This is a genomic window from Aeromonas sp. FDAARGOS 1407 (assembly GCF_019048725.1).
In the GTDB taxonomy this organism is placed as follows: Bacteria; Pseudomonadota; Gammaproteobacteria; order Enterobacterales; family Aeromonadaceae; genus Aeromonas; species Aeromonas enteropelogenes.
In genome coordinates this window covers 1,767,501-1,995,166 of sequence record NZ_CP077399.1, presented here as the reverse complement: position 1 = coordinate 1,995,166, position 227,666 = coordinate 1,767,501, and the positions used below count along the sequence as shown (strand labels likewise).

General features: G+C 58.9%; 221 protein-coding genes, 3 tRNA genes, 2 rRNA genes, 4 pseudogenes and 1 other annotated feature (2 of these 231 cut by a window edge). Of the genes and pseudogenes, 118 read left to right on the top strand and 112 right to left on the bottom strand.

Annotated features, from left to right (window positions below; translation table 11 throughout):
* A protein-coding gene (locus tag I6L37_RS09725) for a Zn-ribbon-containing protein (RefSeq protein ID WP_216993905.1) crosses the window boundary here: on the top strand, positions 1 to 139 show its final stretch. Its footprint begins 647 nt before the window's first position; 139 of the gene's 786 nt are visible here — the last part of the coding sequence; its start codon lies beyond the left edge, outside the window; the stop codon is at positions 137 to 139.
* Between the two features lie 92 nt (positions 140 to 231).
* Here I6L37_RS09725 and syd read toward each other — a convergent pair whose 3' ends face one another.
* Complete coding sequence (gene syd, locus I6L37_RS09720; protein ID WP_216993904.1) at positions 232 to 780, bottom strand: SecY-interacting protein; 549 nt, start codon at positions 778 to 780, stop codon at positions 232 to 234.
* Positions 781 to 984: 204 nt separating this feature from the next.
* Here syd and queF point away from each other — a divergent pair, with 204 nt between their 5' ends.
* From queF to I6L37_RS09685, 7 genes are all read left to right on the top strand, one after another.
* Positions 985 to 1,833, top strand: coding sequence for an NADPH-dependent 7-cyano-7-deazaguanine reductase QueF (queF, locus tag I6L37_RS09715; protein WP_216993903.1), 849 nt, complete (start codon positions 985 to 987; stop codon positions 1,831 to 1,833).
* A 210-nt stretch (positions 1,834 to 2,043) separates the two neighbouring features.
* The gene (locus I6L37_RS09710; protein ID WP_216993902.1) at positions 2,044 to 4,326 is read left to right on the top strand and encodes a hypothetical protein; all 2,283 of its coding nucleotides are present in this window, start codon (positions 2,044 to 2,046) and stop codon (positions 4,324 to 4,326) included.
* 83 nt (positions 4,327 to 4,409) lie between these two features.
* Positions 4,410 to 6,026 (top strand): diguanylate cyclase, encoded by a 1,617-nt coding sequence (locus I6L37_RS09705; protein WP_216993901.1) that lies wholly within the window; start codon positions 4,410 to 4,412, stop codon positions 6,024 to 6,026.
* A 148-nt stretch (positions 6,027 to 6,174) separates the two neighbouring features.
* Positions 6,175 to 7,530 (top strand): nucleotide 5'-monophosphate nucleosidase PpnN, encoded by a 1,356-nt coding sequence (gene ppnN / locus I6L37_RS09700; protein ID WP_216993900.1) that lies wholly within the window; start codon positions 6,175 to 6,177, stop codon positions 7,528 to 7,530.
* A 120-nt stretch (positions 7,531 to 7,650) separates the two neighbouring features.
* Entirely contained in the window at positions 7,651 to 8,448 is a 798-nt protein-coding gene (gene xni, locus I6L37_RS09695) for a flap endonuclease Xni (RefSeq protein WP_151027933.1), read from the top strand.
* Between the two features lie 142 nt (positions 8,449 to 8,590).
* Positions 8,591 to 9,598, top strand: a complete 1,008-nt coding sequence (locus tag I6L37_RS09690) for an isocitrate dehydrogenase (protein WP_216993899.1) — start codon at positions 8,591 to 8,593, stop codon at positions 9,596 to 9,598.
* A 117-nt stretch (positions 9,599 to 9,715) separates the two neighbouring features.
* Entirely contained in the window at positions 9,716 to 10,174 is a 459-nt protein-coding gene (locus I6L37_RS09685; protein WP_216993898.1) for a hypothetical protein, read from the top strand.
* Positions 10,175 to 10,256: 82 nt separating this feature from the next.
* On the opposite strand, the gene rlmM is transcribed toward I6L37_RS09685, so the two are convergent.
* The 6 genes from rlmM to dinB form a co-directional block, all read right to left on the bottom strand.
* Positions 10,257 to 11,351, bottom strand: a complete 1,095-nt coding sequence (gene rlmM / locus I6L37_RS09680; protein WP_216993897.1) for a 23S rRNA (cytidine(2498)-2'-O)-methyltransferase RlmM — start codon at positions 11,349 to 11,351, stop codon at positions 10,257 to 10,259.
* Complete coding sequence (locus I6L37_RS09675) at positions 11,344 to 11,730, bottom strand: DUF423 domain-containing protein (protein ID WP_216993896.1); 387 nt, start codon at positions 11,728 to 11,730, stop codon at positions 11,344 to 11,346. Before I6L37_RS09675 ends, rlmM begins: the two co-directional genes overlap by 8 nt.
* 32 nt (positions 11,731 to 11,762) lie before the next feature.
* A complete protein-coding gene (locus I6L37_RS09670) occupies positions 11,763 to 12,389 on the bottom strand; it encodes an alpha/beta fold hydrolase (protein ID WP_216993895.1) in 627 nt (208 codons plus the stop codon).
* Positions 12,382 to 13,302, bottom strand: coding sequence for a transcriptional regulator GcvA (locus tag I6L37_RS09665; RefSeq protein WP_216993894.1), 921 nt, complete (start codon positions 13,300 to 13,302; stop codon positions 12,382 to 12,384). Before I6L37_RS09665 ends, I6L37_RS09670 begins: the two co-directional genes overlap by 8 nt.
* A gap of 274 nt (positions 13,303 to 13,576) precedes the next feature.
* Positions 13,577 to 15,718 carry a methyl-accepting chemotaxis protein gene (locus I6L37_RS09660; protein WP_216993893.1) on the bottom strand — a complete coding sequence of 714 codons (2,142 nt, stop codon included), beginning with the start codon at positions 15,716 to 15,718 and terminating at the stop codon, positions 13,577 to 13,579.
* 70 nt (positions 15,719 to 15,788) lie between these two features.
* On the bottom strand, positions 15,789 to 16,844 hold the full coding sequence (gene dinB, locus I6L37_RS09655; RefSeq protein WP_216994145.1) for a DNA polymerase IV: 1,056 nt from the start codon (positions 16,842 to 16,844) through the stop codon (positions 15,789 to 15,791).
* A gap of 126 nt (positions 16,845 to 16,970) precedes the next feature.
* Between dinB and I6L37_RS09650 the strand changes: the two genes are divergently transcribed.
* On the top strand, positions 16,971 to 17,177 hold the full coding sequence (locus I6L37_RS09650) for a hypothetical protein (protein WP_026455998.1): 207 nt from the start codon (positions 16,971 to 16,973) through the stop codon (positions 17,175 to 17,177).
* 90 nt (positions 17,178 to 17,267) lie between these two features.
* Here the strand turns inward: I6L37_RS09650 and I6L37_RS09645 are convergent, their stop codons facing one another.
* Entirely contained in the window at positions 17,268 to 17,828 is a 561-nt protein-coding gene (locus I6L37_RS09645) for a DJ-1 family glyoxalase III (RefSeq protein ID WP_216993892.1), read from the bottom strand.
* Positions 17,829 to 17,850: 22 nt separating this feature from the next.
* Complete coding sequence (locus I6L37_RS09640) at positions 17,851 to 18,792, bottom strand: ketopantoate reductase family protein (RefSeq protein WP_216993891.1); 942 nt, start codon at positions 18,790 to 18,792, stop codon at positions 17,851 to 17,853.
* A gap of 200 nt (positions 18,793 to 18,992) precedes the next feature.
* Here I6L37_RS09640 and I6L37_RS09635 point away from each other — a divergent pair, with 200 nt between their 5' ends.
* A complete protein-coding gene (locus I6L37_RS09635; protein WP_026456001.1) occupies positions 18,993 to 19,475 on the top strand; it encodes a YajQ family cyclic di-GMP-binding protein in 483 nt (160 codons plus the stop codon).
* 94 nt (positions 19,476 to 19,569) lie between these two features.
* Here the strand turns inward: I6L37_RS09635 and I6L37_RS09630 are convergent, their stop codons facing one another.
* The 5 genes from I6L37_RS09630 to I6L37_RS09610 all read right to left on the bottom strand — a co-directional run bounded on the left by I6L37_RS09630 (position 19,570) and on the right by I6L37_RS09610 (position 24,423).
* Complete coding sequence (locus I6L37_RS09630; RefSeq protein WP_042073198.1) at positions 19,570 to 20,412, bottom strand: outer membrane protein OmpK; 843 nt, start codon at positions 20,410 to 20,412, stop codon at positions 19,570 to 19,572.
* A gap of 156 nt (positions 20,413 to 20,568) precedes the next feature.
* A complete protein-coding gene (locus I6L37_RS09625; protein WP_216993890.1) occupies positions 20,569 to 21,942 on the bottom strand; it encodes an MFS transporter in 1,374 nt (457 codons plus the stop codon).
* Between the two features lie 166 nt (positions 21,943 to 22,108).
* Positions 22,109 to 22,684: a peptidylprolyl isomerase gene (locus tag I6L37_RS09620; RefSeq protein WP_216993889.1), complete on the bottom strand. Its 576-nt coding sequence runs from the start codon at positions 22,682 to 22,684 to the stop codon at positions 22,109 to 22,111.
* A 2-nt stretch (positions 22,685 to 22,686) separates the two neighbouring features.
* Positions 22,687 to 23,271 (bottom strand): YajG family lipoprotein, encoded by a 585-nt coding sequence (locus I6L37_RS09615; RefSeq protein WP_026456005.1) that lies wholly within the window; start codon positions 23,269 to 23,271, stop codon positions 22,687 to 22,689.
* Between the two features lie 18 nt (positions 23,272 to 23,289).
* Complete coding sequence (locus I6L37_RS09610; protein WP_216993888.1) at positions 23,290 to 24,423, bottom strand: methyltransferase; 1,134 nt, start codon at positions 24,421 to 24,423, stop codon at positions 23,290 to 23,292.
* Between the two features lie 204 nt (positions 24,424 to 24,627).
* On the opposite strand from I6L37_RS09610, the gene I6L37_RS09605 reads away from it, so the two are divergent.
* From I6L37_RS09605 to nqrM, 9 genes are all read left to right on the top strand, one after another.
* Positions 24,628 to 24,933: a BolA family transcriptional regulator gene (locus I6L37_RS09605; protein ID WP_042028010.1), complete on the top strand. Its 306-nt coding sequence runs from the start codon at positions 24,628 to 24,630 to the stop codon at positions 24,931 to 24,933.
* Positions 24,934 to 25,375: 442 nt separating this feature from the next.
* Positions 25,376 to 26,719: a Na(+)-translocating NADH-quinone reductase subunit A gene (locus I6L37_RS09600; protein WP_026456008.1), complete on the top strand. Its 1,344-nt coding sequence runs from the start codon at positions 25,376 to 25,378 to the stop codon at positions 26,717 to 26,719.
* 3 nt (positions 26,720 to 26,722) lie between these two features.
* Positions 26,723 to 27,952 (top strand): NADH:ubiquinone reductase (Na(+)-transporting) subunit B, encoded by a 1,230-nt coding sequence (locus I6L37_RS09595; protein WP_216993887.1) that lies wholly within the window; start codon positions 26,723 to 26,725, stop codon positions 27,950 to 27,952.
* Entirely contained in the window at positions 27,942 to 28,730 is a 789-nt protein-coding gene (locus I6L37_RS09590) for a Na(+)-translocating NADH-quinone reductase subunit C (RefSeq protein ID WP_026456010.1), read from the top strand. Before I6L37_RS09595 ends, I6L37_RS09590 begins: the two co-directional genes overlap by 11 nt.
* Entirely contained in the window at positions 28,723 to 29,355 is a 633-nt protein-coding gene (locus tag I6L37_RS09585) for an NADH:ubiquinone reductase (Na(+)-transporting) subunit D (protein WP_042028012.1), read from the top strand. Before I6L37_RS09590 ends, I6L37_RS09585 begins: the two co-directional genes overlap by 8 nt.
* Positions 29,356 to 29,358: 3 nt before the next feature.
* Positions 29,359 to 29,955, top strand: a complete 597-nt coding sequence (nqrE, locus tag I6L37_RS09580; protein WP_026457917.1) for an NADH:ubiquinone reductase (Na(+)-transporting) subunit E — start codon at positions 29,359 to 29,361, stop codon at positions 29,953 to 29,955.
* A 17-nt stretch (positions 29,956 to 29,972) separates the two neighbouring features.
* Positions 29,973 to 31,196, top strand: coding sequence for an NADH:ubiquinone reductase (Na(+)-transporting) subunit F (gene nqrF, locus I6L37_RS09575; protein WP_042073202.1), 1,224 nt, complete (start codon positions 29,973 to 29,975; stop codon positions 31,194 to 31,196).
* A gap of 3 nt (positions 31,197 to 31,199) precedes the next feature.
* Positions 31,200 to 32,237, top strand: coding sequence for an FAD:protein FMN transferase (locus I6L37_RS09570; protein ID WP_201980258.1), 1,038 nt, complete (start codon positions 31,200 to 31,202; stop codon positions 32,235 to 32,237).
* An 11-nt stretch (positions 32,238 to 32,248) separates the two neighbouring features.
* Positions 32,249 to 32,473 (top strand): (Na+)-NQR maturation NqrM, encoded by a 225-nt coding sequence (nqrM, locus tag I6L37_RS09565; RefSeq protein WP_026458096.1) that lies wholly within the window; start codon positions 32,249 to 32,251, stop codon positions 32,471 to 32,473.
* A gap of 73 nt (positions 32,474 to 32,546) precedes the next feature.
* Here nqrM and I6L37_RS09560 read toward each other — a convergent pair whose 3' ends face one another.
* From I6L37_RS09560 to I6L37_RS09480, 17 genes and pseudogenes are all read right to left on the bottom strand, one after another.
* A complete protein-coding gene (locus tag I6L37_RS09560; protein WP_216993886.1) occupies positions 32,547 to 33,086 on the bottom strand; it encodes a DUF3833 domain-containing protein in 540 nt (179 codons plus the stop codon).
* Positions 33,087 to 33,100: 14 nt separating this feature from the next.
* Positions 33,101 to 33,643: a chalcone isomerase family protein gene (locus tag I6L37_RS09555; protein ID WP_216993885.1), complete on the bottom strand. Its 543-nt coding sequence runs from the start codon at positions 33,641 to 33,643 to the stop codon at positions 33,101 to 33,103.
* Positions 33,600 to 33,818 carry a TIGR02450 family Trp-rich protein gene (locus tag I6L37_RS09550; RefSeq protein ID WP_124239298.1) on the bottom strand — a complete coding sequence of 73 codons (219 nt, stop codon included), beginning with the start codon at positions 33,816 to 33,818 and terminating at the stop codon, positions 33,600 to 33,602. The genes I6L37_RS09555 and I6L37_RS09550 overlap by 44 nt, the downstream gene beginning before the upstream one ends.
* On the bottom strand, positions 33,815 to 34,294 hold the full coding sequence (locus tag I6L37_RS09545) for a DUF2878 domain-containing protein (protein WP_216993884.1): 480 nt from the start codon (positions 34,292 to 34,294) through the stop codon (positions 33,815 to 33,817). The genes I6L37_RS09550 and I6L37_RS09545 overlap by 4 nt, the downstream gene beginning before the upstream one ends.
* Before the next feature lie 2 nt (positions 34,295 to 34,296).
* The gene (locus I6L37_RS09540) at positions 34,297 to 35,553 is read right to left on the bottom strand and encodes a cyclopropane-fatty-acyl-phospholipid synthase family protein (protein WP_216993883.1); all 1,257 of its coding nucleotides are present in this window, start codon (positions 35,551 to 35,553) and stop codon (positions 34,297 to 34,299) included.
* Positions 35,553 to 36,307, bottom strand: a pseudogene (locus tag I6L37_RS09535) (DUF1365 domain-containing protein). The gene I6L37_RS09540 and the pseudogene I6L37_RS09535 overlap by 1 nt, the downstream one beginning before the upstream one ends.
* On the bottom strand, positions 36,304 to 37,563 hold the full coding sequence (locus I6L37_RS09530) for an NAD(P)/FAD-dependent oxidoreductase (RefSeq protein ID WP_216993882.1): 1,260 nt from the start codon (positions 37,561 to 37,563) through the stop codon (positions 36,304 to 36,306). Before I6L37_RS09530 ends, I6L37_RS09535 begins: the two are co-directional and overlap by 4 nt.
* Positions 37,560 to 38,294 carry an SDR family NAD(P)-dependent oxidoreductase gene (locus I6L37_RS09525; protein WP_216993881.1) on the bottom strand — a complete coding sequence of 245 codons (735 nt, stop codon included), beginning with the start codon at positions 38,292 to 38,294 and terminating at the stop codon, positions 37,560 to 37,562. Before I6L37_RS09525 ends, I6L37_RS09530 begins: the two co-directional genes overlap by 4 nt.
* Positions 38,291 to 38,719 carry a nuclear transport factor 2 family protein gene (locus tag I6L37_RS09520; protein WP_216993880.1) on the bottom strand — a complete coding sequence of 143 codons (429 nt, stop codon included), beginning with the start codon at positions 38,717 to 38,719 and terminating at the stop codon, positions 38,291 to 38,293. Before I6L37_RS09520 ends, I6L37_RS09525 begins: the two co-directional genes overlap by 4 nt.
* A gap of 1 nt (position 38,720) precedes the next feature.
* Entirely contained in the window at positions 38,721 to 40,142 is a 1,422-nt protein-coding gene (gene phrB, locus I6L37_RS09515) for a deoxyribodipyrimidine photo-lyase (protein WP_216993879.1), read from the bottom strand.
* Positions 40,139 to 41,026, bottom strand: coding sequence for a MerR family transcriptional regulator (locus I6L37_RS09510; RefSeq protein ID WP_216993878.1), 888 nt, complete (start codon positions 41,024 to 41,026; stop codon positions 40,139 to 40,141). The genes phrB and I6L37_RS09510 overlap by 4 nt, the downstream gene beginning before the upstream one ends.
* 150 nt (positions 41,027 to 41,176) lie before the next feature.
* Positions 41,177 to 42,121 carry a DUF523 and DUF1722 domain-containing protein gene (locus I6L37_RS09505; RefSeq protein ID WP_216993877.1) on the bottom strand — a complete coding sequence of 315 codons (945 nt, stop codon included), beginning with the start codon at positions 42,119 to 42,121 and terminating at the stop codon, positions 41,177 to 41,179.
* A gap of 181 nt (positions 42,122 to 42,302) precedes the next feature.
* Entirely contained in the window at positions 42,303 to 42,938 is a 636-nt protein-coding gene (locus tag I6L37_RS09500) for an outer membrane beta-barrel protein (RefSeq protein ID WP_026457154.1), read from the bottom strand.
* Between the two features lie 184 nt (positions 42,939 to 43,122).
* Positions 43,123 to 43,695 carry a DUF3157 family protein gene (locus I6L37_RS09495; protein ID WP_042028045.1) on the bottom strand — a complete coding sequence of 191 codons (573 nt, stop codon included), beginning with the start codon at positions 43,693 to 43,695 and terminating at the stop codon, positions 43,123 to 43,125.
* 110 nt (positions 43,696 to 43,805) lie between these two features.
* Positions 43,806 to 44,663: a hypothetical protein gene (locus tag I6L37_RS09490; protein WP_216993876.1), complete on the bottom strand. Its 858-nt coding sequence runs from the start codon at positions 44,661 to 44,663 to the stop codon at positions 43,806 to 43,808.
* An 80-nt stretch (positions 44,664 to 44,743) separates the two neighbouring features.
* The gene (locus I6L37_RS09485; protein WP_026457152.1) at positions 44,744 to 45,022 is read right to left on the bottom strand and encodes a DUF6482 family protein; all 279 of its coding nucleotides are present in this window, start codon (positions 45,020 to 45,022) and stop codon (positions 44,744 to 44,746) included.
* A gap of 18 nt (positions 45,023 to 45,040) precedes the next feature.
* Positions 45,041 to 45,652: an HAD family phosphatase gene (locus I6L37_RS09480; RefSeq protein WP_216993875.1), complete on the bottom strand. Its 612-nt coding sequence runs from the start codon at positions 45,650 to 45,652 to the stop codon at positions 45,041 to 45,043.
* 169 nt (positions 45,653 to 45,821) lie between these two features.
* Positions 45,822 to 45,955: a sequence feature (Phe leader region), on the top strand.
* A gap of 38 nt (positions 45,956 to 45,993) precedes the next feature.
* Between I6L37_RS09480 and pheA the strand changes: the two genes are divergently transcribed.
* Positions 45,994 to 47,166 (top strand): prephenate dehydratase, encoded by a 1,173-nt coding sequence (pheA, locus tag I6L37_RS09475; protein ID WP_216993874.1) that lies wholly within the window; start codon positions 45,994 to 45,996, stop codon positions 47,164 to 47,166.
* Positions 47,167 to 47,257: 91 nt separating this feature from the next.
* Here pheA and I6L37_RS09470 read toward each other — a convergent pair whose 3' ends face one another.
* Together I6L37_RS09470 and I6L37_RS09465 are read right to left on the bottom strand one after the other, a co-directional pair.
* Positions 47,258 to 47,683 (bottom strand): LPP20 family lipoprotein, encoded by a 426-nt coding sequence (locus I6L37_RS09470; RefSeq protein WP_042028052.1) that lies wholly within the window; start codon positions 47,681 to 47,683, stop codon positions 47,258 to 47,260.
* A 10-nt stretch (positions 47,684 to 47,693) separates the two neighbouring features.
* A complete protein-coding gene (locus I6L37_RS09465; protein WP_042028055.1) occupies positions 47,694 to 48,314 on the bottom strand; it encodes a FlgO family outer membrane protein in 621 nt (206 codons plus the stop codon).
* Positions 48,315 to 48,514: 200 nt separating this feature from the next.
* Between I6L37_RS09465 and I6L37_RS09460 the strand changes: the two genes are divergently transcribed.
* The 5 genes from I6L37_RS09460 (at position 48,515) to I6L37_RS09440 (ending at position 53,014) form a co-directional block, all read left to right on the top strand.
* Entirely contained in the window at positions 48,515 to 49,666 is a 1,152-nt protein-coding gene (locus I6L37_RS09460) for a flagellar assembly protein FlgT (RefSeq protein ID WP_026456676.1), read from the top strand.
* A gap of 50 nt (positions 49,667 to 49,716) precedes the next feature.
* A tRNA-Arg gene (locus I6L37_RS09455) sits at positions 49,717 to 49,793 on the top strand.
* 209 nt (positions 49,794 to 50,002) lie between these two features.
* Positions 50,003 to 50,953 (top strand): DUF932 domain-containing protein, encoded by a 951-nt coding sequence (locus I6L37_RS09450; protein ID WP_216993873.1) that lies wholly within the window; start codon positions 50,003 to 50,005, stop codon positions 50,951 to 50,953.
* A 94-nt stretch (positions 50,954 to 51,047) separates the two neighbouring features.
* Positions 51,048 to 52,037 (top strand): YqaJ viral recombinase family protein, encoded by a 990-nt coding sequence (locus I6L37_RS09445; protein WP_216993872.1) that lies wholly within the window; start codon positions 51,048 to 51,050, stop codon positions 52,035 to 52,037.
* Positions 52,034 to 53,014 carry a hypothetical protein gene (locus tag I6L37_RS09440; protein ID WP_216993871.1) on the top strand — a complete coding sequence of 327 codons (981 nt, stop codon included), beginning with the start codon at positions 52,034 to 52,036 and terminating at the stop codon, positions 53,012 to 53,014. The genes I6L37_RS09445 and I6L37_RS09440 overlap by 4 nt, the downstream gene beginning before the upstream one ends.
* A gap of 11 nt (positions 53,015 to 53,025) precedes the next feature.
* On the opposite strand, the gene I6L37_RS09435 is transcribed toward I6L37_RS09440, so the two are convergent.
* Positions 53,026 to 53,376, bottom strand: coding sequence for a helix-turn-helix domain-containing protein (locus I6L37_RS09435; protein WP_016349802.1), 351 nt, complete (start codon positions 53,374 to 53,376; stop codon positions 53,026 to 53,028).
* Positions 53,377 to 53,597: 221 nt separating this feature from the next.
* Here I6L37_RS09435 and I6L37_RS09430 point away from each other — a divergent pair, with 221 nt between their 5' ends.
* The 17 genes from I6L37_RS09430 (at position 53,598) to I6L37_RS09350 (ending at position 61,628) form a co-directional block, all read left to right on the top strand.
* The gene (locus tag I6L37_RS09430; protein WP_128297177.1) at positions 53,598 to 53,918 is read left to right on the top strand and encodes a hypothetical protein; all 321 of its coding nucleotides are present in this window, start codon (positions 53,598 to 53,600) and stop codon (positions 53,916 to 53,918) included.
* Between the two features lie 10 nt (positions 53,919 to 53,928).
* Entirely contained in the window at positions 53,929 to 54,717 is a 789-nt protein-coding gene (locus I6L37_RS09425) for a hypothetical protein (RefSeq protein WP_216993870.1), read from the top strand.
* Positions 54,718 to 54,780: 63 nt separating this feature from the next.
* On the top strand, positions 54,781 to 55,257 hold the full coding sequence (locus tag I6L37_RS09420; RefSeq protein ID WP_216993869.1) for a lecithin retinol acyltransferase family protein: 477 nt from the start codon (positions 54,781 to 54,783) through the stop codon (positions 55,255 to 55,257).
* Positions 55,258 to 55,283: 26 nt separating this feature from the next.
* A complete protein-coding gene (locus I6L37_RS09415) occupies positions 55,284 to 55,709 on the top strand; it encodes a DUF2787 family protein (RefSeq protein ID WP_216993868.1) in 426 nt (141 codons plus the stop codon).
* A gap of 52 nt (positions 55,710 to 55,761) precedes the next feature.
* The gene (locus I6L37_RS09410; protein WP_223954057.1) at positions 55,762 to 56,025 is read left to right on the top strand and encodes a hypothetical protein; all 264 of its coding nucleotides are present in this window, start codon (positions 55,762 to 55,764) and stop codon (positions 56,023 to 56,025) included.
* Between the two features lie 74 nt (positions 56,026 to 56,099).
* Positions 56,100 to 56,597 (top strand): DNA repair protein RadC, encoded by a 498-nt coding sequence (gene radC / locus I6L37_RS09405; RefSeq protein WP_216993867.1) that lies wholly within the window; start codon positions 56,100 to 56,102, stop codon positions 56,595 to 56,597.
* On the top strand, positions 56,594 to 56,785 hold the full coding sequence (locus tag I6L37_RS09400) for a hypothetical protein (protein ID WP_216993866.1): 192 nt from the start codon (positions 56,594 to 56,596) through the stop codon (positions 56,783 to 56,785). Before radC ends, I6L37_RS09400 begins: the two co-directional genes overlap by 4 nt.
* A 24-nt stretch (positions 56,786 to 56,809) precedes the next feature.
* A complete protein-coding gene (locus tag I6L37_RS09395) occupies positions 56,810 to 57,148 on the top strand; it encodes a hypothetical protein (RefSeq protein ID WP_216993865.1) in 339 nt (112 codons plus the stop codon).
* Between the two features lie 115 nt (positions 57,149 to 57,263).
* Positions 57,264 to 57,770 carry a hypothetical protein gene (locus I6L37_RS09390; RefSeq protein WP_216993864.1) on the top strand — a complete coding sequence of 169 codons (507 nt, stop codon included), beginning with the start codon at positions 57,264 to 57,266 and terminating at the stop codon, positions 57,768 to 57,770.
* Positions 57,770 to 57,979, top strand: coding sequence for a hypothetical protein (locus I6L37_RS09385; protein WP_216993863.1), 210 nt, complete (start codon positions 57,770 to 57,772; stop codon positions 57,977 to 57,979). The genes I6L37_RS09390 and I6L37_RS09385 overlap by 1 nt, the downstream gene beginning before the upstream one ends.
* A complete protein-coding gene (locus I6L37_RS09380; RefSeq protein WP_216993862.1) occupies positions 57,976 to 58,338 on the top strand; it encodes a hypothetical protein in 363 nt (120 codons plus the stop codon). The genes I6L37_RS09385 and I6L37_RS09380 overlap by 4 nt, the downstream gene beginning before the upstream one ends.
* 79 nt (positions 58,339 to 58,417) lie before the next feature.
* The gene (locus tag I6L37_RS09375; RefSeq protein ID WP_216993861.1) at positions 58,418 to 58,960 is read left to right on the top strand and encodes a hypothetical protein; all 543 of its coding nucleotides are present in this window, start codon (positions 58,418 to 58,420) and stop codon (positions 58,958 to 58,960) included.
* 1 nt (position 58,961) lies between these two features.
* Positions 58,962 to 59,303, top strand: a complete 342-nt coding sequence (locus tag I6L37_RS09370; protein WP_043852084.1) for a hypothetical protein — start codon at positions 58,962 to 58,964, stop codon at positions 59,301 to 59,303.
* A gap of 74 nt (positions 59,304 to 59,377) precedes the next feature.
* Positions 59,378 to 59,674 (top strand): hypothetical protein, encoded by a 297-nt coding sequence (locus tag I6L37_RS09365; RefSeq protein ID WP_043852083.1) that lies wholly within the window; start codon positions 59,378 to 59,380, stop codon positions 59,672 to 59,674.
* Between the two features lie 89 nt (positions 59,675 to 59,763).
* On the top strand, positions 59,764 to 60,078 hold the full coding sequence (locus I6L37_RS09360; protein WP_216993860.1) for a hypothetical protein: 315 nt from the start codon (positions 59,764 to 59,766) through the stop codon (positions 60,076 to 60,078).
* A gap of 2 nt (positions 60,079 to 60,080) precedes the next feature.
* Positions 60,081 to 60,485 (top strand): type IV toxin-antitoxin system YeeU family antitoxin, encoded by a 405-nt coding sequence (locus I6L37_RS09355; protein WP_080988641.1) that lies wholly within the window; start codon positions 60,081 to 60,083, stop codon positions 60,483 to 60,485.
* Positions 60,486 to 60,689: 204 nt separating this feature from the next.
* Positions 60,690 to 61,628, top strand: a complete 939-nt coding sequence (locus tag I6L37_RS09350; RefSeq protein WP_171269279.1) for a restriction endonuclease — start codon at positions 60,690 to 60,692, stop codon at positions 61,626 to 61,628.
* Between the two features lie 18 nt (positions 61,629 to 61,646).
* On the opposite strand, the gene I6L37_RS09345 is transcribed toward I6L37_RS09350, so the two are convergent.
* The 8 genes from I6L37_RS09345 to I6L37_RS09310 all read right to left on the bottom strand — a co-directional run bounded on the left by I6L37_RS09345 (position 61,647) and on the right by I6L37_RS09310 (position 72,226).
* On the bottom strand, positions 61,647 to 62,360 hold the full coding sequence (locus I6L37_RS09345; RefSeq protein WP_005331303.1) for a M48 family metallopeptidase: 714 nt from the start codon (positions 62,358 to 62,360) through the stop codon (positions 61,647 to 61,649).
* Positions 62,360 to 65,491 (bottom strand): type I restriction endonuclease subunit R, encoded by a 3,132-nt coding sequence (locus tag I6L37_RS09340; RefSeq protein WP_216993859.1) that lies wholly within the window; start codon positions 65,489 to 65,491, stop codon positions 62,360 to 62,362. The genes I6L37_RS09345 and I6L37_RS09340 overlap by 1 nt, the downstream gene beginning before the upstream one ends.
* Before the next feature lie 74 nt (positions 65,492 to 65,565).
* Positions 65,566 to 66,630, bottom strand: coding sequence for a macro domain-containing protein (locus tag I6L37_RS09335; protein WP_216993858.1), 1,065 nt, complete (start codon positions 66,628 to 66,630; stop codon positions 65,566 to 65,568).
* Complete coding sequence (locus I6L37_RS09330; RefSeq protein WP_216993857.1) at positions 66,627 to 67,280, bottom strand: DUF4433 domain-containing protein; 654 nt, start codon at positions 67,278 to 67,280, stop codon at positions 66,627 to 66,629. The genes I6L37_RS09335 and I6L37_RS09330 overlap by 4 nt, the downstream gene beginning before the upstream one ends.
* A 268-nt stretch (positions 67,281 to 67,548) precedes the next feature.
* On the bottom strand, positions 67,549 to 68,811 hold the full coding sequence (locus I6L37_RS09325) for a restriction endonuclease subunit S (RefSeq protein WP_216993856.1): 1,263 nt from the start codon (positions 68,809 to 68,811) through the stop codon (positions 67,549 to 67,551).
* Complete coding sequence (locus tag I6L37_RS09320; protein ID WP_216993855.1) at positions 68,811 to 71,258, bottom strand: type I restriction-modification system subunit M; 2,448 nt, start codon at positions 71,256 to 71,258, stop codon at positions 68,811 to 68,813. The genes I6L37_RS09325 and I6L37_RS09320 overlap by 1 nt, the downstream gene beginning before the upstream one ends.
* 186 nt (positions 71,259 to 71,444) lie before the next feature.
* On the bottom strand, positions 71,445 to 71,891 hold the full coding sequence (locus I6L37_RS09315; RefSeq protein ID WP_043852095.1) for a hypothetical protein: 447 nt from the start codon (positions 71,889 to 71,891) through the stop codon (positions 71,445 to 71,447).
* 146 nt (positions 71,892 to 72,037) lie between these two features.
* Positions 72,038 to 72,226, bottom strand: coding sequence for a DUF3283 family protein (locus I6L37_RS09310; RefSeq protein WP_021138010.1), 189 nt, complete (start codon positions 72,224 to 72,226; stop codon positions 72,038 to 72,040).
* Positions 72,227 to 72,341: 115 nt separating this feature from the next.
* On the opposite strand from I6L37_RS09310, the gene umuD reads away from it, so the two are divergent.
* Both umuD and umuC read left to right on the top strand, forming a co-directional pair.
* The gene (gene umuD, locus I6L37_RS09305) at positions 72,342 to 72,785 is read left to right on the top strand and encodes a translesion error-prone DNA polymerase V autoproteolytic subunit (RefSeq protein WP_024945037.1); all 444 of its coding nucleotides are present in this window, start codon (positions 72,342 to 72,344) and stop codon (positions 72,783 to 72,785) included.
* A complete protein-coding gene (gene umuC, locus I6L37_RS09300; RefSeq protein ID WP_216993854.1) occupies positions 72,766 to 74,025 on the top strand; it encodes a translesion error-prone DNA polymerase V subunit UmuC in 1,260 nt (419 codons plus the stop codon). Before umuD ends, umuC begins: the two co-directional genes overlap by 20 nt.
* 262 nt (positions 74,026 to 74,287) lie before the next feature.
* Here the strand turns inward: umuC and I6L37_RS09295 are convergent, their stop codons facing one another.
* Complete coding sequence (locus I6L37_RS09295; protein ID WP_216993853.1) at positions 74,288 to 74,905, bottom strand: viperin family antiviral radical SAM protein; 618 nt, start codon at positions 74,903 to 74,905, stop codon at positions 74,288 to 74,290.
* A gap of 126 nt (positions 74,906 to 75,031) precedes the next feature.
* On the opposite strand from I6L37_RS09295, the gene istA reads away from it, so the two are divergent.
* Positions 75,032 to 76,579, top strand: coding sequence for an IS21 family transposase (gene istA, locus I6L37_RS09290; RefSeq protein WP_216993852.1), 1,548 nt, complete (start codon positions 75,032 to 75,034; stop codon positions 76,577 to 76,579).
* Between the two features lie 23 nt (positions 76,580 to 76,602).
* Complete coding sequence (istB, locus tag I6L37_RS09285; protein WP_021141277.1) at positions 76,603 to 77,358, top strand: IS21-like element ISAs28 family helper ATPase IstB; 756 nt, start codon at positions 76,603 to 76,605, stop codon at positions 77,356 to 77,358.
* A gap of 81 nt (positions 77,359 to 77,439) precedes the next feature.
* Here istB and tssI read toward each other — a convergent pair.
* The 3 genes and pseudogenes from tssI to hcp1 all read right to left on the bottom strand — a co-directional run.
* A pseudogene (gene tssI / locus I6L37_RS09280) lies at positions 77,440 to 78,555 on the bottom strand (type VI secretion system tip protein TssI/VgrG); the annotation flags it as partial.
* 11 nt (positions 78,556 to 78,566) lie between these two features.
* Positions 78,567 to 78,854 carry a type VI secretion system PAAR protein gene (locus I6L37_RS09275; protein WP_042038057.1) on the bottom strand — a complete coding sequence of 96 codons (288 nt, stop codon included), beginning with the start codon at positions 78,852 to 78,854 and terminating at the stop codon, positions 78,567 to 78,569.
* A 196-nt stretch (positions 78,855 to 79,050) separates the two neighbouring features.
* Positions 79,051 to 79,569 carry a type VI secretion system effector Hcp1 gene (gene hcp1, locus I6L37_RS09270; protein WP_017764274.1) on the bottom strand — a complete coding sequence of 173 codons (519 nt, stop codon included), beginning with the start codon at positions 79,567 to 79,569 and terminating at the stop codon, positions 79,051 to 79,053.
* 586 nt (positions 79,570 to 80,155) lie between these two features.
* On the opposite strand from hcp1, the gene I6L37_RS09265 reads away from it, so the two are divergent.
* The gene (locus tag I6L37_RS09265) at positions 80,156 to 81,073 is read left to right on the top strand and encodes an IS5 family transposase (RefSeq protein WP_216993851.1); all 918 of its coding nucleotides are present in this window, start codon (positions 80,156 to 80,158) and stop codon (positions 81,071 to 81,073) included.
* 195 nt (positions 81,074 to 81,268) lie between these two features.
* On the opposite strand, the gene I6L37_RS09260 is transcribed toward I6L37_RS09265, so the two are convergent.
* Positions 81,269 to 81,445 carry a LuxR C-terminal-related transcriptional regulator gene (locus tag I6L37_RS09260; RefSeq protein ID WP_216993850.1) on the bottom strand — a complete coding sequence of 59 codons (177 nt, stop codon included), beginning with the start codon at positions 81,443 to 81,445 and terminating at the stop codon, positions 81,269 to 81,271.
* A 78-nt stretch (positions 81,446 to 81,523) separates the two neighbouring features.
* Between I6L37_RS09260 and I6L37_RS09255 the strand changes: the two genes are divergently transcribed.
* Positions 81,524 to 82,611, top strand: a protein-coding gene (locus I6L37_RS09255; RefSeq protein WP_099368947.1) for an IS3-like element ISKpn10 family transposase whose coding sequence is annotated in 2 segments (ribosomal slippage) — positions 81,524 to 81,776 and positions 81,776 to 82,611 — 1,089 coding nt in all. Because the reading frame shifts where the segments join, the coding sequence is not laid out codon by codon here.
* 38 nt (positions 82,612 to 82,649) lie between these two features.
* On the opposite strand, the gene I6L37_RS09250 is transcribed toward I6L37_RS09255, so the two are convergent.
* Positions 82,650 to 83,396 (bottom strand): lipopolysaccharide kinase InaA family protein, encoded by a 747-nt coding sequence (locus tag I6L37_RS09250; protein WP_133295846.1) that lies wholly within the window; start codon positions 83,394 to 83,396, stop codon positions 82,650 to 82,652.
* A 111-nt stretch (positions 83,397 to 83,507) separates the two neighbouring features.
* Here I6L37_RS09250 and I6L37_RS09245 point away from each other — a divergent pair, with 111 nt between their 5' ends.
* From I6L37_RS09245 to I6L37_RS09235, 3 genes and pseudogenes are all read left to right on the top strand, one after another.
* Entirely contained in the window at positions 83,508 to 84,455 is a 948-nt protein-coding gene (locus I6L37_RS09245; protein WP_012564931.1) for an IS30-like element ISAeca1 family transposase, read from the top strand.
* 58 nt (positions 84,456 to 84,513) lie between these two features.
* Positions 84,514 to 84,666 (top strand): annotated as a pseudogene (locus I6L37_RS09240) (DUF805 domain-containing protein); the annotation flags it as partial.
* Positions 84,663 to 85,148, top strand: coding sequence for a hypothetical protein (locus tag I6L37_RS09235; protein WP_234593127.1), 486 nt, complete (start codon positions 84,663 to 84,665; stop codon positions 85,146 to 85,148). The pseudogene I6L37_RS09240 and the gene I6L37_RS09235, both read left to right, overlap by 4 nt.
* A 47-nt stretch (positions 85,149 to 85,195) precedes the next feature.
* On the opposite strand, the gene I6L37_RS09230 is transcribed toward I6L37_RS09235, so the two are convergent.
* Entirely contained in the window at positions 85,196 to 85,696 is a 501-nt protein-coding gene (locus I6L37_RS09230) for an SRPBCC domain-containing protein (RefSeq protein ID WP_216993849.1), read from the bottom strand.
* A gap of 186 nt (positions 85,697 to 85,882) precedes the next feature.
* Here I6L37_RS09230 and I6L37_RS09225 point away from each other — a divergent pair, with 186 nt between their 5' ends.
* The 3 genes from I6L37_RS09225 to I6L37_RS09215 all read left to right on the top strand — a co-directional run bounded on the left by I6L37_RS09225 (position 85,883) and on the right by I6L37_RS09215 (position 88,275).
* Entirely contained in the window at positions 85,883 to 86,305 is a 423-nt protein-coding gene (locus I6L37_RS09225) for a GNAT family N-acetyltransferase (RefSeq protein ID WP_216993848.1), read from the top strand.
* Between the two features lie 426 nt (positions 86,306 to 86,731).
* Complete coding sequence (locus I6L37_RS09220) at positions 86,732 to 87,829, top strand: ISAs1-like element ISAs1 family transposase (protein ID WP_010676219.1); 1,098 nt, start codon at positions 86,732 to 86,734, stop codon at positions 87,827 to 87,829.
* Between the two features lie 98 nt (positions 87,830 to 87,927).
* A complete protein-coding gene (locus I6L37_RS09215; protein WP_254203558.1) occupies positions 87,928 to 88,275 on the top strand; it encodes a hypothetical protein in 348 nt (115 codons plus the stop codon).
* A gap of 70 nt (positions 88,276 to 88,345) precedes the next feature.
* Here the strand turns inward: I6L37_RS09215 and I6L37_RS09210 are convergent, their stop codons facing one another.
* The 3 genes from I6L37_RS09210 to I6L37_RS09200 form a co-directional block, all read right to left on the bottom strand.
* A complete protein-coding gene (locus I6L37_RS09210) occupies positions 88,346 to 88,996 on the bottom strand; it encodes a hypothetical protein (protein WP_128297572.1) in 651 nt (216 codons plus the stop codon).
* Position 88,997: 1 nt separating this feature from the next.
* A complete protein-coding gene (locus tag I6L37_RS09205; protein ID WP_128297573.1) occupies positions 88,998 to 89,687 on the bottom strand; it encodes an inovirus Gp2 family protein in 690 nt (229 codons plus the stop codon).
* Positions 89,688 to 90,108: 421 nt separating this feature from the next.
* Complete coding sequence (locus I6L37_RS09200; RefSeq protein ID WP_216993847.1) at positions 90,109 to 90,297, bottom strand: AlpA family transcriptional regulator; 189 nt, start codon at positions 90,295 to 90,297, stop codon at positions 90,109 to 90,111.
* Positions 90,298 to 90,585: 288 nt separating this feature from the next.
* Here I6L37_RS09200 and I6L37_RS09195 point away from each other — a divergent pair, with 288 nt between their 5' ends.
* Entirely contained in the window at positions 90,586 to 91,548 is a 963-nt protein-coding gene (locus I6L37_RS09195) for a hypothetical protein (RefSeq protein ID WP_216993846.1), read from the top strand.
* An 81-nt stretch (positions 91,549 to 91,629) separates the two neighbouring features.
* Here the strand turns inward: I6L37_RS09195 and I6L37_RS09190 are convergent, their stop codons facing one another.
* Complete coding sequence (locus I6L37_RS09190; RefSeq protein WP_216993845.1) at positions 91,630 to 92,964, bottom strand: site-specific integrase; 1,335 nt, start codon at positions 92,962 to 92,964, stop codon at positions 91,630 to 91,632.
* A 375-nt stretch (positions 92,965 to 93,339) separates the two neighbouring features.
* A complete protein-coding gene (locus I6L37_RS09185) occupies positions 93,340 to 94,164 on the bottom strand; it encodes a DUF2877 domain-containing protein (RefSeq protein ID WP_216993844.1) in 825 nt (274 codons plus the stop codon).
* A 254-nt stretch (positions 94,165 to 94,418) separates the two neighbouring features.
* On the opposite strand from I6L37_RS09185, the gene I6L37_RS09180 reads away from it, so the two are divergent.
* The 6 genes from I6L37_RS09180 (at position 94,419) to I6L37_RS09155 (ending at position 100,825) form a co-directional block, all read left to right on the top strand.
* Positions 94,419 to 95,084, top strand: coding sequence for a cysteine hydrolase family protein (locus I6L37_RS09180; protein WP_042073230.1), 666 nt, complete (start codon positions 94,419 to 94,421; stop codon positions 95,082 to 95,084).
* Between the two features lie 94 nt (positions 95,085 to 95,178).
* Positions 95,179 to 96,726: an acyl-CoA synthetase FdrA gene (gene fdrA, locus I6L37_RS09175; RefSeq protein ID WP_216993843.1), complete on the top strand. Its 1,548-nt coding sequence runs from the start codon at positions 95,179 to 95,181 to the stop codon at positions 96,724 to 96,726.
* An 8-nt stretch (positions 96,727 to 96,734) separates the two neighbouring features.
* Positions 96,735 to 98,147 (top strand): DUF1116 domain-containing protein, encoded by a 1,413-nt coding sequence (locus I6L37_RS09170; protein ID WP_216993842.1) that lies wholly within the window; start codon positions 96,735 to 96,737, stop codon positions 98,145 to 98,147.
* Positions 98,148 to 98,149: 2 nt separating this feature from the next.
* Positions 98,150 to 99,106, top strand: a complete 957-nt coding sequence (locus tag I6L37_RS09165; RefSeq protein ID WP_216993841.1) for a carbamate kinase — start codon at positions 98,150 to 98,152, stop codon at positions 99,104 to 99,106.
* A gap of 63 nt (positions 99,107 to 99,169) precedes the next feature.
* Complete coding sequence (locus tag I6L37_RS09160) at positions 99,170 to 99,565, top strand: gamma-glutamylcyclotransferase (RefSeq protein ID WP_216993840.1); 396 nt, start codon at positions 99,170 to 99,172, stop codon at positions 99,563 to 99,565.
* A 15-nt stretch (positions 99,566 to 99,580) separates the two neighbouring features.
* Positions 99,581 to 100,825: a cytosine permease gene (locus I6L37_RS09155; RefSeq protein ID WP_216993839.1), complete on the top strand. Its 1,245-nt coding sequence runs from the start codon at positions 99,581 to 99,583 to the stop codon at positions 100,823 to 100,825.
* Positions 100,826 to 100,879: 54 nt separating this feature from the next.
* On the opposite strand, the gene I6L37_RS09150 is transcribed toward I6L37_RS09155, so the two are convergent.
* Positions 100,880 to 101,791, bottom strand: coding sequence for a LysR substrate-binding domain-containing protein (locus I6L37_RS09150; protein WP_216993838.1), 912 nt, complete (start codon positions 101,789 to 101,791; stop codon positions 100,880 to 100,882).
* Positions 101,792 to 102,079: 288 nt separating this feature from the next.
* Here I6L37_RS09150 and I6L37_RS09145 point away from each other — a divergent pair, with 288 nt between their 5' ends.
* Positions 102,080 to 102,970 carry a DMT family transporter gene (locus tag I6L37_RS09145; RefSeq protein ID WP_216993837.1) on the top strand — a complete coding sequence of 297 codons (891 nt, stop codon included), beginning with the start codon at positions 102,080 to 102,082 and terminating at the stop codon, positions 102,968 to 102,970.
* Between the two features lie 120 nt (positions 102,971 to 103,090).
* On the top strand, positions 103,091 to 105,028 hold the full coding sequence (locus tag I6L37_RS09140) for a methyl-accepting chemotaxis protein (RefSeq protein WP_216993836.1): 1,938 nt from the start codon (positions 103,091 to 103,093) through the stop codon (positions 105,026 to 105,028).
* Between the two features lie 159 nt (positions 105,029 to 105,187).
* Here I6L37_RS09140 and I6L37_RS09135 read toward each other — a convergent pair whose 3' ends face one another.
* Positions 105,188 to 105,538, bottom strand: coding sequence for a hypothetical protein (locus tag I6L37_RS09135; RefSeq protein ID WP_216993835.1), 351 nt, complete (start codon positions 105,536 to 105,538; stop codon positions 105,188 to 105,190).
* Between I6L37_RS09135 and I6L37_RS09130 the strand changes: the two genes are divergently transcribed.
* Positions 105,519 to 106,952 carry an OprD family outer membrane porin gene (locus tag I6L37_RS09130; RefSeq protein ID WP_216993834.1) on the top strand — a complete coding sequence of 478 codons (1,434 nt, stop codon included), beginning with the start codon at positions 105,519 to 105,521 and terminating at the stop codon, positions 106,950 to 106,952. The genes I6L37_RS09135 and I6L37_RS09130 overlap by 20 nt on opposite strands.
* A 106-nt stretch (positions 106,953 to 107,058) precedes the next feature.
* On the top strand, positions 107,059 to 107,886 hold the full coding sequence (locus I6L37_RS09125; protein ID WP_216993833.1) for an SDR family oxidoreductase: 828 nt from the start codon (positions 107,059 to 107,061) through the stop codon (positions 107,884 to 107,886).
* An 83-nt stretch (positions 107,887 to 107,969) separates the two neighbouring features.
* Here I6L37_RS09125 and I6L37_RS09120 read toward each other — a convergent pair whose 3' ends face one another.
* Positions 107,970 to 108,302 carry a DUF1904 family protein gene (locus I6L37_RS09120; protein WP_216993832.1) on the bottom strand — a complete coding sequence of 111 codons (333 nt, stop codon included), beginning with the start codon at positions 108,300 to 108,302 and terminating at the stop codon, positions 107,970 to 107,972.
* 87 nt (positions 108,303 to 108,389) lie between these two features.
* On the opposite strand from I6L37_RS09120, the gene I6L37_RS09115 reads away from it, so the two are divergent.
* From I6L37_RS09115 to I6L37_RS09100, 4 genes are all read left to right on the top strand, one after another.
* Positions 108,390 to 109,280, top strand: a complete 891-nt coding sequence (locus I6L37_RS09115) for a TraB/GumN family protein (RefSeq protein ID WP_216993831.1) — start codon at positions 108,390 to 108,392, stop codon at positions 109,278 to 109,280.
* A gap of 121 nt (positions 109,281 to 109,401) precedes the next feature.
* Entirely contained in the window at positions 109,402 to 109,572 is a 171-nt protein-coding gene (locus I6L37_RS09110) for a DUF3149 domain-containing protein (RefSeq protein WP_082037553.1), read from the top strand.
* Positions 109,573 to 109,671: 99 nt separating this feature from the next.
* Positions 109,672 to 110,253 carry a DNA endonuclease SmrA gene (smrA, locus tag I6L37_RS09105; protein WP_216993830.1) on the top strand — a complete coding sequence of 194 codons (582 nt, stop codon included), beginning with the start codon at positions 109,672 to 109,674 and terminating at the stop codon, positions 110,251 to 110,253.
* Between the two features lie 114 nt (positions 110,254 to 110,367).
* Entirely contained in the window at positions 110,368 to 111,846 is a 1,479-nt protein-coding gene (locus tag I6L37_RS09100) for a carboxypeptidase M32 (RefSeq protein ID WP_216993829.1), read from the top strand.
* A gap of 72 nt (positions 111,847 to 111,918) precedes the next feature.
* On the opposite strand, the gene I6L37_RS09095 is transcribed toward I6L37_RS09100, so the two are convergent.
* From I6L37_RS09095 to I6L37_RS09070, 6 genes are all read right to left on the bottom strand, one after another.
* Positions 111,919 to 112,320 carry a VOC family protein gene (locus tag I6L37_RS09095; protein WP_216993828.1) on the bottom strand — a complete coding sequence of 134 codons (402 nt, stop codon included), beginning with the start codon at positions 112,318 to 112,320 and terminating at the stop codon, positions 111,919 to 111,921.
* Between the two features lie 92 nt (positions 112,321 to 112,412).
* Entirely contained in the window at positions 112,413 to 114,032 is a 1,620-nt protein-coding gene (locus I6L37_RS09090; RefSeq protein ID WP_216993827.1) for a polymer-forming cytoskeletal protein, read from the bottom strand.
* Entirely contained in the window at positions 114,029 to 114,577 is a 549-nt protein-coding gene (locus I6L37_RS09085; protein WP_216993826.1) for a PilW family protein, read from the bottom strand. Before I6L37_RS09085 ends, I6L37_RS09090 begins: the two co-directional genes overlap by 4 nt.
* Positions 114,571 to 114,969 carry a prepilin-type N-terminal cleavage/methylation domain-containing protein gene (locus tag I6L37_RS09080; RefSeq protein WP_216994143.1) on the bottom strand — a complete coding sequence of 133 codons (399 nt, stop codon included), beginning with the start codon at positions 114,967 to 114,969 and terminating at the stop codon, positions 114,571 to 114,573. Before I6L37_RS09080 ends, I6L37_RS09085 begins: the two co-directional genes overlap by 7 nt.
* Positions 114,969 to 115,388: a GspH/FimT family pseudopilin gene (locus tag I6L37_RS09075; RefSeq protein ID WP_201940711.1), complete on the bottom strand. Its 420-nt coding sequence runs from the start codon at positions 115,386 to 115,388 to the stop codon at positions 114,969 to 114,971. Before I6L37_RS09075 ends, I6L37_RS09080 begins: the two co-directional genes overlap by 1 nt.
* A 1-nt stretch (position 115,389) precedes the next feature.
* Positions 115,390 to 115,779, bottom strand: a complete 390-nt coding sequence (locus I6L37_RS09070) for a type IV pilin protein (RefSeq protein WP_254203557.1) — start codon at positions 115,777 to 115,779, stop codon at positions 115,390 to 115,392.
* Positions 115,780 to 116,053: 274 nt separating this feature from the next.
* On the opposite strand from I6L37_RS09070, the gene I6L37_RS09065 reads away from it, so the two are divergent.
* From I6L37_RS09065 to I6L37_RS09055, 3 genes are all read left to right on the top strand, one after another.
* Positions 116,054 to 117,628 (top strand): AlkA N-terminal domain-containing protein, encoded by a 1,575-nt coding sequence (locus I6L37_RS09065; protein WP_216993825.1) that lies wholly within the window; start codon positions 116,054 to 116,056, stop codon positions 117,626 to 117,628.
* Entirely contained in the window at positions 117,625 to 118,104 is a 480-nt protein-coding gene (locus I6L37_RS09060) for a methylated-DNA--[protein]-cysteine S-methyltransferase (RefSeq protein ID WP_216993824.1), read from the top strand. Before I6L37_RS09065 ends, I6L37_RS09060 begins: the two co-directional genes overlap by 4 nt.
* 126 nt (positions 118,105 to 118,230) lie before the next feature.
* Positions 118,231 to 119,019, top strand: a complete 789-nt coding sequence (locus I6L37_RS09055; protein WP_216993823.1) for an SIR2 family protein — start codon at positions 118,231 to 118,233, stop codon at positions 119,017 to 119,019.
* A 178-nt stretch (positions 119,020 to 119,197) separates the two neighbouring features.
* Here the strand turns inward: I6L37_RS09055 and I6L37_RS09050 are convergent, their stop codons facing one another.
* The 3 genes from I6L37_RS09050 to I6L37_RS09040 form a co-directional block, all read right to left on the bottom strand.
* On the bottom strand, positions 119,198 to 121,057 hold the full coding sequence (locus tag I6L37_RS09050) for a U32 family peptidase (protein ID WP_216993822.1): 1,860 nt from the start codon (positions 121,055 to 121,057) through the stop codon (positions 119,198 to 119,200).
* 218 nt (positions 121,058 to 121,275) lie between these two features.
* Complete coding sequence (locus I6L37_RS09045; protein WP_216993821.1) at positions 121,276 to 121,887, bottom strand: LysE family translocator; 612 nt, start codon at positions 121,885 to 121,887, stop codon at positions 121,276 to 121,278.
* Positions 121,888 to 122,016: 129 nt separating this feature from the next.
* The gene (locus tag I6L37_RS09040; RefSeq protein ID WP_216993820.1) at positions 122,017 to 122,970 is read right to left on the bottom strand and encodes a LysR family transcriptional regulator; all 954 of its coding nucleotides are present in this window, start codon (positions 122,968 to 122,970) and stop codon (positions 122,017 to 122,019) included.
* Between the two features lie 202 nt (positions 122,971 to 123,172).
* On the opposite strand from I6L37_RS09040, the gene I6L37_RS09035 reads away from it, so the two are divergent.
* The 10 genes from I6L37_RS09035 to I6L37_RS08990 all read left to right on the top strand — a co-directional run bounded on the left by I6L37_RS09035 (position 123,173) and on the right by I6L37_RS08990 (position 134,108).
* Positions 123,173 to 124,261, top strand: coding sequence for a ketoacyl-ACP synthase III (locus I6L37_RS09035; protein WP_216993819.1), 1,089 nt, complete (start codon positions 123,173 to 123,175; stop codon positions 124,259 to 124,261).
* A 283-nt stretch (positions 124,262 to 124,544) separates the two neighbouring features.
* Positions 124,545 to 125,747 (top strand): methyl-accepting chemotaxis protein, encoded by a 1,203-nt coding sequence (locus I6L37_RS09030; RefSeq protein WP_216993818.1) that lies wholly within the window; start codon positions 124,545 to 124,547, stop codon positions 125,745 to 125,747.
* 9 nt (positions 125,748 to 125,756) lie between these two features.
* Positions 125,757 to 126,125 carry a response regulator gene (locus tag I6L37_RS09025; RefSeq protein WP_026455745.1) on the top strand — a complete coding sequence of 123 codons (369 nt, stop codon included), beginning with the start codon at positions 125,757 to 125,759 and terminating at the stop codon, positions 126,123 to 126,125.
* 13 nt (positions 126,126 to 126,138) lie between these two features.
* Positions 126,139 to 126,465: a lipid asymmetry maintenance protein MlaB gene (locus I6L37_RS09020; RefSeq protein WP_042028090.1), complete on the top strand. Its 327-nt coding sequence runs from the start codon at positions 126,139 to 126,141 to the stop codon at positions 126,463 to 126,465.
* Positions 126,466 to 126,488: 23 nt separating this feature from the next.
* Positions 126,489 to 128,699: a chemotaxis protein CheA gene (locus I6L37_RS09015; protein WP_216993817.1), complete on the top strand. Its 2,211-nt coding sequence runs from the start codon at positions 126,489 to 126,491 to the stop codon at positions 128,697 to 128,699.
* 219 nt (positions 128,700 to 128,918) lie between these two features.
* Positions 128,919 to 129,482: a chemotaxis protein CheW gene (locus tag I6L37_RS09010; RefSeq protein ID WP_061476111.1), complete on the top strand. Its 564-nt coding sequence runs from the start codon at positions 128,919 to 128,921 to the stop codon at positions 129,480 to 129,482.
* A 47-nt stretch (positions 129,483 to 129,529) separates the two neighbouring features.
* Positions 129,530 to 131,701 (top strand): methyl-accepting chemotaxis protein, encoded by a 2,172-nt coding sequence (locus I6L37_RS09005; RefSeq protein ID WP_216993816.1) that lies wholly within the window; start codon positions 129,530 to 129,532, stop codon positions 131,699 to 131,701.
* 51 nt (positions 131,702 to 131,752) lie between these two features.
* The gene (locus tag I6L37_RS09000) at positions 131,753 to 132,556 is read left to right on the top strand and encodes a protein-glutamate O-methyltransferase CheR (RefSeq protein WP_026455742.1); all 804 of its coding nucleotides are present in this window, start codon (positions 131,753 to 131,755) and stop codon (positions 132,554 to 132,556) included.
* A 5-nt stretch (positions 132,557 to 132,561) separates the two neighbouring features.
* Positions 132,562 to 133,053, top strand: a complete 492-nt coding sequence (locus tag I6L37_RS08995; RefSeq protein ID WP_216994141.1) for a chemotaxis protein CheD — start codon at positions 132,562 to 132,564, stop codon at positions 133,051 to 133,053.
* Complete coding sequence (locus tag I6L37_RS08990) at positions 133,050 to 134,108, top strand: chemotaxis response regulator protein-glutamate methylesterase (protein ID WP_216993815.1); 1,059 nt, start codon at positions 133,050 to 133,052, stop codon at positions 134,106 to 134,108. The genes I6L37_RS08995 and I6L37_RS08990 overlap by 4 nt, the downstream gene beginning before the upstream one ends.
* Before the next feature lie 91 nt (positions 134,109 to 134,199).
* Here the strand turns inward: I6L37_RS08990 and pnp are convergent, their stop codons facing one another.
* From pnp to rlmE, 15 genes are all read right to left on the bottom strand, one after another.
* Complete coding sequence (gene pnp / locus I6L37_RS08985) at positions 134,200 to 136,347, bottom strand: polyribonucleotide nucleotidyltransferase (RefSeq protein ID WP_216993814.1); 2,148 nt, start codon at positions 136,345 to 136,347, stop codon at positions 134,200 to 134,202.
* Positions 136,348 to 136,515: 168 nt separating this feature from the next.
* The gene (gene rpsO / locus I6L37_RS08980) at positions 136,516 to 136,785 is read right to left on the bottom strand and encodes a 30S ribosomal protein S15 (RefSeq protein WP_026455738.1); all 270 of its coding nucleotides are present in this window, start codon (positions 136,783 to 136,785) and stop codon (positions 136,516 to 136,518) included.
* Positions 136,786 to 136,928: 143 nt separating this feature from the next.
* A complete protein-coding gene (gene truB / locus I6L37_RS08975; protein WP_026455737.1) occupies positions 136,929 to 137,879 on the bottom strand; it encodes a tRNA pseudouridine(55) synthase TruB in 951 nt (316 codons plus the stop codon).
* 1 nt (position 137,880) lies between these two features.
* A complete protein-coding gene (gene rbfA / locus I6L37_RS08970; RefSeq protein ID WP_026455736.1) occupies positions 137,881 to 138,315 on the bottom strand; it encodes a 30S ribosome-binding factor RbfA in 435 nt (144 codons plus the stop codon).
* Between the two features lie 55 nt (positions 138,316 to 138,370).
* Positions 138,371 to 141,073 (bottom strand): translation initiation factor IF-2, encoded by a 2,703-nt coding sequence (gene infB, locus I6L37_RS08965; RefSeq protein WP_042028101.1) that lies wholly within the window; start codon positions 141,071 to 141,073, stop codon positions 138,371 to 138,373.
* Positions 141,074 to 141,093: 20 nt separating this feature from the next.
* A complete protein-coding gene (gene nusA, locus I6L37_RS08960) occupies positions 141,094 to 142,596 on the bottom strand; it encodes a transcription termination factor NusA (RefSeq protein WP_026455734.1) in 1,503 nt (500 codons plus the stop codon).
* Between the two features lie 14 nt (positions 142,597 to 142,610).
* Positions 142,611 to 143,069, bottom strand: coding sequence for a ribosome maturation factor RimP (gene rimP / locus I6L37_RS08955; protein WP_026455733.1), 459 nt, complete (start codon positions 143,067 to 143,069; stop codon positions 142,611 to 142,613).
* Between the two features lie 166 nt (positions 143,070 to 143,235).
* Positions 143,236 to 143,312: transfer RNA gene (locus I6L37_RS08950), tRNA-Met, on the bottom strand.
* A gap of 92 nt (positions 143,313 to 143,404) precedes the next feature.
* Positions 143,405 to 143,489: transfer RNA gene (locus I6L37_RS08945), tRNA-Leu, on the bottom strand.
* A gap of 7 nt (positions 143,490 to 143,496) precedes the next feature.
* Complete coding sequence (secG, locus tag I6L37_RS08940; protein WP_026455732.1) at positions 143,497 to 143,823, bottom strand: preprotein translocase subunit SecG; 327 nt, start codon at positions 143,821 to 143,823, stop codon at positions 143,497 to 143,499.
* A complete protein-coding gene (gene tpiA, locus I6L37_RS08935) occupies positions 143,824 to 144,588 on the bottom strand; it encodes a triose-phosphate isomerase (RefSeq protein ID WP_124239035.1) in 765 nt (254 codons plus the stop codon).
* Between the two features lie 131 nt (positions 144,589 to 144,719).
* Complete coding sequence (gene glmM / locus I6L37_RS08930) at positions 144,720 to 146,054, bottom strand: phosphoglucosamine mutase (protein WP_216993813.1); 1,335 nt, start codon at positions 146,052 to 146,054, stop codon at positions 144,720 to 144,722.
* A gap of 15 nt (positions 146,055 to 146,069) precedes the next feature.
* Positions 146,070 to 146,915: a dihydropteroate synthase gene (gene folP / locus I6L37_RS08925; protein ID WP_216993812.1), complete on the bottom strand. Its 846-nt coding sequence runs from the start codon at positions 146,913 to 146,915 to the stop codon at positions 146,070 to 146,072.
* Between the two features lie 60 nt (positions 146,916 to 146,975).
* Entirely contained in the window at positions 146,976 to 148,925 is a 1,950-nt protein-coding gene (gene ftsH, locus I6L37_RS08920) for an ATP-dependent zinc metalloprotease FtsH (RefSeq protein ID WP_026455728.1), read from the bottom strand.
* 45 nt (positions 148,926 to 148,970) lie between these two features.
* On the bottom strand, positions 148,971 to 149,600 hold the full coding sequence (gene rlmE / locus I6L37_RS08915; RefSeq protein ID WP_026455727.1) for a 23S rRNA (uridine(2552)-2'-O)-methyltransferase RlmE: 630 nt from the start codon (positions 149,598 to 149,600) through the stop codon (positions 148,971 to 148,973).
* A 97-nt stretch (positions 149,601 to 149,697) separates the two neighbouring features.
* Between rlmE and yhbY the strand changes: the two genes are divergently transcribed.
* Positions 149,698 to 149,994 carry a ribosome assembly RNA-binding protein YhbY gene (yhbY, locus tag I6L37_RS08910; RefSeq protein WP_026455726.1) on the top strand — a complete coding sequence of 99 codons (297 nt, stop codon included), beginning with the start codon at positions 149,698 to 149,700 and terminating at the stop codon, positions 149,992 to 149,994.
* A 106-nt stretch (positions 149,995 to 150,100) separates the two neighbouring features.
* Positions 150,101 to 150,694 (top strand): hypothetical protein, encoded by a 594-nt coding sequence (locus tag I6L37_RS08905; RefSeq protein ID WP_026455725.1) that lies wholly within the window; start codon positions 150,101 to 150,103, stop codon positions 150,692 to 150,694.
* Between the two features lie 50 nt (positions 150,695 to 150,744).
* On the opposite strand, the gene greA is transcribed toward I6L37_RS08905, so the two are convergent.
* The 3 genes from greA to pomA form a co-directional block, all read right to left on the bottom strand.
* Positions 150,745 to 151,221 carry a transcription elongation factor GreA gene (gene greA, locus I6L37_RS08900; RefSeq protein ID WP_216993811.1) on the bottom strand — a complete coding sequence of 159 codons (477 nt, stop codon included), beginning with the start codon at positions 151,219 to 151,221 and terminating at the stop codon, positions 150,745 to 150,747.
* Between the two features lie 156 nt (positions 151,222 to 151,377).
* Positions 151,378 to 152,280 (bottom strand): flagellar motor protein MotB, encoded by a 903-nt coding sequence (locus I6L37_RS08895; protein WP_026455723.1) that lies wholly within the window; start codon positions 152,278 to 152,280, stop codon positions 151,378 to 151,380.
* Between the two features lie 8 nt (positions 152,281 to 152,288).
* Positions 152,289 to 153,047, bottom strand: a complete 759-nt coding sequence (gene pomA / locus I6L37_RS08890; RefSeq protein ID WP_026455722.1) for a flagellar motor protein PomA — start codon at positions 153,045 to 153,047, stop codon at positions 152,289 to 152,291.
* Positions 153,048 to 153,259: 212 nt separating this feature from the next.
* Between pomA and xseB the strand changes: the two genes are divergently transcribed.
* Genes xseB through dxs form a run of 3 tightly spaced genes read left to right on the top strand, consistent with a single transcriptional unit; the run spans position 153,260 to position 156,292 of the window.
* Positions 153,260 to 153,511: an exodeoxyribonuclease VII small subunit gene (gene xseB, locus I6L37_RS08885; RefSeq protein ID WP_042028110.1), complete on the top strand. Its 252-nt coding sequence runs from the start codon at positions 153,260 to 153,262 to the stop codon at positions 153,509 to 153,511.
* Positions 153,512 to 154,402, top strand: coding sequence for a (2E,6E)-farnesyl diphosphate synthase (gene ispA / locus I6L37_RS08880; RefSeq protein ID WP_124239041.1), 891 nt, complete (start codon positions 153,512 to 153,514; stop codon positions 154,400 to 154,402).
* Positions 154,403 to 154,423: 21 nt separating this feature from the next.
* The gene (gene dxs, locus I6L37_RS08875) at positions 154,424 to 156,292 is read left to right on the top strand and encodes a 1-deoxy-D-xylulose-5-phosphate synthase (RefSeq protein WP_216993810.1); all 1,869 of its coding nucleotides are present in this window, start codon (positions 154,424 to 154,426) and stop codon (positions 156,290 to 156,292) included.
* Positions 156,293 to 156,403: 111 nt separating this feature from the next.
* Here the strand turns inward: dxs and I6L37_RS08870 are convergent, their stop codons facing one another.
* From I6L37_RS08870 to torS, 14 genes are all read right to left on the bottom strand, one after another.
* A complete protein-coding gene (locus tag I6L37_RS08870) occupies positions 156,404 to 157,345 on the bottom strand; it encodes an ABC transporter permease (RefSeq protein ID WP_042028115.1) in 942 nt (313 codons plus the stop codon).
* 4 nt (positions 157,346 to 157,349) lie between these two features.
* Positions 157,350 to 158,324 carry an ABC transporter permease gene (locus I6L37_RS08865; protein ID WP_026456637.1) on the bottom strand — a complete coding sequence of 325 codons (975 nt, stop codon included), beginning with the start codon at positions 158,322 to 158,324 and terminating at the stop codon, positions 157,350 to 157,352.
* A gap of 97 nt (positions 158,325 to 158,421) precedes the next feature.
* Positions 158,422 to 159,978, bottom strand: a complete 1,557-nt coding sequence (locus I6L37_RS08860) for an ABC transporter substrate-binding protein (RefSeq protein WP_042028116.1) — start codon at positions 159,976 to 159,978, stop codon at positions 158,422 to 158,424.
* 59 nt (positions 159,979 to 160,037) lie between these two features.
* Complete coding sequence (locus I6L37_RS08855) at positions 160,038 to 161,762, bottom strand: ABC transporter ATP-binding protein (protein WP_216993809.1); 1,725 nt, start codon at positions 161,760 to 161,762, stop codon at positions 160,038 to 160,040.
* 486 nt (positions 161,763 to 162,248) lie between these two features.
* A complete protein-coding gene (locus tag I6L37_RS08850) occupies positions 162,249 to 162,743 on the bottom strand; it encodes a phosphatidylglycerophosphatase A (protein WP_216993808.1) in 495 nt (164 codons plus the stop codon).
* Positions 162,740 to 163,699 carry a thiamine-phosphate kinase gene (thiL, locus tag I6L37_RS08845; RefSeq protein WP_216993807.1) on the bottom strand — a complete coding sequence of 320 codons (960 nt, stop codon included), beginning with the start codon at positions 163,697 to 163,699 and terminating at the stop codon, positions 162,740 to 162,742. The genes I6L37_RS08850 and thiL overlap by 4 nt, the downstream gene beginning before the upstream one ends.
* A 201-nt stretch (positions 163,700 to 163,900) precedes the next feature.
* On the bottom strand, positions 163,901 to 164,314 hold the full coding sequence (gene nusB / locus I6L37_RS08840) for a transcription antitermination factor NusB (protein ID WP_026456816.1): 414 nt from the start codon (positions 164,312 to 164,314) through the stop codon (positions 163,901 to 163,903).
* Positions 164,315 to 164,328: 14 nt separating this feature from the next.
* The gene (gene ribE / locus I6L37_RS08835) at positions 164,329 to 164,799 is read right to left on the bottom strand and encodes a 6,7-dimethyl-8-ribityllumazine synthase (RefSeq protein ID WP_026456817.1); all 471 of its coding nucleotides are present in this window, start codon (positions 164,797 to 164,799) and stop codon (positions 164,329 to 164,331) included.
* A gap of 130 nt (positions 164,800 to 164,929) precedes the next feature.
* Positions 164,930 to 166,039 carry a bifunctional 3,4-dihydroxy-2-butanone-4-phosphate synthase/GTP cyclohydrolase II gene (gene ribBA / locus I6L37_RS08830; protein ID WP_042028120.1) on the bottom strand — a complete coding sequence of 370 codons (1,110 nt, stop codon included), beginning with the start codon at positions 166,037 to 166,039 and terminating at the stop codon, positions 164,930 to 164,932.
* A gap of 132 nt (positions 166,040 to 166,171) precedes the next feature.
* Positions 166,172 to 166,825: a riboflavin synthase gene (locus I6L37_RS08825; RefSeq protein WP_042028121.1), complete on the bottom strand. Its 654-nt coding sequence runs from the start codon at positions 166,823 to 166,825 to the stop codon at positions 166,172 to 166,174.
* Between the two features lie 127 nt (positions 166,826 to 166,952).
* Positions 166,953 to 168,062 (bottom strand): bifunctional diaminohydroxyphosphoribosylaminopyrimidine deaminase/5-amino-6-(5-phosphoribosylamino)uracil reductase RibD, encoded by a 1,110-nt coding sequence (ribD, locus tag I6L37_RS08820; protein WP_216993806.1) that lies wholly within the window; start codon positions 168,060 to 168,062, stop codon positions 166,953 to 166,955.
* 57 nt (positions 168,063 to 168,119) lie between these two features.
* Positions 168,120 to 168,569, bottom strand: coding sequence for a transcriptional regulator NrdR (gene nrdR, locus I6L37_RS08815; RefSeq protein WP_005298086.1), 450 nt, complete (start codon positions 168,567 to 168,569; stop codon positions 168,120 to 168,122).
* 153 nt (positions 168,570 to 168,722) lie between these two features.
* Complete coding sequence (gene glyA, locus I6L37_RS08810; protein WP_061476031.1) at positions 168,723 to 169,976, bottom strand: serine hydroxymethyltransferase; 1,254 nt, start codon at positions 169,974 to 169,976, stop codon at positions 168,723 to 168,725.
* A gap of 164 nt (positions 169,977 to 170,140) precedes the next feature.
* Positions 170,141 to 172,981, bottom strand: a complete 2,841-nt coding sequence (gene torS, locus I6L37_RS08805) for a TMAO reductase system sensor histidine kinase/response regulator TorS (protein ID WP_216993805.1) — start codon at positions 172,979 to 172,981, stop codon at positions 170,141 to 170,143.
* Positions 172,982 to 173,051: 70 nt separating this feature from the next.
* Between torS and torT the strand changes: the two genes are divergently transcribed.
* A complete protein-coding gene (torT, locus tag I6L37_RS08800) occupies positions 173,052 to 174,104 on the top strand; it encodes a TMAO reductase system periplasmic protein TorT (protein ID WP_216993804.1) in 1,053 nt (350 codons plus the stop codon).
* 25 nt (positions 174,105 to 174,129) lie between these two features.
* On the top strand, positions 174,130 to 174,534 hold the full coding sequence (locus I6L37_RS08795) for a GFA family protein (protein WP_216993803.1): 405 nt from the start codon (positions 174,130 to 174,132) through the stop codon (positions 174,532 to 174,534).
* A gap of 64 nt (positions 174,535 to 174,598) precedes the next feature.
* Here I6L37_RS08795 and torR read toward each other — a convergent pair whose 3' ends face one another.
* Positions 174,599 to 175,312 (bottom strand): two-component system response regulator TorR, encoded by a 714-nt coding sequence (torR, locus tag I6L37_RS08790; RefSeq protein WP_216993802.1) that lies wholly within the window; start codon positions 175,310 to 175,312, stop codon positions 174,599 to 174,601.
* A gap of 148 nt (positions 175,313 to 175,460) precedes the next feature.
* Here torR and torC point away from each other — a divergent pair, with 148 nt between their 5' ends.
* The 4 genes from torC (at position 175,461) to I6L37_RS08770 (ending at position 180,284) form a co-directional block, all read left to right on the top strand.
* Positions 175,461 to 176,624 carry a pentaheme c-type cytochrome TorC gene (gene torC, locus I6L37_RS08785; RefSeq protein WP_216993801.1) on the top strand — a complete coding sequence of 388 codons (1,164 nt, stop codon included), beginning with the start codon at positions 175,461 to 175,463 and terminating at the stop codon, positions 176,622 to 176,624.
* Between the two features lie 27 nt (positions 176,625 to 176,651).
* Positions 176,652 to 179,144 carry a trimethylamine-N-oxide reductase TorA gene (gene torA, locus I6L37_RS08780; RefSeq protein ID WP_216993800.1) on the top strand — a complete coding sequence of 831 codons (2,493 nt, stop codon included), beginning with the start codon at positions 176,652 to 176,654 and terminating at the stop codon, positions 179,142 to 179,144.
* 98 nt (positions 179,145 to 179,242) lie between these two features.
* Positions 179,243 to 179,911, top strand: a complete 669-nt coding sequence (gene torD, locus I6L37_RS08775) for a molecular chaperone TorD (protein WP_042028135.1) — start codon at positions 179,243 to 179,245, stop codon at positions 179,909 to 179,911.
* A gap of 4 nt (positions 179,912 to 179,915) precedes the next feature.
* Positions 179,916 to 180,284: a hypothetical protein gene (locus tag I6L37_RS08770; protein ID WP_124239054.1), complete on the top strand. Its 369-nt coding sequence runs from the start codon at positions 179,916 to 179,918 to the stop codon at positions 180,282 to 180,284.
* A gap of 4 nt (positions 180,285 to 180,288) precedes the next feature.
* On the opposite strand, the gene I6L37_RS08765 is transcribed toward I6L37_RS08770, so the two are convergent.
* On the bottom strand, positions 180,289 to 180,558 hold the full coding sequence (locus tag I6L37_RS08765; protein ID WP_042028137.1) for a hypothetical protein: 270 nt from the start codon (positions 180,556 to 180,558) through the stop codon (positions 180,289 to 180,291).
* Between the two features lie 262 nt (positions 180,559 to 180,820).
* Between I6L37_RS08765 and I6L37_RS08760 the strand changes: the two genes are divergently transcribed.
* The 8 genes from I6L37_RS08760 to I6L37_RS08725 all read left to right on the top strand — a co-directional run bounded on the left by I6L37_RS08760 (position 180,821) and on the right by I6L37_RS08725 (position 191,365).
* Positions 180,821 to 183,265, top strand: a complete 2,445-nt coding sequence (locus tag I6L37_RS08760) for a GGDEF and EAL domain-containing protein (RefSeq protein WP_216993799.1) — start codon at positions 180,821 to 180,823, stop codon at positions 183,263 to 183,265.
* A 242-nt stretch (positions 183,266 to 183,507) separates the two neighbouring features.
* Positions 183,508 to 185,454, top strand: coding sequence for an acetate--CoA ligase (acs, locus tag I6L37_RS08755; RefSeq protein WP_216993798.1), 1,947 nt, complete (start codon positions 183,508 to 183,510; stop codon positions 185,452 to 185,454).
* Between the two features lie 287 nt (positions 185,455 to 185,741).
* Complete coding sequence (gene aroQ / locus I6L37_RS08750; protein ID WP_026457432.1) at positions 185,742 to 186,191, top strand: type II 3-dehydroquinate dehydratase; 450 nt, start codon at positions 185,742 to 185,744, stop codon at positions 186,189 to 186,191.
* A gap of 36 nt (positions 186,192 to 186,227) precedes the next feature.
* On the top strand, positions 186,228 to 186,683 hold the full coding sequence (gene accB / locus I6L37_RS08745; RefSeq protein ID WP_026457431.1) for an acetyl-CoA carboxylase biotin carboxyl carrier protein: 456 nt from the start codon (positions 186,228 to 186,230) through the stop codon (positions 186,681 to 186,683).
* A 15-nt stretch (positions 186,684 to 186,698) separates the two neighbouring features.
* On the top strand, positions 186,699 to 188,039 hold the full coding sequence (gene accC / locus I6L37_RS08740; RefSeq protein WP_042073312.1) for an acetyl-CoA carboxylase biotin carboxylase subunit: 1,341 nt from the start codon (positions 186,699 to 186,701) through the stop codon (positions 188,037 to 188,039).
* A 94-nt stretch (positions 188,040 to 188,133) separates the two neighbouring features.
* A complete protein-coding gene (locus tag I6L37_RS08735) occupies positions 188,134 to 188,397 on the top strand; it encodes a YhdT family protein (protein WP_042073384.1) in 264 nt (87 codons plus the stop codon).
* Positions 188,387 to 189,838: a sodium/pantothenate symporter gene (gene panF, locus I6L37_RS08730; protein WP_042073314.1), complete on the top strand. Its 1,452-nt coding sequence runs from the start codon at positions 188,387 to 188,389 to the stop codon at positions 189,836 to 189,838. Before I6L37_RS08735 ends, panF begins: the two co-directional genes overlap by 11 nt.
* A gap of 96 nt (positions 189,839 to 189,934) precedes the next feature.
* Positions 189,935 to 191,365: a PTS transporter subunit EIIC gene (locus I6L37_RS08725; RefSeq protein WP_042028143.1), complete on the top strand. Its 1,431-nt coding sequence runs from the start codon at positions 189,935 to 189,937 to the stop codon at positions 191,363 to 191,365.
* Positions 191,366 to 191,367: 2 nt separating this feature from the next.
* On the opposite strand, the gene I6L37_RS08720 is transcribed toward I6L37_RS08725, so the two are convergent.
* A complete protein-coding gene (locus tag I6L37_RS08720) occupies positions 191,368 to 192,240 on the bottom strand; it encodes a LysR family transcriptional regulator (RefSeq protein ID WP_042073315.1) in 873 nt (290 codons plus the stop codon).
* Between the two features lie 100 nt (positions 192,241 to 192,340).
* Here I6L37_RS08720 and I6L37_RS08715 point away from each other — a divergent pair, with 100 nt between their 5' ends.
* Positions 192,341 to 193,351 carry a zinc-binding alcohol dehydrogenase family protein gene (locus I6L37_RS08715; RefSeq protein ID WP_042073317.1) on the top strand — a complete coding sequence of 337 codons (1,011 nt, stop codon included), beginning with the start codon at positions 192,341 to 192,343 and terminating at the stop codon, positions 193,349 to 193,351.
* 523 nt (positions 193,352 to 193,874) lie between these two features.
* The gene (prmA, locus tag I6L37_RS08710) at positions 193,875 to 194,753 is read left to right on the top strand and encodes a 50S ribosomal protein L11 methyltransferase (RefSeq protein ID WP_042028149.1); all 879 of its coding nucleotides are present in this window, start codon (positions 193,875 to 193,877) and stop codon (positions 194,751 to 194,753) included.
* 523 nt (positions 194,754 to 195,276) lie between these two features.
* On the opposite strand, the gene I6L37_RS08705 is transcribed toward prmA, so the two are convergent.
* Both I6L37_RS08705 and I6L37_RS08700 read right to left on the bottom strand, forming a co-directional pair.
* Entirely contained in the window at positions 195,277 to 195,825 is a 549-nt protein-coding gene (locus tag I6L37_RS08705; RefSeq protein WP_216993797.1) for an NAD(P)H nitroreductase, read from the bottom strand.
* Positions 195,826 to 195,931: 106 nt separating this feature from the next.
* Positions 195,932 to 197,971, bottom strand: a complete 2,040-nt coding sequence (locus I6L37_RS08700) for an FAD-dependent oxidoreductase (protein ID WP_216993796.1) — start codon at positions 197,969 to 197,971, stop codon at positions 195,932 to 195,934.
* A gap of 207 nt (positions 197,972 to 198,178) precedes the next feature.
* Between I6L37_RS08700 and sppA the strand changes: the two genes are divergently transcribed.
* Positions 198,179 to 200,023 (top strand): signal peptide peptidase SppA, encoded by a 1,845-nt coding sequence (gene sppA, locus I6L37_RS08695; RefSeq protein WP_216993795.1) that lies wholly within the window; start codon positions 198,179 to 198,181, stop codon positions 200,021 to 200,023.
* 101 nt (positions 200,024 to 200,124) lie between these two features.
* Here sppA and I6L37_RS08690 read toward each other — a convergent pair whose 3' ends face one another.
* The gene (locus I6L37_RS08690) at positions 200,125 to 201,045 is read right to left on the bottom strand and encodes a L,D-transpeptidase family protein (protein WP_042073323.1); all 921 of its coding nucleotides are present in this window, start codon (positions 201,043 to 201,045) and stop codon (positions 200,125 to 200,127) included.
* A gap of 499 nt (positions 201,046 to 201,544) precedes the next feature.
* On the opposite strand from I6L37_RS08690, the pseudogene I6L37_RS22220 reads away from it, so the two are divergent.
* The 5 genes and pseudogenes from I6L37_RS22220 (at position 201,545) to I6L37_RS08665 (ending at position 207,708) form a co-directional block, all read left to right on the top strand.
* Positions 201,545 to 202,570, top strand: a pseudogene (locus I6L37_RS22220) (ABC transporter permease subunit).
* Positions 202,571 to 202,670: 100 nt separating this feature from the next.
* Positions 202,671 to 203,714: an ABC transporter permease gene (locus tag I6L37_RS08680; protein WP_216993794.1), complete on the top strand. Its 1,044-nt coding sequence runs from the start codon at positions 202,671 to 202,673 to the stop codon at positions 203,712 to 203,714.
* A gap of 94 nt (positions 203,715 to 203,808) precedes the next feature.
* Positions 203,809 to 205,626, top strand: a complete 1,818-nt coding sequence (locus I6L37_RS08675) for an extracellular solute-binding protein (protein WP_216993793.1) — start codon at positions 203,809 to 203,811, stop codon at positions 205,624 to 205,626.
* Between the two features lie 25 nt (positions 205,627 to 205,651).
* Positions 205,652 to 206,710 carry an ABC transporter ATP-binding protein gene (locus tag I6L37_RS08670; protein WP_216993792.1) on the top strand — a complete coding sequence of 353 codons (1,059 nt, stop codon included), beginning with the start codon at positions 205,652 to 205,654 and terminating at the stop codon, positions 206,708 to 206,710.
* On the top strand, positions 206,707 to 207,708 hold the full coding sequence (locus I6L37_RS08665; protein WP_216993791.1) for an ABC transporter ATP-binding protein: 1,002 nt from the start codon (positions 206,707 to 206,709) through the stop codon (positions 207,706 to 207,708). The genes I6L37_RS08670 and I6L37_RS08665 overlap by 4 nt, the downstream gene beginning before the upstream one ends.
* 69 nt (positions 207,709 to 207,777) lie before the next feature.
* Here the strand turns inward: I6L37_RS08665 and I6L37_RS08660 are convergent, their stop codons facing one another.
* Complete coding sequence (locus I6L37_RS08660) at positions 207,778 to 208,389, bottom strand: YitT family protein (RefSeq protein ID WP_216993790.1); 612 nt, start codon at positions 208,387 to 208,389, stop codon at positions 207,778 to 207,780.
* A 312-nt stretch (positions 208,390 to 208,701) separates the two neighbouring features.
* Between I6L37_RS08660 and I6L37_RS08655 the strand changes: the two genes are divergently transcribed.
* Both I6L37_RS08655 and I6L37_RS08650 read left to right on the top strand, forming a co-directional pair.
* Entirely contained in the window at positions 208,702 to 210,063 is a 1,362-nt protein-coding gene (locus I6L37_RS08655) for a UDP-glucose/GDP-mannose dehydrogenase family protein (protein ID WP_216993789.1), read from the top strand.
* Positions 210,060 to 211,058 carry an NAD-dependent epimerase gene (locus I6L37_RS08650; RefSeq protein WP_216993788.1) on the top strand — a complete coding sequence of 333 codons (999 nt, stop codon included), beginning with the start codon at positions 210,060 to 210,062 and terminating at the stop codon, positions 211,056 to 211,058. The genes I6L37_RS08655 and I6L37_RS08650 overlap by 4 nt, the downstream gene beginning before the upstream one ends.
* Positions 211,059 to 211,117: 59 nt before the next feature.
* Here the strand turns inward: I6L37_RS08650 and I6L37_RS08645 are convergent, their stop codons facing one another.
* Genes I6L37_RS08645 through I6L37_RS08635 form a run of 3 tightly spaced genes read right to left on the bottom strand, consistent with a single transcriptional unit; the run spans position 211,118 to position 213,916 of the window.
* Positions 211,118 to 212,824, bottom strand: coding sequence for a glycosyltransferase family 39 protein (locus I6L37_RS08645; protein WP_216993787.1), 1,707 nt, complete (start codon positions 212,822 to 212,824; stop codon positions 211,118 to 211,120).
* Positions 212,814 to 213,176, bottom strand: coding sequence for a lipid-A-disaccharide synthase N-terminal domain-containing protein (locus tag I6L37_RS08640; protein ID WP_042028163.1), 363 nt, complete (start codon positions 213,174 to 213,176; stop codon positions 212,814 to 212,816). Before I6L37_RS08640 ends, I6L37_RS08645 begins: the two co-directional genes overlap by 11 nt.
* Positions 213,176 to 213,916 (bottom strand): glycosyltransferase family 2 protein, encoded by a 741-nt coding sequence (locus I6L37_RS08635; RefSeq protein ID WP_026456644.1) that lies wholly within the window; start codon positions 213,914 to 213,916, stop codon positions 213,176 to 213,178. The genes I6L37_RS08640 and I6L37_RS08635 overlap by 1 nt, the downstream gene beginning before the upstream one ends.
* 356 nt (positions 213,917 to 214,272) lie before the next feature.
* Here I6L37_RS08635 and I6L37_RS08630 point away from each other — a divergent pair, with 356 nt between their 5' ends.
* The 7 genes from I6L37_RS08630 to I6L37_RS08600 all read left to right on the top strand — a co-directional run bounded on the left by I6L37_RS08630 (position 214,273) and on the right by I6L37_RS08600 (position 224,110).
* Positions 214,273 to 215,121 (top strand): lytic transglycosylase domain-containing protein, encoded by an 849-nt coding sequence (locus I6L37_RS08630; RefSeq protein WP_042028164.1) that lies wholly within the window; start codon positions 214,273 to 214,275, stop codon positions 215,119 to 215,121.
* Between the two features lie 312 nt (positions 215,122 to 215,433).
* Positions 215,434 to 217,101: an energy-dependent translational throttle protein EttA gene (gene ettA / locus I6L37_RS08625; protein WP_026456971.1), complete on the top strand. Its 1,668-nt coding sequence runs from the start codon at positions 215,434 to 215,436 to the stop codon at positions 217,099 to 217,101.
* Between the two features lie 93 nt (positions 217,102 to 217,194).
* Positions 217,195 to 217,530, top strand: a complete 336-nt coding sequence (locus tag I6L37_RS08620) for a hypothetical protein (RefSeq protein WP_026456972.1) — start codon at positions 217,195 to 217,197, stop codon at positions 217,528 to 217,530.
* A gap of 266 nt (positions 217,531 to 217,796) precedes the next feature.
* Positions 217,797 to 219,152 (top strand): NCS2 family permease, encoded by a 1,356-nt coding sequence (locus tag I6L37_RS08615; RefSeq protein WP_216993786.1) that lies wholly within the window; start codon positions 217,797 to 217,799, stop codon positions 219,150 to 219,152.
* Positions 219,153 to 219,307: 155 nt separating this feature from the next.
* Entirely contained in the window at positions 219,308 to 219,754 is a 447-nt protein-coding gene (locus I6L37_RS08610; protein ID WP_216993785.1) for a GNAT family N-acetyltransferase, read from the top strand.
* Positions 219,755 to 219,898: 144 nt separating this feature from the next.
* Positions 219,899 to 222,772 carry a bifunctional [glutamate--ammonia ligase]-adenylyl-L-tyrosine phosphorylase/[glutamate--ammonia-ligase] adenylyltransferase gene (glnE, locus tag I6L37_RS08605; RefSeq protein ID WP_254203553.1) on the top strand — a complete coding sequence of 958 codons (2,874 nt, stop codon included), beginning with the start codon at positions 219,899 to 219,901 and terminating at the stop codon, positions 222,770 to 222,772.
* A 195-nt stretch (positions 222,773 to 222,967) separates the two neighbouring features.
* Complete coding sequence (locus tag I6L37_RS08600) at positions 222,968 to 224,110, top strand: type I restriction endonuclease (protein ID WP_254203552.1); 1,143 nt, start codon at positions 222,968 to 222,970, stop codon at positions 224,108 to 224,110.
* 167 nt (positions 224,111 to 224,277) lie between these two features.
* Here the strand turns inward: I6L37_RS08600 and I6L37_RS08595 are convergent, their stop codons facing one another.
* The 4 genes from I6L37_RS08595 to I6L37_RS08580 all read right to left on the bottom strand — a co-directional run.
* On the bottom strand, positions 224,278 to 226,437 hold the full coding sequence (locus tag I6L37_RS08595; RefSeq protein ID WP_216993783.1) for an AsmA family protein: 2,160 nt from the start codon (positions 226,435 to 226,437) through the stop codon (positions 224,278 to 224,280).
* A gap of 125 nt (positions 226,438 to 226,562) precedes the next feature.
* Positions 226,563 to 227,078: an NUDIX domain-containing protein gene (locus tag I6L37_RS08590; protein ID WP_216993782.1), complete on the bottom strand. Its 516-nt coding sequence runs from the start codon at positions 227,076 to 227,078 to the stop codon at positions 226,563 to 226,565.
* A 192-nt stretch (positions 227,079 to 227,270) separates the two neighbouring features.
* Positions 227,271 to 227,385, bottom strand: a 5S ribosomal RNA gene (gene rrf / locus I6L37_RS08585).
* Between the two features lie 115 nt (positions 227,386 to 227,500).
* Positions 227,501 to 227,666 (bottom strand): 23S ribosomal RNA (locus tag I6L37_RS08580) (it continues 2,723 nt past the right edge of the window).

Below are 227,666 nucleotides of genomic sequence, written 5' to 3'. Positions count from 1 at the left end.
CGCGGCCGAGGAGAAGGCGCGCCCCTGCCCCAGCTGTGGCGGTGAGTGGGCGCTGGCAGAGCCACTGCACGAGATCTTCGACTTCAAGTGCGACAGCTGCCGTCTGGTCTCCAACCTCTCCTGGGATTTCAAGGATTAAGCGCGTTCCCTGTACGCAATGCCATAAAAAAGAGCCTTGCCGCATGGCAAGGCTCTTTTCGTTCCGATGGGTAACCTTGGCTCGAAGCGGCGCTATTGCGGCAACGTCTCCAGCCGTTCCAAAAACGCCGGCAAAGAGGGCGCCAACGTCAGACGGCGGCCAGAATCGAGCCACTCCAGCCACACCTGACCACTCTCGTTATCCAGCGAGATGAGCGTCATCTCGTTGCGGGTGGTGGCAATAAAGATGGAGGGGGTTCGTTTTAGCTTGCGCAGCATCAGCAAGTGGCCGATGAGGTTCTCCTTGAGCAGGTCGAGATCCGCGTCGTTCCACGGCAGGAGCAATTCAAGGCGCAGCCCCTTGAAAAGGCAGGGGATGGGGCGGCTGAACCAGTGCCCGAACAGGGCAATGGCGCTGGGATGAATCGTCAGCTCGAGGGCATCGGCCATGGCCGTAAAATCGGCGGGTTCGGGACGATGGTGAGGACGCCAGGCCACCCGACCATCGGCAGGCTCACCAAGCTGGCAGGGGGAACGCCAGTCCGCCTCCCACTCGCACAGGGGCAGGCCTCGTCTGGCCTCGCCATCCCGTTGCCAGCGGGCAAAAAAGTGCTCCAGGGCAGACAAAACTTGATCCGACATCGAAAATCCCCACAATTGCTGGCAAAGTCCGCTATTGCACCACCAAACCCGGTAACAGACAAGGTTGCCAGCCGACCTTGCGACCCGGGAAACAGAACCCGGGACACAGAGAGGCCGACGCCCAAGCCAAACGGCTGCAACCATCCGGCCCTGCAATGGCCCGTTTCATTCCACTCATCATGAGCAGATTACGTGAGCAACCCTGTGAGCAAACAAGATAGATACGCCGGGGCCAGCGCCCTGACCGGCCTGAGCCTGGGCCAGCAATCCGATTACATCAGCCAGTACACCCCCTCCCTGCTGCAGCCGGTTCCACGTAGCCTGAACCGGGATGATCTCAAGCTGGGCGATGATCTCCCCTTTAGCGGTTGCGATGTCTGGACCCTCTATGAGCTCTCCTGGCTCAATGCCAAGGGCAAGCCGATGGTAGCGGTGGGTGAAGTGGCCATTCCGGCCACCAGTGCGAACCTGATCGAATCCAAATCCTTCAAGCTCTACCTCAACTCCTTCAACCAGACCCGTTGCGACTCTATCGAGGCAGTCGCCGCCATGCTGACCAAGGATCTGAGCGCCTGTGCGGGTGAGATCGTCAAGGTGACCCTGTTCCCCCTCGACAAGGCGCCGCACCAGATTGCCCAGCTGCCCGGCGAGTGCATCGATGAGCAGGATATCGAGGTAGACAATTACGAGTTTGATGCGTCCCTGCTGCAAGGGGCAGCCGGTAGCGAGCTGGTCGAGGAAACCCTGCACAGCCACCTGCTCAAATCCAACTGTCTGGTCACCAGCCAACCGGACTGGGGCTCTGTGGTGATCCGCTACAAGGGGCCGAAACTCGATCGGGAGAAGCTGCTGCGCTATCTCATCTCGTTTCGCCAGCACAACGAATTCCACGAGCAGTGCATCGAGCGGATCTTTATCGACCTCAAGCACTATTGTCAGCCTGAGCAGTTGACCGTCTATGCCCGCTATACCCGCCGCGGCGGCCTCGACATCAACCCGTTCCGCTCCGATTTCGAAGCCGTGCCCGCCAACTTGCGTCTGATCCGCCAATAAAGTCGAGTTGCGACAGAGAGGGCAGTCGCACTGCCCTCAATGACTGGCAAAAAGGTTTCAATCGATGCTTTATGCAGCTGGGATAAGGGGGCTGGATAATAAAATCCAGACGAAACCCACTTGCCGGCCACCAGCAAACCACAGTAAACGCTGGACTCGCAGGGGGGGGCTTGGATAACATGCCAACACCTCTGCGCCGTCCTTAATCCAATGAATCAACTGTTTTTTCTGGCCATGATGATGTCCTCCCTGTCAGCTCCGAATCTGGATCTGGACAAGGAGCAACTCTCTATCGATCTGCAACAAGCGCAATCGATGGTACTGACCGATCCTGCCAGATGCGTCCAGATCACCACCGCCTTCCTGACGCGCGCAGCCAATAATCCCCAGCAAATCATCAGCAATCGCCAGGAGTTCGGTTATCGCGAACCCATCCTGAGCTACAGCACGGCGGCCCAGACCATAGGCGCCCACTTGCTCAAAGGGGAGTGTCTGCTGCAACTGGGCCAATATCAGGCCACCCAGCAAGCGCTCGACAAGGCGATGGCGCTGGCAGACAAAGAGCGGCAACCGGAACTCAAGGCGCACGGCCTCTATCTCAAGATCCGCAGTCAGGCCCTCAAACCGGATAACCAGAGCACCAGCCGCGCCCTGATGGATCAACTGGACGAACAGTTGGCCGTCCCCACGCTCAAGCAGAGCCAGCTCCAGATTTATGGCCGCCTGCAACGCACCAGCTACGACATCGAGAACCAGCACTTCGATGATGCCAAGGCCCACTTGGCAGATGCGCGGATCTGGGCCGCCAAGACCCCCAATCCCCTCGCCAGTGCCTGGGTCAGCGCCATCAGCGGCGACCTCTATCGCGCGCTGCAGCAGCCACAGCTGGCACTGGGGGAATATATCGATGCCCAGCAACAGGCCAAAAGCCTCAACGACCCGCTCTTCCTCGGCCTGCTCTCGAACCAGATGGTCAGCCTCTATCAGGAAGAGCAGGAGCCACAAAAAGCGCTGCAATACGCCAGCGAGGCGGCCAACTATTTTCATGCCCTCGGCAATTCCTCCATGCTGAGCGACTCCCTGATGGTGCTGGCGCGACTCAACCGCGAGCAGGGCGACCTCAATATGGCGCTGGTCTACTTCTTCAATGCGCTGGATCTGCTCGATGAGGGGAGCAACCGACCGCAAGCCTCCCTGCTCAAATACGAAATCGGCAAGACCTACCTGCAAAGCGGCAACCTCTCGCTGGCCAGCAACTACCTCAATGCGGCCCGTCAGTCCCACGAGCTGAGCGATGCCAAAGAGCCGCTGATCGATACCCTGCTGCTGCTCGGCGAGCTCTATCTGAAGAAGCAGGAGGCCGCCATCGCCATCCTGCAGTTGGAGAACGCCCTCACCCTGGCCAACCGGATTGGGGACATCCGGCGCCAATTCGAGATCTTCCGCCTGCTCTCCGTCGCCTATGAGCAGAAGGGGTATCTGCGTCAGGCTCTCGACAGCTACAAGCGCTTCCACCGTCTTGGCGAGGAGGTGCGCCAGCAGGAGCAGGCCATGGAGCAGGCGGCGATCCGTGACAACTATGTCCAGGTCGAGCGGGTGCAACATATCAAGGAGCTGGAGCAGCGACTTAACAACAGCCAGCATCAGCAGGAGCGCTATCTCTGGTCGAGCATCACCACCAGCCTGCTGCTGGCGCTCTTTATCTACCTCTTCTTCACCCTCTGGCTCAAGCTGCGTACTGCCCGCCTGCAACTGAAACGGACCAATGAGGCCCTGCTGATCGAGCCACGCTCGGGGCTGGCCAACTGGCAGCGGCTAATGAACCGCTGGCCGAGGGAGATGGCAAAGCGCCAGCTGAAATCGGATCGCTGGTACCTCAGCGAACAGCCCTCCAGCGAGTTCGATGACAAGCTGCACTATCTGCTGTTCCGGGTGCCTTTCCTGGTCAATACGCTGGAGCGCCACGGCTATCAGGCCAGCAGAGAAATCGAGCAGGCCTTCGGTGCCTATATGGACACCCTGACCCCGCAAGATGGCCGTATCTATGACTTGCGTGAAGGACACATGCTCTATGTGGTGCCACAGCGCCACGTCACCAACCTGCATCAACTGGCGGGAGACCTGCTGACTGCCATCGCCGCCTTCCCTTGCAGCTATCCGCTGGATCGCCAGATCAGCCTCGGGATTGTCAGTCACCCCTTCCTGCCGAAAGCGGCGACCGCGCTCGATCACAATGGCCTGTTTGACCTCTGCTATCTCGCCCTGTCGGGAGCCATTCAGCTCAGTGAAAAATGCCAGCAAAACGCCTGGTTGGAGCTCGCGGCGATCGATTGCCAACAAGCGGCATTTTTTAATGGAGATGTGTGGCAATGCGGCCTGATGGCAATTGACAAGGGACTGGTAAAAGTCAATTCTTCTCATGAAAAGCAATGGGTTAATTGGCCCAGCCTTGCAAGGAAGCCGGCAGCCGATAACCACCAGGAAATAATGTAGATAACAGGCGAGGATCGAAACCAGGTTCGACCACTGTTGCTATCCAACACCAAAAACAATAATGACAACAGGGCGACCTGATAATGAATGACATCGCTGCCGTAGCAGGACAATTGGCAAGACTCAGGGAATCCCTTCAGCAGAAACAGCTGGAACTCGACGGCGTGCTGTCGTTTTCCGATGCAGAGCGTGCTCGCGGCATCCAGTTTATCAACAAGTTGATGCTCTCCTGCCGTGGCTTCGACCGCGAGCTGGACAATCGCTTCGCCAAGCTCAAACAGAAACTGGATAACAATCCCGCATTTACCTCGCTGGACGCCGACCTGCTGGCCATTGAAAAACTGCTGCAGCAGCACAGCAATGCGCTGGAAGAGTCGATCACCCTGACCCAGACCGCCATCGAGCTTGGTTCCAAACAGCTGAAAAACATCAAGGGCTTCCCGGAAGAGACCCGCAAGTCCCTCAAGGAATTTCTGGCAAGTCCGGTCGGTTACGGCATTGCCGATCACCAGAAGAAGGTGATCAAGCTGCTGGAGTTTTACCAGCAGGCGATCAAGATCCAGCTGCTGCCAAGCCAGCCCCTGTTGGCACCGTCAGGTGCAACTCAACAAGAAAGCGATACTGCCAGCAACGATGGCCAACCCGATGTCGACCCGTTTGATCTCAAGGATCACGCCCGTATCGCCGATGAGCTGCAGCGGCTTATCACCGAACTCGACTTTGCCGGCGCCATCGGCGAGAGCCTGAGCGACATTCGCCGCCAACTGCTGATCGGGATCAACCCTGCCCTGCTGGCGGAAACCTGCCTGCAGGTGATCGAGCTCATCATCGAAGGCACCCGTGAGGAGCGCAAAGCCTCCCGCGCCTTCCTCAGCTCCCTCAACGAGAGCCTCTCCGCAGTACATGTCGGGTTTACCGAATCCCTCGATGAGGGGCGTGCGCTGCAAAACGAAACCCGAGAGACCCGTGAGGCGCTGGTCAACGAGTTGCAGGCGATCGATCACTCCCTGGCCAGCCATAACTCCATCGATGCGCTCAAGCGCGCCATCTCCGGCCATATGGGCGCCATCAACCTGCTGCTGCAAGAGCGTGACAGTACGGCGGCGCGAGAGCGTCACCTGCTCACCCGCCTCTCCACCATGGAGTCCAAGCTGCGCTTGATGAAGGAGGAGACCGCCGAGTACAAGAAGCGGCTGACCATTCAAAAACACAAGCTGTTCCTCGACAGCCTGACCCAGGTACACAACCGGGCCGCCCTCGATGAACGGCTGGAGCAGGAGTACAAACGTTGGCTTCGTTACCGCACTCCGCTCTGCATGGCGATCATCGACATCGATCACTTCAAGAATATCAATGACAACTACGGCCATATGGCGGGTGACAAGGCACTGAAAGTGGTCGCCAAAGCACTGCAGAGTGCACTGCGTGACACAGATTTCATCGCCCGTTTTGGTGGGGAAGAGTTCGTGGTGTTGCTGCCCAACATCAACCCGGACAAGTTCCAGAAGCCGCTGGAGACCATGCGCCAGACCATCAAGAGCATCCCGTTCCGTTTTCGCGATGCCAAGGTGGAGATCACCATCTCCATCGGCGCAACCCTGTTCAAGGATGGGGACAACCCGTCAGATGTGTTTGAACGGGCGGACAAGGCACTCTACCACTCCAAGCACACCGGTCGGGATCAAGTGACACTGGCCTGACAAGCGGCTAAAAAAACAGCGAACAGTCGTCGCCCTATTTCCCTCCACCCTCTGTTACCACTACTATCGATCTCAGGGGATGCAACATAGCGTCCCCTTTTCTCCCCAGGGAAAAACACAACGATAACAAGTGAGTAAAGGGGAACCTATGATTACGCACATCAATCCCGTCGGCAGCATGGATTTGCTGTCACAGCTTGAGGTGGATCGCCTCAAGCAGACTGCCTCCAGCGATATCTATCAACTGTTTCGCAACTGCTCGCTGGCAGTGCTCAATTCCGGTAGCCATACCGACAGCTCCAAGGAGATCCTGGAGCGCTTCAAATCGTTCGATATTCATGTGATCCGGCGCGAGCGCGGGGTCAAGCTGGAACTGTTCAATGCCCCCGAGCACGCCTTTGTCGATGGCGAGATCATTCGCGGCATTCAGGAGCACCTCTTCTCGGTGCTGCGCGACATTCTCTATGTCTCAAATCAGCTCGAGTCCAACCGCCTGGTCAATCTGACCAACTCCACTCATATCTCCAACGTGGTGTTCGCCATCCTGCGCAACGCCAAGGTGATCCTGCCCGGCGCCGATCCCAACCTGATCGTCTGCTGGGGTGGCCACTCCATCAACGAGATCGAATACCAGTACACCCGCGCCGTGGGCAGCGAGTTGGGCTTGCGTGAGCTGAACATCTGTACCGGCTGTGGCCCGGGTGCCATGGAGGGCCCGATGAAGGGGGCCGCCGTCGGCCATGCCAAACAGCGGGTGCGCAACGGGCGCTACATCGGCCTCACGGAGCCTTCCATCATCGCCGCCGAACCGCCGAACCCCATCGTCAACGAGCTGGTGATCCTGCCGGACATCGAGAAGCGGCTGGAAGCCTTCGTGCGTCTGGGTCACGGCATCATCATCTTCCCGGGCGGGGTCGGAACTGCCGAGGAGCTGCTCTACCTGCTCGGCATCATGATGCACCCGGCCAACGATCGCCAACCCATCCCCATCGTGCTGACAGGCCCGAAAGAGAGCGCCGACTACTTCCGCGCCATCGACGACTTCGTCAAGGCGACCCTGGGGGAAGCCGCCACCAGTCTCTACCGGATCATCATCGGCGATGCGCCCGAGGTGGCCCGCGTGATGAAGGAGGCGATGCCGAAGATCCGCGAATACCGCAAATCGGTGGGAGATGCCTACTCCTTCAACTGGTCCCTGCGGATCGAGCCCGAGTTCCAGCTGCCGTTCGAGCCGGATCACGCCAGCATGGCCAGCCTGGATCTGCATCGCAACCAGCCGCCCCAGCTGCTGGCAGCCAACCTGCGCCGCGCCTTCTCAGGCATCGTCGCAGGCAACGTCAAGGAAGGGGGCATCAGGGCCATCGAGAAGAAGGGTCCCTTCAAGCTGCACGGCGACAAGGAGCTGATGCACCTGATGGACAGGTTGCTGGAGAGCTTCGTCAAGCAGCAGCGCATGAAGCTGCCGGGCAGCCAGTACGTTCCCTGCTACGAGATAGTCAAATAGCCGGGACACCACAATGCACCGGAGGGGCCCATGGGCCCCTCTTTCATTGATGGTCTTCTACGGGGTTAGCAGGAGACGCCACCATTGTTACAATGGCTTCCCCGACGCCCGGAGTGCCCCATGCCACACCTGCTCATCATCGATGCCCTCAACCTCATCCGCCGACTGCATGCGGTGCAGAGCCAGCAGGGACTGACCCCGGCCCAGGCCCTGCTCGCCACCCGTGCCAACCTCATCAACACCAGCAAGAAGCTCCTGGCGGCCAGCGAGCCGACCCACGCCATCGCGGTCTTTGACGGTGAGGTCCACAGCTGGCGCAAGACGCTCTATCCCCCCTACAAGGAGGGCCGCACCCCCATGCCGGATGAGCTGAGGGAAGGGCTTGCCGACCTGCAGGACGCCTTCTGGGAGTGCGGTGTGGATGCCCTGCTCTCCCAGACCGACGAGGCGGACGATCTCATCGCCACCCTGGCAAGCGGCATTGCCCAGCACGGCGCCAGCGCCACCATCATCTCCACCGACAAGGGGTTCTGCCAGCTCATCTGCCCGCAGATCCGGGTGCGGGATTACTTCAACAAACGCTGGCTGGATGCCGCCTTCGTCCAGCAGCAGTACGGCGTTACACCGACCCAGCTTGTGGACTTCTGGGCCCTGACCGGTATCAGCGGCTCCAACATCAAGGGGGTGCCCGGCATTGGCCCCAAGACCGCCACCCAGTTGCTGCAGCAATACGGGGACCTGGCTGCCATGCTGGAGGCCTGTGAGCGGGAGGAGGCCACCAGACCCCTGCTCAAGCTGCGCCAGCACCGGGAAGAGGCCCTGCTGGCCCAACGCCTGGTCCGGCTGCAGCACGATATCCCGCTCGGGTTCAACCTGCGGGAGATCCGCTACCCTCCCGTCCCTGATGCCGGGGCGTGATCCCCAGCACACCATTTCCCAAGACAGGCCGTACCTGTTGACATAAATGGGTAAAATGTAAAGAAACATGGAGAATGTGGTGCAAAAATGGTATAAAGCCGACGAATCCTCCCCCTCTGTTCCCTAGAAGTGGATACGCCTCATGTCAAAAAGAAAGATTACCGTCATCCCGGGCGACGGCATCGGCCCCAGCATCATTGAATCCGCCATCCAGATCCTGACCCACGCGGGTTGTGACTTCGACTACGAATACGCAGACGCCGGTCTGGTTGCCCTGGAAAAACATGGCGAGCTGCTGCCCCAGGCCACCCTCGACCTGATCGAGAAGAACAAGGTCAGCCTGAAAGGCCCGCTCACCACTCCGGTCGGCGGTGGCTTCACCTCCATCAACGTCTCCCTGCGCAAGAAGTTCAACCTCTACGCCAACGTGCGTCCGGTCATCTCCTTCAAGGGCACCAGAAGCCGTTACGACAACATCGACATCATCACAGTGCGTGAAAACACCGAAGGGATGTACTCGGGTGCAGGTCAGAAGCGCAGTGATGACAACAAGAGTGCCGAGGCGATGAGCATCATCACCCGCGAAGGGGCCGAGCGTATCGTCAAGTTCGCCTTCGAGCTGGCTCGTCAGGAAGGGCGCAAGAAGGTCACCATCATCCACAAGGCGAACATCCTCAAATCGACCTCCGGCCTATTCCTCGAAGTGGCACGTGAAATCGCCAGCCACTATCCGGATATACAGAGCGAAGAGATGATCGTCGATGCCGCCTGCATGAATCTGGTGATGTACCCGGAGCGTTTCGATGTCATGGTCACCACCAACCTGTTCGGCGACATCCTCTCGGATCTTTGCGCCGGTCTGGTCGGCGGCCTTGGCATGGCGCCCGGCGCCAACATCGGCGATGGTGCGGCCATCTTCGAAGCGGTCCACGGCTCTGCGCCTGACATAGCTGGCAAGAACATTGCCAACCCGACCTCGGTGATCCTCGCCTCCATCCAGATGCTGGAGTACCTCGGCATGCAGGATAAAGCAGAGCGGATCCGCGAGGCGGTGCGAGCTACCATCGAATCCGGTGATCGGGTCACCCGCGATCTGGGTGGCACGGCTTCCACCAGCGAATTCACCCAAGCCATCATCGATCGTCTGTAAGCTAACCAATTGATTTTAAAAGGGGGCCCAGGCTCCCTTTTTTATATTTCCGAATCCTTTGCCACTCCCCAAACAGCAACTATGTTCAATAGAGAAGAAGAACAGGGAGTGTTTTTCATGAAGGGATACGGGTGCTATCTGGTTTCGGGTTTGATGCTGGTTTGTGGTGCTGCAAGTGCCTTCGAACATGCTCAATCAACCCAAACCGCCAAACTGCCGCAGCAGGAAAAACGGACTGCCACCGAGGTATGGCGTTCAAGCCTGGATACCAACGACCTGCTCAAGGCACCCAAACCCCTGTCGTTTGGTATTGAAGTCTCCACCGACAACTTTGGTAATCAAAAGATCACCTCCTACCCGCAGCTTAATCTGACCCCGGAAAAGAGCGTCAGTCTGTCGGTTGAACGCTTCAGACCCAAGGTCAAGTTCAAGGCTGGCGGAATGAACACCGCCCTCAGGCTGAGAGGAGACGGGATAAAGATGCAATTCAATCCGGTCGACAAAACCATCCCGCTGCAGATAGAGATCAAGGTGACCGACGACGAATCCTCCCTGCGCCTCGATTACCGTTTCTGATATTTTCCGGCAGCCGAATAGCAAAAGGCCGACAGGTTTCCCTGTCGGCCTTGGTATTTATCGTACGGGCAGAACTGCTACATCACGCCTTGGGCTCGAGTTTGGAGACCCAGTACTTGTTGTAAACATGCACGGTGATCTCTTCTCGATCGTGATAGAGCTGCTTGGCCTGGATCACGAACGCGTTGTCGATCTCCTTGAGCATCTCGCGCAGCACCTCGATATTGTGCACCGACTCGGCATAACGCTTCTTCATCGGCAGCTTGAGGTTGAACATCGCCTCCTGGCAGTCACCCTCACGGAACCAGTCCGCAATCATGTGAACGACCCGCGCCGGTTTATCGACCATGTCGCACACCAGCCAGTAGGTGTTCTTCTTGCTCGGACGCCAGACGAAACCATCATCCCGGATATGCTTGACCTGACCGGTATCCATCAGGGATTGGGCCATCATGCCGTTGTCGACCGCCGTCACCATCATGCCACGGCGCACCAACTGATAGGTCCAGCCACCCGGGCAGGCGCCCAGATCCACCGCCTTCATGCCGGAGCGCAGCCGCACGTCCCACTCTTCCCGCGGTACGAACACGTAGAAGGCCTCTTCCAGCTTGAGGCTGGATCGGCTTGGCGCATCGGCCGGGAAGCGCAGGCGCGGGATCCCCATGTGGAATGCGGAGTTGTTGAAGGAGTAGGAATAGCCCAGCATCACGTGATCGTTGGCCAGGAAGAAGGCGTGGAACACGGGGCGGTTCGGCGTCTCCTTCTTGGTCAGGATCTCGTTGCTGCGCAGCGCCTGGCGCAACGGCACGGTGAACTTGCGGCAGAAGGCCGACAACTCTTTCGCCTCGTTGGTATCGGCGGTTTCCACCCGCAGATCGCCGCAGATGGCGTAGTCGCGGGTCGCCTCGATGATCGGGGTGATCCGATCCGCCAGATCCAGCTCCTTGAGCTCGCAGGTCACCACCAGCATCTGGCGGATGAAGATGAGCTCCTTGAACGGCAGCTTGCGCGCCAGCAGGTCGGCCTCTTCCTCACCGTAGCATTCGAAGATGATGTAGCCGCTGTCGTCCTTGACCCGGGCAAAGCCATAACACTGCATGTTAGTGGCTCGTTCGGTGATCTCTGCCGCCGCCTCTTTCTCAAAACCGGGGCGGCAATACAGCAGCAGATTATTCATTTTTTCCTCCAAGACGACAGCCAGCCCAGATCAGGGCCGCCCATCCCAACATAAAACAGAGGCCACCGGCCGGGGTAATAAGCCCCAACCCCTTGCTGCCAAGCAGCACCATGGCATAAATACTGCCGGAGAATCCCATGATCCCCAGCACAAACGCGGTGCCAGCAAAGGTGATCACCTTGCTGCGCACGCCGCACCAACCCAGCACCAGCAGGGCCAATGCATGAAAAAACTGATATTGCACGGCGGTATTGAAAGCCGCCAGGCGCTCGGGCGTAATGCCGGTCGCCGCCAGGCCGTGGGCACCATAGGCGCCCAGCATGGTGGCCGTCAGGCCAAAGCAGCCGGCCAGCACCAGCCAGTGTCGGTGGATCTGCATTCCAACTCTCCTTGTGTTCCCGCTCGCCGTCCTCAACTCCGCACCGGGGGGTTGGTGACAAAGCGCCTTATCTCGTTCGCTGCCTGCTGCAGATTTTCCTGTTCACTCACGCCACTCGCCTTGCGCGGCTTGAAGCCATGATCACCATCGGTCAGCCAATGGACCGATACAGCGGATGAGAAGGGGAAATCGACCAGTTCGGCACGGTTGCCAAAGGTGTCACGCTCCCCCTGCAGCAGCAGGGTTGGCGTGGTGATCTGCTTGAGCACCTCGCCCCGCCAGCACTCGGGCTTGGCCGGGGGGTGGAAAGGATACCCGAGAATGAGCAATCCTGCAGCATTCATCTCGCCCGCAATCTCGGCCGCCATCCGCCCGCCCATGGATTTACCTGCCAGAAACAGTTTGGGGTGGACAAACTCCCGCACCATCTGGCGCCAGTGCTCGAGCAGCGCCGGCTGACGATCGGGCGGACGACGCTTGCCATCCTGGGCCCGCTTGATCATGTAGGGGAAGTTGAAACGCACCACCTCGATATCGGGCCCGGCCAGCAGACGGGAGAGTTCGGCAAGAAAGGCGTGTTCCATGCCGGCGCCGGCTCCGTGGGCCAGCAAAATGCGAACGGGGGCGTCACTCGCCCCCTCCCGGATCACCTCATGCATCGGCAAGCCTTGCCCGGCGACGGGCCTCTTCCTGTTCCACCAGCTCCAGCATCCAGTCGCGGAAGGCGACTATCTTGCCCTGATCGGACTGCTGCTCCTGGCACACCAGGTAGAAAGCATTCTTGCTCACCAGTACCTGCTCGAACGGGCAGATGAGGCGACCGGCCTCGATCTCGGGCTGGGCCAGCACGCTGTGGCCAAGGGCCACCCCCTGTCCATGAATGGCCGCCTGGATCACCATAGTGGAGTGGCTGAAGATGGGCCCCTGGTTGACGTTGGGCGCATCGATATCGAGCTGGCGGAACCAGGCCTTCCAGTCCCGTCGCGAGGTATCGTGCAACAGGGTATGCCGGGTCAGATCGTCCGGCGTGCGCAGCGGTTTGGGGCCGGTCAGCAGCAAGGGAGAGCAGACCGGGATCAGGTATTCGGTATGCAGCTTTTCACAGCGCAATCCGGGCCAGTTGCCACGGCCGTAGTAGATGGCTACGTCCACATCGTCGGTCAGCGCTCCCTCGTCCATGTCGACGGCCTTGATCCGCACGTCGATATCGGGGTGACGCTCGCTGAATTTGACCAGCCTGGGTACCAGCCACTGGATGGCAAAGCTCGGCTGCAGGCTGACGGTGAGCGCCCCTTTGGCACTGCGCGCCAGCAGCTTGTCGGTCGCTTCCGAAATGGAGGCAAAGATATCCTTGATATCGAGGAAATAGCCCTGCCCCTCCTCGGTCAGCAACAAGGAGCGATTCTTGCGGCGGAACAGCTTGATGCCAAGATACTCCTCCAGCGCCTTGATCTGGTGACTGATGGCAGCCTGAGTCACAAACAACTCTTCTGCTGCGCGGGTAAAGCTTAAGTGACGGGCCGCTGCTTCAAACGCCTTGAGGGCATTGAGCGGGGGTAAACGACGAGACATGACACCAGCCGACGATGAGTTTTTCTAATGGGGCGCATTATAATTTGTCGGTTGCGGGTCGACCAGTGAATAAACATAATTCGCCCTGCAATCAGTTGTCATATGGCTCACATTTTCTGCGACATATTGGTTTAATGTGTTTTCCGTGAGCCTTCCGACTGTGATTGTGGTGTTGTGTTTCTTCCTCTGCGGGAAGAGGGGCTAAATCGACGCGATTTAACCCAGTCTGTCATCTGAATGTGTTTGGCGCCTCTTATTGGATGGCGCCTTTTTTCTATACCTTGAACTGCCCCACCAGTTGCTGCTGCTTGTCCGCCAGTGCCGACAGCTCACGACCATTTTCGGCGGAAGTGGCCGCCTCACCCCGAATGGTGTGGCTCACATCGCGAATATTGCTGACATTGCGATTGATCTCCTCCGCGACCCGGGTCTGCTCCTGGGCGGCCCTGGCGATCTGTTCATTCATCTGATGGATGGTGGAAACGGACTGGATGATCTGCTCCAGCACCCGTACCGACAGGTCGACCTTGGCGAGCGTCTGATCTGCCTGACCATGGCCCTCGCGGATCGCATTGACCACGGCACCCGTGCCAGATTGCAGCTCGCTGATCAGGGTCTGGATCTCGACGATGGCGTTCTGGGTGCGGCCCGCCAGATTGCGTACCTCATCGGCCACCACGGCAAAACCCCGCCCCTGTTCACCTGCCCGGGCCGCCTCGATGGCGGCGTTCAGGGCCAGCAGATTGGTCTGCTCCGCGATCCCCTGGATGACGATGAGGATGTCATTGATGTTCTCGCTGTTGGCCGAGAGCCGCTCCACCACCGGCTGGGCCTCATTGATGGTCGTCATCAACCGCCCCATGGCGGTCTGGGTATCGGCCACCACATATTTGCCCTCCTGGGCCGCCGTGTCTGTCTCGTTGGCCGCCGTCACCGCGGCGCTGGCATTGCCGGACACCTGCAGCGCCGTCGCACTGAGCTCTTCGAATGCCGTGGCCACCAGATCAATTTCCTGATACTGGGCCTGCATGCCGTTGCTGGTACGCTCGGCCACCTGGGCGGCCCGCTCCGCGCTGGTTCGCGTCCCTTCCACGGTAGCGATGACCTGGCTGATGGTGGATTGCAATTTGTTGAGGAAGCTGTTGAACCACTTGGCCAGCTCGCCGATCTCATCCTCGCGCTGGATCTCGATGCGCTGGGTCAGATCCCCCTCACCGCTGGCAATGTCCTTGAGGCGAGCCACCACGGCACGGATGGGAGCCACTATCTGGCGCGCCATCAGCCAGATACCGCACAGGGCGATGAGGGAGATAAGCACGCCAATCACCACCTGGGTGGCTACACTGCGTCTGCCCTCCTCGGCCAGATTGCCATGCAGCCGCTTGGCCGACGCCAGCACCACATCCCTGGGGAGTTCGATATAGATACCCCACTGTTGCGGGGTACCGCGCATGGTGACTGGCACGAAGGTCTGCAACAAGGCACCGTCATCACTCCAGCGGCTCAGCACTTGCCCCTGATCGAGCCACCCTTTCAAATCGGCGGCCAGCTCGGAATATTGCTGACCCAGCGTCTGCCCCATGGACACGTCAAACTCGTTGGCCCCGGCGACCCGCCCCTCGTGGCTGACCAGCAGGATCTTGCCTTTTCCACTGTAGAGTTGCTGATCCATGCTGTTCACCAGCTGTTGCAAACTGGTCAGGGGGACATCGACTCCCACCATGCCGAGCAAGGCCCCCTCTTCCTGCAAGGGATAGGTGACCGAGGTCATCAGGATCTGTTGGCCCCCCACCTCATCCAGATAGGGTTCGAGCAGACAGAGCGCCCGGGTGCGGATGCTGCAGCGATACCACTCATTTTCCACCCCTCCGGTCTCGGTGGGACTCTCGTCGGCCAGCACCTCCTCATCCATGACCTCGGAGACTATCTTTCCGTGATCATTGGCCCAGTAGCTGGCAAAGCGCCCCTTGTCATTGGCTCCCAGAGCGCTGGAGCCCTGATAGTTGCTGTCCTCCCCATCCAGCTGATCCGGCTCGAACACCGCATAGGCACCGAGCAGATTGGCGGAGGAGGCCACGGCATCCCTCAGTTGCTGATTAAGAGCCCCGCGCAGAGCTTCCGAATGGGTAAAGTTCTCGGCCGCATTCCTGCGCTGGAACAGGAGATCTTCGGCCAGCAAGGTGGCCCGGAAGTAGGCTTCGTCGAGGTAACTGGTCACCTTGGCTGCCTGTTCACCCCCTATCGCCGTCATCCAGTGCTCGGCCGACATCTGGGCCTCCTGCATGGTGGCCTGCAGCACCTGATCCTGCATCTTGTTGGCATTGTAGAGCGAGGAGATAACCAGGACGGCGGCCGTAACCAACAGACAACAACCTGAGATCAGGGTGATCCGACCCTGGACAGAGAGAGCGCGCATGCCAAGTTCCTACTTCACGTCATACCGAGATAAATAGAGTATCGACTTTATAAACAAAAACTTAACTTTTTCAGAGCAAATCCAGCGACAGTTGGTTCACTTCCCCCTCTTTCGGCAGGCCGACCACCAGCCCCAGCAGACGCACCGGCCGCCCTTGAGCCCGTTGTAATCCCTCCTTCAGCAAGACGGCAAAGAGTCCGCGCTGGTAACCCCCCTGGCTGCGGTAGACAGTCGTCTGGTGAAAATCGGAGAACTTGAGCTTGATCCCCTGCCCCATCAACTGATCTGCCGGGCAGACGGCCTCAAAACGTCGCTCCAGTTCGGGGAGCAGGGAGTCCAGTACTGCAAGGCAGCCCTGCTCGTCACACAGATCGCTCGCAAGCGTGGTCTCCACCCCTATGGTCTTGCGTATGCGTTGTGCCTGAACCGGCTGATCATCCCGCCCCCAGATCCGACCCGCCAGCATCTCGCCCAATTTGCCAAACCGCTCGCACAGCTCCTGTGCGCTCAAGGCTCTGGCATCTTCACAACTGTAGAGCCCCTGCGCTTCGAGCCGCTCCGCAGTCTTGCGCCCCACCCCAGGCAGTTTGCCAAGGGGCAGCTGGCGGACAAACTCGGCCACCTCGTCGGGGCGGATGACAAACAGGCCGTCGGGCTTGCGTTGCTCCGAGGCAAGTTTGGCCAGGAATTTGTTTGGGGCCACGCCGGCCGAGGCGGTCAACCCCAGTTCGGTGGCGATGGCATGACGGATCTCCCGGGCCATCAGGGTCGCACTGCCGCCACAGCAGGCACTGTGAGTCACATCGAGGTAGGCCTCGTCCAGTGACAAGGGTTCAACCTGATCGGTATAGCGCAGGAAGATGGCCCTCAGCTGGCGGGAAATATCCTTGTAGAGCGCCATTCGCCCCGGCAGCAGCACCAGAGGAGGACAGAGCTTTTTCGCCAGCGCCGTCGGCATGGCGGAGCGCACGCCGAAACGGCGGGCCACATAGTTGCAGGTGGAGATGACGCCACGGCGATCGGATGCGCCGCCGACCGCCAACGGCACATCACGCAGCGCCGGGTTGTCCCGCATCTCCACCGCCGCATAAAAGCAGTCCATGTCGATATGGATGATCTTGCGCATACCACTGTATAAATAACCAGACATGCAGCTATCTTACCCCAGGGTGAAACAGCGCACTATCCCCGTCATCGGCACAAGATGATAGACTCCAAAGAGACCTTTCATGCACAACAAGGAACGTTCGGGATGAAATATCTATGGCTGGGACTCTGCCTGCTGCCGCTGGCCGTGAGCGCCAAGAACAACCCCACGGCGGAGTGCCGCTGGCTTTATGACAGGATGGCGCATCTCAAACAGGCCATCGAGAAGGGGGATACCCTGGGCACACGGGAGGAACTGGCGCGCTGGCAGGGTGAATTCAACAAGAAACAGTGCGGTCGCTACGACTATTGACCCAAGCTATTCCTATTGCACTCAGATAAAAAAACGGGCTCCCGCCGTGATGGCGGGAGCCCGTTTCGCAGGAGGGTGTCATGCCCGGCCTTATGGCAATACCATGGGGGCCGCGACGCGCTCGGCCAGGGCATCATCGCGCAGCACCCGCACCAACTCGAGGGCAAATTCGATGGCGCTACCAGGCCCCTGGCTGGTAATGAGGCGGTGAGCCTCATCCCTGACCACCCTGTCCGTTGCCAACTGTGCAGCCGGCAGCTGCGACTGGAAGCCGGGATGACAGGTGACCCAGGCCTCCCCCAGCAAGCCGTGATGCTGCAGCACCACCACGGGAGCCGCGCAGATGGCGGCTCGCCAACGGCCGAGAGCGGCCTGCGCTTTCAGCAGCTCGATGGCAAGCGGCGCATCGCGGATCACCTCGCTGCCGGGCAGGCCACCGGGTACCACGATCGCCTCGAAGTCGCGGATTGTCAACTCGTCGAGATGGCAATCCGCCACCAGTTGCACTCCGCGAGAGGCCCTGATCTGGCGCTCACCAGCCGGACAACAGGAGGCGAGCACCACTTCTATACCGGCCCGCACCAAAGTATCGACGATGGCCACGGTTTCAATCTCTTCCGACCCCGGGGCCACCAACACCAGTACGCTCATCCTCGCCTCCTTGCCTTTAGGCTCACGCCACCTGGCTCTTCTCTTTAATCGCCTGATAGAGCCCCTGATTGACCGGAACGGCAATGCCATGCTTTGCCGCGCTGGCCAGCAGGAACCCCGTGATGGCGTCGATCTCGGTCTCCCGCTTCTGCTCCATGTCTTGATGCATGGAAGAGTAATTATCGGCGGTCAACTCCACCACAGTCATCACCCGGCGCAACAGCTCTTCGGCCGTGGTCGGCATGCCTTCGGCGCACATAACATCGGCTACCTCGACACAAACCTGCTGCAGAGTATCGGCAAAACGAGGTCCCGCCAGTTCGCCATTTTTCAACTTGTGCAGCGCGGTCAGGGGATTGATGGCACAGTTGATGGCCAGCTTCTGCCACTGACGGGCCCGGATCTGCTCGTCCCAGCCCGCCTGGCCGAGGGCCAGCGCCAGCTCATCGGCCAGCGCGACATGGGCTCTGGCGGCCTCGTTAATCGGGCCAAGCCAGGTCTCGCCCTTGCCGGTGTGGCGAAACACGAAGTGACCGCTCTTCATGGCGCCATGGCTGGTAACTCCGGCGATCACCGGATTGTGGGGAAACAGGGCGACGACCTGCTCGGCAATGCCCATGCCATTGTGCAGCAGCACGATGGGCACGCCGGCCGCCAGCTTGCCGATCAACGGTGTCAGTGCCGTAATCACCTGATTGGCTTTGGTCATCACCAACAGGCGCTGGATCTGTCCCGGTTTGCCGACAAATCCGCGTTCGATGGCGAGCAGCTGGGTGTGACCCTCCAGAGAGGTGAAGTCAATGCCCGGGTGCAGGGTAGATTGATGGTGATCCCGCAGCAAGACGCGGGTCGGCTGACCACTTTGGGTGAGCAAGGATGCAAAAACGCCGCCGAGGGCGCCACAGCCCAGCAGGGTCCATTGAGGTGTCGAAGGCTGTCGAGAATTCAGTAATCCGCTTGGCATGATGTGACTCAATCGAGGTAAGGGCTGCAATCCTCTCAACCTGTTACCTGGGATAAGTGAAGATGTCGCTGGCGGACACTAACGGGTCCGACCACTCCTGTGCGCAGGGGATTCTAGCAGAGCGGTCCCATCAAAATCAGCAAATTTGCCCGTTTTCTGGTAGATTTGCCCCCCGATAACGCAACATGAGGAGCCCGGTTATGCCGTCATTCGATATTGTCTCTGAAGTCAAAATGAACGAGGTGTTGAACGCCGTCGACAACGCCAATCGTGAACTGGCCACCCGTTTCGATTTTCGTGGGGTAGAGGCCAGCTTCGAGTTGAACAAGGAAGAGGTGAAACTGGAAGCGGATGCCGATTTCCAGCTCAAGCAGATGGTTGAAATACTGCGCAATGCCCTGCTCAAACGCAATATCGAAACCAGCTCCATGGAAGTGGGTGATTCGGTGCATTCTGGCAAGCGTTTCCACCTGAACGTCAAGTTCAAGCAGGGTATCGATAAGGAAGTGGCCAAGAAGCTGGTCAAGCTGATCAAGGATTCCAAGATCAAGGTTCAAGCCGCCATTCAGGGCGACGAAGTGCGCGTCACCGGCAAGAAGCGTGACGATCTGCAGGAAGTGATGGCCATGGTGCGTGGCGCCGAACTGGGCCAACCGATGCAGTTCCAGAATTTCCGCGACTGATTGGCCCGGGCGCTTTCTCTCTTCGCGCCCATCCAATCGGGCAGAAATAAAAAAACCGGAGCCAAGGCTCCGGTTTTTTGTACCCCAAGTTCGATTAGAACTTGTAGGTAACAGAGAAGTAGTGGCTGAAGCCAGAGCTCTTCCAGGGAGAACCGTTGTAAGAGGTGGAGCCATCTTTGGTGCCGTAGGCATCCATGAAGTATTTCAGGCCATAACCAACGGCATAACGATCGGAGTGCCAGTAGATACCGTGGAAGGTAGCCAGGTTGTCGCTGGTACGATCGGCGCGGTTATGGGTATCCAGATCGAAGGCGTAATCCAGGTAGCCCTGATAGGAGACGAAGCTGCCGTTGCTGAAGGTGTAGAAAGGCTTGAACCAGTTCATGGAGAACTGATAACCGTTCCAGCTGTTCTCTTCTTCTCTGAAGAATTCGTTCTCGTTGGAGTAGCGAGCGTACAGGTTCATACCAACCTTGCCGAACCAGGGAACCATGACGTCTGCACCCAGACCGATCTGGTTTTCCATCTGGCCATCAGCCATGTTGTTCAGGTTGGCGATATACAGCTCTTGTACCGGGCCGAAGGAGAGATCCATGCCAGTCAGGGCATCCAGAGACATGCGCGGAGCAAACTTCATGAACAGGTTCTGGCCGCCGTGCTTGTCGCTGTGTTTGGTGTCGAAAATATCGAAGATATCGACATAGCCATACAGGTCAAAAATACCGGAACGACCGCCGAACTCCATTTCCAGATAGGTATCGTTGTAATCGTCATCAGCGGCAGTGAACGGGCGCTGATCGATGGTATGCATTACGTTGAACTGCATCCACTTGTAATCGTTCTTGTGGATGTCACCGCTGTAGTCAGCAGCGAACGCCGGAGTGGCAGCAGCAGCCAGCAGGCCGGCAGCGATCAGAGTCTTGGTAAATTTGGCCATTTTATTGGTCTCTTGTGTGTTAGTTGAGGTTTTCCGTAGCCTGCCCACAAGGAGCGAATGGGATTCTAATCAAATAAAATAGGGGGAGAAACAACTTCTGGGGAACTTTCTTTGGAAGTGTGAATCTAATCACCCCCGCTTTAACGCAAACGCTTGCTATTTGTTCGGTATTGAGAACAACGACTCCCCTTTTCTCGCTACCAGCACGATCAACAGCAGCACAGGCAGCCCCAATAAACCAGTTCCCACGAAGAAGACACTGTAGCCGACCTGCTCCACTATCTGGCCGGAAAACCCCGCCAGCAGCTTGGGCAGCAGCAACATCACAGAGCTGAACAACGCATATTGCGTCGCCGAAAAGGCGACATTGGTCAGGCTGGAGAGATAGGTCACAAAGGCGGCGGTAGCGATCCCGGCGCTGAGGTTGTCCAGCGAGATGATCAGGGTCAGCAGCTCCAGGTTGTGGCCCACCTGGTTGAGCAGGGCAAACAGCAGGTTGGTACTGGCAGTCAGCAGCGCCCCCAGGAACAAAATGCGCAGGGTACCAAAGCGCATCACCAGCACGCCCCCGAGCGCCGCACCCACCAACGTCATGATGACGCCGAACACCTTGGTGATGGTGGCGACTTCGGTCTTGCTGAACTGCATATCCACATAGAAGCTGTTGGACATCACCCCCATCACCACATCCGCCACCCGATAGCAGGCAATGAGCGCCAGGATCAGCAGCGCCGAGCGACCGTAACGGTGGAAGAAGTCGGCAAAGGGGCACCAGATGGCCTCATAGGCCCAGGCCCCCGCACTCGCCAGCGGCAATGGCCACCCCTTTGCCAGCAGGCAGGCCTTGCGCTCGGCTTGCTGCTGATCCTGGGTAGCCTGGTCGATCTGCGGTTCATGGCAGAAGAGGGTGGTGATGATGCCAAGAGACATCATGCCCGCCATCAGGAGATAGGTTATCTGCCAGCCGCGATAGTCATAGCCCACGTTGCTGCCAAACCAGGCTGCCAGGGCCAGCGCTCCTGCCCCCGCCATGATCATCGCCAATCGATAACCCGTCATGTAAGAAGCCGCCATGGCCGCCTGCAACCGCTCCGGCGCAGATTCGATGCGATAGGCATCGATGACGATATCCTGGGTCGCCGAGGCAAAGGCCACCAGCAGGGCAAACAGCGCCAGCTGCGCCAGTCCGGTCTTGGGATCGCAGAGCGCCATGCCAACCAGAGCCCCCGCGATCAGCAGCTGGGAGAAGAGCATCCAGCTGCGACGACGTCCAAGCAGCCTGGAGAGCAGCGGCAACGGCATGCGATCCACCAGGGGGGACCACAGCCACTTGAAGCCATAAGCCAGGGCAACCCAGCTCATATAACCGATGTCGGTCAGGCTGACATCCGCCTCGCGCAACCAGAACGACAGGGTGCCAAAGACCAGCAGCAAGGGCAGACCCGATGAAAAGCCCATGGCAAAGAGGATCAGCACTCTGGCTTCGAGATAGACGGCGAGTGAGTCTTTCCAGCTTGGTTTGCGGACCATGTGTAATTACCTGACGGATCTTGGAAAAGTGCGCCATTTTGGCAGGTTAGGTCCGGATAGCCAAGGCAGGGCCAAACGGCAGACAAACAAAAAGCCCACCCCGGAAGGGGTGAGCCTTGCATCCTGCAACAAGGATTATCGCAGGGCCATCAAGGGTAGATAAGGGTTACTTGCCCGCCTTCTTGTCGGCTCCGCTCTCGGCCAGCAACACCACTTTCTTCAGGATGATGGGGCTGGTCGGCACGTCGTTGGCACGCAGGATAGAGCTGTAGCCAGTCTGCACCTGTGCCAGTTTGTCCAGCACCTCCATTCCCTGTACCACCAGGCCAAAGACGGTGTAGCCGGCACCGGCATTGGCGTTGAGGTTGTTGTTGTCCACCAGGTTGAAGTAGAACTGGCGGGTCGCGCTGTCGACCGCCTGGGTGCGGGCCATGGCGATGGAACCGCGCTTGTTGGGCAGACCGCCACGGGATTCGTTGACCACGGGCTCATAGGTCGGCAGCTGCTGGAACTGCTGGTTATAGCCGCCCCCCTGAACCACGAAGTTCTGGATCACCCGGTGAAACAGGCTGCCATCGTAACTGCCGTCCGCCACGTAGCGCAGAAAGTTCTTCACCGTCTGGGGCGCCTGCTTGGGCGCCAGCTCCACCACGATATTGCCGTGGTTGGTCTCCATTCTCACCTGCGGGCCGGCAAATGCCAGCGGAGTGACCAGCATGACCAGCAACCAGAGTTTTTTCATGATCAGACTCCTGCGCCGCTCGGTTGACCCTTCAGATAGCCACGCAGGGCCTCATCCGCCATGATCTGCTGCAATACATTGCCCAGTTGCAGGTTCAGAGTGGATTCCAGATCCGCCATGCTCGGCTCGCCCGGTCCCTCCTTGCTGGAGGACATGTTGAACTGTTTGGTCAGACGGTTGCCCTGAAAATCGGCGATCACCTGCAGGCTGACCCGGGATTTGGTGACATAAGTGAAGGTCTTCTCTTCCACATTGACCGCCGCAGTCGAGATAACCAGGGTCAGGTTGGTGGTGCCGCTGTTGCCCACTTCGAGCCCCTGGCTGCGCAGCCCCTCGGCCAGCTTCTCTGCGACCAGCAGATTGAGCGGACGCTCGCTGTTGACCAGCACGGTGGCCTTCTCTTTCTTCTTGATGGAGAAGACATAGGCAGCCTCACGCTTGTCTACCCCTTCCATGGTGATCCGGTTGCCAGAGTAATATTGCTGGTTGGCCGGCACGATCTGCGGATTGAGCAGCGCCGTCTCGGGCCAATGGGTTGCGCACCCGCCGAGCATCAGGGCGGCCAGCAGCAAGAGTGACTTTTTCATCATGAACTTCCTTTGACGTTAGCGTTTGATGGCTTTCAAAATAACGAATTTGCTGTTTGACGCAACGACTTGTGCGTTGGCAAACAAGCGCTTGAGTTTATTGTGATAATCCAGATGACGGTTGCCTACTATCCAGAGTTCCCCCCCTTTGGGCAACACCCGGTGGGCATCGCGGAACATCTGCCAGGCGATATGATCGGTGATCGCCTGCTGCTGATGGAAGGGCGGGTTGCAGAGGATCCGATCCGCCGTCCCCGTCTCGACGCCATCCAGACAGTTGTTGACCATGAAGCTGGCCCGCGGCAGCGCCTCCGCCAGGTTGTGTTCGACGTTGAGCCGTGCCGACGCCACCGCCATGTAGGACTCGTCGACGAAGGTCACCTCCACCTCGCTGTCCCGTGCCAGCAGCGAGAGTCCCAGCACACCGTTGCCACAGCCCAGATCGATCACCTTGCGCGCGCTATGTATCGGTAGATTGTCCAGCATAAAGCGGGCGCCAATATCCAGACTGGTGCGCGAAAAGACGTTGGCGTGGTTGTGGATGAGCATGTCGGTGCCCTCAAGCGGCCAGACGGTGGGGAACGGATTGGCCAGCGCTGGACGTTCTTCCTGCGGTTCGCAGTGGATAAGGCGCGCCTTCTTCCAGGCGAGCGACGTCCGGGTTGCCCCCAGGTATTTCTCGAACAATTTGAGGGTGGAGGTGTGGATATCCTTGGCCTTGCCGGCGGCGATGATGCGGGTGGCAGGCGTCACCACCTGACGCAGGGCCAGCAGTTGTTGCTCCAGCAGCGCCTGGTATTTGGAAACCTTGATCACCACCAGTGCCGGCGCTTCGGGCAGGGGCGCCAGCGCATCCTGCAGCCGGATACCGTCGGTATCCAGCCCGTTTTCGGTCAGGTTGGCCAGCGTGGCCCGCTCGCTGATATAGGAATCGGTGACGCTGACGGGAGAGTAACCGTGCAAAAATGCCGCCAGGGCGCCGAATCCATCGTTCATGATGATCACCTGGCCTGCCTGTTCGAGGGGGGACTCAGCCAGGGTGTTGATCAGATATTCGTCGGCCGCATCCCAGGCTTGCAGGGTTTCTTGGCTCAGGCGCGGGTAGCGATAGAGGGTCAGCTGGCAATGGGGAGTGACAAGAAGGGTTTCCATAGGATGAGTCCAACCTCGGCTTGATTCGGGTAACAGGCGCCAGGGGCGACGCAAAGTGGCGCTATTCTAGCGGGGTAGAGGAATTTCACCAGTTCGAGCCGCCATGACGGCGTTCCCGGGCCATATTTCTCTCCATAAGGGGACTTATTCCGCTAGGCAACTGCCGATAGAATGGCCCCACGTTCACTTTCTGGAAGCATCCTGATGACCATGCAACAACACATTGAAGCAAAACTGACCGCCGCCCTCACTCCCAGCCTGCTGGAGGTGATCAACGAGAGCCATATGCATCGTGTTGAGCCCGGCTCCGAGAGCCACTTCAAGGTGGTCATCGTCAGCCCGCAATTTGAAGGTCTGCGTCTCCTGGCCCGTCATCGCCTGATCAATGAAGTGCTGGCCCCCGAGCTGGCCGGCCCGGTACATGCCCTGGCACTGCATACCTACACAGAGAGCGAATGGCAGCAAAAGGGCCAGGCACCGCGCACCCCGAGCTGCGTCGGCAAACCCTGACGCGGCCAGAACAGGAGAGTTCCTGCATCCCTCTGCCATCCCGCCTGCAAGTCATTGGAAATGGGGCGATAAAAAGCCCCATATGAGAACAATTCGCAAACAAAACTGCCGGATTATCTTTTCTAATCAATATTTTCAACAATAAGATTACCCCCATTGGGGTATTCAAATAAAAAAACCTTTAAAACCACGGTTTACGAGGGGTTCACCCCCTTATTCAGGAGAGGTTAATTTTGTGATGGCACAGGGATTTTACCCATTTGTCATGGCAGAAAATGAGTCATAAGTGGTAAACTCAAGCGCTTTTGAGTGACCCCGCATATTGGATGATCGCCAGCGCTGTTTACTGGTTGCAACGGCAATATCGTCACTCGACCACCCGTCGTGATGTATTTCTCGGCGCTAACCAACCTCTCTTCCCGTAACGGTAGTGCAAGTAAGTATGATTACAATCAAAAGAGGACTGGACATCCCCGTGCTGGGTGCGCCAGAGCAAGTAATCTACGATGGCCCCGCCATCACCCGTGTTGCTACACTGGGCGAGGAGTTCGTGGGGATGCGACCTACTATGTTCGTCAAAGTAGGTGATCGCGTCATCAAAGGTCAGGATCTCTTCGAAGACAAGAAGAATCCCGGCGTTAAATTCACAGCTCCTGCCACCGGTGTGGTTTCAGAGATTAACCGTGGTGCCAAACGTGTTCTTCAGTCCGTGGTCATCGACCTCGACGGCTCGGACGAACAGGTAACCTTCGAGCACTTTGCCTCCGCCGAGCTGGCCAAGCTCGAACGCAGCAAGGTGCAGGAGATCCTGCTCGCCTCCGGTCAGTGGACTGCGCTGCGTACCCGTCCGTTCAGCAAGGTTCCCGCCGTTGGCTCCGCCCCGCGCGCCATCTTTGTGACCGCGATGGACACCAACCCGCTGGCAGCCAATCCCGAGCTGATCATCAAGGAACAGTCCCAGGCGTTCCTCGACGGTCTGGCCGTGCTGACTCGCCTGACCGATGGCAACGTCTACGTCTGCAAGGGCGAAGCCAGCCTGCCTCACTCTCCCCTGGCCCAGGTCAAGGAAGAGATCTTCGTCGGTCCTCATCCTGCCGGTCTGCCTGGCACCCATATCCACTTCCTGGATCCGGTCAGCAGCACCAAGGTGCAGTGGCACATCAACTATCAGGACGTGATCGCCTACGGCAAGCTGTTCACCACCGGCCAGATCTTCACCGACAAGGTGATCGCCCTGGCAGGTCCGAACGTGCTCAAGCCGCGTCTGCTGCGTACCCGTCTGGGTGCCTGCATCAGCCAGATTACCAACAACGAGCTGCGTGCCGACGAAAACCGCATCATCTCCGGTTCTCTGCTGAGCGGTGCCAAGGCCGACGGGGTTCACGACTATCTGGGTCGTTACCACAATCAGGTCTGCGCACTGGGTGAAGGTCGCGAGAAAGAGTTCCTGGGCTGGATCAACCCCAGCGCCAACAAGTTCTCCATTACCCGCACCACCCTTTCTCATCTGATGAAGGGCAAGCTGATCAACTTCACCACCACCACCAACGGTAGTGATCGTTCCATGGTGCCTATCGGCAACTATGAGCGGGTGATGCCACTCGACATCCTGCCGACCCTGCTGCTGCGGGACATGATCTCTGGCGATACCGATGGTGCACAAGCACTGGGCTGCCTGGAGCTGGATGAGGAAGATTTGGCCCTCTGTACTTTTGTCTGCCCCGGCAAGACCGAGTACGGCCCTATCTTGCGTGAGTGCCTGACCAAGATTGAACTGGAAGGTTAAGCGATGAGTTTCAAGCAACTTCTTGAAAATATGGAACACCACTTCGAGCCGGGTGGGAAGTACGCCAAGTACTACGCCCTGTTCGAAGCGGCGTATACCCTGTTCTATACCCCGGGTTCCGTAACCCGCAATGCTGCCCACGTTCGTGATGCGCTCGACCTGAAGCGCATGATGATCATGGTGTGGCTGGCCGTGTTCCCGGCCATGTTCTGGGGCATGTACAACGTCGGCAACCAGTCCATTGCCGCGATTGCCCATCTGGGTACCGCCGCCGGTGCCAGCAGCTGGCAATATGCGCTGGCAACCATGCTGGGTGCCTCCCTGGATCCGGCCGTGGCCGGTGTCGGCAGCAAGATGCTGATCGGCGCAGCCCACTTCTTCCCGATCTACATCACCGTCTTCCTGGTCGGTGGTTTCTGGGAAGTGCTGTTCGCCATGGTGCGCAAGCACGAGATCAACGAAGGCTTCTTCGTGACCTCCATCCTGTTCGCCCTGATCGTGCCGCCCGAGCTGCCCCTGTGGCAAGCCGCCCTGGGTATCACCTTCGGTGTGGTGATGGCCAAGGAAGTGTTCGGTGGTACCGGCAAGAACTTCCTGAACCCGGCTCTGGCGGGTCGTGCGTTCCTGTTCTTCGCCTACCCGGGTCAAATCTCCGGCGACTCAGTGTGGGTTGCCGTTGACGGTTTCTCCGGTGCGACTGCCCTGAGCCAGTGGGCCCAAGGTGGCCAGATGGCACTGATCAACAGCGCCACTGGCGAAGCCATCAGCTGGATGGACGCCTTCCTGGGCAACCTGCCGGGTTCCATCGGTGAAGTTTCCACCCTGATGATCCTGTTGGGCGCCGCCATGATCGTGTACATGCGCATCGCCTCCTGGCGCATCATCGCCGGCGTGATGGTCGGTATGATCGCGACTTCCCTGCTGTTCAACGTCATCGGTTCCGACACCAACCCCATGTTCAACATGCCGTGGCACTGGCACCTGGTGCTGGGTGGCTTCGCCTTCGGTATGGCCTTCATGGCGACCGACCCTGTCTCCGCAGCCTTTACCAACAAGGGCAAGTGGTGGTACGGCGCACTGATCGGCGTCATGGTCGTGCTGGTTCGCGTGGTCAACCCCGCGTTCCCGGAAGGCATGATGCTGGCCATTCTGTTTGCGAACCTGTTTGCTCCCTTGTTTGACCATTTCGTCGCTCAGGCAAACATCAAGCGGAGGATTGCTCGTGGCGTTTAATAAAGATTCAACCCTCGGCACCGTCAGCGTGGTGACTGGCCTCTGTCTGGCCTGTTCCATCGTGGTATCCGTTGCCGCCGTTGGCCTGCGTTCTACCCAACAGGAGAACAAGGCACTGGACAAGCAGAGCAACATCCTCGCCGTTGCCGGTGTGGACATCAGCGATGTCGCCAAGCGCGACATGGCCAAGCTGTATGGCGACAAGATCGAAGCCCGCCTGGTGGATCTCTCCACCGGTAACTTTGTTGACGGCGATGCCGACAACTTCGATACCAAGCAGGCTGCCAAGGATCCGGCCAAAAATATCCGTCTGGCTGCGGCCGACGACAAGGCCGGCCTGCGCCAGATCTCCAAGCTGATCCCGGTATTCTTCGCCAAGGACAGCGAAGGCAAGATCGATAGCATCATCCTGCCCATCTACGGTCAGGGTCTGTGGTCTACCATGTATGCCTTCGTCGCCGTTGCTCCGGATGGCCAGACCATCAAGGGCATCACCTACTACGACCACGGTGAAACCCCGGGTCTGGGTGGCGAAATCGAAAACCCGGCATGGGAAGCCCTGTTCAAGGACAAGAAATTGTTCGATCAGAACGGCATGCCCGCGCTGCGCGTGATCAAGGGCCATGCTCCGGCTGGCTCTGAGCATGAGATTGACGGTCTGTCCGGCGCTACCCTGACCGGTAACGGCGTACAGCACACCTTCGACTTCTGGATGGGTCCCAAGGGCTTCGGTCCTTTCCTGGCCAAGGTTCGTGCAGGAGAAATCAACAATGGCTGACAAGAGCGAAATGAAAAAGTTGCTGTTGACGCCTGTGCTCGGCAACAACCCCATCGCCTTGCAGGTGCTGGGTGTCTGTTCCGCACTGGCGGTTACCAGCCAGATGAAGACAGCGTTTGTAATGACCCTCGCGGTCATGGCGGTCACCGCCTTCTCAAACCTGTTCATCTCCCTGATCCGCAACCAGATCCCCAACAGCGTGCGGATCATTGCCCAGATGGCGATCATCGCCTCACTGGTTATCGTGGTTGACCAGGTGCTCAAGGCTTATGCCTATGAGATCTCCAAGCAGCTGTCGGTATTCGTGGGTCTGATCATCACCAACTGTATCGTAATGGGTCGTGCCGAAGCCTACGCCATGAAGAGTGCCCCGCTGCCCTCCTTCCTGGACGGTATTGGTAACGGTCTGGGCTATGGCGCCATTCTGCTGAGCGTCGCCACCGTGCGTGAACTGCTGGGCTCCGGCACCTGGTTCGGCCTCGAGCTGATGCCGCTGGTGAACAACGGTGGCTGGTATGTACCGAACGGCCTGCTGCTGCTGCCGCCGAGCGCATTCTTCATCATTGGTCTGATCATCTGGGGCGTTCGCACCAAGGATCCCAAGCAGGTGGAGGCAAAGGATTAAGGTATGGAACACTATCTGAGTCTGTTGATTCGTTCGATTTTCATCGAAAACCTGGCACTCTCCTTCTTCCTGGGGATGTGTACCTTCCTGGCGGTGTCCAAGAAGGTCAAGACCTCCATGGGTCTTGGTATTGCCGTTATCGTGGTGCAAACCATCGCCGTACCGGTCAACAACCTGATCTACAACTACGTGTTGAAGGCTGGTGCCCTCTCCCCCGATCTGGACCTGAGCTTCCTGAGCTTCATCACCTTCATCGGTGTGATCGCGGCCCTGGTACAGATCCTGGAGATGGCGCTGGATAAATACTTCCCGGCCCTCTACAACGCGCTCGGCATCTTCTTGCCGCTCATCACCGTGAACTGCGCCATCTTCGGTGGCGTCTCCTTCATGGTGCAGCGTGACTACAACTTCGTCGAGTCTGTGGTCTACGGCGTGGGTTCAGGTGCAGGCTGGATGCTGGCGATCGTTGCGCTGGCAGGTATCCGCGAGAAGATGAAGTACTCCGATGTTCCGGAAGGTCTGCGTGGCCTCGGCATCACCTTCATCACCGCCGGCCTGATGGCGCTGGGCTTCATGTCCTTCTCTGGTATCTCCCTGTAATCGGAAAGGAACGATAGATGGAAATTATTTTGGGTGTGGTCATGTTTACCGTGATCCTGCTGGCACTGGTGGCAGTCATTCTGTTCGCCAAGTCCAAGCTGGTGACCGCGGGCGACGTGACAATCAGCATCAACGGTGACCCGGCCAAGGCTGTGACCAGCCCGGCCGGTGGCAAGCTGCTCGGCGTGCTGGCCGGCAGCGGTATCTTCGTCTCCTCCGCCTGTGGTGGTGGTGGCTCCTGCGGCCAGTGCAAGGTGCGGGTGAAGTCCGGTGGCGGCGACATCCTGCCGACCGAACTGGATCACATCAGCAAGGGCGAGGCCCGTCACGGCGAGCGTCTGGCCTGCCAGGTCACCGTTCGCGGCGACATGGACATCGAACTGCCGGAAGAGATCTTCGGCGTGAAGAAGTGGGAATGTACCGTCATCTCCAATGACAACAAGGCCACCTTCATCAAGGAGCTCAAGCTGCAGATCCCGGATGGCGAGAGCGTACCGTTCCGCGCCGGTGGTTATATCCAGATTGAAGCGCCGGCTCACCACGTCCGCTACAAGGACTTCGATATTCCCGAGGAGTATCGTGGTGACTGGGATCGCTTCAAGATCTTCGATCTGGAGTCCAAGGTTGACGAGCCGATCATCCGTGCTTACTCCATGGCCAACTATCCGGAAGAGTTCGGCATCATCATGCTGAACGTGCGGATCGCGACTCCGCCGCCCAGCAACTGGACTGCCCCTCCGGGACAGATGTCCTCCTACATCTTCAGCCTGAAGGCGGGTGACAAGGTGACCATCTCCGGTCCGTTCGGCGAGTTCTTCGCCAAGGACACCGACGCCGAAATGGTGTTCATCGGTGGTGGTGCGGGTATGGCGCCGATGCGCTCCCACATCTTCGACCAGCTGCGTCGCCTGAAGTCCAAGCGCAAGATGAGCTTCTGGTACGGTGCCCGTTCCAAGCGCGAGATGTTCTATGTCGAGGACTTCGACATGCTGGCCGCCGAGAACGAGAACTTCACCTGGAACGTCGCCCTGTCCGATCCGCAACCGGAAGACAACTGGGACGGCTACACCGGCTTCATCCACAACGTGCTCTACGAGAACTATCTCAAGAACCACGAGGCGCCGGAAGATTGCGAGTTCTACATGTGTGGTCCTCCCGTGATGAACGCCGCCGTCATCAACATGCTCAAGGATCTGGGCGTTGAAGACGAAAACATCCTGCTGGATGACTTTGGTGGTTAATCCATGCGCAGCGTTGTAAAGACCTGGCTAGCCTTCGGGCTAGCCTTTTTCTTGACTGGGTGCGGTCAGGAAACGGTCCAGAGCAAGCCGGAGATCCACATCACCGGCAGCACCATGGGAACCTACTACTCCATCAAGGTGGCGGATCCTGTCATCAGCGATCCGGCCAAGTTACAGGCAGAAGTGGATGTGCTGCTGGAGCGGGTCAACGACCAGATGTCGACCTATCGTCCCGATTCCGAGCTCTCCCGCTTCAACCAGCATCGTGACTCCACACCGGTCGTAGTCTCGCGAGACACCGCTCGAGTCGTCACTGAGGCCATTCACATTGGCCGTGAGAGCCAGGGGGCGCTGGACGTCACCGTTGGCCCCTTGGTCAATCTGTGGGGCTTTGGCCCGGATAAACGGCCGACCAAGGTCCCGAGCGACGAGCTGATCACCCAGACCCGTCAGAAGACCGGGCTCGGCAATCTGCATGTCATCACCTCCGCCGATGCTGATACCCTGCAAAAAGATGTGCCGGATCTCTACGTGGATCTCTCCGCCATCGCCAAGGGGTTTGGCGTCGACAAGGTGGCCGAATACCTGGAGTCCCTGGGGGCCCGCAACTATCTGGTTGAAATTGGCGGCGAGCTGAGGATCAATGGCGTCAACGGCAAGGGCCATCCCTGGCGCGTGGCCATCGAGAAACCCACCGCGGGCACCGGCACGGTACAGGAAGTGATAGTCCCGGGTGACAACGGCGTTGCCACCTCCGGCGATTATCGCAACTATTACGAACTGGATGGCCAGCGTTTCTCCCACACCATAGATCCGCGCTCCGGCAAGCCGATCCAGCATCGTCTGGTATCGGTCACCGTGATCCACCCCTCCTGCATGACGGCGGATGGGCTGGCAACCGTGTTCATGGTGATGGGGACCGAGAAGAGTCTGGCCTACGCCAACGAACGTGGACTGGCGATCTTCGTGATCACCAAGACCGACAAGGGTTTTGAAGAGGCCTACTCCGACGCCTTCAAGCCCTATCTGGTTAAAAAGTAAGAGGCAGCAACATGCAGATTTTTCTGATCACCTTCGGGGTGTTTCTGGCGGTAGTGGTGGCCATGGCCATCGGCTACATCTTCCAGAAGAAGAGCATCTCCGGCTCCTGCGGTGGCCTGGGCAGCGTGGGCATCGAGAAAGAGTGCGATTGCCCCGAACCCTGTGACAACCGCAAGAAGAAGATGGCCAAGGAAGAGGCCCGTCGCAAGATGCTGGAAGAGAACCGGATCATCTGAGCGCCTGGGCTCCGACGGTAACAAAAAGCGCGCCACTGGCGCGCTTTTTACTGGGGTTTGTCCGGCCACAAGGCTATGGTTTGCGCTCGATATAGAGGAGCACTTCCCCGAGATCAATGCCGAACTTGCTGATCCTGGCCCGGTTGATCAAGCGCTCCTCATCCAGCAGATACATCCAGTCATCAAAGCTCACCCGTACCACCTCACCATCCGGCAGCGCCAGATCGAGCTGGTAACGCCAGTTAAGGGCAAAACCTTCGCTTTTGCCCACCGCCTCCCCCACCACATCCGATGCGCTGCCGCGCCAGTGGCCATCCGCCCCCTTGCGTAGATACCAGGTGCGAGTCTGCTGGCGACCATCGTCAAAATGGAACTGCTCGAACAGTTCTCCCTTGCCCTCCTGCCAGCGCCCCTCCATCTCGACCCGAAAGCGACTGGTCACTTCGCCGCTGCGATCGGTGACCAGGCCATGGGCTACCAGCTTGCCACTGAAGAAACGGGCGAGATCCCACTCGGGCCCCTGGCCACGGTAGTCATCGAGGCTGGCACCACATCCTGTCAGCAGCATGAGTGGCAACAAAGCGAGAAGACGATATAGACGGTAGCAAGACATAAAGGGCTCCGGCATCAGGGTTGGCCGCGCAGGCGGCGGGTAAGGGCTGGATCCCGGCTGTTGTCCGCCAGCCAGATCGCCAGAAAGGCGGCGGAAAACTGCGGTTCGGCGAGAGAGCCGAGGAGCTGCTCCTGCCACCAGAAGTGGCCGGTTCCGGCCTTGTCGACATAGAAGGTCAACCTGTCGCCAGCTGCCACATCCGGCCAGAGGGTCGCAAGTTGCCCGAGCCAGCGCTGGCGATCGGCATCACTGCCAAGACCGAGCCGCTGCCACTCTTCGGCGGTGGCGCTGAGCAGATCCTCACGTTCGATGGCTCTGGCATAGGTCAGGGTCAGTGCCTGCGGATAATGGCTCGGCTGATAGCGACCACTCTCACTGTAGAGGGTGGCGTCATAGAGCTTGAACCAGAGCCAGTTCATCTCCCCCTGGCCGACCGGACGCAACTGTTGCCAAGGGATGGCAGAAGCCTGCGCGGCAGTCGCCAGGTGCAAACTCAGCACCGCCAAGAGCAGGCTAGTTCCACCCCATGTGCCAATGGCTGGGATCTTCCAGTTCATGCCAATCCATCTCCTGTTCCTGCAGGGTATTGATATCCTGCATCACCACCTGCATCAGCCGCCCTTGCGCATCCCGCTGGCAGGCCACCACCAGATAGAAGCGATCAGTCAGCTCGTGCTGGCTCTCTTTGGTCCACTTGGAAAACAACAAAGTGTCGGTCGAAAAGGTGTTCATCTTGGCTCACCCTCCAGCTTGACCATTACCCACAGTAGTAGGGGTAACCACCACATCCAGATCACGGCCAGCAGGGCCGCACTGATCCCGATGCCCCAGGGTAAGTGTACTGCTCCCATCTTGGCTCCCGCCACATAGGAGACCGTCCCCCCAAGCATGCCAAACAGCCCCTGTTGCCAACGGGGTAATCGCAGTAGCCAGCGCATGCCATGGGCCAGCGTCAGGACAAATCCGACCCAGAGCAGCGCCAGCCAGAGCGGAAAACCGGCCTTGAAATCGAACAGCCCGAGCCGCCAGAGCAGCAGATCGAGCAGGCAGCCTGCAAGGGCCATGGGCAGGAGTCGCAGATCCCTTTTGCGGCTTGGCGAGCAGAGAAAATGAAGCAGCAGCATCGCAAGCAAGGGACCCGGCAGCTGCCACTTCACCGCCAGCAACCAGTAGAGGTTGAACCCCAGCAGTTGGGCCCACCGCCACATGGTCAGTGACCGCTTACCGGCAAGTCTCCCGACCAGCCAAGCGGCCCGGGTTTGGCCGCCTCCAGTTGTACCAGGCTGATGGTGCGTTCCCAGAATCCCCCCTCGCAGTAGGCGAAATAGAAGTGCCACAGCCGGATAAAGTCCTGGCTGTAGCCGAGCGCAGGCAGCTCGGGCGCCAGCGCCAGAAAACGCTGGCACCAGTGGGCCAGTGTGCGAGCGTAGTGATGGCCGTGATCGTGCAGCCGCACCAGTTGCATGTCGGTTTCGCGGGCCAGCAATCCCGCCATCTGGGAGACGCTCGGCAGGCAGCCACCGGGGAAGATATAGCGCTGGATGAAGTCGACCCCGCGCAGGTACTGGGCATGGCGCTGATCGGCGATGGTGATGGCCTGAATGAGCAGGCGTCCACCGGGTTTGAGCAGGCGAGACAGCTGGCGAAAGTAGTCCGGCAGAAAGGCGTGGCCCACCGCTTCGATCATCTCGATGGAAACCAGCTTGTCGAACCGCCCCTCCAGCTTGCGGTAATCCTCCAGCAACAAGGTGATGCGATCCCCGAGCCCCTCCCGCCCGATCCACTCTTTTGCATAGTCGTGCTGGGCCCGGGAGATGGTGGTGGTAGTCACCCGGCAGCCGTAGTGGCGAGCGGCAAAGACGGCCAGCCCACCCCAGCCGGTCCCGATCTCCAGCAGATGATCGTCAGGCCCCAGTTCCAACCGCTCGCAGATGGTGCGCAGCTTGGCCTGCTGCCCCTCTTCCAGGGTGGCCTCTGCCCCCGGATAGATGGCGCTCGAATACTGCATATGGCTGTCGAGAAAACCCTGATAAAGAGCGTTGCCGAGATCGTAGTGGGCGGCGATGTTGGCGCGCGACCCGGTCAGGGTATTGCGACTCCGCCAGTGGCGCACCTTGTTGAAGGGGAAGCTGAGCCAGCCCAGGCGCCGCTCCAGGCTGTCGAGCAACGGCAGATTGCGGGCCAGCAACCGCACCAACGCCACCGGATCCGGGCTGGTCCAGAGCCCTTCTACCCAGGTTTCACCGGCAGCAATGCTGCCCCCCAGCAGCAAGCGGCGATAGAAGGCCGGATCCAGCACCACCAGCTCGGCATGCAAATCACTGCTTGCATCACCAAAGCTGTAACGCTCGCGGCCATCTCGCAGCAGCAGTTGGCCTTGGTCGAGCCGCCCAAGCAAATTGAGCAGCAGTTGCCTGGCCCCCTTGTCGATGAAAGAGGCAGAAACAGAAGATTGCACCAGTTCCATTAGCGAGTCTCCGGATGGGTGAAGATGGGGGTTCGTTTGATAAAAAGACGCAGGGCCTGCCAGTAGATACCGAGCAGCACCCTCATGGTCATCCAGGGCCAGCGGACCAGCAGCGCCACCAGCTCCTGGCGCGACAGCGGCACGCGGCGCAGCGCCAGGGTGGCGTCAAACAGCTTGGCCTCACCGGATACGGGATGACTCTCGATGTGGATCAGTGTCTCCTGCGCGGGCGGATCCGCCAGTGGTAGCGCATGGCCAGCTCCATGAAGGGGGAGACGTGAAAATCCTTGTCGTGGGGAGCCAGCGCCGCCAGATCCAGCAGGTAGTAGTGGCGCTCGTTCCAGGGGGTGTTGGAGACCTCTGCCAGCAAATAGCGCGTCTTCCCCTGCCGATCGCAGAAGTAGAAGTTGACCGGGCTGAAGTAAAACCCCAGGCAACGTACGTTGCCGAGCAGCAGCACCCGCCCCTTCGGGTCGGCATCGCCGCCAAGCTCGGCCACCTTGTCCCACACCGCCTGTTTGAGCGGGCCCGCGCTCCCCCGCAAATAGTCCTGACGACGAAAGGAGAGCAGCCCGGCCCGCTCCACCGCGAACCATCTTCCCTGATCGAGGCCCGGTAGTTCGTCGAGATCCAGTCCCAGCATGAAGAGGTGGTACGAAAAAGCGTGAACCCTCGGCGCGAAGCGGCGGTGGCGCACCGAGCCCCGCCAGATGGCGCTGATCCCGCCGCTCACTGTCGCGGTTGCGCCTTTCATAGCTCGGCCCCGAAGCGCTTGGCCACGTCCAGGGCGCTGCGCACCCCATCCTCGTGAAAGCCGTTGTACCAGTAGGCACCGCAGAAGTGGGTGTGCCGCTGACCGCAGATCTCTGGTCGCCGCTGCTGGGCGGCGATGGAGCTCTGATTGAACACCGGATGGTGATAGACGAAACGGCGCAATACCTTGCTCTCGTCCACCCGACCTGCGGGATTGAGGCTGACGCAGAAGGGCTCGGGTGAACTCACCCCCTGCAGGATATTCATGTTGTAACTCACCAGTGGCCGTGCGCCGTCATCATCACCGAGCTGATAGTTCCAGCTGGCCCACGCCTTGCGGCGCACCGGCAGGCAAGTTGCGTCGGTGTGGAGCCAGACTTCATTGGCCTGATAGGGCATGGCGCCGAGGATGGCCCGCTCCCGCTCGCTCGCATCCGCCAGCAGGGCCAGCGCCTGGTCGCTGTGGCAGGCGAATATCACCTCGTCAAACTGCTCCTCGCCATCACGGCTCTGGACAATGACGCCATTCGTCACTCGCCGGATCCCCGCTACCGGGCAAGCCAGCCGGATCTGCGACTGCCATCCCGCCGTGAGCGGCCCTATGTATTCGCGCGAGCCACCGGGAATGACGTACCACTGGGGCCGGTTTGCCACCTCCAGCAGGCCGTGATGGGCAAAAAATCGCAGGAAGAAGCCAAGGGGGAAGGCCCGCATATCGGCCAGGGTGGATGACCAGATGGCCGCCCCCATCGGCAGTATGTAATGACGGGCGAAGTAGTCGCTAAATTCCCCCGCCTGCAGGAAATCCCCCAGGGTCAGTTCGGAGCCAACATCAAGGGCCTGGTGATCCACCAGCCAGGCGCGAGCCTCCCGGTTGAAGCGCAGGATCTCGGCAACAAAGCCGTAAAACCGCGGGCTCAGCAGGTTGCTGCGCTGGGCGAACAGGGTATCGAGGTTGTGACCGTTGTACTCGAGCCCCTCCGGGCTTTTCACCGAGAAGCTCATCTCGGCCGGTTGCCGTGCCACCCCGATCCGTTCAAGCAATTTGAGGAAGTTGGGGTAGGTGCGATCATTGAACACGATAAAACCGGTATCGATGGCGTAACGTCGCCCGCCCTGCTCCACGTCGACTGTGGCGGTATGGCCGCCCAGGGTCGGCGCCGCCTCGAACAGGGTGATGTCGTGCTGTTTGTGGAGCAAAAAACCGGCGGTCAGCCCTGAAATCCCCGAACCGACGATGGCTATCTTTCTCTTCATGAGTGGCGTCCTTTCGACACAAGCGAGCTGCCAAGACGCAGCCAGAGTCCCACCGGCAGCGCACCAAGCAGGCGCAGCAGCCAGATGAAACGACGGGGAAAGTGGATCTGATGGTGACCGGCGGTAAGCCCGTCCATGATGGCGCGGGACGCCTCTTCCACAGGCACCAGGCAAGGCATGGGAAAATCATTCTTTGCGGTGAGCGGCGTTTCCACAAAGCCGGGGCGGATCAGGGTAACCCCGATCCCTCTGCCGGCCAGATCGAGGCGCAGGGTATCGGCCAGATAGTCGAGGGCCGCCTTGGAGGCGCCATAGGCCTCGGCCCTTGGCAGCGGCAACCAGCTCACCGACGAGCTGACGATGGCAAGACGGGCCCCCGCCCTCAGCAGTGGCAGGAAGGCGGCCAGCGCATGACCGGTGGCGATGAGATTGGTCTCGATGACCCGGGCAAACAAGGCGCCGTCAAACCCCTCGGCCAACTCCATATATTCGCAATGACCGGCGTTGAGGATCAGCAGATCCAGCGCAGGCAGAGTGCCCGCCACTGCGTTCATGGCCGCTGGATTTCGGGTATCAAACTGCAAGGGGGTGATGCCCTCACTCTCCAGCCCCTGCAGCCGCTCCTCATCGCGACCACAGCCCCACACCAGCCAGCCTGAGCGCCGGTAATCGAGAGCCAGCTGGCGGCCGATGCCGGAGGTGGCTCCTGTGATCAGCACCCGGCCGCTCATGCCCCAAGCCTCCCCTTGATGGTCCGCACCAGGGATCCGAGCAGCGGCAACTGCTCATAGAGCATGGCGCCGAGGTCAAAATAGTCCCGGTGCAGGCAGACCTTGCCCTCCTCGTCTAATTCGAGGCGGGTCGCCCCCTCCACTGTCACTGGCTTGCCGCCACGAAGCCTTGGGTGGGAGAAGGTCATGGTCCAGCCGAGCCAGGCTTGTCGCCCCTGTTGCTGCTGACTGGTAATGACAAAACGGCAATAGGTGAGGCGCTGATAGAGGGCGGCAAAATAGTCGCTGAGCGCCGCCAGTCCCTCGATGCGGTGGGCAGGATCGATAAAGATCACCTCGTCGGCATAGACTTCGGACAATCGGTGCAACTGCTGTCTGTCCAGCTGCTGATAGAGGGCGACGAAGCGGACCAGCGGCTCATCCATGTTATTTCTCCAGGAAGCGAAACATTTCGATGGCTCTCACCCGGGCGATGGCGTGATCCACCATGGGGGCCGGATAATCCTGCCGCCCCTTGAGCCGCAGCCAGTCGTGAGGCTGGTGTAGATAGGCGGCGGGCAGATCGGCCAGTTCAGTGACCCAGGTACGAATGAACTCCCCTTGTGGATCAAATCTTTGTCCCTGGGTGGTGGGGTTGAATACCCGAAAGTATGGGGCCGCATCGGCACCTGTGCCCGCCGCCCACTGCCAGCCGCCGTTGTTGGCCGCCAGATCGCCGTCTATCAGCTTGCTCATGAAGTAGTCCTCCCCGAGCCGCCAGTGGATGTGCAGATCCTTGGTGAGGAAGCTCGCCACTATCATCCGCAGCCGGTTGTGCATCCAGCCGGTGGCATTTAGGCAACGCATGGCCGCATCGACGATGGGGTAGCCGGTGCGTCCCTCGCACCAGGCGGCAAAGGCATCCGGGTCCCAGCTCCACGGCAGAGCCGCCGTCTCCGCCTTGAAGGGGCGATTCATGGAGAGGCTTGGGATCAGCACCAGCAGATGGCGATAGAACTCGCGCCAGATGAGCTCGTTGAGCCAGACAAATCCGGGCTGCGCCTTCGACTGGGGTCGATAGCCGAGCCGCTGTTGCAGTGCTCCTACGCACTGGCGCGGACTGATGATACCGGCCGCCAGATAGGGGGAGAGCACCGAAGTGCCCGCCAGGGCCGGAAAGTCCCGGGTCTCGCCATAGTCGAGCACAGCCTCATCGAGGAAGGTGTCCAGACGGCGCAGAGCCTCGGCCTCCCCCACCGGCCAGCGGGAGTCTGCCGTCAGCTCGCCAAGGGCGGCATCGACAAATTCCCGCTCGGCCAGCGGCTGCCACGGCAGTGATGCACCGCGCGGATCGGGCGTGCGGTGAATGACAAAGCCATCTTCCTCGAGGGCCTTGAGCCAGGCGCGGCTGAAGGGGGTATAGACCTTGAACATCTCCCCCGAGCCGGTCAGCACTCGCCCGGGCGGCAGCACGCAGCAACCGTTGAACCAGTGGCAAGCAATCTCCTGCTCCGCCAGCGCGGTACTGACGGCCCGATCCCGACGCTGCTCGTCGATCTCGATGGCCTGATTGGCGTAGAGCCGGGTCACCCCCAGCTCGCGACTTAAGTCAGCCAACGCCGCCGGCACTTCGGCAAACGTCTCGACTCGCAGCAAATGGAGCGGGATGCCGAGCGCCGCCAGCTCGCGGCCCAGCTCATCAACCTGCGCCAGGATGAAACGCTGGCGAACGGGGGCCAGCTTGTGCTGCCGCCACTGGGTCGGTGAGATGATAAAAAGCGCCGCGACCGGTTCCTCACCGGCACAGGCATGACGCAAGGCAGGGTTGTCGGCAAGGCGCAAGTCGTTGCGAAACCAGACCAGTTTCATGACTTTTGCCTCCCGCGTCCGCTGGTGGTCCCCACGACAGCCTCGTCCGCTATTGCCTCGCCCAGAGTGGCTTTCCAACCGTGAGCGGCCTGCCAGTCGCCGTCATAGAGGCGCCCCAGCTCGCCAAAGAATCGGGTATCCTCTGGCCAACCGACGGTCAGCTCCTGCTTGCCAAGCCCGGCCCCCAGCAGCAGCAGCCAGGGGGGAGTGGATCGCCCCTCAAGCAGAGCGACATGGCGAGGTTCGACCGCCCCCAGCAGTTGCACCTCGTAACCCAGGCCAATCAGCTCATAGGCCGCCCAGACCAGATCGAGGGGCCCGACCTGCCCCCAGCTCGCCAGAGTGACGGGGACGCCCTTCTCCTGTTCGATGAGATGGCGAGCGAAGCGGGTATGCAGCCAGCCCAGCCACACCTGTTGCAGCAGCTCGCCATCGGGCCGCTCGCGCCAAAGGCCAAGCAGCCGCTCCACCAGCGGTTGCAGCACCCGGCTGCGCACCAGCTCGAAGGGATAGCTCGCCAGCAGATCATTGAGCAGCGCCTCCGCCTTGCGCTGGTTGAAGGCGAGCAGTGCCTGACTGAACTGCTCCAGAGTCTGCTGCCAGTGATCGCTCACCGGCTGGGAGTAGGGCTCGCTCAACAGCCCCTTGACCTGCCCTATGCTCACCCCCCGCTCCAGCCAACTCAGGATCTCGCCAATCTGGCGGATATCCTGCTCGCTGTAGAGGCGGTGACCCTTCTCGGTGCGGGCCGGCTGTACCAGACCGTAACGACGCTGCCAGGCACGCAGGGTGACGGCATTGACGCCGGTGAGGCGGGAAACCTCACGGATGGGGTAGATCCCCTCATCAGACAAAGGGGAAGCGGCTTGCGGTAAATCAGACATAACGACGTCCATCAAAGGTAGATATATGAGCCCAGGTGCTTCTTGCACACCGGGGCCATCACAAACTGTTCAAAGCCCGTAGCGCAGTGTCAGTGTGTCCGGTTGTAGGGTTCAGACGTGACAGACATGCCCAGCCGAACGCAGCGACATTCATAGCCCGTAACGCAGCTTGAGCGTATCGGGATGAGGATTGAGGTAAACCTGCTCGGCAAGATACGGATTGGGATACTCACGCAGGTAGTGGCGGATCAGGGTCAGCGGCACCAGCAGCGGAAAAATACCGGTGCGGTACTTGTCGATGGTGTCGCAAAGCTCCTGCTTCTGGGCCGGGGTCAGCACCCGCTTGAAGTAGCCTTGCAGGTGCATCAGCACATTGGTGTGGCTGCGCCGGTTTGCCCGCAAGGTCAGCGCCGCCATCAGCCCCTTGATGTAGCGCTCTGCCACCTCTTCCAGATTGGCCTTGCCCAGATTGCCGAGCAGCTGTCCGAGGGCGCGGTAGTGAGTGGTGGCGTGAGAGAGCACCAGATACTTGTAGCGGGAGTGAAAGCGGATGAGGGCGGCGGCGCTGAGCCCGCGCGCGCAGAGCTGTTGCCAGTCGTGATAGGCAAACACCCGCAGCACGAAGTTCTCCCGCAGGATGGGGTCGCACAACCGGCCATCCTCTTCCACCGGCAGCAATGGGTTGGCCTCCATCAATGCCTTGGCAAACAGGCCTACTCCCTCCTTGGCGCTCCCCTCATTATTGGCGCCATAAATTCTGACCCGTTCCATGCCACAGCTGGGAGATTTGGCACAGAGGATATAACCGGAGATGAAGTCGAGCTGGCGCGCCTTCTGCTCGCTGAAAGCGATTAATTTCTCCGTGACATCGAAGCTGCCGTTGCTCGCCTCGGCGCGTACCTCGCCATGACGCTTGACCAGCCGGATGGCGGCGCGAGGGGCACCCAGGCCGATGGCCATCTCGGGGCAGACGGGGTGATAGTCAAAGTGAGCCCCAAGATCCCGTTCACAGAAACTGGAGCGCTTGTGGCCCCCGTCAAACCGCACCTCCTGTCCCAGCAGGCAGGCACTGATCCCGACTTTAATCTTGTACATGATGACACCCCTTGTATAAGCCTTGATTCAGTTATAGCAGTTATACAAAAAAAAGGAAGTTGTACAACTACTGCAAACCGATACGGCACAGGGACAAGCAAGGAAGCATCATCAGACAAAAAAAAAAAGCCCATGGCCATCGCCATGGGCAAACATCAAAGACACTACGGAGTTCATCGCATCAGAAGCTGTACTTCACACCCAGGCTGGAGATGGAACCTTTTTGCAGATCCCAGTTGCGATAGGTGTAATCGGCAGTCAGGGCCCAGTTCTGGTTGAACTTGTAGGCACCACCCACCTTGAAGTCGTGCATATCATCGGTCATGTTGGCGTAACGATAGGCGGTGGAGAGCTCCACATTGCCGATGTCGTAACGCAGACCCACTTCCCCGTACATACTGCCGCTATCCTTGCGAGCGACCGCATCCCATCCATTGACATCATGGGCCAGCTCTCGCTCCAGGCGGTAGCCGGTCAGACCTGTCTCTCCATAGAGGTTGAGGCCGCTGCTCAAGGGGGTGAACACACCGACACCGACGCTGGAGATGGACATGCTGTCGTTGCCATTGTTGCGGGAGGTAAATTCGGTGCCGGCACGGCCGTAGAAGTTGGAGCCGAAGCTCTTGGAGAGATCCAGGCTCATACCGCCGAAATCACGGGTTCCCTTGCTGTCGTTGCTGGATTTGCCATTGAGATAGTCAGACTTGGTGTGTGCCCAGGTCGCCGACCCTTTGGCGTAGCTGAACGCATCCTGTGCCAGTGCGGAGGTAGAGGCGAAGCCGGCCAGGACCAGAAGAGAGATTGCGGTTTTGTTCATGTGATTGACTCCATGGGTAAGCTCGTCAGAGCTGGTATGGAGTCATTGTGCAAACAGGCGGCGGCAATGCCGAGCGGCAAGCTGTTGCCAAACCATGTCAGATGTAAGCAGATATTGCAGGTGATGACGGCGGCAACATCTGCCCTGACCCGGACCAACTGAGCCGGGTCAGGAGATCAGGGGATCAGCGGAAAACCACCTCGTCGATTTCGATCCGCACCAGGGGTTCTCCCGTCAGCCCGGCCGGACGCGACACCTCGAGACCACGTGCCGGACGTACCTGTCCCTTGCGCAGATAAGTCTCCGGCAGACGGTTCTCGGCGACCCAGAAACGCGCCTCCTGACGCTGCAGCTGTACCCCGTCGGCACTGAACAGCGTCACCCAGCCGCGCACCCCGACCACATTGCGGGTGCCGGTGTTGCTGATCTGAAAGCTCAGCGCCATGGGATCCGTGCCCTCAACCTTGTCCAGCTTGACCATGATGCCATCACGGACCGCCTGGGAGAGCAGCTCGGGATGGGCCTTGGCCTGCTCGGTCAGCACGGGAGCCGCCACCGCCACCACAGCGCCGGATTTCGCGAGCGCCTCGTTCCCCTTGACCGGCTCAGCCTGCTTGACCACCAGATACTCCCAGGTGAAGTCATCATTGAGCTGGACCTGGCGCCCATCGGGCAGGGTCACCTGAGAGAGAGGAGCCGCCTGCGCCAGCACAGGAGTGAGGCACAGGGCAACCAGCAGACGGGACAAAGATTTCATAGGGTCGGGACTCGATATCATTGAAAGGGCGACAGTATAAACACTCCTGTCACGCCTTGCCTATGACGGGGCTCACGTTCTCCGGGCAAGCTGGCGACGCCCTCGCCGGACTAAATCGCCAGCTCGTGGCGTTCGTGAGGCACCATATCCAGAGTGACCAGATCGAACAGGGTTCCCTTGAGGGCCTGCAGAATGTCCGGCTGCATGTCGAATGCCCGGGCCCGCTGATGCTCGGGCAGACGTACCCTGGCCAGGGTTGGCCCACTGTTGCAGGTGAGTTCACGGCCATCGCAGAGGATATGAAAGAAGACCTGGGCCTCGTCGAACCCCATATCGGCCAGTATCTGCTCCGCCTGATCGACCATGCGCAAATGGTGCGGCTGCAACTGGCTGGGGTGGGCAAAACGGTGACTGAGGCAGCCATTGCCTCCCTTGCCCAGATCATCCAGCTGGCGTTTGTTAAAGCCGTAGCGCACGTCTCTTTTGGTAAAACCATGATCGGCCATCAGCCAGATGGTGTCTTCCGGGATGGAGCCGAACATCTCTATGTACCCGGCCCGCTCCTCCGCCGCCCCCGGCAGCAGGAATGGCAGTGTCGCCCACTCTGGATGGGTAGCCCTGTGTTCACAAAGACGGCGAACGGGATCGATGATCTCGTCCAGTTGCGACAACTGATCGCAGAAGATCATCTCATCTGTCTTGACGATCCAGTGGTCTATGCCATAACGCCGGCAATAGCGGATGGCGCGGGATACTTCGCTGCGGCTGCGGGTGGGGGTATCCATGATCATGGCCCGGATCCGGACGCCACTGGCCCGGCACAAATCGATGCAGTAACAGGATTCCAACCGGCCTGAAAAGGAGATAACCAGATCATCATAGGCTGACAACTGATCGATCAACTGCTGTTCCCTGGCCTGAAACGCCTGATCGTATCCTTGATTCAGCACAACAACATTGGCATCCATTAAAACAGCTCCGGATGGTAAAAAGGTGGATTATTGTGCTGACAATTAGCTGAATAGACCCTTAAAGAGTCCGGTTAAATTCAAAATTTTATGACGATCTCCTGCGATTGGAGCACCATATCCTCTCCATGGGTGTCATAAATCCGCAATCTGGCCTGATGTACCTGATGGGCTCGCAAGAAGCCCTCGGCCTGCTCAAGGGAAGTGAAAGTCAGGGAGCCCCCCTCACTGTCGGTCAGGCACTGGCACTCCCCTTCCGCCTCGACGCACAGCTGGTAGCCACTGCCATCCCGACAGGCGATGATCAGCGTCGCCTGCGGGTAGTGACTCAACCAGTTGCGAAACCGGCCATGCTCCATAAGGCTCCCAAAAGGGGGTTACCCCTTGTCTGTTGCGGGCAAATAGCCCTGTTCAACCAGCTGCTGCCGGCAGCGCGCCGTATCGCAAAACACCATGCCCCGGATCCCGAGCGTCTCGGCGGCAGTCACGTTGGCCAGGGTATCGTCGATAAAGAGACAATCGGACGGTGCAAGATCGAACGACACCAGCAGATAGCGGTAGATATCCGGCTCGGGTTTCATCATGCGCACTCGGGCAGAGACCACCTTGCCACTGAAAAAACGCCAGAAATCCTCATGTTGCTCCAGCCAGTCGATACTGGCGTGCCCCATGTTGGAGAGGGCGTAGAGGCTGTGCCCCGCGCCGTGCAGCTCCTCTATAAGGGTTAGCATAGCGGGATCCGGCTTGAGGGAGGACGGTACCGCCTGCAAAATGGCGAGGTTGTCGGCCGCACTCAGGCCGGTGCGCGGCTCGGCCCGACGTGCCATGGTGTGCAATGACAGGGTCCCTCTGTCCACCTCCTGCCAGTCCGGATGTTCAAACAACTGCTGTGCCAGCCGTTCGGCCTCCAAAGGTCCCCGGACCGAACTGACGATGGCAACCGGATCCCAGCTCACCACCACACGCCCCAGATCAAAAATAATGGCCATACCGTATCTCTCCCGCATCGTGCGAAATGGACCAGAGGGAGCCAAACCGCTCTCGGACACGCCCATTCGCGTCACCGGATACCCTGCCCCCTTCCCGTTCCGCGGGCAAGTTTTACTTGCATCAAATCGCCAAATCCCTTAATGGTTAAGGCGTTACAATGAGGATTATGACCATGCAAACCCTATTCTTCTTTGCTTTCTCGTTTATCCGGCCCGTTTGAGGGAAGGCTAATCGTCCTGTAAACAGCTCTCGTGAACAGAAAGCAAAGACGAATCGAGCCTCCCCTGCGGAGGCTTTTTTTTGCATATATATCAAATAATTACTTGGACAGGGAACAATCATGGCAACGCTCGACGAGATCAGACAAGACATTACCCGGTTGGATCAGGAGCTGCTTGCCCTGCTGGCAAAACGCAAGACCCTCAGCATCGAGGTCGCCCGGGCCAAGCAGGCCAACCCGCGCCCTATTCGCGATCCCCAGCGCGAGCAGGATCTGCTGGTCGCCCTGATCCAGCAGGGCCGTCAGCTTGGCCTGGATGCCCAGTACATCACTCGCATCTACCACACCATCATCGAGGATTCCGTGCTCTCCCAGCAGGCCTACCTGCAGAGTCTGATCAACCCGGAGCAGCAGGAGCCCATGACCAGCGTCGCCTATCTGGGACCGCGCGGCTCTTATTCGAGCCTCGCCGCCCGCAAGTACCTGGCCCGCTACAAGGATCAGGTGATCGAGGTGAACTGCCAGAACTTTCGCGAGGTGCTGGATGCGGTGGAATCGGGCCGCGCCGCCTTCGGTGTGCTGCCCATCGAGAACACCAGCTCGGGCTCCATCAACGAAGTCTATGACGTGATGCAGCACACCAGCCTCTCCATCGTCGGCGAGCTCACCTACCCCATCGAGCACTGCATCCTCACCGCCGTGCCGACCGAGATCGAACGCATCAAGACCTTCTATGCCCACCCGCAGGTGTTCCAGCAGTGCTCCCACTACCTCAGCAAGCTGGAAGGAGCGCGCCACGAGATCTGCGACTCCTCCTCCAGCGCCATGATGAAGGTGAAGGAGCTGGCAAGCCCCGAGGCCGCGGCCATCGGCAGCGCCGCCGGCGGTGAGCTCTATGGCCTCGACGTGCTGGCCGAGCAGCTGGCCAACCAGAAGGAGAACTACAGCCGCTTCATCGTGGTGGCGCGCAAGCCCATCGACGTGGCGCCCCAGATCCCGGCCAAGACCACTCTCATCATGTCCACTTCCCAGAAACCGGGCTCCCTGGTGGAGGCGCTGCTGGTGCTGCGCAGCCACGAGATCAACATGACCAAGCTGGAGTCCCGTCCGGTGCAGGGCAACCCGTGGGAAGAGATGTTCTACCTGGATGTCTCCGCCAACCTGCAAACCCCGGCCATGCAGGCCGCCCTGGTGGAGCTGACCAAGATCACCCGCTATATCAAGGTACTGGGCTGCTACCCGAGCGAAGACGTGAAACCGACCACGGTGCCGCCGGTGCTGCTGGGCAGCTGATTGAACTGACAGACCAGTAAAGCAACAAAAAGGCGAACATCATGTTCGCCTTTTGTTTTGCCACTTCAACCTATGTCTGCCCAAAGAGGAGTCAGAACTGGCCCGCCATCAGCTGGTTGATGTTGTAGAGGGCGCGGGTATCAAGTTCCATCTCGGTGGCATAGGTGTTGCCACGCGGATAGGTAGCCACCACCCGGGCACCGCGCACCATACCGGCCACCGACACATCCAGTGCGTTGGAGGTCTGGGTCAAGTCCTTGTAGCTGCTGTGGGCCCGTACCTGCTGACCGTTGAGCTGTTCGGCCAGCTCGCGGTAGGCATCCATCTTGGAGGCACGGATGGCCTGCAACATCTTCTCGGACTGGGAAGGGCCGGGCTGGATATCGATCACCGCATAACCGACCGCCTTGAGCACCGGAAAATCATCGGGCTTGCCGCCCTGGGTGTAATCCACCACCCGATTGCCACTGCAACCGGCCAGCATCAGGGCCAGCAGGCAACCAAACAGGATCTTCATGACTCGCTCCTTACGGGGTCAGGTTGACCAGATGCCCACTGGGGCCGACCTGGCTGCCCCGCATCAGATAACCGCGGTTGATGGAGGCCCGACCAAACGAGTTGTTGGCACCGACCAGGTATTGTTGCGGCACCAGGCTCTGGGCCGTGGTTTCCACCATCTTGGTGCGCATGTCGATGATGCGGGCGTTGACCAGGATCCCCTGCTTGTTGCGGCTGAAGGTGCCGACCAAGATGCGGGAGATGGGCAGACGGGAAGAGAGCTCTTTGTAGTTGCGGCTCAGCACGAAATCCCCCTGGGGGGTCACCTTGATGCTGCCGGTCAACTTGAAGTCCACCACCACTTCCCCACGACGGTTGAGCTCGTAGATAAAGCTCTCCTCGATCTGCTGGCCCATCCAGTTGGTGTCCTGCAGGGTATCGAGATCGACAAAGGAAGCCACCGCGATGGGCTCGGTCAGGGTGGTAAGAGACTTGCGCTCCATCAGCTGATCGGTCATGCGGGCCACCAGCCAGTTGAGTTCCATCCCCTTTGCCGCCTGCCGGGGATCACCCAGATCCCGATTGATGGGGTCGGAGCCGCACCCGGTCAATGCCAGGGCGAGCGCCAACGCCGTGATGAGTTTGTTCATGGATACCTGTTCCTGTATCTGCACCTGACTTGTTATCGGACAACCGGCGCAAAGCTTGAGCCGGGAATGAGGCATGGATCTTGCTTTTTAATTATCGTCCCTGCACCGCGCAGAGGGCGAACCCGTGTTGTGAATTATGTCGGCCAGTGACGCCATTGCATCAAACAATGCCCTCTGCCCGCCTCTTCAAGGTATCTGTTATGAAATTACCGCTGCTGTTGACCCTGCTGCTGGCCAGCCTGAGCGCCCATGCCGAGCTTATTGAAGCCCAGGGCAGCGCCGCCATTCTGGGGGATGAAGCCTATGCCCGCGAGCAGGCGACCCGCGATGCCCTGCGTCAGGCGCTGCTGGCGAGTGGCGCCGCCGTCTCCAGCATCCAGCGCCTGGAAAATGGCAGCCTGCGATCCGAGCAGATCCAGATCCGCTCCGGCGGCGACATCCGTCAATACCGGCTCAAGCGGGAAGAGGTGCGCAACGGCCGCATGTACATCACCCTGGTGGCCGACATTCAGGCGGAACGCCAAATCTGCCAGACCCAGCATTATGCCAAGGATTTGACGCTGGTCAGGCTGCGCATGCGCAATCCGGACCAGGCGAGCTATGGCGCCCTCGACGACATGCCCGCCAATCTGTCGCGGCGCATGTTCGAGAACCTGGCGAACGCCCCGCAAGGGGTGGCCGTGCGCCAGTGGCTGGACGAAAACCTGCGCATCGATCCGCTTCATCTGCAACAGGGGGATCGCAGCGCCCTTGAGGAGATCAAGGCGCTGAGCCTGCGCACCGACAGCCAGTATCTGGTGCTCGGCAGCATCGACGACCTCTCCATCGAACCCCAGGGCAACCAGCTGACCAGCTGGTTTGAAGATCCGGTGCGCAATTTTCGCATGCAGCTCTATCTGTTCGACGGTATCAACGGCTCCCTGCTCAGCCGCAAGGAGTATCAGGGCCGCGCCACCTGGACCTTTGACAAGCGGGCACAGGTGGGCAGCAGCGGTGGCCAGTTCTGGCAATCGAGCTACGGCCAGGAGGTCAATTACCAGCTTCAGCAGGCGGCGCAGGATCTGGTCAGCCAGCTCAGCTGCGCCCCCGTCACCGCCCGGATCGTCGGCCAGAATGAACGGGGCCCCTACATCAATCTGGGCAGGCGCAACGGGGTCAAGCTGGGGGATCAGTTCCGCGTCCAGCACAACGCCGACTTCATCGACCCTTACGGCAAGTCGCGCATGATGCGCAACCCGGCCGCAGGATTGTTCGAAGTGGTGCAGGTGTTCGACGATGGCGCCATCATCAGCAGCCAGAACAAATATTCGCCATTCAACATCCAGAACGGGGACTTGGCAGTATTGGAATAAGAATCAAGGGTTTAAAAGGGAGCGGCTTCTTGTATAATGCCCGCCACAAGGCTCCCGTAGCTCAGTAGGATAGAGCGGTCCCCTCCTAAGGGACAGGCCACTGGTTCGACTCCAGTCGGGAGCGCCATACAAAACAAGGGGTTAGCGTCGTCATGGTGCTAACCCCTTGGTCATTTTTGGCCTGGGGTACCACACGGGGTACCACAGCGCGCATTCCATAGCTAGAAACTAGAGAGGCAAATAAGTCTCATTTCAATTGATTTCAGATATATATTATCTCCATGAACCTACCCAAGGGACTGCTCTGTGCAGTCCCTTTTTCATTGGAGATTTCTCATGGCTCACCTGATCGACACCATGGCCTACACCGGTCAAACCCCTTGGCATGGCCTTGGCAATGTTTTGCCCCCGCAACAATCGCTCGATATCTGGCTACAGGCAGCCGGGATGGATTGGACCATCGAGCAGAGCGACGTGATGTTTAACGTCGCCTCCGATGCGCTGCATATTCGCCCCTACAGCGACAGCAAGGTACTTTACCGCTCCGATACCCTCGCCCCCCTGTCGGTGGTCTCAAGCCGCTACAACGTGGTACAGCCTCACGAGGTACTGCACTTCTATCAAGACCTAGTGGAGGCCGGTGGCTTTGAGCTGGAGACCGCAGGCTCGCTCAAAGGCGGCCGCAAGCTGTGGGCTCTGGCCAAAACAGGCCAGGATCTAAAACTCAAAGGCAATGACTTGGTAAAGTCCTATTTGCTGCTGGCGACCAGCTGCGACGGCACGCTCTGCACCACGGCGCAGTTCACCTCGCTGCGGGTAGTCTGCAACAACACCCTACAGATGGCACTGCGCGGTGCTACCGGTGCCATCAAGGTGCCCCACTCTACTCAGTTCGATGCAGCTGCCGTCAAAGAGTCGCTCGGGCTGGGGCTCTCTCATTGGGATGAATTTAAGGCGCAGGCCAAGGCGCTGGCACAGCGGCCCGTGGCCCCTGAAGAGGCACTGCGCTTTTTCAGCGACCTGTTGGCGCAACCGCTGGATGAGGAGAACATCATCCTCACCAAGCCGGTACAACGGCTGCATGAGCTCTATCAGGGCGCAGGCATGGGCTCAGAACTTGTCAGCTCCCGCAATACCGCCTGGGGGCTGGTTAATGCTGTCACGGAATATGTCGATCACCACCGCCGTGCTCGCAGTCAGGACCATCGGCTCGATTCCGCCTGGTTCGGTCAGGGAGCCCAACTCAAATCCCAAGCCCTGAACCAAGCCCTTACCCTGCTGCAGTAATTCCTCTTCCCTATTCAAACCGCATAACGACCTCATCCGGACTGGCGCAAGCCAATCCGGGCGTAGTCATTTATGCCGTCAACAAGGAGACGTCATGAAAGCAAAAGCCAAATATGGCCAAGCCCTACGGCTGGCCTCCACGACTCAATTAACCCGCGAGCAGTGGCTCGCTATCCGTAAACTCGGCATTGGTTCCTCCGATGCCGCCGTTGCAGTGGGGCTCTCCCCCTACAAATGCCCGCTCAGCCTCTGGCTGGAGAAGACCGGTCGCAAGGAGCCGGAGGATATCTCACACAAGGAAGCCGTGCTGTGGGGCATTGAGCTGGAACCGGTGCTGGCGCAGGTCTACGCCAAACGCACCGGCTATAAGGTGCGCCGGGTCAATGCGGTACTGCAACACCCCGAGCAACCCTTCATGCTCGCCAACCTCGACCGAGAGGTGGTCGGCCATCCCAATGGGCCGGGCATTCTGGAGATCAAGACCGCCAGCTATCACAGCGCCCCCCAGTGGGAGGAAGGTGTGCCGGTGGCTTATCAGTGTCAGGTACTGCATCAATTGGCGGTTACCGGCCATGCCTGGGCTGAGGTGGCAGTGCTGATCGGCGGCCAGGATTTTCGGATTTACCGCATCGAGCGCGATGAGGAGAAGATCCAGGATCTCATCGAGCGGGAAGCGCAGTTCTGGCAGATGGTGCAACAAGACCAGCAGCCCGAGCCTGACGGCTCCAATGATGCCGCCAATGCCCTGAGCTGGCTGTTTCCGCGTGACGATGGCCAGACGGTAGATCTCTCCGATTCTCCCGAGTTCAACCAGCTGTTTGGGGAGCTGCTGCGCTTGCGTCAGCAGAAGGAAGCTGTCGAGCTACAGGAGTCACAACTCAAGCAGCGGCTGCAAGCCACTTTGGGTGACGCGACAGCCGGGCTGTTTGCCGACGGCAAGATCACCTGGAAGCGCAGTAAAGACCGGCTGGCACCGGATCTGGATAAGCTCGGTCAGGATCATCCCGACCTGCTCACCCGTTACGTCAAACCGGTGCCCGGCGTGCGCCGTTTCACCATTCAACCCTTGAGGCAAACACCATGATCAAAGGACTGGCGATTACCCCGCCCGTGATTGGGCGGATCTGCATCGGCAAGCTGGTGCAAAAACAGGATAAGTGGGTACCGGAGAAGGACGACAGCTTCACCCTCACCACCCAGGTACAACAAAAGGGGGGATGGTTACTCCATCCCCTGCATCAACACTACTCATCACAAAAGAGTGGTCAAGGGCAGGAGCAAACCAAGATCCGCGCCATTCCGGTACGGGTGCTGTTCAACGATAGCGACTTGAATCTGCGGGCGGAATACAGCGCCTTTGACCGTCAAACCGGCAGGCCGCTCTGTGTCGGGAATGGGGAGGTGGCAAGACGCGTGGGGACACAAGGCATGGAGGAGGTCAGCTGCCCTGGACCCGAGCGCTGCGCCTTTGCCGGGCAACAGGGCTGCAAGCTTTACGGGCGACTGAACCTGTTTGTGGAGGGGCAAGGGGATGAGCTGGGCAGTTTTATCTTCCGCACCACCGGCTACAACTCGGTACGCACCCTGGCGGCGCGACTGAAGTACCTGGAGGCAGTGAGCGGGGGCCATACCCGCTATCTGCCGCTCACCCTGCGGTTGCGAGCCAAGAGCACCACCCAGTCCTACCGCACACCGGTCTACTACGTGGATTTAACCTTGCGGGAAGAAACCAACCTGACCGAGGCAGTCAGGCTGGCACAAGAGGCCGCCCAGCGTGACCAAGAAGCAGGCTTGGCCATCGAGCAGATGGAGCAGGCTGCTCGCGAGTTGCTGCGTAACGGCCAGTTTGAGGATATCGATGAAGAGGTGCCGATGCTGTTGGAAGAGTTCTATCCCGAAACCAATAGCGACGAGGCGGCGAATGGTAACGCAGGTGCAGTGGCGACTACCTCACTTAACGCCCCACAAGCCCAAACAACCAGAATACCGCCGAAGCCACAACCCAGAAGGAGTCCACTCACCAACAAATTGGGGAAAGGGAACTCATCCCCTCCCCAGTGAATGGCGGTTGATCAGCGGGGACGCGCCAACCGCTCCACCAACCGTTCTACCGTTTCCAGCAGCAGGGTTCGGTCAGCATCATCGAGCCGGGCCAGTTGCTGGCTCAGCACAATGCCCTGCTCGGTCGGGCGGTTACTGGTCTCGCGCAGGAAATCCGCCAGCTCACAGCCGAAAAGTTGAGCGAGCTCCGCCAGCCGCACCACGGTCGGCACCACAATCCCCCGCTCCATCCGGGAGACGGCCTCCATCCCGATATTGAGGTGTTCAGCCACCTGCTCCTGGGTAAACCCGGCCTGGTTACGCTGACGCCCAATCGCCTTGCCCACGTTCTTGGCTAACTGCTCAAAGTTGATATCTGTCATAAGTCCTCCAACCAACTCGTATGGTTGGATATAGACCTGTTGACATGAAGAACTCTGAGAGGCGAGGATCAACCAAATAGGTTGGCATTGGTACTTTAGCGTGGGATTTCAGAACGAAAGTAAATCCATCAACCAATACTCCACAACCCTCATTTCCCGCTGATTAACCACCGCATGGCCACGGGAAATGAAAAGTCATTTTTTATCCATAAGGAGACATCATGAAACGTTACTTTGTTATCGCGGGCCTGCTTTTTCTGGCCCTGACCATCAACATTGCCTGGACCGGCAAAGCTCCTTGGCTTGGATTCTGGGGGCTGACCGCCACCTTCGTGTTCGGCACGCTTTTTACCGGTGTTGGCATGTGTATCGGGGAGTGGTTTCGCCGCTTTACCCACCCGGACTGGATCTCGACCAGCGGCGCAGTCGAGACCTTCAAGGCCAAAGTGTTTTGGCTTATGGGGCCGCAGGCCATCGGGGCACTGATTGGCTTTTTCGCCTTTCAGGGCTTTATGAACAATATCCTCGGCTATGCCGTGTAAGGAGTGTGGGATGCATCAATGGATAATAGCTCTACTGGGCTTGCTGCTAACGCCCGCCGTGCTGGCGTTTGGAGACCATGGCCGCTGGAACGATGGCTGGGGTCAGGGGGTAACGGAGTACTCAGCAACGGTCGATGACGCGACCTATCTCTATCTATCGTGCCGGATGGGCCAGCTTAGCCGCATCGAACTCAACCAAGCAGGCCAAGCACCGACTGAAACCGTTTGGCTACGCATCGATGGCCATACCTATCCCCCGCTATCCGGCATGGTGGCAGGGAATGACAGTAAGGCGTTCTATGACATGTGGGCCGCGCTGCGCTCAGCCAAGTCGCTGCAAGCCATCACCCAGGATGGCCGCACCGTTGAGCTGCCGGTCGCGGGTGTACAAGAGACGCTAACTGCCGCTACGGACGCGGCCTTTGGTTGTGCCTTTCCGGCTCCAGAGCCTGAGCCAGCCGCCGCCCCCTTGAACTTTGAACTGCGCGCACAACAGGGCGTACTGCAGGTCGTGTCTCGTAATGACCCTGTCACGATTAATGACATCACCATCAACCGTGGCCAGTGTCAGTTGGTTCGGGAAGTGCCGAGCAATGATTGTATCAGCGGTCGCGTGAAATGGAGCACCTGTCTCGCCAGTAAAGACAGGCTGAAGCCAGAGTACATCAAGCAGGTGTTCCCTGTTGCCATGAACTTTGGACAGCAAGCCCGGTTCACCCTCAAGTCAACACCGCTGTGCCGAGTACTGGAGGTGGTTATTCATACCGACCGGGGGGATGCCGGTTACACCTTCGAGTGAGCCCACTCCACTTCGCTATGCCCGGTCTCGTACCGGGCTTTTTGTTTTCTAAAAGGAGCAGATATGCAACCTGGTGACCATCTGGTCGTACGCCGATGGGGCTACGACCATCACGGCGTCTACGCGGGCAATAACCAAGTCATTCACTATGCTGGGCCTTTCTCGAGTGAAGGCCCGGTGACTGGGCGGATTATTGTCTCATCGTTGGAGATATTTGCAGGCAATGGCGACTGTTACCTGCGTGAGTACAGCCACCGTTACTACAGCCCCAGCGAAAGCCTGGCACGAGCACATCAACGGCTGGGAGAGCGGGCTTACAACCTGCAGTTCAACAACTGCGAACACTTCGTGACGTGGTGTATCCAGGGCGTGCACCACAGTGAGCAGGTAGACCAGGCATGGAGTACCGTCTTGCTAGCCATCACGCTCGCACAAACGCCACCGCTGCCAATTCGCACCACCGTGCCTACGTTCACCGCACGGCTCACACCGCTGACGAACAAGCTACCAACCTGGCTTCTGCCCTGGCGACTGCGCTAGTCCCAACCCTTTATTCGGAGTACACCATGACCATTCCCTTTTTCCGGGACGGCTTTACCCTGCCCGTAGCACCAGCCCTGTTGGCTCTGCTTGAGCAGGAGGTCACCCGCACCGCGCTCGACCTTGCGCGTCAGACTCAGCTCACCTTCAACTTTCGCAATCCCGGCTACACACCCGAACAAGGGGGTGTCCATCCGGTCGAGCTCCGCCTGATACGCGGTCTTGATGGCTGGCTGTTCGATTACGTCACTGACTTCTGCTACCAGGGACTGGGGCAGGATGCCGAGCTCTGCAAGGAGCTCGATTTCAACTTCCTCGATGGTGAGCACTATCTGCAGGGATGGGGGCCACTGCCCCCAACAGAAGCCCATGAACTCTTTCACATGTGGCAAGGCGCTTTCCTCGTCTACGCCCAGCTGGGCTTTTTTACCGTCACCGTCACTGGTGACTGAGGAGGACAGATTCCCAAACAACCGATAGCCGTTGAGCTGGAAGCCATCAATCGTGATAGCGAGACGCAGGTGGTACCTGACCGTGCAGGGCTACAGCGTCTATCTGCGGGCGATGGGAGCAAGCGAGCTGGCCCTAGCTACCTGGATAGCTGACTACGACACCATTGGTCCCGCCTATGAACTGGCGGAACGGCTGAGCTTGGCTCTTGCTATCCCACTCACCGTGCAGGTCCCCGAACCACTAATGCCGGTGAAGCAGGAACCCACCGCCAGGGAAGGCGTCACCACCACGGCCAACTGCCCCCCCTCACAGTGAACCAACAACCTCTTTGCCTTTAACCCCGACATGCTTCCTGCGTGCCGGGGTTTTGTTTATTTGGAGAACCCCACATGCGTTACCACAAACTCAAAGCCGGGGAATGCCCCGGTACCTATCTCGTCACCGAACCGGTGACCGAGCAAGACCTGCTGCGTATCGCCAATCAGATTGCTCGCAAGCGTCTTGCCAAAGGCTCCGCCATCACCAGTACCACAGAGGCCGCTGAGCGGCTGCAAACCCTGCTGCAGGACCGGGAACACGAGGTGTTTGCTGCACTGTTTCTTGACTCCCAGCATCGTGTATTGGCTTTTGAGGAGCTGTTTCGTGGCACTCTCGACTGCGCCAGTATCTACCCACGGGAAGTGGTCAAACGGGCCTTGCTACTCAACTGCGGGGCCATCATCGCGGTGCACAATCACCCCAGTGGTGACCCGGAACCCAGCCACTCCGACCGCGTCTTCACTCAGGCCCTCAAAGAGGCCTTGGCGCTGGTCGATGTGCGATTACTTGACCATCTGGTGGTCGGTGCTGAGGGCGTAGTCTCGATGGCCGAAAGAGGTCAGCTATGAGCCTTCCTCCAGACAAAACCCACCTCACCGCCCTCGATATCCTCATCGAGTTGCGTTGCTGGCTTGCTGACAACGTCGAGATGCAGGCAGAGCCCGCCATCGTTACCCACCTGCCGAGCGGCTACCTGCTCACCCAGAGCGATTGTGTCGATGCCATTGATGCGCTGCTGCATCAGCTGCGCCATTAGCCGCGCCAAGAAGGGACAAACACCATGCGATTACCCAATCCCTATTCCCTTGAGGAAACGCTCGAGAGGCTGCGCCATGGCCTGGCAGCCGCTTGCAACGAAGATGCGCTGACATTGCTGGAAAAGTCCGTCGCCAAGGCCCGTGATGACGAGGTTTATGCCTGGCAGCTTAAAGAGACCTTGCTGCAAGGATCCACCATCGAGATCCGTGAATGCCTCAGCTGCTTTGGCGACTACTTCGAGCGCTCCCGAGACGCACCGCCCTATTACCCGTACCACGATGCCGTCAACGGCATTGATTGTGCGCTCTACGCCATCCTGTTCGATGCGGCTCACCCAGACGCAGAGCAAGCGCACGAATAACGGCAGCATCCCAAACCCGGATCATCTGGTCCAACACCATGATCTGGATATCCCGACACAACCCACAGGGCCACCTCACTGCAGGTGGCCTTTTTCATTTCAAGGAGTCATCCCCATGTCTGCCTTCATGATCGATCGCAAGGACTACCTTGCTTTTGCCGTGCAGTTGCACCGCTTTTGCAATGCCCCGGTGCCACCGCACTACACCCTCGAGTTGCTGCGCACCCTCTGGTGGAACTCGCCAATGGATGTCACCAGTACCTGGACGTGGCGGGTTGACCGGCTGGTTAGGCTGATGATGCTCGCCAATCGGCGGGCGGTCTGGCATCGCTATCAGCTGGGGCGTCAGCAGGAGCGTAAGGAACCACGTCAACACCGCTCGAACAAGCTGAATCCGCTTAAACCTGCACACCGTTACCACCAGGCACCACTCACCGATGCCGAACTGGTTGCCCTCTACAAATTCACCTGCTGCGCTCTGTACCAATCGAGCGAATGGACCGGGAGCCCTGAGCAGGCACCTCGGCTGGTGAAGGTGATACAGCAGTTGCAGCAAGCGCTGGCGCAAGACGTGCTGACCCGGTTGTCACTGTGGGAGCAAGCACCTTGGGGAGAGATGTGATGGATCTCTCCATCCCCCTGACAGTGACAAGCTCACCACCGAGCTCAACAGCCCACCTGGCTCAACGCATCGCCGATGACATGGCACACCTGCATCACCGCCTGGGGGATGGGGTCAGTGATGAGCTGGGCATCAGTTATCTGGTCGAACAATTTGCGCTGCTGGCAGCGGCTTACCATGCACCTGCAGAAAAGGAGAAACACCCATGATTGAATTTACCGACAGCTTTAGCCAGGCCGCCGTGGCGGAGGCCATGTGTGCCCATCCAGCACTCGCCAAGCTCATCAGCCAGCAGTTGATGTTGCCGGGCTTTGCCTATGCCCACGATGTGGAGGGACGGCGTATCGGTGGTCCCTTGGCCGCCCCCAACCCGGTGCTGCACAAGACCACGCTCTTTGTCAGCCCACGGGATATGCGTGAACACCTGCCGCGTGAGATTAACTTCGCCCGCTTTCGCTGTGCTTGTAATACCGCAGGCCAACCGGTCGGTGAGTGGCAACGGGTAATTGTCGGGGCCTACGTCAACCACGGTAGTAATGACAAGCCGGATTGGAGTAGTCACACCTGAGCCACGGCCACCAGCACAAACAAGACCTCTAACCGCCCCTCACACCGAGGGGCCGTTTGCATTTGAAGGACGCCCAACCATGCATGACTTGCGTGATTACAACACCCTGACCGCTCAGCAGCTCACCGTTGCTATCGGCCAACTCCACCACAATACTGCGCCGAAGATAATGACCCACCTGGCATTACGGGCCAGACAGCCGCAACCGCTCGGTAATGGCCGTAGTAGAGCCAAAGCCCTCAAGCTGCTGCGCAGAGTCAAGAAGGCCCACAAGGCGGGGCGTATCCCGTTTGAACTTACAGTGACCGGCTGCCGCATCGACCGAGGGAGCCATCAGGCAGACCGTTACTACTACGACCGGACGCTGCTGGCCCAGGGCTGGCAGCAGTACGACACCGAGGAGGACGCCTGGTATTTCGGTATCTGGATTAACACCGAGAAGCTGGAGACCTTTACCTACGCCGAGGGGGATACCAGTCATGTGATTGCACCAAACGTCGAGGCGTTTCGTGCTGAACTGGCGCGGCTCTACCAGTACCACCCGCAAGCCCCGGCGTTTATCAGTATCGACCCGGAAGCGGGCGTTGTGACCCACCACTTTGAAGCCAAGCCGGAGGTGTGAGATGGCGAAGAACATCACCATCAAGGTGCCGGGCAAGCATCCACAGACCGGCGAGCTCACCACCTTCGAGCTCAAGGGTCAGCGCATCGATATCGGCATCGGCGGACAGGCAGTGCCCTTCCTCATTCACGGGAGGGGAATAGGAACGTCCCTCACCCACATCCCAAGCGGCTACCGCATCGCATTGCTCGGCGGCTGGCTCACTGCGCGTTACGCAATCCCTGAGAATAAGCCCAGCAGAGCGACCTGCGCTCAAATGGCCATCGCCCGGCTGGTGGCTCAATACGGCTCGCGGCACCTGCTGGACCGACTCAACTGCAAGCCGATTATCAATCAGATGTAACAACGCACAGCTCAAGTGCTCACGCTCATCAATGCTCAGAGGGAGCGACAGCCCAGACAACAAGGAACGATGCAATGACCAACACCCTACCTACAACACCTAATCCACTGGCAAGCCATTCGGTGATGCAGATGCTGGATGTCGCCATGAGTTCCATCATCGGCGACTACGATGACGCAGACCTGGTACCAGAATGGCAATGGGTCAAGCAAATGGCCTCCCATGAACATGTCGGCGTGAAGGATGACTCCGCCTACGAGTACACCCTGAACCTTGCCATGGATCTCGATACGATCCCGCCAGCGCTGCAACCCTTGCTTACTGCAGCCCAGCAGGCAGGAGTGAACTACATCCTGTTTTACAACGGCTAACCACCGCGACCATCTCATCGCTCATCCACAAACAGCATAAAGGGCCAGCCCTCACAGGCTAGCCCTTTGCATCACTGGAATCACCGAATATGACCCGTCTTATCACCGGACTCGAGGTGCATCGCTATGCCCCCGAGCTCAACAAACTGCACCTGCGAAACCGTCAGACACTACCCGCTCCCGGCATCACCACCATCAAGCAAGCCAAAGCCCGCCTGTTTGCTCGTTGGCAACCTGGGCATCAGGTGACCATCACCGTGAGCCATCCCGACTACATCAATCTTTCTCGGCTCTACCGGGGGCGGCTGACAAACCTGACCGAACTCCCTGAGCACCTGACCAGACTACGCCAGCGCCACAACGCGCCCGGCACCTGCATCGACATTCAACTGAGGTATCGCTAATCATGACCACGACAACCACCCACACCAACAACCAACACCCCGTAGCGCCAGACCACCCCACTCGGATTTTTGCACAGTGGGGTTTGCCCCATACCGTGACGCCACGCTTTGGCGCTCGTCTGATACAGAGTCGCTACCGGCTCGATTTTCTATCCGATCGGGCCAGTCTGATCGGTGAATGGAGTGAGACGCAGATAGCCAAGCTCGACCTGGCTTTCCCGGAGATCATCAAGGCTCTGGAAGCCAAGCTGCTAACCGGCGAGCTGGATGCTCAACGTCAGCACTGCATCACTATCCAGCACGGCGGCTTTACCTGCGAAGCCGACACCCTCGGTAGCCATGGCTATGTCTATATCTGTATTTACCCTGCGGCGAGCATGGACGCCAATCCTGACCGCAAGGCGTGACCACACATCCGCTTGTGGTAACATTTTTAAACCTACTCGTCCGTGATAAGTGGGTGGGTCTTGGGGAAGGCCAATTCATGACCTTCCCTTTTTTTGGTGACGCTGTTTTTTTTGAGGTTGCTCCCAGTGACTTCGATACCAACTGGCCCCAAGCAGGTCGCTGTGACAAGATAAGCCCCTGTTTTATCTCGATCTGGTTGCCCGATGAAAGAAACCCTGCCCAGCTATGAAGCCATGATGCCTGCCGTGCTCAAGGTATTGGCCGATGGTGTCGCCCGCTCTCTACGTGAGGTATTCGAGCGGGTTTGCCAGCACTACGCCTTTACTCCGGAGCAGTTGGCTGACACCTTGCCCAGTGGTCGCCAAACCACGCTGCGCAGCCGGGTTGGCTGGGCCAAGACCTATCTGGTCAAGGCAGGACTCATCGAGCAACCCAAGCGGGGCATTTGCCTTATCACCGAACGGGGTAAGGCGGCGCTAGTCTCGGGACATACTATCGACAACCGCTATCTGGCCCAATTCAACGAGTTCGTGGCGTTTACCCTGGCCTCCAGTGAGAGCGCAGGCAATACGCAACAAGCCATAGCGATCCCGACAGACACGCCAACACCAGAGCAGGCCAGCACCCCTCAAGAGCAGATTGAGCAGGCACTATCTGCCATCAATCGCTCCCTTGCCGATGACCTGCTTGCCGAGATCTTGGGCCTTTCCCCTCGTTTCTTTGAACAGCTGGTGGTCGATCTGATGGTGGCCATGGGCTATGGCGGCAGCCAGCAGGATGCCGCCCGCACCACCCGTTACCAAAGCGATGGCGGCATCGATGGCATCATCAAGGAAGACCGGTTGGGGCTCGACTCCATCTACCTGCAGGCAAAGCGCTACACCGACAAAACCGTGGGGCGTCCCGAGATCCAGTCCTTCGCGGGGGCGCTGGATCTGCACAAGGCCCGCAAGGGGGTCTTTATCACCACCTCCAGCTTTAGCCGTGAGGCGCAGGAGTATGTCGGACTGATTGAGAAGCGCATCGTGCTGATCGACGGTGCCCGTCTTGCCGCCCTGATGATCGAATACGGCGTCGGCGTCACTACCCGCCAGACCCTCACCATTAAAACCCTGGATTCAGATTACTTTTTGGAAGAATAAATCGTGGCTAAACCAGCCCTAATACCCCCACCGATTAAATGCCAGCGGCATCTTGTTGAGCTTCTCGCGATGCTCGCGCCAGTTGGGCAGATGGGTATCCATCAGTGTGATAAATCGCTGGTTATGTTTGCGCTCTAACAGGTGAACCAGCTCGTGCACCACAATAAATTCCAGGCATTCGGGGGGCTTCTTGACTAATTCGAGGTTGATCCAGATGCGGGATGTATCTGTTTTGCAGCTCCCCCACATGGTCTTCATCCGTTTGATACCGACAAACGAAGGGGTGACGTTGAGCAAGGCCTGCCACTTGGCCATCAATATCGGCAGCCGCTGGCGTAGCAATTGGCGATACCAGCCCAGTAGCAAGGCTTCTCGCTTCGCGGCGTCATAATGAGCGGGAACCCGCATCCGGATCCACCCCCCTTGTAGCTTGACGCTGTGCGCTCCCTCAACCGGGATCACCTCCAATCGATAGCCCCGTCCCCAAAGGTAGTGCGTCTCGCCGCTGCACATCTGGCGCTCGCTCTGACGTGGCTGCGCCTGAAAGTGGGCCTGTTGCTGCCGGATCCACGGCAAGCGTCTGACCACGGCCATTCTGATGGCCGTCTGTGACAGCGACGCCGGGGCCGAGACGCGCACGCGACCATCAGGGGGCAGCACATTGATGTGCAGGTTCTTGATCCCCTTATGCTGCAACTCCAGCGTGAGCTCACCAATGGTGATCAGGGGCATCAGTGGTACTCCTGCTGCGCTTTCACCAGCTCCATCACCTCGGCAACGGTCACATCGTATCCCTTGGTTTCTTCGGCAATGGCAAACGCGATCTCCCGCTCCTTGAAGCGATCGCCATACCAATCGGCCTTCTTGGTATAACGCACGGCGGTATCAATCCTGGCCACCAGCAGCTCATCCTTGCCCAGATTGTCATAGAGTGCCCGTTTGGCTGCCGTGTCTATGCTCTCTGGGTAGGCGCTCTGGCTATGGCTCTGTGGATATTTCACCTGCTTGGCCAGCTCGCGGACCTTTTCCAGATACTCCTGATAGGAGATGGCCTGCTGGCGGCGCAGATCGATCAGCTCATCGAGCAGCACCGACATCCTCTCGTAGTATTTGGGGTTGACCGGGTTCTCATCGACGATGGTCCGGCGCACGTTGTTTTCAATCGCCTCGGCCATCGACTCCTGATTGTCGCGCATCTCCTTGGGCAACCCATCCAGCGCCTCGGGGCCGCGCTGGATAATGAGCTCCAGCAGCCCCAGCTCCTCAAAGTCCATCAGCGTCTCGCTGGGGTCGGCATCCACCCACAGATCCAGCATCTGGCGCATGCCCGGCTCGAACTGCTTCATATCCACCAGATCACCACTGGCCAGCTTGATCTCATCCCGGACCTTGGCGAAGTGTTCGACCTCCTGCTTGATCGAGGCGGCCTGCGAGGCGCTGTAACCCGCCTCCTCCAGCTCACCCGCCAGATTGGTAAAGGCGCGGATCAACTTGGCCACCAACTGATAGAGGGTCAGCCGCAATGCCTCTTTCTCGCTCAACGTCTCTTCATCGGCTCCCGGCTCACAACAGAAATAATGCTGATAATCGAGTTGCGACTTGGGCGCCTTCACCGGCTCACACAAGGCACGGACGGCTTCCAGAGCGTTATCCAGATCCTCTTTGGCCTGGGCCAGTCGATCCTTGAGCAGCCCGGCCACATCCTCCTTGTCATAACCCGCGAAGGCCTCGGCCGTATAGTCGTTGACCGTCTTCTCCAGCGACTTGAACAGGTCTTTGTAATCGATGATGTAGCCGTACTCCTTGTCGTCACCATCCAGCCGATTCACCCGACAGATGGCTTGGAACAGGTTGTGATCAGCCATCTTCTTGTCGATATAGAGGTAGGTGGCAGAGGGGGCATCAAAACCGGTCAGCAGCTTATCCACGACAATGAGCAGCCGCATCTGGCCCGGCTCTTTGATAAAACGCTGCTTGACCAGTTTTTCAAACTCTTCGACCCGCTTAGCCGCCTCATCCTCCGGCTGCTCGAAATAGTCGGCCAGCATCTTGCGATAGATGTTGTACTTGGCCAGCTTCTCCGTCAGCCCCTCGCCCGTCTCCTCGCCCTTGATCTCGCTGGCATTGGGTTGGTAACTGGTGACGATGGCGCACTTGCCAGCAAAACCGGCCTGGCTGAACATCTCGTAACTTTTGCAGGCTTGATAGACGCTGGCGCAGACCAGCATGGCATTGCCACGACCATCGGCCAGCCGGGGCTTGCGCTCGAAGTCGAGCAGAATATCGGCCACTATCTGCTCCAGCCGCGAACGACTGGAGAGCAGCTTCTGCATTGAGGCCCACTTCTGTTTAAGCTGCTGCTTGCCCAGCCGCGAGAGATCCTTGGTCTTGGTATCGAACCACTCATCCACTTTTTTCTGGGATTTGACCCGCTGATCGATATCCCGCGCCTCGTAGCGCAGATCCAGCACCACGCCATCACTCACCGCCTCGTTGAACTTGTAGGTGTGAATGTAGGGGCCAAAGACCTCGATGGACTTTTTTTTGTCCTGCTTCATCAGCGGCGTGCCGGTAAAACCGATAAACAGAGCCTCCGGCAACAGGCTCTTCATAGCCCCATGCAACTTGCCAGACTGGGTGCGGTGACACTCATCGACAAACACAAACAGCTGGCCCTTGGGGCTGAAGTCCGAGGGCAAGCTGCGGCGCATATCGGCAATAAAGTCATCCGAGCTGCCATCATCTTCGTCATCCGACTCGCCTTCTGGCGTGCGACCGAACTTATGCACTAGGGAGCAGATCAGCCAGGGATTATGGGCATGCAAACGGGTCACCAGATCGGCACCGCTTTTGGTGCGCAGGATCTCCTCCTCCACCCCGCTGAATACCTTCTCAATCTGCTCATCGAGTTCAGTGCGGTCGGTGATGATGAGCACCCGGCTGTCGGTCACATTTTCGCGGATCCACTTGGCCAGCCAGACCATGGTCAGGCTCTTGCCGCTGCCTTGGGTGTGCCAGATGATGCCGCCATCCCGGCGGCGGATATATGCCTTGGCGGCACGGATGCCGAAATACTGGTTATGGCGGCAGGTTTTCTTGGTGCCCGCATCAAACACGATAAAGTCGTGGATCAGCTCCAGAAAGCGCGCCTTACTGCACAACTGTGCCAGATGCTGGTCCAGCAGATTGGCACTCGGCAGATCGACATGGTCGGAATGGATTGGATCGGCTGGCTCTTTCCACTCCAGATAGTATTTCTCGTGGGTTTCGATAGTGCCGTAGCGCACCCCTTGGGTGTCGTTGCCCGCCATCACCAACTGCATGGTGGTGAAGAAGTTACGGATAAAATCCTTCTTCTGGTTATCCAGGTTCTGGTGGATACCTTCAGAGACAGAGACGGTAGAGCGCTTGAGCTCAATAACGCCAAGGGCAATACCGTTGACATAGAGCACCAGATCCGGCCGTTTCTTATTCTCGCCTTTGACCGTGACCTCTTCGGCAATGGCAAAGTCGTTGGCCTGCGGATTAGTCCAGTCAACAAGCCAGACAGTCTGGTTCTGCTCGCCCGCCCCGACTTTTTCCTTCACGCCATAACGCAGCAGGCGATAGACCTCCTTGTTGGCATCATAGAGGAGGCGCCCTTCGCCCAGGCTCGCCGCCCGATCCAGTTGCCTGAGTACCTTGGGGATCAGCGCCGCGTCCACGCCCCGCCCCACCAGCCAAGCGGTCAGCAGCTCCGGCTCGACATTGCGGTTGTTCTCCCGTGTATGCCAATCCCCCAGATAGCGATAGCCCAGCTCCGCTTGAAATAACTTGATCACGCGGTTCTGGGTTGCCCGCTCCCGTTGGCCAACTGAAATCATGCTCTCTATCCCTGTTATTCTCTCAAGCCGCCGCGACAACCTCGCAGCCACTCTTATTTGTTACACCCACTTCGTTACACCAATCCCTGCTGCAAACGGGTCAAGGCGATCTGCAGGCTGCGATCATCAAACAGCCGCGCCTTGCGATCACCCCACGGGGTTCCCGCTGGCCAGCGGTGCAACCCCTCGCGCAGCGCGCTCAGTGTCGGCGCACAGCCCTCTTCGACCATCAGCCAGTCCACCGTGGCCAATAACTCCATGCCATAGGGCGACTCAAAACCATCGATTAACGCGGTCGTCTGCTCCAGTATCGGTAAAAATGCTTTGGCCTCGGTATTGAGATAAACGGCAAGCTCTTGTTTTTTAGCCTCATTAAACCAGATGACATCAAACGGCTTGCTATCCGGGATGCGCTTGTCGGACTGCAGATAACTGCCGTCCATCGCATTGAGCAGATGGGTCAGATTGTTGGCATAAGGGCCATAACGATGGGCCTTAAACTGCAACTGCAGCGGATCCCCCATCGGGTTACGGCCAATGACCCGAGCCAGAAACCAGGCCAGTTTCTGGATCTCCAGCAAGCTGCACTCCATCCCTAAAAACCAGTAGCGGCGCACCAGTTCAGCAATCAAGGCTCGAGCCGGAGTCAGCTCCGCCACCCCGCCGCGCTTGGCCACATTTTGGTATTGGTGACTGGGCTCATAGAGCAGGATATCGATATCCAGATCGCCCAGTGCCGTTTCGATCGCCTGTTTGACCTCCGGCCAAGGCAGACCGCCGTTGCCAGCCCCCAGTGGTGGAATGGCAATCGAAGAGACCTGCTGCGCCTGTAACCAGGCCCGCAGATCCTGCAAACCATCCTGGATCCACGCCATCTGTGCCGGATTGCGCCAATGCTGTTTGGTCGGAAAATTCACGATCCAGCGCGGCCCCAGCAGCTCACCCGTCTGGGTAATAAACATCTTGCCGGTGACGACATCACCCTGTTTGCACGCCTCGGCATAGGCGCGCATATTGGCCGGGAACCGCTCTTTGAACATCAAGGCGATCCCCTTGCCCATGACACCGACGGTGTTGACGGTATTCACCAGCGCTTCCACCGGAGCATCCAGCAGATTGCCTGTTGTATATCGAATCATCTGAAATACCACCCATCACGGACATAGACGGGGCGCGCGACCCCGACCCGATTCATGCATTGTTCCACGCGGTTCTTTATTTCTTCGTTGTAACACACCACGCCCAGCAACGCCTCGATGGGGCAATGTTGATGGATCAAGGCCTCGGCCTGATAGCGCTCCAGCTTGCTCAAATCGTCCGCATCACGCTTGAAATCACGGCGCTGCAACAGTGGCCAGTCAATCCGCCCCAGATCGCCAAGGTCGACATAGAAATTGGCCCACTGGTAATAGGCATGGCTATCGGTAAACACAAACGGTAGCCCCAATTCAGCCATGCGATGCAGGCTGGAAACCAGGATCAGGATTTCATCATTGTCACGCTGGGGAACACCGCGCCCCGAGTGAATATTGCTGAGCATGGGAGAAAACGGCGTGAAATAGAAGGGCACATAGTCATTCAACACGCCGTAAGGCGCCAGCGGCACCGGATGGCGCGCGCGCTTGGCAATCAGCTCCGGCAGCCCGATATGCACCCAGTGCGGGTTTTGCTGCTGACCATTTCCCGCCCACAGGCCATGGGTCAGGATCCACTCCAGGTTATCCCGATGCACGATCCGGAATATCAGCGCCTTCTGCGGATTCAGGCTCTGGCTATAGTCATAGGCCATGGGTGGCTAGCTCCTGCGATACCCAACGCTTGATAAACACGCCAACGATGACCCCATACAAAAAGCGGGGGGCGCTGCGCACGCCATCAAACAACTCACAATAAAAGTATCTCTTTCTTTTCAGATAGATAAACATCTATCGCGCCAATTAACAACAGCCCCAGTCACGCAACAGTCAAGCAACGGTCAAGCAAATCCGGCCTGGGTGGCTCGGTGGCCAGGCTCGCGGCAGAGGCGTCATCTGGTTGGGCTGAACTCATGCCCCCGTCTATGCCCCCGCCGCCAGCGGCAGGCGAATTTTGCCGGTCAGCAGTTGCTGCATCATGCCTTGCTTCAGGGCGCGGGCCTTCTCCAGCTTTTGGGTTAACGCCTGCAGCTCGTTATCCATATCGGACAAAATAGTGGCGATGGCGGTTTGTTCTTCATTATCTGATGGCATGACCACATTCAAAAATTGAAACTCACCTATCCAATGACGCTTATGATCTCCAACTAAATAATCGACACTATTTAATAGGTTGTAAATCAAGCTTAATGGTATCTTCTGGTTTCTCGGTTTTAACATCTTCATTGCTGAAGATTTCGCTTTAAATGGAAAATCCACAAACTTCGAATCGGTTGTGAAATCATCAAAGATAATTACAGGGAGATCGGTGAAGACGCCATTCTCTTCATTCGTGTATCCAAGAACAAGCGACTTTCCTGCCGTAAGTACGGGATAGCTACCTTCATCGAGAAACTTTGAGTGACTGACAAGATATTTTGTAGGCTGCTCGTATGCTAATAAATTCCCTAGTGACACAACCTCCCAATCCTCCGGAATGTCTCCCAGTTCGCTGGGTTTATAGCCTTTTTGTGTACCATCGGGGCGCAGGGCGAAGGCGGGCAGGCGGGTGCGGCCGGTCAGCAGTTGCTGCATGGTGGCGCTCTTGATGGCCTGCTTCTTGGCGATCAGTTGCTCCAGCGCATCGATCAGCGCATCACTATCCGACAGCACATTGGCAATGGCGGTTTGTTCGGGCAAAGAAGGTAGATTAATTACCGTTGCACGGATAATACCATTGTACAATCGCGATATTGTACTGCCTTCAGGAGATGCCCAGCTAATAACCTTATAATAATGATGCAAGTATTCATTAATGATTTTATTTTTATTAATCTCCAGCCAAACAATATTTGAATCTTGGAAATATGCAGGTTCTCCGTCATAAACAACCGTTTTACCTAAAGTTCCTGCTGCAGAAATCAGGACATCACCTTTTTCCGGGAACGAGTATTTTGATTTAAATTCGTTATATCTGGAAATTGAAATGTAAGCATCAGGCTGTCCACCAAAAGTTCCAATTTTGAAGAATGGAATTTCACCTAATTCAGTTGTTTGATCAGAAAAAATCCGTTTGCACATACGGACTTCCGCGATATCGCCTAGTGCTACTTGCTCCCAATCCTCCGGAATAACCCCCACTTCCGTCTGCTTGTAGCCCGCCGGAATAGTCTTGCCTGCTGCGTTTTGCATTATCTGCTCTGCCATTATGCCCACTCCAGCCCCATGCTTTTGAGATGCGCGGCCACCTTGGCCTCCAGAGCGGTGACCTGCTGGGTCAGTTGCGGCAGGGTGGCGCTGTAGCGCTCCTCCAACTCCTTGACGCGGTTGGCCAGCTGCTGGGTGATGCGCTCAATCTCCGCCTCGATGGCGGCCTGCAAGCTGGCGCGCCACTTATCCTCCACCAGCAGTTGCTTGATCTCACTCTCTGTCAGCTTGGGGTAACGGGCAACCACCGCCCGATCCAGCGCCTCTTGCGCTTCTTTTACCGCCTTTTTGGCACTGCTTTCGGCTTCGAACCGCTTGATGGCGGTTTTTAGCGCCGATTTTTCGTCGGCATCGCTGGCTTGCTTGAGCCGCGCCTTCAGGCTGGCGGCGTTGATCTTGCCCGCGTCGTTGGCTGCGTCACTCAGCAGCCCCTCCTCGCCCCCTTGCTCTTCCAGATAGCTTTCCAAGGCTTGGCTTGCCTCATCAGCAGCGGCCTGCAGGGCGTCGATGTCGGCCTGCTCGTTGGCAAAGAAGCGGGCCACCAGCAGCGCCGGTGGCAGCAGCTCGGCCTTGTACTTGCTCTTGCCCAGCACCAGATCCGGCGTCTCTTTAAGCTTTTCGCCCTTGTCGACTTTAAGCTCGCGCAGCACCTTGCCCGCCGCCCAGCCATCCTGGCAGAGCACATAGACATCGTCCTGCATCACGGCATGCCAGTAATCCAGCAGCAGTTGGTAGATATCGTAGTTATCCAGCAGCGGCAGCGGCGCATAGGCGGCGAGCAGCGATTCGCTGATCTCCTCGATCAATGCCTTGGGCGATTCGCCCGGCTTTATCTCCGCCAGATGGCACTCGGTAAACCAGCGTGAGAAGGGTTCAAGCGAAGCAGTGGCAAAACGGACAAATTCGGGGTGCGCCAGTATGGTGCCCTTGACCTTGGCGGCCTCCACCAAAGCATGGCTATAACCGGCATGGGCCGGAGCAAACAGATCGGCCCGCAGGGTCGGGAACACCTGCCAGTAAGCACCCAGGGCGTCGATATCCCGATTGGGAATGCCGCCATTAAGGTGGGCGGCCAGATCGTGCAGATCCTCGGCCTCGCTGGCATCGATATAGCGCGGAATATTCAGGTTGTAGTCGTTGGCGGCGATCTCGGAGAGCGGCACGGCGCGGCTGTAACGGGGGATAAGCTGCTCGCGGGTAAAGGTATCGACGATCTTGTGGATGTCCTGCTCACGCAGCCGGTTCTTGTTGCCATCTTTGATAAAGCATTTACTGGCATCGATCATAAACAGGCTCTGGCTGGTATAGCCGTTGGCCTGGATGGCGCGCTGGTGCGACGTCTCTTTGTCGAGGACTATGATGCAGGCCGGGATGCCGGTACCGTAGAAGAGGTTGGCAGGCAGGCCGATGATGCCCTTGATAAAGCCTTGTTTGATCAGATTCTCGCGGATGCGCGCCTCGGCATTACCACGAAACAGCACGCCGTGGGGCAGGATCACCGCCCCCTTGCCGCGGCTGTTGAGGCTCTTGATGATGTGTAGCAAGAAGGCGTAATCGCCATTTTTCTCCGGCGGTACGCCCCAGACAAAGCGGCCAAACTCATCGTGCTCGGCATCCAGGCCGCTGGTCCAGTTCTTGTTGGAGAAGGGCGGGTTGGCCACGGCAAAGTCGAAGCTCTTGAGCTGGTTGTTGCCCTCCTTCCACTGGGGAGCGGCCAGGGTATTGCCCTTCCAGATCTTGGCGGTCGGGTTGTCGTGCAGGATCATGTTCATGCGCGCCAGGGCGCTGGTGGCGTTATCCATCTCCTGACCGTAGATGGTGAGCCCCTTGGGGCCTGCCTCGTCACTGGCCTTGAGCAGCAAGGAGCCGGAGCCGCAGGTAGGGTCGTAGACGGTGGCATCTTGCGGCGTCTGGCGGCTGATGCCGATCACCTTGGCCAGAATGCGCGACACCTCGGCCGGGGTATAGAACTGGCCTTTGGACTTGCCCGATTCGGTGGCGAAGTGGCGCATCAGGTATTCGTAGGCATCGCCTAGCAGATCATCGCCCTCGGTGCGGTTGGCGGAGAGATCCAGCCCCTCGAAGATGCCGATCAGCTTGGTCAGGCGGTCGATCATCTCCTTGCCCTTGCCGAGCTTGTCCTCATCGTTGAAGTCGGCGATGTCGATGACGCCCTTGAGATCATTAGCTTCGGCCAGCGCCGAGATGGTGAGGTTGATCGCCTCGCCGATATTCGCGGTCCCCTTGAGCGCCACCATGTCACTAAAACTCGCCCCGTGCGGCACCTCAATCATGGCGTAGGGGTTACCCTTGGCCTTGTCGGAAACGTACTTCACAAACAGCAGGGTGAGCACATAGTCCTTGTACTGGGAGGCGTCCATGCCACCGCGCAGTTCATCGCAACTGGCCCACAGGGAGGAGTAGAGTTCGTTTTTCTTGATAGCCATGGAAAGGGTTCCAATAAGAGTCAGTTTGCGCCAAGGGCGCATGGAAAACGAAAAGAGGCGATTGTTTGCACCCATACGGGTGAGCACGCCAGAGATTGCCAACGAGTTTACCCACTTGACCCTGTGGCAACCATGGTGGATATCACATCAGTGACGGATAGGCAGATCGTTTGCTGCAAAACGCCATCATTTGCCTTCCAGCAAGGCCGGCGGTGTGCTCTCGCCACGGCATTTGAGTTGCCCCAGCGCGTTGGTTCGACAGACGGTGCCATCAGATGCACGCAACTGACCAAGTGCATCTTCACGCCATGTCACCCGTTCACCGGTTTTGGCATTGCTGCCGCGAATATTGCCCAGCGCGTCTTGCCGATAGGTAGTGCCATCGCTCCTCTTAAGATTGCCGAGCGCGTCCTTACGCCAGGTCGTTCCGGTTCCCGAGTCTTTGATGTTGCCAAGCGCATCCTCACGTAAGGTGCCCTGCTTGCCATCGTCACATTGATAGCGGGTATGGCCCAATGCATCTTTTCGATAGGTGCAGTCGGCTGCAAACACGACTTGCGGCGTTAGGCTCAGCAGCAGTGCGGCCAGCGACCACTGGCGTGTCGCTAGCCAAAAGCCGGGTTGGTGACTCATTGCATCTCTCCTCTGACGTGAACTCGATTGACTATACCGGGCCAGCCGCTCAGCCTCGATACTGAGGTTTTTAACATGTTGTGTTTTCAGGCGGATGCGTGATGGCAAGACGTCCACTGAGGCGCGTTCAGTCCAGCTTGAGATAATTAACCTCGTTTGTATTTACCCACTTGCTCAAGAAAGTAGCTGCCCAGCTCACCCTTATGCTGGCTTGCTTCGCTTTCTGCGCTGGCCAAGTGACCGTTGCGCTCTTTCCATACGGCATATGCGGCAGCCTTCTCGACCTCGACCCGTTCTTGCTGCTCTTTCGGTAGGGCACACAGATTGTGACTCATACTGATCTCTTTGTTATTTGTTGGCGCCATGGTACGTCATCAGTGGCATGCGGGACTTGCGCTGGTTCAAAGGTGGTGCGCTATAATGGCTGTATATAAATACAGGTGTTTTGCCATGAAGCTGTTAACCCCAGACCCATCGCCCGCCGAGGTGACCATCCCGCTGTTCTTACACCGCGCCTCTTGTGGCTTTCCCAGCCCAGCCAGCGACTATCTGGAAGGGAAGTTGGACCTCAACACCCACTGCGTGCCGCACCCTGCAGCAACCTTCTATCTGCGTGCCGAGGGGGAGAGCATGACCGGGGTCGGCATCTTTCCCGGTGACTTGCTGGTGGTCGATAAGAGCCTCACCCCTCGCCATGGTGATGTGGTGATTGCACTACTCGATGGCGGCTTCACGGTAAAGACCTTGCAGCTCAAGCCGAGGTTGCGGCTGCTGCCAGCCAATCCGGCGTTCGCGCCTATCGACCCTTGTATGAGTCTCTCCCTGGAGTTGTTCGGAGTGGTCACCCATGTGATTGGCAATCTGAGGCAGCGTGATGGCTATAGCGCTCGTTGATGTAAACAACTTCTACGCCAGCTGTGAGCGGCTGTTTCGCCCTGAGCTGCGTGGCCGCCCGATCGTGGTGCTCTCCAACAACGATGGATGCGTGGTGTCGCGCAGCCCCGAAGCCAAGGCGATGGGCATCAAGATGGCTGGGCCCTACTTCAAGATCCGCGAGCAGTTCGAGGCGCATGGCGGTGTGGCGTTCAGCTCCAACTACGCGCTCTATGGCGATATGTCTGGCCGAGTGATGAGCACGTTAGAGACCATGGCCCCCGAGCTGGAGGTCTACTCCATCGATGAAGCATTCCTGTCACTGTCGGAGTCGTTTGCCGGGAACCTGACAGCCTATGGGCAACAGATCCGGCAGCGAGTGTGGCAGTGGACCGGCCTAACGGTAGGGGTTGGGATCGGCCCCACCAAGACCCTCGCCAAGCTGGCCAACTATGCAGCCAAGAAGTGGCCTGCCACTGGCGGCGTCGTGGACTTGCGTGACGAGCTGCGCCGTGCCCGGCTGATGGCTATCACCCCGGTGGACGAGGTGTGGGGCATAGGACGGCGCTTGGGGGCCAAGTTGGTGGCACAAGGCATCAACACCGTGGCTGACCTGGTGGCTAGCGATGCCAAAGGGTTACGCGCCCAATACGGCGTGGTGGTCGAGCGGATCGTACAGGAGCTGCGTGGCCTGCCTTGCGCAGAGCTGACCGTTGAACCGGCGGCGAAGCAGCAGATCCTCTCGAGCCGTTCCTTTGGTGAGCGCGTGACTGACCGTGGAGAAATGGCCCAAGCGTTGTCAGGCTTTATGGCTCGCGCAGCCGAGAAGCTGCGGGCCGAGGGGATGTGTTGCCAGCGGGTGCACCTGTTCGTGCGAACCAGCCCCTTTGATGAACGAGCCCCTTACTACAGTGAGCAGGCTGGCGTCCGGCTGGTCTGCCCTAGCGATGATACCCGGTTGTTGCTGCAGCAAGTGAACGTGCTGCTAGCGCAGATTTGGCGCGACGGTTACCGCTATCAGAAGGGGGGCGTCATGCTGAGTGAGTTCACCCCCAAGGGGCAACAACAGGCCGACCTGTTTGCCCCGTCCTCTGCTCAATCGGATGCGCTGATGGCCGTGATGGACCAGATCAAAGCCAAGGGATTGGGGCGTGTAGGCTTTGCCAGCCAAGGCACGGGGTCGCCTGAGTGGATGATGCGACAAGAGCACCTGAGCCCCTGTTACACCACCCGCTGGGAGGACCTGCCGGTGGCGAGGTAGAGCTACATTCACCAGCTCAAACATCATACGGCCGCAGGATATACCTATAAAACACGCATATTCGCTACAGATAAAATACCCTTACGCAAATCTCGCCGTAGATTATACAAGCAACGGCTGTCGCTGGGTGACCTGCTCACTGTCAAAGTCAGCAGCCCATCAGGGCTGGTCAGCCGCCCATGTTTACCACCATTTTGAAAGACCCACCTCTGACGAATCAGTTGGCGGATCAACTGATCGATATCTTTATTTGTACAGTACTTCATACGCCCACATCCGTATTGGTCTGGATATAGCGTGCGCAAAATCGCTTATGGTCAAAGCTCATTTCGCTAAAGGCCATCCCTGCCCCAACCTCGAGGATTGGCCGACTGTAGGTATAACCCTGACCAGCAGCAGGCAACAGAGGTGTGTTCTGAAAAAAGCGCCCGTATGGATCAACCATCAGATATGACTCATGCATGTCTAGGTTGTCCTCGATACAAAGGATTTGAGAGAAAGGATTATGACGAGAGACAAACGAGGCAAACTGTTCGTCATTAACAGCTAGGTGCTGACTCACCACAGGCAACATGCGTAGGACTTTCCACTTATCAGGTGCAAGCCTCACGATCAGAGCACCGAGATCTTCGTGGTGATTAAGCTGGTTAACCACTGTATTAAGCTTGATACGCAGATCTGGGTTTAGCTGGCGAGCCATATCCAGACTGGCGACCAACTCATTCAAGTCAAGTTGTCGACCAAGGCGATCAACTCGTCCAATTGCGTGATTGTTTGCGGCGGATTGCATATTCCGGCCGATCATGAACACCGATTCCGGTTCAACGTGAACACCATTTCCGGACCAATGTGAACGCTCATTCCGGCTCAACCTGAACACTTTGCCCCTCCTTTCCGGAAACAGTGTTCAACATCCCGGAATCACTGTTCACATTCACCGGAATCATCCTTAACGCATTGATTTAAAAACCTTTGATACGCTCTCCCTTTTGCCAGGGAAGAGCCTATGTCTGCCAAGAGGATTGCAATGCGTAAAATTCGTGAAGTGCTGCGACTGCGGCTGGAAGCTGACCTCTCTGTTCGCCAAATCAGTATCTGTACCAAGGTCAGTGTCGGCTCCATCCAGAAACTCCTCAAAAGTGCCCAGGCGCTCGGCCTTACTTGGCCCTTACCTACCGAGCTTGATGATGGCCGACTGGCTGCCCTGTTCTATCCGCAGGCCGATACCACCATCTCGGCCCGCCATGTTGTGCCGGATTGGCCCTCTGTCCATCAGGAGCTCAAGCGCAAGGGGGTCTCCAAACAACTGCTCTGGGAGGAGTACACCCAGCGCTATCCCAATAGCTGTTACAGCTACTCCCAGTTCTGCGACCGTTACAAGTCCTGGTGTCAGTTGCAAAAGCGCTCCATGCGCCAGATCCACAAGGCGGGGGAAAAGCTCTTTATCGACTACTGCGGGCCCACGGTGCCCATCGTCTCGCCCTCCACGGGTGAGGTCCGTCAGGCCCAGATCTTTGTCGCCGTGCTTGGTGCGTCCAACTACACCTTTGCCGAGGCCACCTGGTCACAGTCACTGCCGGACTGGCTGCAAAGCCATGTCCGTGCCTTTGAGTTTTTCGGCGGGACCCCGGCACTGCTGATCCCCGACAACCTCAAGAGCGGTGTCAGCAAGGCTTGCCGATACGATCCCGAGCTCAACCCCAGCTACCAGCAGTTGGCCGAGCACTATCAGGTGGCGATCATGCCCGCGCGGCCCCGCAAGCCGAAGGATAAGTCCAAGGCAGAGGTGGGCGTGCAGATCGTCACCCGCTGGATCCTGGCGGTGCTGCGTCATGAAACCTTCCATAGCCTGGCCCAGCTCAATCAGCGGATGGGTGAACTGCTGACCCGGCTCAACCAGAAACCCTTCCAGAAGCTTCCTGGCTGCCGTGCCTCACAGTTTGCCGAGCTCGATGCTCCGGCGCTCAAGCCGCTGCCGGATTATCCCTATCACTACACCAAAGTGATGTTGGTACTGGTTGGTAAGGACTACCACGTCGATCTGGAAAAGCACTATTACTCCGTGCCCCATGCCTTGCAGGGCAAGCGGCTGGAGGCTCATCTGGCCGAACATACCGTCACGCTGTACCACGCCGGCAAGGTCGTGGCCGAGCACCCGCGGAGTCATCGCAAAGGTCAGCACAGCAGCCTGCCTGCCCATATGCCCGCGCATCACCAGGCGCTGCTGGAATGGTCGCCCGAGCGTCTGCTCGGCTGGGCGGTATCCATCGGACCCTACACCACGCATTGGGTGGATGGTTTTATCCGGAATGTGGCACACCCGGCGCAAGCGGTGCGACCTTGTCTGGCCTTGCTGGGGCAGAGCAAAACCTATGGCAAGGAGCGGCTGGAAGCGGCCTGCCTCCGGGGTTACCTGACCGGCGCCAACCGGCTGCACAACATCCGCAGCATGCTCAAGAACGGCCTCGAGCAACAACCCATCGCCAGCAAGCGACAGGATCCGCTGCAAGACATCCGTCATGACAATGTCCATGGCGAGCACTACTTCCACTAACCCCCACAGCTCAGGAGAAGCCCATGCAATTACACCTCAATGAACAACTAAGCCGCCTGCACTTGAGCGGTATGAAACAGGCCCTGAACCAGCAGCAGGCCCAGAGCATGCTGTACCTGGATATGGGTTTTGAAGAGCGGCTGCAACTGTTACTGAGCCATGAGCTGGTGCAACGGGAGCAGAGGAAAACCAACCGTTTGGAGAAGCAAGCCCGGTTCCGGCTCGCCGGACAGGTGGAGCAGCTCGACTATCGGGCGGGTCGAGGCGTGAGCCAAGCGCAGATCCGCCAACTGCTGGAAGGACACTGGCTGAGTCATCAACAAAATCTGCTGCTGACGGGCGCGGCAGGCTGTGGCAAGAGTTACCTGGCGTGTGCTCTGGGTCGTTACTTTATCCGGCAAGGAGTGGGCGTGCGGTATTACCGGCTGAAAACCCTGCTCGAAGAGATGCGACTGGCACAAGCGGATGGCAGCTATCCGAAACTGCTGGAGCAAGTAAGTCACATAGGAATGTTGATCCTGGATGACTGGGGCATGGAGATGCTGGACGCGAGCGAACGCAGCAACCTGCTGGAGATCATCGATACCCGCTACGGCAAAGTCTCAACGATAGTGGCGAGCCAATTGCCGGTGGAGAAGTGGTACGGAATGATCGGAGAGGCAACATTCGCCGAGGCAATCCTGGACCGATTGATCCACAGAGCAGTGCGCGTGACCTTAACGGGAGAATCGATGCGAAAACAGGGTGCCAACTTGACCGAAGCCGATCAGGCGGAGTAAAAGAAAGACGCTATAAACGCGGGCAGAAAAACGGTGATCGGCATGATGTTATTGGCTGATCGACATGATGTTATTAGCCAGACCGTCCACCATGGGCTTGTGAGGCGCCTCGGCGCTACCGATACGGGCTCGCCAAGTAGTGCTGGCTTTCACTACCCCAAATTCGTTGTGGTAAACGGTCGGGCCACTACCGCCCTCCTCTTCCAGCGCCTGCGGCTGCTCGCCGGTATGGCGGATATGGACGATTTGCCAATCGGTGTTGAGGCTACCGTTCGGGTGTTCGGAGAGGGAAAAGAACTGGCCCGGCAGCAGAGCTGCACTATTGGACTTGCCACTGCCCGCCACAGCGTCATTGCGCAGCGCATCGAGCCTGTGCTGAGTGAATGCCTTGCCGCTCGGGTCCTGCTTGTAGCGGCCCGGATAGTCAAAATGCTGATAGGTGTCGCGTTGATGCGAAAGCTCAGCACCCATCTTCTTCTGGGAGAGGCCGTAAGCCGGGCTCTTGAAGCTGTAGTCCTTGAGCTCTACATCCGAGGGGCGCACTGATTCGCGGTAGTGGAACTGGCGGACATAGGGGCCTTGTTCCAGCGAACGGTTGCCGAGGTTGAAGAACAGCTCGGGGCCAGCGGTAAGCGCCGCTGCATCGTCGGCAAAGACAATGCGATGCTTGCCTTGCTCGAATTCGTGAAAGTAGAACAGCCCCTCTTCGGCGGCGAGGCGGTTCAAGAAATCGAGGTCGGTCTCGCGGTACTGAACGCAATATTCGCGCTGGGCATGCTCGTTTTTCAGGGCAAAGGCGTAATCGGTGATGCCGTGCTCTTGCAGCAAAATGGAGAGGATTTCGTCAGGCTTCTGTGCCTGAAAGATACGGGAGTTCTGGCGCAATCCCAATCGCCACAGGGCCGGTTTGACTTGCAGCTGATAGCGGGTGCGGCGAAAGCCGCTGTCCCCTTGCGCAAAGTCGCTCACCACACCGCATACCCGGCGCTGCAGCTCGCCGTTGTACCACACCAGCAGCTCGCAGGGCTGGTCCAGCACGGCGCCAAAGTCGATGTCCGGTTGCTGGCTGGCCACCTCCAGTTTGAGGCTAAACGGGCTGTTCAAGCCCTCATCGAGCTTGAAGCTCGCGACCGCAAAGGTGTTGTCAGCCAGTGCGCCAACCTTGACGGTGAATTGTAATCCTGTGCTCTGTGCCATAACTCTGTTCCTTATCCTGCTTGCCCGCTGCCCGAACCAATCACCACGCCACCACAATCCACCGCTGTGCCGGTGATAGCGATGGGCTTGCCGTTCACCAACACCGAGCCCACACCACCGGCAATGCTGCGCGGGTGGGGCGGGTTATTCGGCTTGTCGTGCGGCGCCAGCGGGTCACCCTGACGGGCCACCGGCTTGCCATCGAGAAAAACATCAGGGCTGGCGGCTATCACCGGGGTCGGTGGAAAGCCATCGTGGTCGGTGCCAAGGTCACCAAGCAGTGCAATGGAGGGACACATAATTCAAACCTCTTGTGTGCTTTGCCATCACTCCGCTCTCACTACCACGACATCAATCTCCGGGCAGGGGGATGGCAAAACATAAAAGGCTCCGGCAGCCAAAGACTGACCGGAGAAACACGGGATAAAGGCCGGTGCACACCGGCCACAAGATACGAAACCTAATACAGGAAATAACGAAATCAGAACGTCAGGCTTATGCCTCGATAGGGGCGCGCCAGTCGTCAGAACCAGAGGTACCGGCAACGGTGTGCTCCCAGTCAATCTTGCGGTAAGCAAGAGAGACCTGGATAAGCTGGGTGAAGTCGGATTTCGCCGGGTCTTGGCAATGCGGCATCTGGCAGTCGATGTCAACGATGGTGGCATCGGTCAGCACGGTAGAGAAGAAGTGCTCCTGCTTGCCTTCCACAGAGGTGCGGTACCACTTCAGGGTCACTTTCGGCAACATTTCGCCGGAAGCCAGGGAGTTGTACATCAGCGGCACAGCTTTGTTCAGCGCAACGGTGAACTTGAACGGCTTGTGGACACGCTGACCAGCAGGCTGACCGGATTGCGGGTCAGTCGGCACGGTGACAACGTGCTGAAACTCTTGTACCAGCATCTCGTCTTCGTGACCTTGTACGAAGATGTTGCCGACGGAGTCGGAGGTGAAGGCACCAGCGGTGATGTTGCCCTGGGTTTTACCTTCGATGCTGATATAACATGGAGTTGGCATGTGTATGCTCCTAAATAGGTTGGTTAAATGAGCTAGCACTCGACCAAACCCTTAGCAGTGACCGTGCCAACTTTTTATTTTGTTACTCATCAATCACTTAACTCTACCTCTTGGTCTCGGCAGCCCCCGCTTGAGCAAGACTTTGCGCAGATGGCACTCATGCACTACAAAATCTTGCGTAGATAGTGATATTCACTGAAATTAGAGCAAAATATTGCGTAGTTTGGCATTATTGACTGCTGCCGTTGACATTTCCCACTAATATACAGCTTACCACTCCCTGTTTGAGGGCCTAGGATTTTGCCGATATCACTGACTTGCTTCCCCTCTGCCGCCCACTGGCAGACCTCCAGTTCCCGCAAGCTCAAAGAGTGACGAGGTGGCATGGCTGACGTACACACCCGTAAGACAGCTTCGAAGAAATGACTTGATAACCAGTGCAGAAATCGGATCGCGCTGAACCATTGATGTTTAGTACGGGGTACTCAGGTAATGAATGGCGTTGTTGCCCAAATCGATGCAGCTTGAATGGAACTAACTGAGGACTTGGTGATCTGATCACCACCATCCTCTTCAAGTCTGCATCATGAGCACGTCGCTTCACCCCATCACCAACTGGCCTAAGTACAACAAGTCTTTGATTAACCGTGGCTCTCTCGCCTTCTGGGTTGATGACGAAGTCATGAACAACTGGTTCCACCACGACCATCACGGGCGACGGGGCCGCAGCCAGCTCTACACCGATCAGACCATCTGCACCTTCCTGATGCTCAAGGGGATTTTCAACCTCACTCTGCGGGCCACTCAGGGACTACTCGACTCCCTGTTCGAGTTGATGAACGTACCGCTTTGTGCCCCCGATTACAGTTGTGTAAGCAAGCGGGCCCGCACGGTGACGGTGGCTTATCGACAGCCCCCAAAAGGACGTATTACCGATTTGGTTATCGACTCAACCGGGCTGAAGGTATTTGGTGAAGGCGAGTGGAAGGTCAGAAAACACGGCGCCGAGAAACGGCGAGTCTGGCGCAAGTTGCATCTGGCAGTAGACCCGGCCACTCACGATATCGTGGCGGCGGAAATCTCGCTGGAGAATGTCCATGATGTCGAGGTGTTGCCGACTCTGCTCAATCCACTGCGGCGCAAACTGGGGCGTGTTTATGCGGATGGCGCCTACGACAGCAAAGCCAGCCATCAGCTTATCTTGCGCAAAGGGGCAACAGCCTGTATCCCGCCTCGCAAAAGCGCGGGGTTATGGAAAAAAGGACACGCAAGAAATGACGCGGTGCTGGTGATGCGCAAGGAAGGACTGGCGCACTGGATGAAGATATCGGGGTATCACCGTCGCTCACTTGCAGAGACAGCGATGTATCGGTTCAAACAGTTGTTGGCGGGGAAAGTCAGTCTGCGTAACTACAACGGCCAAGTGGGAGAGGTAATGGCGTATGTCAGCGCCATAAACAAACTCAATACCCTGGGTCTGCCTGTCAGAAAGCCCCGAGTGTAGCGGTCACCTGGGGCTGGGGAAGTCATGACTTGCTGCCTGATTTGGGCAACAACGCCAGGGCGATAGCAAAATAGAAAAAGCGCCAGCCCACGGGATATGCCTGGCTGGCGAAAGTTCAGGCCCATTAACCGGTAAGTGTGCCAGCCATCCTATTTGCGGCTATCTGCCGTTATTGTTCTGATGTATCCCTCTTCCTTATTCAGCGACATTCGCGACACGTGCAGTCTGGATATTCAGCTGCACCACCCCCTGAACAAGCGCCAACGAAATAGCCTGGTTTTTATTACTGGCACCCAGCTTTTTGATCACCCGCTCTAGATGAAACGTCACGGTGCGTGGCGTAATGCCCAATATTTTGCCAATGTCACTCACCTGCTTCGGTAATCCCCCCGAAAAACCAGGGTGCTCATAAGTAGAATTTTCCCGTACCTTGAACGCAGGAGGTTCTACATGAAAACATCACGCTTTAGCGATACCCAGATCATCGCCATCCTCAAACAAGCTGAGGCTGGAGCTCCCGTCCCGGAGCTCTGCCGCGAGCATGGCATCAGCACGACCACCTTCTACAAGTGGCGTTCCAAATTCGGGGGGATGGATGCCTCCCTCATGGCTCGACTCAAGGAGCTGGAGGACGAAAACCGCCGCCTCAAGAAGATGTACGCCGAGGAGCGCCTCAAGGCAGAGATCATCACCGAGGCCATGGCAAAAAAGTGGTAACGCCATCTGCCCGCCGGGAGATGGCGACCAAAGCCGTGACTCACTACGCCATATCCATCCGTCTGGCTTGCCGGATCTTCAAGGTCAGTGAAAGCTGCTATCGCTATCAGCCCGTGCTGGTCGATGAAAACCAGGAAATTGCCGATTGGCTGCTACGTATCACGGCCAGCCAGCGCAACTGGGGCTTCGGGTTATGCTTTTTGTACCTGCGCAACGTCCAAGGCTTTGGCTGGAATCACAAACGGGTATACCGGATCTATCGGGCGCTGGAGCTCAATCTGCGGATAAAACCCAGGAAACGGTTGGTTCGGGCTAAGCCAGAGCCGTTGGCGGTTCCCGACCAGCCTAATCAGTGCTGGTCGATGGACTTTATGCATGACCAGCTCAGCGATGGCCGCTCGGTGCGGCTGTTTAATGTGATCGATGACTTCAATCGTGAAGCGCTGTGCATCGAGGTGGATTTCTCCTTACCCGCCTCACGAGTCAAACGGGCGCTGGAGCAGGTGATCACGTGGCGAGGTAAGCCCGCCATTATCCGATGTGACAATGGCCCGGAATACATCAGCGAAGAGCTCAAGCGATGGGCGAAACAGGAGGGGATAACCCTGGGCTATATCCAGCCAGGAAATCCGCAGCAGAATGCCTACATCGAACGGTTTAACCGCACGGTGCGCTACGACTGGCTGGGCCATTACCTGTTTGAGTCACTGAATGAACTACAGGAGTTTGCCACGAACTGGCTGTGGGTTTATAACCATGAGCGGCCCAATATGGCGCTGGGTGGCTACACGCCGAAACAGCGTCTGGCACAGGCCGCATGACCTCTACTTTTGAATGCCCCTAAAAATGGGGGGATTACCTATGGAAGTGACTGGGGGGCGTTCGCCAGGCTGCGTAACTGGACCAGCAGATAATCCCTATAGAACTGCCCGAACAGTTTACCAGGCTCGAGGGATGAGAGTATGACTTGGCGTCGCCGTTCCAGATTGCTAGGCAGGCGGCGCACATGGGTGTCTATCCAGACGATGTGGCCGCAAGGAGAGATCATCATGTTACCCAAATGAAGATCTCGGTGGTAGTAGCCATGCCTTGCCAGGTGGTCGATATCCTGGGCGAGCCTGTGCAGCAGGGACAGCCGACCGGCCTCGTCGCTCCGCTGAAAGTAGTCTTCACCAGAGTGATGATCTGTCAGGTAGCGCACTGCGAGAAAAGAAGCGCGGGGATTAAGCGGATTAAGCGCAATGCCCGCAGCCTTGCAGGGAACAACCCGTAGGCCAGCCTTGTGCAGACGCCGATTACTTTGTAACTCCCGAAAAGCGTCAATATGGCCGATCAGCCGCTTGTTGAGCAAGTCTCGACACAACCAGCCAAGAGTCCAGCGGGGGTACTTGTCGGGTACTATCTTGCACAACGTATTGCTGGCAGGATGCAACCAGAACTGGCTGCTGGCGATGTGCTCCAGCTGACGGGTCAGTTCGGTTTGCTGCAATGACCAGTGAGCCAGCCCGAGTTGGTCGTGTAATAGTAGGTAGTAGTATTTCTTGCCGTGCAAGTTGAGTGTAGTCAGCATCATAGGATTAAGTAGGAGATGATGAGTGATCTGCACCAGTCTCGTGAATTCAGATAATAAGTGCAATGCCCATGGTGCATAGGAGAGAGGCAGTCAACTACCAGTTAGGGTACGCTTCTTCTCGCCAAAGAAACAAAGCGATACACCATGAAATACCAGCAGTTGACCGAGGGGCTACGATACCAGATTGCCTGCCTCCGTGACCATGGCCTGTCACAGGCCCGCATTGCCAAACAGCTCGGGGTTCATCCATCGACTATCAGTCGTGAGCTTCGTCGTAATTGTGCTGGGCAGGCCTATCAGCCGCAGCAGGCTCACCAACTTGCCACGGCACGACGGCTGACGAGTCAGAAGCGTACTGTCCCGTCTGATACCATCGACTTTGTTTGCATGGCGCTGGTCGCGGACTGGAGTCCCGAGCAAATCAGTGGCGTTGGAGACATGATTAACTGCCCGGTTAGCCACGAGTGGATATACCGCTATGTGGCACGCGACAAGGCCAACGGTGGCACGCTATACCGGCATCTGCGTCAGGGTCACAAACGCTATCGCAAGGGTAAGAACAGCAAACGCAGTGTCATTCCCAATCCGGTATCGATTGATGAACGCCCTGCGATAGTCAATGAGCGGAGCCGTGTGGGAGATTGGGAAGTCGATACCGTGTTGGGTAAGCAAGGCAGCGGTGCAATAGTGAGTCTGTTGGAGCGTAAGAGCCGGCTCTACCTGGTTCAATACGTTCCCAGCAAAACAGCCAGCGCGGTGGCGGACACCATTATCAGCATGCTGAAACCCTACCAGGCACATGTCCATACCATCACAGCTGACAATGGTAGCGAGTTTGTCGAACATGAACGTGTTGCAGCAGAGCTGGAAGCGCAGGTGTACTTTGCGCATCCATACAGTGCATGGGAACGGGGACAGAATGAGAATAGCAATGGTCTGCTGCGGCAATATGTGCCCAAAGGCAGTGATTTGAGTGTGGTGACAGCAGAGGCACTGTCAGCCGTCGAAAAGCGGCTGAACTTCAGGCCGCGCAAATGCTTGGGATTTAAACAGCCACAGGTGGTTTTTGACGAACTTCTGAAAGCAGCCTGATTTTTAATCGGGAATTGCACTTCGAAGTTGAATTCGCGACTACGTTTCGCTTTGTTTTCTGAATGCACTTGTCGTCCGCCGTCTGCACGATATTGATCGTTCGGGATGGTGGGGATGTGTCTTTTTTGTCCCTGTCATCGGCCCCTTTGTGTTGCTCTATTTTCTCTCGCAACAAGGCGATTCATACGCTCAATCAGCGGGGAGGACATGATGAAACATTATCTATGGCTGTTCATGCTGGCATGTCCGGTCCTGCTCGCCGAGACTGTTGATATTCATGATTTCCCCAAGGGGGCGCTGGGTATATTGTCGGTAGAGCGTTTGACTCAGGGAAGTCTTTTATGGATGCAGGGGCGAGTTGGTGAAGGGAGCTATACCACAGCTGATAGTGAAGGTCGCCACTGTACAGTCAAGGTACCGGTTGTGGTTGGGCGGGTAGCAAATACCGGGCTGGGGATAGACTCAGTGACGGGACTTTCGATCATTGTGATGAATCAACAGCTAAGTGACGCCTTGATCAAGGGCGAGCGTATTAATAGCAACGAATGGCATTTTACCGGGATGGCAGAACAGTTGTCAGCAGATGGCTACATAGTAAAAGGCATTGAGGCAGATGAAGGGTTTGTTCTAAATTCAAAACGGCGCTGGATTTCCTGGCTGCTGGATGACAAACCCGCGTTGAACTGCCGCTAATTGAATATAAAAAACACCGCCAGCTGGCGGTGTTTTGATATGTCGGCTTATTGGGCCAGTGATTTCAGTTGCTGCTTGTCCGGCGGGTTATTCCAGTCGATGGGGCCGTGGGTGAAGCGATACTGCAGGCGGGGCAGGCTGGTTTCCAGCCACTCTTCCCGAAAATAGGCGTAGCCCTGATCCCAGTCGGGATCGTTTGCCCTGCCGCTTTGCAGGAAGTAGAGGCGAGTACCCTGACCTTCAGGCACAAAACGCAGGCTGACCTGAGTTTTTTGCAGACGAATATGGGGCAGGGAGGGCGGAAAGTTCCAGCTGAAGCTGAGCAGGTCGTGGGGCATGACGGCCATCACCCGACAGCCTTCGCTACCACGTTCACCCAGCGGGGCATCGGGCCTGAAATAGATCTCGAAGGGACCATTCGGTTCGGGCACCATCAGGCATTCCGGTGCCAGGAAGCTGCGCAGGCCGCTCTCGGTTGTCCAGGCACGCCAGACATCGTCGATATGGGCCGGAACAAAGATGTTACCTTCTATCTGCTTGTTATCCATAAATCAGCGAGCCTCAAACCATCCATACATGGGACTCAGGCAGTATAGCCCATGGGCGATAAAATGGACAGAGGTGTGTCACACCCGTGCCATCGGCTGGCCGTTATCCTAACCATGATATTTGACACTGTGTGGCGATCCATCCGACAGTGTTGCCAAGTGATAACAGTGACGAAGGAAGGCCTGATGATCAGAGTCATGCGAGAGACGGATATTCCCCAATTGGCGCAGCTGTACCTGAAGGGGCGGCGTCAGACCTTTCACTGGGTCGACCCTTCCCACTTTCGGCTTGAGGATTTCGACGAGCATACCCGGGGCGAGCAGCTCTGGGTGGCTGAACAGGGTGGCACCCCTTGCGGGTTTGTTTCCATCTGGGGGGATGAGAGCTTCGTGCATCATCTCTACGTGTCGGCCGACTGGCATGGTCAGAGGCTGGGGCGGGCACTGCTGACCCAGGGGTTGGCGGCTTGTCGGAAGCCGGCCTCGCTCAAGGTGGCGACCCACAATACCTCTGCTCTGGCCTTTTATCATCGCCTCGGCTGGCAGAATACGGAGGAAACGGGTCACTGCGAGATCACAGGCCCCTGGCGTCGCTTGATCCTCAAATAACATGATGTGAAGCGCGAGGGCGAGAATATAGGGATGGCAGGCATGGGGCGCTATGGGGCAGTAATATATAGCGCCATTCGTCTACCTTGAGCCTCGTCTGAGTGGTACAGGTTTTAACCACAATGGCCAATTGTGAAAATAGCTGACATAAGTGTGATGAGAAATATGCCAGGGTGTGTCCGTCTATTTGTCAGGCACGCCGGGGAGAATTGTGTGGTGAGCGATCACGGCGGTTACGACAATGAGCAACGAGTGAATAAAGTTGCTGGCATATTCAGCCAATCGTTTTTGTTAAGAAAGTGACAGGAACTATAAAAACAGTATGTTGTTATCAAACAGGCAGGGCGGGATCGCACTTTGTTAATGAAATTTGAACAGGCAGATCGTCTGTGATCTAATCGCGTCTCCATGCAGGAGGCACGCGCTATGACGTTGATTGAACACCTTACCCTTGTCGAAGAAACTCGCTCTGAGATCAATCGTAAACATAACCTGGTTGATGTCATGTTCCTTGTCATCAGTGCCATCATGAGTGGTGCCGAGGGCTGGAATGACATCGAAACCTATGGCGATTCAAAGATCGATTGGCTGCGTCAGCATCGCCCCTTTGCCAACGGCATCCCGCGGCGTCACACGGTTGCCCGCATTCTGCGCTGCATTGTCATCGATACCTTGCTTGAAGCGTTGCTGTGCTGGGTCAATGAACAGCGCACTCATCAGGGCAAACCCATCATTGCCTTTGATGGCAAGGTGTTACGCGGCTCCTTTCGGGGAAATGCCAAGGATGCGCTTCAGTTGGTCACGGCTTACGATACCGAAAATGGGCTGGTGTTAAGCCAGAAAGCAACCCCTAACAAGAAGGGGGAAATCGAAACCGTCAAAGATATGCTGGACATTCTTGAGCTAAAAGGAGCCGTTGTCACACTCGATGCGTTGCATTGTCAGCGTGAGACACTGGAGAAAATCAGCGAGAAGAAGGCTCATGTAGTGGTACAGGTCAAGAATAATCAACCGAAGCTGTATCAAGCGGTTCAATCGCAATTCCAGTCACTGTTTGACGCCCAGAAAGAGAAGATTGTCGTCGAGCACAAAGAGAGTGGACATGGCCGCCAGGAAGAGCGTTATGTGTTTCAATTAAAAGCCAAATTACCGCCAGAGTTGACGGAGAAATGGCCGACAATCCGCAGCATCATTGCCGTTGAGCGTCACCGCAGCGCCAACGGAAAAGGAACGGTAGATACCTCTTACTATGTCAGCTCGTTATCCCCCAAGCACAAGCTGCTAGGGCACTATATACGGCAGCACTGGCGGATAGAGAACAGCCAGCATTACATTCTTGATGTGGTGTTCAACGAGGATGCTTCCAGGATAGCGATGGAGGATGCGGTCGAGAATATGGCGCTATTCCGGCGGTTCGTATTGAATATCGTAAAACAGAGCAATTGTGGTGCTCGAAGTCAGAGAAACAAGCTAAAAAGAGCCGGCTGGAATGACGACTATCGGGCTCAGTTATTCTTTGGTTAAAATATCAACAAAGTGTGCTCCCGCCCTGGGTCTATGACGGGATCCGCTGGCACGTGCGCGCTTACTGCGAGAAGAAAAGGGTATATCTAGATTTTGTGATGAGCCGGTTTCGTGGGGAACCTGAGCTGCTTGATACCTCCCCTCACGGTCGGGATCAGGATCTTGAGTGGAACACCCAGGTCACTGCGGTGGTCATCCCCAATCCAACCCTCAGCACAGGACAACAGGCCATCATTGCCAGTGACTATGCCATGCCAGATGGCAAGCTGCTGATAAGCCAACGCATCCCTTTGATACATTACGCGCTGGAGCGCATGCAAGTGAGCTATAACGGCGATCACGAACAGCATCCGCTGCTCTACCCGCTGGTGCTGGCAAACGGGGACGAGTTGGTAGCCAAGGGCTGCATCTTCAAGCTCCGAAGCCCGGATTTGCGCGAGAGTTAAGGGCTTTATGATGTCCCAGATAAGAACGTGAATAAAGGAGAGAGCCTTGGCTCTCTCCTGCGACAAGGACCTAAAAATTACCCGTCTCCTGCTTTTTGATGTGACAACCACAGAAATACTCCGCCTGTGCAGCGTTATCACCGTATAGCCGGTGTCCACTCATTAGCCATTCAAACACGGTTAGGGCCGTGTCCTCTTGGTCGATGCAGTGGTACGCCACACGCCCCAAGCCAGGCTCCATAGGAAGCCGCTCTACTTCTTTGCAGAAACGAAAGCGCCGCAAGATGCACTCACGCCAGTATTCTGCAACTCGATAGGCAAACCACTCAGGCCTTGTTGCTTGTTTACAGTCACTGAATAAGAAGACCATCCGCACCAACGTCATGTCGTGTGAGTCACTCACACGACAGACAACACACTCCAAGTCTTTAAATAAAGCTCGAGTTTTGGAGTCACACACCAACCAAGTGGACATCCACTCTATCGCAGTGCAAACATCATTAAAATGCCGGGCACCGAAATAGATTTCCAAACTAAACGCATAACGCGTCGATACTGGGTCAGTTGCCTCCCACCACAATAGCCGCAGAATATCCTTCGTCAGGACCGGCTTTAGATCATAATGCGCTAAACCACCGCATACAGTAGGCATATGCATATACTGCTCAAACTCTGGCTGTACCTTTTCTCCTACTACTTCACTCTTGTTAATTTCCGTCATCTTACTCTCCTGATTTTCCAAAAGGTTGACTACTACCAAAATTACGCTGACCGGGAACCTTTGTTCTGGTCTTCGCTAAATACGCAGCTCGCAATAAAAACTCGCGATATACAGGGGAATGTACCGTCGCAGCACGACGGTCAAATACGTACGCAGGATTCTTCGGGAAATGCACTAAAGATGCATAGTCTGGATGGGCAAGCCCAAGAGCACTACACCAAGCACGCTGTATTCTAAGGGACATGTTGTCGGCAGCAGCGCTATGGTAGGCCCCCAAGTACGCATAGATGTCTTTATTAAAGAGCAGCACAACGTGGTAATGCTGGCTCGCACTCGAGTCCTGCTCGCGCACCCAGATATATGCAGGAAAGGCAGGTTGTCCTCGCCTGTTCTTACGGTAGTGGTCCGTCATTAATTGGCTTTTAAGTGCACCAAAGAAACGTGTAATTACCGCTGAGTCCTGCCGAGGAAAGCACAGTGGTATATCAGGCTCCTCCGGCCAATTAGCTTGTGGTAAACGCAAGTCCACACGCACGGCAAACACACGGGGATATATATCCAAGCAGTTTGCAATGACCTGTGACAACTTGTTTAAGTAATAAGGTGAAATACTCCCATAACGCTGCTCAGCTGCAGCAAGCAGGTTATGGAGCTCCTCTGGGCTAAGCTGGTAGCCCAACGCTGAATTCATCTCTCCTCCTTTTCGGCAGGTATGGTTAGTCCCATGCCGATTTAATGCATGTAGATTTTGTGGATGGGTCAAGAGTGGCCGTACAAGTCCACTCATCCATTAAGTGGATGATGTAATTTATTACAGTAGGACGTCAGTGCAGAGGGTATGTAGCCCTAGCGGACATACCCATTGAGTCAAGCCTGAGCAATGCTGCTTAGGCTGTACAGGTCAATAGCCACTTAGTGTGGCTGATATTCCCGTGTAGGGCTGCTGGTATAGCAGAACGTGTTGGTAGGTACGTAACTAAGAGTGTTCTGTTGATGGGTATATTACATATACCGAATAGGTAGAGGTTCAAAACTCTCGGTATCCTCAGCCCTTTTAACGTAAGTGCTACGTAAATACCTTCATTCATAGAAGACAACATACTCTTGAGTTATTACATCGACACGAAGCTATTCGAGGACCTTTGTTCAATCCAGGCGACTATATCACTTAACCGCCACGCCACAGCTCTTGGCCCCAAAGAAATTTGAGGAGGGAATGCGCCTTGTTTTATCAAGCGATAAATTGTTGCTTTGGATAACGTGGTCATTTCGGTAACGTCTTTCAGTTTAATGAGTTTCATGGCTTGGTCTCTCGCTATTGGTTCATAGCTGGAGCTGCGCCGTAATAATTTACGTATGGAGCAGGGTTACATCTCATATGGCCTGTTCACTGTCTTGGTTGCTCACCACATCTGACGCAATCTACTCATAACAAGCCTATAGATGGCTATGCTCGCGATAATGGCGAGGATCAAAAGAGATTGCCACTACCTAAAAAACTCGTGAAAACCGTCACAAAAACCAACAATAAAACACACATTGAAAACTACATTGTAGTACTTTATGTTTTTATATTTTGAGGTAATAATATGGCTGTCAATGGCATACCATCTAACCCGATACCAAAAGACGACCTATTCATTGATTATCTTTGGTATAAAAGCCGTCAAGTTAATAATGGCTCTATAACCAAAACACCAGATAGGTCTGAATTAAACAAACAACTACGAAATCTTGCTATTACCGAACTTGCCAAAAAGTACATGCAAGAGTCCGACATCAGAAATAAAAACGAATTAAATATTGAGCGATGGATAAATACAATTGCTACCGAATTTGAAAAAGACTGTCTCAAGCAAGATGACTTCCGTTGGCTAGAGGGCACCCCTAGGCAATTATGTTATATATGGAGATGGCTGAGCCACTTAAGTTGGGAAGAGATCAATAATTACTGGCTCATGAAAAAATCATATAAACATCATATTAACACAAGCATTCAAGACAAAAATAAGAAAACAAGCACAACGCATTATGTTGGCATGCATAATGTTGACAACAACACTGTGACAAAGCACGACATAATTTGCTTCATCAATAGACTTAACAATACTAAACATGAAAAGGTGGAGTTTATTGAAGACTTCAGAGGTGCCGCCAATAAGACATTTAAAAATAAAGACATAACCAATTGGTTTGCCAATGATAAAACGCTAAAAGCAGATTGGCTAAGCGATTATCTAGCTTCAAGTGAATTAGGCTACACTCCGTTAATAGAGCCTGAATCTGGCTGTCCTATGAATGATCTAATATCATTCTTAGACGTACTTCACACGTTCAATGAGGACAAATACAAATGGATAGTCATTAATATTAGAAAGGCATGGAATCAGAGGACATACAGGGAGAGAAATAAAACAAAAAAACAATACAGCATCAATATGAGCCATGACATCGGCGATATTCTAGACAAGCTTAGCTTGGCTAGAAATGAAAATAAGAATGCGATTGTTGAGGCACTTATCAGAGCTGAGTATAAAAAACTACCAAGATGATATATATTACTTAGTAGCATCGCTTAATGCAGCCAGGTTATATTCAACCCTAGCTGCATATAAACCCGAGAGTATATATGGTTACTTTCGACCAAATTTCATTTTTATCACATTGTGAGATACCATATCTGACGCTGGGTCTTGCATAACCTCATCTGCCACTAGCCTCCCCCACTGAATCCATACAAGACGGGTTTTCTCAGTATGGCGTGAACGATGGTAAGTTCTAATCAGTTTATTAATAGGAGTGTGATTCAAGCAAAGCTCAATCACTCTTTCCTCAATATCTAGTCTTTCCGCCCAGTTAGTAGCCGCACTACGCCGTAAATCATGGACAGTAAATGGTTCCATATCAGCTAAACATCTTGCAATGAATCGTCTTAGCGCTCGTGTAATTGAGTCGACTAAAATTGGCTCTATTTCATCATTTTTTGGACGATCAGATTCGAATACGAAATCACCATTGGCATACTGCCCCTGTTCCTCAATTACTGATCTCGCTTGAGGAGAAATAAAGACAGTATGAGCTCTACCATTTTTGGTTTCAGGTATGGTCCATATATCATCCTTGATCTGTGAAAAACGCATATTAGCGACTTCACCTCTACGACATCCAGTTAGTATCAATAACTTAATCGCATTCGCGGCAGGTAAAGAAATCGTTGCATGTCGAGAAACGCCACGCCCTCCAGCCGCTAAGCTACCACCACTTCCAAGATCCTCGTCAATCGCCTTCCATAACCTGCGCAATTCGGGGACTGTCAGCCATCTCTCTCTTGGCGAACCGGCACTGGCACCAAAATCCTTGGGTCGCAACAGTCTCGCAGGGTTGGCTTCGATCAGGCAGTGAACCACCGCATAATCCAACATCTGGTTCAGCGTTCCCAACCCCTTACGGGTTTCGTCTTTTGTTGCTCGTCGGGTTATCTCTAACGCTTGTGCCAAATGTGCACGTGTCAAATCGATTAAACGAATATTGCCGAGGGTCTTCTTGAGATGACGATTCCAACGATCCTGATGACATTGGAGGGTTTTGGGTTTGACGACCTGAGCAATACGCTGTGCATCGAGCCATCGTCCAAGCAAGTCATCCATCGTCAGGGCGGTTTCATTTTTGGCCTTTTCACTAGCAACATGCTTGCGTGGATCAATCCCTTTCTTTACCAATGCAGCCAGTTCTGCATGCTCAAGCCTGGCTCGCGCCAACGACAGCGCCGGGTAATTACCCAGAACAACTGTCGCCTGAGTACCAGCAATCCGATAACGATAGACAAATCGCTTGCTCTTCCCGGCCCTAACTTCAATGGCTAATCCACCGCCATGAGGAGATTTCACCGCATAGCGGGTAATCGAGGCCTCCCCTTGCAAAATCAATGAGGGGATCTCTCGATCCTGCGTTACCGGTTTTCTTGCCATAGCATTCTCTCCCCCCTGTTTGGGGTACCACTTGGGGTACCACAGAAAACATGATATAGGGTGAGACTTCATGAAACTAGCTGAAACCCACAACAAGAAAAATAAACATTAAAAACAGTGCATTACAATCATTTCATCAACCTTATAAAACCTTCTGAAACACTGCCGACCTTGGCTCCTAAGGGACAGGCCACTGGTTCGACTCCAGTCGGGAGCGCCATATAAAACAAGGGGTTAGCATAGTTACTATGCCAACCCCTTGGTCATTTTGGCTCAGAACAATCTGTGAATATTCAGCCGTGACGTGATGGCCCTCAAGCCACACCAGGTAATGCAGCAATATTCCGTATCCGACCCATCTGCGACAAGCTGTGGCTATCTTGTCCTTTCACGGGCAAGGCTCAGCGCATATCGAACACCGCACAGCATGTCATGACCCGATGAGTGACCATAATCGGCAACCTGTTCGATGGCCGTGAAGATGTCATCTCCTCGCGCTGCCGCCAGTTGCAGCAAACGCTCGCCATAATGGCCTGCAGCTCCCAATTTCAGCATGGCTGCGCTAATGTCCGTCGTGCGACCAAGCAGTGGGCTCAGGGCAACGATCAGCTCGTCACGACGTGGATGGGCCTGATTCTCCAGCGCAAATAACACTCCCAACAGAAAATCATCGCCGGATGGGGTCAAACCATGGCCATAACCGAGCAAGGAAATGAGTGCCGGGGTCAGCTCGTCTTCCCTTCCCCCCAACCCGTTCCCCAGCATCGCCAGCGATGCGGTCAGATAGTCACGATCCTTGCCATGCCACTGCGCCCAGAAGCCGCCAGCAGGAGGATTCTGCACCAAGAAGTGATCCAGTGCAGACAACAGAGCTGTGCCCAGGATTCGCTCACCAGTCAGGCAAGTCGAGAGCCATCGGCAACCGGCTAATGCGATCTCGCCGTCACCCCCCTGGAGCGTACTACCGCACCAGCGCCAACGGCTACCCGGTTGCAATGCATCAGGCAGCTGCCTCGTTGCCAGCACCACCCCTGCAGGAGGCAACGGCATGTCGCATACCAGCAGCGTGAACCATTCCCTCTGGCATGAGACCAGATTACAACTGCGCTCGAAGCGGGAGTGCACGGTCAGAATACTCGAAACAGGAATGGCCCGAACACGTTCACAACCCCGCACAGCGGAAAGGGAAAAGAACGACAAAAGATGCTCCTTGAATACAGATTGGCGAAGCAGATCACAGTTCCGGGATCCTCTTTATCGATAGTCACATCCGGAGGAATGGAGGCCTGCCCTGGCGCAACACCAGTGGTGATCGCGGTTTGCGCCATTGTGCCACCGTGGTGAAATGCCATCCCTCAAATCTTTTGTTGGTTGGAGCCAATTTCTTTCTGCGCAGCCCCGCTTAGCCCTCCATAGACTGGCCACATGAATCATCCATCCCGTAGGAGAACACCATGAACAAGCGTATCAGTGCACAGCCTTTCGATTTCACTTTCGACCCGGCCACCACCGCCCTCATCGTGATCGACATGCAGCGTGATTTCGTCGAGCCCAATGGATTTGGCCATGCCCTGGGGAACGATGTCTCCCTTGTGCGACGGGCCATCGACCCCTGCCGCAAGGTCCTCGACGCAGCCCGTGCCAACGGCATGCTGGTCATCCACACCCGCGAAGGCCACCGCCCGGATCTGACCGACTGTCTGCCCGCCAAGCTGGTTCGCGGCGGCAAGCGTTTCATCGGTGAGCAAGGCGCCATGGGCCGCATTCTGGTGCAAGGGGAAGCGGGACACGACATCATCCCGGAGCTCTATCCCATCGCGGGCGAACCGGTGATCGACAAGCCGGGCAAGGGGGCATTCTACTCCACCGACCTGCACCTGATTTTGCAAGCGCGCGGCATCCGCTCGCTCATCATCTGCGGCGTCACCACCGAGGTCTGTGTGCAGACCACCGCCCGTGAAGCCAACGACCGCGGTTATGAGCTGCTGATCCCGGCCGATTGCTGCGCCTCCTACTTCCCCGAATTTCACCGGGTCACCCTCGAGATGATCCAGGCCCAGGGCGCCATCGTCGGCTGGGTCAGCGATTCCGCACACGTGGTCACCGCCCTCAAGGACTGACCCCGGGGGCTCACAGCCCCGTTCTCTACTGACTGACAGAGGGCCCGTGACCGGGTCCGGGCCTTCTACACCCGTTAATTACGGAAACACCGGCATGTTGCATTACAAAATCTATTCAAATCTCTACAAGGACTCCGTCTCGCTGATGCAGATCTCCTCCCGCCTGAGCGGGTTGGAGGGCGTGCGTCAGGCCTCGGTCGCCATGGCAACCGAGGCCAACCTCGATCGGATGCGCGATGCGGGGATGGCGCTCTCCGTGGTGGCCAAACCCAGCGATCTGCTGATCGCCTTGCTGGCCGATGAAGCCATTGGCCTGCAGGCACTGGCACTGGCCGACGAACTGCTGCGTCCGGCACCGGTCGACGACGCCCCCGGTGCCGTGGGCCTGCGTCCCGCTACCTCCCTGGCCATGGGCAAGGAGCGCGACAGCGACGCCAACCTCGCCCTCATCTCTGTTCCCGGTCGCTACGCTGCCGCCGAGGCGCTCAAAGCGTTGCACCTTGGCATGAACGTCATGCTGTTTTCCGACAATGTGCCCGAAACACAAGAGCTGGCCATCAAGGAGTTTGCTGCCCGGCAAGACCTGCTGGTGATGGGGCCCGATTGTGGCACCGCCATCGTGAATGGCATGCCGCTGGGGTTTGCCAACGTGGTACGCCGCGGCACCATCGGTCTGGTGGCGGCTTCCGGTACCGGTCTGCAAGAGGTGAGCTGCCGCATTCATCATCTGGGTGAAGGCGTCTCCCAGGCGCTTGGCACCGGCGGGCGTGATCTGCACGAGGAGATCGGTGGCTTGAGCATGCAGCAGGCGATCCGGATGCTGGCAGCAGACCCCGACACCCGCCTGATCACCCTCATCTCCAAGCCACCCGCAGAAGCGGTGAGCCAGCAGGTACTAGCCCTGGCCCGCGAGTGCGGCAAACCGGTCGTAGTGCATTTCCTTGGCGCCGACTGCGCCGCGCTGGCAGCGCAAGGTGTCATCCCTACCGCCAGCCTGCAACATGCAGCCGATGTGGCCGTCGCCATCCTGCGCGATGAACCGCTGCCCTCCTCCACCCGCTTTGATGACGCGGCACTGGATCAGGTGCAAAGCGCACTCGGCGCCATGGCACCAGGGCAGCGGGATATTCGCGGCATCTTTGCCGGCGGCACCTTCTGTTACGAAGCCCAGCTAGCCCTCATCGCAGCCGGTCTCGCCTGCGAATCCAACGCGCCGGTCAAGGGTGCGAGTAAGCTGCAAGACCCCGCCCGTGGTTACGGCCACAGCTTGGTGGACATGGGGGATGACGAATTTACCCAGGGTCGCCCCCACCCCATGATCGACCCGACCCTGCGCAACGCCCGCCTGTTGCAGGAAGCCGCCGATCCCGCCACCGCCATCTTGCTGTTTGATGTGGTGCTGGGCTATGGCGCCAGCCTCGATCCCACCGGTGAGCTGCTCGCCACGCTGGCGCGTGCCCGCCACGAGGCAGAACAGACCGGACGCCAGCTTATCGCCATCGCCCACGTCTGCGGTACAGAACTCGATCCCCAGCCGCGCCAGCAGCAGATCGATCGTCTACGTGAGGCTGGCGTGATGATCGCCCAAAGCAACATGCAAGCCGCCCAGCTCGCCGCCCGACTGGCCCTGCAACTGAAGTGAGAATCAAGATGAGCATTCAATCCGCCAATCCCCTGTTTCAACAACCGCTCCGGGTGCTCGGTCTGGGCCTGCAGAGCTTTTCCGACAATCTGATCGACGCCGGTGGCCAGGTATTGCATCTGGCCTGGCAGCCGGTCGCCGAGGGGGATGATGCCGCCAACTGGACGCTGGCTACCCTGCTGGAAGATCCGCGTATTCAGGCTGCCAACGAGCAGGCGATGCAACGCTACCTCGAAGCCCAACCCTCACTGATCGGCGTGAGCGTTGCCAGCCGCGAAATCGCGGCGCTACGCGGCAAGCGCCGCATTCTGCACGCAGGCCCTCCCATCGACTGGAGCGAAATGTGCGGCCCGATGCAGGGCGCCATCGCCGGCGCCATCGTGTTCGAAGGCTGGGCCCCGGATGTCGACAGCGCCATGGCCATGGCCGCGCGGGGCGATGTTGCGCTCGAGCCCTGCCACCACTATCAGGCGGTCGGCCCCATGTCCGGCATCATCAGCCCCTCCATGCCGGTCTGGGTGGTGGAGAACTGCGCCCACGGCAACCGCGCGTTTTGCAACTTCAACGAAGGGCTCGGCAAGGTGTTGCGCTTTGGCGCCAACAGCGACGAAGTGCTGACTCGCTTGCGCTGGATGGGCGACGTGCTGGCCCCGACTCTGGCTGCTGCGCTCGAACAGTGCGGTGAAATTGAGCTCAAGCCGCTGATCGCCCAGGCCCTGCACATGGGAGACGAGTGCCATAACCGCAACGCTGCGGCCAGTGGTCTGCTGTTCAAGCGCCTCGTACCAACTCTCGCCAGTCTGGCCCGCGGGCCCGAGGTGCTGGCGTTCATCGCCGCCAACGATCACTTCTTCCTGAACCTGTCGATGGCTGCCTGCAAGGTGATGCTTGATGCGGCGCACGGCGTGCCTCACAGCACCATGGTGACCGTGATGGCCCGTAATGGCGTCAACTTCGGCATCCGCCTCTCCGGCACCGGCGATCGCTGGTTCCAGGCTCCGGCCAATCCGGTCAACGGCCTCTTCTTCCCGGGGTACGGCGTCGATGACGCAGCTGCCGATCTCGGGGATTCAGCCATTACCGAAACCGCAGGGATCGGCGGATTCGCCATGGCCGCCTCCCCTGCCATCGTCAAGTTCGTCGGCGGTACCCCGGCCGATGCCATCGGCCACAGCATGGCGATGCAGCAGATCACCCTAGCACAACATCCTGCCTTTACCCTGCCTGCGCTCAACTTTGCCGGCTCGGCCACTTGCATCGACGCCCGCAAGGTCGTGGATCGCAACATACTGCCGGTCATCAACACAGGGATCGCCCACAAGCAAGCCGGCGTCGGCCAGATTGGCGCCGGGATCACCACAGCCCCGCTCGCCTGCTTCGTTACTGCCCTCTCGGCCATCGCCGACGAATTGGAGTCATAAACATGCAGAAGAAAAAACTCGCCGTCGTCGCCGTGGGCGGCAATGCCCTGATCAAAAGCCGTGATGAAGTGGCTCTTGACCAACAGTACGACGCAGTTGCCGAGACCGCTCGCCATGTGGCTGACCTGATTGCCGCTGGCTGGCGGGTGGTGCTGACCCACGGCAACGGGCCGCAGGTGGGCTTTATCCTGCGCCGAAGCGAACTGGCCAGCGCTGAAGTACCGACCGTGCCGCTCGAGTACGCCGTCGGCGATACCCAGGGCGCCATCGGCTTTATGTTTCAGAACGCCCTGGGTAACGAGTTGCGGCGTCGTGGACTGGTACAGACCAAGGTCATCGCGCTGGTCACCCAGACTCTGATCGATCGCCGCGACCCGGCCTTTGCGCATCCCGACAAACCCATAGGCGCGCACATGAACCAGGCGATCGCCGAGCAGCTCGCAGCCGAGCAAGGGTGGCAGATTGCCGAGGATGCCGGCCGTGGCTGGCGGCGGGTGGTTGCCTCCCCGGCACCGCTTGGCATCGTCGAGACCCCCACCATCCGCGCCCTGCTCGAGCAGGATGCCCTGATCATTGCCTGCGGCGGTGGCGGCATTCCGGTGGTGAGGGAAGAGGACGGCTCTCTGCGAGCCGCACAAGCGGTCATCGACAAGGATCGCGCCTCTGCCCTGCTCGCCATCGAGCTGCAGGCCGACATGCTGCTGATCCCGACCGGTGTCGAGCAGGTCGCCATCCATTTCGGCACGCCGGAGCAGCGCTGGCTCGAGAGCCTGAACCTTGCAGAAGCAACACAGCTGCTGGCCGACGGTCACTTCGGTGCCGGCAGCATGGGTCCCAAGGTGGAGGCCATGCTGAGCTACCTCAAAAGTTGTCCGGGCGGGGTGGGTCTTATCACCAATCCGCCCTCCATGGGGAAGGCGGTGCTTGGCCAGGCCGGCACCCGTTTTCTGGGTCACTGATGACAGGCGGGGCCGGGTGCCCCGCTACGAGACACATATCACCACACACGTTAAGGAGTACTCATGTCTGATAACAAGGTTCTGCTCGCAGTCAACGGCACCCTGATGCGCGGCCTGGAGCTGAATCCCAACATGCTGGCCGTCGGCGCCGAGTTTGTCGCCGAGTCAGCCACCACTGCGGATTACCGCTGCTGGAGCATCGGCGATCGCCACCCCGGCATGGTTCGTTTCCCCGGTGAAGGGGCCGAGATCGCCCTGGAGCTGTGGGCTGTGCCGCCCGCCGGACTTGGCAACATCCTGCAAAAAGAACCCGCCGGCCTCTCCATTGGCAAGGTCACCCTGAAAGATGGTCAGGAAGTGCTGGGCGTACTGGCCGAGCCCTGGCTGGTCGAGGGACAGCGGGAGATCACCGAAACCGGCGGCTGGCGCAATGACACAGGTCACCACCACATCGACTAAGCAAAGGAGTTCATCATGCGCAAAACCGACACGAGCCCGGGAACGGCATCCGGCCTGCACATCACCATGATCCTGCTGGGCATCGCCATGACCCCGGTGCTTCTCTCCTCATCCAGTCTGGGTAACCAGTTGCAGGAGGGGCAGCTCGTCAGCGTCGTGGCGCTGGGGGGGCTGATCCTGGCCATCCTCTCTGCCATCACCATCAGCGTGGGAGAAAAAGCCCGACTGCCAACCTATGGCATCGTCAAGTTCTCTTTTGGCAACAAGGGGGCGACTGCCATCAACATCCTGATGGCCATCAGCCTGTTTGGCTGGATTTCGGTCACCGCCAACATGTTCGGATACACGGTGCAGGATCTGCTCGCCCAGCAGGGCTGGTCGGTACCAGCGCCCCTGCTGGTGGCTATGGGATGCGTCATCTTCACCGCATCGACCGCCTTTGGCTTTGCCGTGCTCGGCAAGGTGGCCCAGCTGGCCGTGCCCGTGATTGCGCTGATGCTCTGCTACATCCTGAGCGTGGTGCTCGACACCCCGCCCGCTCCCATTGGCGATGCCCTGAGCAGTATGGAGACCGGTGTTGCGGTCTCAAGCGTGGTCGGCACCATCATAGTTCTGGTGGCCACCCTGCCCGATTTCGGCAGCTTCGTGCATAACCGCAAGCATGCCCTGATCGCCGCAGCACTCACCTTTATGATCGCCTACCCGCTCCTGTTCTGGGCTGGTGCCACCCCGAGCAACATCACGGGTCAAGGTTCCCTGCTGGGTGCCATGGCGCCACTCGGTGCGGCACTGCCGGCAGCACTGTTACTGGTCTTTGCCTGCGTCACCGGCAACGCCGGCAACATGTTCCAGGGGACATTGGTGGTCTCCACCCTGCTTGAGCGCATCCCCAAGTGGCAGATCACCGTAGCGCTGGGGATACTGGCGACCCTGGTCGGCAGCATGGACATCATGAGCTGGTTTATCCCCTTCCTGCTCTTTTTGGGCATTGCCACCCCGCCGGTGGCCGGCATCTACATCGCCGATTTCCTGCGCTATCGCAGCCAGGGCTACGACGAGCGACTGCTGGCCCAGGAACCCCCCATCAAATGGAGCACCTTTGTGGTCTGGATCCTCGGCTCGCTGGTCGGCTTCCTGACCGCCAACGGCGTCATCACTCTGACCATGATCCCGTCGCTGGACTCCATTCTGGTGGCAAGCCTCGGTTATCTGGCGCTAAGTCGCCGCCCGGCACTGCTCGCCGATAAACAGGCTCACTGAGCCCTCACATACCAAAAAGGCCGCATCTGCGGCCTTTTCATAGTAGAACCAGCGCTAGCCGAGTGGCCCCAGCAACCCCTGCTGCAAGGCCGGATCACGCAGTTGCCGCAACCACCAGCTAAAGCAGGGACGCGTATGCTGGCGCTGCCAGGCCAAAAACAGAGGCGTGGATTGTTTAGGGGCTTCCACCGTCATCACCTGCAGGCGACCATCGTCGATAAGCGGTTGACCAAAATGACGTGGCACAAAGCCGATGCCGACCCCTTCGGCCTGAAGCGAGAGTTTGCTGTGGAAATCGGGTACTTGTAGCGCTTTCTGGCCACGCAACAACCAAGCTTCCTTGGGCTTGAGCTGTACAGAAGTATCTCGAATGCAAATCGCCGGATAACGGCGCAGGGTTCGCTCGGTCAGGGGTTGGGGCAATTGTGCCACCGGATGGCGCGGGCTCACGGCAAACACCCACTCCACCATCCCCATCGGCTCTGCGCCGATCTCGCTATTGGCAATCACCTGATTGGGCGCCCCTACAGCGATATCGGCCCGCTTGGCCAGCAGGGCATCCCACACCCCGTCGTGCACGTCGATGGCGAGCTGGATCTCAGTCTGGGGAAAAAGAGTCTCACATTCACGTAGCAAGGGGGTGAGAGGCGCCAGCGAGAGGATGTTGTTAAAAGAGAGGCGGATCGCGGGTTCAACCCCCATGGCAATCAGGCGGGTGGAATCTTCGAGGCTGCCAAGCTCACCCAGGATCAGCTCCCCGCGCTTGATAAAGTGGTAACCTGCCTCCGTCAGCACCAGTTGCTTGCCTTGGCGCTCGAACAGACTGACGCCGAGGGCATCCTCCAGCTTATGCAGGGTGTAACTGAGAGCGCTGGGTACCTTGTGCAACTCCTGGGAAGCGGCGGCAAAACTGCCACAGCGGGCAATGACAATAACAACCTTGATCGCGTCGGCGGTAATAACCATGCAAAACAGCTCCTTTTCGGGAGCGTAATATAACATCACCAGTCATCCAGTTTTTTGACCACCGCCATCAAGACAGAAAAAGGTACCCAAAGCAGGTCACTTTTCCACATGCATTTGGGGTTATTTCTGGCCATGATCAGGCATCTGCCAGATCACCGATGGCCGGAATACGGCCAGTTCTATGGCCTTTACGCTTTTTGGATAAAAACCCCGTCACCGAAAACAGAACCGCTCTGCTAGACTGGCCCTCTTTTTTATCATGTCGTGCATCTTGCAAAGGAGTGTTGGATGTCTGCTTCTTCCTGGTGGGACAGGTCCACCGGTTTCGCCCTGCTGACCATACTGCTGTGGGCCTCTCTGGCGGCCCTCACCTCCAGAGTCACCAGCGTGCCGCCACTGGTATTGGTGGGTCTGGTGCTGCTGTTTTGCGGCCTGGGGGCCTTGCCATTCTGGCGCCAGTGGCGAGCCAGCCCTCTCACCTGGCTGGTCACTGTGACTGCCCTCTTGTTCTACCACCTGTTGTTGTTCATGAGCTTTCGCCACGCTCCCGTGCTGGAGGCAAACCTCATCAACTACCTGTGGCCCCTGTGCATCATATTGTTCACCCCCCTGCTGCTACCGGGTCACCCGCTGCAGGCCCGCCACCTGCTGGCCGGAGCGCTCGGCCTGGCCGGCTCCGTGCTGGTGATGGTCAATGGCGAGCTGCAACTGCAACAAGCCTATCTGCCCGGTTATCTGCTGGCACTCGGCGCCGCCATCATCTGGGGCGGCTATTCCGTACTCTCACGCCGGCTTCCCCCGGCGCCGGCGGTCGTGACGGCGGCAGCCTGCCTGCCCGCGGGCTTGCTAGCATTGCTGCTGGCCTGGCTACAGGAGGGGCCCCTGCCCCTTACACAGATCCCGGCCGGTGACTGGTGGCTTATCATCGGATTGGCGATCGGTCCCATGGGGGCCGCCTTCGTCACCTGGTATCTGGCGCTGCGGGACGGAGATCCACGCCGGATCGGTGCCCTTGCCTATCTCACGCCACTGTTGAGTACTCTTCTACTGGTGCTGCTCAACGGCGAGCAGCTCACACCCCGCCACCTGCTGGCCGGCACCCTCATCATGGGGGGGGCCCTGCTCGGCATGCAGGGCAAACGAGCCACCCCGGCACTGGCAACGGCACACCCGAAGTGACGGTCGGGAGCCTGGCGCCCTTGCCACCAAGGCGCGCAAGGCTCCCGTCATAAAAATGCCACGCATCCTGTTTAGCCTCACGCCATGCTCCCCATGGTCTGTGCATACAGGAAGATCACAGTGAAAATCGCCCATTACGCCACCCTCTCCTCCCTCGTCTTGTTGCTGGTTGCTGGAGGGCAGGCGTTGGCCCTGCTCCACGGCTGGCAGCAGCTGGGCCAGAGCAATCTCGCCCAACAACAGCATGAGGCTCGCCAGCAACTGATCACCGTCTCTCTGCAAGATACCCTGCGCGCCTATCTGGATAGTGGCGATCCGCAACGACTCACTGAAGCGCAGGCGCTGCGCCAGCAAGCGCTGGAAAGCCTGACGGGACAACCCGATGCTCTGGCAGGGCCACTGCGCCAGCAGCTGGCAGCGATGGAGCAGCGGATCGCGCACGACTATCTTGCCGCCGGCAAGCTCTCCGGCAACAGCCAGTCACTGCTGCAACATGCCGAAAACGAGCTCGCTAGCCAGGCCATTGCCCTGTTGCGTTACGCCGGTTCGGGCAACTCCGACGAGCAAGGGGCAGTCGCCCGGCAATACCGAGAGGGAGCCGCCACCGTGCTGGCCAGCCTGCCGGCGCTCTCTCATCTACGCGAGCGCTATATGGCGCAGGGCGACGACAAGTTGCTCGAGGGGATCCGCTTCGAGCTGGACGCCCAGCAAAAACAGGCGGTGCAGCTGCAAGCCCTGCCTCTGCTCGGCCACTATGAAGAGGCACCGGCCGATGAATTCACCCTGGGTGAGCTGCAACGCCAGGAGCTGGGTGAGCAGCCCCGCAGCGAACTGCTGTCGCTGATCAAACGTTACCCACAGGAACTGGCCAACAGCCGCAAGGCGTTGGGGCAGCAACAGGCGGGCCGTCAGGCGATACAGGAGGACATCTTGCAGATGCTGCAGGCAACCGGGCAGATGGGAGAACAGCTCGCCCAGGCGCGTCTGGCAGTGACCCGCCACCTTGCCACCATACTGGGTGCCCTGGCGTTGTGTCTGGTGCTGGTCGCGCTGCTGTTTGCCCTGGTGCAGCGCCGCTGGCTGCTCAGGCCACTGCTGCGGTTGCGCAGCGCCTTCCTGCTACTGGATCAGACCGGCCAGGCCGCTCCCCTGCCGACGGGGCGCGAGCGCAACGAACTGGCGGATATCGTCGCCAGCTACAACCGTCTGCTCGGACGCCTGCAGCAGGAGCAAAAACACAAGGCCAGCCAGCTGTCGGCGGTCTCCACCAGCTTGCAGGGCATGGTCAATCAGGTCGATGAAATTCACCAGAGCACCCGCACCACGGAGCAGGTGGTCGACGAGAGCGGTCAGATGATGGGAGAGCTCAACCAGCTGGCCAGCGAAGTGCATCAGGTCGCAGCCGAGATAGCCCGGCATGCCCATCACAACGAACAGGCGATGAGCGAGAGCGAAGGGCTGGTCGGCAATATGCTGCACGCCACCCATCAGACCGGGCTCGCCATCGACGAGAGCGACGAGGCCCTGCGCGCGCTCAGGGGATCGGTCACCGAGGTTTCCGCCATTGTCGATGTCATTGGCCACATCGCCCAGCAGACCAATCTGCTGGCCCTCAATGCCGCCATTGAAGCAGCCCGGGCCGGTGAAGCCGGGCGGGGATTTGCCGTGGTCGCGGATGAAGTGCGCACGCTCTCGGCCCATACCCAACGTTCCCTTGACCAGATCACCGACATACTGACACGGCTGACCCACTCGGGTGAGCAACTTGCCACCGTGCTGACCCGCATCACCAGCGAATCCGGCAGCCAGCGGGTCCAGGCCGAACAGTTGCGCCAGACCACCCTGGCGGTGCGGGAAATCGCCCGCAACACGACGGTGATCGCCCTGCAGGGGGCGGACAACGCCAAAAGCCAGGAGCACAAGCTTGCCAACTTTGCCGACCTGATCGCCCGCATCCATCAACATGCGCACCAGGTCAGCCAGCTGTCGGTCCAGGTTTCATCCCATATCCATCACCAGGCCCGGCAGATCCCCCGCATCCTCGGCCAGCAAGGCTGATCCGCATCATTCTCCCTACTCACTCCGCCATGGCGGAGTGAGTTTTTTTGTATCGCAAAATTATATGTTGCATACGGGTTATACCAGCACCGGCATAACCCTGCAGGATACACAGGTTCCACCACCCTGACGGCAAGCAAGAAAACGTTCTCATTGCCGTCATACGGGGGGATGAAACGGTATGAGAGCGGCCGTCACGATTATTTGCACTCGGTCATATTTTTGAAACTTGGTGGGAACTTTTAATTGATATTTCGCACCGCGAACGTACTCTTGAGTTGTCCGATAGCCAAGGATCGGAACACAAAAAACACAATTAGTGATGAACAGAGCTGCCCACCGCAGATGTGCCAAGACGTCGCGGCTGCAGACCAGATACAACGTTTTTTTGCCCTTCGGGGTTTTGATTGCAATGCCAATACCGAGCGGTAGGCCTGCTGCCAACTGCCGGAACAAAAAAGCTAAGTCCATAAAATCAGGAGCAATAGAAATGGAAAAAGTGATCTTCAAGCGCGCCGCTTTGAGTGCCGCTGTGGTAGCCGCGCTGGTCGCCCCCGGTATGGCGTTGGCAGCTCAGGACATGATGAGCCCGGAATACGGCAAATCCTATGAGTCCTTCGTCAATGATTCCAAACTGACTGGCGGCCTCTTCTACTTCCAGCGCGAACGTGATCGCATGCAAGCAAAAGATGCCCATTACAATGACAAAGGTGAGTATGTAGCTGCTCAGGATGGCAAATACCACTCCAACCTGAGCCATGCAACTGCCCAAGTTGCTCTGAACTTTAACTCTGGCTATGCCTGGGATGTGGTCGGCATTGACGTGGGTGGCTTTGGCGCCTACGACCTAGCCGTTGACGAGAGCAATGGCGTCAACGAAGAAAACGAATTCTCCTTCTGGGGCGACCAGTGGGGTTCAGGGGGGGATGGCCTTTCCGAGAACGGCTTCAGCCTCTCCACCGCAGCCCTGAAATTCAAGTTTGGTGAGCATGTCACCGCCAAGGGTGGTTATACCCAGCTCTACGTCCCGGGCATCCTCGGCGTCAACTGGTCCTATCAGCCGGGTACTTACCGCGGCGGCCAGATCGAAGGCACCTTCGGCGGCCTCTACCTGACCTACGCCATCGCTGACGAATATAAAGCTCCTTGGTTCAAGACCACTGCTGGCTTCTCCAAGAGCAACCCCTATGCCAGCGATTCCTTCAGCGATGAGAACAAGATCGACTACATCCACGGTCTGGCCGCGCGCTACACCTTCGAGAATGGCACCGCCGTCACCGCTAGCTTCGGTCAGTCCGAAGGCTACATGGACAGCTACCACTTCAAACTGGCTCACAAGTTCGACGTACTGGGTGGCCTGAACACCAGCTACCAGTTCTATGGTTCCGAGACCGACAACAACGATTACGACGGTCTAGCATGGCAACAAGCATTGACCGCCGCCTGGGGCATGGGTCCGTACGGCTTCCGCCTGGAAGGGCTGTGGACCAAGGCCGAGGGCGACCAAGGCAACTACCTGCCCCGTCTGACTCGCGGTTACGGCAACTCCCAGGGCGCCAACGAAATTTGGTGGGATTCCCGTTCTGACTGGAACCACAATGACGAGAAGGCTGTGTTCTTCGGCGTAACCCGTTCCCTGGATGATCTGGTGGGTGCGCCAGGCTGGTCTGTCGGTGTATCCGGTGCTTACGGTTGGGATGCCAACAACGGCGTCAGCTCCCTGGAAGACGGCAAAGAGTGGGCTGCGAATTTCGATGTCAGCTATACCGTGCAGGATGGCAAGCTGAAAGGCACCCTGTTCAAACTGCACTACACCGACTACAACAACGAACAGGATGACAAGGGCAGTTGGTACTACCCAAACATGTTCAGCTCCGAGCGTGACGTCAAGTTCCACATCATCATGCCGTTTACCATCATGTAAGCAGGCAATGATTGTCAGCAAACCGGGCCAGTCGGCCCGGTTTTCTTTTTCCGGCGCTCGGGCTACCATGCGCCTCGACTCCCCTCAGGCTACAAGGAAGGTTCTCATGTCCCGTTTTGTGCTGATCACCGGCTGCTCCAGCGGCATAGGGCTGGCCGCCGCCAAGGCGTTGGGGGAGCACGGTTTCACCGTGATCGCCTCGGCCCGCAAAGCGGAGGATGTGACCCGGTTGCAGCAGGCGGGATTGCTGGCAGTGCAACTTGATCTGGCGAATCCCGCCTCCATTGAGCAGGGGGCTGGCGCTGCGCTGGCATTGGCGGGAGGGCGCCTCTATGGTCTCTTTAACAACGGTGCCTACGGCCAGCCCGGCGCACTGGAAGACTTGCCGACCGAGGCACTGCGCGAGCAGTTCGAAACCAATCTGTTTGGCTGGCACCACCTGATCCGTCAAGTTCTACCCGCCATGCTGGCGGCAAGCGAGGGGCGGATAGTACAAAACAGCTCTGTGCTGGGGCTGGTGGCTATGAAGTATCGCGGCGCCTACAACGCCAGCAAGTTCGCGCTGGAGGGGTACAGCGATACCCTGCGCCTAGAGCTGGTCGGCACCGGCGTGCATATCAGTCTGATCGAGCCAGGGCCCATCGACACCCGTTTTCGCGCCAATGCCCGCTCAGCCTTCCTGCGCCATATCGATCCGGCGCAAAGCCGCCATCAGGCCGCCTACCAGCAGACCCTGAGCCGGCTAGAGCGTGAAGGGGGCGCCCGCGGCTTTACCCTGCCAAGCGAAGCCTGCATCCCGCCGCTGCTGCACGCCCTCACCAGCGAGCGGCCGCGCCATCGTTACCCCGTTACCTTTCCAACCCGGCTGTTTGCGATCTTGCGCCGCCTGTTGCCAAGCCGCTGGCTGGACCGGATCCTCGCCAAATCGGCCTGAACCGGGCAAGCAGGCCATCCAGGCCCTGCCCGACGCCTCCTAGCCGGGGCAAACCGCTGGCACGACGCGCACCGTCGCCTCGATCAGTAGTGCTCGCCGTTGCTGTAGTAGGCGCTTTTCACCATGGGGATCACCTGCACCACCACATAGGTCTGCTCCCCCAATGCTGCCTTCAGATGGCGGGTGATGAGCCCGGCGGCCTCGTCCTGCATCGCTTGTGGTCGCTCGAACCAGTGCAACTCGACGAAGGGTGAGCCCGTCTCCACCGCGCCATTGCGCACCTGACAGCTGTCGATCAGCTCCATGGTGACAAACTCCGGCTTGCCGCCGGTCAGGGTGCAGAGCTCGGCCAGCAGCGGACCACTGATCTGCTGCAGAGTGTCGAGGGAAATGGCGCGAAAACGAAGATGGGGCATGGCAAACCTCTTGGTTATCTGAATGGAGGTCTTATCATAGGGTTTATAGTCATGAAGAGAAGCCACCCTACACACATAAGGCGCCCCATGAAATTTCACCGCACACTGTTTTCCTTCCTGCTCTGCCTGCTGTTGCCGCTGACGGCCTTTGCCGATCCCGCTTTCTACCGGGTCAGCAAGGGTGATGAGCAGCACTGGCTGATGGGCTCCATTCATGCGGGCAAGCCCACGCTCTATCCGTTGCCCGAGCCCGTCGAACGCGCCTGGCAGCAGAGTCGCGCCCTGGTGATGGAAGTCGACATGAACAGCATCAGCCAGGAGCAGTGGCAGGGGATGGCCTCTCTCACCCAGCTCAACGATGGCAAGAGCCTCAAGGAGTACCTACCTGCCGAGCTCTACCAGCGCACCCTGATGGCGGGGGCCCGCTACGGTCTGGATGAGGCGACCCTCTCGCCACTGCGCCCCTGGTTTGCCGCCATTACCCTCACCCAGGCGGCCATGGCCAAAACCGGCTTTGACAGCCAACTCGGCATCGATCAGCACTTTGCCGGATTGGCCGCCAAAGAGGGCAAACCCGTCGTAGGCTTCGAAACCCTGCTGGAACAGCTTGGTTATCTCGCCAGCGTGGGTGACAACCAGACCCTGATGCTGGCCAGCACCCTGGACGAGCTGCCCATGCTGGAGAATGCCTTCACCGCCGTGATGAAGGCGTGGCAACAGGGGGACGAAGCCACCCTCATCAATCTGCTCAAGGAGGAGATGGCTCCCCCCGCCCTGCAGAGCTGGATGGAGCAGACCCTGCTGGCGGAGCGCAACCGCAACTGGCTGAAAAAATGGCCGAGCCTGCCGAATGAAAGCTTCATCGTGGTAGGCGCCCTGCATCTTTACGGCGAACAGGGGCTGCTGGCCCAGCTGGAGCAACAAGGGTGGCGCATCACCCCGCTGACCCAGCCAACCATGACGCAAGGAGCCCAGTGAGAACGATCACAAATCGGCGTGGATGTTTAATAACCATCCACTGAGTTGATCGGGATCATCTCCCTACGGATAAAGAGGTATTTATCATGCCTGTCATCAATCGGGTGACAGGAGCAATAAAATGGATTTTTGGCTGGATCTGATGTTTGGCAACAGCGTGGGGCTGATGTCCATGCTGGTGGTGATCGGTACCTTCTTGCTGATCAGCTCTTATGCGGCCTACTTCATCTACAAGGTGATGAAGTCGCAGCCGCCCAAGGGAGAGCAGCAGCCCCATCACAACGAGTCGTAACAACCCAGGGCGGCCGGCCCCGTCTGACCGCCTGTCCCGTTTTCCGTCCCGCTTCTCGCCGCTATAATGGCTCCCACTTTTTCTGATGGGGAGCCTGCCGTGTCTCATAACGACGAACTCTCGCTATTTCTGAATGAAGTGGCCGATGTCAGGCCCATTCGCAGCGATCATATCCATCCCCAAGTGGGCAAACCCACCCCGACCGAAGCCCAGTTGGCCCGCCGCCAGGCCGCCACTGCACAGCAGCTCGAGCTCGATCACCTCACCATGGAGGCGATCGAGATGCGCGATCCCCACGAGATCGTCGGCTTCAAGCGCGACGGCGTACAGGAGGGGGTCTACAAGAAACTGCGGCTCGGCAAATACGAGTTGCAGGCGAGCCTGGATCTGCACCAGAAGACCCTCAACGAGGCGCGCCAGGCTCTGGTGCAATTTGTTCAAGATTGCGAGCAGCGGGACATCCGCTGCCTGCTGATCCTGCACGGCAAGGGGGAGCGCAGCACGCCACGCGCGCTGCTCAAAAGCTATGTGAGCGCCTGGCTGCCGCAGTTGCCGGCAGTGATGGCCATCCACAGCGCCGAACGTCGTCACGGCGGCAGCGGCGCCCTCTATGTGCTGCTGCGAAAGAGCGAGCGCAAGAAGGTGGAAAATCGCGAACGTCACCAGAAGCGTCTCGGCTGACCCGGCCAACCGACAAACATGGCGCAGGGCGTCATGGCAGTGATAGCATCGAGCGACCCCGATCATGCCAGGTACGGGGTGTATAGCATCAGGGACGATAACAAGGACAATCCCATGTCATATCAAAAACTTGAACAACATCAGCAACAGCTGCACCGCTTCTCCCACCTCTCGGCCATCTGCGGCTGGGATCAGGCCGCCATGATGCCGGAAGGGGGCAATGAGGCCCGCGCCGAGGCCATGGCAGAGCTCGGTCTGCTGATCCACCACAAGCGTACCGCTCCCGAGCTCGGCAACTGGATTGCCAAGGCTGAAACGGAAGCGCTGGATGAAGTGCAGCGCGCCAACTTGCGCGAGATCAAGCGCCAGTGGCAGGACGCCAGCCTCTTGCCCGGCGAGCTGGTGGAGGCGCTGTCGCTGGCCGGCAGCAAGTGCGAACACGCCTGGCGCAGCCAGCGCAAAAACAACGACTGGGCCGGTTTTGCCCCTAATCTCGCAGAAGTCGTGAAACTGTCGCGGGAGGTCGCCTCCTTGCGTGCAGAGGCCCTCGGCGTGCGCCCTTACGACGCCATACTGGCGCTCTACGAGCCCGGCATGACCAGCGCCCGGCTCGACGAGATCTTCGGCGATCTCGCCAGCTGGCTCCCCTCCCTCATCCAGCAAGTGAGCGAGCAGCAAAAGAGCGAAACCATCCTGATCCCGCAAGGCCCCTTCCCCATCGCCAGCCAGCAGGCGCTCGGCCAGGAGGTAATGGGACTGCTCGGTTTCGATTTTGCCCACGGCCGCCTCGATGTGAGCAACCACCCGTTCTGCGGTGGGGTGCCGACCGATGTGCGCATCACCACCCGCTACAACGAGCAGGAGTTTGTCTCCAGCCTGATGGGCATAGTGCACGAGACCGGTCACGCTCGTTACGAGCAGGGGCTGCCGCGCCACTTGTTGGGCCAGCCGGTGGCCGAGGCGCGCTCCATGGGCATTCACGAGAGCCAGAGCCTGTTTTGCGAGATGCAGCTGGGCCATGATCCCGCCTTCCTCGCGCTCCTGGCGCCACGCATTCGCACCCACTTCGGCGAGCAGCCGGCCTTTGCACCGGCCAATCTGGCCAAGCTCTATAACCGGGTCGAGCCCGGCTTTATCCGGGTCGATGCGGACGAGGTGACCTATCCGGCTCACGTGATCCTGCGCTACGAGCTGGAGCGCGACCTGATGGAAGGTCGCATTGAGGTGGCGGACATCCCCGAGCTGTGGGATGCCAAGATGCAGCAGTGGCTGGGCCTCTCTACCAAGGGCAACTACCAGAACGGCTGCATGCAGGACATTCACTGGACCGACGGCTCGTTCGGCTACTTCCCGAGCTACACGCTCGGCGCCATGTATGCGGCACAATTGCGTTTCGCGCTGGAGAAGGAGCTGGGCAACATGAGCAACCTTCTTGAGGCGGGCCGTCTGCCGGAGATCTTCGCCTGGCTCGGCCGCCACATCTGGTCCCAGGGGAGCCTTCATGACACAGACGAGCTGGTGCGCCGCGCCACCGGCGAAGCGCTGAACCCGCACTGGCTGCGCCAGCATCTGGAACTGCGCTATCTGAAGTGATGGCCTGACACTGTGACATAAAAAAACGGGGCAGCCTGGCTGCCCCGTTTTTTTATCGCACGCCTGGCGGATTCAGTGTGACTCGGGGGCCCCGAGAAACTCCCGCAACTGCAGGATGTTGCCTTCCGGATCAAAGGCATTACGCAACACAAAGCCGGGGCCTGACCACTGCTGCGGCAACAGGCCACCGCCGAGATCGGCTGCTTTTGCCTCCGCCCAGGCGAGACTCGGCACGGTAAAGAACAGCTTGATGGCACTACGCTCTCTCAGCTCGGGGGGCTGGGTGACCACGACCTGGCCTACATAGGGTTCCGGGATAGTGTGGAGCAGCAGCTGGAAATCGCCGTTCTCCAGCACCACCAGCTGCTCATCCTGGCTGAGAAGATCCATCTGCAACAAGGTGCGATAAAAGTGGGTCAGCAAACCAAGATCTTTGGCATAGATCAGGGCGCCGGCACGGGCAGGACCAGGCATGGGCAATCCTCCTTGTGTGTCAGGATCCCAGCTTGTCACAGTTGCCGGCCCGGTTCGACCTTTTCGTTGAAGCCGGTGCGGATGCCTTGTTGCTAGTGCACAAAATGCCACTGCTTCAGCGCCAGCACGGGGGCAGGCCCAAGTTCCGCGCCAAGATCCGCCAGTCCGAGCGCCTCGTCATAGTGCACGCCGCCAGCGCCGCTCTCGTTCAGATATTTGGCGCGCACCGCGCCATACAGCCCGCCACTGCCGCTGATGCTCATCTCGGTCAGAGGAGCATAGAGAGCGGCATAGAGCGGCGTGTTGCCCGACAGTTTGACCCCGTCCTTACCGCTGTAGGCCGAATAGAGGGAGATGGCCGGGGTGCCCCCTGTGGTGAGCCCCTGTTTGGCTGCGCTCACCTCGGCCCCCGCCCCCAACTCGACCTTGCCGCCGACGATCAGGGTCAGACTGCTACCCTCGGCCACCGTCAACTTGTTGCTGCCGCTCATGGTGAAATCCCGGTCAATTACCAGCACCACGTCTCCCTGGATGGTCAGCGCCGCATCGGCTCCCATGTTGAGGCTATCCAGCCGGTAGAGGGTCTGCTCCTTGCCAAACAGCTCCCCTTTGCCCGGGAAGGGCAACGCCGGCTTGTGCTGGTTGGTGCTGGAGACTGAGCCGGTGGCGGGACTCTCGGTCAGTACCATCTGCTGGGTCGACCCCAGCGTCAGGGCACCATTGATGGGCAGGTTGGCGAACTGGGGAGAGCCGGCGAGCGCCGTCACGTTGAGGGGATCACACACCTGACCCGCCACTGGCGGCAGCTTGGGATGCTGGCGATATTGGGGCTCCAGATACTTCTGGTTCGCCGCGTCGTTGAACGTGCCCATCCCGCCATAGTTGAGCTGGCCGCTGTCGATGCTGGTGCCCCACCCCATGGCCACGTTGCCGTTCATCGCCACCGAACCGGTTATCCGTCCTCCCTGCAGGGTGAGGTTGCCGCCCCCCTGCAGGTTGCCATCCACCCGCACTATCTTGTCGGAGGACGGGGAGATGGTGATATCGCCCCCCGCGGCCAGGCTGCCGGAGACCGGAGACGAGCCATTGAGGGTAACCGAGCCGGTCGCCCGCACATCGCCCCAGATGGGCGAGTGGCCATCGAGCACCACGTTGGCCTGGTCGCTGACCGTCGCCACGCTGGCATTCTGGTTGATATTGCTGCCACCATAGCTGCCCTTACGCGAATCATAACTGTCGATAAGCCCACTACCGGAGAGGCTGAGCCCCTCGCAGGCGACCACCGAATCCTGGAAGATCAGGTTACCGAGCTGGCGCCTGAGGGAAAACAGGGCATTGAGGCCGGCGCTCCCCTCCAGAAAATGGCCACTGCTATAGAGCGCCAGGGTGTCAGCCACCGCCTGCGCCGGTTTGTCGATTTGATAGTGGCTGCCATCCTGTACCCCGTTACCCCGCTCGGGTATGGCCCGGATCAGCGCGGCCCACTCGCTGCGTGGCGTCTCCTCCAGGGTGGTTCGCAAGGCTCGGTAACTCTCGTTCATCCCCTGCTCGGCACTGAGCTGGGCATTGATCTTCTTGTGAAAATTGCCGCTGAGCCGGGTCTGTATCTGGTTGTCCTGGATGCTGGTCAGCACCAGCAGGCTCGAGAGCAGGCTGAGCACCAGCACTACCAGCAACACGGCCCCCCGCTGTCGTTGCAATCCCTTGTTCATCCCGCTCCTCCTGCGGCCTGACCAGCCAGTGCGGCATCCCAGATGGCCTTGCGTCGCGCCACCTGTACCGTCACCCCCGGAGCCAGATAGGCTGGCAAGCCTTCCGGCAGAATGCGGATGGTGACCAGCGCCCCTTGCTCGCCAAATTCCAGCTCCTTGAGCCCGGTCACCAACAGACGAGCCCCTTCGCCGTCGTCACAACTGAGCACGGGCGGCGTGAACCGGTACTGCTCGGTAAAGTCTGCGGTCTTGCGATTGCCAAGGCAGGAGAGCACCTCGGCCCCCCCTTCCACTCTGAATCCCAGCGTCAGCCGATCCGGGGTGACGGAGATCAGTCGATCCGCCTGCTTGATGCTGCTGGTGAAGGTGAGGGTGGCAAAGCGCAACACCTCGCTCGCCTGCTCCAGCGCCTTGCTCTGGGCCACGGTGCGTTTGATGGGGGCATAGCCGGCAAAGACCGCCAGCATCAGCAGCAGGCCGAGTACCATGGCGATCATCAGCTCCACCAGGCTGACCCCGCGCTGTCTGTGCATGGTGTTCAACATAGGGGTGGGAATCCGGCATTCAACGCCACCTGCCTGGCACCGGAGACCCGTTCATCATTCCACTCTATGGTCACCACGAGGTTGTCGCTGTAGCGTGCAGGCAGCAGCAGGCGCTGCCCCGGCTGCAGGGCAAAGCGGGCGAGATAGTCAGCATCGGAGAAACGCTCAGGCGTGCGCTGTACTTCACACAGAGTGCCCCAAATCTGCTCCACGCCGTTGCTCGCCGCTATGGTGGCCAGAGTCGTCTGCAGGCTGTAGTGCGCCTGCTTGAGCGACACCACCTGCCCCTTAGCCAGCCCGAGAAATACCATCACCGCGAGCACCATGGAAACCATGATCTCCACCAGATTGAACCCCTGCTGACGCCCCATGGCGCCGGGTTGCCAGTTCATCACGAACAGCTCCCGTGCAGCAGCTGGCCACTCGGGGCGATGCAGAGCACGCGCTGCTCGCCGAGGCGATTGGCCAGGGTGATCTCGGCCTGCGCGCTGCTGCCGGTCGGCGCTATGGTGATGGGAGCAAACGGCGAGATGCTCACGCCTCCGCCGGGAGCGGCAGCCTGCCTGAGCAGCTTGCTGTCTGCCGTTACCTCCCAGCCCCCGTTCTGCGTGCCTTGCAGCACCACGGGCAGCGTCAGCTTCACCGCCTCACTGCGTGCGAAACGATAGGCGGAGGCGAGCTCCCCGGTGGAGCGCTCCAGCCGCTCGGCGGCGAGTCGTTCGCTCAGGGAGGGAATACCGACCATCAGCAGGATGGCTGCGATCACCACTGCCACCATCAATTCGATCAGGGTAAAGCCTCGTATCCTCATCTCATGACCCCCAGCAATCACTGCGCGCGGCGGCGCGATATCCGGTGTGATCCAGCGTCAAGGTGCCGCAACTGTCCTTTTGCAGACGAGTCGGTGTCGCCTTGAGCAGATAGGTGTACTGCGCCAGCTGGCTGTAGCTGAACTGATAAAAATCGGAGTTCGCAGGGAGCGTGAATTGCACGGGATAGCGGCCCTGCTCAGTGAAGATGCGCTCGAGTGCAAGCGCCTGCTCCATCATCAATTGCTGCGCTTCATAGCGCCGCCCTTTCTCCAGATAGTTGCGATAGGTGGGCAGCGCGATGGCGGCGAGGATGCTGACTATCGTCATGGTGATCAGCAGTTCGGTCAAGCTGAAGCCCCGGACACGGGCTCCTTCAGAAAGATATTTCACTTATCGTCCTTGGCAAGTGGTTATTGTTTTATATCAGTAAGTTAGCTGCGCATTGACAATACTTAATAATCAAAGAGAAAAAACTATTTAGATTGGACAGTATCGAGTCCCACCAGGCAATGACTATTTGATGAATATGTGATCGGTTATTAATTTTTACGCAAATGAATCCGATTGTACGTGCCACTCATGTCGAGGGGCTCATGCGTGCTTTTTTCCTATCCCTGTCCGTTTCTGGCTAGTCACTGCCCCCTCGCCCCCTTACTCTCTCATCATGTCTCCCGTACCGAGCCGCCATGTCATGACCCAGTCACCCAGCCACGACCATCTGCAGGAAGAGACGCTCCACGGCCTCAGCCGAGAGCAATGTCACGCCGCGCGACTTGCCCGCGATGCACGCTTCGATGGCCGCTTCTTTACCGGTGTCATCTCCACCGGCATCTACTGCCGCCCCGTCTGTCCGGCCAGGCCGCCGCACGAACACAATGTGCGCTACTTCCCAAGTGCCGCTGCCGCCGAACAATATGGCTTGCGCCCGTGCCTGCGCTGTCGCCCCGAGCTCGCCCCCGCAGCCCGCGGCGATCTGCCCCATGCGCTCGCCCGCTTGCTCGCACGGATCGAGCGTGGTGAGCTGGCGGATGGCTCGCTCGCCGCACTTGCCGAACAAGCCGGCATCAGTGAGCGCACGCTGCGCCGCGAATTCAGGCAGCACATCGGCGCGTCGCCAAAACAGGTGGAGCAGACGCGTCGCCTGCTGCTCGCAAAACGGCTGCTGACGGAAACGCAACTCTCCATCACGGACATCGCATTTGCCGCGGGCTTTTCGAGCATTCGCCGCTTCAACGACGCCTGGCTGCAGGCGTATGGCCTGGCGCCACGCACCCTGCGCCAGCAAGAGGGCCAGGGTGAGCAGGCTAACAACAAACTGCCGGATGATCGCGGTGCAACGCTGACGTTGCAGCTGCCGTATCGGCCCCCGTTTGATGTGGCGGCCATGCTCGCTTTCTACCGGCTGCGGGCGATCCCCGGGCTGGAGCGGGTGGATGATGAGGTGTATGAGCGACGCCATAGTGTCGGCGATCAGAGTGGTCTGGTGCGCATCACACAAGGCAAGGGGCACAGCCTGACGCTCACCGTGCAGGATCTGCCACCCGCGGCGCTCCCTGATCTCCTGTATCGCGTGCGCCGGATGTGGGATCTCGATGCCGACATGCAGCGCATCGGCGAGCAACTCGGACAAGATCCGCTGCTGGCGCGCCTGCAGGCGCGCTGGCCTGGTGTGAGGCTACCCGGCGGTTGGGATGAGTACGAGGTGATGCTGCGCGCCATCGTCGGCCAGCAGGTATCGGTCAAAGGCGCCATCACCATACTGGGACGGTTGGTGACGCGTACCGGGGCGCAATTCGGAGTAGCTCAGCTGCCCACGCCAGCCCAGTTGTGCGAGCTTGATCTCGATGGCATCGGCATGCCCGGCAGCCGCATTCGCACGCTGCAGGGACTGGCCACCGCCATCGCGAGCGGTGAACTCTCCCTCGTCAGTGCCAGCGACGAGCAACTGCTGGCACTGCCTGGCATAGGCCCCTGGACGGTCGCCTATTGGCGACTGCGCTGCGGGCTGGACACAGACGCCTTCCCTGCCTCCGATCTGGTGCTGCAAAAAGCACTGGGAGGCGGCATCAAATTGCCGGTGAAAGAGGTCGTGGCGCAAAGCGAGGCGTGGCAACCGTGGCGAGCGTACGCCGCCAGCTGGCTGTGGCACGCCATGAGTGAAGCGCCGGCGCAGCTGATTGACCCAGCGCACCCGGGCGAAAACACTGGAAACAACGAACACAAGGAGATAACCCCATGATCCACTACGATATTCTGCCAACCCACTGCGGCGATCTGTTGATCGCCATCAACGAGCGCGGCCTGGTGCACGTGGACTTTGTAGCAGGCCTGCGAGCGCTGCCCGATATGAGCGGTTGGCAGCAAGATGGCGAGGCGCTCGCCCCCTATCTTGCCGAATTCGAGGCCTATTTTGCCGGTCGCCTGCAGCGCTTTACCCTGCCGCTCGCCGCCAGCGGTACCGAGTTTCAGCAAGCTGCATGGCAAGCGTTGTGCGACATTCCCTACGGCGAGACCCGCAGCTACGGCGATATCGCTCGCGCCATTGGCAAACCAAATGCGATGCGGGCAGTGGGCGCGGCCAACGGTCGCAATCCGCTCTCGATTATCGTCCCCTGCCATCGGGTGATCGGCCAGAATGGCAGCCTGACCGGCTATGCGGGAGGATTGGAGATTAAAAAAGCCTTGCTGCAACTGGAAAATATTAAGGTTAAATAGCGTGATATCTAGCTAACCATAGACCCTGTCTATCATAAATAGATATCTACTTTACATTTACGATTTCATGCAAGTCCCTGAAATAGGTATAGTTGTAGATCCATATTTATTGAGGAGATATTAAATATGGAACAACTATTATCTGCCTACAGACAGGGAAATGTGATTCTTTTTGTTGGTGCAGGCGTGTCTATGAACCTTGGTCTTCCATCATGGTCCACTCTGATCGACAAAATAGCCAAGGATCTGGATTATGAACCAGAAATATATAGATCTTTTGGCGATCATTATGCATTGGCAGAGTACTATCGTTTAAAGAAAGGAAGTATTGGCCCTTTAAGAAGCTGGATGGATAGAATTTGGCACTCCCCTGAGATTGATATTTCAGACTCAAAAGTGCACGAATATATTGCCAAAGCCAATTTCCCCATAATATACACAACCAACTATGATAGATGGATTGAGAATGCCCTTGCCTATTATAACAAGCCATTTACCAAAATAGCCTCGGTGTCAGACTTTACAAGAATCAAAAGTGGCAATATACAGGTGGTAAAGTTTCATGGTGATTTCGATGATGATAAGTCGATTGTTATTGATGAAACGAGCTACTTTGAACGTCTCGAATTTGAAACACCGCTTGATATAAAGCTTCGTTCAGATGTTTTAGGTAAATCTGTGCTTTTTATTGGATATAGTTTGGCAGATATCAACCTGCGACTTTTATTTTATAAGCTATCCAAGTTATGGAAAGCCAATCAAGCAGGCGATGCACAACCCAAATCTTATATTTTCTCAGCGAAACCGAACCCGGTACAAGAAGCTGTGCTTGAGCAGTGGGGCATCAGCATGATTTCTTCTGGGAAAGAAAATCCAGGAGAGGCATTGGAAGAGTTTCTGAGTAAATTTCAATAGTTAAGAATCACAGCCAGCATTTTAAATATAACCCACCTACATCGTTTTTAACCATTAACGATATTTAAATTAGTAAATAACATAATAACTTGCCTCATATATAACTAAATAATGTTAACAAATGCAGAAATTTTCCAAGATAGAGCCCCCTTTCCATTAAGGAAAAGGGGAGACATCTTCAACGCTTCAGACTTCCTATTACATGCATTTCGCAGCGCCGGCAGTCAAAGCGCAGGCGGAAGGTATCCTTGCCCATCTTTAGCGCCAGTGGTTCGGCCTTGAGGCCGGGCACCTCTTTCGGGCAGAGGTTCTGGCTGTAGCGAATGCAGTGCTTGGTGATCATCAGCACCACTTCCCCTTCCTCCTTGTTCGCCTCATAGGCCGGTGCGATGCGCTCCACCCCGTGCTCGCGGAAGAACTGCTCAGCCGCACTGTTCAGCACATTGCCAAGGTAGGAGAGACGGTGCTGGGGATAGCTGACATCGCGCAGGGCGATGCGTCGCTCGGGGCGCTGGTAACTGGCCAGGCGCGCAGCTTCCAGCGCGGCGATACCGTCCCGGCGCAAAGCGTTGAGTTGTGATGCGGCAACGAATAGCGGGTGAGTAAACGCCAACTCAATCTTGCGCGCCACAAACAGGGTGTTGCCAAGTTTACCAAGCTGATCGCGCGCCTGTTGTAACGCCCGCTCCGGGTTGTCGGCCTGTTGCTTGTCACAGGGGAGCGTGACAACGGCGTTGATGCCCTGCTCGTCGGTCAATTCAAGCCGGATCCCGTCATCGCACTCGGATAGCTGCATATCGACCCGGATACGGCGATCCGCGCTCGCCTTTTCCAGCATCTTGCTGAACACCTGATCGTGGTTGCGGTAGATCTCGGTCCCTACCTTCAAGCTCGGCATACGTTCTGACAGGAGTAACTGCTTACCTTCTACTTTATTCAGGCGCATACCCACCAGTTCGTTGTTCGGCTTGAAGAAGCCGAGACCGTCGCCGTTGTTGAGGGTGACCTGCTTACCGTCGATCTCGATGCCATCTCGGGTGACTCTGGTAACTCGCCCCAGCGGTTCGCCCACATATTTCGGGCTACGGGTGGAGTCGATCCCCTGTCGGCGACCATGGAGGAAATAGTCGGTGCTGCCGCGGTTGAAGCTCTTTTTCGGATCCGGTGTGAAGCTGTAGCTGCAACGGCCGGCCGAGGAGGCCACCAGATCACTGCGGCGCTCCAGAATGGCGTCGAGCTTCTGGCGATACCAGGCGGTGACGTTCTTGACGTAGTCGAGCCCCTTGAGGCGCCCCTCGATCTTGAAGGAGCAGATCCCCGCTTCGATCAACGCTTCCAGGTTGTCGGTTTGATCCATGTCCTTGAGGGAGAGCAGGTGGCTGTCGGCCACCAGCACTTCCCCATCCGGCTTTTGCAGCGAACAGGGCAGCCGGCAGAGCTGGGCACATTCGCCGCGGTTGGCGCTGCGGCCGGTACGAGCGTGGCTGATGTTGCACTGGCCGCTGTAGGAGACGCAGAGCGCCCCGTGGATAAAAAACTCCAGTTGCACATTGGTGGCCGCACTGATCTCGCGGATCTGCGCAAGCGACAGCTCACGCGCCAGCACCACCTGGGAGAAGCCCACATCCTGCAAGAACTTCACCTTCTCCGGGGTGCGGTTGTCGGTCTGGGTACTGGCATGGAGCGCGATGGGCGGGAGATCGAGCGCCAGCAGCCCCATATCCTGCACGATAAGCGCATCGGCTCCCGCTTCATAAATCTGGTGGGTCAGGCGCCGGGCCTGCTCCAGCTCGCTGTCATGCAGCAAGGTATTGAAGGCAACGAAGACCTGGGCACCGAAACGGTGGGCATGACGCACCAGCGCTTCGATATCCTCTATGCTGTTGCCCGCCGCGCTGCGGGCGCCAAAGGCGGGTCCGCCCATGTAGACGGCATCGGCGCCGTGATTGATGGCTTCAATGCCATAGGCGAGGTTCTTGGCCGGAGCCAGTAGCTCCAACCGGTTGTGGTGGCTTAAGGAGTGCTTGTTCTGGTGCATGGTCTCGGGATCAGGGCGGACAGCAAATGGCTGCCACTCTAGGCCATTGCCACCCTGATTGCCTTGATCCCGCTTAAGATCACTGCGAAATACAGGATTAGAGCTGTCGCACGGGGCCCTTCTCCCTTGGCAAGGGAAATTCTCTCTCCTCCTTTACGGCAGGCTGCGCTTATCCTCCTCCCCCAACCAAGGAGAAGGATCGTCACCAGATATTGATACTAAATCACCACCTTGAGCGCCAGACCCAGCAGCACCAGACCACTGACCTTGTCGATGACGAACGATTTGGCTTTGAGCCAGGCCAGCACGGGGCCACGGGAAAGTACCAACGCCACCAGCACATACCAGAGCGCGTCGATACCGCCAGCGGTGAGCATCATGATGCTCCCCTCATACCAGCCGGTATCGGCGTGCACAAACTGGCTGAACAGGGCGATAAAGAAGATGGCGAGCTGGGGGTTGAGAAAGGCCACCATAAAGCCCTCGAACGCCCCCTGACGACCGCGCAGCTGGTGCATCTCCTCTTCACGCGACTCGCCACTGACAGGTTTGGCCAACAGCGCCTTGACCCCGAGCCAGGCGAGAAATACGGCGCCACCGTAGCGGATGAGATCAAACATCAAGGGGGTCTGGGTGATCAGCAGCGACAGACCGAGTGCCGTGATAAGCGCGTAGATGCCCACCCCGAGACCGTGGCCCAACGCGGTCGCCACCCCGTGGCCCTGCCCTCCCTGCACAGTATTGCGAATGATCAACGCCAGACTCGGCCCCGGGCTGATGGCCCCCATCACGCAGATTGCGGCCAATGCCAGCCAACTCGTCAGTTCCATTTTGTGTTTACCCTCACCCTGAATATGTTGTAACTGGATTCAGGGTAAGGGGTGCATGGCTATGCCAGAAGTGAAAGTTATGAATAGATCCCATAACCATTGGCTATGCTGTGGCATAACCGACTGACACTAACGGGTCTGGGTCTGGGTCTGAGCCAGCACCTTGCGACTCTCGGCCACTGTGCCTTGCAAGTGGTCCCGCAGGAAGGGATAGGCCAGCTCGCGAAACCAGCGATGGGCCGGGTCCTGATGGTGGCGCTGATGCCACAGCAGATGATAGTGCTGGGTGCGGGTCGAAAAGGGGAGATCCACAAAGGCGAGCTCGTTATTGCAGGAGAGTTGCCAGGCGATATGAGCGGGTGTGGTCATCAGGCAGTCGGTGCGCAGCAATACCTCCACCGCCGCCTGAAAGAAGGGCACCCGGGCAAACCAGCGCCGGAAGAGGCACTGTGGCGCCAGCACCTGCTCCACCGGGCTGTCCTTGTCACCGCCGCCGCTCACCTGCAGGTGTGGCCAGGCGAGGTAATCATCGAGTGTCAGGCAACGGTCCGCCAGCGGATGCCGGCGGCCCATCAACACCACCAACCGATCCTCCCCCTGATGCAGACCGCGGATCTGATCCGGCACCTGCTCTGTGATGGTGGAGACCAGGTCAAGCTGTGATTGCCACAACTGTGGCAGTTGGCATTTGTCCCACAGGCTGTACTCGAGCGCTGCCAACGGAGCCTCTTTGGCGAGCGCTGCGCAGATATCGGGCAGGATATGCTGGGCCACGTAATCGGACGAGGCGAGCCGGAACACTCGTTCACAGCGGCCGGGCTCGAATCCGGGCGGCTCATAGAGCCGCTCTAACGCACTGAGAGAGTCCGCCAGCTCGGCGGCCAGGCTTTCGGCCCGCGGCGTCAGCAGCCAGCGTTGTCCCTCCCGCACCAGCAGCTCGTCACCAAACTCGCTGCGCAGCAAGGCAAGTTGCTTACTGATGGAGGGCTGGCTCAGGTGCAGCAGCTCCGCCGCCCGACTGATGTTGCGAGTCTCCAGCAGCACCTTGAGGGTAGGCAACAGGTTGAAATTGGCTTTGAGCAAAGTGTCGCCTCGTCGAGGGAGAAAGCCCTATCTTAGGGCAGGCAAGTCCTTCCCTTTAAGCGAAATTTCCCTTGTTTTGCGGCCCATTGCCACATCCTCCCTGCCAGATAACCATGACCACAAGATGACAGTAGTTGTCTCGTGCGGCATAATTGCGCGATTTTCCGCCCGCGGGCGATCCACATTGAGAAGCGGTAACAAGATGAAATACGCCAATATCACCGGTTGGGGCAAATGCTTGCCTCCCTCAGTGCTGACCAACGATGACCTCAGCACCATCATGGATACGTCGGATGAGTGGATCTATCCGCGTACCGGCATCAAGGCCCGCCGGATCTCCCACGTCAGCACCTCGGATCTCGCCACCCTGGCTGGTCGCCGCGCTCTCGCCTGCGCCGGTCTCGAGGCCAGCGATCTCGATGGCATCATCCTGGCTACCGCCACCCCGGACAACCTGCTGCCGAGCGCTGCTTCCGCGGTGCAGAAGAAGCTTGGCGCCACTAATGCCGCCGTGTTTGACCTCAACGCCGCCTGTACCGGTTTCGTCTACGCCCTCTCCGTCGCCACCTCGCTGGTGCAGACCGGCATGATGAAGAAGGTGCTGGTGATCGGTGCCGAGCGTCTGACCTATCTGCTGGACTGGGCCCGCCGCGATACCGCCGTACTGTTTGGCGATGGCGCAGGTGCCGTGATCATCGAGGCGAGCGAGCAGGAAAGCGGCCTCATCGCCAACAAGCTCGGCTGCGACAGCGAAGCGCGGGAGATCCTGCATGTACCGAATTTCGGCACAGATCGCGTTCGTTTTGCCGATATTGACGGCCTGTTCACCTTCAATTTCGAAGGCCCCGAGATCTTCAAACGCGCCGTCCGCGGCATGGGTGAGGCGACCGGCACTGTACTCGAACAGGCCGGTATTGCCCCCGAGCAGATCGATCTCATCGTGCCGCACCAGGCCAATATCCGTATCATCGAAACCCTGGCCAAGCGCATGAACGCGCCCATGGAAAAGGTGATGGTGAACATCGAAAACTACGGCAACACCTCCGCCGCCACCGTGCCCATCGCCCTGTGCGAAGCGCTGGAACAAGGCCGCGTCAAACCGAACGCCTATCTGCTGACCGCAGCCTTTGGCGCCGGCCTCACCTGGGGCGCAGCCATCATCAAGTGGGGCGATCGCGTCACCCCCATCAGTCAGTGCGATGAAGAGCTGCCTGCGTGTGAGCAGAGCGCGCTGGAGCTGATCGCCCACGCCGTCGAAGGTTGCCAGCAGGCTCACGCCAGCAAGGCCTGATATGGTTCAAGGAGCCTGCCAAGGCAGGCTCCTTATTGTCTTTCTCTCCTTCGCTACCCTAGATTTCGCTATCTCGCTGATATCGGCGGAAATAACGCTCAGCATTAACTCCCCTTATCAAGGCCCTACCTCTTTTTCGGCAAGCAATACTGACTTGCAACCAACTATTTTTTTTACGCTACCCTTACTGAGCCAATAGTAAATATAACCAGGCCCTGGGTTGCCAATCTGGATGGCACAACCCGACGGCCAAGCTAATGACTAGCACAGGGATAAGTTGCGTATGGCACAACACAAAAGTGGCGTGATCAACCCGCTATGGGATCCGGTTTGCTGGCTGAGCTGCATCGGGCTGGGATTGCTCAGTTGCCTGCTGCTTCTGTCCGGATCTTCTTCTCTGCTTTACCTGTTGTTGAACGGCTCCTTGGCCATTGGAGCCGCACTCTGGACTTCCCATCGCGTCAATCAGGCCCGCCACACTCACGCCTCAAACGACGAGCAGGACACCACTCCGGCCTCTTTCGCCAATGCGATCATCGGGCTGGAAGAGGTTTGCCAAAAGGCGGTCCCCATCTGGTCACAACAGATAGAGAGCTCCCGGCAGCAGACTGAAGAGGCGATGATCGATCTGACCCAGCGCTTCAGCGGGCTCGCCAACAAGCTGGAAGAAGCTGTCAGCGCCTCCCATCAGGCTGCCGGCGATCTGGGTGGCACCGAATCAAAAGGGATGGCCGCCGTGTTGAGCGAGAGTCAGCTCCAGCTCAATGAGGTACTCAGCCTGATGCATTCAGCCCAGGAAAACCGTGATGCCATGTTGGCAGAAATAAAGAGCCTGACCGCCTATACCCTGGAGCTCAACACCATGGCGCTGGATGTCGCCAAGATTGCCTCCCAGACCAACCTGCTGGCCCTTAATGCTGCGATTGAAGCGGCGCGGGCAGGTGAAGCAGGACGAGGATTTGCCGTAGTCGCCGATGAGGTACGCAACCTCTCCCGCCTCTCCAGTGAAACCGCCCAAAAGATGAGTGACAAGGTCGATACCATCAACGCAGGGATTGGTCGCGTCTCAGAAATTGCCGAAAGCTCCGCCGCCCGGGATCACGTCTCGGTCGCCAACTCGGAGCAGGCTATCGAACAGGTGCTGACCCGGTTTCGTCAGGCGACCGACAGCCTGGCCGAATCGGCTTCCCTGCTGCAAAGCGAAAGCACCGATATTCATCACGAAATTTCCAATGTCATCATTTCACTGCAGTTTCAGGACAGGGTCAGTCAGATCCTCAACCAGGTACGCAACAACATGGAGCATCTTTCAAGCCATCTGAACGACCCGGAACAACAGGTACGCACTTCCGGCCCAATCATGATCGACGCCGATAGCTGGCTGGCCGACATGGAGCTCACATATGCCACGGATGAGCAGAGGGACATTCATCATGGTCGAACGACCAAGCCTACGGCCAGCAGTGCAGACATTACTTTTTTCTAGGAGAGAAACATGGGTAAAACGATCCTGATCGTGGATGACTCGGCCACCATTCGCCAGGTGGTTGGCATGACGCTGAAAACCGCAGGCTACGACGTACTCGAAGCGCAAGATGGCAAGGATGCCCTCAACAAACTCGACGGCAAGAAGATCAATCTCATCATCAGCGACGTCAACATGCCCAATATGGATGGCATCAGTTTCGTCAAAGAGGCCAAGAAACTCTCCAGCTACAAGTTCACTCCCGTCATCATGCTGACTACCGAATCGCAGGACAGCAAGAAGCAGGAGGGACAGGCCGCCGGCGCCAAGGCCTGGGTCGTCAAACCTTTCCAGCCGGAACAGATGCTTGCGGCCGTCGCCAAGCTCATCATGCCGTAACCTGGAGTCAGCCATGGAATTGCAGCGCGAACTGCAAGGTGACAAGACTGTGCTCACCCTGCCTGACGACGTCACTATCTACACGGTAGCCGAACTGAAAGAGGCGCTCTCTCCCCTGTTGCACCAGGGACAAGAGCTGGAACTCAATCTGGCCAATGTGACTGAAATCGACAGTGCCGGGCTACAGCTATTGCTGGCTGCCAAAAAGACTGCCTTGGCCAATGGCTATCCGCTGCACCTGGTCTGGCACAGCCATGCGGTGCTCGAACTGCTGGAACTGTGCCAATTGTCGGGATTTTTTGGGGATCCCACCCTGTTTCCCCATGCTGAACACCCCTGAATCGCCATGCCGAGGAGTCACCCGTGAGCATCAATCTTGACCAGGCCCTGCAGACCTATATTGCCGAGGCTCGCGAATTGCTTGAAGAAATGGAGTCCTCTCTGCTCTTGCTGGAGGAAAATCCTGACGACAACGAGCTCATCGGCGCCATATTCCGGGCGGCTCACACCATCAAGGGCTCCGCGGGCCTGTTTGGTCTGCTTCCGATCGTGGGGTTTACCCATATTGTCGAGGATCTGCTGGATCAGATCCGCAACCAGCAATTATCGGTGACCTCAGCGCTTATCAAGGATCTGCTGGAGAGCTGCGACCACATTCAATTGCTGATAGAAGTGGTGGCTGAGCAGGGAGATAGCCTGACCGCCGACGCCCTCGCCCGGGATGACAAGCTGCGCCTGGCCCTTATTCGGCACCAGAATGCCCAGGAAGCCCAGTTGCCCGACACGATAATGCCTTCGCCTCCTCCCATCGAAAAAGAGGAAGTGCCGCTGTCCAGCGGTTCCCTTTGGCATATATCCCTGCGTTTTGGGCCTGATGTGCTGCGCAACGGCATGGATCCCGCTGCATTTCTGCGCTATCTCGGCACATTGGGTACCATACGCTCGCTGGAAACCATCCATCAGGCCATACCGGATTGGGAGGAGTTCGATCCGGAAAGCTGCTACCTCGGCTTCGAGGTCGATTTCGATTCCCAGGCAGACAAGGCTGCGATCAGCGATGTCTTTGAATTCGTCAGGGATGATTGCCAGATCGCCATCTTGCCGCCTCACAGCAAGATCAGCGAATACATAGACCTTATCAATGCCCTGCCGGAAGATAGCGAAATGCTGGGGCAACTCCTGGTCAAGACCGGCGCGCTAACCGCAGAAGAACTGCGCCACGGACTCCAGCTACAACATTCGGCCACAGAGCACCCTACCTCAAAACTGGGAGAGATCCTCATCTCTCAGGGTTCCGTCGATGAAGTCGTGGTCGATGCAGCCCTGAAAAAGCAGCACCAGACCAAGGAGAATAAAAGCAAGGAAGGACGCTATGTCAGAGTCCATGCCGACAAGCTGGATGACCTGATCAATCTGGTAGGTGAACTGGTGGTAGCCAGCTCGGGCGCCAACATGCTGGCCCAGCGCAGTAGAGAGAGCCAGCTACAGGAAGCGACGTCCGTCATCGCCAACCTGGTGGAAGAGATAAGGGACAATGCCTTGCGCCTTCGAATGGTGCCCATCGGCGATACCTTCAACCGCTTTCAGCGGGTGGTGCGTGATGTCAGCCAAGAGCTCAACAAGGATATCGCCCTGGTGATCTCGGGTGCCGATACCGAACTGGACAAGTCGGTGGTGGAGAAAATTGGCGACCCACTGATGCATCTGGTCAGAAACTCGATGGATCATGGAATCGAACCGGCAGAGCAAAGGCAGCTTGCCGGCAAACCGGCAAAAGGAACCCTGACTCTCAACGCCTACCATGACTCCAGTAGCATAGTGATTGAAATCAAGGATGACGGAGCCGGCCTCAACAAAACCAGGATCCTGCAAAAAGCGCAGGAACGAGGCTTGATTGGCGCTGGCACCACGCTCACCGATCAGGAGATTTACAACCTCATCTTTGAACCTGGATTTTCCACAGCAGAAGCCATTACCAACCTCTCCGGGCGCGGCGTCGGCATGGATGTGGTCAAGAGCAACATCACAGCCCTACGCGGAACCGTGGATTTGGACAGCATTCCGGGCCAGGGCACCCGGGTACAGATAAGACTACCCCTCACGCTCGCCATTATCGACGGCTTTCTGGTCAAGGTGTGTGATACCTATTACGTCATCCCGCTGGATATGGTGATCGAGTGCGTAGAGCTGACCGCCAGTGCCTTGGCCGATACCCAGGGGCGAAATTTCATCAACTTGCGAGGAGAAGTCCTCCCCTTTATCCGTCTGCAACACTATTTCGACACCCTGAGCAGCAAGGGGCGCCGTGAGAATATCGTGGTTGTCAGCCACGGCGGCAAAAAATCGGGACTGGTCGTCGACGAGCTACTGGGTGAATTCCAGACCGTTATCAAACCCCTTGGCAAATTATTCCAGCGTCTGCAAGGGATCAGCGGCTCCACCATTCTGGGAGGGGGCGAAGTCGCCCTCATCCTTGATATTCCCTCGTTGATCCAGCATGCCATCCATCAGGAGTCTGGCCTTATCAACAGGCAGACCCTGACACGGCTGCAACATCAACCGCGCATCAATTGAGGAAAACACTGTGAAGCACACTTTCAACATCCTCACTATTCCTCCCGTTCAGTACACGGCTTATATGCAGGTTGATAGCGTCATCGCCCATGTCCTTCGGCACATATTGGCACAGGAGGCCTGGCCACAAGCCAGACAACCACGCCAGGGGGTGCAGTCAGATGCCACCTGCAGCACATCGCCGAGGCATTCCTCATCTTTTTTCAACCGGAGGCTGATATGACCCCATCGACCGAAGTGGCCGTGGTTGCCCCCCCCGCCACATCCCACAGTGATGCCCAGTACCTGACTTTTCTCATCAACGGAGAGATGTTTGCCATCAATATCCTGGGAGTCAAAGAGATCATCGAATACGGGAACATCACCCCCATACCCATGATGCCAAGCTTTATTCGCGGTGTGATCAATCTACGCGGCGCCGTGGTTTCAGTCGTTGATCTCAACGCCCGCTTTGGCAACGCGCCCTCCAACATCACACGGCGTACCTGCATCGTTATCATTGAAGGCCTACACCATCATGACGATACACAAGGTAGCCAGGATATCGGTGTGGTCGTGGATTCCGTCTCCGAAGTCCTCAGCATTTCACCCAGTGAAATCGAACCGCCCCCCAGCTTTGGTGCCCGAATCAGGGCTGATTTCATCAGCGGCATGGGCAAGGTCAACGGCAAATTCGTCATCCTCATTGATACGGAAAAAGTCCTGTCACTTGAGGAGATGGCACAGCTCAGTGAACTGGCGCAGCAACCGGAAAAATTACCGGAATACATACAGGCATCCTGATTACTCACGCTCAATACGCATTGGCATGTCGCACAAGGATAAGGCTCATGACTCAATCACTGTTTGAAAAGCTCTTCGGCAATGGTTCCAGCTACAACCAGCAGCAAGAGCAGCTAACCAGGCTTGCTGAGGAAACTCGGCGTATCCATCACGCCATCACCCTCGGGCAGACAGCTGGCCAGATAGATCTGTCTACCCTCACCGGCCCGCTACGGGGCCTCTGCCACGAGTTCAATGAAACCCTCAACCTGCTGCAAACCTGCTTGCGGAATGCATTGGACACTATCGAGAGCAACCAGACCCAGTACCGGGAGAATCTGCGGGTGCGCAAGGCGCTGGACGGCGCATCGACCAACGTGATGATTGCCGACACCGACCTCAACATCATCTATATGAACGAGGCGGTCACCACCATGCTCGGCCAGGCAGAGCAAGATATTCGCAAGGAACTGCCCAATCTGGACGTTAAAAACCTGATGGGCAAGAACATCGACAACTTCCACAAGAATCCGAGTCATCAGCGAGCCATGCTGCAAAAGCTCGATACAACCTATCGCACCCAGATAACCATTGGTGGCAGAACCTTTTCGCTGATTGCCAACCCCGTATTTGGTGACAATGGCGAGCGGCTAGGGTCAGTCGTGGAATGGGCTGATCGCACCAAAGAGATCGCCATCGAAAATGAGGTCAAGGCCGCCAATGAAGCCGCCAAAATCGCGGCTAATGAAAGCCTCAGGGTCAAGAGAGCACTCGATTGTGCCAGCACCAACGTCATGATCGCCGATACCAACCTCGACATTATCTACATGAACGACTCCGTCACCGAGATGCTCAAGCTGGCCGAGCCGGACATCAAGAAAGATCTCAACAACTTCAATACTGCGAATCTGATGGGGGCCAATATTGACAGCTTCCATAAAAATCCGGGGCACCAGCGGACCATGCTGGCCAAGCTCAACAGTACCTACCGCACCCAAATACAGCTTGGTGGACGTACCTTTGCGCTGATCGCCAACCCGGTATTCAGTGACAGTGGCGAACGCCTGGGGTCGGTGGTCGAGTGGGCGGATCGCACCAAAGAGGTCGCCATCGAGCACGAAATGTCGGAAATAGTACAATCCGTGATCAATGGCGAGTTGCACCGCCGCATGGATCTCACCGGCAAATCCGGCTTCTTCCATAATCTGGGCGAAGGCATCAACCAGATTGCCAACGTGATCGATACCAGCCTCAATGACGTGATCCGGATCGTCCAGTGTCTGGCCAAGGGAGACCTGACCCAGAAGATAGAGACAGACTACCCGGGGGTCTTTGGTACCACCAAGGATGCCCTCAACAAGACCATCGATTCCCTGACCAATATAGTGACCGAGGTCCGCGGCGCTTCCGACAATCTGTCGAGTGCCGCCGAGCAGGTGAGTGCCACCGCCCAGTCCATCAGCCAGTCCAGCAGTGAACAGGCTTCCAGCATGGAAGAGACCAGCGCATCCATCGAACAGATGAGCGCCAGCATCAACCAGAATACCGATAACGCCCAGGTGACAGACGGCATGGCCAGCAAGGCAGCCAAGGAAGCTGTCGAAGGCGGTGAGGCCGTCCAACTGACCGTCGATGCCATGAAACAGATCGCCAAACGGATTGGCATCATCGACGACATCGCCTACCAGACCAATCTGCTGGCCCTCAATGCGGCCATCGAAGCGGCGCGAGCGGGGGATCATGGCAAGGGGTTTGCTGTCGTCGCAGCCGAGGTGCGCAAACTGGCGGAGCGCAGCCAGGTAGCGGCACAGGAGATAGGTGAGCTGGCCTCCAGCAGCGTGGAAATGGCGGAAAAGGCCGGCCGGCTACTCGATCAGATGGTTCCCTCCATCAACAAGACATCCGATCTGGTGCAGGAGATCAGTGCTGCCTCTGCCGAGCAATCAACCGGTGTCAGCCAGATCAATCAGGCAATGAGCCAACTCAGCCAGGTCACCCAGCAAAATGCCTCCTGCAGCGAAGAGCTGGCCGCCACGGCAGAAGAGATGAGCAGCCAGGCAGAGCAACTGCAGCTTGTTATGGAATTCTTCACTCTCGAACAGAGCCACAGGAGCAATGGTCACAACGCCGCACAACCCCAGAACAGTAACAAGGGGCGCTTTGTTCTGGAGGGGAATGGCCGTGAGCAGCCCGGTCTTCCGCCACGACCATTCAACGAGGGAGATTTTGTCCGTTTCTAGTGTGCCGGGGCCTGGGCAACCAGGCCGCTTTGCCGAGCCGGGAGTGTAGCCTTGTACCAGACTCAACTTCATGACGACGAATTTGGCCAGTTCCAGCGCTGGTTACATCAGGCCGCAGGTATCGACCTGTCACCGGCCAAGAAAGCACTGGTCGCCAGCCGGCTTTCCAAACGCCTGCACCATTACGAGCTGGACAGTTATGGTGACTATTTTCGCCTGATCATGAGCGACCATCATCAGGAGTTGCAACTGGCGCTGGATCTGCTGACAACCAATGAAACCTACTTCTTCAGGGAGTCCAAACACTTCGACTTTCTCTGCAATACAGTACTGCCGCTCGTGCCAAAGGAGCGGACATTGCGGATATGGAGTGCAGCCAGTTCATCCGGGGAGGAACCTTACAGTCTGGCGATGACCCTGGCGGAAAAGCACGGCGGCTTCAACTGGGAAATCATGGCCTCGGACATCTCGTCACGCATGCTGGAACAGGCCAGGCTGGGACGCTACCCCATAGAGCGGGCGCACAATATCCCCATGTCATACCTGATGAAATACTGCCTGAAGGGCATAGGGCAACAGGAAGGCAGTTTCATCATCGACCGCAAGCTGCAGGAGCGAGTGAGGTTTTTGCACATCAACCTCATCCAGGAGCTGCCCGACATCGGCATGTTCGATGTCATATTCATCCGCAACGTAATGATTTACTTCAACAAGGAGACCAAGGCCGAGGTCGTGCAGCGGCTGGTACCCAGACTCAGGACCGGGGGTTACCTGCTTGTCAGCCATGCCGAAAGCCTCAACGGATTGCCTCATGGTCTGCATCTGGTTTCTCCTTCCATCTATCAAAAGCGGTGATGATGATGCAACGCGAGATCATGCTGCACCCCGGAGAGTTTTTCTTCGGCCAGGAGGACGCCGTGATCAAAACCCATCTGGGATCCTGTGTCGCCATCACCATGTGGCACCCACAACATAAATCGGGAGGGATGTGTCACTACATGCTGCCGACCCGGGGAGTCAAAACCACTACCCTGGATGGCCGTTATGGCGACGAAGCGATCACCTTGTTTATCGAAGCCATCCGCCACTATCCGCCCCCGCTCCAGGAGTATGAAGTAAAGCTTTTTGGTGGCGGACACATGTTTGACATAACGCCCCCTGCCGGAGACTACCCCAATGTGGCCGACCAAAATATCCAGGCCGCATGGCAGTTGACCCGGCATCTGGGCCTCACCATAAAAGCGCATCATCTGGGCCTCTCTGGCCACCGAAGCCTCATCTTCGAGCTCAACAACGGCCATGTTTGGGTGCGTCATCATCGTCTGCCACATCATCGAGGGACGGGGGAATGAAACAGATAAAAGTCATGCTGGTGGATGATTCCGCCGTGGTTAGACAGGTGTTGCAAGGGGTGCTGGAACAGGAACCCGACATCAAGGTGATCGCGACCGCCTCCGATCCGTTGTTTGCACTGGAGAAACTGAAGAAGGAGTGGCCGGATGTCATCGTGCTGGATGTGGAGATGCCACGGATGGATGGCATCACTTTTCTCACCAAAATAATGGCCGAGCACCCCACCCCGGTGGTCATCTGCTCATCTTTGACCGAGAAGGGAGCCGAAACCACCCTGCAAGCCATGGCAGCCGGCGCGGCAGACATCATCACCAAACCGACCATGGGCATCAAAAGCTTTCTGCAGGAGTCAGCCCACGATCTGGCCATGGCAGTACGAGCGGCCTCCCAAGCCAACCTCAAGCGACTCGGCAAACCGGCCCCTTTGCAGGTTGCCACCAAAATCCATGCCGACGCCATACTGGCGCCGACGCGAGATGCCATGGCCCAAACCACGGAGCGACTCATCGCCATCGGTACCTCCACCGGCGGTACCCAGGCACTGGAGGCTGTGCTGACGGCCCTTCCCCGGGTCAGCCCGGGGATCGTCATCGTGCAGCATATGCCGGAGAAATTTACGGCATCATTTGCCGCTCGCCTTAACGGGTTATGCCAAATCGAGGTACGGGAGGCAAAAAACAATGACAGGGTCATCCCGGGGCTCGCGCTGATCGCCCCCGGCGGCAAGCACATGCTGCTCAAGCGAAGCGGTGCCTACTACCATGTGGAGGTGGTCGACGGTCCCCTGATCAATCGCCATCGCCCTTCGGTGGATGTGCTGTTTCGCTCCGTGGCCAAATACGCGGGCAAAAACGCGACCGGCATCATCATGACCGGCATGGGAGACGATGGCGCCAGAGGGCTCAGGGAGATGCTGGATGCCGGTGCCAATACCTATGCCCAGGATGAGGCCTCCTGTGTGGTGTTTGGTATGCCAAAGGAGGCGCTCAAGCTTGGTGCCGCACGCCACATACTCCCGCTCGACGAGATGCATCACGCCATTCTCGGCAGATAGCCACTCTGTTGGCCGGCCATAAAAAAATCCGGCTCCCCTGGGGGAGCCGGATTGGTCAGCCAGACCGGGCAAGCCCGGTCAGCACTGCGTCTTAATCTGCAGCAGGCGCTTCGGCAGCGACCGGAGCGGCATCGGCAGCCGGAGCAGCGGCTTCAGTCGGCGCGTTGGCTTCCTTGATGGAGAGGCGTACGCGGCCCTGACGGTCCACTTCCAGTACCTTCACCTTCACCACGTCACCGATCTTCAGGTAGTCGGCCACGTTCTGCACACGCGCATCGGTGATCTGGGAGATGTGAACCAGACCGTCTTTGCCCGGCAGGATGTTGACGAAGGCGCCGAAGTCGGCCAGACGGACAACCTTGCCTTCGTAGATACGGTTCACTTCGATCTCGGCGGTGATGGCCTCGATGCGGCGGATCGCTTCCTTGGCGGCGTCACCATCAACGGCGGCGATGCGGACGGTACCGTCATCATCCAGCTCGATGTTGGTGCCGGTCTCTTCAGTCAGGGCGCGGATCACGGAACCACCCTTGCCGATGACGTCCTTGATCTTCTCCGGGTTGATCTTGATGGTGTGGATGCGCGGGGCGAAATCGGAGATCTCGGCACGCGGAGCCTGAATGGCTTCGTCCATCACTTTCAGGATGTGCAGGCGAGCACCACGAGCTTGCTTCAGGGCAATCTCCATGATCTCTTTGGTGATGCCTTCGATCTTGATGTCCATCTGCAGGGCGGTCACACCTTCGGTGGTACCGGCAACCTTGAAGTCCATGTCGCCCAGGTGATCTTCGTCACCCAGGATGTCGGACAGCACGACGAAACCTTCTTCTTCCTTCACCAGGCCCATGGCGATACCGGCGACGGAAGCCTTGATCGGCACACCGGCGTCCATGAGCGCCAGGGAGGAACCACAGACGGAGGCCATGGAGGAGGAGCCGTTGGATTCGGTGATTTCAGAAACCACGCGCACCACGTACGGGAACTCGTCGGCGCTCGGCATCACGGCAGCAACACCGCGCTTGGCCAGACGACCGTGACCGATTTCACGACGCTTGGGGCTGCCCATCATGCCGGTCTCACCGACGCAGTATGGCGGGAAGTTGTAGTGCAGCATGAAGCGATCGGCGCGGTTGCCGGTCAGCTCGTCGATGTTCTGGGCGTCACGCTCGGTACCCAGGGTCGCAACAACCATGGCCTGGGTTTCACCACGGGTGAACAGGGCAGAACCGTGAGCGCGCGGCAGTACGCCGGTGGCGACGGACAGGGCGCGGATCATCTCGGGATCGCGACCATCGATGCGCGGCTCGCCACGTACTACGCGACCACGCACGATGCGGCTTTCCAGGCTGTGGAACTCTTCGCCAATCTTCTTGGCATCTTCTTCCACACCGGAAGCGATGACCTGCTCAACCACGCGGCCCTTGATGGCGGCGATGGTTTCGTAACGCACGGCCTTCTCGGTGATGCGGTAGGCTTCACCCAGTTCGGCAGTGGCCAGCTCGGCAACCTTGGCTTTCAGCGCTTCGTTGACGGCGGGCGGTGTCCAGTCCCACGGCTTGGTGCCGACGTCGGCAGCAAATTCGTTGATGGCGTTGATCACGGCCTGCATCTGCTCGTGACCAAAGACCACGGCACCCAGCATCACCTCTTCGGAGAGGATGGCCGCTTCGGATTCCACCATCAGCACGGCGTTGGCGGTACCGGCAACCACCAAGTCCAGATCGCTCTGGGGCAGTTCGGTGGTGGTCGGGTTCAGCACGTATTGGCCGTTCATGTAACCCACGCGGGCTGCACCGATCGGGCCGCCAAACGGGATGCCGGAGATGGCCAGTGCCGCGGAGGCGCCGATCATGGCAACGATGTCGGGAGAAATTGCCGGGTTCACGGACATGACGGTGGCAACCACCTGAACCTCATTGAGGAAGCCTTCCGGGAACAGCGGACGAATAGGACGGTCGATCAGACGGGAGATCAGGGTCTCGCCTTCGCTCGGACGGCCTTCACGACGGAAGAAACCACCCGGGATACGACCAGCAGCATAAGTACGCTCCTGGTAGTTGACGGTCAGCGGGAAGAAATCACGGCCGTGATCGGCCTCTTTCTTGCCAACAACGGTCACGAAGACGCAGGTATCGTCCATGCTGACCATAACGGCCGCAGTGGCTTGACGGGCCATCACACCGGTTTCCAGTGTGACGGTGTGTTGACCGTACTGGAATGACTTTACAATAGGATTCACGTGAATTTCCTTTTTACAATTTGGCTCTTTAAATTCGCGCACAAGTATACTTGATTCGATGCAAAAGGTAAGCGGTGACACAAATTCTGTGAGGCAGGCAACGCGCTGATAGGGAATAAAAAAAGGGGAACCTGACGGTTCCCCTTTTTCGCGAAATCTGATGGTCGATTAACGACGCAGACCCAGCTTGGCGATCAGAGCAGCGTAACGCTGAACGTCTTTACGCTTCAGGTAGTCCAGCAGCTTACGACGCTGGGAAACCATGCGCAGCAGACCGCGACGACCGTGGTGATCCTTGGAGTGCTCCTTGAAGTGACCTTGCAGATGGTTGATCTGGGCAGTCAGCAGGGCAACTTGCACTTCGGGGGAACCGGTGTCGTTGGCGCCACGAGCGTGCTCGGCAACGATTTGAGCTTTGATCTCAGCATTTAGAGACATGGTATTACTCCAGTAGAGTGTTTAAAGGTTCACAGCCAATCTCTAATTCAGCCGTGAAATGAGGGCGGTATCATAATCGCCCCCGCCCCTTTTCGCAATGATAAAGACGCGCAACGGGCAAGAGCACGGATACCGCCTGAGGATCACTCCTCGTCGTGATAACGGACCAGGCGCTTGGGGGCAACCCGGCCATCATCATCAATTTCGCCGACACCGATGAACTCGCGCTCGGGGCCGACCGTCATGCGAACCTGACCGCTGGTTGGGGCACCTGGCACCTGAACTGCCTGGCCCTGGTTCACATAGGCCGCCACTACGGCCAACATGTTCACCTCGGGCAGAGACGCCACGGCGGTGTCCATCGGCAGCAACAGGGGATCCAGCTGCTCGCGCGGCGGAATGCTCTCGGCCTTGGCCTGCTCGAAGATGCACTCAAGCTGCTCCAGGGTCAGCATCCGATCGTACGGATAGCTGGCCACCTGGGTGCGGCGCAGCTGGGTGACATGAGCGCCACAACCCAGCACTTCCCCCAGATCATCGACCAGAGAGCGGATGTAGGTGCCTTTGCTGCAGTGCACTTCCAGCTTGACCTCGTCCCCTTCGAAGCTGATGAGCTTGAGCTCGAAAATCGTGATGGGGCGGGCTTCCCGCTCAATTTCGATCCCCTCGCGGGCATACTCGTAGAGCGGACGGCCATTATGCTTGAGGGCGGAGTACATGGACGGCACCTGCATGATGGGGCCGCGGAACTGGTCCAGCGCCTCAATCAGGGTACCCACGGCCACGTTCACCGGACGGGTGGCAACCACCTCGCCATCGGAGTCGCTGGTGTTGGTGCGCTCGCCCAGCTTGGCAGTCACCTCATAGCGCTTGTCCGCATCCAGCAGATACTGGGAGAACTTGGTGGCCTCACCGAGGCAAATCGGCAACATGCCGGTCGCCAGGGGATCCAGGGCTCCGGTGTGGCCGGCCTTGGCGGCGTTGTAGATCCGCTTTACCTTCTGCAACACATCGTTGGAGGTCAGGCCGGTCGGCTTGTCCAGCAAAAGAATGCCGTGCACATCACGGCCCTTGAAACGACGTCTTCGGGTCATCTCAGGCTTTATCCTCAGTCGTGTCATCCGGAGTGGCCACGTCATCCTCACGACCTGACTCGGCCATGCGACGCTTGTCTTCACGGATGGTATTGGTCACCAGGTTGGAGAGACGCATCCCCTCGACCAGGGTCTGGTCGTAGAAGAAACGCAGCTCGGGCACCACACGCAGGCGCATGGCGCTGCCCAGCAGGCTGCGGATATAACCGGCCGCTTCAGTCAGCGCCTTGAGCCCTTCCTTGATGCGCTCGGCGTCATTCTCCAGCTGCAAGAAGGTGACATAAACCTTGGCGTAGTTGAGGTCACGGGACACTTCCACGTCGGAAACAGTCACCATGCCGATGCGCGGGTCTTTCACCTCGCGCTGCAGGATCAGCGCGATTTCACGCTGGATCTGCTGCCCGACCCGACGGGTCCGGCTGAATTCTCTGGCCATAATCTATCCTGCGATAAAAGGGGGCCGCGGCCCCCTATTTTGTCTGACTCTCGGCTTACAGAGTACGCTGAATTTCAACGGTCTCGTAAACTTCGATCTGGTCGCCTTCGCGTACGTCGTTGTAGTTCTTGACCGCGATACCACACTCGTAGCCGTTGCGAACCTCGTTGACGTCATCCTTGAAGCGACGCAGGGATTCCAGCTCACCTTCATAGATAACCACGTTGTCACGCAGAACACGGATACGGTTGGAGCGCTTGACCACACCTTCGGTGACCATACAGCCGGCAACGGCGCCAAACTTCGGTGAGCGGAAGACGCTGCGCACTTCGGCCAGACCGATAATCTCCTGCTTGTACTCCGGCGCCAACATGCCGCTCATGGCCTGCTTCACTTCGTCGATCAGGTCATAGATGACGGAGTAGTAGCGCAGATCCAGGCTCTCGGCCTCGATGACCTTGCGCGCAGAGGCGTCGGCACGGACGTTGAAGCCCACCAGGATGGCGCTGGAAGCGGCAGCCAGGGTCGCGTCTGTCTCGGTGATACCACCCACACCGGAACCCACGATCTTCACCTTCACTTCGTCGGTGGAGAGCTTGACCAGAGCGTCGCAGATCGCTTCCACGGAACCCTGTACGTCGGCCTTGATCACCACGTTCACTTCGGACACTTCGCCCTCGGTCATGTTGGCGAACATGTTCTCCAGCTTGGCCTTCTGCTGGCGAGCCAGCTTGACTTCGCGGAACTTGCCCTGACGGTAGAGAGCCACTTCACGGGCCTTCTTCTCGTCACGCACCACGGTCGCTTCATCACCGGCAGAGGGAACACCGGACAGACCGAGGATTTCCACTGGCAGGGACGGACCGGCCTCTTTGATCTCGCGACCCAGTTCGTCACGCATGGCGCGCACACGACCGTATTCGAGACCGCACAGCACGATGTCACCCTGGCGCAGGGTACCTTCTTGTACCAGTACGGTAGCAACCGGACCACGACCCTTGTCGAGGAAGGATTCGATGACTACACCGTTGGCCATACCGTCAACCACGGCTTTCAGCTCCAGTACTTCGGCCTGGATCAGGATGGCTTCCAGCAGATCGTCGATGCCTTCGCCGGACTTGGCGGAGACGTGCACGAACTGGCAATCGCCACCCCAGTCTTCGGACATGACGTCGTAACGGGCCAGCTCGGTCTTGACGCGATCCGGATCCGCTTCCGGCTTGTCAATCTTGTTGACCGCAACAACCAGCGGCACACCGGCCGCCTTGGCGTGCTGGATAGCTTCGATAGTTTGCGGCATCACGCCGTCATCGGCAGCCACGACCAGCACCACGATATCGGTCGCCTTGGCACCACGAGCACGCATGGAGGTAAACGCTGCGTGACCCGGAGTATCCAGGAAGGTGATCATGCCGCTTTCGGTCTTAACGTGGTAAGCACCGATGTGCTGGGTAATGCCACCGGCTTCGCCTGCGGCAACCTTGGCCTTACGGATGTAGTCCAGCAGCGAGGTCTTGCCGTGGTCAACGTGACCCATGATGGTCACGACCGGCGCGCGCGGCTTGGCTTCGGAGGTCTCGTCACGATCGGACAGTACTGCCTCTTCCAGCTCGTTCTCGCGGCGCAGCACCACCTTGTGGCCCATCTCCTCGGCGACCAGCTGAGCGGTCTCCTGGTCGATAACCTGGTTGATGGTAGCCATGGCGCCCATCTTCATCATCACCTTGATGACTTCGACACCCTTGACCGCCATCTTGTTGGCCAGCTCGGCCACAGTGATGGTCTCGCCAATCACCACGTCGCGGTTAACCGCGGCAGCCGGCTTGTTGAAGCCGTGCTTCATGGCATTCGGGGTAGCAACCTTGCCACGCTTGCCTTTACGAGCGCGCGGATCGCGGGAGTTGCGGTCATTGCGATCGTCGTCGCGGCGACCGGCCTTCTTCGGCCCCTTGGCGGCAGCGGCGGTACGGCGGCTGGTCTCTTCCTTGCGATCCAGCTCATCTTCTGCAGCCTGGGCATGCTTGGAGGTGGTCACGTGATAATCGCTGCTCTCTTTGGCGCGGGCGGCGTCTTCTTCAGCCCAGCGGGCTGCATTCTGTTCTGCCATGAGACGAGCCTCTTCGGCTTTCTTCGCGGCGAGTTCTTCAGCTTTTTGCAAAGCTGTTTGTTCCTGTTGGCGCTTCAGTTCTTCTGCTTCGCGCTTGGCCATCTTTTCTGCCTCTTGCTGAGCTGTGCTACTGGCTGCTTTGGCGGGCTGTTGAGCCTGTCGAGCCTTTTGTTGTGCCTCGATCCGCGCCTTTTCCTCAGCTTCACGACGAGCCTGCTCAGCCTCACGGCGAGCCTTCTCTTCAGCGTCGAGACGAGCCTTCTCTTCGGCTTCGCGACGAGCTTTTTCTTCTGCTTCCAAACGCGCTTTTTCCTCGGCTTCCGCCTGACGCTGTTCATCTTCCAGCGCCGAGCGTCTTACATAGGTGCGAGACTTGCGTACTTCTACCTGCACTTCCTTGTTCTTGCCGCCAGTCCCCTGAACACTGATGGTGCTCTTGGTCTTGCGCTGCAAGGTCATGCGGGCAGGAGCAGTGACCTCGTCACCTCCATGCTGTTTCTTCAGGTGTGCCAGCAGGGTCTGCTTCTCAGACTCGCTAACCATGTCGTCGGCCTTGCTCTTGCTGATACCGGCATCGACAAACTGCTGGAGAAGACGATCAACCGGTGTGTCGATGTCAGTGGCAAGTTGTTTGACTGATACTTCTGCCATTCATTTTCCTCCGTTTGATCTTACTCGGACTGCTCTTCCCCGAACCAACAGATGTTGCGAGCAGCCATAATGAGCTCACCGGCCTTCTCGGCAGTCAGCCCTTCGATATCGGCAAGGTCATCGATGCCTTGCTCTGCCAAATCTTCCAGGGTACCGATGCCACGGCCCGCCAGTGCGTAAGCCATTTCACGGCTCAGACCGTTCAGATTGAGCAGTTCTTCAGATGGCTCAACGCCATCGAAAGATTCTTCTTTGGCCAGGGCCTTGGTGGTCAGGGCATCCTTGGCGCGCTTGCGCAGCTCTTCGACCATGTCTTCATCCAGACCGTCGATGGCCAGCAGCTCGTTGACCGGTACGAAGGCGATCTCTTCCAGAGTGGAGAAGCCCTCTTCCATCAGCAGGCTGGCGAAATCGTCATCGATGTCCAGGGTGCTGGTGAACAGGTTCATGATGCGGTCGTTCTCGGCCTGGTGCTTGGCACGCATGTCCTCAACGGTCATCACATTCAGCTCCCAACCGGTCAGCTGGGATGCCAAACGCACGTTCTGACCGTTACGGCCGATGGCCTGGGCCAGGTTGGCCGCTTCCACTGCGATATCCATGGTGTGGTTGTCTTCATCGACGATGATGGAGGCCACATCGGCGGGCGCCATGGCATTGATCACGTACTGGGCCGGGTTGTCATCGTACAGCACGATGTCGGCGCGCTCACCGCTCAGCTCGGCGGAGACGGCCTGAACGCGGGCACCGCGCATGCCGATGCAGGCACCGATCGGGTCGATGCGACGATCGTTGGTCTTCACCGCGATCTTGGCGCGGGAACCCGGATCACGAGCGGCGCCCATGATTTCGATCATCTCTTCACCGATCTCCGGCACTTCGATACGGAACAGCTCTTTCAGGAAGTCCGGGCTGGAGCGGCTGACAAACAGCTGGGAGCCACGGGCTTCCGGACGCACTGCGTAGAGCAGACCACGGACGCGGTCACCAGGACGGAAAGTTTCGCGCGGCAGCATGTCGTCGCGGAAGATCACGGCTTCTGCATTGCTGCCCAGATCCAGGATCACGTTGTCGCGGTTGCTCTTCTTGACCACGCCGCTGATGATGGTGCCTTCTTTGTCCTTGAACTGGTCAACGACTTGTGAACGCTCGGCTTCGCGCACTTTCTGCACGATGACCTGCTTGGCAGTCTGGGTGGTGATGCGGTCGAAGGTCACGGAGTCGATCTGATCTTCAACATATTCACCGATCTGGATGTCCGGCTGCTCGATCTGCGCCGCTTCCAGAGTGATTTCGGCGTAGGGGTTTTCCATGGCGGCCTGATCCGCGATGACTACCCAGCGGCGGAAGGTATCGTAATCGCCGGTCTTGCGATCGATCTCGACACGAACCTCAATCTCGCCTTCATATTTTTTCTTGGTCGCAGTCGCCAAGGCAGTTTCCAACGCCTGGAAGATCTTCTCGCGGGGTACCGCTTTCTCGTTGGATACTGCGTCAACGACCAGCAAAATCTCTTTATTCATATCCGATAGCCTCGTTAACCAAAGTTCGGCACTATGTTCGCTTTTTGGATATTGGTGAAAGCCAACACTTCGTCCTTACCATCTACCGTCAGGGTGATCATGTCGCCCTGTACGGCTTTGATTACGCCTTTGAACTTGCGGCGGTTGTTTGTTGCCATCCGAAGCGTTACCGCCGCCTCTTGGCCAACGTATTTTTCGAACTGGGCAACCTTGAACAGCGGGCGATCCAGACCCGGGGAAGATACCTCGAGGTAATACTCCTCGGTGATGGGATCTTCGACATCCATGATGGCGCCAACCTGATGGCTGACCTCAGCACAGTTCTCGACGGTCACGCCCTGCTCGCCATCAATGTAGACGCGCAGGGTGGAGTGTTTACCCGCACGGATAAACTCGATACCCCAAAGTTCAAAGCCCAAGGCAACGACCGGCGCCTCGAGCATATCGGTCAAACGTTGTTCCAACGTAGCCAAAGTCACCCTCCGAAAAACAAAAAAAGGGCATAAAGCCCAGATAGAGATCCGTTCAGAGTAAATTGCACATAACAAAAAGCCCCGATATCAAATCGGGGCTTGGCGCTTTACCCTGATTGTCGCCTCGCAGCGACCGCCTTCCTGAGCGTAGGAAATGCGTGAAATTTGGTTGCGGGGGCCGGATTTGAACCGACGACCTTCGGGTTATGAGCCCGACGAGCTACCATGCTGCTCCACCCCGCGTCCGAAATCGTGCGAGATTATAGCCACATCATTCCGACGAAACAAGACTGACTGGCTATAACACACCCGGTCACCCGGGCTTACTGCTTAATTGGTGCCGTGGGCGGGACTCGAACCCGCACACCCTAGAGCACTACCCCCTCAAGATAGCGTGTCTACCAATTCCACCACCACGGCAAAACTCTTACTCGGGAACGTCAGTATCTTTCTTCACTGGCGCTTTATTCTGCTCAACCTGTTGGGTCTGTTGCAGATTTTCCCATTCACTACCCTGTTTTACCTTGTGAGTGGACATGGATCCAAGCACTAGGCTAATTACGAAGAACAGAGTAGCCAAAATCGCTGTTGTTCGGGTCAGGAAGTTGCCTGAACCACTGGAGCCAAACACTGTGTTTGATGCCCCTGCGCCGAAGGAGGCGCCCATGTCAGCCCCTTTACCTTGCTGAATCATCACCAGACCAATCAAAGCCAGTGACACCAGCAGATAAACGACCAAAAGAATCTCGTACATTTAACTTGCACCCTTTGCCGCTTCAACAATTCCTAAAAACGCATCGCTATCGAGACTTGCACCACCGATAAGACCACCGTCTACATCGTGCTGGGCAAACAAATCTCTCGCATTGGCCGGTGTCACGCTCCCACCATAGATGATTCTAACTTTCTCACCTATTACCGGAGTATCCTCCGCCAAGCGACCACGTATAAAGGAATGAACCTCTTGTGCCTGCTCGGGTGTGGCGCATTTACCTGTACCTACAGCCCAAATCGGCTCGTAGGCGATGATAGCATTATCGAAAGCCATCGCGCCATTTTTCTCTATGACGATGTCCAGCTCTTCCGCGATGACCTCAAAGGTTCTTCTCGCCTGCCTTGCTGCACCCGACTCACCCAAACAGAGGATTGGAACAAGCCCTGCCGCTCTGGCAGCCGCAAATTTCTCTGCGACGATAAAACTGGTTTCTCCAAAGAGACGCCTGCGCTCGGAGTGCCCTACCAGTACGTAGCGACATCCTGCCTCAACCAGCATCTGACACGAAACTTCTCCCGTGTAAGCGCCTGCTGTGTGCTGACTCACATTCTGAGCCCCCAACTTTATCGCCATCTGCTCACCGAGCAGTGATGCGGCAAAGTCGAGATGCACATGGGACGGACAGAAAACAACATCTACATCATCACCAACACCCTTCAGGCATTGACTTGTAAACTGCTCTAACTGCGACCTACTACCGTGCAACTTCCAGTTGGCTGCTACAAACGGCTTGCGATGTCCCATCGACAACTCCCTTGCGAAAGCGGGGCTGATAATATCCAGAGGATTGTCAGCTGACAAGTGCTATTTTCAATTTTTTGAATCGATTGAACAAGATACAACCAAGGCGGCTAAAAAGCCGCCCTGAATGCTCATTAAAGCGCCGATTCAACCTGCTTGGCAATACGCTGTGCCATGTCATGAACCTGCTGTTCATGCTCACCTTCCACCATCACTCGGATCAAGGGTTCGGTGCCGGATTTGCGCAGCAGCACGCGGCCACGACCGGCCAGCTCCTGCTCCACCTTTGCCACCTCCTGCTTGACCGCATCGGCAGAGAGCGGATCCTTGCCCTCGGCAAAGCGAACATTCACCAGCACCTGCGGGAACTTGTTCATCCCTGAGCGCAACTTCGCCAACGGCATCTCGGCGCTGCGCATGGCGGTAAGCACCTGCAGGGCGGCGACAATGCCATCCCCGGTGGTGGTCTGATCCAGGCAGATGATGTGACCGGAATTTTCGCCACCGATCCGCCAACCCTTCTCTTCCATCATCTCGAGAACGTAACGGTCACCCACTTTGGCACGGGCAAACGGGATGCCCAGCGTCTGCAACGCCAGCTCCAGTCCCATGTTGGCCATCAGGGTTCCGACGACACCGCCCTTGAGACGGCCATTGCGCAGTGCATCGCGCGCGATGATATAGAGAATTTCATCACCGTCGATAAGATAGCCGGTATGGTCAACCATGATCAGACGGTCACCATCCCCATCAAATGCCACCCCGAGGTCGGCCTTGCACTCCAGCACCTTGGCGACCAGCGCCTCAGGGGCGGTAGAGCCGACACCATCGTTAATATTGAGACCATCCGGTGCACAACCCATGGTGATCACATCGGCCCCCAGCTCGCGGAACACGGAGGGTGCGATGTGGTAGGTGGCACCGTGGCCGCAATCAACCACCATTTTCAGCCCTTCCAGGTTCATATGAGAGGGGAAGGTGCTCTTGCAAAACTCGATATAACGGCCAGCGGCATCATCGATGCGAACAGCCTTGCCCAGCTCGGCAGAGTCAACGCACTTGAGCTCATGATCCAGCTCGGCCTCGATGGCCATCTCGACCTCGTCGGGCAACTTGGTGCCATCGGCAGAGAAGAACTTGATGCCATTGTCATAGAAGGGATTGTGTGAGGCACTGATGACGATACCGGCTTCAGCGCGGAAGGTTCGGGTCAGATAGGCCACAGCCGGCGTGGGCATGGGGCCCATCAAAATGGCCTTGAGGCCTGCGGCGGAGAGGCCTGCCTCCAGAGCCGACTCCAGCATGTAGCCTGAGATGCGGGTATCCTTGCCGATCAGCACCTTGCGGGTACCCTTCTTGGAGAGCACCTTGCCCGCGGCCCAGCCCAGCTTCATCACGAAATCCGGGGTAATGGGGTATTCACCCACCTTGCCGCGTACACCGTCGGTACCGAAATACTTTCTTGCCATTGTCTGTTCTCTTTATTATTTGGAAATAAAATCTTGTCCCGTCATTGCCTGCCAGCCGACCCGCAATGCATCCATGGTTTCCCGCACATCGTGCACCCGAATGATCCTGGCGCCTTGCTGCATGCCGATCAGAGCGCAGGCAAGGCTGCCGGCAAGGCGCTCATCCACTGGACGGGCGAGCAGGTTGCCTATCATAGACTTTCTCGACATGCCGACCAAGAGCGGCAAACCATACTCAAGTAACCCCCTCTGCTCAGCCAATAGTTGATAGTTATGCGCCAGCGTCTTGCCAAAGCCGTAACCCGGATCCAGCAGCAGCTTCTCGCGCCCAATCCCGGCAGCCTCGCAGGCGGCGATCCGCTCGTCGAAAAAGGCTTTCACCTCCTCCAGCAGATCATCGTAATGAGGCTCGACCTGCATGGTTCTCGGTTGCCCCTGCATGTGCATCAGGCACACAGGCACGTCAGCTTCTGCGGCGGCAAGCAGCGCCCCCGGCTCTTGCAGCGCACGAACGTCATTGATGAGATGGGCGCCAGCCTTGCAGCCTTCGCGCATCACTGCAGCCTTGGAGGTATCAAGCGAGATCATCACATTGCACTCGCGTACCAATCGCTCGACGATGGGGATAACCCTATCCAGCTCTTCCTGTTCGCTTACATCAGGAGCGCCGGGTCGGGTCGACTCACCACCGATATCGATCAGGGTCGCGCCGTCGGCCACCATCTGGCGAGCGTGGGTCATCGCGCGCTCAAGCTGGGTGAAATTGCCACCATCGGAGAAGGAATCCGGCGTCACATTGAGGATCCCCATGACATGAGGACGATCGAGGGAGAGGCTGAGCCCCTTGCTGATTAACTGCATCTTCATTTCCGTCTGGATAAAGAAAAACCCCGGGCAAGCCCGGGGTTTGAAGAGTCACGATTATTTAGCCGGGAGATCGTTGGCCTTGTCGATATCGACATCCGCCACCGGTTCCGTCGCGGCTGCAGCCGGTTTGGGCTCAGCAGCAACAGTCGAACCACCCTGCGGTGTATCACCGTGCTCATCATGCCAGTTGCTGGGGGCACGGACTTCGCGACGGGCCATCAGATCGTCGATCTGCTTGGCGTCGATAGTTTCGTACTTCATCAGCGCATCTTTCATGCTGTGCAACACGTCCATGTTGTCCAGCAGGATCTGCTTGGCACGGTCGTAGTTGCGATCGATCACCTGCTTTACTTCGGCATCGATGATACGGGCCGTATCGTCGGACATATGCTTGGCCTTGGCCATGCTGCGACCGAGGAATACTTCACCATCTTCTTCCGCATAGAGCATGGGACCGAGACGCTCGGACATACCCCACTGGGTCACCATCTTGCGGGCGATATCGGTGGCTCGCTCGATGTCGTTGGAGGCACCAGTCGATACCTTCTCTGCACCGTAAATCAGCTCTTCTGCCAGACGACCACCGTACAAACTGGAGATCATGGACTCCAGATGCTGCTTGGAGTGGCTCCAGCGATCCTGCTCCGGCAGATACATGGTCACACCCAGCGCTCTGCCACGGGGGATGATGGAGACCTTGTACACTGGGTCATGATCCGGGACCAGACGCCCGATGATGGCGTGACCCGCTTCGTGATAGGCGGTCATCTCCTTCTCGGACTCTTTCATCACCATGGAGCGACGTTCCGCCCCCATCATGATCTTGTCCTTCGCCTTCTCGAACTCGGCCATGGAGACCACGCGGCGGCTCTCGCGAGCGGAGAACAGGGCCGCTTCGTTGACCAAGTTGGCCAAATCGGCACCGGAGAAACCGGGTGTACCACGGGCAATGAGGGCTGCGTTGACGTCATCGGCCAACGGCACCTTGCGCATGTGTACTTTCAGGATCTGTTCACGACCACGGACATCCGGCAGACCGACCACCACCTGGCGATCGAAACGACCCGGACGCAACAAGGCCGGATCCAGCACATCAGGACGGTTGGTGGCGGCGATGACTATGATGCCTTCATTGCCTTCGAAACCATCCATTTCGACCAGCATCTGGTTCAGGGTCTGCTCACGTTCGTCGTGACCACCACCCAGACCGGCGCCACGCTGGCGGCCAACAGCATCGATCTCATCGATAAAGATGATGCAGGGAGAGGATTTCTTGGCCTGCTCGAACATGTCACGCACCCGGGAGGCGCCCACACCCACGAACATCTCGACGAAATCGGAACCGGAAATGGTAAAGAACGGCACCTTGGCTTCACCGGCAATGGCCTTGGCCAGCAAAGTCTTACCGGTACCGGGAGGACCTACCAGCAGTACGCCAGTCGGAATCTTGCCGCCCAGTTTCTGGAATTTGCTCGGGTCGCGCAGGTAGTCGACCAGCTCCTTGACCTCTTCCTTGGCTTCATCGCAACCGGCGACGTCCGCGAAGGTGGTCTTGATCTGATCTTCGCTCATCAGGCGAGCCTTGCTCTTGCCAAACGACATGGCACCTTTGCCACCGCCGCCCTGCATCTGACGCATGAAGAAGACCCAGACACCGATCAGCAGCAGCATCGGGAACCAGGAGATGAAGATGGAGGTCAGCAGAGACGGCTCTTCCGGCTTCTCGCCCATGACTTTTACGTTATGGTTGAGCATGTCGTTGAGCAGCTGGGGATCCGGCGCAGGAATGATGGTGGTGAAACGTTCACCAGTCCGTTTGACGCCGTTAATGACCTTGCCGTCCATCCGAACTTCACGGATCTGCTCTTGGGTCACCTCTTTAACGAAGCTGGAATAGTCCAGCTGGCGACTGGTGGTATCGCTGGGGCTGAAGCTATTGAACACCGACATCAACACGACGGCGATGACCAGCCACAGGATTAAGTTTTTCGCCATGTCACTCAAATCAGTAACCTCGCAGACTGACAGTTAACGATGAAGGTTAGGGTACTACAGTTTAAAACCGGTAGCCACAATGTAGACTTCCCGTGATCTGGCTCGGGATGAGTCTGGTTTGCGAATTTTGACAGTTGTGAAAAGTTGACGTATTTCATTGAGATAGGCGTCGAAACCCTCCCCTTGGAACACCTTCACCACAAAACTGCCATCGCTGCGCAATACCTGGTTGCACATGTCCAGTGCCAACTCGACCAGATACATGGCCCGGGCCTGATCCACCTGCTGGGTACCGCTCATATTGGGTGCCATATCAGACATCACGACATCTACCTTGTCGGGACCCACTCGCTCCAGCAAAGCGCCAAGCACAGTTTCCTCCCGAAAGTCCCCTTGCAGGAAATCGACACCGGCAATGGGATCCATAGGCAAAATGTCACAGGCGATGACACGACCCGACTCACCCACCTGTTCAACCGCGAACTGGGACCAGCCACCCGGAGCCGCCCCCAAATCCACCACTGTCATGCCATTCCTGAGCAAACGGTCTTTGCCCTGGATCTCGTCAATCTTGAAAACGGCACGGGAACGCAGCCCCATCTTCTGGGCTTTTTTGACGTATTGATCGTCGAAATGTTCTTTTAACCAGCGAGTTGAACTGGCGGAACGTTTTTTCTGGGTCATGATAATCGACTTTAAAAAACCACAAGGGTTATTAGTATTAAGGGCTAAGTGGGGGTAGAATACGCCCCTTTCAACCCTGACTTATGAAGAAATTGCGATGATTCTCAACAATAAACAGAAACAGTACCTCAAGGGCCTTGCCCACAGCCTCAAGCCTGTCGTCCTGCTGGGTCAACATGGTCTGACCGAAGGCGTACTGGCCGAGATCGATCTGGCACTGAACCATCACGAGCTGATCAAGGTTAAGGTTGCCTCTGAAGATCGCGAGATGAAACAACTGGTTATGGATGCTATCGTCCGTGAAACCGGTGCAATCAAGGTGCAGAGCATGGGTCATGTGCTGACCATCTACCGTCAGGCCAACGAACCCAAAATCCAGCTGCCCCGCAAGTAACAGGAAAGAGCATCGCTCTTTCCTTATTTCATTTCCTTCCCGAGTCGCTTGCAAAGGTAGTCGCCAAGCCCTTAACCTGCGATGAATAGTCGTGGAGAGAGCCGCTATGGAACACCACCAGATTCTCACCGAAGATGAACTGGCCATGTTGCGGGACCTGGGAAACGATCAGGAAAACACCGCCGGACAATCTCTGAGCGGTTACCTCGCAACTCCTCTGGTTGGACTGCTGCAACGCGCCGATCGGCTCGTACTTGAAGCCCGCTTCGCAGGACATCAGCTTCGTTTTCCCCTGCGCTTCACCCAGGGGGATGACGGCTTTATCGAGCCACGCATTGCCGCTCCTGTCATCAAGGAACTCGGCTACCCACACCAACGAACCTGGCGTCTCGATGAGAAAGCCCGTTTCAGGGTGGCAGGAACCGACTATCAGGTGCACAGCCTGTCACTGGACGGTCTGGTAGTGGAAGGCTTGCCCTCAAACCTGATCAAGGGCTCCACTCTCAACGGCACCCTCTATATTCACGAACTGGCCCCACTCCCCCTTTGCGCCGAGCTGATCAGGCATATTCACCAGCAAAACGGCCTTCAGGGTTGGGCGCTACATTTCCAGATGGCCAAACCTGATCTGGAGCGTCTACGCAACTGGATTTTCCAGCGCCACCAAGATGCCTTCACCGAAGCCTATCGAACTGGGTAAAGACAAACAGGGGAGCCTATGCCCCCCTGTTTCGGCACCTTGCCATCCTGTTAGATGTAGGCGACTTCCAGGATTTCGTATTCCACATCGCCAGCCGGCGTCTTGACGATGGCGACATCATCCACTTCCTTGCCAATCAGGGCTCTGGCAATGGGGGAATTGACGGAGATGAGGTTTTGCTTGATGTCAGCCTCATCGTCACCCACGATGCGGTAGAACACTTCTTCCTCGGTCTCGCTTTTGAGCAGGGTAACGGTAGCGCCAAAAATCACCCGACCATTGTTGGTCATCTTGGTGACATCGATCACCTGGGCATTGGAGAGCTTGCCTTCGATCTCCTGGATACGTCCTTCGCAGAACCCCTGCTGCTCACGGGCGGCATGGTATTCGGCATTTTCCTTCAGATCGCCGTGCTCACGGGCATCGGCAATCGCTTCGATAATCTGGGGACGAAGCTCGGTCTTGAGATATTCGAGCTCTTCGCGCAGCTTTTCAGCGCCGCGAACAGTCATCGGAGTATGATTCATAGTCGAAACCTGGGTTGCTTGAAAAAAGAGACTGCGACCAAGCATCAGCCGGTCGCAGCAATCGGTTCGGATGGGGCATCTTAATATGAAGCCGGCACAAAATCCATGTCAGTGCCCCGACACAGATCCCACTTGCACACTTGTTTATGGCCGAGATCACTGTGCTTTCGGCACGGATATCGGCTCGGAAATCGTCGGTTTGCCCTGCATGATGGAGATCTCCACCCGTCGATTCATCCGACGGTTTTCGGCCGTCGTATTGGGCACCAGCGGCTGGGTATCGGCCATTCCCTGCACCACCAAACGACTCTGATCGAAACCGGGCACCTTGATCATCTGATGGGCTACCGCCACCGCACGCTGAGTGGACAAATCCCAATTGGAGCTGAACAGCTCGTTCTCGGTCGCTACGTTGTCGGTATGACCCGAGATGGTGATCTCCCCGGGAACATCCTTCAGCAGAGCGGCAACCTTGCGGATGACCGGCCAGAACTGGGGTTGCAAGAATGCAGAGCCGGCTGGGAAAGAGGCCTTCTCGCGGATCCGGATGATGATCTGCTGCCCCAAAGCCTCAATTTCGATGGCGCCATCCTGGATCTGATCCTTGAGCTGCTCGGCCAGTGCTTTAGCCAGGTTGTTGGACTGCTGCTGGGCCTGCTGCGCCGTTTGCGACGTCTGGGGGGTATCTCCCCCGGTCTGCTTGCCATCGCTTTTATCCTGGCCGCCCGCCTGTTCCGCCTCACCCGGCAGAAACTCCAGTTCGGTCTGGGTCATGTCGATGGTCTGCTGCATGATGGTATCGATCGGGGTCGGTTCGGGACGACCGGGTCTGAACTCCTGGGCGATGACGGACGTCCCCTTGGGAATGTCCTTCACTTCCAGAATGTTCTGCACCCCGAATGCGTTCTTCATGGAGCCTGCAATCTGCTTGAACTTGAGCACGTCCATCTCGGCAAACGACAGCAGCAACACGAAGAAACACATCAACAACGACATCAGGTCAGCGAAAGTCCCCATGTAGCCGGGCAGCCCTGGTGGCGGACATTTGCATTTAGACATTATGCCCCCTACTCGGTGCCATCATTGCGTTTGGACTGGTTCAGGTAGTTCTGCAGCATCGACTGGATCACCCGCGGGTTCTGACCATCCTGGATCCCCATGATGGCGTCGAGGATCAAGGCACGGCTCAAGCTCTCCTCGCCGCTACGCAGCTCCAGCTTGTCAGCGATGGGGATGGCGATCATGTTCGCTTCGATGGCCCCGTACAGGGTGGTCAGCAAGGCGACCGCCATGGCCGGGCCGATGGATTTGGGGTCGCTCATATTCGACAACATGGCCACCAGACCGACCAGAGTACCGATCATGCCCATGGCCGGACCGAGATCCCCCAGGGTGCGAAACACCTTGATGGCACTGGAGTGGCGCTCCGCCGTGAGATCGATGTCTTTTTCCAGCACCGAACGCACCACATCGGCATCGTGACCATCCACCAGCATGTCGATCCCCTTCTTCATGAAGGGACTGGGGATCTCGGCTGCCTCCAGTGCCAGAAAGCCCCCCTTGCGGGCGGCATCAGCCAGTTCAACCGCCTTGGCAATCAGGTCTTCCAGCTTGTCGCCCTTGTACATGAAGGCTTTGCCCGCCACCTTGAAAGCCATCAGGAACTGGCCAAGGTTGAACTTCATCATGGCGATAAAGATGGAGCCCAAGACGGTGATCATGACAGAGGGGACATCCACATACATGCTGACCGGACCACCCAGCAGCATGCCGTAGACGACCACCCCGAATCCCAGCACTACCCCTATCAGACTACCTAGATCCACAATCCCTACTCCTGTCACCGGTGCTTGTTGCTATTTATAGTTTGTTGAATTTTCTGCTATTGCGCCCCAGGCGGCAAGCACACATCCGCTCGGAATGATGTCTCATTATCGACCAATTGTCGGAGAGTTTGAGCCATGGGTGTTTTTCTGCCTCCCCCATGGGGGCGGTCGATGTTAATATAAGCCGTTTTTTTCAATCCCCGAGGATGGACATGGCCAGTAAAAAAATCGACCGTCTGAGTTTTGATGCCACTCTGGAAGAGCTGGAAACCATCGTTCATCAGCTGGAACAAGGTTCCTTACCGCTGGAAGAGGCACTCAAGCAGTTCGAACAGGGCATTCATCTGGTTCGCGCCGGTCAGCAGAAGCTGGAACAGGCCGAACAGAAGATCCAGATCCTGCTGAGCCAGGCCGATGGCAGTGAACAACTCGCCCCCTTCCAGCCAGAACAAGGAGAGGAGTGAGTGGCGCTGGACCAATTTTCCCGTCTGCATCGTCAACGTATCGACGACTGTTTGTCAGCACAACTTGAATCCTTGCCCGCCATGGCCCCGCGCCTGCGCGATGCCATGAAGTATGGCTTGCTGCTCGGTGGCAAGCGGGTACGCCCCTTCCTGGTCTACGCAGTTGGCGAAATGCTGGGAGTAAAAAGCGAACTGCTGGACGGCCCGGCCGCCGCGGTCGAGTGCATCCACGCCTACTCCCTGCTGCACGACGACCTGCCCGCCATGGACAATGACGATCTGCGTCGCGGCCAACCGACCGTGCACAAGGCTTTCGATGAAGGCACCGCCATTCTGGCCGGTGACGCCCTGCAGACCCTGGCCTTCTCCATCCTGGCCGATCACCCCCTGCCCGGCGAATTGATGGCCAACCGAGTGCGGATGCTGAGCGCCCTCGCCCGCGCCTCGGGATATTTAGGGATGTGTGGTGGTCAAGCCCTCGATCTGCAGGCCGAAGGACGTCAAATCAGCCTGGCCGAACTGGAGCAGATCCATCGCCACAAGACCGGCGCCCTCATCGAGTGCGCCGTCATGCTGGGGGCCCTGTGCAAGGCCGACGTGGATGAAGCGACCCTGGCCGCGCTACAGACCTATGCCGCCGCCATTGGCCTCGCTTTCCAGGTGCAGGATGACATCCTCGACATTACGAGCGATACCGCCACCCTGGGCAAGCCGCAAGGCTCCGATCTGGCGCAAGAGAAGAGCACTTATCCTGCGCTGCTCGGACTCGACAATGCCCGTGAACTGGCTCGCGAACTCCATGGTAAAGCCTTAACAGCATTGCAATCTTTACCCTACAATACCGACATTCTGGAAGCGTTTGCCGATTACATCATCGAGCGAACCCACTAAACGCTGGATAACAGTAACAATATGAGCGTTGATATTAGCAATTTCCCCAACCTGGCCCTCGCGGATACCCCGATAGAGCTGCGTTCTCTGCCCAAGGATCGGCTGCCTGCACTGTGCAACGAGCTGCGCGAGTATCTGCTGCGCTCGGTGAGCCGCTCCAGCGGCCACTTTGCCTCTGGTCTGGGCACGGTCGAGCTGACGGTTGCCCTGCATTACGTCTACAACACCCCGTTCGATCGCCTGATCTGGGATGTGGGCCACCAGGCCTATCCCCACAAGATCCTGACCGGACGTCGCGACCAGATCCACACCATTCGCCAGAAGGATGGTCTGCACCCCTTCCCCTGGCGGGGCGAGAGCGAATACGACGTCCTCAGCGTTGGCCACTCCAGCACTTCCATCGGTGCGGCGCTCGGCATGGCGGTCGCGGCCGAGAGTGAAGGATTGGGGCGCAAGGTGGTAGCGGTGATCGGCGATGGTGCCATCACGGCCGGGATGGCGTTCGAGGCGCTCAATCACGCCGGTGACGTCCACAAGGACATGCTGGTGATCCTCAACGACAACGAGATGTCCATCTCCGAGAACGTCGGGGCACTGAACAATCACCTGGCCCGGGTCATGTCCGGCAAGCTCTACACCACTATCCGCGAAGGCGGCAAGAAGGTGCTGGCGGGTCTGCCGCCGGTCAAGGAGCTGGCCAAACGGGCCGAGGAGCATCTCAAGGGGATGGTGGTGCCGGGCACCCTGTTCGAGGAGTTCGGCTTCAACTATATCGGCCCCATCGACGGCCACGATATCGACGCCCTGGTCGAGACCCTGCGCAACATGCGCAATCTCAAGGGGCCCCAGCTGCTCCACATCAAGACCAAAAAGGGCAAGGGCTACGAGCCGGCGGAGAAAGATCCCATCGGCTATCACGCCGTCCCCAAATTCAATCCCGACGAGTGCACCCTGCCCAAGAGCGGCGGCGGCAAGCCCACCTTCTCCGCCATCTTCGGCCAGTGGCTGTGCGACATGGCGGCGAAAGACGAGAAGCTGGTCGGCATCACCCCCGCCATGCGCGAGGGCTCCGGACTGGTGAAATTCAGCCAGCAATACCCGGATCGCTACTTCGACGTGGCCATCGCCGAACAGCATGCGGTCACCTTCGCCGCCGGCCTCGCCATCGCCGACAAGAAGCCGGTGGTCGCCATCTATTCAAGCTTCCTGCAGCGCGCCTACGATCAGGTGATCCACGACGTGGCCCTGCAGGATCTTCCGGTGCTGTTCGCCATCGACCGGGCCGGTCTGGTGGGGGCCGATGGCCCGACCCATCAGGGGGCGTTTGATATCAGTTTCCTGCGCACCGTGCCCAACATGGTGATCATGACTCCGTCCGACGAGAACGAATGCCGCCAGATGCTCTACACCGGTTACCTGCATCAGGGGCCGGCGGCAGTGCGTTATCCCCGAGGTAGCAGCCTGAGCGATGCCCCCGTCTCGCAAGAGATGCAGGTACTCGAGCTTGGCAAGGGTCGCGTGTTGCGGGAAGGCAAGGGCACCGCCATCCTGGCATTTGGTACCCTGCTGCAGCACGCCATGGCCGCCGCCGAGGCGCTCGATGCCACCCTGGTGGACATGCGCTTCGTCAAGCCGATGGATGAGGCGCTGGTGCTCTCCCTGGCCGCAACTCACGATCACTTCGTCACCCTCGAGGACAACGCCATCATGGGTGGTGCCGGCTCGGCGGTGAACGAATTGCTGATGCGCAACAAGCAGTGCAAGCCGGTGCTCAACCTGGGTCTGCCGGATCGCTTCGTGGAACAAGGCACCCAGCAGGAGATCTACGCCCTGCTGGGACTGGATGACGCCGGTATCCAGGCCAGCATTGAGCGCTGGCTGCAAGCCTGACGAAATTCCCCGCGAGCAATAAAGAAGGGCGCCGATATGGCGCCCTTCTTGTCATTCATGGTCTGGAACCTGTTCACAAATCGTCGCAACCGCTCCGTGAACAGGGCACCGTCAACCTTTGTAGATTTTGGGGTTGAACACATCCCGCAGCCAGTCACCCAAAAGGTTGATGACCAGCACCAGCACCACCAGGCAGATGCCCGGGAAGGCGGTGATCCACCAGGAGCCGGAGAAGATGTAGTTGAAACCCACGCTGATAAGGGAGCCGAGGGACGGCTGATCCACCGGCATGCCGAGCCCGAGGAAAGAGAGCGCCGCCTCACTCATGATGGCGTTGGCCACCTGCACGGTGGAGATCACCAGAATGGGCGACAGGCAGTTTGGCAGTATGTGACGGAACATGATGCGCGGGGCGCGAAAGCCCATCACCTTGGCCGCTTCCACATACTCCTTCTTCTTCTCCGCCAGCACGGAGGCGCGCACGGTCCGGGCATATTGCGGCCATTCGGCAATGCCGATGATCACCACCAGCATCAGGATGGCGAACTTGGAGTAGAACTCAGAGCCAAAGGTCGCCTGGAAGATGGCGGAGATGATAATGGCCACCATCATGGTGGAAAACGACAGCTGGACGTCGGCAAAACGCATCAGCAGGTTGTCGATGCGACCACCGAAGTAACCGGCCAACAGGCCGATGACGATACCAAGCACCAGCTGCAGCGCTACCGCGAATAGACCTATAGTCAGCGAGATGCGAGCGCCATAGAGGATGGTGCTCCAGATGTCGCGGCCCTGGTTGTCGGTACCGAGCCAGAAGCGCTCTTCGCCCCCTTCCAGCCAGGAGGGCGGCAATTCGGCATCCATCAGATCGAAGCTGGTCTGGTCATAGACGTTGTGCGGTGCAATCCAGGGCGCCAGCAGCGCCGCCAGCACAAACACCACGAAGACCGCAAAGCTGAACATGGCTACCTTGTCCCGCAGGAAGTAGTAGACGATGTCGGAGTTCTTGAAGCGCGCCCAGCGGCTCGGGCTCGCAGTTACTGCATTGCTCATGTGCTTACCCCTTAGCGGTCAAGTTGACGGTCGGGTTGATCAACCCGTAGAGCAGGTCGACCAGGGTGTTGGTCACCACGAAGATCAGGCCGACGAAGATGACGTAGGCGGTGATGAGCGGGGTATCGACCCGGTGAATGGCCTCGAGGAACAAAAAGCCGGTACCCGGCCACTGGAACACGCTCTCGGTCAGTATGGTGTAGGCCACCATGGTACCGATCTGCACACCGCCCACCGTGATGACCGGCAGCATGGTGTTCTTCAGGGCGTGCTGGTAGTAGACCTTGTTGTTGTCCAGCCCCTTGGCGCGAGCAAATTTGACGTACTCGGAGGAGAGCTGCTCCAGCATCTCGGAACGTACCAACCGGATAAACAGCGGCAGCATGATGGAGGAGAGCGACACCGCCGGTAGGATCAGGTGCTTGATGCCATCCCAGGTGAAGAAGCCGGACTCCCAGCCCAGCAGGTTGTAAGTCTCACCACGGCCGTAGGCAGGCAGCCAGCCCAGCTGGATGGAGAAGAGATACATCAGCATGATGGCGGTCAAAAAGACCGGGATCGAGATGCCGATACTGCTTCCCGCCATGATGATCTTGGTGGGAATACTGCGCGGGCGGATCGCAGAGTAGACCCCGAGCGGAATGGAGACCACGACGATGATGATCGCGGCGGCAAATACCAGCTCAAGGGTAGCCACCAGCTTGTCGAGGATCACCTCGAGAGCCGGTCGCTTGAAGAAATAGGAGGTGCCCAGATCCCCATGCACCGCATTCTTCAGAAAGCGGCTGTATTTGACCAAAAAGGGATCATTGAGGCCCATCTTGTCGCGCAGCTCCTGGCGCACGGACTCGGAGACGGATTGTCCCACCAGCTCGCGCAGCGGATCCCCCAGGTTGTCCTGGATGGAGAAGGCGACCAGGCTGATGACGAACATCACTATCACGGCCTGATAGAACCGTTTCAGCAGGAATGTAAACATGCTTGTCCTTCTACGTGGCCTGTGTCATGGCACAGGCTTCTGTTAGTGGGTGGCGCGACCTTGGCCGCGCCACCCCGTCCTTCCTTGCGACTTGCGCTTACTTGTTGACCACCAGGTCACCCAGGTAAGGGAAGTTCATTACGTTGACCACCGGCTTGATGTCGACGTTCTTCTTGGCACCATAAGCCAGATCTTCCCAGTGCAGCGGCACATAGGCGGCATCTTCAATCAGCATGGCTTCCACCTTCTGCAGGATGGCGGCACGCTTGGCCGGGTCTGTCTCGGTGTTCGCATCCATCACCATCTTGTCCGCTTCGGCGTTGGCATAGCCACCACAGTTGTACTGGCCCATACCAGTCTTGGCGTCCTTGGTGAAAGTCAGGAACTCGAAGAAGTTCGCGGTATCTTCGGTGTCGGAGTGCCAGCCAATCAGCTGCATGTCGGCGGCGCACTTGTCAAACTCCGGCCAGTACTGGGCCACCGGCATGGTCTTCAGATCCACTTTGATGTTGATCTTGGCCAGCATGGCGGAGACAGCCTGGGCGATCTTGACGTCGTTGACGTAACGGGCAGCCGGGGAGATGAAGCTCATCTTGAAGCCCTTCTCGTAACCGGCTTCCTTCATCAGCTCCTTGGCCTTGGCCAGATCATACTGGGGCACCAGCGCCTCGTTATAGCCTGCATAGCCTTTCGGGCTCAGCTGGCCGGCCGGGGTACCGAAACCCTTGTTTATCTTGTCGACGATACCCACCTGGTTAATGGCGTAGTTGATTGCCTGACGCACGCGCTTGTCTTTCAGCGCCGGGTTGGTGTTCTGGTTCAGCTCGATGATGATGGCACGGGTACCGGACAGGGTGACCAGCTGGGAATCCTTGCCGTTCTTCACGCGCTCCAGATCGTTCGGAGCAACCGGGTAAATCATGTCCACGTCACCACCCAGCAGGGCGGCCACACGGGTGGCGTCTTCCTTGATGGGCACCACGGTCAGGTTCTCGACGTTGCCCTTGGAAGCCTTGTCCCAGTAGTTGGCATTGCGCACGTATTCCAGCTTCACGCCCTGCTCGCGGAACTTGACGCTGAACGGACCGGTACCGGAGACATTGGTCGAGGCGAAGGAGTCACCGTTCTTGACGATCTCGGCCTTGTCCTTGCCCGCTTCGGTCTTGCCGGTATAAAACTTGGAGTCCATCGGGAAGATATAGGTTACGGTCTGCAGCACCAGCGGGAACGGCTTGGCGGTGACGAGATCCACGGTGAAATCATCCACCTTCTTGGCTTCGGCGATGGGATCGAAGATCGCCTTGAAGTCAGGGGAAGCCTTCAGACGGTTGACGGTCCACACCACGTCATCGGCGGTGAAGTCGTTGCCGGAGTGGAACTTGACGCCCTTGCGCAGGTGGAAGCGGACGGTCTTGTCGTCGATACGCTCATATTTTTCGGCCAGGCGCGGCTCAAACTGCAGGTCTTGGGTGTAACGCATCAGGGGATCGAACACCAGGTGGGACATTTCCAGAGTCTGGCCGGAGAGCTGCTCCTGGGGATCCAGCGAGGTGGCATCGGAAGCGACGCCTACCTTGATATCGGCGGCAGAGACACTGAACGCGAAACCGGCGGCAAACAGCGCCATGGCAATTTTGGACAATCCTTTCTTCATTGTTTTCTCCATGCTTTTGGCTTTTTTATTGACAGACAAACCGGCGAACCGGTGCTTTCCTAGCTTGCGATTTCCAGCCCCTCGCGGGACATTCCCTTGAACTCCGGCATCAGCGAGATCAGCTTGCGGCTGTACTCATGCTCGGCATTGGTAAACAGTTTCTCGGTCTCGGCCACCTCCACCAGGTTGCCGTGCTGCATCACCCCGATGCGATCGCACATCTGGCGGATGACCGGCAGATCGTGGCTGATGAACAGCATGGTGAGGCCGAGCTCCTTCTGCAGATCCTTCAGCAAGTTGAGGATCTGGGCCTGCACCGAGACATCCAGCGCCGAGGTGGGCTCGTCGCAGATGAGGAAGCGCGGACGGGTCGCCAGGGCGCGGGCGATGGAGATGCGCTGGCGCTGACCGCCGGAGAACTCGTGGGGATACTTGACCCCGGCACCGCGGCCGAGCCCCACATGCTCCAGTAGATCGCCGACGATCCCCTCGATCTGGCTCTCGCTGTCCGCCAGTTTGTGGAAGCGGATCGGCTCGGCGATGATGTCGCGCACCTTCATCCGCGGATTCATCGACGAATAGGGGTTCTGAAACACCATCTGCATCTGGCGACGCAATGGGCGACGCTCGCTCTCGCTCTTGAGCGCAGTCAGATCGATCCCCTCGAACACGATCTTGCCGGTGTCAGGCGGATAGAGGCCGGTAATGGCACGGGCGATGGTGGATTTGCCGGAACCCGACTCTCCCACCAGACCGAAGGTCTCCCCTTCGAAGATCTCGAAGCTGATGTTGTTGCAGGCCCGCACATACTGACGGCGGCTCGGGAAGATGGAGTCCTTGGTGACGAACTTGAGATCCACGTTCTCCACCCGCAGCAGGGCTCCTTCGTATGAGCGCTCATCCTGGCTCTGGCCGAGCCAGTGGGTCTTGAGATCGATGCTGGTATCCGGAGCGCCGGCATCCTCGATATAGGAGACCAGCGGGAAGCGCACAAGCTTGACGTCGGAGCGCGGTACCGCCGAGATAAGACTGCGGGTGTAGGGATGGTTGGGAGCCCCCAGCACCTGCTCGGTGGTGCCGAATTCCACCAGATCGCCGCGATACATCACAGCCACCTTGTCAGTGACGTTGGAGACCACCCCCATGTCGTGGGTCACCAACATGCAGCCCACCTGACGCTCCTTGCACAGGGTGCGGATGAGCTGGAGGATCTGATCCTGGATGGAGACGTCCAGCGCCGTGGTCGGCTCGTCGGCGATGATGAGCTCGGGGTCGCACGACAGGGCGATGGCGATGACCACCCGCTGGCGCATGCCGCCGGAGAACTGGTGCGGATACTGCTTGATGCGCAGATCCGGATTCGGGATCCCCACCGCCCCCATCAGCTCGAGTGCCTTGTCAAAGGCCTGCTGCCGGGTCAAATCAGTATTGGCGAGGATGGTTTCAACCAGCTGATGTTCGACGGTGAACAGCGGGTTGAGGGAAGTCATGGGATCCTGGAAGATGAACCCGATGCGCGAGCCGCGAATGGCCCGCATGTCGTTCTGGCTCTTGCCGGAGATGAGCTCACCGTTGAGATAGATATCGCCGCGGGCGATGCGACCGGGAGGACTCAACAGATCGATGACGGCATTGCCGATGGTGGATTTGCCGGCACCGGACTCACCCACGACGCCGACGATTTCCCCTTTTTCGATGGAGAAAGAGAGATCTTTGACTGCGGCCAGCACCCCATAGCGGGAGGGATACTCGATCCGCAAGTTCTTTACTTCGAGCAAGGACATGTTTACCTCTGCGGGGGACATCCGTCCCAAATAATTCGTCCGTAAATCAGCCGCAGATGCCGGTTGTTACCTTGGGCAATAGTTGCTCAATCCATGAGGCAGTGAAACCAGCGATCCGGGCGGGTTTTTTGCATTTTTTTGGAATAACCCGCGAGTAACTTAGACGGTTTGCCAACGGGTGTAAATGATTGAGTTATACAATTTCGCAATACTTTGCTCAGATAACCAGCAACACAGTAGATGAAAGTTATGATTTTCATCACAAATACAGCCTATAAACCCATCAATTACATTGTATCAATACTTTAATTTCAACAATGGCGCAACAGATGGCAATAAGCACTATTGCATTATTAGTAGCGAGCTTCGATTGAGTAGTGAATATTTATGTGAAATGGATTTTTACTGGCAGCATATGCCGACGAATGAAAATTAAGCAGATATAAATCGGGGAGGAGCAGAGCCGTCCTCCCCTGAAGGGGTTGCTCAGCCGAGCCAGAAGGCCAGCAATTGCATACAAAACAGGGCGAACAATCCGGCGATGAGATCGTCGAGCATGATGCCAAGCCCGCCGTGGATGCGACGGTCAAACCAGGAAATGGGCCAGGGTTTGAGCACGTCGAACAGGCGGAACAGTACGAAGCCGGCCACAACCCATTCCCAGCCAGCCGGCGCCGCTATCATGGTGATACCGAAGCCTATTACCTCGTCCCAGACGATGGCGCCATGATCCGGCATACCGATGGCATCGGTGGCGCTCTGGCAGATGCGAATGCCCGCCACAAAGCCCACCAGCAACAGGGCGATAAACCAGGGGGTAGCCAGACCACTCACCAGCAGGTAGAGCGGGATGGCGGCCAGGGTTCCCATGGTGCCCGGCGCCTTGGGGGAGAGACCGGAGCCAAAACCCACCGCCAAAAAATGGAGCGGGTTCTTCAGGTTCAGCCGTTTCAGCTCGGGCTTTATTCTGAACAAACTCATGCGAAGTGATCCCACCCTTTCAGCGCCAACTCGACCCCCTGCTCGCCGCGTACATAGTCGATCCCGGGATCACCGGCCACGATGCGACCAATGCGGGTAAACCTGACGCCACTGTGAGCCAGCGCCGTATCCAGGGCACCGCGGTGTTCTTCCGGCACGGTGAAGCAGAGCTCGTAGTCGTCGCCACCGGCCAGGGCCAGTTGCCACGCCTCCTGCTCGCTCACCGCATCCTGCAGCACCGGCGAGAGAGGCAGCAGATCCAGATCGATCTGGGCCCGCACGCCGGACGCCTTGAGAATGTGGCCAAGATCCGAGGCCAACCCGTCGGAGAGATCCAGCGCACTGCCCGCCAGCCCGCGCAGAGCCTGACCGGCCAGGATGCGGGGATGGGGGTGATCGAGCCTCGGCAGCACGGCTGCCAGCTGGTTCTCGTTGAGAGTACGCTTGCCGAGCAGATGGGAGAGCGCCAGGGCGGCGTCCCCCAGGGTGCCGGTGACATAGATGCCGTCGCCAGCCCGGGCGCCGCTGCGCATCAGGGCACGTCCGGCCGGCACCGAGCCTTTCACCGAGATGGTGATGGAGAGGGGGCCACGGGTCATGTCGCCCCCGACCAGGGCCACATTGTAGTACTCGGCAAGCTCGAGGAAACCTTCGGCAAAGCCGGCCACCCAGGACTCGTTGATGGCGGGCAGGGTCAGGGCCAGAGAGACCCAGCGCGGCTCGGCCCCCATGGCGGCGAGATCGGACAGGTTGACTGCCAGCGCCTTGTAGCCGAGATCCACCGGATCCATGTCGGGAAAGAAGTGCACGCCGCTCACCAGGGTATCCGTGCTCACCGCCAGCTGGGTATCGGGAGGCAGGGTCAGCAGGGCGCAGTCGTCTCCGGGGCCCATCACCACGTCCTTGCGGGCGTGGGGAACCTTGAAGTACTTATCAATCAGCTCAAATTCACCCATACAGTAAAAAGCCAGCAGTTAAGCTGGCTCCTCTCTTAGATGCTGTTGCTGCTCTTGCTGCGAAATCGTGATCAAGGCTCATCCGCTGCTCGGGCTCCTCATGTATTTCTATACACTCCGGCCCCTGCGCTGCTCTTCACCTTGCTGACGACTTCTCGTGACAGAGCTTCTATCAGCATTGAATGCTGATGAACGTCAGGATCAGCGCTTGTTCAGCGACTTGATCACCTTGTCCAGTACACCGTTGACAAACTTGTGGCTGTCATCGGCAGCAAAGGCTTTGGCCAGCTCGATCGCTTCGTTGATCACCACGCGCGGCGGTACATCATCACGACGGGTCAGCTCATAGGTCGCCAGACGCAGGATCGCCTTGTCCACCATGTCCACTTCTTCCAGCGGACGGGAGAGGAAAGGTGCAAACACCTTGTCCAGCTCGTTGCAGTGGAGCGATACCCCGAACAGCAGATCGCGGAAATAGTTCAGGTCCACACCCTTGGTGTCCTGATCGATCTTGAACTGTTCTTCGATGTCACCCACATTGGCCTTGGTCATCTGCCACTGGTAGATGGCCTGGGTGGCGCAATGGCGGGCTTTACGGCGCTCGGACGGTTTCAATGCATTTCTCCTCGTTACACGTCCAGTTCTTTCAGGACGTTGATCATTTCGAGCGCTGCCAGTGCAGCCTCTGCACCCTTGTTACCCGCCTTGGTACCTGCACGCTCGATGGCTTGTTCAATGTTTTCAGTGGTCAGTACGCCGAAGGCAACCGGAATTTCATATTCCATCATTACCTGGGCCATGCCCTTGCTGTTCTCGTTGGCGACCAGATCGAAGTGGTAGGTGCCGCCACGGATGACGGTGCCGACCGCCACGATGGCGTCGTATTGACCACTCTTGGCCAGTTTCTTGATGACCAGTGGCATTTCAACCGCACCCGGCACTTTCACCAGGGTCAGGTTGCTGTCCTGTACCTGGCCTTGACGCTTCAGTACGTCCACTGCGCCACTCACTAGGCTGTCGTTGATGAAGCTGTTGAAGCGGGCAACGACAATCGCAACGCGCGCTGCTGGAGCGGCAATATTTCCTTCGATAACCTTCATTGGAAATCCTGTATCTGTGCAATCAAAAGGGCCGGAGTCAAAAGTGCGCACATTCTAGCACAACAGACCCACGACAAAAACCATGGCCGCAACAGGCGGCCATGATAGTGATTTAAGCGAAATGAGCCGCTTATTCGCCGACGTATTCCACCACTTCCAGACCAAAGCCGCCGAGGGCATGGTACTTCTTCGGTGAACTCAGCAGGCGCATCTTGCCCACCCCCAGCGCCTTGAGGATCTGGGAGCCGACGCCGACCCGGCGCGAGGTGCCTTGCCACTTGGCCCCTTCCGGTGCCAGCCCCTTGTCGGCAGCCTCGAACCCCTTGACCCGGGCCAGCAGCTCGGCGCCATGGGCTTCCGCCCCCAGGATCACCAGCACTCCGCCCTCGTCGGCAATGCGGGCCATGGACTTGGGCAGCGGCCAGCTACGCGCAGCATGACGGTCGGTCAGCAACAGATCGCTCAGCACGTCGTGCAGATGGACCCGCACCAGGGTCGGCTGATCCGCCTGCACCTCGCCTTTCTTCAGGGCAAAGTGAACCTGGTTGTCGATGGTGTCGCGGAAGGTGAGGAGATCGAACTCGCCATATTCGGTGGGCAGCTTGCACTCGGCCACCTTCTCGACCGTGGTCTCGTGCTGATTGCGGTACTCGATAAGATCCGCAATGGTGCCAAGCTTGATGCCGTGCTGCTCGGCGAAGATCTCGAGGTCCGGTCGGCGCGCCATGGTGCCATCCTCGTTGAGGATCTCGACGATGACGGAGGCCGCCTCGTAACCGGCCAGACGAGCCAGGTCACAACCCGCCTCGGTGTGGCCGGCGCGGGTCAGCACACCGCCATCCTGCGCCATCAGCGGGAAGATGTGGCCCGGCTGCACCAGATCGGAGGCTTTGGCGTCCGGCGCCACGGCAGCCTGTACGGTCACGGCGCGATCGGCGGCGGAGATGCCGGTAGTGACCCCTTCAGCCGCTTCGATGGTCACGGTGAATGCGGTGGAGAACTGGGCGTTGTTGCGATCGACCATCAGCGGCAGCGCCAGCTGCTTGCAACGATCCCGGGTCAGGGTCAGACAGATGAGACCGCGGCCATAGCGGGCCATGAAGTTGATGTCTTCCGGGCGGACACAGGAGGCGGCCATGATGAGGTCCCCTTCGTTCTCCCTGTCTTCGTCGTCCATCAGGATCACCATCTTGCCAGCCTTGATATCGGCAATGATTTCCTGGGTTGTGCTCAGCGCCATGGGCTACTCCATCAATGTGCGTGGGGATTGAGCCTGCGGGCTCAACTCGACCTGGGTTTATGTGGCTCTAGATTGGGGCTCCCTGGCCCATTTCAATCGGAGCGGGATCACAGAACGGCGTTTTGCTTCGCCTCAGAGAAAACCGGCCTTGGCCAGCTTCTCCAGCGTCAGGTTAGAGGCCGTGCTCTCCTGGCTCTTGCCCATCATCAGCCGCTCCAGATAGCGGGCAATCTGATCCACCTCGAGGTTAACGCGCCGGCCCGGTTTCCACTGGGCTATGGTGGTCTCCTGGGCGGTGTGGGGCACGATAGTCAGGCGAAACAGATCCCCCTGCACCGCGTTGACCGTGAGGCTGATGCCATCCACCGCGATCGAACCCTTCTCGGCGATGTAGCGGGAGAGCGACCCTGGCGCCTTGATCCAGTACTCGATGGCGCGACCGCTGCTGGAGACGCTTTTCACTTCCCCTACCCCATCTACATGACCGGAGACCAGATGACCGCCCAACCGGGAGGTAGGCATTAAGGCCTTCTCGAGGTTGACTCTATCGCCCACCTTCGCCTCGGCAAAGCCGGTGCGGGACAGGGTCTCCAGCGATACGTCGGCGGTATAGCTCTTGTCACCCAGAGCCACCACGGTGAGGCAAACGCCGTTGGTGGCGATGGAGTCACCCAGTTTCACGTCGCCAAAATCCAGGGTCGGCGCGTGTACGGTGAGGGCCATGTCTTCGCCCTGGCGGCGCAGGCTGGCCAGGGTTCCCACCGCTTCGATAATTCCGGTAAACATGCAGATCACCTTGCTGATGACGAGGCCGGCCCGGCCCCGCTGAAAATGAAAAGTTCAGGTTATCTTTAGCCATGGTACGAGTGGCTTGCGCTCCCTCACACGACTAACCGTGGAAGCTGCCGGCTCGTCAGGCAATCCTGGCCGTGATGCGAATATCCTGCCCCACCAGCCGTACATCTTTGATATTGAGCTTGGGCGCCTGGAACAGACGGGTGAGCCCGGGCAGGTGGAACAAGCCGCGCCCCTCATCCCCCATCAGTTTCGGTGCCTGATAGAGCACCAGCTCATCCACCAGCCCCTTGTCCAGCAGGGCGCCGCACAGCCGCGGCCCCGCTTCCACCAGTACCGAATTGACGTTCTGCTTGGCCAACTGCATGAAGAGGCTGACCAGGTCCAGCCTTCCCTCGTGCAGCGGCAGCGCCAGTTGTTGCACCCACGCAGGCCACTCTCCGCCGGCCTGGTGGCGGGCCAGCAGCACAGGACTCTCGCTCTGGAACAGGGGCAGGTCGGGGGTCAGGCGATTTTGCGAATCGACGATGACCCGCAGCGGCTGGCGCAGGGTCTCCTTGGGATAGGCGGCCTTGACCGAGGAGGGCAGCTCATCCCAGCGCACGGTTAGGGAGGCGCCGTCAGCCAGCACGGTTTCGGCGCTGGAGAGCACCGCATCGTGGCGGGCCCGCAGCCGCTGCACGTCGCGGCGCGCATCGGGGGAGGTGATCCACTGGCTTTCGCCGCTCGCCATGGCGGTGCGGCCATCGAGACTGGCGCCAAGCTTGACCGTCACCAGCGGAAACGCGGTGCGCATCCGCTTGAAAAAGCCCGGGTTAAGCGCCTCGGCCTCGGCAGCCAGCAGGCCGAAATCAGCCTTGATCCCCGCCTCGGAGAGCATGCGCAGGCCGCGACCGGCCACCTGGGGGTTGGGATCCACCATGGCGGCCACCACCCGGCTCACTCCGGCCTTGATCAGCGCCTCGGCGCAGGGCGGGGTACGACCATGGTGGGAACAGGGTTCCAGGGTCACGTAGGCGGTGGCGCCGCGAGCCTCTTCACCCGCGGCGTGCAGGGCATAGACCTCGGCATGGGGTTCACCGGCACGCTGGTGCCAGCCCTCCCCCACCACTTCGCCGGCCTTCACCAGCACGGCGCCGACACAGGGGTTGGGCGCCGTGGTGTAGCGGCCACGACGGGCCAGTTCGAGGGCCCGACTCATCCATCGGTAATCGTCTTGACTAAACATCTGGGCTCCCGTTACAGGCGAGAAAAGAGGGTCATTCATACAAAGCCTGATGCAGGCTTACTTCTCCAGCTTGGCAATCTCTTCGCCAAACTCGCGAATATCTTCAAAGCTGCGGTAGACGGAGGCGAAACGGATATAGGCCACCTTGTCGAGCCCCTTGAGTTCGTCCATCACCAGATTGCCTACCAGCTCGGAGGCGACTTCACGCTCGCCGGTGGCGCGCAGGCGGGACTTGATATGGTTGACCGCCTTTTCGATGGCCTCCATGCTCACCGGGCGCTTCTCCAGCGCCCGCAGAATGCCGGCACGCAGCTTGTCCTCGTTGAACGGCTCGCGCGAGCCGTTGCTCTTGATGACCCGTGGCATCACCAGTTCGGCCATCTCGAAGGTGGTGAAACGCTCGTGGCAGAGCAGACACTCACGACGACGGCGCACCTGATGGCCTTCGGCCACCAGGCGAGAATCGATCACCTTGGTATCAACGGCACTACAGAAAGGGCAATGCATCGGACCTCCGGCGTTAACAGAAACGGGCTCCTGCCCCACGGGGCCAGGCACTAGGCCGCTCAGTGTAACACGGCCATCCAAAACCGGTAAAAGCCCAGAAAAAACAATGCCACCCGAGGGTGGCATTGCTCTTCAACTTGAAAGTCAGGCTGATTATGCATAAACCGGGAAACGGCGGCAGATGTCCAGCACCTTCTCGCGGGTGTTGGCCAGCACTTCGTCATTGTCGTGGTTGTCCAGCACGTCGCAGATCCAGTGGGTCAGCTGGATGGACTCGGCTTCCTTGAAACCACGGCGGGTGATGGCCGGGGTACCAATACGCACACCGGAGGTGACGAACGGGGAACGCGGATCGTTCGGCACCGAGTTCTTGTTGACGGTGATGTTGGCTTTGCCCAGCGCTGCGTCGGCGTCCTTACCGGTCAGCTCGCGGCCGATCAGGTCAACCAGCATCAGATGGTTGTCGGTACCGCCGGAGACGATCTTGTAACCGCGCTCGATGAAGGTGGCGGCCATCGCCTTGGCGTTTTTGACAACCTGGGCCTGGTAGGTCTTGAACTCGGGCTCCAGCGCCTCTTTGAAGGCTACGGCCTTACCGGCGATGACGTGCATCAGCGGGCCACCCTGACCACCCGGGAAGACGGCGGAGTTGAGCTTCTTGTACAGATCTTCGTCGTCAGCGGCGGAGAGGATCAGACCACCGCGCGGACCGGCCAGGGTCTTGTGGGTGGTGGAGGTGACCACGTGAGCATGGGGAACCGGGTTCGGGTAGACGCCAGCGGCGATGAGGCCAGCCACGTGAGCCATGTCGACGAACAGGTAGGCACCGATCTTGTCGGCGATCTCGCGCATGCGGGCCCAGTCGACGATGCCGGAGTAGGCGGAGAAGCCACCGATCATCATCTTCGGCTTGTGCTCAACGGCCAGACGCTCCATCTCGTCGTAATCGATCTTGCCGGACTCGTCGATGCCGTAGGGAATGATGTTGTACAGCTTGCCGGAGAAGTTGACCGGGGAGCCGTGGGTCAGGTGACCGCCGTGGGCCAGGTTCATGCCCAGCACTGTATCGCCCGGCTGCAGCAGGGCCATGTAGACGGCGCTGTTGGCCTGGGAGCCGGAGTGCGGCTGCACGTTGGCGTAGGTGGCACCGAACAGCTCTTTGGCGCGCTCGATGGCCAGGGTTTCGACCACATCCACATACTCGCAACCACCGTAGTAGCGCTTGGCCGGGTAGCCTTCGGCGTACTTGTTGGTCAGCTGGGAGCCCTGGGCTTCCATGACGCGGGGGCTGGTGTAGTTCTCAGACGCAATCAGCTCGATATGCTCTTCCTGACGACGGGTCTCGTCTGTGATGGCCTGCCACAATTGCGGATCATAATTGGCGATGGTCATGTCACGTTTCAACATCCGTTTCTCTCCTGAAAATCGTTTGCGCGTTAGGTGAAGTGGGGCAGCGCATTGTAACGTGAGCTGGATCAAAGAGACAGTCCAACCACCCAAAAAAATGTTGAATTTATGTTGTAAAAAACGAGTGCGATCACGTCTTCAGATCTGAAGGCCCCCCTCCTCGATCAGGATGCCGGGGGAACATTGTGTGAAAGCCACGCTTCCAACGCTTGCTGCGCCGCCTCGAAACGCCCCCTCAATGTGCCAGGATCCCCCTCTCCTGCCTCCAGCACGGCGCAGTAATCGGCAAATTCTCCGAGCCCCAGGGCCAGGGCGCTCCCCTTGAGCTTGTGGGCCAGAGATCGCCTCTGCTCTTCATCATCGCTTTGCTCCAGTCTGGCGACCAGCTCGCCACCCTGGCTGGCGAACAACTCGGCCAGCTGGCGGATGCGCGGCCCGCCCAGCAGGTGCAGGTCAGCTTCCAGCACCGGGTTGGCGATCCGCGTCGGCTCAGCCGGGACGGGCGGCAAACCCTGATCGACAAGCAGTGGTGCGGCAGGCTCGCCCTCTTCCTGAAACTGGCGTTCGATGGCGCTGGCCAGGGCCGCCAGTCGCACCGGCTTGCCGACGAAATCGGCAAACCCGGCGGCGAGACAGTGGCGGATATCCTCCGGGTACATCTGGGCAGAGATGGCGATGGCAGGCAGGCCGCAGCCATGCTCCTCCTCGCTGATGGCGACCAGATCCTCGCGCAACGTCATGCCATCCATGTCAGGCAGGTTGATGTCAAGCAGGGCCAGTTCGAAGGGGCGCTCGGTCACCCGCGCCAGCGCGGTGCGTCCGTCTTCGGCCAGAGTGACCCTGTGGCCGAGGCGTGCCAGCATGCCCTGGGCCACCAGCCGGTTGATCTCGTTGTCCTCCACCAGCAGGATCTCCCGCGGCTGGCCGAGGCGCACCGGCTGGGAGCTCGTCGGCAACCGGGCAGCCGAGCGCTGCAGCGGCAGGCTGAAGCTGAATTCACACCCTTGACCCGGTTCGCTGGAGAGATTGAGCTCTCCGCCCATGGCCGCCACCAGCCGGCGGCTGATGGCAAGCCCCAGCCCTGTGCCCCCCTGATGGCCCATGTCCCGCTTGCGCTGGCGGAAGGCCTCGAACACCGCCTCCTGCTCCCCCACCGGGATGCCGGGGCCCGTGTCTTTCACCACGAAGCGGATGCAAGGCTCGGCACAGGGCCCCGCACAAGCCAGAGGGGCCACCACCAGGGTGATGCGCCCCTCGCCGGTGAACTTGACCGCATTGCCCAGAAGGTTCGCCAGCACCTGGCGTAGCTTGCCCACATCCCCCTCCACCACGGGGGGGAGCGAAGGGGCATACTCCAGCGCCAGCGCCACCCCTTTTCCCTCGGCCTTCGGTCTGAACAGGGCAATAAGCTCATCGGCGAGCTGATGGAGGGGGAAAGGCTCGCGGCGCGCCTCCACATGGCCCGCCTCTATCTTGGAGTAGTCGAGGATGTCGTTGAGGATCTCCAGCAGGGATTCGCCGCTGTGCTCGATGGCGGCCAGATAGCGCTGTTGGGTCTCGCTGAGATGGGTGTCCTCCAGCAGGGTGAGACCGCCCAGTATGCCGTTCATGGGGGTGCGGATTTCGTGGCTCATGGTGGCGAGGAACACCGACTTGGCCCGGTTGGCCTGCTCTGCCTCGGCGCGGGCCAGCCGCTGCTTCTCCACCTCTTCGTTGAGGCGCGCATTGGCATGGCTGAGCTGTTCCGTGCGCTCCTCGACCCGCGACTCCAGCTCCCGCTGGTAGCGGCCAAGTTCGATGGCATTGTCACGAAACACCTGCAGTGCTCGCGCAAGCTCCGCCAGCTCGTCGCGTCCCGCTTCCCCGACCGGCGTCAACGGCGTCAGATCCCCCTTGGCCAGGCGGCTCATTCCCTCCACTGCATGTTGCAGCGGCCAGACTATGCGGCCATAAACCATGCGCCACATCAGTAGGATGAGCTGCACCAGGGTGAACAGACCGATCACCATCAGGGCCTGTTCCAGCAGTTGCAACCGGGCGCTCAGGGCCTGCTGGCTCTCCCCCAGGGAGTCCCGAGCCTTGTTCACCAGGCTACCAACCTGACGGTTGAGGCTCTCCATCAGGGCCTCGTTGGCGGCGGCCAGCACTCGCAGCGCCTCCCCCTTGCCGAGCCAGTCGCTGCGCAGCTGCACCAGCCGATCGCTTTGCTCCAGCACAGTCAGCGCCTGCTCCACCGCCTGGCGGCGCGCCGGATCCGTCACAGCCCCGGATCGCAACCGCAGGATGGCCAGCTCACGGCGCACGTCCTGCAGCAGGGTTTGCAGCCCTTCCTGCTGCTCGCTGCGCCAGATCTCCTCGATGCGCTGCTGTTGCATCAGGGTGCGATGGCGCAGCTCCGTCATCTGCTCCAGCCAGTCGAGATCCTGCTCCAGCAGCCGATCGATAGCCCGATCTGCAGACCGTCCTTGCAGTGAATAGAGGGAGCCGAGCCCCGCCACCATCACAGTTTCAGCGTTCTCCATCTGGCTGCGGGCCAGCTCCGCCACCTGACCGGCGGCCGCCACCAGGCGGGATCGCAGGGCACTACCTTCAGCCATTAACGTGAGACGCTCCCCTACCAGCCAGCCCTGCTGGCCCAGGTTGCCGATGATGGTCTGGCTGAGCTGGTGCAACTCATCGGGCGTCTGCTTGCCACCCCCATGGCCCAGTTGCTCCAGCACGCGCTGCATCTGCTGCCCCTGCAGGGTGAGCAGCCGCCCCTGATGCTCCCGCTCCCCTTCGCTGGTCGCGGAGGCCAGCAGGTGGGAGGAGCTCTGGATCTCGCCGCTCAGCCGCGCCAGGGTGCGGGCCAGCTCCTGATCCGCCAGGGTCTGCTGTACCCCCTGCTCCAGCTGACGCAGATGAGTGAGCCCGATCCACCCCAGCAGGGAGGCGCTCAGGGTCAACAGCGCCATCAGGGAGAAGGCCAGCAACAACTTGCCGCCCAGGCCGGAAAAGATTCTCACGAGAAGTACCTTGGTTGTGGTCGACTTTGACCGGATAATATGGCTCCACACTTTAACAAAACCCCTGGCCATGCGAAGCGTCTATCTCTCCCTGCTGCTCATCTTGCTCCCGGCCTGTGTCCACGCCTTCGAGGTAGATCACTGGCCCGGCGGCACCTTCAGCGGCAAACCGGTCAGCCTCGACTGGCCAGCGCCAGCCCCCCTTGCTCGCCCCCTGACCCTGTGCGCCCTCTATCCCCATCTGCGCGACGCCTACTGGCTGTCGGTCAATCAGGGCATGGTGGAGGAGGCAAAGCGGCTCGGCGTGAAACTGCGCATTCATGAGGCGGGCGGTTACGGCGCCATCACCGAGCAGCGCCAGCAGTTGCAGCAGTGCGTGAGCGAGGGGAGCGACGCCATCCTGCTCGGCGCGGTGAGCTACGACGGCCTGAACGAGGCGATCACCGCCAGCCCGCTGCCGGTATTCGGCCTGGTCAATGATCTGCCCGCCGGGCTGGTGCGGGCCAAGGTGGGGGTCTCCTGGTACCAGATGGGCTGGCAGATTGGCCACTGGCTGGCACAGCGCCACCCTGCCGGCAGCCCGCCGGTCTCGGTGGCCCTCTTCCCCGGCCCGCAGGCGAGCGGCGGCAACAACTTCGTCGAGCCGGGTTTTGCCGACGGCATCAAGGGAAGCGCCATCAGGCTGGTGACCACGGCGCGCGGTGACAACAGCCGCGAGATCCAGCGTACCCTGGTGCAGCAGACCCTGGCTCGCCATCCTGACCTCGACTATCTGGTGGGGGGCGCCATCGCCGCCGAAGTGGCGGTCAACGAGCTGGCGCAGCGCCAGCTCGATCGTCCCAAAGTACTGAGCACCTACTTCAGCCACGGGGTCCAGCGCGGCCTGCGCCGGGGCAAGATCCTGGCCGCCAACAGCGATCAGATGCGCCAGCAAGGACGCCTTGCGGTGGCCCAGGCAGTCTGCCTGCTGCAAAAGCCCGATGCTGGCGAATGCCAGTGCCCGCGGGTGATGGGCCCCCCCATCCTGACCCTGGAGGCCCCTCTGGCCGACCCGGGCAACTCCTTGTCTGATGGCGCTTTTCGCCCCGTCTACCGGGTCGGCACCGACGCCAGCGGCAAGTAACGCCACCAAACTCAAGGAAGAAGTGATGAGAACATTGCATGCAAGCTGCCTGTGCGGCGCCGTCACCCTGACTCTGCCGGATCAATTCGACTACATGGGCAACTGCCATTGCAGCGAGTGCCGCAAGTTTTCAGGGGCGGATTACGCCTCCGTCGGCGGGCTGGATGGTGACAAGGTCAATGTGGTGAAGGGCATTGATGCCATCAGCCGCTATGAGAAATCGGCGGAGACAACCCTCGCCTTCTGCCGCCATTGCGGCTCCAGCCTGTTCAGCCAGAAGCGCAGCAGCGGCAAGATCAATCTGAGGCTGGGAGTGCTGGACGAAACGCCCAGCCAGCGCCCCGCCTTTCACATCTTCGTCGGCTCCAAGGCGCCCTGGCATCAGATAGGGAACGACTGCCCGCAGTTCGACACCCGGCCACCGGCCTGAGTCCCTCTTGATATGACGGCCTGCTCGGGGAAAAGCATCAGGCCCTGATATGGCGCCCCTGGTTTTAAGAGGCTATCTCGCCGGCAAACAGGTAGCCTTCCCCGTGCACTGTGACAAACAGCTGGGGATCCCGGGGATCTTGCTCCATCTTGCCTCGCAGCCGGCGGATCAGCACGTCTATGGTGCGATCACTCGGGCCATCGCCGCGGTGGCTGGTGAGGGCCAGGATCCGCTCCCGGCTCAGCACCCGCCCGGCGTTGGCGATAAAGGCCACCAGCACCTCGTACTCCGCCTTGGTCAGGCGCACCGGCACCCCGTCCTTGCTGAGCTGGCGACGGGGAATATCGAAGCGCCAGGGGCCGAAGCGCACCGCATCGTCTGCAACCGCCGGCTCGCACGGCGTTGCCGCGGCCAGGGAGATGCGCCATAGCAGGTTCTTGACCCGCACCAGCAATTCCCTGAGCTCAAACGGCTTGGTGACATAGTCGTCGGCCCCCATCTCAAGGCCAACGATCCTGTCCACCGCATCGCTGCGACCGGTGACCAGGATGATCCCCACTGTGCTGCGGGCGCGCAGTTCACGGGTCAGCAGCAAGCCATCCTCCCCCGGCAGGTTGATGTCCAGCATCACCAGGGCCACCTCCTGCTCTGCCAGCACGGCCCGCATCTCCTGGCCGTTTTCGACCGCGGTCACCCGATAGCCTTCCCGTTCGAAATAGCCGGTCAGCTTCTCGCGGGTGACGGCATCATCTTCAACAACCAGAATGTGGTGGCTCATGGGCAAGGTCCGCGGCGTTCAACAAGGGAGGGTTATTCTATTCATATTTTGTCATAAATACCCCTATTTCATTAATTTCCGACGGCAGCCCTGTTCACAACGCCTCCCTATCATGGCCTCCATCAAAAAAGTGATGTGAGAGACCATTATGAAAAAACTGTGGCATTTCCTGCGCACACCCAGCCGTCGCTGGTCGGTGCTGGCGCTGGTTCTGGCCGGCGTCGGGGTCACCCTGGCCGGTACCGTTGGCTTGCACTACGGCTTCGAGAAGACCAGTACCCTCGAGTTCTGTATCTCCTGCCATACCATGAAGGACACCGTGTACCCCGAGTACAAGGAGTCCATTCACTTCAAGAACGCCTCCGGCGTCCAGGCCGTCTGTACCGACTGCCACCAGCCGAAGGACTTCGTCGGCAAGGTGGCCCGCAAGATGGAGGCGGCCAACGACCTCTATCAGCAGTACATCGGTCACAGCATCGACACCCAGGAGAAGTTTGAAGACCGGCGTCTGCACCTGGCCGAGAAGGTCTGGGCGCGCATGAGCAGCCAGAACTCCAAGACCTGCAAGTCCTGCCACAGCTACGACAACATGGACCACGCCAAGCAGTCTCCTGCCGCCGCCAAGGCGATGACCGAGGCCGCCGCGAAAAACATGAACTGCATTGAGTGCCACAAGGGCATCGCCCACGAACTGCCGAACATGGCGGGCGGCTTCCGTGCCACCTACGCCACCCTGGCAAACGAAGCCCAGCAGGCACCGGCCGCCGAGACCCTCTACACCCTGGGTGAGAAGGATCTCTACGCAAGCGAAGAGAGCACCGATCCGGTCGGCAAGCTGCTGCCCGCCTCCCGCATCGAAGTCGTGGCCCGCAGCGGCGATCGCCTCAAGGTGACCATCGAAGGCTGGCGCGAAACCGAAGGCAAGGGCCGCGTGCTGAGCGAGTACATGGGCAAGCGAGTCTTCGTGGCCACCATCCGTGACGAGCTCAAGGCAAACGAGAAGATCCTGAAACAGGAAACTGACAGCGCCACCCATATCAAGTGGGAACAGGTGCAGGTTCAGGCCTGGGTCGATGGCAAGGGCCTCGAATCCTCCCTCAAACCGATCTGGGATTATGCCGGCGAGATGTACAAGTCCACCTGCAACTCCTGCCACGCGGCGCCGAATCCGGCTCACTTCACCGCCAACGGCTGGATCTCGGGTCTCAAGGCCATGTCCGCCTACTACCGCCTGAGCAAGGAAGAGGAGCGCACCCTGCTCAAGTACCTGCAAAACCATGCCGCCGATACCGGTGGTCAGGGCAGCCACTAATTCCGGATTCGAAAGAGGAATAACAAGATGATCAATATTTCCCGTCGTGGTTTTCTGGGTGGCTTGCTGGCCAGCGGTGCCAGCGCCCTGATCGGCCCCTCCCTGCTCGGTCGCGCCGTGATGGCCGCCGAGTCCGGCGAAAAACTGGTGCAGTCCGGCTCCCACTGGGGCGCCTTCCGCGCCCGTGTGGTCAACGGCCGCTGGGTCGAGACCCTGCCGTTCGAGCATGACAAGCATCCGACCGAGATGCTCAAGGCCCTGAGTGAAGTGGTCTACAACCCCTCCCGCATCCGCTACCCCATGGTGCGTCTGGACTGGCTGCGCAAGGGCCACCAGTCCGACACCAGCGAGCGCGGCCAGAACCGCTTCGTGCGGGTAACCTGGTCCCAGGCGCTGGACTTCTTCTATCACGAGCTGGAGCGGGTGCAGAAGACCTATGGCCCGAGCGCCCTCTACGCCGGTCACTCAGGCTGGCAGTCGGTCGGCAAGCTGCACTCCGCCGGCGCCATGCTGGGCCGCGCCATGAACCTGCACGGTACCTATCTGGCCAAGGCCGGTGACTACTCCACCGGCGCCGCCCAGGTGATCCTGCCCCACGTGGCGGGCGCCATGGAGGTGTACGAGCAGCAGACTTCCTGGCCCTTGGTGCTGGAGCACAGCAAGACCATCGTCATCTGGGGTTCTGATCCCATCAAGAACCTGCAGGTGGGCTGGTTGGTGCCGGATCACAGCGTCTACGAATACTGGGCACAGCTGAAAGAGAAAGTGGCCAAGGGCGAGATCAAGGTCATCAGCGTCGACCCGGTCAAGTCCAAGACCCAGAAGTACCTCAATTGCGATCAGGTGACCCTGAACCCGCAGACCGACGTGCCCCTGATGCTGGGTATCACCCATACCCTCTACAGCGAAAAGCGTCACGACGAGGCCTTCCTCAAAAACTACACCACCGGCTTTGACAAGTTCCTGCCTTATCTGCTGGGCACCAAGGATGGCCAGGTGAAGGATGCCGAGTGGGCCTCCGCCATCTGTGGCGTGCCTGCCGAGACCATTCGCGAGCTGGCGCGCACCATGGCCAGCGGCCGCACCCAGCTCATCGGCGGCTGGTGCGTGCAGCGTATGCACCACGGCGAACAGTACGCCTGGATGCTGGTGGTACTGGCCTCCATGCTGGGCCAAATTGGCCTGCCGGGCGGCGGCTACGGTTTTGGCTGGCACTACAACGGCGCCGGTACCATCACCAGCACAGGCCCCATCATGTCCGGCTTCAGCTCCGTCATTCCCGGGGTCAAGCCGCTGCACAACGGCGACTGGAAGGGCTACTCCAAGTTCATCCCGGTGGCCCGTTTCGTCGACTGCATCCTGAACCCGGGCAAGACCATCGCCTTCAACGGTCAGACCATCACCTACCCGGAGATGAAAATGGCGGTGTTCTGCGGCAACAACCCGTTCCACCACCAGCAGGATCGCAACAAGATGATCGCCGCCTGGCGCAAGCTGGAAACCGTGGTGAGCGTGGATCACCAGTGGACCGCCAGCTGCCGCTTCGCCGATATCGTGCTGCCGGCCACCACCACCTATGAGCGGGATGACATCGAGCAGTGGGGTTCCCACTCCAACGCCGGCATCCTGGCCATGCACAAGGTGGTCGAGCCGCTGTTCGAGGCGCGCGACGACTACGACATCTTCGCCGATCTGTGCCGTCGCTTCGATCGCGAGGCCGAGTTCACCGGGGGCAAGACCAAGCTGGAGTGGATCCAGAGCATCTATGACGATGCCCGCCTGCAGGGCCGCGGCATCGGCATCCGCCTGCCCCGCTTCAGCCAGTTCTGGCATGGTGAAGGCTTCGTTACCTTCCCGGCGGGCAAGCCCTGGGTGCGTCACGAGTCGTTCCGTCAGGAGCCTGATCTGGAACCGCTGGGCACTCCGTCCGGTCTTATCGAGATCTACTCCAAGACCATCGCCGACTACGGTTACGCGGATTGCCCGGGCCACCCGGTCTGGATCGAGCCTTACGAGCGCTCCCACGGCGGCCATGGCAGCAAGCAGTTCCCGCTGCACCTGCAATCCTGTCACCCGGACAAGCGCCTGCACAGCCAGCTCTGCTCCTCCGACAACTACCGTGCCACCTACACGGTACAGGGTCGCGAGCCTGTCTATATGAACCCGCAGGACGCCAAGGCACGCGGGCTCAAGGACGGGGATCTGGTGCGGGTCTTCAACGGCCGCGGTCAGGTTCTGGCCGGTCTGGTGGTGAGCGAAGACTACGCCCCCGGCGTGGTGCGCATCCAGGAAGGTGCCTGGTACGGCCCGCAGGAAGGCGGCAAGGTGGGGACTCTCTGTACCTATGGCGATCCCAACGTGCTGACCGCGGACATCGGCTCCTCCAGCCTGGCGCAGGCCACCACGGCCCACACCGCCCTGGTGGAGATCGAGAAGTTCCAAGGGCAGGCGCCAGCCGTCACCGCCTTCGGGGCACCGGAATCCGCCAAGGGCATCGATCCCATGTTCCCGGCACTGTGAACCAGGGGGACGAAAGTTCCCCCTTGAGTTTCCTTTATTTTTAAAGTCGTTAGAATCGGGAGCCTCTATGGCTCCCGATTGTCATCCACGGAGGAAAAATGCAGGAATTTATGGCTACCAGCGAACGCCGGGCCGAGCTTTACTGGTGGTTCTCCACCCTGTTCGCTGCCGAACTCAGTGATGCACAGATCGCTGAATACGACACCTACGACGTGCGCAGCTTCTTGAAGAGCCTCTCAACCCTCGACCCCATGCGCGAGGCAGTGGCCGAACTGAACGATGCCATCGCCCGCCTGCTGGTGCGTCCCGATCGCCAGCTGGAGCTCGCTGCCGACTTCGCCGGCCTGTTTCTGGTCGATCCCAAGCAGGGTGCCCTGCCCTATGAGTCGCTCTACCGCGGTGATGGCAAGCTGTTGATGCAGGCCCCTATGGCCGAGATGCAGGCTCGCCTCGATCGCCTGGGCATCAACATCAGCGAGAAGTACAAGGAGCCCGCCGATCACCTGGCCATCGAGCTGGATCTGATGGGCAACCTCATCATCCGCGCCGCCGAGGCGACCACGGCCGCCCAGCGCGAGGAGTGGCTCAAGGAGCAGGAAGCGCTGCTGCACCATCACCTGCTGGGGTGGTTCGAGCAGTTCGAGAGCGCCTGTCGCGCTGCCGACGAATTCGGCTTCTACGGGGCGAGTGCCCGTCTGCTGGGGGTATTCCTCAAGATGGATGCCAACTACCTGAGCCTGATCAAACCGGCCCAAAGCGCCGGCTAAGCCGATGAAGACAGCCCTGCTCCTGATCGCATGCTGGCTGCTGGCCCTGATCCCGCTGGATCAGGGCATTACTCCCCTCGCCGTGCTGCTGTTCAACCCGGACAGAGAACTCTACGGCACCGCCCAGCTCACCGGCTTTGCCGGCATACTGCTGACGCTCTATCTTGCCAATCTGGGCGTCGAGGTGGTGCTGCGCCGCCGCTTCCAGATAGCGGGCATGCTGGCCCTGCTGGCCTCCTGGATCGATTTCATCAATAGCAGCGGCACCGAGAGCCACTGGTTGCTGCTCTACGCCATGGCGCTGCCTTTCCACCTGATCGGCTGGCTGGTCTTCGTGCGGGGTATTCAGGCCTTCGGCCGCGAGAAGGGGTGACGGCCTACTGGCCGCCGATTTCCAGCTGCCAGCTGTCATCCCGTTCGTTGAGATAGCGGGTCAGAGGAGAGTCGCCCTGATAGCGGGGCGTTTTCTTGAACTGGAGCGGGAATGGTTCATCGACCAGCGACTGGTTCAATGAATCGGCTACCTGTTCACGTACCGATGGCGCCAGTCCAGCCCCCTGTTCCACATAGCCCTGGCCGGCAAAATCCGATTCGAACGCGGGGGCCTCAAACTGCCAGGCCGCGGCCAGCAACATCAATCCAATCATCAAACAAACTCCTCTTTATCGTCTCTCATACGCCTTGTTTTCCGTATTTTTGCCGCATCTTATGCTCGAGGAAAGAGCAAGGCCGCTATTAATGCCTTTATCAGAGGGAGAATCTCTCCGTAGATGCCCTTGCTGCCTGGTCTGAACGAGGTTTTTGCCGCCCTCTGAGAACGATCACCTAACCCCAGCTGACTCCCTACCCGAGAGTTCGTGCCATACTGAAATCCACTTAAGTAACAAATCAGTCAATGCCGAGGTCTTCATGGACGGGAAGCTTTTCAATGCCGATGCCGAGGCACTCCTGACCCAGCTGTCTGATCACACCGTTCTGGAACAGCTGATGGATACGGCGCCGCTGGGCATAGGCGTATTCGATCGCGAATTTCGTTATCGCAAGGTCAACCAGGTTCTGGCCGACATCAACGGCAAGAGCATCGCGGAGCACCAGGGCAAGCTATTACGGGAAGTTGTGCCCCAGCTGGCCCCCACTCTAGAGCCCATGTTTCAGCAGATCATGCGCAGCGGTGTGCCCTATGTGGATATCGCCATCTCGGGTCAGACCGCCGCTCACGGCTGTAGCTACCGACGCTGGCAAGCCACCTACAGCCCGATGCGCAATGAAAGGGGGGAGCTTAACGGGATCCTCGCCATCGTGCGGGACATCACGGAGCAGTACGAAACCGAGCAGCGGCTGCAACTGGCGATGCGCGCAGCCCAGATCGGGGTCTGGGAGTGGCATGTGGCAGAAGACCGTCTGCTGTTTGAGGGGCAGATTGGCTCACTGCTGGGTCCTCGAAACAGCCGCTTCCTCGGGGGGTTGCAGTCGTTCGTTGACTGTTTCGAGCCCGAATCTGGCAACCAGCTCAAGACCGCCCTGCTGGGGGATCAGCCAATCCACCTCACCTTGAGTTACATCAACCACCTCGATGAGCGTCACTGGGTCGACATCCATGCCGATCACGTCCCTGCCACCGAATCCGTCGGGCGCCGTGTGATGGGGGTGATCCACAATGCCACCGCCCGCCGCCGCCAGGAGGAGCGGCTGCACCAGGCCAACGTGGTGTTCGATACCACGGCCGAAGGGATCATCATTCTCGATCACGACCACCGCATCATCTCGGTCAACCCGGCATTCACCATGCTGACCCAGTACGACTCTGACGAGGTGATGGGGCACACTATGGATATGGTCATGCATCCGCAAACTCACGGTGCGCGCGACTATCCCTGGTACCAGTTGCAACCGGGCAACAATACCTGGCATGGCGAGCGACTGTGCCTGCGCAAGGATGGCAGCTACTTCTCCTCCTGGCAGCAGATCAGCGCCGTCTACGACAGTTTCAACAACACCACTCACTTCGTGATAGCCCTCTCCGACATCAGCGCCATCCGCAAGGTCGAGGCCGAGCTCAACCATTTGGCCTACCATGATCCCCTGACTGAGCTTGGCAACCGCCATCTGTTGCAGGAGCGGCTGACCCTTGAGCTGAAGACGGCCAAACTCAACCGAAAGCGACTGGGGCTGTTGTTTATCGACCTGGACGGCTTCAAGCTGATCAACGACAGCCTGGGCCACGGGGTCGGCGATCAGTTGCTCAAGCGCCTGGCAGAGCGGATCCACGGCTGCCTGCAAGCACACGATCTCGCAACACGGCTTGGCGGCGACGAATTTCTGGTGTTAATCCCCTATCTGGATCAGCCCGAAGAGCTGGAGATGCTGGCCAGTACCCTGTTGGATGTGCTGCGTGAGCCTGTAGAACTGGCCCATGAGCAGGTCGCCATCTCCGCCAGTATCGGGATCGCCCTCTACCCGGACCATGCCGATACGCCCGAGAGCCTGATCAGCGCAGCAGACAGCGCCATGTACGAAGCCAAGAGCCTGGGGCGCAACGGCTACCAGTTCTATACCCCCAGCATGGCCGCCCGAGCCCGGGAAAGAATGCAGATGGAGCAAGGGCTGCTCAAGGCGCTGGAGCAAAATCAGCTCTGTATCTTCTACCAACCCATGACCGACCTCACCACTGGCCACCTGAGTGGACTGGAGGCCCTGATACGCTGGCAACACCCCCATGAGGGGATAATCGCTCCGACCCGCTTTATCCCGGTGGCGGAAGAGTGCGGACTGATCGAAAAAATCGGGGAGTGGGTGATGCGCAGCGCCTGCCGCCAAGGACAGAGCTGGCTGGCGGCAGGTCTTGACGTGCCCCGCCTCTCGGTCAATGTATCGGTGCGGGAGATGCGCTCCCCCGGTTATGTGGAACGGGTCGCCGCCATCCTGAAGGAGACCGGATTCCCGCCAGAGCGGCTGGAAATCGAAGTGACCGAGAGCATCATTCAGCGGGTCGATCAGAGCCTTGAGCTCTTCACCCGCCTGAAAAATCTCGGGGTGCAGATCGCCATCGACGACTTTGGCACCGGCTTCTCATCCCTGAGCCTGCTAAAAAGCCTGCCCATCGATCGCATCAAGATAGATCGCGCCTTCGTCCAGGCGCTGCCCGATGACAAGAACAGTCGCGAGCTGTGCCGCACCATCATCAATCTGGCGGACAGCCTGGATATGGAGGTCACGGCGGAAGGGATCGAGACCCAGGCCCAGTATGCCTTCTTGCAGTCGCTCAACTGCGGTGAAGGTCAGGGCTATCTGTTCAGCAAGCCGCTACAGGTGGAGCATATGAGCCACCGGCTGGCTCCGCCCCCCCAATCCTAGATCACACCATTGAAACAGGCCCTCGGTGCAGCAAATGCCGGGGGCCGATTTTTCCTACCCCCTAACTGACAACCGGATAAAAAAACGCCCTCCATGGGCGTTTCGCTGCAAAGACTTTCCCCTCTGTCATCCCCTGTGTACGGGAGCGGAGTACCGCCTATCCAAAAGTCTAATTGCCCCCCCATGCCAAAGGTATAAGTTGTTACTCAATTATTAAAAGGATGTTTTCACAGGAGTGACAGATGAGCGAGAGCAAGGTCTACCCGGTCAAATCCCATATCAGCAACGGCGCCCTGCTGGACAAGGCAGGCTATGAGGCCATGTACCAGGCCTCCGTTGAAAACCCGGACGCCTTCTGGGGCGAGCAGGGCAAAATCCTCGACTGGATGAAGCCCTACACCAAGGTCAAGAACACCTCCTACGACCCGGGCCACGTCTCCATCAAGTGGTTCGAGGATGGTCAGCTCAACGTCTCGGCCAACTGCCTGGACCGCCACCTGCGCGAGCGTGGTGACAAGGTCGCCATCATCTGGGAAGGGGACAACCCGGCCGAGGATCGCAAGCTCACCTATCGCGAGCTGCACGGCGAAGTGTGCAAGTTTGCCAACGTGCTCAAGGCACAAGGGGTGCGCAGGGGTGACGTAGTCTGCCTCTACATGCCCATGGTGCCGGAAGCGGCCATCGCCATGCTGGCTTGTACCCGCATCGGGGCCGTGCACAGCATTGTCTTCGGTGGTTTCTCGCCGGAAGCACTGGCCGGTCGCATCATCGACTCGGGTTCACGCATCATCATCACCGCCGACGAGGGGCTGCGTGGCGGGCGCGCCGTGCCGCTCAAGAAGAATGTGGACGAAGCGCTCACCAACCCGGAAACCCAGGTCAACAAGGTGATCGTGCTCAAACGTACCGGCGGCGATGTCGCCTGGCACAGCCATCGCGATGTGTGGTGGCACGAAGCAACCGCCACCGTCAGCAGCGACTGCCCGCCCGAAGCGATGAACGCCGAAGATCCACTGTTCATCCTCTACACCTCAGGTTCAACCGGCAAGCCCAAGGGCGTGTTGCACACCACTGGCGGCTACCTGGTCTATGCCACCCTCACGTTCAAGTACGTGTTCGATTACCATGAAGAGGACATCTACTGGTGTACCGCCGACGTGGGCTGGGTCACCGGTCACTCCTATCTGGTCTATGGCCCGCTCGCCAACGGTGCCACCACTATCATGTTCGAAGGGGTGCCCAACTACCCGGCCAGCAACCGCATGAGTCAGGTGGTGGACAAGCATCAGGTCACCATCCTCTACACCGCCCCCACCGCCATCCGCGCCCTGATGGCCAAGGGCAACGAGGCAGTCGAGGGTACTTCCCGTACGAGCCTGCGCATCATGGGATCCGTTGGTGAACCCATCAACCCGGAAGCCTGGGAGTGGTACTACCGCACCATAGGCGACGAGCGTTGCCCCATCGTCGACACCTGGTGGCAGACCGAGACCGGCGGCATCCTGATCACTCCGCTTCCCGGCGTCACCGACCTGAAACCCGGCTCCGCCACCCGTCCCTTCTTCGGGGTACAACCGGCGCTGGTCGATAACATGGGCGAACCGCTGGAGGGGGCCACCGAGGGCAACCTGGTGATCACCGACTCCTGGCCGGGCCAGATGCGCACCGTGTTTGGCGATCACGAGCGCTTCGAGCAGACCTACTTCTCCACCTTCCCGGGTCGCTACTTCACCGGCGACGGAGCTCGTCGCGACGCCGACGGCTACTACTGGATCACCGGTCGGGTGGATGATGTACTGAACGTCTCCGGCCACCGCATGGGTACCGCCGAGATCGAATCGGCCCTGGTGGCCCATCCCAAGATTGCCGAGGCGGCCGTGGTCGGCGTGCCCCACGAGATCAAGGGTCAGGGTATCTATGCCTACGTCACCCTGATCGCCGGGGAAGAACCGAGCCGCGAGCTGCACAAAGAGGTCAAGGAGTGGGTACGTAAAGAGATCGGCGCCATCGCCACTCCGGACGTCATCCACTGGGCCGAGGGGCTACCGAAGACCCGCTCCGGCAAGATCATGCGCCGCATCCTTCGCAAGATTGCCACCGGCGAGACCGACAGCCTGGGAGACATCTCCACCCTGGCGGATCCGGGTGTGGTAGACAAGCTGATCCGCGAGAAGTCGGAAGCCGCCTGATCGAGCCCCGTTTTACCGATGAACAAAGCCGACCCTGGGTCGGCTTTGTTGTTTCTGCGGAGCCGGAATCGGCCCCCTGCGCAGATGGTGGACGGGGCACATAAGCGAGCAAAAAATAGGCAGATGTAGAGATTAGACCAGTAAAATGCTGTTAATTTTCACGAAATCAATATAATTGCGAAATCTGTGTGCCAGGGCACACCCATTTGCGCAGAAAATGGCTAGATTTCTGGTAGTCCGCAAGATAGCTGACAGATAGCAGCAATATCATCGAGGATGTACTCAATATGTCGCAAAATCACCGAATCCTTCTGCTTAACGGACCAAACCTGAATCTGCTGGGCAAACGGGAGCCGGGTATCTACGGCAGCAAGACGCTCGATGAGATCGTCGCCGATCTGGCGCACAGCGCCAGTGAACTCGGCGTCAGCCTGGAACACCTGCAATCCAACGCCGAACACGAGCTGGTCGGCCGCATTCATCAGGCCATGGGCCAGGTGGATTTTATCATCATCAACCCGGCCGCCTTCACCCACACCAGTGTCGCCATCCGCGATGCCCTGCTGGGTGTGGCCATCCCCTTTATCGAGGTGCACCTGTCAAATGTTCATGCCAGGGAGCCCTTCCGTCATCACTCCTACCTCTCCGATGTCGCCAAGGGCGTCATCTGCGGGCTGGGAGCCGATGGCTATCAATTCGCTTTAACCGCGGCCGTGCACCACCTGCGCGCGGCTTGATAATCACTTATCTGATAAAGAAGAAAGAGAATGCTAATGGATATCCGCAAAATCAAGAAGCTGATTGAACTGGTTGAAGAGTCCGGCATCGCCGAACTGGAGATCTCCGAAGGTGAAGAATCCGTTCGCATCAGCCGCAACTTCTCCGGTCAGGTGACTGCCGCCCCGCAGATGATCATGCCGCAAGCTGCTCCGGTTGCTGCGCCTGTTGCCGCTGCACCGGCTGCTGCGCCGGCCGCCGCCGATGCCGCCCCGAGCGGTCACCTGATGCGCTCCCCCATGGTTGGCTCCTTCTACCGCTCCTCCAGCCCGGAAGCCAAGCCGTTCGTGGAAGTGGGCCAGCACGTCAATGTCGGCGATACCCTGTGCATCGTCGAAGCCATGAAAATGATGAACCAAATCGAATCTGACAAGGCCGGTGTGATCAAAGCGATCCTGGTTGAAAATGGTCAGGCCGTCGAATTCGACGAGCCGCTGTTCATCATCGAATAAGGGAAATCGCCACCCATGTTGGACAAAGTAGTCATCGCCAACCGCGGTGAAATTGCCCTGCGGATCCTGCGCGCTTGCAAAGAGCTCGGGATCAAGACAGTGGCCGTTCACTCCACCGCCGACCGGGAGCTCAAGCATGTGCTGCTGGCCGACGAATCCATCTGTATCGGCAAGCCGGCCAGTACCGACTCCTACCTCAACGTGCCGGCCATCATCGCCGCCGCCGAGGTAACAGGTGCCGTGGCCATCCACCCGGGTTACGGCTTCCTCTCCGAGAACGCCGATTTTGCCGAAGTGGTCGAAAAGTCCGGCTTCATCTTCATCGGCCCGCGCGCCGAGACCATCCGCCTGATGGGTGACAAGGTCTCCGCCATCGAGGCGATGAAGAAGGCGGGCGTCCCCTGTGTACCGGGCTCCGACGGTCCGGTCGACAACGACGCCAAGCACAACGCCGCCATCGCCAAGCGCATCGGCTATCCGGTGATCATCAAGGCCGCCGGTGGCGGTGGTGGTCGCGGCATGCGCGTGGTGCGCAGCGAAGCCGAGCTGGCTTCCGCCATCGCGCTGACCAAATCCGAAGCGGGCCAGTTCTTCAAGAACGACATGGTCTACATGGAGAAGTACCTGGAGAACCCGCGTCACATCGAGATCCAGGTGCTGGCTGACGGCCAGGGCAACGCCATCTATCTGGGCGAGCGTGACTGCTCCATGCAACGTCGCCACCAGAAAGTGGTGGAAGAGGCTCCGGCACCGGGCATCACTTCCGAGATGCGCAAGTTCATCGGCGAACGCTGCGTGCGCGCCTGTATCGAGATCGGCTACCGCGGTGCGGGTACTTTCGAGTTCCTGTACGAAAACGGCGAGTTCTATTTCATCGAGATGAACACCCGTATCCAGGTTGAGCACCCGGTTACCGAAATGGTCACCGGCGTGGATCTCATCAAGGAGCAGCTGCGCATCGCTGCCGGCCAGCCCCTGTCGATCACCCAGCAGGACATCCGCATCCGTGGCCATGCCATCGAGTGCCGGATCAATGCCGAGGATCCGGCCACCTTCATGCCCTCGCCGGGTCTGGTGCAGCGTTTCCACGCGCCGGGCGGTCTGGGCGTGCGCTGGGACTCCCACATCTATGCGGGCTACAAGGTGCCGCCCCACTACGATTCGATGATCGGCAAGCTGATCTGCTACGGCGAGAATCGTGACATCGCCATCGCCCGCATGCGCCACGCGCTGGACGAGCTGGTGGTCGAGGGGATCAAGACCAACGTACCGCTGCAAAAAGAGATCATGAAGGACGAAAACTTCCAGCACGGTGGGACCAACATCCACTACCTGCACAAGAAGCTGGGTCTGTAAGACTCGCGTCCGCGGATCTTCTGCTGAAAAAGGGCCATGGCGACATGGCCCTTTTTTGTTATCCTTGCGCCCCTCGAAATTGTCGGAGGCCAAGGTGAACCGTTTCGCTCTCGCCCGCCGGGAAGCAGTCTTCTGCCTGCTGCTGACCCTGCTCTACTTCTTTGCCTGGTATGGCACCGCCTACTTTATTCCGCCGCAGCTTGAGCTGTGGGGGCTGCCGCTCTGGTTCCTGCTCAGCTGCATGCTGATGCCGCTGCTGTTCATCCTGCTCTGCACCCTGATGGTGAACCGCTTGTTCGTGGAGATCCCCCTCGATCCCGAGCCGCTCCAGCCCAAGGAGTCTTCCCATGAATCTTGAGTTGATGCTGCCGCTCTTCATCTATCTGGTGCTGGTGCTGGGGGTTGGCTTTTGGGCCAGCCGCCATCGCGCCGCCGGCAACTTCGTTCAGGAGTACTTCATCGGCAACCGCAGCATGGGCGGCCTGGTGCTGGCCATGACGCTGGTAGCCACCTATACGTCGGCCTCGTCCTTTATCGGCGGCCCCGGCGCCGCCTACAAGATTGGTCTTGGCTGGGTCTTGCTGGCGATGATCCAGCTGCCCACCGTCTGGCTCACCCTGGGGGTACTTGGCAAAAAGTTCGCCATCATAGCCCGCCGGGTCAATGCGGTGACCATCAACGACATGCTGTGGGCCCGCTACCAGAGCCGGGCCGTGGTGTTCCTGGGCTCGGTGACCATCATCCTCGCCTTTATCGCCACCATGGTGGTGCAGTTCATCGGCGGGGCCCGCCTGCTGGAGACCGCCACCGGCCTCTCCTACCAGCAGGGGCTGTTCCTGTTTGCCGGCTGCGTGCTGCTCTACACCATCATCGGCGGCTTTCGCGCCGTGGTGATGACCGATGCCCTGCAGGGGATCATCATGCTGATCGGCACCGGTGCCCTGCTGGCGGGGATCCTGATCGCGGGGGATGGTTTGCCCAACCTCATCCACCAGCTCAAGGCGATCGATCCCAAACTGGTAAGCCCGCAGGGGGCCGGCGACATGCTGACCCAGCCCTTCATGCTGAGCTTCTGGATCCTGGTCTGCATCGGGGTCGTGGGGCTGCCCCACTCGGCCCTGCGCTGCTTTGGCTATCGCGACAGCAAGGCGCTTCATCGCGGCATCCTGATCGGCACTGTGGTGAGCGCCCTCTTGATGTTCGGCATGCACCTGGCCGGGGCCCTCGGCCGCGCTATCCTGCCCGGCATGGATAGTCCGGACAAGATCATGCCCTCTCTCATGATGGAGGTGCTGCCCCCCTGGCTGGCCGGGGTCTTCCTGGCGGCGCCCATGGCGGCCATCATGTCGACCATCGACTCCCAGCTGATCCAGGCTTCGGCCACCCTGGTGAAAGATCTCTACCTCAACTATCTCAATCCGAAGCAGGAGAAGCTGGAGGTACGCATTCCTCGCCTCTCCCTGCTCTGCACCCTGATCCTCGGCACTCTGGTGCTGCTGGCGGCGCTGCAGCCCCCCGAGATGATCATCTGGCTCAACCTGCTCGCCTTCGGCGGCCTGCAGGCGGTATTCCTCTGGCCCCTGGTGCTCGGCCTCTACTGGCCGCGGGCCAACGGTCGCGGCGCCCTGGCCAGCATGATCTGCGGCATTCTGTGCTACTGCATCCTGAGCCAGTGGGGGATCAAGCTGGCTGGCCTGCATGCCATCGTGCCCAGCCTGACTCTCGGTTTGTTTGCCTTCGTGGTGGTGAGCCTGCTCAGTGCTCCGCCTTCGCGGGAAGTGCGGGAGTTGTTCGAGTAAAAATTGAGTAAAAAATGAATTAGGGGTTCCGAAACTATCCCCAAATGGGTGTTTTACGGGTAAACTGTGCGCCGAGTCACAAAATAATGGCGTCGTATGCCCGTAAAAGACACCCGACAAGTCGTTACCCAAGCCCTGCAGCGGCTTGGTTATGCCCTGCTGCTGCCCGTCTCCATCTTGCCGGTGGCGGCCCTGGTCTATCGACTCGGGCAACCCGATGCGCTGGACATGGCCGTGCTCTCCCTCACCGGTCAGGCAATCTTCAGCCAGATGCCACTCATCTACGCAGTGGCCATCGCCTTTGGCCTGAGCCGGCAGGGGGAAGGCACCCAGGCGCTGGCCGGGGCGGTCAACTTCCTGCTGCTCAGCACCGCCTTCAACACCCTGGCCCCGAATCTTCATGCAGACATGATCTGCGGCCTGCTGGCGGGACTGACCACCGCCATCATCTATCCCTGGGTCCGTCAGCAACAAACACGGCCTGGCTGGCTTCGCTTCGCCCGGGGTGAATTCCCCAGCCTGCTCTGCTCGGCGCTGGCCTGCCTGCTTATCGCCCTGCCACTGTCACTCTTGTGGCCACCACTGGAACGTGGCCTCACCCTGCTCACCTCCGAGCTGCTCACCACGCCACTCGGGGCCTTCTGTTACGGCACCCTCAACCGGCTGCTGATCCCGCTCGGCCTGCATCAGGTGCTGGGCAGCGTCATCGGCCTTGGCGAAAGCAACCTGCAGGCACTGGCCAGTGCCCAGCCGCTGCACGAAGGGTATGTGGCGGGCCTCTATCCCATCATTATGTTCGGTCTACCGGGTGCCTGTTTCGCCATCTGGCTCCATCGCCAGCGGATGCGGCGGCTGCCGCAGGGTGGCCTGCTGCTCACCCTGGCGCTCACCTCGGCGCTGGTGGGGATCACCGAACCCATCGAGTTTCTGTTTGCCTTCACCGCCCCCTGGCTGTTTCTGGCCCACGCCCTGATGACCGGGCTGTCGCTGGCAGTGTGCAGCAGCCTCGGTATCAAGGTGGGCAGTTACTTCTCCGCCGGCCTGCTGGATCTGGTGCTGAGCTATCAGACGGGCGAACACAGCTTCTGGCTGATCCCGGTCGGCATCCTGTTCTTCGTCGCCTATACCCTGCTGTTTTACCAGTTGCTGGAACGCTCCCCCCTCAGCATGCCGAGCAAACCCATCGCCAGGGAACACTCACGGCTGGCGAGCGTGGCCCCCTCCGATCCCCAGATGTTGGCGATCCAGTACCTCAAGGTGCTGGGAGGCATGGACAACCTGCAGGCCATGAGCGTCTGCCTGACCCGCCTCAGCCTGCGGGTGCGCGACATCGAGTTGGTGGATCAGTCCCGCTTTCTCGAGCTCGGTTGCCTCTCCTGGATCCAGCTCAACGATCATCAACTGGTGCTGGTGCTGGGCCCCAGCGCCAACCTGATAGAGGGGCAGATCCGCATGATGGCCGAACGCCAGTCCGTGCCCATCGGCCTCAAGCCCAATCAGGAGTCGGCCAGCCAGAGCGGCTGGTAGCCTCAGGCAAACGGCAGGCGCTCGGCCACAAAATCCATCAGGCTGCGCAGGGCGGGAGCCAGGTGCTCCCGGCTCGGGTAGATGAGGTAAAACGGATTAGTGGGAATGGGGATCATGGGCAGGATCTTCTGCAATTTCCCGCTGGCCAGCCCGCTCTCGCAAACATGCTGCGGCAACAGGGCGATTCCCCCGTCATGAAGCGCCAGCTCCCGCAGCGCCAGCAGGCTGTTGCTGGCACAAGCCCCCTGCGGTCGCCAGCCCCCCTCCTGCAACGGCCACACCGGAAGAGCGGTGTGAACCAGACAGACATGGTGCGCCAGCTCGGCCAGCCGCTGCGGCATGCCGTGGCGCGCCAGATAACCGGGAGAGGCCACCAGATAACGGGCCACCTCGCCGATGCGCCGGCAGATGAGGCTGGAATCCTTTAGCGGCGCAGCCCGCAGCGCCAGATCGTACCCCTCCCCCACCAGATCCAGCTGCTCGTCACTCAGGGTCAGCTCCAGCACCACCTCGGGATAGAGGGCGCGAAACTCGGCCAGGATAGGGCCAAGCAGCAAGGTGCCGGTCGCCTCGGGCGCAGTGATCCGCACCCGGCCGGCGGGAGCGCTGCGAAGCCGCGCCATCGCCAGATTGGCGCTGCGGGCCAGGGTCAGCAATCCGCGGCAGTGTTCTACATAGATCTCACCCTGAGGGGTCAGGCTGAGCCTGCGGGTGGTGCGCTGAAGCAACCGCACCCCAAGCTGTGACTCAAGCCGCGAGATCTTCTGGCTCACCGAGGACTTTGGCATGCCGAGCAGCTCGGCCGCCCGGGTAAAGCTGCCCTGCTCCACCACGGTGGCAAACAGCCCCATCAATTCCAGTTCGACATTGTTCATATATTCAAACAGTCTTTACCAATTACCCATCTTAATCCGAATAATCAGACAGACTAGAGTGGCTGGCAATCCCCCTCCAACCGATTTGAAAGGAACTGCCATGAAAGCCATCGCCCTGACTCACTACCTGCCAAGCGATCACCCCCACTGCTTCATCGAGGCCAATCTGCCCGCCCCGACGCCGGGCCCACGCGACCTGCTGGTGCGAGTCAACGCCACCTCCGTCAACCCGGTCGACACCAAGGTGCGCGCCCCCAAGGAGAAGGTAGAGAGCAGCCCCCGCGTGCTGGGTTGGGATGCCGTGGGCGACGTCGTTGCCGTCGGCAGCGAGGTGACCTTGTTCAAGGCGGGCGACCGCGTTTGGTATGCCGGTGACATCAGCCGCCCCGGCAGCAACAGCGCTCTGCAACTGGTGGATGAACGCATCGCCGCCCTCGCCCCTACCACTCTGAGCGACGTAGCGGCCGCCGCCCTGCCACTGACCGCCATCACCGCCTGGGAGGCCCTGTTCGAGCGCCTTGGCCTCACTCGCGAGAGCACAGGCCGGCTGCTCATCATCGGCGGTGCTGGCGGAGTGGGTTCCATCGCCATTCAGCTGGCCCGCCAGCTCACCGGCATGGAAGTGATCACTACCGCCTCCCGCCCCGAGACTCGCGACTGGTGCCAGCAGATGGGGGCCCATCAGGTGGTGAATCATCATAGCCTGTCATCGGATCTAGCCGACCTTGGCATCGACCAGGTGGACGCCATCTTCTGTACCAATGCCACCGAGCAGCACTGGCAAGCCATGGCAGATCTCATTCGCCCGTTCGGTCACATCTGTACCATCGCCGAATCGAAAGATCCCTGGGATCTCTCCCTGCTCAAGAGCAAGAGCGCCACCTTCAGCCAGGAGTTCATGTTTACCCGCTCCCTGTTCCAGACCCCGGACATGATCGAGCAGCACAGGCTGCTGCAACAGGTTGCCACCCTGGTGGATCAGGGCGTGCTGAAGAGCACCCTGACCCACACGCTGCCCGAACTGACACCGGCCGCCCTGGCCCGGGCCCATGCCGAGCTGGAAGCCGGCCGCATGATGGGCAAGCTGGTGATCGATATGAGCGGCTTCTAGTCCCTTGGAGGTAAAAAACGCACCAAGCTGGGGTATTTTCACCAACGGCAAGCCCCATCAAGGCACAGGGCCGGTCGGTTGTCCGGCAATCAGGCGCGACATGATTGAAGAGATGACATAAAAAAGGGGCCATTCCGTCGGAATGGCCCTAAATACCTGAACATTGGGGTAACAATCACACACACATCCTTTGCAGGACAGATTGGCTTTTGCAGCTTGTGTGCCAATACGCCGTTTATTGCAGACTTTCCCCTCTCTCCGACTATTCAAAGTCCCATGCCACTCTCACGCCATCGGTTTGAAACAAAAAAAGCCACCCGAAGGTGGCCAAGCAATGACGGAACTTTCCTAGAGCAAAGCATTCAGCGGGAACAGGTTGCTTCCCGTCACCCATTGGGGAATACATTAACCATGCCAACTTGGCAAAGTTGCCTTGCTCCACCACCCCCCATGGGCAAACCACGACAGCAAAGCCCCATGATGGTAGAATCCCGCGGTTTCACATTTATGAAGAGTCGACGCCATGCCCTGGATACAAATTCGAATCAACGCCACTGCCAAGACCGCAGACAAGGTGAGCAACATGCTGCTGGGGCGTGGTGCCCAGGCGGTGACCTTTATGGATGCCAAGGATGTGCCCGTCTATGAACCCATGCCCGGCGAAACCCCGCTGTGGGGCGAGACCGAGGTGATGGGTCTGTTCGACGCCGAAACCGATCCGGCCCCCACCATCGCCTTCTTCCAGCAGATCTTCGGCGAGAACGTCGGCTACAAGGTCGAGCAGCTGGAAGACAAGGACTGGGTACGCGAGTGGATGGATCACTTCCACCCCATGCAGTTTGGCGAGAGGCTGTGGATCTGCCCGAGCTGGCGCGATGTGCCGGACCCCGAGGCGGTCAATGTCATGCTGGATCCGGGTCTGGCGTTCGGTACCGGTACCCACCCCACCACGGCCCTCTGCCTGCAGTGGCTGGACGGGCTGGATCTGGCCGGCAAAACCGTGGTCGATTTCGGTTGTGGCTCCGGCATTCTCGGCATCGCCGCCCTGAAACTCGGCGCCGCCCGGGTGATCGGCATCGACATCGATCCGCAGGCCATCCAGGCCAGCCGTGACAACGCGATGCGCAACGGCGTCGCCGACCAGATCGAGCTCTATCTGCCCGCCGAGCAACCGGAAGGGCTGCTGGCCGACGTGGTGGTCGCCAACATCCTGGCCGGCCCGCTACGTGAGCTGGCGCCGCTGATCGCCGGTCTGGGCAAGCCGGGCAGCCTGATGGCCCTCTCCGGCGTGCTGGAGAGCCAGGCCCCCGAGCTGGAGACTATCTACGGTCAGTGGTTCGAGATGGATCCGACCGCAGTGAAAGAGGAGTGGTGCCGCCTATCCGGCCGCAAACACGGCTGATAGCGAAAAGGCAGCATGACGACGACAAGGGCACCTTCGGGTGCCCTTGTTCTATTTGCTCGCCTGCTCGCCCCCGTTTATCCACTCGCAATGCTGCTTCACACACCAGGACCAGGGAAAAACTTCATCGCGCAGATGGCGTGGAGAGTGGCGGATATCAGGCCATGAGAATTGCCAGAACACGGCTGAAAACACCATAAAAATAAAGCCCAATGTCACGAGGACGTTGGGCTGTTTAAAAAGGTGCTACGGAATTGCGACTCTCATCGCAGAAAAATTAGAAGGGATGCCCTTCTAAACTGGCAGGGGGATATTAATGGATGCGCAAACGTTTTACATAGCTAAATACTCCAGGATTGAGAGGCGTATCTCACTATTTAAAAAATTCCCTGCTACGACCCGTCATCCCGCTCTGCCCCCATTTATTTTGAGCTGCCACTCTGGTTACTATCCGGGGTTTGCCAAAAAAAAAGCCCTGATGGATCAGAGCTTTGTCCGAGACTATCGAAGCAGAGTCAGCGACTCAGAAACGACGGACATACTCGCCGAGGGGTAATTCGCGCAGCTTGCGCGCCTCCAGCATGGGAGTGCCGAGATAGAGGAAGCCCACCAGCTGATCCTCTGCCCCCAGCCCCAATCCCTGGTTGATCTGCTCATCGAAGATGAACCAGCCGGAGCGCCAAATGCCGTTGAATCCCTGCGCCTGAGCTGCCATCTGCATCGCCATCAGGGCGCAACCGGCGGAGAGCTCCTGCTCCAGTTTCGGTACCTTGGGGTGTTCCTGATAACGGGTCGCGACGGCAACCACCAGCGGGGCCCGCAGCGGCGCCTCCTGACACTTCCTGATGCTCTCTTCATCTTCACCCCGGCGGCGGGCAGCCTCTCCCAGCAGGGTACCGAGCCGCTCGCGCCCTTCCCCTTCAAACAGGATGAACTGCCAGGGGGTCAGGGTACCGTGATCCGGCGCCCGCAGCCCGGCCTTGAGAATATTGTCGAGCACCTCGCCAGCGGGAGCCGGCTCGGCCAGACGGCCACAGGAGTGACGATTAAGTAACAGGTGGAGGGCATCCATGGGCAGTTCCTTGTCTGGGGCTATGATGGCGCTACCTTAGCACAGCGCCGAATGAAGAAAACCCCTGAGGCTCAGGGGTTTATGACATGACCAAAGTGCCTGGTACCTAGATGACGGCAGCCAGCTCCGCCCCCTGACGGATCGCCCGCTTGGCGTCGAGCTCCGCCGCCACATCGGCGCCGCCTATGATGTGCACCGGTTTGCCGGCAGCCTGCAGGCCAACTTGCAGCTCCTTGAGCGGCTCCTGCCCGGCACAGATGATCACCTGATCCACCGGCAGGCACTGCTGCTTGTCGCCCACCTGGATATGGAGACCCTCGTCGTCGATACGCAGGTACTGCACCCCGGAGAGCATCTGCACCTTGCGGTTCTTCAAGACGGTACGGTGGATCCAGCCGGTGGTCTTGCCAAGGCCGTCACCCACCTTGCTCTCCTTGCGCTGGAGCAGCCAGATCTGGCGCTCGGGGGCGTCGACTTCCGGGGTCGTCAAGCCACCGCGCTCGGCAAGCTGCTTGTCGATGCCCCACTCCTTGAGCCAGTGGTCACGACGAAGATCCCCGTCCCCGTGGGATGACTGCGCCACCCTTTTCTCCACCAGGTATTCGGCCACATCGAAGCCGATGCCGCCGGCACCGATCACCGCCACCTTCTCGCCCACCGGCTTGTGATCGCGCAGCACGTCCAGGTAGCTCAACACCTTGGGATGCTCGATGCCAGGAATATTGGGGGTACGCGGGCGAATGCCGGTGGCGAGGATCACCTCGTCAAAGCCGCCGCCCAAGAGGCTCTCGGCGCTCTGGCGCTGGCCGAGATAAAGCTCGACGCCGCACTTCTCCAGCCGTTTGGCAAAATAACGCAGGGTCTCGTGAAACTCCTCCTTGCCCGGGATCTGCTTGGCGAAGTTGAACTGGCCGCCTATCTCGCTCGCCTGATCGAACAGGCTCACCTGATGGCCGCGCTCGGCGGCGTAGCAGGCAAACGCGAGTCCGGCCGGACCGGCCCCCACCACCGCCAGCTTCTTGGGTTGGGGCACCCGGCCGAAGGTGAGCTCGGTCTCGAAACAGGCGCGCGGATTGACCAGGCAGGAGGCGCGCTTCTGCTTGAAGATGTGGTCCAGGCAGGCCTGGTTGCAGGCGATGCAGGTGTTGATCTCGTCTGCTCTGTCTTCGGCGGCCTTGATCACGAACTCGGGGTCGGCCAGGAAGGGGCGCGCCATGGAGACCATATCCGCGTCCCCCTGCGCAAGGATGCGTTCGGCCACCTCGGGGGTGTTGATGCGGTTGGTGGTGATAAGCGGCACCTTGAGGTGTTTTTTCAGCTCCGCCGTCACCCAGCTGAAGGCGCCGCGCGGCACGCTGGTAGCAATGGTGGGCACCCGCGCCTCGTGCCAGCCGATGCCGGTGTTGATAAGGGTCACCCCCACCTGCTCCAGCGCCTGACCGAGGGCTATAACCTCTTCCAGGGTCGAGCCCTGCTCCACCAGATCCAGCATGGAGAGACGGAAGATAATGATGAAATCCGGGCCGACCAGCTCGCGGATGGCACGCACTATCTCCACCGGGAAACGCATCCGGTTTTCGCTGCTGCCGCCCCAGCCATCGGTACGCTTGTTGGTGCGCTCGCAAATGAACTGGTTGATGAGATAGCCTTCCGACCCCATCACCTCGACCCCGTCATAACCTGCCGCCCTGGCGAGCGCGGCGGTGGCGGCGAAGTCGCGGATGGTGCCGCGGATCTGCCGCTCGCTCATGGCGCGCGGCTTGAACGGGGAGATGGGAGCCTTGAGGGCACTCGGTGCCAGGCTGAAGGGGTGATAGGCGTAACGGCCGGCATGGAGGATCTGCAGCGCTATCTTGCCCCCCTCCTGATGGACCGCCCGGGTCACCTTCTTGTGTTTGGCAACCTGCCAGGGAAAGCTCAGCTGGGAACCGTGAGGCACCAGGCGCCCACGCAGGTTGGGGGCGATACCGCCGGTCACGATGAGGCCGACCCCGCCACGGGCGCGTTCGCCATAGAAGGCGGCCAGCTTGTCAAAGCCCCCTTTCTCCTCTTCGAGGCCGGTGTGCATCGAACCCATCAATACCCTGTTGCGCAATTGGGTAAAGCCGAGATCGAGCGGGGTCAGCAGGGTTGGATAACGACTCACAGGGCCTCCAGTTAATTTTTTGTTATCAATGTGGAGCTAGAGTAAAGAATCGAAAATTCTTTTTCAAACAAATGTTTGGACAATTTTTCAGCGCACAGCCGTGTCCTGAATCCCGGGCGCCGGATCCACCAGCCGGAAATGGCAATTTCGCCCCCAACTGGTTAATAATGGCCCCTCCTCCCCCATTAACAGGGCGATAACGCGACTATGTCTATTTTCAAAGGCCTGGGCTGGTTATTCCGCAGCTTGTGGCGCCTGCTCAACTTCACCCGCCTGATGCTGGTCAATCTGCTGTTTCTGCTGGTCGTGCTGGTCATCGTCGTCAGCTTCGGCCAGAAAGAGGCCCCGGTGGCCCCCATCGAAGGGGCGCTCACTCTCAACCTCAACGGCGTGCTGGTCGAGCAGCGTTCCCAGACAGACCCCACAGTGCAGCTGCTGCGCCAGATGGACAGCAGCGACGAGCAGCCGAGCGAGATCGTGCTCTCCGATCTGCTGTGGGCCATTCACAACGCCAAGGATGACGATCGCATCAAGGCGCTGGTGATCAAGCCACAGGGACTGCAGGGCGCCAGCTTCTCCAAATTGCAGGAGGTGGCAAGCGCCATTGATGCCTTCAAGGAGAGCGGCAAACCGGTCATCGCCATGGCCGACTTCTATACCCAGGGGCAATACCTGCTGGCGGCTCACGCCGACCACGTGCTGCTCAACCAGAGCGGCGCCGTGGTGATCGAGGGCCTGGGCGTCTACCAGACCTACTTCAAGTCGGCGCTGGAGAAACTCAACATCACCCCCCATGTGTTCAAGGTCGGTACCTACAAATCCTTCGTCGAACCCTACACCCGGGATGACATGTCCCCCGAGAGCAAAGAGGCGAACCAACGCTGGCTGGATCAGCTGTGGCAATCCTATGTTGCCGATGTGGCCAACCAGCGGGAGATAGATCCGGAGATCGTGGCACCGGGCAAGGAGCGCTTCCTCGAACTGCTGCGCAAGGCCGGTGGCAATGCCGCCAACTACGCCCTCGACAACGGCCTGGTGGATCAGCTCGCCACCCGTGACGAGATGACCCAGGCGGTGATCAAGGAGGTGGGAGAAGATGAGGATCACGGCTGGAAAGGGGTCGGCCTCAAGGAGTATCTGGCCGCCATTCCCGAGCAATATCCCCAGAGCGGCAAGGACGAAGTGGGCCTCATCGTCGCCAGCGGCGCCATCATGGACGGCATGCAACCCGCCGGCACCATAGGCGGAGACAGCCTCTCCGAGCTGCTGGCCGATGCCCGTCGCGATGGCAAGGTAAAAGCCGTGGTATTGCGGGTCGACAGCCCCGGTGGCAGCGCCTTCGCCGCCGAGCAGATCCGCGCCGAATTGCTGGCCCTGAAACAGGCCGGCAAGCCGGTCGTGATCTCCATGGGCAGCTACGCCGCCTCCGGTGGCTACTGGATCTCCGCCGATGCGGACAAGATCTTCGCCTCCCCCACCACCCTCACCGGCTCCATCGGGGTGTTCGGCATGTTCGCCACCATCGACAAGGCACTCTCCCAATACGGGGTGCATACCGATGGCGTCGGCACCACGGATTACGTCGGCGTCGGTCTGACCCGAGCCCTGCCCGAGCACGTCAGCCAGGCCATCCAGCTGAGTGTGGAGGATACCTATCAGCGCTTCGTCGATCTGGTGGGCAAGGGCCGCGGTCTGAGCCCGGAAGAGGCGGAAAAAGCCGCCGAAGGGCGAGTCTGGACCGGTGAGGATGCCAAGGCACTGGGTCTGGTGGATGAGTTCGGCAACCTCAACGATGCCCTCAAGGCCGCCGCCGACCTCGCCAATCTCAAGGAGTGGCAGGTAAGCCCCATCGAGCAGGAAGAGTCAGCCAGGGACAAGTTCCTGCGCCAGCTGTTCGACAGCAGTGCCCAGGCGCTGGCACCGTACCTGCAAAGCTGGCTGCCAGCCGGATTTGGCAAGGCCATGGTGGAGGTGAAGCGCAACCTGGATCCCCTCACGCGCTTCAACGATCCGCAGGGCACCTACGCCTTCTGCCCGGTCTGCGTGCAGTAACCCCAATTGATGGCGCTCAGACGCCAGCCATAAAAAACGGCGACCATCTGGTCGCCGTTTTCATTAGCCTGCCCGGGCCTTCTTGAAAGGCACAGACCTCATCAGGGATTGAGGCGGGTCGGCATGCCGCTGCGCTGCTCCAGCACCTGCTTGACCACATTGGAGTCAGAGTCGGCGTGGGCGATGAAGCGGGTAGTGGCCTGGGTCATGGGCAGCGGCACGGCGGCGGTGGAGTTGAACTCCTCCTCGGTGCGCGACAGCGGCTCGTGCACTTCCATGTAGCGACCGCCATCCGGCTCGACCGTGGTCTTGACCGGCTGGTTGACGAACTGAACGCGGGTGCCGACCGGCACGTGGTCGAACAGGTATTTGATGTCGTCGGCGCGCAGACGGACGCAGCCGCTGCTCACCCGCAGACCGATGCCAAAGGTGGCATTGGTGCCGTGGATGGCATAGAGGTTGCCGATATAGAGGGCGTGCAAACCCATGGGGTTGTCAGGACCGGCCGGCCAGACCGCAGGCAGGGTCTTGCCCTGGGCGGCGTAGCGGCGACGGATGTTCTCGGTCGGGGTCCAGGTCGGGTTGGCGCGCTTGCGCTCCACCTTGGTGATCCAGTTCTCCGGGGTGTTTACCCCCAGCTGGCCGATGCCGATGGGCAGCACCTGCACCACGTTCTTGCCTTTCGGGTAGTAATAGAGGCGCATCTCGGCCACGTTGATGACGATCCCTTCGCGGGGTGCATTGGGCAGGATCAGCTGATGGGGAATGATCAGGGTGCTGCCTGCCTTGGGCAGGTAGGGATCGACCCCGGGGTTGGCTTCCATGATGTTGGTCAGACCCAACTGGAAGTCAGAGGCGATCTGCTCCAGCGGACGGTTGTCCGCGGGCACCACATATTCCTGGTTCTCGCCGATCAGACGGCTGTTGGCCGCAGGCAGACGGTACTCGACGGCGGCGGCCTGTTGGCTGACCAGTGCGAGTGTGCATAAAAGGGCCGAAGCGGCAGTGCGAAGGGGATTCATAAAATTCCTGTATGGTTTCCTGTACCAATGGGCCGACGGCCCTGTCATCCTCGGTTTGCCGGTGGCGGGTCAACCTGCACCACAGGCCAATAACCGAGCGCGCATTCTTTCCTGTGTCGGCCAAAATTTCAACTTCGATATGTTGCTTTTATTACTAAAAGTGCTTATCGGCAATCCAGTCATTGTCGACATCATCAACATGACTTTAATAAGGTTCAGATGATCAATTGATGAACAGACTCGAAACGGGGGGTAGCCCATATCTGGCGGCTAGGTCTACCGAGCCTCCCACCTAACAAACAGAGGGAACGTCTTTCAGGACCAGACAATACCAAATCCAGATGACTGGCCTTTGGACGATTATTTTATTGATCTGGCATGAATTTATATTTACCAATGATCACTGGTGGGCAAGATTGAACCGAGCAGGCCCACAAAGACAGGCCTGTCACCGGATGTGACTAGCCACAAAAAAGAACAACAAGGACGAGGTTCCATCATGCTGTCGTACTTTCTACGTCGGATGCTTTTGATCATCCCGACGTTCCTCGGTATCACTCTGCTCGTCTTCACCATCACCCGTTTCGTGCCAGGCGGCCCGGTCGAACGCATGTTGCTGCAGGCACAGGTGTCGCAGAACGAGAGCGGTCGCTCCAGTGGCAGCAAGGGGGCCCAGGCGCTCTCTGACGAACAGATCGAGGAGCTCAAAGCGTTCTACGGGCTCGACAAGCCCATGCTGGTTGCCTACTGGGAGTGGCTGCAGAAGCTGGCGGTGCTGGATCTGGGGGAGTCGACCCGTTACTACGAGCCGGTGTGGGATCTCATCAAGGAGCGACTACCGGTCACCGCCTTCTTCGGGCTGGCGACCTTCTTGCTGAGCTACGCCGTCTCCATCCCGCTCGGGGTGGCCAAGGCGCTCAGGCACAACAGTCGCTTCGATTCGTTAAGTTCCATGCTCATCTACATGGCCTATGCGCTACCTGCCTAAGTGGTGGGGATCTTTCTCATCACCGTCTTCGCCTTCCATCTTGAGTGGCTGCCCATGGGGGGCTTCCCGGGGGACGATTTTGAATACATGGAGAGCAGTTGGGATCAGATCCGCACCGTCTTCGCCCACGCCCTGCTGCCGCTCATCGCCTACGCCATCGGGGATTTCGCCATCCTCACCATGACCATGAAGAACAGCCTGATGGAGAACCTGTCGGCGGATTACGTACGCACCGCCGTGGCCAAGGGGCTGCCGTTTCGCAAGGCGGTCACCGATCACGCCATGCGCAACAGCCTGATCCCCATCGCCAGTCACTTAGGGTCAGTGCTCACCGTCTTTTTCGGGGGCTCCTTCCTCATCGAGACCATCTTCAACATCGACGGCATCGGCCTGCTCGGTTACGAGGCGATCGTCGAGCGGGATTACCCTACCGTCATGGGTATTCTGGCCATCACCTCCATGCTGATGCTGGTGGGCAACATTGTCTCCGACATTTGTGTCGCTCTGGTCGATCCCCGCGTGCGGTTTGGAGAGTAATCATGAGCCAGAACTCTGTTGCCATGCCGATGCTGATGTCAGCCCATATCGTCTCCGACATTTGTGTCGCCCTGGTCGATCCCCGCGTGCGGTTTGGAGAGTGAGCATGAACCCTGTCACCTTAAAAAAACTCAAGCGTTTCAAATCGATAAAACGCGGCTACTACTCCTTTATCATCTTCACCACCCTGGTGGTGCTCTCCCTGCTGGCGGAGCTCTTGGTCAGCAGCCGGGCGCTGATGGTGAGCTATCAGGGCCAGCTTTACTTCCCCACCTATGGCGACGTGATCCCGGGTCAGCACTTCGGGCTCGATTACGAGTACGAAACCAACTACCGCCAGTTGCAGACCAAGTTCGTGCAGGAAGGAAAAGGGGACTGGGTGCTGCTGCCGCTGGTGCCCTGGAATCCTTACGAACAGGACTTCAAGGAGGATGCCTACCCGCCCTATGCCCCGAGCACGGCCGATCGTCACTTCCTCGGCACCGACACCAGCGGCCGCGACGTGCTGGCACGGCTGGTCTACGGCTTTCGCATCGCCATCGGCTTTGCCTTCATCGCCCTGGTGGCCAGCTACGCCATCGGGGTCACCCTCGGCTGCATGATGGGCTTTCTCGGCGGGCGGTTTGATCTTGTGCTGCAACGCTTTATCGAGATCTGGTCCCAGGTGCCCTTCCTCTACGTCATCATGATCCTGGTGTCGCTGACCAAGCCCAATTTCGGTCTGTTCGTGGCCATCAACGTGCTGTTCGGCTGGATGGGCATCACCTGGTACATGCGCACCCTCACCTACAAGGAGCGGGCGCGGGACTATGTGATGGCGGCGCGGGCCCAGGGGGCGAGCACGGGGCGGATCATCTTCCACCACATCCTGCCCAATACCCTGATGATGATCGTCACCCTGGCGCCCTTTGCCGTGGTGGGCAACATCTCCACTCTGACGGCGCTGGACTATCTGGGCTTTGGCCTGGCACCACCGACCCCAAGCTGGGGCGAGCTGCTCTCCCAGGGGATCAACAACCTGGACGCTATCTGGATCGTGAGCTCGGTGGTGGCGGCGGTGAGCCTGGTGCTGATCATGGTCTCCTTTATCGGCGAGGCCATTCGCGAGGCGTTTGATCCGCGCAAATTTACCCGTTATCAGTGACAGGACGAGCCGCCACGATGGGCGGCCACGGGTCACATGGATTAACCCGTTATCAATCAAGCCCCCGCAGTGGGGAGTGACCAGGAAGTCAAATATGAACAATAAAATCAAATGGATAGGTGCACTTTTTCTGCTGGTGAACGGATCCTGGGGTTGGGCGGCCAGCCTGCCTGCGGATCTCAAGTGGGAGACCAACGACACGGACCCCGTGTTCGCCTCCCCCAAAGCGCTGCCCGGAGGCAGCATCACCATGTTCGTGGACAGCTTTCCGCTGACGTTTCGCACCGTGGGGCCCGACTCCAACGGCGCGTTTCGCTCCTTCATCCTGGACAACCAGCTGAGGCTCATCAGCTTCCATCCCAATACCGGCAACCCCATCCCGTCCCTCGCAAGCGCCTGGGCCATCGCGCCGGACAGCCAGACCGTCTACTTCAAGCTGGATCCGCGCGCCAAATGGTCGGACGGCAAGCCCGTCACCGCCGATGACTACACCTTCGGCTACGAGATGATGCGCTCCAAGGACATCAAGGGCCCCTGGTTCAACAACTACTACACCACCGAGGTGGTGGCGGTGGAGAAGATCGACGACCACACCATCCTGGTGAAGGCGGGCAGCCGCAAGGCCAGGCTGGATCTCCTGAACACCACCGAACTGTGGCCCCAGCCCAAGCATTACTACAAGCTCGGCCCCAATTGGGTGAAGCAGTACAACTGGGCCGTGGTGCCCACCACGGGCCCCTATGTGATGAGCGACGTGAAGAAGGGTAAATCCATCACCTTCAGCAAGCAGAAGGAGTGGTGGGCAAAGGACGATCGCTACAACCAGCACAGATTCAACCTCGACACCATCAAGGTGCAGGTGATCCGGGATCGCAATATCGCCTTTCGCCACTTCCTGAAAGGGGAGATAGACACCTTCGAGATGATCCTGCCGAACTGGTGGCACGAGAAGGCCGTCACCCCCGAGTACAAGAAGGGGTACGTGCAGAAGGTGATGGCCATGACCGACACCAAGCAGGGCGGACAGGGGGTTCACCTCAATGTGGCTACTCCCAAGCTGGCCGACATCAATGTGCGGCTCGGCATCCAGCACGCCTTCAACATCGACAAGATGATCAAGACGGTGCTGCGTGGCGACTACGACAGAGCCACCACCTTCGGCTCGGGCTTTGGCGAATTTACCAACATGACGCTGCCGGAGCGGGCCTATGACATCGCCAAGGCACGCGACTACTTCGCCAAGGGGGGCTATAGCAAGCCGGGGCCGGACAGTATCCTGCAAAACGACAAGGGGGAGCGGCTGACCCTGGCCGTCACCTACACCAGTCAGGAGCACTCCAAGCGGCTGACCGTGCTGAAGGAAGAGGCCAAGAAGGCGGGGCTGGATCTGGAGCTCAACCTGGTGGACGGCGCCACCGGCTTCAAGGCGATGCTGGAGAAGAAACACGAGGCGGCCTGGATGGGCTGGGCCGGCGGCGGTCTCTATCCGCAGTATTGGGAGTCGTTCCACTCCGCCAACGCCAACAAGCCGCAGACCAACAACCTGTTCAACGTGGCTGACAAGGAGCTCGACACGCTGATCGACGCCTACAACGTTGAGTTCGACATGGCCAAGCGGGCCGAGCTCTCTCGCCAGATCCAGCAGCGCATCTATGACTTGGCCATCTTCGTGCCCGGAGTCCAGCTCAACTACGTGCGGGCCAGCAGCTGGCGTTACGTGATGCTGCCCGAGGTGCCGGCCACCCGAAACACACCTGATCTGCTCTACTGGCCCATGGATGGCTATCCCCACAGCAGTGGCGGCCTGCTCTGGCTCGATCCCAAGGTGAAGGAAGAGACCCAGAAAGCCAGGGAGGCAGGGGAGGCGCTGACCCCCATTACGCAGACCGACAAGACCTATGCACGTCATTGATGCCGCAGAGAAGGGAGCAGCAGTCATGCCCAACACACAGGCCTCCATTCTTGACGTTCGGGATAACGGGGTGGAGGGTGCCGTTGAGAACGGCCAGAACAAGACCCCGATTCTCGAGGTGCGCGATCTCGAGGTGGAGTTCGCCGTCGACGACGGCAAGATAAAGGTGCTCGACGGGGTCAGCTTCCAGGTCGCTCCGGGCCAGACCCTGGGGATCGTCGGTGAGTCCGGCTGCGGCAAGAGCGTCACCTCGCTCGCCATCATGGGACTGCTGCCCAAGCCCCACGGCCAGGTGGTGGCGGGCTCCATCCGCTTTCAGGGGGAGGAGCTGCTCACGCTGGCGCCGGATCAGATGTACAGGGTGCGTGGCAACCGCATCTCGATGATCTTCCAGGAGCCGATGACGGCGCTCAACCCGGTGCAGACGGTAGGGGATCAGCTGATGGAGGTGTTTCACCTTCATCGCCCCGACTACAGCAAGGCCCAGCACAAGGAGGCCGCCATCGCCATGCTGCAGAAGGTGGGGATCCCGGAGCCCGCCCAGCGTTTTGCCGTCTACCCCCACAACCTCTCCGGCGGCATGCGCCAGCGGGTGATGATCGCCATGGCGCTGGCCTGCGAGCCTTCCCTGCTTATCTGCGATGAACCGACTACGGCGCTCGATGTCACCATCCAGGCCCAGATCCTGGAACTGATGAAGGAGCTGCAGGCCCAGACCGGGATGGCCATCATCTTCATCACCCACGATCTCGGGGTCGTGGCGGAGCTGTGCGACGAGGTGGTGGTAATGTATGCGGGCCGGGCGGTGGAGCAGGCCGACGTGTTCGAGCTGTTTGACCACCCGCGCCATCCCTATACTCATGGTCTGATGAGCTCGATCCCGCGGCTCGAAGATGAGCCCAAGAGCCTGCTCAAGACCATCAAGGGGCAGGTGCCCGCCCTGCACGAGATGCCCGCCGGGTGCCGTTTCTCCAACCGTTGTCCCCATGCCACCGAGATCTGCGTGAGGGCCATTCCGGCCACCGAGCAGCTCGCCGAGCGGCACGGGGTGGCCTGCCACCACTGGAGGGAGCTAGCCGTATGAAGACGCTTTTATCGGTGCGCGACGTGAAGCAGCACTTCCAGCTGGGCGGCGGCTTGTTGCGCAAGAAGTACCACGTCTACGCGGTGGACGGCATCAGCTTCGATCTCAAGCAGGGGGAGACGCTGGGGCTGGTGGGCGAGTCCGGCTGCGGCAAGTCCACCCTGGGGCGCACCCTGCTCAAGCTGTTCGAACCGACCGCCGGCACCATCACCTTCGAGGGGCGTGACATCACCCACCTCTCGCCCAAGGAGATGCGCTCCCTGCGCCAGGAGATGCAGATCGTGTTTCAGGATCCTGCAGAATCCCTCAACAGCCGCCACACGGTGGGGCAGATCCTGGAGGAGCCCTTCGTCATCCACGGCAAGGGCAACGCCGAACAGCGGCGGGTCTGGGTGCAGGAGCTGCTGGAGAAGGTGGGGCTGCCCGGCAGCGCAATGGATCGCTACCCCCACGAATTTTCCGGCGGCCAGCGCCAGCGCATCGGCATCGCCCGGGCCATCGCCCTCAAGCCCAAGCTGCTGGTCTGTGACGAGGCGGTGTCGGCCCTCGATGTCTCGGTGCAGTCCCAGATAGTCAACCTGCTGCTCACCCTGCAGCGGGAGATGAACCTCGCCATCATCTTCATCGCCCACGACCTGTCGGTGGTCAAGCACATCTCGGATCGGGTCGCCGTCATGTATCTGGGCAGGATCGTCGAACTGGCAGAGGCGCAGTCACTCTATCTGGCGCCGCGCCACCCCTATACCAGGGCGCTCATCTCGGCCATTCCGGTGCCGGATCCCCGTCGGCGCAGCCAGCGCATCCTGCTGACCGGCGATGTGCCCTCGCCCATCTCGCCCCCGAGCGGCTGCCACTTCCACCAGCGCTGCCCTTATGCCAGCGAGCTGTGCAGAAGCGCGGCGCCGAAACTTGCACTGTGCGGTGACGGTGCCCACCAGGTGGCGTGCCACACGCCGCTCTCCGCCAGCGGCGATCCCTCGCTGGATCAGGCCAGCTGACGCAGGCAAGGCAGAAATGAACGAGGCGGCCCTGTGGCCGCCTCGTTTCATGGCTGATGTCATTCCCAATCAGGCGATCTGGTAGCGCCCCGGCTTGTGGTTGAGTGTCAACACAAGATTACAGATAACGGCTGCGACGATGGAGAGCGCCAGGATCCAGGGTTGCACCACGAAGAAGGAGGTCACGACGATGGCGCAATCCAGCCCCATCTGTAGCTTGCCGGCCCGGATACCGAAGCGATCCTGAACAAACAGCGCCAGTATGTTGAAGCCACCCAGGCTCGACTTGTGGCGAAACATGATGAGCAGCCCCATGCCGATCAGGGTACCGCCGATGAGCACCGCATAGAGGGGCTCTATCTTGCCGATCTGCAGCACGCCGTTGAGGTGATCGGTCATGAAGGAGACCGCCGCCACCGAGGCGAAGGTGTTAAGGGTAAAGCGCGGCCCCATACGCAGCCAGGCCAGGGCGTAGAAAGGGAGGTTGATGCAGAAGAACAGCAGACCGAAGCTGACGCCGGTCACCTGTTGCAGCAGCAGCGCCAGCCCGGCGGTGCCGCCGGTGAGCAGGCCAACCTGATGGAACAGAAAGATGCCGAGGGAGACGAAGCCCGCCGCGGTCAGCAGGGCCAGCACATCCTCATAGACGGGATGCGCGTTGCGAATCAAGGTGTTGTCCATAACCTGTGTATCCAAGCGAAGTAATGTAAAGAGTGTCTGTCGCCGGCTGACCGGCTGCGAGCCTTGTTGGCAAGGCTTCGTTATGGGCGACAGTGTCCGGCTTCAGTGACCCGGATCACAAGACGCGGCCTGAACGCACCAAAATGGTGTTCGTCAGCACAGCGTTACAATCCTTGCACCAAAACAAGACAAAGCAGTGGTAAGTCCAAACTGAATCGAGCCTGAAAAAACCGACTAAACTCACTGCCCAAAAAAACGGATCCCTCTAGAATGGATGGCTTGTCACTGCCTGCATCGAGGAGCAAAGCGCAGATGAGAGTCGTCGTATTCGGGATTGGTTATGTGGGACTGGTTCAGGCCGCCGTGCTCGCCGAGATGGGCCATCAGGTCACCTGTGTGGATGTGGACGACAGCAAGGTCGCACGCCTCAAGGAGGGGATCATCCCCATCTTCGAACCCGGGCTGGCACCCATGGTGCAGGCCAACCATCAGGCTGGCCGCCTGCATTTCACCACGGATGTGGCCGAAGGGGTGGCCTTTGCCGAGCTCATCTTCATCGCGGTCGGCACCCCGCCGGACGAAGACGGTTCTGCCGATCTTCAGCACGTGCTGGCGGTGGCCGGCACCATAGGCCGTCTAATGCAGGCGGGCAAGGTGGTGATCAACAAGAGCACGGTGCCGGTCGGCACGGCCGCCAGGGTGCGCCAGCATATCGACGGCATCCTCAAGGAGCGGGGTGTTGTTCTGCCCATCGAGGTGGTCTCCAACCCCGAGTTTCTCAAGGAGGGGGCGGCGGTGGCCGACTGCCTGCGTCCGGATCGCATCATCATCGGCACCGACTCGGATCACGCCATGTCCCTGCTGGAGGAGCTCTACGCCCCCTTCAACCGCAACCATGATCGCATCATCCAGATGGATGCCCGCAGCGCCGAGCTCACCAAGTACGCCGCCAACGCCATGCTGGCCACCAAGATCTCCTTCATGAACGAAATGGCCGGGCTGGCGGAGCGCCTCGGTGCCGACATCGAGGAGGTGCGCAAGGGGATCGGCGCCGACCCGCGCATCGGCTACCATTTCATCTACCCGGGTTGCGGCTACGGCGGATCCTGCTTCCCCAAGGATGTGAAAGCGCTGATCCATACCGCCAGCGAAAGTGGCTGCGACGTGCCCCTGCTGCGCTCGGTGGAGAGGGTCAATGACAGGCAGAAACACAAACTCATCGAGCGCCTGCTTAAGCACTTTGGCAACGACCTGACGGGGCACACCTTCGCCCTGTGGGGGCTGGCCTTTAAACCCAATACCGATGACATGCGCGAAGCGCCGAGCCGGGTGTTGATGGAGGCCATCTGGGCCGCCGGCGGCAAGGTGCAGGCGTTTGACCCCGAGGCGATGAAAGAGGCCCAGCACCTCTACGGCCTGCGTGACGATCTGACCCTGTGCGGCACCCAGGAGGCGGCTCTCAAGGGCGCCGATGCCCTGCTCATCTGCACCGAGTGGCAACAGTTCCGTGCCCCCGACTTCGAGCTTATCAAGCGCACACTGAAACAACCCGTCATCCTCGATGGCCGCAACCTCTATGATCCGGCCCGTCTGCACCAACGTGGCTTCACCTATTACGCCATCGGCCGCGGCGACAGCCTGGAAAAAGCGCACGCGCTGGAGAAAGCACAATGAAGTACCTGGTCACCGGCGCTGCCGGCTTTATCGGCTTTCATGTGGCGCAAAGGCTCTGTCACGAAGGGCATCAGGTCGTCGGCCTCGACAATCTCAATGACTACTACGAGGTGAGCCTGAAAGAGGCGCGGCTGGCGCAACTCCTGCCGCTGCCCGGTTTTCGCTTCGAGCACGGCGATCTCGCGGACAGGCAAGCCATCGCGGCCCTGTTCGTCCGGGAGCAGTTCGATCGGGTGATCCATCTTGGCGCCCAGGCCGGGGTACGCTACTCGCTGGACAACCCCTTCGCCTATGCCGACAGCAATCTCAACGGGACCCTCACCATCCTTGAGGGGTGCCGCCATCATGGGGTCGGGCACCTGGTCTATGCCTCCTCCAGCTCGGTTTACGGCCTCAACGAGCAGATGCCGTTCAAGACCTCGGACGGGGTGGATCATCCCGTCTCTTTCTATGCGGCGAGCAAGAAGGCCAATGAGCTGATGGCCCACTCCTACTCCCACCTCTACGGTTTACCGACCACAGGGCTGCGTTTCTTCACCGTCTACGGCCCCTGGGGGCGCCCCGACATGGCCCTGTTCAAGTTCGTGCGCGCCATCCTGAACGATGAACCCATCGACATCTACAACCAAGGGGCGCTGAGCCGGGACTTCACATATATCGACGACATCGTCGAGGGGGTAATACGCATCGCGGATCGCCCACCGGTGGCGAACCCCGCCTGGCACGGGCAGACCGAGTCAAGCTCGGCCCCCTATCGTCTGTTCAACATCGGCAACGGCAGCCCGGTGCGTCTGGTCGACTTCGTGGAAGCCATCGAAACGGCCCTCGGCAAGCAGGCCATCCGCAACCTCTGCCCCATGCAGCCCGGCGATGTACTCGCCACCTGGGCCGATACCGAGGCGCTGTTCGAGGCAACCGGCTACCGGCCGAAAGTGGGGCTGGCGCAAGGGGTCACCCGTTTCGTCGAGTGGTACAAGGGGTACTACGGGGTCTGAGCGAGCCGCTATCTGGCCTGACAACGAAAGAGGGGCTGCCAAATGGCTGCCCCTCTTGTCTAGTTCAGGTTCCCCTCCTTGGGGCCTGGCACATAGCTAAATGGTTCAATCTCTGGCCTGAGCCCCTGACAGGCGGGCTTGATGGCCTCGGCATTGGTCAGCAGCCAGTCAGTGCGGTGACGATTGCCGAGATTCTCCATGCGCGCGGGGTCAAAACAGCGCTCCAGCAGATCGGCCGCCCCCAGCACCCAGCGTCCTGGCGCGGCAGCCACCCAGGCCGCCGCCTCGCGGGCCTGCGCATCATCCGGCATCTGGTAGCTGTAGTGTCGCAGCGGCTGGCGGGTAAACAGCAGGTGCTGCTCCTTGAAACCGGTCAGCAGCAACTCGTTGCCCGCCGGTACCCGCTCCGCTGCCAGCGCCATCACGGTTTGCGGCGTGCGCATGTCGTTGAGGCGCGTACAGATCCAGGTGGAGTAGATGAGCCAGCCACAGGCAAGGGTGGCCAGAATGGCGGTAAGCGGTGCCCGGCGCAGCAAGGCGTTGACGAGCAACAACACGCCCCCCATCACCAGCAGGGGGAGCCAGGGGGCCGGCCCCAATTCGCTCACCCGGCTGGCCAGCTTGGCACTGAACTCCAGCGCAACCGCCCCACCGAGGCAGACGATGCCCAGCAACCAGCCAAGCCCTGACAGCAGGCGGCCTGGCCAGCGCCTGGCCAGCAGGGCGGCGATGAAGGGCGCGCTCAACAGTGCCAAAGCCGGCGTGCCAGGCGTCACATAGACGCCGCGCTTGCCGGGCGAAACCGAGAAGAAGATCACCACCAGCACCAAGTAACCGAGCAGCAATATGATGCGTTTGTCCCCCCCCTGGATGGCTCTGCGCCACTCCACCACCAGCCAGGGCAGCAGCAGGGTGAGCGGCAGCCAGAACGGCGGGATCACCGAGGTGAGGTAGTACCAGAAGGGTTTGACGTGATGCCAGGAGTTGGCATAACGGGTCACCGTCTGGCGCAGCATGATGTTGTCCCGATACGCCTGCAGTATGGGGTCGCCGCTCTGGGCCACGGCAATCAGCATGGGCACCAGCCACAGGCCAATGGCCAGCAGCATGCACAGCGGCCCCGCCAGTCCCTTGAGCCAGTCACTGCGGGATGCCGTGCGAATTTTATCCAAGTGGGTCCAGATCGCCGGGATCAGCACCAGCAGTGCCAACAGACCCACCCCCTTGGTGATGATGCCAAGGCCGGCGGCAAACCAGCCGAGCCAGTACCATCGCCAGCCCCCGTTACACAACAGGAAACGAATGAAGCTGTAGAGGCCCAGGGTGATGAAGAAGGTGACCAGCGCATCGATCTGGGCCGTCTTGGCCTGCAGGGTGAACTGGACGGTAAAGAGCAGCAGCAAACCGGCCAGAAAACCGACCTGAGGCGTCCACAGCCGGCGGCCCAGATCCCATACCAGCACCAGGGTCAGCAGACCCGCGAGCAATGAAGGCAGCAGAAAGGCCACCTTGATGGAACCGGTCAGCAGATAGGCGATGGCGATCCCCCACATGAACATGGGAGGCTTGTCCGGATAAATCTCGCCGCCGCGCATCGGGAACAGCCACTGGCCGCTCTCCACCATCTCCTTGGCCACCAGGGCGAAGCGGGGTTCGTCGGCCGGCCAGGGATCGCGCAGCCCAAGTCCGGTGCCAAGCACGACCAGGGCTATCAGCAGCAGCCAGCCAAGGGAGCTCTGATTGAGCAGGGTTCGATCATTTACCATGGCGGATCTCGCTGTCATGGATGAGTTTGTCCCGCTTCCAGCCGCGATGCTGAATATCCAGATAGAGGCTGTAGAGGGCAGTAAAGGTGGGGAAGAGATTTTGCAGTACGCCGACGGAGTCCTGCTTTGGGGAGAAGAGGAAGTAGCTCAGCGTCATCAGGCTGCCGAGCACACTCATGTACCAGAACAGGCGGGGGATCACAGGCCGACCGGCCCGCCTGGAGGCAATGAATTGCACCAGCCAGCGCCCCCCGAACATGAGCGCCCCCGTGTAGCCGATGAGCTTCCAGCCGGTCACATGCAGGCCGGTCCAGTCGAGCCAGTGCAGGGGGAGCGAGAGCAGGGCGTCCATCAATCGAGCATCTCCCTTACCTCGACGACCTTGGATCGCCGCTGCAGCCACCAGACACCGACCACGTCCACCAGCCCGACCCAGAGGCGATTCCAGACCCCGTATTTGGAAACCCCCGCCTGTCTGGGCCTGTGATTGACCGGCCAGGGGGACATGCGACCGCCCTGCGCCTGGATCAGGGCCGGAATATAGCGGTGCATATGGTTGAAGCCGGGCAGACGCAGATACCAGTCGCGCCGCACCACCTTGAGTCCACAGCCGGTATCCGGGATGCCGTCGCGCAGCAAGAGGTCGCGAAAACCGTTGGCCAGTTTGGAAGAGATCCGCTTCACCCAGTCATCGCGGCGATTGACGCGATGGCCGATGAGCCCCACCTCCTTCCGGTCTGCGGCAAAACGGCGCTTGGCCTCTTCCAGCATGGCGGGAATGTCGGCGGGATCATTCTGGCCATCCCCATCGAGCACCACCAGCCACTCACCACGGCCATGACGCACGCCACTGAGCACCGCCATGCTCTGACCGACGGCCCGCTCGTGACGCACTACTCGCAACCGGGGAAAACGCGTCTTCAGCTCGCACAGGATGGCGTAGCTGTCGTCTTCGCTCCCGTCATCCACGTAGACCAATTCGTAATCGTACTTCCCGCCAAGCGCGGCATCGATTTCGCCGATAAGGGGAGCCAGATTGTCCCGTTCATCTTTGGCTGGCACGACGACTGATACATCGATTGAATAACCCATATGAGCTTCCCGACTATAGAGAGACGCAATCAGTCCGCTTGATCGCATCATGAAAAAATGGGGATGGTAATTATCCTAAATAAATACAGGATGTTACGTTAATGTGAAGCCAGTCTATCATCCTGGAATTGATTTATGCATCAACTAACGTAGACAAAACCATCCGTCATACCCCGAGGATAAACTCTCTGTGTCTGCTCATGTCGGCAGGAAGGGGGTTGGCTTCCTGACATAAAGTTCCATACCGTTTTCATCTCTAACGGGCGAACACATAACCACATGTTCCATCATCTGGCTGGCAACCTTCCTGTGTAGAACCTATATCTTCCGAATACGAAGAATATGAGGAACTCGTCATGCAGAGATTCGGCACCTGGGGGTGGAGTCTCCTGCTCTTGTTGATCACGGCATCGGCCCAGGCCGAATCATTTCGCCAGGCGCCCAAGGCGATGAGTGCCATCCGCCAGGGCGCAGCCATCGAGCGCAGCAACCCGAGACAAGCCATTGCCTACTATTGCAATGCCGCCAGACTGGGCAATCCGGAGGCCTATTTTCGCATCGGCCGCCTGCTGGCCCGCGGGCCACAAGGTATCCGCAGTGCCCGGCAAGCCAACGCCTATCTCGCCATGGCCATGCGTCTTGGCAACCAGCAAGCCGCTCGTTATTACAATACTCGTGTAGGCAATGCCCCCCTGGGCAACTGCGGTGTGGGCAGCGGCCCTGCCGGTGTTCCCTGGGTACAGCCCGCGACCCCCTTCGATCAGGACAAATATCTGGCCCGACAATCTGCGAGCAAGCAGAAACTAGCCAATATGGTCCGGCAGGCCGCCGAGCGTCATCAGGTCGATCCCAAGCTGGCTCTGGCCATCGCCATCGCCGAATCCAACCTCGACCGCTTTGCCGTCTCGCCCAAACAGGCGCAAGGGGTCATGCAACTCATCCCCGCCACCCAGCAGCGTTTCGGTGTCACCCGCCCGTTCGATGCGGAACAAAACATCCGCGGCGCCATGGTGTACCTGAAATGGCTGGAGAAACAGTTCGGCCCGGACTGGATCAGGATCAGTGCGGCCTACAATGCCGGCGAGAAGGCGGTGGCCCGCTACGGCGGCATCCCCCCCTATCAGGAGACCCAGGATTACGTGCAGCGGGTGCTCTACTATTCAGGGCACAAGCAAACGGCAGAAACCAAGCCATCCCTACGCTGACAAGGGGTCGGCAACACATCAAAAAACCAGCCCGGTCCCACCCTATCGTCACTAACTTAAGGAAAAATTAAGACGATTTTTCCGGAGATTTTGCCGGTCACAGCCCCATTCGCCCCTCCCCTCTATCTCATCTCGCCCACCCCTTCTTGACGGAGGATGAGCAACCGGCCGCCCGCTTTGCCCCCCCTTGTTCGTTGGTTTACAATCGACGGGTTTTTTGGAACCCGGTTGGCCTGTGCCGACCTGGCCCCACCACGACCTCAGCCTGTTGATGAAAAACATTAACTCGCTGAAAAAGAAGAGAATTAGCCAATGGCTCAATTTATTTACACCATGAACCGGGTCGGCAAGGTAGTGCCGCCCAAGCGTCATATCCTCAAGAACATCTCCCTGAGTTTCTTCCCGGGCGCCAAGATCGGCGTCTTGGGTCTGAACGGCGCCGGTAAATCCACCCTGCTGCGCATCATGGCCGGGCTGGATACCGAGATCGAAGGGGAAGCCCGCCCGCAGCCCGGCATCAAGATCGGCTACCTGCCCCAGGAACCGAAACTGGAGCCGGAGCAGACCGTGCGCGAAGCGGTGGAAGAGGCCGTCGGCGAAGTGAAACGCGCCATGGCCCGCCTCGACGAGGTCTATGCGGCCTACGCCGATCCGGATGCGGATTTTGACAAGCTGGCCCGCGAGCAGGGCGAACTGGAAGCCATCATCCAGGCTCAGGGTGGCCACAACCTGGAAAACCAGCTGGAGCGCGCGGCCGATGCCCTGCGTCTGCCGGCATGGGATGCCCAGATCAAGCACCTCTCCGGTGGTGAGCGCCGCCGCGTGGCCCTGTGCCGCCTGCTGCTGGAAAAACCGGACATGCTGCTGCTGGACGAACCGACCAACCACCTGGATGCGGAATCCGTGGCCTGGCTGGAGCGCTTCCTGCACGACTACGAGGGCACCGTCGTCGCTATCACCCACGACCGTTACTTCCTCGACAACGTAGCAGGCTGGATCCTGGAGCTGGACCGTGGCGAGGGTATTCCGTGGGAAGGCAACTACTCCTCCTGGCTGGAGCAGAAAGATGCCCGTCTGGCCCAGGAAGCCAGTGCCGAAGCCGCTCGTCGCAAGTCCATCGAGAAGGAACTGGAGTGGGTTCGCCAGAACCCGAAAGGTCGTCAGGCCAAATCCAAGGCCCGTATGGCTCGCTTCGAGGAGCTCAACACCAACGATTACCAGAAGCGCAACGAGACCAACGAGCTGTTCATTCCGCCCGGACCGCGCCTCGGCGACAAGGTGGTGGAAGTGGCCAACCTGCGCAAATCCTACGGGGATCGTGTACTGATCGACGATCTGTCGTTTGCCATTCCCAAGGGGGCCATCGTCGGCATCATCGGCCCGAACGGTGCCGGTAAGTCGACCCTGTTTCGCATGATGTCGGGCCAGGAGCAGCCGGATTCCGGCTCCATCACCCTGGGCGATACCGTGGTACTGGCCTCGGTCGATCAGTTCCGTGACAGCATGGATGACAAGAAGACGGTGTTCGAAGAGGTCGCCGACGGTCAGGATATCCTGCGCATCGGTAGCTACGAGTTCCCGAGCCGCGCCTACATCGGCCGCTTCAACTTCAAGGGCTCCGATCAGCAGAAGCGCGTCGGCGAGCTCTCCGGTGGTGAACGCGGTCGTCTGCACCTGGCCAAGCTGTTGCAGACCGGCGGCAACGTGCTGCTGCTCGATGAACCGACCAACGATCTGGACATCGAAACCCTGCGCGCCCTCGAGAACGCCCTGCTGGAGTTCCCGGGTTGTGCCATGGTCATCTCCCACGATCGCTGGTTCCTCGACCGGATCGCCACCCACATCCTGGACTACCAGGACGAGGGCAAGATCGAATTCTTCGAGGGCAACTTCACCGAATACGAAGAGTGGAAGAAGAAGACCTACGGCGCCGAGGCCATCCAGCCGCACCGTGCGAAATACAAGCGTATCGCCAAGTAAACCGGCAAATGCGACAAGGGGAGCCTCGGCTCCCCTTTCTTGTGCCTTATGGCTTACAATCCAGAACGAACGACCTTGCATGGATTTTGCGAAATGACGACCCAGCCCACCACAGAGAAGAAGCTCACCATTCAGATCCGGGTCGAACCCGGCTGCCTCGGGCCGGATGGCAAGGCGCACATCGAAACCTTCTGTGCCGCCGCCGCCAAGATCTTCGAGGCCGTAGAGCCCGAACTGGTGAGCTGGGTACTGCTTCCCCGTTATGACAAGCAGTTGCCAGAACAGGAGTTCTTCATCGCCGGTCGCAAGCTGAGCGAGGAGCAGGCCAGCCTGTTTCTGCGCCGTTTCGATCGGGAGCTGGGGGAAGTGCAGGAGCGGCTCGACTCCGTGCTTGCTCAACTGGTGGAACGCTACTTCAAGACTCTCTGAACCTCGGTTTTGACAAAGAAAGGTTCTCTATCGAGGACCTTTTTTTATTGCTCAAATAGCAAACGTTTGAATTTTTACTCTATTCATTGATCCGCCTCGCAGATCCGGGGTTTGTAAACGCCCCCGCCTGTGTAAAAATGTGCGCGCTGTCACGGTATCAAGTCGAGTCTGGTCATTTAGCCACCATCTGCTGGGGGCATTTACCCCGCATGAATGGGTCCACCGGCTCCCTTGCTGCTTATTTCACGTCACCTATTGGAATTCACATGAACCAACCACACAACGCCACAGGGCAGGCGACCAATCAGATCGCCGGGCAAGGATTGCTTGAGCGCCTGTTTGCCCTGCAAGGCCATGGCACCACAGCCCGCACCGAGGTCATCGCCGGGATCACCACCTTCCTGACCATGGTCTATATCGTGTTCGTCAACCCGCAGATCCTCTCCGCGGCCGGCATGGACACCCAGGCGGTGTTCGTTACCACCTGCCTTATCGCCGGTATCGGCAGCATCCTGATGGGCCTGCTGGCCAACCTGCCCATCGCCCTGGCTCCCGCCATGGGACTCAACGCCTTCTTCGCCTTCGTGGTAGTAGCCGGCATGGGTTACTCCTGGCAGGTCGGTATGGGTACCATCTTCTGGGGCGCCATGGGTCTATTGATCCTCACCCTGCTGCGGGTGCGCTACTGGCTTATTGCCAACATTCCGCTCACCCTGCGGGTCGGCATCACCGCCGGTATCGGCCTTCTGATCGCCCTGCTCGGCCTGCACAACGCAGGGATCGTGGTCGCCAGCCCCGCCACCATGGTGACTGTGGGCAACCTCACCTCCCTGCCCTGCCTGCTGGGGCTGCTGGGTTTCTTCCTCATCTGCATCTTCTCCGCCCGCGGCGTGCACTCCGCCGTGCTGATCGCCATCGTGGTCACCACCACCCTGGGTTGGCTGTTTGGCGACGTGACCTTCAAGGGTTTCATCGCCATGCCCCCCAGCATTGATCCCGTGTTCGGCCAGCTCGATCTGATGGGCTCACTGGATATCGGTCTGGCTGGCGTCATCTTCTCTTTCATGCTCGTCAACCTATTTGACTCCTCCGGCACCCTGATTGGTGTCACCAACCGCGCCAAGCTGGCCGATGACAAGGGTCACTTCCCGCGTATGAAGCAGGCTCTGATGGTCGATAGCGTGAGCTCGGTCGGCGGCGCCTTTATGGGCACCTCCTCCGTAACGGCGTATATCGAGAGCAGCTCCGGCGTCGCGGTCGGTGGCCGTACCGGCCTGACCGCCATCGTAGCCGGCATCCTGTTCCTGCTGGCTATCTTCTTCTCCCCCATCGCCGCCATGGTGCCGGCTTATGCCGCCGCCGGTGCCCTTATCTATGTGGGCGTGCTGATGTGCTCCGAGCTGACCCGGGTGAAGTGGGAAGACTTGACCGAAGCGGTCCCGGCCTTCATGACCGCCGTCATGATGCCGTTCAGTTTCTCCATCACCGAAGGGATCGCCGTGGGCTTTATCTCCTACTGCGTGATGAAGGCGGGCACCGGCCGCTGGCGCGAGATCAACCCCTGCGTGCTGGTGGTCGCCCTGCTGTTTGTGCTCAAGTTCGTCTGGGTCGACAGCCACTGATAACGACCGAACCGGTTAACCAAATGGGCTCCCGACAGGGAGCCCATTTTTATTACCACCGCACAGCCACTCATGGAGACGCTGTGCCGTCGGCGCAAAGTTGTTAACATGGTTGCTCCATACGGAACATGTTCACCATCCAGCAAGGAGCCAGGATGCATCACTCATCCCCCCGATCCACCTTCGAAGTCAGCGACGACAAGGGACGCCTCGACGTCCCCTTGATCCACCGTTTTTTGTCAGAAGAGGCTTACTGGAGCCCCGGCATTCCGCTGACCACTGTGCTGCGCGCCATCAATCACTCCCTCTGTTTTGGTGGCTACCTCGGCGGCCAGCAGGTGGCCTTCGCCCGGGTCATCACCGACAAGGCCACCTTCGGCTATCTCTCCGATGTGTTCGTGCTGCCCGAGCATCGCGGTCAGGGCTACAGCAAGGCGCTGGTAGCGGCCGTCCTCGCCCACCCCGAGCTGCAGGGGCTGCGGCGTCTGAGCCTGTCGACCCGGGATGCCCACGGCCTCTATGGCAGTTTTGGCTTCGTGCCCGCCAGTGCACCAGCCAGCCTGATGGAGATCTACGACCCCGAGATCTACCTGCGTACCTGAATCTCGGGCTCCCTCTGCTGGCGGCTGATTATTTTCGCCGGATCATGCTTCTCGCCCCTGCGCTGTGACGTGGGGGCGCGACAGTGCTAGATTGGCAGCCAGCGTTTTCACCCAGCAGCTTCGTCAACCACAAGGATGGCAACCGTGGCCCAGCACTCTCCCTCTTTCTCCGCTCTTTCCCCCTTGCTACAAGCGCAGGCCCAGCGCCAATGGCAGCGACTGCTCGAACTGGCGCCAGACTACGGCGACCTGCCCGAGGCAACCCGGCAGGTCCTGCTCACCCTGCTCGGTCTCTCCGATTTTGTCGCCGACTCACTGATCAAACAACCCGAGCTGCTGGCGCAGATCTTCGCCTCGGGAGAGCTGGAGCAGACCGAGCGCTGGCCGGCCTACCAGCGCGATCTGACTGCTCTGCTGGCTGAAGTCGTTGACGAGGAGGCGCTCAAGCGCACCCTGCGTCAGTTCCGCCGCAGTCGCATGCTGGTCATCGCCTGGCGCGAACTGCTGGGGCATGCCGAGGTTGAAGAGAGCTTTATCCACCTCACCAAACTGGCCGACGCCCTGATCTGTGCAGCCCGTGACTGGCTCTACGCCAAGCAGTGCAGCGAGCTGGGCACCCCGATGGACGGGGATGGCAACCCGCAGCCGCTGCTGATCCTCGGCATGGGCAAACTGGGGGGCGGCGAGCTCAACTTCAGCTCCGACATTGACCTTATCTTCACTTTCCCCGAGAACGGCTACACGGTCGGCGGGCGGCGCGAGCTCGCCAACCAGCAGTTCTTCATCAAGCTGGGCCAGCGCATCATCAACGCCCTGCACCAGAGCACAGTCGACGGCCAGGTGTTTCGGGTTGATATGCGCTTACGCCCCTTTGGTGACGCGGGGCCGCTCGCCATCTCGTTTGCCGCCATGGAGGATTACTACCAGCACCACGGTCGCAACTGGGAGCGCTACGCCATGGTCAAGGCGCGGGTGCTGGGGCCTCAGTGCGAGCACGCGGTGGAGCTGGCCGAGATGCTGCGCCCCTTCGTGTTTCGCCGCTATATCGACTTCGGCGTCATCGACGGCCTGCGCCAGATGAAGGCGATGATCGCCGCCGAGGTGCGTCGCAAGGGGCTGGAGGGCAACATCAAGCTGGGGGCCGGCGGCATTCGCGAAGTGGAGTTTATCGCCCAGGCGTTGCAGCTCATTCGCGGCGGCCGCGAGCCCGCCCTGCGGGTACGTCACCTGCCGGAAGCGCTGGCCGCCATCGCCCGGTGCGGCGCCCTGGAGGCCGACCACTGTGATCGCTTGCTGACAGCCTATCGCTTCCTGCGCCGGGTCGAGAACATCTTGCAGGAGATCGGCGATCAGCAGACCCAGACCCTGCCCACCGAGGAGCGGGATCGCCAGCGGCTGCTCGCTGCTCTGGGTTTTGCCGACTGGGGCGCTTTTATGGCTCATCTCGATGAGGAGATGGCCGCCGTCCATCAGCAGTTCGCCGCCGTGGTGGGGGAAGAGAAGGAGGCCCCAGCGCATCTGGAGCAGCTCTGGCTCGATCTCTGGCGCACCGAGCTCGATGCTATTGAGCTTGAAAAACTGCTGACCACGCAGGGAGTTGCCGAATCGGCGCCGCTGTGCGCCGCATTGCTGCGTTTCAAGGAGGAGTACAAACGCCGTCAGGTGGGCCCGCAGGGGCGCATCGCGCTGGACTGGCTGATGCCGGAACTGCTGCGGCTGGTGGTGGCCAGTGAGCAGCCCGCCCGCCTGTTTGAGCGGGTGTGCGAACTGCTGACCCGCATCTTCACCCGCAGCGCCTATCTGCAACTGCTGGCGGAGAACCCGGGCGCCCTGCGCCAGCTGGTGCGGCTGTGCGATGCCAGCCATCTGGTAAGCGAGCAGCTGGCCCGCTACCCCATCCTGCTGGACGAGCTGCTCGACCCGCAGCACCTCTATCACCCCACTCCGCTCGATCAGTACAAGCCCCAGTTGCGCCAGTTCCTGCTGCGCATCCCCGAGGAGGATGTGGAGCAGCAGATGGAGGCGCTGCGCCAGTTCAAGCAGGTGCAGCTGCTGCGTATCGTGGCGGCCGACATCGCCGGCGCCCTGCCGCTGATGAAGGTGAGTGACCACCTCACCTGGCTGGCGGAGGCGATCACCGAGGAGGTGGTCAATCAGGCCTGGGCCCAGATGAGCGAGCGCTACGGGGTGCCACCCGAGGTGGCGGTGAGCGGCCAGCGCGGCTTTGCTGTGGTGGCCTACGGCAAGCTGGGGGGTATCGAGCTGGGCTACGGCTCGGATCTCGATCTGGTGTTCCTGCACGGCGGCGACCCCAACGGCTACACCGACGGGCGCAAGCCCATCGACAGCCGCCAGTTCTACCTGCGCCTGGCCCAGCGGATCCTGCACCTGTTCAGCACCCGTACCCCTTCCGGCATCCTGTATGAGATCGACATGCGGCTGCGCCCCTCCGGTGACTCCGGGCTGCTGGTTTCGTCGCTCTCCGCCTATGAACAGTACCAGCAAAACGAGGCCTGGACCTGGGAGCATCAGGCGCTGGTGCGCGCCCGCCCCATCTATGGCGATGAGGCGGTGATCGCCGAATTTGCCCGCATCCGCCGCACCGTGCTGGCCAGGGAACGGGATCTGCCAACCCTGGCCCGCGAGGTGCGCGAGATGCGCCAGAAGATGCGGGACCACCTGCTCAAGGCCGGTGCTGGCGAGTTCGATCTCAAGCAATCCCCCGGCGGCATGGTGGACATCGAGTTTATCGCCCAGTATCTGGTGCTGGCCCACGCCTGTGGCGAGCCCGAGGCGCTCACCCGCTGGTCCGATAACGTGCGCATCTTCGACGAGTGCGTGCTGGCGGGGGTGCTGACCCTGGAGCAGGCGGAAGGGCTCAAGCACGCCTATCTGGAGATCCGCAACCTCGGCCATCGCCTCAACCTCTCGGAGGTCTCCCGCAAGGTGGGGGACGACCAGTTGCTGACCGAACGAGGCCATGTGCTGGCGGTCTGGCAACAACTGCTGAGTGAATAAGACACAATAGGGGCGCAACAGCGCCCCTATTCAATATTGATATCTCTCTCGATTTTTATGACAGAAAACTCAATAACGGTGAGCAAGATCCTGTTTCAGGCATTCCAACCTTGGCATCGTATGACCCTTTATTGAATATATGCAGGGTATAGCATCCTTACATTACCTTCCATTTCTGGCACATGATGATTGCAGGTGAATATTGATTCACCTCATGCCAGCACATATCCATCGAGAGAGGAAAAAATGGATTTTACAGAACAATTACAGAGCTTATCTAAAAAAATCGCCCAGCAGTCATCAATGATCACTACCGAGGAGGCAACCAAAAACGCCTTTGTGATGCCATTCCTAAACCGAGTGCTCGGCTATGACGTGTTCGATCCCACAGAGGTTATCCCTGAGTTCACCGCAGATACCGGAATCAAAAAAGGAGAGAAAGTTGACTATGCCATCCTGAAAGACGGGCAGGTTCAAATTTTGGTCGAGTGCAAAAAGTATAGTGAAAAATTGTCCGCCAAGCATTCTGGGCAATTATTTCGTTATTTTTCGGTCACTAATGCCAGGATCGGCATTCTAACCAATGGTGCACAATATGAGTTTTACACAGATCTTGATGCACCAAATAAAATGGACGAAAAACCATTCCTGACTTTGGATTTGGAAGATATTGATGAACACGTTGTACCCGAGGTTTTAAAACTAACTAAAAATGCTTTTGATGTAGAATCCGTTGTCGATGCGGCAGGAGAGTTGAAATACTTAAGTCAAATAAAGAAAATACTAGCCGAGCAATTCAGTTCTCCTGAAGAAGACTTTGTAAGATTTTTTGCATCAAGAACTTATGATGGCGTGCTGACAGCAAAAGTAAAACAATCCTTCACTGATATAACCAAAAAAGCGCTTAGTCAATTTCTTAACGATAGCATCAATGCCAGATTAAAATCGGCTATTGGTAGCAGTGTTAATACATCGACCATTACTTCTACTCTGGAAAGTGGTCAATTAAGCTCCAGTGAAACAGAGTACAGTAGTGAAGAAAAATCAAAAGTAGATACAACTCTTGAGGAAATGGAAGGTTTTAACGTCGTTAAAGCAATTCTAAGACAGCAATTTGATGTAACTCGAATTGCAGCTAGAGATACTCAAAGCTATTTTGGAGTGCTCCTCGACGATAATAATCGTAAGCCACTCTGTAGATTGCACTTCAATACCAAGCAAAAATACATCGGTCTATTTGATTCTGATAAGAAAGAAACTAGGCACCCCATCGCATCTATCGATGATATTTTTTCATTTTCAGAACAATTATTGACGACTACTGCGGTATACGAATAATTTCGAGTTCGGGATATGGGTTGTCTCAACTCCATTTCCTTAAGCTTCTCGGTTAAACTTACTGCTGCATTACTGGTGGTTTCCCTCATACCTTTTGAGTCCAATGATAATATAAAAGAGCCCGCACAATGCGGGCTCTTTGTATTAAAGGGACGAGAAGCGACGGGTTATTTGAACAACCCTTTGAGCAGTTGATCGGCCACTCCCTTAACCCCTTCGTTGTCGGCCTTGTCACCCAGCAGTTTCTTGAGACCCCGCTCGGCTTCCTTGCGTGCCTTCTCCTCAAGGATCTTGTTGTTGCTGAGCAGCGCCTTCACATCCAGCTGATAGGTCGGTGCCTGCCACTGGCCACCGATGCGCACCGGTATGGTGATGTCCTTCAGCTCATCGACTCCCTTGCCGCCCTGCCCCTTGCTGCTCTCGACGATGGAGGTCAGGAACAGGAAGTCGAGTGTCTCGGGCACCAGTGCCGTTTGCCCCTGGCCATGAACCCGCAGTGCGGGGGCAAACAGCTGGATATCGTCGCTGCGCGCCACCCCGTTTGCCAGTTGGAAGCTGGCTGTCAGAGCACTGAAGTCGGTCTTGCGTACCTCTCTGACCTGATCCGTCCCCTTGCCGGTCAAGGTAGCCCGCGCCTCGCGGATCATCTCTGCCAGGTTGATGCCATGCAGGGCCCCATCGTGCAACGCCAGGGTTATCTTGCCCTGCATCCGACTGCGTAGTGCCTGCTCTGACAGGCCTTGTCCCTGCACCTGCACATCGAGATCGCCCCGCCCTTCCAGCAAGTCATTCTGCGCCAGGGTCTGCAATAGCGAGTGCACATTTACTCCCTGCACCCGTTTGCTCACCTGGTAACGGGCTGGCTGCTGACGCGCATCGAGCACGCCACTCGCCGTCACCTTGCCGCCAGCTACGCCGGCGCTGAACTGCTTGAGGGTAAGCTGACCGTTCGCCAGCGCCAACTGCATATCGAGCTGGCTCAGATCCAGCCCTCTCACCCGCAAGCTGCCCAGCTGCAACCGTCCAATGGCATCGATTGCCTTGAGGGCATCCAGATTAGGTTCAACTGCCGAAAGAGCGCGAGTCACCTTGGCTGGTTCTGCCGCCTTGTTGCCGGCACTCGCCGGTGTGGTAGGAGCCGGCGCCGCAGCGCTTGCCGATGTGCCAAGCCAGCTGTCGAGATCCAGCGTCTCCCCCTTGAGATCGAATTCCACTTTGGGCACAGCCCCAAGCTGCACCACACCTTCGCCAGTCAGCAGGGTATCATCGGCACTCATCACCAGCTTGCTCAGGGTGACTTTCTTAGCCTCCAGCTCGGCACGGGCAAACCCGGCCAGCTTGAGGTTCATCTGTGGGTGCGGCAGCGTATCGCCATTCAATGTGGCACTGAGCACCACATCGGAGAGTTCAGCCAGTTTAAGATCCTGGTCAACCCTGGCCTTGAGCGTTCCCTCGAGCGAACCGGTCAGGGCCGGTTGCTCGCCTTCTCCCTGGTCACCTTGCAGGCTCAGAGCAAGGCTGCTCCACTCCCCCAGCGCCAGGCGATCGGCCTGCAGGGTGAAGTTATCCAGCTGCCGGGAGGGTTGTTTGAGCGATCCGCCCACAACCACCCCTTTCAATTCGCTGGCCAACGCATTTTGTGCCAGCTTGACCTCCCCCTGTCCCTTCAGATCAAAGGCAAGCTGGTCTTGAGCCCCTTTGGCGGCGAAGGTGACCGGCACCCACTGATCCATGGCCAGCTGGCCGAGATCGAGATCGAGCCTGTCGAGGCGAGAAACAATACCGTTGCGATCGTCCTGCACCAGGGCACTGGCCTGTTCAAGCACCACCCCTTTCAGCTTGATCTGCCAGGGCTTGCCCTCTGCTGGCGCCCCCTGAGGCTCACCGGCCGGTGCCTTGGCATCTTCCACTGTTGCAGGCTCGGCAGATGACTTGTCCGAGAGCAGGCCGCTCAGGTTGGAACTGCCATCTGCCTTCGTCTGGATAAACAGACGGGCACCTGCCAGCGTCACCTCGCCTATCTCCAATCGATGGGAAAGCAGAGGCAAGAGGGCAACTGATGCACTCCCCTGCTCGAAGCGGATCAGATCAGGCTCGGCAAAGCCTGCCGGATTGCGCAGGGCCACTTTTTCGAGTGACAGGCCAAGACTCGGCCAGAAGCGCCAGTTGATATTCCCCGCCATCACCAACTCACGACCAGTGACCTTTCTGACCTGCTCCGTCAGCTGGGGTTTGAACTGGTTGGGATCGATCAGGCCGATCAACGCGGTAATCGCGATCACTGCGGCCAGCACCAACCCCAACAGGATGTAGATGATCTTCTTCACGACAAACTCCTTGAATACGGATCTTGAGTGAGACTATATCACCCGAAACCCCGCAGATGGGGACAGTCTCCCAAAACAGCCAAATCAGGGGACAGGGATAGTCGCACCCGACACAAGCAATTCTTTCAGAGCCTGAATGATGAAGAGGGTTGCTGCATCAACAGGGTAATGGCGGTGCGAGTCGAGGCGAATGCAAAGCGGGAAGGTGAAAGTGCGCCGAGCTTCACCCATTGGCAATCGGCCACGTCGTCCGCAGCACGAAGATCGGGCTTCTCGGTCAGATTGATGGCAAATGCGGTATCGCAGGTGTGATAGGTGATGCCGTCATAGGGATAGGTATTGGCAAACGAGCCCAGATAACGAACGGGGCAATCTGAAACATCCAGGCCCAGCTCCTCCTGCAACTCGCGAACGAGGGAGGCTTCCAGTGACTCGCCGGGATCAACAAATCCGCCCGGCAGATCCAGCAACCCCTTGCCAGGGTTGCGAGCCCTCACTGCAACCAGCACTTCATCTTGCCAACAAAGGGCTACCATCACGGCCGCAGCCACATTCTGAAAGAAGTGGAAGCCACATTCACAACGGAACTCCTTGTTGCTCTTGGCAAGCAGGGTCTCTTTACCGCATTGGGGGCAAAACATGGAACGTCTCCATTTGGATAAAACCCTATTGTACGCTCCAGATAGGGCTGTATGAACAAAATGGCAAGGTTCAGGTGGAGAGGGAGGGAAAGAAGGGAATAACAGAGGTTAGAACTGGCCAAAATACAAACAAAACGCCAAATTTCAGGCAATAAAAAACCCCGCTCGATGAGCGGGGTTTTCATGTTGGGTGCCTGGCAGTGTCCTACTCTCGCATGGCGAATGCCACACTACCATCGGCGCTACCGCGTTTCACTTCTGAGTTCGGCATGGGTTCAGGTGGTTCCACGGCGCTATGGCCGCCAAGCAAATTCTTAATCTAGAAAGCTGACGTGAATAACGATTTGCCTGTTGGCTTCGCTATCACTGAATTCGTAGTTCGTTCATTCGCTACAAGGCCCAGAACACTTCTTGGGTGTTGTATGGTTAAGCCTCACGGGTAATTAGTATGGGTTAGCTCAACACGTCGCCGCGCTTACACACCCCACCTATCAACGTTGTGGTCTCCAACGGCCCTTTAGGACCCTCAAGGGGTCAGGGATGACTCATCTCAGGGCTCGCTTCCCGCTTAGATGCTTTCAGCGGTTA

Coding starts and splice junctions, on each gene's coding strand:
- syd (WP_216993904.1), bottom strand. CDS start 780: ATGTCGGATCAAGTTTTGTCTGCCCTGGAGCACTTTTTTGCCCGCTGG.
- I6L37_RS09710 (WP_216993902.1), top strand. CDS start 2,044: ATGAATCAACTGTTTTTTCTGGCCATGATGATGTCCTCCCTGTCAGCT.
- I6L37_RS09705 (WP_216993901.1), top strand. CDS start 4,410: ATGAATGACATCGCTGCCGTAGCAGGACAATTGGCAAGACTCAGGGAA.
- ppnN (WP_216993900.1), top strand. CDS start 6,175: ATGATTACGCACATCAATCCCGTCGGCAGCATGGATTTGCTGTCACAG.
- xni (WP_151027933.1), top strand. CDS start 7,651: ATGCCACACCTGCTCATCATCGATGCCCTCAACCTCATCCGCCGACTG.
- I6L37_RS09690 (WP_216993899.1), top strand. CDS start 8,591: ATGTCAAAAAGAAAGATTACCGTCATCCCGGGCGACGGCATCGGCCCC.
- I6L37_RS09685 (WP_216993898.1), top strand. CDS start 9,716: ATGAAGGGATACGGGTGCTATCTGGTTTCGGGTTTGATGCTGGTTTGT.
- rlmM (WP_216993897.1), bottom strand. CDS start 11,351: ATGAATAATCTGCTGCTGTATTGCCGCCCCGGTTTTGAGAAAGAGGCG.
- I6L37_RS09675 (WP_216993896.1), bottom strand. CDS start 11,730: ATGCAGATCCACCGACACTGGCTGGTGCTGGCCGGCTGCTTTGGCCTG.
- I6L37_RS09670 (WP_216993895.1), bottom strand. CDS start 12,389: ATGCATGAGGTGATCCGGGAGGGGGCGAGTGACGCCCCCGTTCGCATT.
- I6L37_RS09665 (WP_216993894.1), bottom strand. CDS start 13,302: ATGTCTCGTCGTTTACCCCCGCTCAATGCCCTCAAGGCGTTTGAAGCA.
- I6L37_RS09660 (WP_216993893.1), bottom strand. CDS start 15,718: ATGCGCGCTCTCTCTGTCCAGGGTCGGATCACCCTGATCTCAGGTTGT.
- dinB (WP_216994145.1), bottom strand. CDS start 16,844: ATGCGCAAGATCATCCATATCGACATGGACTGCTTTTATGCGGCGGTG.
- I6L37_RS09650 (WP_026455998.1), top strand. CDS start 16,971: ATGAAATATCTATGGCTGGGACTCTGCCTGCTGCCGCTGGCCGTGAGC.
- I6L37_RS09645 (WP_216993892.1), bottom strand. CDS start 17,828: ATGAGCGTACTGGTGTTGGTGGCCCCGGGGTCGGAAGAGATTGAAACC.
- I6L37_RS09640 (WP_216993891.1), bottom strand. CDS start 18,792: ATGCCAAGCGGATTACTGAATTCTCGACAGCCTTCGACACCTCAATGG.
- I6L37_RS09635 (WP_026456001.1), top strand. CDS start 18,993: ATGCCGTCATTCGATATTGTCTCTGAAGTCAAAATGAACGAGGTGTTG.
- I6L37_RS09630 (WP_042073198.1), bottom strand. CDS start 20,412: ATGGCCAAATTTACCAAGACTCTGATCGCTGCCGGCCTGCTGGCTGCT.
- I6L37_RS09625 (WP_216993890.1), bottom strand. CDS start 21,942: ATGGTCCGCAAACCAAGCTGGAAAGACTCACTCGCCGTCTATCTCGAA.
- I6L37_RS09620 (WP_216993889.1), bottom strand. CDS start 22,684: ATGAAAAAACTCTGGTTGCTGGTCATGCTGGTCACTCCGCTGGCATTT.
- I6L37_RS09615 (WP_026456005.1), bottom strand. CDS start 23,271: ATGAAAAAGTCACTCTTGCTGCTGGCCGCCCTGATGCTCGGCGGGTGC.
- I6L37_RS09610 (WP_216993888.1), bottom strand. CDS start 24,423: ATGGAAACCCTTCTTGTCACTCCCCATTGCCAGCTGACCCTCTATCGC.
- I6L37_RS09605 (WP_042028010.1), top strand. CDS start 24,628: ATGACCATGCAACAACACATTGAAGCAAAACTGACCGCCGCCCTCACT.
- I6L37_RS09600 (WP_026456008.1), top strand. CDS start 25,376: ATGATTACAATCAAAAGAGGACTGGACATCCCCGTGCTGGGTGCGCCA.
- I6L37_RS09595 (WP_216993887.1), top strand. CDS start 26,723: ATGAGTTTCAAGCAACTTCTTGAAAATATGGAACACCACTTCGAGCCG.
- I6L37_RS09585 (WP_042028012.1), top strand. CDS start 28,723: ATGGCTGACAAGAGCGAAATGAAAAAGTTGCTGTTGACGCCTGTGCTC.
- nqrE (WP_026457917.1), top strand. CDS start 29,359: ATGGAACACTATCTGAGTCTGTTGATTCGTTCGATTTTCATCGAAAAC.
- nqrF (WP_042073202.1), top strand. CDS start 29,973: ATGGAAATTATTTTGGGTGTGGTCATGTTTACCGTGATCCTGCTGGCA.
- I6L37_RS09570 (WP_201980258.1), top strand. CDS start 31,200: ATGCGCAGCGTTGTAAAGACCTGGCTAGCCTTCGGGCTAGCCTTTTTC.
- nqrM (WP_026458096.1), top strand. CDS start 32,249: ATGCAGATTTTTCTGATCACCTTCGGGGTGTTTCTGGCGGTAGTGGTG.
- I6L37_RS09560 (WP_216993886.1), bottom strand. CDS start 33,086: ATGTCTTGCTACCGTCTATATCGTCTTCTCGCTTTGTTGCCACTCATG.
- I6L37_RS09555 (WP_216993885.1), bottom strand. CDS start 33,643: ATGAACTGGAAGATCCCAGCCATTGGCACATGGGGTGGAACTAGCCTG.
- I6L37_RS09550 (WP_124239298.1), bottom strand. CDS start 33,818: ATGAACACCTTTTCGACCGACACTTTGTTGTTTTCCAAGTGGACCAAA.
- I6L37_RS09545 (WP_216993884.1), bottom strand. CDS start 34,294: ATGTGGCGGTGGGCCCAACTGCTGGGGTTCAACCTCTACTGGTTGCTG.
- I6L37_RS09540 (WP_216993883.1), bottom strand. CDS start 35,553: ATGGAACTGGTGCAATCTTCTGTTTCTGCCTCTTTCATCGACAAGGGG.
- I6L37_RS09530 (WP_216993882.1), bottom strand. CDS start 37,563: ATGAAGAGAAAGATAGCCATCGTCGGTTCGGGGATTTCAGGGCTGACC.
- I6L37_RS09525 (WP_216993881.1), bottom strand. CDS start 38,294: ATGAGCGGCCGGGTGCTGATCACAGGAGCCACCTCCGGCATCGGCCGC.
- I6L37_RS09520 (WP_216993880.1), bottom strand. CDS start 38,719: ATGGATGAGCCGCTGGTCCGCTTCGTCGCCCTCTATCAGCAGCTGGAC.
- phrB (WP_216993879.1), bottom strand. CDS start 40,142: ATGAAACTGGTCTGGTTTCGCAACGACTTGCGCCTTGCCGACAACCCT.
- I6L37_RS09510 (WP_216993878.1), bottom strand. CDS start 41,026: ATGTCTGATTTACCGCAAGCCGCTTCCCCTTTGTCTGATGAGGGGATC.
- I6L37_RS09505 (WP_216993877.1), bottom strand. CDS start 42,121: ATGTACAAGATTAAAGTCGGGATCAGTGCCTGCCTGCTGGGACAGGAG.
- I6L37_RS09500 (WP_026457154.1), bottom strand. CDS start 42,938: ATGAACAAAACCGCAATCTCTCTTCTGGTCCTGGCCGGCTTCGCCTCT.
- I6L37_RS09495 (WP_042028045.1), bottom strand. CDS start 43,695: ATGAAATCTTTGTCCCGTCTGCTGGTTGCCCTGTGCCTCACTCCTGTG.
- I6L37_RS09490 (WP_216993876.1), bottom strand. CDS start 44,663: ATGGATGCCAATGTTGTTGTGCTGAATCAAGGATACGATCAGGCGTTT.
- I6L37_RS09485 (WP_026457152.1), bottom strand. CDS start 45,022: ATGGAGCATGGCCGGTTTCGCAACTGGTTGAGTCACTACCCGCAGGCG.
- I6L37_RS09480 (WP_216993875.1), bottom strand. CDS start 45,652: ATGGCCATTATTTTTGATCTGGGGCGTGTGGTGGTGAGCTGGGATCCG.
- pheA (WP_216993874.1), top strand. CDS start 45,994: ATGGCAACGCTCGACGAGATCAGACAAGACATTACCCGGTTGGATCAG.
- I6L37_RS09470 (WP_042028052.1), bottom strand. CDS start 47,683: ATGAAGATCCTGTTTGGTTGCCTGCTGGCCCTGATGCTGGCCGGTTGC.
- I6L37_RS09465 (WP_042028055.1), bottom strand. CDS start 48,314: ATGAACAAACTCATCACGGCGTTGGCGCTCGCCCTGGCATTGACCGGG.
- I6L37_RS09460 (WP_026456676.1), top strand. CDS start 48,515: ATGAAATTACCGCTGCTGTTGACCCTGCTGCTGGCCAGCCTGAGCGCC.
- I6L37_RS09450 (WP_216993873.1), top strand. CDS start 50,003: ATGGCTCACCTGATCGACACCATGGCCTACACCGGTCAAACCCCTTGG.
- I6L37_RS09445 (WP_216993872.1), top strand. CDS start 51,048: ATGAAAGCAAAAGCCAAATATGGCCAAGCCCTACGGCTGGCCTCCACG.
- I6L37_RS09440 (WP_216993871.1), top strand. CDS start 52,034: ATGATCAAAGGACTGGCGATTACCCCGCCCGTGATTGGGCGGATCTGC.
- I6L37_RS09435 (WP_016349802.1), bottom strand. CDS start 53,376: ATGACAGATATCAACTTTGAGCAGTTAGCCAAGAACGTGGGCAAGGCG.
- I6L37_RS09430 (WP_128297177.1), top strand. CDS start 53,598: ATGAAACGTTACTTTGTTATCGCGGGCCTGCTTTTTCTGGCCCTGACC.
- I6L37_RS09425 (WP_216993870.1), top strand. CDS start 53,929: ATGCATCAATGGATAATAGCTCTACTGGGCTTGCTGCTAACGCCCGCC.
- I6L37_RS09420 (WP_216993869.1), top strand. CDS start 54,781: ATGCAACCTGGTGACCATCTGGTCGTACGCCGATGGGGCTACGACCAT.
- I6L37_RS09415 (WP_216993868.1), top strand. CDS start 55,284: ATGACCATTCCCTTTTTCCGGGACGGCTTTACCCTGCCCGTAGCACCA.
- radC (WP_216993867.1), top strand. CDS start 56,100: ATGCGTTACCACAAACTCAAAGCCGGGGAATGCCCCGGTACCTATCTC.
- I6L37_RS09400 (WP_216993866.1), top strand. CDS start 56,594: ATGAGCCTTCCTCCAGACAAAACCCACCTCACCGCCCTCGATATCCTC.
- I6L37_RS09395 (WP_216993865.1), top strand. CDS start 56,810: ATGCGATTACCCAATCCCTATTCCCTTGAGGAAACGCTCGAGAGGCTG.
- I6L37_RS09390 (WP_216993864.1), top strand. CDS start 57,264: ATGTCTGCCTTCATGATCGATCGCAAGGACTACCTTGCTTTTGCCGTG.
- I6L37_RS09385 (WP_216993863.1), top strand. CDS start 57,770: ATGGATCTCTCCATCCCCCTGACAGTGACAAGCTCACCACCGAGCTCA.
- I6L37_RS09380 (WP_216993862.1), top strand. CDS start 57,976: ATGATTGAATTTACCGACAGCTTTAGCCAGGCCGCCGTGGCGGAGGCC.
- I6L37_RS09375 (WP_216993861.1), top strand. CDS start 58,418: ATGCATGACTTGCGTGATTACAACACCCTGACCGCTCAGCAGCTCACC.
- I6L37_RS09370 (WP_043852084.1), top strand. CDS start 58,962: ATGGCGAAGAACATCACCATCAAGGTGCCGGGCAAGCATCCACAGACC.
- I6L37_RS09365 (WP_043852083.1), top strand. CDS start 59,378: ATGACCAACACCCTACCTACAACACCTAATCCACTGGCAAGCCATTCG.
- I6L37_RS09360 (WP_216993860.1), top strand. CDS start 59,764: ATGACCCGTCTTATCACCGGACTCGAGGTGCATCGCTATGCCCCCGAG.
- I6L37_RS09355 (WP_080988641.1), top strand. CDS start 60,081: ATGACCACGACAACCACCCACACCAACAACCAACACCCCGTAGCGCCA.
- I6L37_RS09350 (WP_171269279.1), top strand. CDS start 60,690: ATGAAAGAAACCCTGCCCAGCTATGAAGCCATGATGCCTGCCGTGCTC.
- I6L37_RS09345 (WP_005331303.1), bottom strand. CDS start 62,360: ATGCCCCTGATCACCATTGGTGAGCTCACGCTGGAGTTGCAGCATAAG.
- I6L37_RS09340 (WP_216993859.1), bottom strand. CDS start 65,491: ATGATTTCAGTTGGCCAACGGGAGCGGGCAACCCAGAACCGCGTGATC.
- I6L37_RS09335 (WP_216993858.1), bottom strand. CDS start 66,630: ATGATTCGATATACAACAGGCAATCTGCTGGATGCTCCGGTGGAAGCG.
- I6L37_RS09330 (WP_216993857.1), bottom strand. CDS start 67,280: ATGGCCTATGACTATAGCCAGAGCCTGAATCCGCAGAAGGCGCTGATA.
- I6L37_RS09325 (WP_216993856.1), bottom strand. CDS start 68,811: ATGGCAGAGCAGATAATGCAAAACGCAGCAGGCAAGACTATTCCGGCG.
- I6L37_RS09320 (WP_216993855.1), bottom strand. CDS start 71,258: ATGGCTATCAAGAAAAACGAACTCTACTCCTCCCTGTGGGCCAGTTGC.
- I6L37_RS09315 (WP_043852095.1), bottom strand. CDS start 71,891: ATGAGTCACCAACCCGGCTTTTGGCTAGCGACACGCCAGTGGTCGCTG.
- I6L37_RS09310 (WP_021138010.1), bottom strand. CDS start 72,226: ATGAGTCACAATCTGTGTGCCCTACCGAAAGAGCAGCAAGAACGGGTC.
- umuD (WP_024945037.1), top strand. CDS start 72,342: ATGAAGCTGTTAACCCCAGACCCATCGCCCGCCGAGGTGACCATCCCG.
- umuC (WP_216993854.1), top strand. CDS start 72,766: ATGGCTATAGCGCTCGTTGATGTAAACAACTTCTACGCCAGCTGTGAG.
- istA (WP_216993852.1), top strand. CDS start 75,032: ATGTCTGCCAAGAGGATTGCAATGCGTAAAATTCGTGAAGTGCTGCGA.
- istB (WP_021141277.1), top strand. CDS start 76,603: ATGCAATTACACCTCAATGAACAACTAAGCCGCCTGCACTTGAGCGGT.
- I6L37_RS09275 (WP_042038057.1), bottom strand. CDS start 78,854: ATGTGTCCCTCCATTGCACTGCTTGGTGACCTTGGCACCGACCACGAT.
- hcp1 (WP_017764274.1), bottom strand. CDS start 79,569: ATGCCAACTCCATGTTATATCAGCATCGAAGGTAAAACCCAGGGCAAC.
- I6L37_RS09265 (WP_216993851.1), top strand. CDS start 80,156: ATGAGCACGTCGCTTCACCCCATCACCAACTGGCCTAAGTACAACAAG.
- I6L37_RS09245 (WP_012564931.1), top strand. CDS start 83,508: ATGAAATACCAGCAGTTGACCGAGGGGCTACGATACCAGATTGCCTGC.
- I6L37_RS09235 (WP_234593127.1), top strand. CDS start 84,663: ATGATGAAACATTATCTATGGCTGTTCATGCTGGCATGTCCGGTCCTG.
- I6L37_RS09230 (WP_216993849.1), bottom strand. CDS start 85,696: ATGGATAACAAGCAGATAGAAGGTAACATCTTTGTTCCGGCCCATATC.
- I6L37_RS09225 (WP_216993848.1), top strand. CDS start 85,883: ATGATCAGAGTCATGCGAGAGACGGATATTCCCCAATTGGCGCAGCTG.
- I6L37_RS09220 (WP_010676219.1), top strand. CDS start 86,732: ATGACGTTGATTGAACACCTTACCCTTGTCGAAGAAACTCGCTCTGAG.
- I6L37_RS09215 (WP_254203558.1), top strand. CDS start 87,928: ATGAGCCGGTTTCGTGGGGAACCTGAGCTGCTTGATACCTCCCCTCAC.
- I6L37_RS09210 (WP_128297572.1), bottom strand. CDS start 88,996: ATGACGGAAATTAACAAGAGTGAAGTAGTAGGAGAAAAGGTACAGCCA.
- I6L37_RS09205 (WP_128297573.1), bottom strand. CDS start 89,687: ATGAATTCAGCGTTGGGCTACCAGCTTAGCCCAGAGGAGCTCCATAAC.
- I6L37_RS09200 (WP_216993847.1), bottom strand. CDS start 90,297: ATGAAACTCATTAAACTGAAAGACGTTACCGAAATGACCACGTTATCC.
- I6L37_RS09195 (WP_216993846.1), top strand. CDS start 90,586: ATGGCTGTCAATGGCATACCATCTAACCCGATACCAAAAGACGACCTA.
- I6L37_RS09190 (WP_216993845.1), bottom strand. CDS start 92,964: ATGGCAAGAAAACCGGTAACGCAGGATCGAGAGATCCCCTCATTGATT.
- I6L37_RS09180 (WP_042073230.1), top strand. CDS start 94,419: ATGAACAAGCGTATCAGTGCACAGCCTTTCGATTTCACTTTCGACCCG.
- fdrA (WP_216993843.1), top strand. CDS start 95,179: ATGTTGCATTACAAAATCTATTCAAATCTCTACAAGGACTCCGTCTCG.
- I6L37_RS09170 (WP_216993842.1), top strand. CDS start 96,735: ATGAGCATTCAATCCGCCAATCCCCTGTTTCAACAACCGCTCCGGGTG.
- I6L37_RS09165 (WP_216993841.1), top strand. CDS start 98,150: ATGCAGAAGAAAAAACTCGCCGTCGTCGCCGTGGGCGGCAATGCCCTG.
- I6L37_RS09160 (WP_216993840.1), top strand. CDS start 99,170: ATGTCTGATAACAAGGTTCTGCTCGCAGTCAACGGCACCCTGATGCGC.
- I6L37_RS09155 (WP_216993839.1), top strand. CDS start 99,581: ATGCGCAAAACCGACACGAGCCCGGGAACGGCATCCGGCCTGCACATC.
- I6L37_RS09150 (WP_216993838.1), bottom strand. CDS start 101,791: ATGGTTATTACCGCCGACGCGATCAAGGTTGTTATTGTCATTGCCCGC.
- I6L37_RS09145 (WP_216993837.1), top strand. CDS start 102,080: ATGTCTGCTTCTTCCTGGTGGGACAGGTCCACCGGTTTCGCCCTGCTG.
- I6L37_RS09130 (WP_216993834.1), top strand. CDS start 105,519: ATGGAAAAAGTGATCTTCAAGCGCGCCGCTTTGAGTGCCGCTGTGGTA.
- I6L37_RS09125 (WP_216993833.1), top strand. CDS start 107,059: ATGTCCCGTTTTGTGCTGATCACCGGCTGCTCCAGCGGCATAGGGCTG.
- I6L37_RS09120 (WP_216993832.1), bottom strand. CDS start 108,302: ATGCCCCATCTTCGTTTTCGCGCCATTTCCCTCGACACTCTGCAGCAG.
- I6L37_RS09115 (WP_216993831.1), top strand. CDS start 108,390: ATGAAATTTCACCGCACACTGTTTTCCTTCCTGCTCTGCCTGCTGTTG.
- I6L37_RS09110 (WP_082037553.1), top strand. CDS start 109,402: ATGGATTTTTGGCTGGATCTGATGTTTGGCAACAGCGTGGGGCTGATG.
- I6L37_RS09100 (WP_216993829.1), top strand. CDS start 110,368: ATGTCATATCAAAAACTTGAACAACATCAGCAACAGCTGCACCGCTTC.
- I6L37_RS09095 (WP_216993828.1), bottom strand. CDS start 112,320: ATGCCTGGTCCTGCCCGTGCCGGCGCCCTGATCTATGCCAAAGATCTT.
- I6L37_RS09090 (WP_216993827.1), bottom strand. CDS start 114,032: ATGAACAAGGGATTGCAACGACAGCGGGGGGCCGTGTTGCTGGTAGTG.
- I6L37_RS09085 (WP_216993826.1), bottom strand. CDS start 114,577: ATGTTGAACACCATGCACAGACAGCGCGGGGTCAGCCTGGTGGAGCTG.
- I6L37_RS09080 (WP_216994143.1), bottom strand. CDS start 114,969: ATGAACTGGCAACCCGGCGCCATGGGGCGTCAGCAGGGGTTCAATCTG.
- I6L37_RS09075 (WP_201940711.1), bottom strand. CDS start 115,388: ATGAGGATACGAGGCTTTACCCTGATCGAATTGATGGTGGCAGTGGTG.
- I6L37_RS09065 (WP_216993825.1), top strand. CDS start 116,054: ATGTCTCCCGTACCGAGCCGCCATGTCATGACCCAGTCACCCAGCCAC.
- I6L37_RS09060 (WP_216993824.1), top strand. CDS start 117,625: ATGATCCACTACGATATTCTGCCAACCCACTGCGGCGATCTGTTGATC.
- I6L37_RS09055 (WP_216993823.1), top strand. CDS start 118,231: ATGGAACAACTATTATCTGCCTACAGACAGGGAAATGTGATTCTTTTT.
- I6L37_RS09050 (WP_216993822.1), bottom strand. CDS start 121,057: ATGCACCAGAACAAGCACTCCTTAAGCCACCACAACCGGTTGGAGCTA.
- I6L37_RS09045 (WP_216993821.1), bottom strand. CDS start 121,887: ATGGAACTGACGAGTTGGCTGGCATTGGCCGCAATCTGCGTGATGGGG.
- I6L37_RS09035 (WP_216993819.1), top strand. CDS start 123,173: ATGAAATACGCCAATATCACCGGTTGGGGCAAATGCTTGCCTCCCTCA.
- I6L37_RS09030 (WP_216993818.1), top strand. CDS start 124,545: ATGGCACAACACAAAAGTGGCGTGATCAACCCGCTATGGGATCCGGTT.
- I6L37_RS09025 (WP_026455745.1), top strand. CDS start 125,757: ATGGGTAAAACGATCCTGATCGTGGATGACTCGGCCACCATTCGCCAG.
- I6L37_RS09020 (WP_042028090.1), top strand. CDS start 126,139: ATGGAATTGCAGCGCGAACTGCAAGGTGACAAGACTGTGCTCACCCTG.
- I6L37_RS09010 (WP_061476111.1), top strand. CDS start 128,919: ATGACCCCATCGACCGAAGTGGCCGTGGTTGCCCCCCCCGCCACATCC.
- I6L37_RS09005 (WP_216993816.1), top strand. CDS start 129,530: ATGACTCAATCACTGTTTGAAAAGCTCTTCGGCAATGGTTCCAGCTAC.
- I6L37_RS08995 (WP_216994141.1), top strand. CDS start 132,562: ATGCAACGCGAGATCATGCTGCACCCCGGAGAGTTTTTCTTCGGCCAG.
- I6L37_RS08990 (WP_216993815.1), top strand. CDS start 133,050: ATGAAACAGATAAAAGTCATGCTGGTGGATGATTCCGCCGTGGTTAGA.
- rpsO (WP_026455738.1), bottom strand. CDS start 136,785: ATGTCTCTAAATGCTGAGATCAAAGCTCAAATCGTTGCCGAGCACGCT.
- truB (WP_026455737.1), bottom strand. CDS start 137,879: ATGACCCGAAGACGTCGTTTCAAGGGCCGTGATGTGCACGGCATTCTT.
- rbfA (WP_026455736.1), bottom strand. CDS start 138,315: ATGGCCAGAGAATTCAGCCGGACCCGTCGGGTCGGGCAGCAGATCCAG.
- infB (WP_042028101.1), bottom strand. CDS start 141,073: ATGGCAGAAGTATCAGTCAAACAACTTGCCACTGACATCGACACACCG.
- nusA (WP_026455734.1), bottom strand. CDS start 142,596: ATGAATAAAGAGATTTTGCTGGTCGTTGACGCAGTATCCAACGAGAAA.
- secG (WP_026455732.1), bottom strand. CDS start 143,823: ATGTACGAGATTCTTTTGGTCGTTTATCTGCTGGTGTCACTGGCTTTG.
- tpiA (WP_124239035.1), bottom strand. CDS start 144,588: ATGGGACATCGCAAGCCGTTTGTAGCAGCCAACTGGAAGTTGCACGGT.
- glmM (WP_216993813.1), bottom strand. CDS start 146,054: ATGGCAAGAAAGTATTTCGGTACCGACGGTGTACGCGGCAAGGTGGGT.
- folP (WP_216993812.1), bottom strand. CDS start 146,915: ATGCAGTTAATCAGCAAGGGGCTCAGCCTCTCCCTCGATCGTCCTCAT.
- rlmE (WP_026455727.1), bottom strand. CDS start 149,600: ATGACCCAGAAAAAACGTTCCGCCAGTTCAACTCGCTGGTTAAAAGAA.
- yhbY (WP_026455726.1), top strand. CDS start 149,698: ATGATTCTCAACAATAAACAGAAACAGTACCTCAAGGGCCTTGCCCAC.
- I6L37_RS08905 (WP_026455725.1), top strand. CDS start 150,101: ATGGAACACCACCAGATTCTCACCGAAGATGAACTGGCCATGTTGCGG.
- greA (WP_216993811.1), bottom strand. CDS start 151,221: ATGAATCATACTCCGATGACTGTTCGCGGCGCTGAAAAGCTGCGCGAA.
- I6L37_RS08895 (WP_026455723.1), bottom strand. CDS start 152,280: ATGTCTAAATGCAAATGTCCGCCACCAGGGCTGCCCGGCTACATGGGG.
- xseB (WP_042028110.1), top strand. CDS start 153,260: ATGGCCAGTAAAAAAATCGACCGTCTGAGTTTTGATGCCACTCTGGAA.
- dxs (WP_216993810.1), top strand. CDS start 154,424: ATGAGCGTTGATATTAGCAATTTCCCCAACCTGGCCCTCGCGGATACC.
- I6L37_RS08870 (WP_042028115.1), bottom strand. CDS start 157,345: ATGAGCAATGCAGTAACTGCGAGCCCGAGCCGCTGGGCGCGCTTCAAG.
- I6L37_RS08865 (WP_026456637.1), bottom strand. CDS start 158,324: ATGTTTACATTCCTGCTGAAACGGTTCTATCAGGCCGTGATAGTGATG.
- I6L37_RS08860 (WP_042028116.1), bottom strand. CDS start 159,978: ATGAAGAAAGGATTGTCCAAAATTGCCATGGCGCTGTTTGCCGCCGGT.
- I6L37_RS08855 (WP_216993809.1), bottom strand. CDS start 161,762: ATGTCCTTGCTCGAAGTAAAGAACTTGCGGATCGAGTATCCCTCCCGC.
- I6L37_RS08850 (WP_216993808.1), bottom strand. CDS start 162,743: ATGAGTTTGTTCAGAATAAAGCCCGAGCTGAAACGGCTGAACCTGAAG.
- thiL (WP_216993807.1), bottom strand. CDS start 163,699: ATGGGTGAATTTGAGCTGATTGATAAGTACTTCAAGGTTCCCCACGCC.
- ribE (WP_026456817.1), bottom strand. CDS start 164,799: ATGAAGGTTATCGAAGGAAATATTGCCGCTCCAGCAGCGCGCGTTGCG.
- ribBA (WP_042028120.1), bottom strand. CDS start 166,039: ATGGCGCTGAGCACAACCCAGGAAATCATTGCCGATATCAAGGCTGGC.
- I6L37_RS08825 (WP_042028121.1), bottom strand. CDS start 166,825: ATGTTTACCGGAATTATCGAAGCGGTGGGAACCCTGGCCAGCCTGCGC.
- ribD (WP_216993806.1), bottom strand. CDS start 168,062: ATGTTTAGTCAAGACGATTACCGATGGATGAGTCGGGCCCTCGAACTG.
- nrdR (WP_005298086.1), bottom strand. CDS start 168,569: ATGCATTGCCCTTTCTGTAGTGCCGTTGATACCAAGGTGATCGATTCT.
- glyA (WP_061476031.1), bottom strand. CDS start 169,976: ATGTTGAAACGTGACATGACCATCGCCAATTATGATCCGCAATTGTGG.
- torT (WP_216993804.1), top strand. CDS start 173,052: ATGCGAAGCGTCTATCTCTCCCTGCTGCTCATCTTGCTCCCGGCCTGT.
- I6L37_RS08795 (WP_216993803.1), top strand. CDS start 174,130: ATGAGAACATTGCATGCAAGCTGCCTGTGCGGCGCCGTCACCCTGACT.
- torR (WP_216993802.1), bottom strand. CDS start 175,312: ATGAGCCACCACATTCTGGTTGTTGAAGATGATGCCGTCACCCGCGAG.
- torC (WP_216993801.1), top strand. CDS start 175,461: ATGAAAAAACTGTGGCATTTCCTGCGCACACCCAGCCGTCGCTGGTCG.
- torA (WP_216993800.1), top strand. CDS start 176,652: ATGATCAATATTTCCCGTCGTGGTTTTCTGGGTGGCTTGCTGGCCAGC.
- torD (WP_042028135.1), top strand. CDS start 179,243: ATGCAGGAATTTATGGCTACCAGCGAACGCCGGGCCGAGCTTTACTGG.
- I6L37_RS08770 (WP_124239054.1), top strand. CDS start 179,916: ATGAAGACAGCCCTGCTCCTGATCGCATGCTGGCTGCTGGCCCTGATC.
- I6L37_RS08765 (WP_042028137.1), bottom strand. CDS start 180,558: ATGATTGGATTGATGTTGCTGGCCGCGGCCTGGCAGTTTGAGGCCCCC.
- I6L37_RS08760 (WP_216993799.1), top strand. CDS start 180,821: ATGGACGGGAAGCTTTTCAATGCCGATGCCGAGGCACTCCTGACCCAG.
- acs (WP_216993798.1), top strand. CDS start 183,508: ATGAGCGAGAGCAAGGTCTACCCGGTCAAATCCCATATCAGCAACGGC.
- aroQ (WP_026457432.1), top strand. CDS start 185,742: ATGTCGCAAAATCACCGAATCCTTCTGCTTAACGGACCAAACCTGAAT.
- accB (WP_026457431.1), top strand. CDS start 186,228: ATGGATATCCGCAAAATCAAGAAGCTGATTGAACTGGTTGAAGAGTCC.
- accC (WP_042073312.1), top strand. CDS start 186,699: ATGTTGGACAAAGTAGTCATCGCCAACCGCGGTGAAATTGCCCTGCGG.
- panF (WP_042073314.1), top strand. CDS start 188,387: ATGAATCTTGAGTTGATGCTGCCGCTCTTCATCTATCTGGTGCTGGTG.
- I6L37_RS08725 (WP_042028143.1), top strand. CDS start 189,935: ATGCCCGTAAAAGACACCCGACAAGTCGTTACCCAAGCCCTGCAGCGG.
- I6L37_RS08720 (WP_042073315.1), bottom strand. CDS start 192,240: ATGAACAATGTCGAACTGGAATTGATGGGGCTGTTTGCCACCGTGGTG.
- I6L37_RS08715 (WP_042073317.1), top strand. CDS start 192,341: ATGAAAGCCATCGCCCTGACTCACTACCTGCCAAGCGATCACCCCCAC.
- prmA (WP_042028149.1), top strand. CDS start 193,875: ATGCCCTGGATACAAATTCGAATCAACGCCACTGCCAAGACCGCAGAC.
- I6L37_RS08705 (WP_216993797.1), bottom strand. CDS start 195,825: ATGGATGCCCTCCACCTGTTACTTAATCGTCACTCCTGTGGCCGTCTG.
- sppA (WP_216993795.1), top strand. CDS start 198,179: ATGTCTATTTTCAAAGGCCTGGGCTGGTTATTCCGCAGCTTGTGGCGC.
- I6L37_RS08690 (WP_042073323.1), bottom strand. CDS start 201,045: ATGAATCCCCTTCGCACTGCCGCTTCGGCCCTTTTATGCACACTCGCA.
- I6L37_RS08675 (WP_216993793.1), top strand. CDS start 203,809: ATGAACAATAAAATCAAATGGATAGGTGCACTTTTTCTGCTGGTGAAC.
- I6L37_RS08670 (WP_216993792.1), top strand. CDS start 205,652: ATGCCCAACACACAGGCCTCCATTCTTGACGTTCGGGATAACGGGGTG.
- I6L37_RS08665 (WP_216993791.1), top strand. CDS start 206,707: ATGAAGACGCTTTTATCGGTGCGCGACGTGAAGCAGCACTTCCAGCTG.
- I6L37_RS08660 (WP_216993790.1), bottom strand. CDS start 208,389: ATGGACAACACCTTGATTCGCAACGCGCATCCCGTCTATGAGGATGTG.
- I6L37_RS08655 (WP_216993789.1), top strand. CDS start 208,702: ATGAGAGTCGTCGTATTCGGGATTGGTTATGTGGGACTGGTTCAGGCC.
- I6L37_RS08650 (WP_216993788.1), top strand. CDS start 210,060: ATGAAGTACCTGGTCACCGGCGCTGCCGGCTTTATCGGCTTTCATGTG.
- I6L37_RS08645 (WP_216993787.1), bottom strand. CDS start 212,824: ATGGTAAATGATCGAACCCTGCTCAATCAGAGCTCCCTTGGCTGGCTG.
- I6L37_RS08640 (WP_042028163.1), bottom strand. CDS start 213,176: ATGGACGCCCTGCTCTCGCTCCCCCTGCACTGGCTCGACTGGACCGGC.
- I6L37_RS08635 (WP_026456644.1), bottom strand. CDS start 213,916: ATGGGTTATTCAATCGATGTATCAGTCGTCGTGCCAGCCAAAGATGAA.
- I6L37_RS08630 (WP_042028164.1), top strand. CDS start 214,273: ATGCAGAGATTCGGCACCTGGGGGTGGAGTCTCCTGCTCTTGTTGATC.
- ettA (WP_026456971.1), top strand. CDS start 215,434: ATGGCTCAATTTATTTACACCATGAACCGGGTCGGCAAGGTAGTGCCG.
- I6L37_RS08620 (WP_026456972.1), top strand. CDS start 217,195: ATGACGACCCAGCCCACCACAGAGAAGAAGCTCACCATTCAGATCCGG.
- I6L37_RS08615 (WP_216993786.1), top strand. CDS start 217,797: ATGAACCAACCACACAACGCCACAGGGCAGGCGACCAATCAGATCGCC.
- I6L37_RS08610 (WP_216993785.1), top strand. CDS start 219,308: ATGCATCACTCATCCCCCCGATCCACCTTCGAAGTCAGCGACGACAAG.
- I6L37_RS08590 (WP_216993782.1), bottom strand. CDS start 227,078: ATGTTTTGCCCCCAATGCGGTAAAGAGACCCTGCTTGCCAAGAGCAAC.